We start from the raw sequence: 230,686 nt of genomic DNA, 5'->3' as shown, positions 1-230,686 counted from the left end.
GATCAATAACATATTCCCCCATAATGTAGAGTGGTTTACCGGGTTTGCTTTCTGGGTGCATCTTAAAGTTATCAAGCAGTACGATGCCACCGTTGAGCTCATCAAAAAAAGCCTTTGGAATATCATCAATTATTTCACTTAATGCGACTTCAATCTCATCTAATGAGGGAAATTCATACATAATAGCCTCCAATTATTGCGAATACTAGGTAATAGTTCTAACACTTCATATAGATATGAAGTATAATACATATATATTAGCATAGCATGCTAGAGACAATAAATCTTTACATAATTGTAAATACTTTTAAGTTTTTGGGGGCGTTAATGAGTAATAAGTTAAGAGCAGATGCTTATAAAATTTTTAATGAATCAATTGAGGCTGTAAAGCCTGAAAAGGCTGTTAAAGAAGCCCTTCAAAAGAGTGAAAGACTTGAAGCGATAACGCTAATTGCTATAGGAAAAGCAGCTTGGCGTATGGCGAGGGCTGCTGTAGATATTTTGGGTAAAGAAGTGAAACAAGGGGTAGTAATTACAAAGTATGGACATGGGCAAGGGAATTTAAAAGGCATAACAATTTATGAAGCGGGACATCCCCTTAGCGATGAAAACACTTTAGAAGCTACAAAACATGCTATTTCTATGGTGGAATGTTTGACACAAAGAGATACTGTACTTATGTTGATTTCAGGAGGGGGATCTGCCTTGTTTGAATATCCCCTTGAAGGCATAACACTTAAGGACATTGTGTTTACATCAGATCTACTCTTAAAAGCGGGGGCAGACATAACTGAAATTAACACCATTCGAAAAAGATTGTCTTCTGTGAAAGCAGGTAGATTTGCTCAGCTTTGTCAGCCTGCTAAGATCGTCTCATTGATCCTTTCCGATGTACTTGGAAATAGGCTTGATACTATCGCTTCTGGGCCAATCTATAGTGATGAAACAACAGTTAAGGATGCTATCAATATTATAGAAAAATACGATCTAGATTTCCCACCACATATTATAGAAGCTTTGAAAAAAGAAACCCCAAAATCAGTTGAAGAAATTGAGACAATACTTGTTGGAAATGTGGAAAAATTATGTGAAGTAGCTAGGCAAAGTGCTATTAATTTAGGTTATAACACAGAAGTTATATCGACACATATTTCAGATGATGTAGAGTTATGTGCTTTAGCCATATTGGAAGAGACACGAAAATGGATTGAACGACATAAACAAGAAGACTATAAACAATGTTTTATTTATGGTGGTGAAATGGTTGTTAAAGTAACCGGTGATGGATTAGGAGGTCGATGTCAACATTTTGCATTAAAGATTGCAAGTTTGTTACATAGCGATGAGCAAATGGTCATCTTAGCTGCAGGATCAGATGGAACTGATGGTCCTACCGATGCGGCCGGTGCAGTGATAGACAGTAGTACCTTAAAAAGACTTGAAACAATAGGGTATAATATCGATAATGCGCTACAAACTTTTGATGCGTATCATGCATTAGCACAAAGTGAGGATTTATTGATAACGGGTCCGACGGGTACAAATGTAAATGATCTGATTCTTGTATTGATAGAAAATAAGTTGAAAAGTTAACAATAAATGAACAAATTTAGAATACGGTTGACGAAATTACTAGTTAGTGATATATTTAATTCAAGATATAACTTAGTGATATTAGACAAACAATTGTTATTCTTTTTTTTAACCACATATCACTAATTAAAGATAAAAATACTTATTTTTAAAGGAGAATTTTATTATGAAAAAATCATTTGATCAAGCAATTGAAGAGAGAAGATCTTATTATGCAATTGGAAAAAATGTAGATGTAACTGATGAGACTATAAAAGAAATCGTAGAGCATGCGGTGAAGTTTGTACCCTCAGCATTTAATTCACAAACAGCAAGAGCTGTCGTTCTTTTAGATGGAGAGCATGACAAACTTTGGGAGCTAACTAGAGAATCTTTAAGAAAAGTTGTCCCTGCTGAAGCCTTTGCACCTACAAGTGAAAAGATGGATTCTTTCAAAGCAGGTTATGGTACTATATTGTATTTTGAAGATCAAGCAATAGTTGAAGGTTTACAACAACAGTTTCCACTATACAAAGACAATTTTCCTGTGTGGTCAGAACAATCAAGCGGTATGCTACAATTTGCAATCTGGACGGCTTTAGAAGGTGAGGGTCTAGGTGCTTCACTTCAGCATTATAACGAAATCATCCAAAGCAGTGTCAAGGAAACTTGGAAAATTCCAAACAATTGGAAGTTAATTGCTCAAATGCCTTTCGGAAAACCTCTAGCGCCAGTTGGAGAAAAAGAATTTGCACCTCTTGAAGATAGAGTAAAAATTTATAAGTAATAAAGGTTTATTGCCTTAAGTAAAAAAACAACCGGTATAACTGTAATCAGTTTAACCGGTTGTTTTTTATGATTTCATTTTAGTTTTATTGATATACATATTTTTGTCAGCTTCCCTAAATAAGGCTTCAAATGAAGTGTGATTAGAACTCCTAGTTGCTACACCAATTGCAACTTCTAATGCATTTAGGAAAGTATGTTCTTGATCACTTAGAGAGGTAGTACTGAATTCAGTTTCAAGATGAGCCAAAACCTGACTAGTGCTTAGATCTGAGATACCTGTAAACAATAAAACAAATTCATCTCCACCCATTCGAATAGCAGTTCCTTTGTACTTAGAAGCAACTTGGATCAATATTTTTGAGACATTATCAATTAATAAATCTCCGGTAAGATGACCAAACTTATCATTGATGATTTTAAGATTATTTATATCAAGAACAAATAGCAACTGTGGATAGCCTAAGTGATCAATCTGTTTTTCAATAGAGTTAAAATAACTTCTGTTATAAATGCCTGTTAATGGGTCAATATAGATTAAGCGTTCTCTTTCTTTTGTTAAGAAGAGATCACGTTGAAATTTTAGTAATATCAAGATGAGTGCCACGAGTAAAACTCCGGCACCAGATAGCATAAAAATCAATCGCTTATTTGCAACGTTGTCAATTTCAGGCACTTCTTGGATGCCAAGGTATTTGGAATTCTCATAGTTGAGCAATACTTTTGCTTTATTAAAAATAGAAGCGAGTGGCGCATCAGAGTTGATCATACCAAAATATAAAAAAGAATCAGATGAAGTTTCTCCTTTTTTGATAATGTCATTGTATCCTAAGCCTGAGATATAATAATCAGCAACGGCTGGTGTTTCAATGAAATAATCTGCACGATGCGTTACAACTGCTTTAATTGCTTCCTGAATATCTTTAACAATCAAAAGATTGGGGGATTGCAAATTATATTTTAGGTGATCAATATGCCAGAATCCCTCTATCACTGCAACTTTTTTCCCTTCGAGCCCGTAAATATCATGAACATAAGTGTTTTCTTTAAGTCCGTAGATGACGTCTCGTTCATTGCTAAAAGCATCAGTAAACGTAAAAAGGCTTAGGCGCTCCTCAGTTTTAGCCATGTTAAGTAGATCAAGTTCTCCAGCGAGCATCTTATTATAAGCGACATCAAAAGAATTAGGTTGTGCTATTATTTCGAGTCCAATTAATTCGGCAAAACTGTTGAGATAATGACCAGCAATACCACTATATTTCCCTTCAGTAAAGTAGTCTATAGGAAGATAGTCGTTTGGTACGCCAACGTTAATAGATGGATTTTCTTTTAGCCAATTGATTTCAATATCAGTTAAGTGCAAAATTTTTCTTACATATAGTGTTCGTGCTTTTTTTATGGAGAGTTCAAAATCTAATGTACAACATTCAAAAGATTTTGTCAGAATTTCTATCAATTGCTGATTTTCTTTTAATGAAGCAAATGTCATAAGCGAGCGGATATCATCTAAGTTGGCTACAATTTGGATCTGGGGATATCTAAACAAATAATCATAGACTACATCGCCACCAGAAGTGATAAATGCGTCTATGCTACGAGACGCTAATGCTTCAAGTGCTGCTTCTTGATTGGGATAAAACACAGTATCAAAATGTAAATTGCTATATGCTTTTGCAAAGAGTTCACTAACGACATCACCTTCTATGAAACCAATGTGTTTTCCGTTGATATCGCCTATGTTTTTGACATCTCCATTTTGAACACTAAGAATCGTATAAGGTACGCTGTAGATTTCATTGGTGAAATCCATTGTCTTCAAACGTTCTGGCGTTGGATTGGCACCAAAAAGAAGTTGAATATCTCCAGATGACAAAGCGTCTACAGCTTCCCCCCAATTTAGATCGGGTCTTGTTACAAAGTTGAGGTTCAGCTTTTCTGAAAGTAAGCTAAGGATATCGTTGAGATAACCTTGTGTGCCATCAGTATCTGTAAAATACTCCATACCTCCTGCTGGGTCAAATCCTACGTAGATAGCTTCATTTTGATGTTGCTTTAGCCAAGTAATTTCATCAGCATCTAGTTTATCCGCTATATCAGGTGATAATGTAGTCGAAAAAACGGGAAAACTAAAAACCATGCTCTGCATGAGAAGTATTACAAATAGGACTAGTAAAGTATTGATCATTGAATTTTTATTATTTTTCATGAGGTACCATTCCTAAGTTTTGTATTCCTTTTATTTTAGCATATTAGAGAGACTATTACATAGTATTAACATCATTTGGTCCGAAATATTTCGTACTTTAGTCTCAGTTATAGTAATGACAGTATGGTTGAAACTTTATGTTGTGAGTTGTATAATCAGTACATAACTTGAAATGATGTGGAGAAATGATGACAAAAAAAGATAAATTCAACAATAAAGATTATATAATGAACTGTGATATGCCATCTGAACTTTTTACTGTTAAAGGCATAAAAAGAGAATATCGTGCACTTGCAAAAATGTGGCATCCAGATGTTTCAAATCTCAAGGAAGCTTTGTTTATTATGAGTAAAATTAATGCGCTTTACAATGAAGGGCAGATTTTAATTGAGCAAAATAAGTTTTATGAGAAAGAACGTCTTATTTATAGAAATCATAAAAAAGAGTCTAGTACAAGTTATAATAACACATCAACTACCCATTCATCTTCAACTAAAAACGCAGCGAAACACTCAGCAAATGCTCAAGATGAAAATATAAACTACAATTCTGAAGAAAATGTCAAACGAAGTAAGAAAAAACGAAGTATAGAGCTAATGAGTGTAAATGGAAAATGTGTTAGATTCAAATATTTAAAACGCGTGATGATTGAACTTGGATTTATGTATGTATCTGAAGAGTATGTAATGCTTGAAATCACCAAGTTAAAAAGGAAGATCTTTATGGACTCTATTGATTTATTAAAAGTTGGTGGAGAAGGTTTTTTTAAAGTAGAGATTCCTCAAATTATTGATAGTTTTGAAACAAATACCCATGGCTATATCGTCTTTAAAAAAGAAAAGGGAATCGAACCAATAGTGATTTTAGAATCAGTTCTTGGTTACCTAAAACCACTTGGTTCAAGAAAAATTTGCGAAGGTATTTTTTATGACTTAACAGCACTTAAATACATGGGATATACATCAACGGCGTTTGATAAAGATCTGTGGTTTATAGATGTAAACACTGGAAAACTTCATAATTATGGTATTTTTTTCTATCTGCATGAGTTTAGTTCCAAGTTAAATCGTGCACCAAAGGCAGTGGATGATGCCATAAAGACAATCCATCCTAAAGACAACGAATCACTGCTTATCGATCTAGTTAAGCGTGCAATTATTGTGTTGAATAACAATTATGGGCTAAAAGTGGATGATTTTCATAAATGGTTAGAATCATTAAGTAGCAATTCTTTAGAAACTTCACTTGCTGAAAGTCAAGTGTTTAATCGTTCAATCGCTTCAGTTACAACACATGGATTTGATTTAGACAGTTATTATGCATCTATTTCATACCAGTAACCGAGCAGGTGTTAACAAAACGTAACAAAATAAAACTTGAAGTATTTTGAAAAGTCTGTATAATTAAGAATAATTAAAAAAGTTTAATAAAGTCTTTGATTAGGATGAGTAGTTTTTTTGGATGATATCACAGAGAGTCTTCAGAGGTGGGAGAAGATATATCAACATTAAATGAATGGACCTATGAGATGCGCGGCGAAAGTTTTAGTAGCCGTTGCCGTGTCCTCACGTTATAGAGGCAGGATATGATAGTATCCCTAGCTGAGATGAAGCAGTTTTGCTTCAAGAAGGATGGTACCGCGAACTTAACCGTTTGCTCCTTTAACATAGGAGTAAGCGGTTTTTTATATGCAAAATTTTGATGAATTAAAGGAGGTGATCTCATGGTATGAACTACGCTTAATTGGACAGTAACGAATAAAAAGTTGGAACAAACAAAACTATTAAAAAAATTAGAGGAGAAAAACATTATGAAAATTAAGAATATGATATTAACATCGGTATTGTTAGCAATGGGGTTTGTACTACATGCGATTGTCCCTGGATTTTTCGGAATGAAATTTGATTTATTGTTAACATTTATGTTTATAGCGATTATGATTAATCCGTCTATTAAGAACACATTACTTGCAGGTCTTCTAAGTGGTATATTAACAGCGATGACTACTACTTTTCCAGGGGGACAGTTGCCTAACATGATTGATAAAGTAGTGACTGCATTTATAGTATTAGCACTTGTAAAAGTCTTGATGAATGTAAAAAGTGATTCAGTAAAATCAGGCATTATAGGTTTTGTAGGAACAGTGTCAAGTGGGATGATATTTTTAACATCAGCACTTCTTATTGTGGGCTTGCCTGCACCACTTGGAATTTTAGTTACTTCAATTGTTGTGCCAACGGCAATCGCTAATACGGTTATCACTGTTATTGTCTATAAAACTGCAGTCATGGCACTTGGAACACGTAAACCCGTTTTAGATTAGTGTCTAACCGGAATTTCATATAGTACTGTATCAGAAAATTAGATATACTATAACTAGAATAAAGAAAATCTACTGATGCATTAAAAATAGTTATATGAAATTGAGGTGCTAAATGTTAAAAATATCAAATGAGATAATCGAAGATTGTATGATGAATTTCGTTCATCATACAACTTCAATGGTAATTATCGCGGATGAGTATGGAAAAATCATGTATTCAAACCAAGCCTTTAAAAGCATGCTTAAGTTGGATTTTAAAAAGGATGAACTACAGGATGAACTAAAACTTTGGCAATATGTGAGTCCATATTCTAAGTGGCTTTGTCAAGATGTCTTTTCAAGTATGGCACCAGGAGAAAATGATACTTTAGAAATAGTTTTTAAAGATAAAAATGACATTCCTCTTCATACTGAAGGTAAATTCACCTGTGTATTGACTAATTCAGAAGCAACCAAAATGATAGTTGGTATAATAGAAGATGTATCCGAACGAAATATGTTTACACTGGAACATACGAATCTCATGAGACAATTAGAGCAAAATACTGATTATCTAAATTTGGTCTATAAAGCCTATGGGGCGCTTTTAGAAGAAAGCGATTTGAGTCTTGATCAAAGGATTTGCCAAGTGTTAGCATTGTTAGGTGAGAAGGTTTATGCAGATCGTGCATTTGTAATTTATTATGACTTTGTAAATGGTCTTATAACTAATCCATATGAGTGGTGTGCAGAGGATATTCAAAGTAAGAAGGTTGGGTTTCAAGATAAGAACATGTCTACTTTTAAGACTTGGATAGATGTTCACCGCGATGGTGAGCGAATCTATATAGAAGATCTCGGTAGGCTCCCTTTTGATGATTCTATCCGGAACTCACTTGAACCTTTTGGTGTGATGAGTACAGTTTCAATCCCACTTATCAAAAATGGGGAATGTTATGGGTGTATCGGTTTTGATTCAGTAAAGATCAACCGTACCAATGCAGAATTTGAAACGAAACTCTTAAGTGACATAAGTGGCGTTTTGCTTAGTGAAATTTTAAAAAAAAGGCTTTGAAATGGATGCCTAATATAATATAGACGATGAAGGTATAATATAGGGATAGATATTGTAGTTTCTTTCTGATTACAAAGCGTTAACAACGATGGGATTCGCTTGATTCTATCTTCGCCTAATGATAGAATGAGATTATAAAAGTTTCACATGGAGGGTTCTATGAACTACAAATATACTATATTGGCAGTTGCATACAAAGATGTTACAGAAGAAGTTGAAAAAAAGATCAATGAATTTAGTATTAGAACTATTGATGAAACAGATGATTTAGTTTCTTACTGTACTTATGGACGACAATTTGATCAAGATTCAAGAGTTTGCATTTATCTAGAATGGTATCAAAATAACATATTAAAATACCTAGCAGAAGGCTATAAAATCGTACTTTTGGAAATTCCTTTTAATTCAAATGAGCCTATTGTAAAAGCACTTGAACAAATTGACATCGAACTTGGTGAACAAGTACTTGTAATAGAGCATGATGACATTTGATTATTAACCCGTCCAAGTGACGGGTTTTTGTTTGACTATAGTGGGGTACACCATGAAGATGAATTTTTGGAAAATTACAAGAAGACTCCTTTTAATTGTATTGATGATTGCAATTGTTTTCACTGTGCCAATTGTTTTTACGGGTTATCAAATGTATAAAGCTGCAGTAGAAGAAGTTTCTATTGCTTCGAAAGTAGCTGAAATAAAGAATGATGGAAGTTATGTGAATTTTGATGAAATTTCAAGTAATTTTTTAGTACAAGTAGTTGAATCTGAAGATCGAAAATTTTATGATCATTTTGGCATCAATATCACATCAACCGCTAGAGCCTTTATCAAAAATTTTCTAGCAGGTGCAAAACTAGAAGGCGGTAGCAGCATAACACAGCAACTTGCAAAAAATATGTATTTTACATTTGAGAAGCGATACGAACGCAAAGTAGCAGAACTCTTTGTTGCGTTTCAGCTTGAAAAAGTATATACAAAAGAGGAGATTTTGGAACTATATTGTAATATTGCATATTTCGGTGAAGGAACCTATGGCATCGAAGAGGCAACATTACACTATTTTGGAAAAGAACCTTTTGATATGACTGATGAAGAAGCTGCAGCCCTTGTGATAACACTGAAAAGCCCCAATAATTATAATCCTAATGCCATGAAATAATAACATAAATTTCCTAAGCGATGCTCAAAATAAGCATCGCTTTTTTAAGAATGTTCCAACTTGTTGTGACGAAATCTATAGATTCACTGTCCGAAGATTCTTAGAGCATCTTTCAGGGTATCAGTAATAAATAGAGTTATAAATATAAAAAAGGGGGTAAAATGCCAAAATTACTTTATAAAATAGGGTTCCCAAGTCTCGCCGTAGCCATTGTCTTAGTTATAATCTTAACTAGCTCATCTAATGGTATATCTTTTGCTTCCGAGGACGTTATAACTTTTGAAAAAGGATATAATGCAGATTCTGATACTTTGTATCAAATGGCTCAACAATTAGTAAAACGCTATGCTTTTTTGTTAGAACTTGAAGTAATTGGTGAGTCACAAGATGGCAATCCGATCTATGCGATTCGTATGACTTATAATATTTTTAGATATAACGATTATGATTATGTTGATAAGACACATATATTAATAGATGGTGGCGTGCATGCAAGAGAAACATATAATCCAGTAATAGTACTAAAAATGGTTGAAGATTACATTAAAGACTATTACAACGATTCCTATTTACCTGATCAAAACGTAAGGGAGCTTCTTCATACGAGTGTTATTCATTTTTTGCCAATCATTAATCCAGACGGTTTTGATGTTGCGAAATTTGGAACTGAGAGCATTTCAAACTTGGAAGTAGCAAATAACTTCACTTCTCTTATACCGGATTTAAAACCAAATAGGTTAAAAGCCAATTTAAGTGGTGTCGATTTAAATCGCAATTTTGAAGATGTTTATTTTGATGTTGAAGCTTCAAAATGGGTAGATTTATGGGGGGAATCCGGTTTATATAGAGATACTGATCAACCTGGAGAGGACTATTATAAGGGGGTTGAATCGGCTTCAGAAATTGAGACCCAAACACTAATGACTTATATGCTTAGATATGATTTCAGAGCGTATTTGACATACCATAGTATGGGACAGGTACTATATTACTGGATAGATCATCTAGGAGCACCGTATTATAAATTAAATAAAGATTATGCAGAGAAGATTAGTGCCGTAACCGGTTATGCACTGATGGTACCAGATAAATATATGGAATATGGGTTTTCAACGGATTATTTTGCGAATAATACCACTAAACCAGCGATTACCTTAGAGACAACTAGTTCCTTTGTATTTCCAACGCCCTTATCCTTTTATTCTCATGAATACTATGCACATAGACTATGGGAAGTGCCGCTGGCGATGTTGCATAAAATTAAATCGGATGGCTACTATGATTATAAAGTTTATGTAGATAACAGATATGTACGCGATGTGATTAGTGATGTTTATGCAAAGGCAATCGCAAAAGAACTTAATGGCGCTGTACATGAATACAAAGGCAAGCCAAGCCTTACGCTGAGTAAAAAGATAAAGTTAGAATTAGGAAATGACTACTATTTTGAAGATGCAGTTCAGTCTGAGGCTTTGAAAGTGTTTGTTTCTTTTAGAGAGGCTTTTGTTCAGATGGGTTTTGATATTAGTTATGATGCAACAACAAATTCAGCTATTGCTACACATGATTCAAAGGCCTATAAACTAGATCTTAAAGAGATGCGACTTACAGATGAGGAAGGAAAGCTTATTAATGAAGAAAGCGTCTTTTTTGTTCTAGAAGGTAGAGTCATGGTGCCGCTAGAATTTGCAGCGGCACTAATGAATCAATCTGTTGAAGAAATCAATATTCAAGATTTAGGTAAAGTGATTTATGTGGATTTGGATCAATGACATATGTGCATTAAAACTTTTCCACATAGTACCCTGTGACACTTTTTTCTTTAAATCCAGTTTTTTTATAGAGCTGATATGCAGTTAAGTTAGTATTATCAACATCAATGATAATATCATGTGAGTTTTGGGAGAGGTTATAGATTACTTCTTGTAAAAATTCTTTTCCATAACCTTTACCTTGATGTGATTTTAAAACTGCAAGGCCATTGATAAAATAGGTGTTGTTTTCAAAGCCAACTATGAGTGTACAGATTGGCTCGTAACTTAGCTGACCAAGGTAGATTGTGCGTGTGGGATTTTGGAAGCACGCCTCTATAAAGGGATAGGCGATCTCATATTCATCACCAAAAGCATCTACACTAATGTTTGTAACTTTGTATGCATCTCTTTCGTTAGCGCGAGTAACCAATAAACGAGAAGCTCTAGTCGCTTGATGGGCTTGATCATATTCTAGTGTATACTCGGTATGATGGAATGGAATCTGTAGTTGTTCAATAAATTGTTTACCTGATGCAGAATTTTCATTGTTAACATATAGCATTTGTTTATAACCATATTCGCTAAGGATTTGCTTAGCTCTATTTTTTAGAGTTTTCGCAAGTCCTTGGTTTCTTTTTTGCGGTAATACAGCGATGGCGATTTCACCTTCAAATGTATTGATCGCCATAATACTACAAATCGCTATAGGTTTGTCATTTTCTAGTTCTATTAGATAACAAGGCATTTCTTTAAATAGATTGATTTTTATATCGAGCTGAACGCAAGGCGTTGCTTGATCATACAATTTACATTCATCTAGTAAGTGCTGAAGCTGATCTGACAAATCTACTGAAAGTGTATTGGTAGTTACCATTTTTCCCCCCCTTGAAACTTTAAATAGTTATTAGCATCATCATATCACTTTCTCTACTTTAGGTACAAGAAAATCCTTGTATCCACTTTTATTGAATTTGACAAAAGTAATTAAACATGATACGTTTAAATCAGTAATTTAGTAAATTACTAATTTACTAAATTACTGATTACCGCATCTAAAAACTAACAAATTAACAGAGTTTTGGATCTTAACCTATAAATTGAAGTACAGGAGGTTGTAATGAATATTCCAATGCAGTTAAAACATAAACCAGTAGTAGTGGTCGAAAATTATGATCAAATAGATGGTAGAAATGCTTATAATTCTGAAGCAAAGGGTTTATCACTTGGATTAGCACAATGGAATGATCGAGGAAAAGTTGATATTTCAGCTAAGATTTGGAGATACACAGGCGAAAAATGGTCACGTCAATCGGAAGAGATGCCTATGCATAGAGTGCTAGATTTGGCGATATTGATCAGTAGAAGCAAACAACATTTTATGGAAGCGTATAGATATGAAAAACTTTATGATCCTCAAAAGCCAGTGATTGATCGTGTAGGTGTACAAGGTGATGCCATGACAGTTGCAATTGCTGTAGAAAATGACAAGATTGATGAAGATTTAAAATTATTTGCTCAAGCAATGAGTAATGACGATGAACTTATATCAGAGAGATTGAGAACTTTGTCAAGTATACTAAAGGAGATGGGTTACTGATGGAAAAAAGTGAAAAAAAGAAAATGATTGAAGCCTATAAAAACACACAACATCCCATGGGTGTTTTTTGTATCATGAAAAAAGAGCCGATCGCAAATGATCCGAGAGTTCATGTTCAAATAGCGAAGAATTTTAAAGCAATTATCAATAGTACAAAAATGAAGTTGAATTCTAATTTTTATCCTATTAGAGAATTGCAAAATGACTGGCGTTTGTATGGAGAGGATGCTTTTGTCATCAAAGAACTAGAAGAACTTGAGTATACAAAAGATGACCCAAATGCAGATTATAGTGAGGAACTTGAGATTTTGAAACTGATGTGGGAAGATCGATTTAAAGCAGATGGGATTAGAAAATATGAAAGGCGTGATAAAAGCAAGTAAGATCAAAGATTTAACAATTAATGCGCTAAGAGTTGCAGCCTAAGGCTAGATTTGATGTATACAGACATTGAATTTAGTCTTTTTTTTTACTATTACCTATCAATTGGTTTATAAAACGTACGAAATGGTAATATTACTATAGGGGATACGGAGGTATATATGCAAAAAGGGAATAGAAAGAATCAAGCAACTGAGAAGTCAAATATATGGAAAGGTTTAAGGGTTTTATAATGACCGATGCGTTATGGATACAAATTATACAGATGCTCTCGATTTTCATCGTAATCCCAGTGATTATCCCGCAAATATTGCCAAATCAAAATAAAAAACAGTTTTGGGATTTGTTTAAGATTATACTCATGATAACACTTCTATTAGTGCCAATAGTACTAGTTTATCCTGCGGTGAGAATTGTTTATATGGTGGTTATACTTTTTATAGCAGGACACAAGTGGTTTAACTTTAACCTCAATCAATCTCTCTGGTTTGCATTTTCTATATTGGGTGTATTTCTTATAGCTGAAGTAGTTTCTACGACACTTGTGATGCCAATCTTCACCAATAGTTTCAGACTATCTCAATCTTCTATTGCATTTAACTTTATAAGTATGATTGCAATTGTGATATTGGTCGCTTTAGGGTGTCCGTTTTTAGCTAAACCCATCAAGCGTTTATTATCTGATAGAGTTTACCTTAAAAAGTATCAGATTACAATGACAATTGTTTTTGTAACTATGATGGCTATGATGATTCTATTTGTCACGCTGATAACAAACGATGTATTTCAATATACTGCTAATCCAATAGTAGTTTTCTTGTTCTATATTTTGTTAATTGGTGGTGCACTTATTTCAATATATTTTGTTGATAAGTACTATAAAAGTATTTATGAAATCAACCAATATAAATCGAGATTATCATCTATAAAACCAGAGCTTGAAAAGTCGTCACAATTTTTACACAGTGTAGAGTTCGATATCTCAAATGCAACTTTTAGAAATAACAGTTTCGAAAATAATTATCTTGAGAAAATGCTTTACAATGGTAGGAATAGCCAGATTTACCTACTGAAAAATATGGACTCTAAAGAAAAGTTAACTTTAAAAGCAATTGAGAAATCACAAGGCATAAAATACGATTTTACAAATTTAACGAGTTTGACTTATGACCATTTATCACCAGTTCTCGATTGGGGAGAGGGAGAGAACTATTATTATGTCATTAAACCTTTCGTCAATGGAACAGATGCTCAGACAATTGTAGAACAAAATGGACCTTTTTCTGCTCATGAAGTAAAACATATAATTTTATGTGTGGCACGAGTCCTTGACTATATGCATTCACAAATTGAACCGATTATATACAGGGATGTAAAGCCAAGTAACATTATACTGGGAGCTGACCAAGAGGTGACTTTAATTGATATAGAATCAGTCAGAACGGTAAATGAGGATAAAACTTCAGATACTTTTATCATTGGAACAAAAGGTTATGCGTCACCTGAACAATATGGATTTAGCCAATCTTCGCCACTTTCAGATGTTTATGGCATAGGTGCTACTGCCTTTTTCCTTCTTACAGGGAGAATGCCAGATATTAAAGAAGCTGAACGAATTAAATGGGATTTGACTGAAAAAGATAATTTTGATCTGAATCAGTTAACAACAATGATACAAAAGTGTATGAAGTTCGCACCGGAACAACGTTATCAAAACATCAAGGAAATAATTTCTCTTTTAACGAGTTCATAAGGTATTCTTATAACAATATTATCAAACATAGAATGATACATTTGTTTAGTGAGTGAAGTTTGTGTTAAAATAGATACATCAATCCCATCAGGAGGTTAAAATGATCAAATTAATTGCTGATTCTACTTGTGACTTAAGTCAGGAGATTATTGACAAATATAAAGTCGGCATTGCCCCATTAAGTATCAACATAGATGGAAAAACATATCGTGATCGTATCGATATCACTGCAGATATGTTTTTCGCTAAAATCGCTGAATATAAAACGCATCCAACGACTGCAATGCCATCGCCAGCGGTTTTTATTGAACTTTTTGAACAAGCTTATACAAGTGGTTGCAAAGAAATTCTTTGTATTTGTATGTCAAGTAAAACGAGTGGTTCGTATCAGTCTGCGATGATTGCTAAAGAATATTTTACAGAAGAGCACAAAGGTGAATCGTATAAAATTCATGTTGTTGATAGTACTTCTATGAGTCATGGAAGTGGTTGGTTGATCATCAAAAGCGCACGTCTGATTGAAAAAGGTGCGTCATTTGATGAAGTCGTAGCATATAATGAAAAATACAAACGCAATGTGAAACATTTTCTATCAGTAGATGATCTTGATAACCTTGTTAGAAGTGGAAGATTACGTTATGGTAGTGCTTTGATTGGCAAAATCATGAAAGTAAAACCAATTATGACGATGAAACAGGGTGAAGGAGCAATAGTCAGTAAAGAACGTGGTCGAAAGGCTGTTCTTAAGCATTATATTAATGCTTTTAAAGCTAGAGTAGATTTGACGGAAACTGATTTTGTAATTGTTGGCTATACTTCTGATAAATTATATGCTGAAAACTTAGTACATCTTATTGAAAATGAAACAGACTTTAAAGGTGAAATTTTAGTGATGCAGATGGGTGTAGCAGTTGGTACACATGTTGGATTGGGTGGTCTCTCATTTTATTTCTTGGAGAAACCTCACATCAAAGATGGGTTGTTGATTAACAATATTCATAAAATTAAAGATAACTTTGAAAAATAACTTGTAATATAACTTGTAATATAACAGAAAACTAGAAAAGCGAATCCATCTGTTCTTAGGTGTACTTTAAGAACTTGGATTCGCTTTTATTATATCTTGTGTTATTCTTTAGTAATCGTCTCAACTGGCGGGTCGATAATTTTTTCTTTTCCTAAATAGTTAGGCATATCTAAGCCAGCAAGATTAAATAGCTCGTTAAGTGGTGGAACAGATTGCATCATACCTGAAAGGAATTTTGCAGTATTTGTTTTACCATCTTCACCACCAAGGTTATCCCAAACTGTAACTTTATCAATCTTGATGTTTTTAATCGCTTCAACTTGCGTAGAAATAAGTTCAGGTAATTTATCAACAATCATTAGTTGCATTGCAGCATTAGAGCTCCCTGTCGCTTCGACAATTGCTTTAAAACCTTCTGCTTGTTTCATTAACATCTCGTTGATACCTCTAGCTTCAGCTTCTAGTTTCAAGTAGATCGCATCCGCTTCACCGCGTGCTTGTCTTCTAATACGCTCAGCATCTGCTTCAGCAGAGATCTCTGCCATTTGTTTATCAATGTGTGCTTGAACAAGTTGATCGGCTTCTCTAGTTGCTTTTTCCAGTTCAGCACGGGCAATCTCAGCAGCTTTTTCAGCTATATATGATTCTTCAAGTGCCTTTGCTTGTTGAATTTTTTCTGCTGCTACAGCTCTTTTAGTTGCAATCGCTTCCATTTCACGTCTTTCAGCATCAGATTCAGCAATCTTGATCCGCGATTGGTTTTCACCATCAACGGCAGTTGCATTCGCCTCAGCTACTTTAACCCTTTGGTCCATAACGGCCTGTGATTCTCCGATTGAACCATCTCTTGTTTTTTGAGCAACAGAGATTTTAGCATCGTTGACTGCTTTAGATGCAGCTTCTTTACCAAGTGCGTCAATATAACCAGATTCATCACTGATGTCTGTGATGTTTACGTTGATAAGTCTTAGACCGATTTTTTTAAGTTCGGATTCAACATTTCGAGTAACTTCTTCTAGGAATTTATCACGGTCAGTATTGATTTCCTCTATATCCATAGTTGCAACAACCAATCTTAATTGACCAAAAATGATATCTTTTGCTAATTCTTGAATCTCAACTAATTTTAAGCCTAGAAGTCTTTCAGCAGCGTTTTGCATAACTTCAGCTTCTGTGCTAATTCCAACTGTAAATCTAGAAGGTACATCGATACGAATATTTTGTTTAGAAAGTGCATTTTGAAGATTAACTTCAATAGATATAGGTGTTAAATCTAAATACTCATAGGCTTGAAATACTGGCCATACAAGGGTTGCACCACCGTGTATACATTTTGCACTTTTGATACCTTGGTCGTTTGATCCAACCATACCATATTTGACAAGAATCTTGTCAGATGGACACTTTTTATACCTTGAGAGCAATGCAACAATGATAACGAAAACAAACAATACTGCAAGTGAAACGAAAATTAAACCTGATGAGTTCTCAAAAGACATGTCTTCCTCCATATACTAATTTTTTTTGACAAGTAACTTTGACTGGCCAACTACACCGATTACACTGACTTGAGTCCCTGTTTTTATAGGTTCATCTTCATCGGTAATGGCTTCTACCTCACTCAAAGTTCCTTGAATGACAATCATAATCTTGCCATAGCTTTGGCGATGAGATGGGATAGGTATGTAGACTTCACCAGTGTTTCCAATGGCATTTTGATAATTGATTGTGCCATTCCTCTGCATCTTACTTACTAAAAAGAACAACCCCATGGAGATCGCCATAAACGTAACACCAATTATAAAAGAAATAATGGCAGTTACTACTGGACTTGTTCCTTGACTTAATAGCCATAAACCACTCCAACCGAAAAAAGTGAAAAAAGCCACAATATTTCTAATTGAAAAGAGTGTTAGTCCGGTTTCTCCGATCATGTCTACATCACCATCACCATCGAAATCAACATCGATTTCTCCGGATAAGCCAAGTAAAGTCATGATTGATTGAACGATTAGTATAAGTGAAGCAGGTACAGCAACGTAAAGAAAAAATTTATCCATGCATTTCACCTCCTGCAGTTTTAGAATACCATATAATTCGTTAAGTTTTCTTAAATACACATTAAAATTCAATAAAAGTAGACTTTCTTTTATGATATAATTAAATTGATTCGAGTACCGAAGTAAAGGAGGATATGATGTTAAATAAGATAGAAGCAGGTGAATATCTCATAGTTCTAAATAAAGATGAAGATAGTATCTCTTTAGTTTCTCTTAATATGTCAAAAGTGATCAAGACAATTTCTTCTGATCACAACCCACATGAAGTCGTTGTGACACCAGACGGAAAAAAAACATATGTAACGTGTTCACTTGGGAATACAATAGATGTAATTGATAACTCAAACTTTGAGATCATCAACAGGATTGTGGATAAGGATTTTGACTTTCCACATGGTCTTGGGATAAACAAAGAGGGAGTGCTGTATGTGGCATCTACGTATAGTTCAAAAGTTTTTTTTATTGATACTGCTACAGATCAAATTGTTAATTGTATCGATACTGGTGAAGTACACTCGCATATGGTTGCGCTTACACCCGATGAAAAAACAATATATGTCCCCAATATAGGCAGTGATAACATCTCGATCTTATCAGCAGATACTCAATCCATTACAGGTGTGATACCTGTAGGTAAGGGACCAGAAGGAGTAGCTGTACATCCTGAAGGCAAATGGCTATATGTAGCCAACCAACATGAAAACAATTTATTTATAATGGATACAACTCAACATGAAATTTTATGGAAAAGAAAAATCGGTTCTTGTCCGATTAGGATTGTATTTTCTCCAGATGGAAAATATGCTTTGATTCCAAACAGAGAATCTGATGACTTAACAGTAATACTTACAGCACAAGAAATTGCAGGTTTTACTAGACCGTGGGAGATAAAAAGAATCCCTGTTGGAAAATGGCCAGGTGGTACTGTATTTAGTAATAATGGCTTAAAGGCTTATGTCGCTAACAATAAAACAAATGATTTATCAATTATCGATATGGCGCTTCTCAAAGAAGTAGGTCGGATTGACGTGGGCATTCATCCTGATGGTATAGCACTATTAACAGTTTTATAACTAAATAAACAAAAAATAAAAAAGGAAGGTTTGGGCCTTCCTTTTTTGCGCGCTTCTGAACCAGGAGAGAATTTCAGAAGATTCTATATTTATGTGACATAAATAGTAGACAATTAATCTTAAAAATTAAAACCACGTCTTAAGATTAGACGTTAGCAACTTCAGAATCTTTAATAAACATCGCAGTAATTATGAATCCGAAGATATAGGCAACCACTAACCCTACGAAGTAGTTAAGCATAGAGTTTGGTTGCATCAAAGGAATAGCAGTCAATCCAGATGGTCCCCAAGCTGTAGACATAACCTTTTGAAGCATCACATATGCACCGCCGAAACCTGCACCTAAACCTGCTGTAATAAAAGGTTTACCCAAAGGTAATGTAACACCGTAAATTAGCGGTTCTCCGATGCCTAAGAAACCAGCTGGTAATGCACCCGAGATAACTTTCATCAACCTCATATTTTTTACTTTTTTTGCTTTCATATAGATAGCAATTGCGGCACCAACTTGTCCAGCACCAGCCATTGCAAGAACTGGGAACAATGATACGCCGCCCATAGCTTCAAGTTGGACCGCATAGATTGGTATCAAGCCATGATGGAGTCCAAGTAAAACCATAGGTAAAAATAGTGCAGATAATACATAGCCTGATATGATACTAACTACAGGATTTGTAGAGTTAACAAGTAGTTCTAAACCATTAACCAACCAATCAGAAAGAATACCTGTGATAGGCATGATGACTACTAATAAAAGTGCTGCTGTAATAAAGAGTGTTACCATAGGTGTTAACATGAGATCGAGCACATCTGGGACTCTTTTACGAACAGCTTTTTCAACTTTTGCAAGGATATAAACGCCGACGATAACTCCGATTACACCACCTTTACCACTTCTTAAGATGGAATTAAGTGGCGAATCTGCATTGTATAGACCAATCAAACCTGAGATATCATTGATTTGTGCCATAACCGTCATGGCACCCACCATACCACCAAGTGCTTCAGTTGCACCGAATACTCTAGCAGCACTAACACCAGTAAAAATAGTAAAGTAGCTTAAGAAAGCGCCACCCATAAGTGAAAGTACCAATCTAGTGATGTTCCATACTTCGGAAGCAGGTAAGCTTCCAGTACTTTGTAAGTTTGTGATTAAGCCAGCGAAGCCGTTAAAAATACCGGCAGCAATAATTGCGGGAATTAATGGAATGAAGATTTCACCGATGGTTCTTAGCCCTTGTTTAAACGAACTTTTTTTGTTTTTACTTTGTACTTTTTCTTTGTTTGCTTTCCAATCTTCATCTACTGTAGAGGTTGGAATGTTGTAACTTGCTTTAAATAGATCCATTAGCTTTTGTGCTTTACCAGGTCCAACGATTATTTGGAAGGTGTCATCTTCCACAACGCCCATTACACCTTCAAGTTGCTGAATTGCTTCCTTTTGAATTAAAGCTGGATTTTTTACTTTAACCCTAAGTCTTGTCATGCAATTGGCAATGGAATCGATATTACTTTCAGTGCCAAGTAGAGTGATAATTTCCTTTAACAATTCTTGGTTGCTCATAATTTTTCCCCCTTGAACAAGCTGTATTAGATCAAAGCTTTAAGCGCTTCTCTCACATTTCCTTGTGATGCTTGTAGTGCTTTTTGAGCAGTCTCTAAAGCCGCATCACTGAGTAACATAACTATGGATAACTTAACATTTCCATTTGTCTTTTCTAAAACTTCTTGAACCGTTTCTCTGTCAGCACCAGTAGCATCCATAACAATAATTTTTTTTCTTTCAATTAGTTTAATATTTGTTGCCTGTACATCAACCATCAAGTTCTTGAAAACTTTTCCGTTTTTGATCATAGAAACAGTAGTTAGCATATTAAGTACTAATTTTTGAGCAGTTCCTGCTTTTAACCTAGTAGAGCCTGTCACTACCTCAGGTCCGACAACCACCGTGATTGGGATGTGAACAGCATCTTTTAAAGGTGCTATATCGTTGCACATCACGCCGATCGTGTGACAGCCTATTTCACGTGCGTATTCAATTGCACCTAGAACATATGGTGTTCTTCCACTGGCAGCGATTCCTACCACTACATCAGATTTATCAAGTTTAATGTCAATCAAATCTGTTTTACCTTGTAGAAAATTATCTTCAACATCTTCAATTGCGTTTCGAAGTGCATAGTCTCCACCAGCAATTAATCCCACTATTTGATTTGGATCGGTTCCAAAAGTAGGTGGACATTCTGATGCATCTAGCACACCTAAGCGACCGCTAGTCCCAGCGCCAATATAGATTAACCTAGCGCCAGATTTCAATGCGGGTGCAATAATATCCACAGCCTGGCTGATAGCATCTAACTGACTTTCAATAGCACTCATTACTTTATAATCCTCTTGATTCATTAATTTCAGGATAGATAGAGTATCTAGTGCATCTATATTTTCAGTTAAAGGATTTCTTTGTTCCGTTTTCATTTGTTTTAAATTCATGCGTGCCTCCAAGTCTTTCTTGACACCAATATATAATAAAATATTCCGCGTGTCAAGAATAAATATAATATAATATTCCATTTGTTTGTGATAAAATATTCTCTATAGGAGGTGACTGTATGTCGTGTTTTACAAGAATTGATAACATGCGTTCAGAATTGACAGGAAGTGAAAATCAAATATCTGATTATATAATAGATAACATAGAACTCGCAAAAACATATACATCAGTTGAATTGGCAACAGCTTCTGGTGTAAGTCAATCAGCTATTGTTAAATTTTGCCAAAAACTTGGCTATAAAGGGTATTCTGAGTTTAGAATTGCCATGAATGAAGCTGCCACTAAGAGAGCACAGCGGAGATATATTCATGATCAGATTGGTATAGAAGATTCCCCAGAGACAATTATGCTTAAAATTGCTCAAAACAGCAAAAACGCTATCGATTCTACTATGGATGTAAATAATCCTGACGTTTTAAGAGAAGCTGCTGATTGTCTATCAAGTTCAAGTAAAATCATACTACTTGGAATTGGAGCATCTGCACTTGTGGCTATGGATTTTTTCCATAAATTACTTAAAATTGATAAGCACGTTATTTTTGATCTTTCCAGTCATGTACAGCTTGCATCGATTGCGACATTAAAGCCAGATGATGTGGTGTTTGCAGTATCATATTCTGGTGAAAGTAAGGAAATCATTGTGGCTGCAGAACAAGCAAGACGAAAAGGTGCAAAACTGATCTCACTGACCCGTTATTCTAAAAACACTTTAGTTGAAATCTCTGATATCAACCTCTATGCCATCGCAGAAGAAAATACGGTGAGGTCTTCTGCAATTGCATCGAGGATTGCGCAACTTACTATTGTGGATAGTTTATTTATTATGATGGTTTTACAAAATACTGAATATGCAATGCAGCGAATTGCAGAAAGTAGTGATATTGTAAAAGCATTTAAAACTGGGAGATAACTTTGAAAGTATTATATTTTAGTCCAACAGGAAATACAAAGAAAACATCTATCTTTATTTCAAAATCAATAAGGAAAAAACTGGGTTGTGCTTCACAATTTCTTCAGACGGTTGAAGCCATAGATTTTACGAGTATAAATGTACGTAAATCAGAATCGCATCTCAGAAATATTTCGACTTTTTTTAGTAGTGAAGATATTGTAATCATAGGCTTGCCAGTTTACGCAGGTAGAATTCCAAATGTGCTTTTGAAGTATTTAAAGCAATATGTTGGTAGTGGTGCGCATCTAATAATTGTACTGACTTATGGCAATCGACATTATGATGATGCAGCAAAAGAGGCATATCAAATTTTTTCAAATTGTGGGTTTGATGTTTTCGCTGTAATATGTGTCGTTGGAGAGCACTCCTTCTCAAACATACTGGCTAAAGATAAGCCCAACCAGTTGGATTTTATAATACTAGAAGATGTTGCTGATCTTTTAGTAAGGTGTATAAAGAAGAACAAAGAGAAAAATATAGTGAAATCAGTTTCAACCATAGAAGAATATATAGAACACATGGATATATTTACAGATCAAATACTTATAAAAAATATCGAAGGGCTAAAAACAGAAGTACCTTTAAAGCCTTATTTTCAGCCACTTGATAAAAATGGATATCCTTTTAACTTTATAGGGATTAAACCTATAACAGATCAAAACTGTACAGCTTGTGGATTATGTGCAAGCATCTGTCCAATGGGGGCTATAAAAAAGGATGCTTTTGATACAGTTAATGGCCCATGCCTCAAGTGTTGTGCCTGTGTTAAAAGATGCCCAGTAAATGCAAAATCTTTTGTAGATGAAAATTTTATTAAACATCGTTTGGAACTTGAAGAGGCTTATAGTGAAAATATAAGAAAAACTGAACTCTATATATAGAATAAAACAATTTCTTAAAATGTGACAAGAACACTTTTGTAATCATTACAAGTATGCTATACTATGTATTGTGATTCATAAAGACATATTATACACAGGAGGCTCACATGGAAAGAATTGTTGGCGCTAAAGCGCCTAGCTTTAATATGGCAATTGCAAAAGGAGATGGTTCAGGTTTCGATCGTATCTCATTAGAAGATTATAAAGGTAAGTGGTTAGTAATGTTTTTCTATCCCCTTGATTTCACATTTGTATGCCCAACAGAAATAACAGGCTACTCAAAAAAATACGAAGCATTTAAAGAGTTGGATGCAGAAGTAATTGGTATTAGTATTGATAGTGAACATTCACACAAAGCTTGGATTAATTCAGATTTAGGAAAACTTAATTTCCCACTTGCAGCGGACTTAACTAAATCAGTTGCAAGAGATTATGGCGTGCTGATTGAAGAAGAGGGCATTGCATTAAGAGGTCTTTTCATTATAGATCCCCAAGGGACTGTAAGGTATAGTGTAGTTCATGACCTTAACGTAGGCCGAAGTGTTGACGAAACTTTAAGAGTATTACGCGCGCTAAAAACTGGTGGATTATGTCCAGTTGATTGGTCTGAGGGAGATGAATTACTTTAAGAGAATAGTTAAATAAATCAAAGGTAGTTAAAATATAGATCAGAATGACTGACATTTTTCAGTTATTCTGATTTTTTTTGTTAAGTTAGGATATGACGTGATAAAATAGGGTAAACTTATGATGAGATAGAAAAAATGGAGGCGTCTATGAAACCTAAAGAAAGATGTGGTTGGCTCAATCTTAATAACGAATTATATGTGAGTTACCATGACCATGAATGGGGCGTACCTGTACACGATGACCAGAAGCTATTTGAAATGCTAATTTTGGAAGGCGCGCAAGCTGGGCTATCTTGGGAGACGATTCTAAAAAAAAGAGATAATTATCGAGATGCATTTGATCGCTTTGATGTTGATAAGGTAGCGCTCTACGATGACGAAAAGATAGCGTCACTACTTTTAGATGAAGGTATCGTTAGAAATCGACTCAAAGTCACTTCGGCAGTAACCAATGCTAGAATCTTTAAAATGATTCAAGATGAATATGGTTCTTTTGATCGTTACCTATGGGGCTTTGTAAATAACACGCCAGTTGTCAATAAATTTGAAGTGTTATCAGAAGTTCCAGCAAAAACAGAACTTTCGGATCAAATATCAAAAGATTTAAAAAAGCGTGGAATGAAATTTGTTGGATCAACAATTATCTATGCATATATGCAGGCAATTGGTATGGTAAATGACCATACTCTTAATTGTTTTAGACATGAGGAAGTGAAATTGTGAATAAATCGATGCTTTATTTAGAAGGACTATTTGAAGGCTTTGCTGCTAACGCAGAGGATGCTGTTTTTGAATGGCAGCATTTTAAAGATGTTTCATATTATGCTCAGTTACTTGCACATTCAAGGCAATTAGATGTAGAGATAGCTTCGTTAATTGCATATGGACATGATGCAGGTCGTACACATGGAGGTATACATGGAAAGTTACATGCCAAGGAAAGTGCAAAAGTTTTGAAGCAACTGCTCGTAGATAAAGGATATGCTAACTTGTATCAGAAAAAAGAAATGAAAATAGTACTACGTGCTATAAAAAACCACAGTAAAAAAGATCAAATAGATGATGTTTATAGTGAGCTAATTAAAGATGCAGATACTTTAGCACACATAGATGAACAGTTGGAAGTCGATGTCAATGGATATGAGTTTACGCGCTATCTTGCTTTAAAAAGTCATATACAATTAGATCAAGTAGCGTCGATTCACGATTGGGTCAGGATTTTTTTTAAACTTAATGGTCATTTAAATGTTTTGTGGAATGAAGGATTCTCAACCGAATCGCAAGATGAGTGGGTGCATCAGGTCAGGACAACTACTCGAAAATTAAGAAGTATAATTACTATTTTTAGTAAGACAGAATATTATTTTGATGAACCTTCTTTTAAATCTATTTTAAAAGAATACGAAACAAAACTAAAACAAATACTCAAACATCTGGAAGCTGCAAGGCGTTTGGCTGTTTTCATTAATATGGAAGCTTATGATGTTCAAAAGAAGAAGCTAGACACATTATACCAAATTGAGCTTGAGCATATAAAAAAGCTATTAAAAGATGATACAATTGAACTGGATCGTACACTAAAACTTTCTTTTAACTGTATTGATACAGAGCAATGGATAAAGAGTTGTAATGGCATTATTAATCAACAGATAGTACGTTACATTAAAAGAGTCTCTAAACTTGAACTTGAAAACGATGAAAAAATACACTTTGTTAGAGTTAAAGGAAAACAGCTGAAATATTTATTTGAATTAGGGCTAATATCAAATGCGAATAAACATCTATATGATATGATTAAGGAATTTCATGATATATCAGGAGAACTACATGACATAAAAGACGCTATGAATTATAAACATTCAGCACATTACTTTGATACAAAGACACTCGAAAAAAAGCAAAAGAATGATTTGATAAGACTTAAAAAAACTATCTTCTACTTCAAGTTAGTATAATGTTGTTTCAAAATTACAATTAAGATACATGAGGAGGCTACATGAAGACCATACTAGGACTCGATATAGGTGGAACAAAAATTCTAGGTGTTTTATATGACCTTGATGGCAAGGAATTAGCGAGAGAAAAAAAGAAAACAAAAGCAAATGAAGGCCTAGAGGTAGTGATGAGCCAAATTTACAAAGTCATTGATGCGCTTAAATCTTTTGAAGATGCACAAATCCTTGCAATCGGAGCTGGTGTGCCTGGTATTGTGGATGATAATGGTACGGTTGCATTCTCGCCGAATATACCTTTTAGAGACTTTACACTGGGTAAAAAATTATCTGAAAGATATGAAGTACCAGTATATGTAGGCAATGATGTCAATGTTGCCATGTATGGCGAATACAAGCATTTAGATAGTAGAGCAAGCAAGCATGTACTGGGAATTTTCATAGGCACTGGTGTAGGTGGTGCGATCATCATTGATGGCAAACTATATACTGGACAAGGAAGTGCTGGAGAATTTGGTCACATGGTTGTCAGCGCTGATGGTGCATATTGTGGTTGTGGTGCACAGGGATGTCTTGAGGCATATGCTTCTAAGACAGCAATTCAAAAGTATATCTTAAAACAATTGACCAAAGGTCGAAAATCTATGTTTTCGGATCTCTTAGAAGAAGACGGTGCGGTTTTAAAAAGTTCTTCTATACGTAAAGCTTATGATGCGCATGATGAACTTGCAAAAGAAGTTGTCGATCGATTGGCACGTTATATGGGGATTGCTGTGGGAAGCTTGGTAAACCTTTATCACCCTGAGATGATGATCATAGGAGGCGGCATTACAGAGGCACTTGGTGATTTACTCCTTGAAAAAATCATCAGTGAATCAAGGCAACATGCAATGCCTGGTCTTATGGAAACTGTTAATTTTACTGTATCAGAACTTGCAGATGAGGCCGGTGTGTTTGGTGCGTACCAATTGGCCCAAAATATGTTATAATAATTGATGCATCACTAAACTATAGCGTGTGTATAAAGTGAGGTTTCAATGACAGACTATCAAAAGAAAAAACTTATCGATTTAGTATTGATTTTAGTGGGAATCATCTTTGTTGGGATGTTCTTGAGAACACAGTTGAAGGATCCGATTATCATAGAAGTCGATAGCACGAAGCCGCAAGTAGAGCGTTCTTATTTCACAGGTGGATATGTAATTGATAATCAAGACAGTGAACTACCATCAAATATGGATATCCAAACAGTAGAAGTAAAAATGGATACGGCTTATATAGATATAAAAATCACATTTGGTCAGATTCCATCTGAATTGGAGGGTATTATATCAAAGTTAGATTTAGAAATTTTATTTGATGTAAATCAAGATGACGATAGACTTGATGATGTTATTGTAAAACATGTATATAAGGGAAATGGTGCATTTGATGGATATACAGGTGATTCTTTTGAATCCATGCTGATAAGAAATGAAAAGGATGGAGAAAAGGTTTTGAGTGCTGTAGTAGTGGAACAAGTTGATAATACCTTGTTGGTTCAAGTACCATTTACTCAAAAGCTTGGAATTGATTCAGAAACACCTGTTAAAGTTGTTTTTGAAGGTGATTATAATCAAATGTACTATGAAGACATTGCACCGTAATGATGTTGCGCTATGAATTTTTGAGATAAGATAAAGCGATATAGAGTGCCTAGTAAAGGAAGTTATACACTTGGCACACTATATCGCTTTTTTGTAGCCACTATTTTACAATTCGGTAATACGCTCTTGCTGTTAGAAAGTATACAAGCAAGTAAATTAGTCCGAAAGCTAAAATAGTTGCAAATGTACAGACTATAAACAAAGGTATGTTGGTAAAACTGAACAAGAACAAAAGTTTAGTGATGACATTAAAAGCAAAAGCGATATGGATTATTGCAAAAAGTAGGGGAAGGAAAAATACCATAACGATTTGTGTTTTAATGGTACGCTTAATTTCGGTCATACTCATCCCAACTTTCTGCATGATTTCAAATCTTATTTTATCATCATAGCCTTCAGAAATTTGTTTGTAGTAGATAATCATAACGGTAGCCATCAAGAATAGGGCACCAAGGAAAATTCCTATGAAGAAAAACCCACCATAAACTGAGAAGAAATCACTTTTAGCGAGGAGCTTACTTCTTACTGAAGTACTAGAGATATTGCTTGTAAGATCACTCATAAGTTCTTGATTAAAACGACTTAAATCAGCATTGTTTCCTGAGTTGTTGAAGGTTAATTGATAGTCAATTAATCTATCAGATTTTTTAGTTGCCGTTTCAACTAAATTGATCATCGTTTTTTCATCTTTAACGATAAAATAGTACTCAGTATTAAGTGGTTGAGATGCTTTGGTTATTCCACCAAAATGATCTAACTCGTTGACGATATTAAGTGTTTGACCTTCAAGTTTAATTTGATCAAAACCATAATTTTCACTATTGGTAAATAGAACAATTTGATCTGGGTCAAGTGTTAAATTTTCGCCTGAAAGCTGTTCATAATCGGAAGCGGTAACGAAGGTAATATCTACTCTTTTGGAGCTCACATCATATTGAATATCGTATTTTAGTTGATGATCACTTTTCAAAGTTGAGATATACATATACTTAAAACCATATCGATCAGTGATTTTGATATTGTTTTTTTCAGCAAGAAGATCAACTTTATCATTAATGACCTTAATGTCATTTGCTTCAGCGTCGTAATTACGAATATAAACATCGGATGGGAACTGAATATTTAACACATCTTCCATGCCAATATATAGAGAAACTGTAGTTGATAGTGTCACGAGTACTGCAGTGCTTAGGATGCAAATATTTGCTAGTCCAACTGCATTTTGTTTCATGCGGTAAATCATACCTGAAATTGACGTAAAATGGTTGGCCTTATAATAAAACGCCTTGTTTTTTTTGAGTAATTTTAGCGCTGCGATACTGCCTGCTATAAAGAGGAAATAAGTGCCAATCATAACCAGTATAACTGCAACGAAGAAAACCAAAAGTGCTTGAAGGGGTTCTTCAACAGTGAGTGCAAGAAAATAACCAGCACCAAGTGCAACAAGTCCTAAAAGTGTCATAATCCATTTTGTTTTAGGTTCTTTTTCACCAACCGCAGAGCCTTTTAATAACTGAATGGGGTTCGAAAGATGAATATGACCTAGATTGTAGATCAAAGTAACGAAAAAGACACTTGAAAAGAATAAAATGGTTAGCGTAATTGACGAGATCGATACAGTGAAACCCATTGTTACAGAAAAACTGAGAATTTTTAATAAAATTAGATACATGAGCTTGCTAAGAACCATACCGGAAATTAAACCGACGCCTATACAAATTACAGCGATGATCATAGATTCTAATAACAACATGATGCCTATATGTCTTTTTCCCATTCCTAAAATATTGTAAAGTCCAATTTCTTTCTTTCGACGTTTAATTAAGAAACTATTGGTATAAAACATAAAAATTGCTGAAAAAATAGCGATTACATATGTTCCGAAAGATAACATAAACTTTAGAGAATCTGAACCGGGCATGGTATTTAATCCCTCATTAACTGAAATGGCATGCATGATATAAAACATTGTGATGATGCCTATGTTCATCAGAATATAAGGTGCAAACAAACGTGCGTTTTTTCGGACGTTGGAGAATGCAAGCTTGAGGTAAAATGATTTAGTCAATGCGTTTTCCTCCTGTCGCAAGTAAAGTTAAAGTATCCGTAATTTTTTGATACATCAATTCATTTGTCATACTTCCTTTATAGATTTGATGAAATACTTCACCGTCTTTTATAAAGAGCACACGTTTTGCATGACTAGCGGCCTTCACACTATGTGTAACCATAAGAACAGTTTGTCCTTCATTGTTGATTTCTGAAAACAGACTTAATAGATGATCTGTGGACTTAGAATCAAGCGCACCAGTGGGTTCGTCTGCTAGTATAAGCTCAGGGTTTGTAATAAGCGCTCTTGCAACTGCAGCGCGTTGTTTTTGGCCACCCGAGACTTCATAAGGAAACTTGTGTAATAAATCTTCTATTTCAAGCTTCTTCGCTATTGGCTTTAGTCTTTTTTCCATCTCACGATATGGAGTACCTGCAAGTACCAGTGGTAAAAATATATTGTCCTGTAGGTTGAAATTATCCAATAAATTAAAATCTTGAAAAACAAATCCTAGATGATCTCGTCTGAAAGCAGAGAGTTTACCATCTTTTATACTTGAAAAAGAGTTGCCATTGAGTAGAATTTCTCCACTAGTTGGTTTATCTAAAGATGCGAGTATATTTAGAAGTGTTGTTTTTCCAGAACCAGATTCCCCCATAATTGCTACATATTCACCGACTTCAATTGAGAAAGTGACGTTTGAAAGTGCTACAACTTGATTTCCACCAAACCTAGTGGTATACACTTTTTTTAAGTTATTGATTTCCATTAATGACATTGAATCCTCCTTATTTGGTGCTCAGTAGTTTTAGCACCGGTCTTATGTATTAATTATATGAAAAAGAGAAATGCTAAACCATAAGTCTGGCTTACATTTCTCCCTATAACCTTACACTTTTGTAAGTTACTCTATGACGATAGGATCGCGTTCGATATGGATTGAAACCGTTGTACCTACACCAATTTCAGAAGTAACTTCTATTTGATGCGAGAGTTTTTTTAGTGCGCTTTTACAAAGATAGAGGCCAATTCCAGTAGATTTTTTATCCATTCTACCATTAAAACCAGTAAATCCTTTGTCAAATATCCTAGGTAAGTCCTCTGCCTGTATGCCGATTCCAGTATCTTTTATAACCAATCGTGCTGGACTTTGAAGGAGCGAGATGTTGATTTCTCCAGCATGAGTATACTTAAGTGCGTTGGATAGAATTTGTTCAAAAGCAAAACAAAACCATTTTTCATCTGTAAGAAGACTATATTCAATGGGAGCGAGATTTAATTTGATTCCTTTTTCAATAAAGAGAGTCCTGTATTTTCTAAGGGAGCTCTTAACTAGTTTTTCTAGTGAAAGGTTTTCGATTTGTAAATCGGAGCTTTCGCTTTCTAGCCTTAGATAATGAAGTACCATCTCGACATATTGTTCTATTTTAAAAAGTTCAGACTTTATGGTAAGGTTACGTTCGTTTGGATCGCTTTCGATGATCAAATAAAGTGCAGAGATAGGCGTCTTAATTTGATGAACCCAAAGCGTATAATAATCAACCATAGCCATGCGCTTATAATCCGATTCTGTTTCAAGTCGATGGTAGGCGTCAAACAAATCTCTGATATGTTTTTGATAATCGGCAATCAGCAAATCCTTTGGTTCGGGTAAGTCTTGTAGTGAGAGCGTGATATGATTAGACATTTCAGTCAACTGATTATGTGTTTTACAATACTTTGTGAAGCCATAAAAGAAAAAAATCATAGTGAAGAAAAAGGACAGTAAGAAAGCATATGCTACAACTTCTACCGGAATGCCGTATAAGTAAAATACAATTACGAAAATGAGTGCATATAAAATATAGAGAAGCCCAAATTTAATATGCCTTCTAAGATATGCCAGAAGAATTATAAAATTATTCAATCCAATAGCCCATTCCTTTCTTTGTACCAATCCAATCGTATAATTCGATTTCTTCGAGTTTCTTACGAAGTCGTGTCACATTAACAGTGAGGGTATTATCATCGACAAATTCGTCACTTTCCCATAAACGCGTCATTAAGTCATTTCTCGATACCACTTTTCCCGCATTCTCCATCAGCATCTGCAAGATTCTAAAGTCATTTTTAGTCAGTTCGATCTTTTGATCTTTGTAACTCACTGTAGTGTCATTTAAGTTGAGAATCACGCCTGTATGTTCAATCGCTCTTGTTTGTCCAGTAAAAGAGTAAGCCCTTCTAAGAACTGCTTGAATCTTTGCTACAAGAACTGTAAAATCAAAAGGTTTTGAGATAAAATCATCTGCGCCCATATTCATAGCCATCACAATATTGAGGTTATCAGATGCAGAGGAGATAAACAATATAGGGACTTTAGAAACTGCACGAATAGTAGCACACCAATGATAGCCATTATAATAGGGTAATGAGATATCTAATAGCACGAGATGTGGCTCAAAACTTATAAAATCAGACATGATATCTTTGAAATTCTTACAGCATAATACTTCGTAATCCCAATTTTCTAACAGCGTTTGTAAAGCTTTAGAAATAGTTGGATCATCTTCAACGATTAGAATTTTATACATAGGACCATCCTTTCGTGTGCAGGCTACTTCTATTTTAACAAATTTAACGTCGGATTACACATAATTTGAAATCTGTCTAAAAAATAAATCATACTGCTATATTAAATTGAGTATCTACAAAAAATTCAAAAAACTTAATTGACTTCAACATAGCAATATTTTATAATGTAAACAAATAGCGAAATAAAGAACGTTGTTCTCTATTTTAGAACGGCAATATCTGAAAAGGAGGTTTTTATGAATCAAGATGACATTAAGGTTAAATCCCTTTATAAAACTTTAAAAGTTTTAGAATGCTTTACTTCAAAAACACCAGAACTAGGGATCACAGAAATTGGTAATGCACTGGGACTTTATAAAAGCAATGTACATAATTTAATATCAACTTTAGAGTTTGCGGGTTATGTTGAGAAAAACCCTCTTAATTCAAAATATCACTTAACCAATAAAATGCTTGAATTTTCATATGTAGTGACAAGTCAACTTAACTACCAAGATGTGGTGTATCAAGTGTTAAAAAGGCTGACTGACGAACTAGGAGAGATGATGTATTTTGGTGTGCCTCATGGTACTCACGTTCTTTATATGTTCAATGCATATCCTCAAACTTATGACCACAACTATCCGATTCGCTCTATTATGGGAGAGAAAGCACCTATGTACTGTACTTCGCTAGGAAAGGCGATGATGAGTACAATGAGTGAAGTTGAGATTAGAGCATGTCTAGATATAGAGAAAGAAAAATTCACCCCGTTTACATTGATTGATGATGACGAGATTATGAAAGAAATCATGATTTCAAAAGAGCGAGGATATGCGTTAGATAACGTTGAGCATGAGCCTGATGTTAGATGTGTAGGGGTGCCTATATTTGGTAGAAGTCAAAACCTTATTGGAGCACTAAGTATCTCGGGTGCATCGCACAATTTTGATGATGAAAAGGTACACCGTTATGCAAGCATCCTCATAGATGCGGCTTATGAGATTAAGAGAAGGTTGTAACTGGTAAGCCAGTCAACATAGAATGAAAGATTATGGGAGGAAAAAAATGAGAAAGTGGTTAGCATTATTGTTAGCAATCGTTATGGTTTTCGCTATGGCAGCATGTACTAGCGAACCGAAAGCGACAGAGACAACAGAAGCATCAAGTTCTGAAGGTTCTACAGCAGGTCCTGCAGACAAAGACGTAACATTGATATTTTCAGTGAACGCTGTTCCTGGAGATGCACATTATGAAGCTATGATGAAGTTTAAAGAAGTAGCTGAAGCAAAATCAAATGGTTCAATTAAAGTAGACACATTCCATTCAGGTTCTTTGTTTAAACAAGACCAAGAACTTGCAGCTGTAAAATCTGGACAAGCAGATATCGTATATATGTCTGCATCTTGGCTTTCAGAGAGTTCACCTTGGATTTCTATGTTCAGTGCTGGTTATATGTTCAAAAGTTATGACCATATGACAGCTGCGCTTAATGGTGAAGTTGGACAAGAAGTATTTAATAAAGTAGTTGATGAACAAGGTGTAAGACCGCTAAAAGCATTTTATCTTGGAACAAGACAAATCAACTTAGTTAAAGATAAAGAAATTAAAGTGCCATCTGATCTCAACGGCATAAACCTTAGAATGCCAAACTCGGATGCTTGGTTATTCCTTGGAAAAGCACTAGGTGCAAATCCAACTCCAATCGCTTTCTCTGAGCTTTACATGGCACTTCAAACGGGAACAGTAGATGGTCAAGATAATCCATTGCCAACTGTTCAAAGTGCTAAGTTTTATGAAGTAACAAAATCTATCTCTATTACCAATCACCTTGTAGATAGTGTATGGCCAACAATTAATGAAGCAAAATGGCAATCGCTTAGCGACAACCAAAAACAAATCGTACTTGATGCAATGGAAGAAGCGAGAGCACTATGTGATGACTTAAACCTTTCAAGAGAAGCTGAACTTATTGAGTTTTTCAAAGAAGAAGGCTTAAACGTATATTATGCTGATATCGATGCATTTAGTGAAGAAGTACTAGCTAAATACCTTGAGAACAAAGACATGACTGCTACTTGGGATATGGACTTGTTTGATAAAGTACAAGAATTAGGTAAATAAACCTGAAGAGAGACTCAAGATCACAAACTTAGCCTTAAATATTCCCCAATATTTCAGTACGGCTAACTTGTGGTCTTAAGTCCCATCTTAAACTCTAATTATACAGCATTTGGAGGGACCTTGTGAATAAGATTAAGAGAAGTTTTTACATCATTCGCGATTTTTTTGAGATTTATCTACCTTTGTTCGCATTTATAGTGATGTTTCTAACCTTCATTATACAAATTATTGCACGTTATATCTTTAAATTCCCATTAACTTGGGCGTATGAAGTAACGGTTATTGGTTTTTCATGGACTGTAATTTTAGGCGCATGCTATGCAATGCGTTCTAGGTCGCATGTAAAATTTACACTGATCTACGATATGTTAAGCCCTAAGAAGGCTGCTTTTATTAGAATGTTAGGAAATCTAATTATATTATTCGCATTTGTAGCACTTATTGTCCCATCTTTTGAATATGTTAAATTTATGGATTTCCAATCAACTTCTGTGTTCAAAATCAAACTGAGCTGGATTTTTTCTGCCTTTATCTACTTTGTATTTTCGATGATAGGGTATACAGCAGTTGAGATTTACGAAGACTTTTGTACAATCCGTGGTAAAACGAAGCAGTCTTTAGAAAGTGGTGAACAGATATGAGTTTGGCGATGATTGTAACACTTGTTGTTTTTGTTTTAATATTTTTATTAAGAATGCCAATTTCACTTGGTATGATTGCAGCTGGAACATTCTATTTTATTTTTACAGGTACAGATTTAGGCTCAGTTGCCAATCACATTATGAACACATATTACTCTAACTATGTTATTATAGCTGTTCCTTTATTTATCTTTACAGCAAATGTTATGAACTCAGGTAAAGTAACAGAAATGATCTTTAAATTTGCAACAGGCCTTGCTGGCGGAAGAAGAGGCGCGCTTGGACATGTTAATGTCATCGCTTCACTTATCTTTTCAGGTATGACAGGATCTGCAATTGCAGATGCATCTGGACTTGGAAAAATGGAAATTGATGCCATGAAAAAAGCTGGTTATGACGATTCTTTTTCATGTGCGATAACAGCCGCATCAGCTACTGTAGGCCCAATTTTTCCACCAAGTATTCCCCTAGTTATGTATGCCATGCTGTCAGGGGCTTCAGTAGGAGCTCTGTTTCTTGGTGGAATGGTGCCAGCACTTTTAATATGTCTGGGGTTAATGATCTATGTAAGCGTAGTTTCTAAAGTGAGAAACTATCCTAGAGAAGAAAAAGTACCAATGAGAGCATTTTTGACCTTTACACTTCAGGCAATGCCTGCACTTTTAACACCAATTATTTTGTTGATGGGAATCTATACAGGAGTTGTAACACCAACAGAAGCAGGGGCCATTGCTGCTATTTATGCGATTTTAGTAGCTATTTTAGCTTATAAAGCAATGAACTTAAAAGGATTGCTCGACATCATAAAAGATACCATCAAGGACACTGGTTCAGTAAGTTTGATGGTTGGTGCAGCTGCTGTAATTTCATATATCGTAGCTAGAGAGCAGGTTGCATCAGAGCTAGGAACATTGGTTTTAAGTTTAACGGATAATAAATATGTATTTTTAATTGTTGTTAATGTGATAATACTGATCTTAGGTATGTTCATTGACACTTCAACCATTCAACTTGTTTTTGTACCTATTATGATTCCAGTTGCCAAGGCATTTGGAATTGACTTGGTTCATTTCGGCTTAGTAGTTACTTTGAACATGATGATTGGTCTATCAACGCCACCTTTTGGGATGCTCTTATTTATCACCGCAGGTATTTCAGGCACTTCGCTGAAAGCGGTAATGAAAGAGATCATGTGGCCAATAATTGCGATGTTAGCAATTTTATTGTTGATAACATTTGTACCTGAAATTGTTTTATTCTTGCCAAAAACTTTTGGCTTAATGTAGAAATTGTGAGGACTATCAATGAATTATGAATATAAAGGTGTCTGGCCTACAATGATTGCAGCATTTGACAATCAAAATCAGTTAGACATGAAAGCAAATAGAGCAATAACAGAGTACTTAATTAACCAAGGCAGTAACGGATTGTTTGCTGTTTGCCAGTCAAGCGAAATGTTTATGTTAAGTACTGAAGAGAAAGTCGCACTTGCAGAGTGTGTAGTTGATGCTGCAGCGGGTAGAGTTCCAGTAATTGGATCTGGTCATACTTCAGAATCTTTAGAGGAACAAATTGCCGAGCTTACAGCGATGTCAAAAACTGGTGTTGATGCAGTCGTGCTAGTGAGCAATCGCTTAGCAAAAAAAGAGGAAAGTTCGGAAGTGTTTATTAGCAATTTAAAAAAGATTTTAAATGCAATTCCAGATGTAAAGTTCGGTATATATGAATGTCCTTATCCTTACCTTAGATTGCTTTCAGATGAAGAACTTAAATGGTGTGCTGAGTCTGGAAGAATAATCTTCTTAAAAGATGTAAGTTGTAATTTAGAAACTGAAAAAAGACGCATAAAAGTAGTTGAAGGAACAGATCTTAAATTATTTAATGCCAATACAGAAACTTTGCTAGGTTCACTTAGAGCGGGTTACCATGGTTATAATGGTGTAATGGGTAATTTTCACATAGAAATTTACAAATGGTTATTTGACAACTATGAGACTTCACCTGATCAAGCTGAAGCGTTGCAATTACAGTTGACGGAACAAGGTAATATTGAGAAATACGCATATCCTATCAACGCGAAATACCATATGAAGCAATGTAATGTAGACATGACACTAAATTCGAGAAGATTACCAGTTGAAGCGTTTGACACTGATGCAAAAGCTAAAGTTGAGGATTTGATCAATTGGGAAAACAAAACTCGTCAATTATTTAATCTATAAGGAGTCGCTCATGTTAAAAGGTATACCTAGAATTATTTCTCCGGAGCTTTTAAAAATATTATGCGAAATGGGGCATGGCGATACACTTGTGATTGCAGATGGAAATTTCCCAGCTGCATCCTTATCGAGTAAGCTCATCACATTATCAGGTCACGGTAGTATAGCAGTTCTGGAGGCGATTTTAGAATTGTTTCCACTAGATGAAGCCCCAATCACCCAAATCGGTGTTATGGAGACTGCAGATCAATCTAAACCAGAGATTTGGGAAGCTTATGCTAAACATGCAACCGAGCTAGTACCTATTGAAAGGTATGCATTTTATGAAAAAGCTAAAAACGCATATTGTATAATTGCTACCTCAGAGAGTGCTTTGTATGCCAATGCTATTTTGACAAAGGGTGTTCTATAAATGAGGAAAAAAGATGAACTATACAGAAAGAGTCAATCGATCTATTAAAATAGAACGAGATGCAATAAATGAATTGCTTGAAAGTGCTGGGGTTAATTATGACCAAATATGTAGTATGATTCTTGCTTGTTCAGGTAAACTTGTGTTTATTGGCGTGGGAAAGTCAGGTCATATCGGTAAAAAATTAGCAGCAACTTTCTCAAGTACTGGAACACCGAGTTTTTTTGTCCATGCAACTGAAGCGGTACATGGCGACCTCGGAATGATTCAAGACAAAGATATTGCAATATTGATTTCCAATAGTGGCAATACAATGGAAATTCTAAATACGATTCCAACACTTAGAAAAATTGGATGTAAAACAATTGCATTTACTTCGGGTGAAAAATCAGAACTTGCAAAGCAATGTGATTATGCAATTGTGTATCCGTCTTTACCGGAAGCAGATCATTTAAAGCTTGCACCAACAACTTCTTCAACGATGACTTTGGTAATTGGTGATGCGATTGCATGTGCCTTATCAGAAGCGAGAGCGTTTAAAAGTGAAGACTTTCTACTGTACCATCCTGCTGGGAGTTTAGGAAAAAAACTCAAGGAGGAAACGGGAAAATGAAAAAACTTGCAGTTGTAGGGTCTTTTGTAATGGATCTAATTACACGCGTTAACGAGTTCCCACTTGAAGGACAAACATTAATATCAGATAATTTTAGATGTTTACCTGGTGGAAAGGGTGCCAATCAAGCCATGGCAGCGGCTAGACTTGGTGCAAATGTCATGATGTTTGGTAAACTAGGTACAGATAGTTATGGAGATACGTTTATTAGTGTGTTTAAGGAAGCTAAAGTTGATATAAGCCATGTTAGGCAAGTTGAAGAACTGCCTACAGCGATGGGGCTAATACAGATTAACCAACATGCAGAAAACAAAATCATTGTGGTGCCAGGTGCTAATTTTGGCTATACATTAGAAGACTTAGAAAGAGATTTTGAAAAAATATGTGAAGCTGATATAGTGATCACACAGATGGAACTTAAACCTGAAGTTACTTTTGAACTTATTGATAGATGCTACGCTAAGCAGATTCCTGTAGTATTGAATCCTGCACCAGCAGCTGATATTCCTAAGAAAATTTTGAGTAAGGTAACCTATCTCACGCCGAACGAAACCGAGCTTGAGATTTTATCTGGTGTGCCTGTTTACGATGAAGCATCAGCGGAAAAAGCGATTAAAGCTTTACTTGAGATTGGCGTAGGAACTGTAATTGCAACTCTTGGAAAAAAAGGTGCGGTTATTGGTAATCTTAGTGGCTTTGAATATGTTAAAGGATATAGTGTCAATGCGGTAGATACAGTTGCAGCAGGCGATTCCTTTAATGGCGCATTAGTGACAAGGCTAATCGAAGGGGATACTTTAAGCGGTGCAGTAGCATATGCCAATGCTGTGGGAGCACTTACAGTAACAAAGCATGGTGCAATACCTTCATTACCATTTTCAAATGAAGTAGAGGTTTTTAAAAAAGCCAATAGTTGATATAAGCAAAGTTTTTTAAATTAAGAGTTGATGGGAATTCACATTCCATATCAACTCTTTTTTTAGATCTAACTTTCATATGATATAATCGGAGTACACGATAGATGTTTTTGTCAACTTGGCATATTATTTTTCAAAAAATCGTTTGAATAAAGTTTATCTGGAAATAAATATAATAAGATGAATAAGGAGGTACAACATGTCAAATACAAGCTTATTACTCCCTTTCAGAAAAAAAGGGAACACAATGCAATTTTTAGTTAAAAATGAATATATCGCTGGTTGGGACGCACATCCTGATGTATGTGGTATATTGAATACAGTTACTAATGACTTATATGAAAAAGAAATGCTAGATCAATTGAAACTAGAAACTGATATCATCATTGATTCTGACGAACTCATCAGATTAGGTGTATGTGCAATCAAAAGAAACAGCGATCTTGTATGCTATTTATACTCAGCAGATTTAAGTAAGAGAAACGAGACTATTGAAGCTGAAATGGACAATTACCTTTGGATCAGTGAAGACAGATTGATGCAAAGTATTGATGCGCAACTGTTATCAGCTTATGCTAGACTAAAGTTCCTTTTGTTCTAATTTTGTTGACTTTTTTCTTTTGTAATGTTAAAATGAACAGTGTTCAAAAACGTAGGAGGATTCATGCCTAAAATAATTGATAACCCTACCGCAGCAATTCTTGAAGCTTCAAAAGAGATCCTTTTAGCAGATGGATACGATGGGTTAAACATGAGGCGTGTTGCAGTTAAATGCAATATTGCTACGGGTACCGTTTATAATTATTTTGAAAATAAAGACAGTTTAATCATTCAAATGATGATGGATTATTGGAATCAATATTTTAATGTCATTGATACAATTGATAATGAAGAAAAAGATTTTTATACTAAACTGGCTATGATTTATGATCATTTTAAACGTTTTACAGATGATTTTCATACTATATTTTTGACGCAGAGTTTTATGCTGGGTTATAAAGGAGATGCACATAGTAACCGGATGGATTTTATGATTAAACTTCAGAATCGATTAGCAGCGTTGATCAGTGTAAAAGCAAAAAATACTGGTAAAAGTATTGACGATGATGAAATTGCAGAATTTATCTTAGCAAACTTTGTAGCGATTTCATATGTACCCAGTTTCACCTACCAAAAGTTTCATAAAATATTATTCGCTATCTTAGGGTAGCGATTTTTATGAATCAAAATGAACAATGTTCATTATAAAATTAGAGAGGTTAAATATGAAAAAAAATAACGGATTTATACTTGTTTTATTTCTGCTTGGAATTTTCTTAGGCGCAATTGATAGTGGTATAGTTTCTCCAGCAAGAGAAATTATCCAACATGGTTTCAACATTTCGGCATCATCAGGAATTTGGATGATTACTATTTATACGCTTGCTTATGCAGTGTCTATGCCAATTACAAGTAAGTTGGCTGATAGAGTGGGTCATAAGAAAGTGTATACGATAAGTATTATGATATTTGCTATAGGCTCATTGTTATGCGGACTTACAAATTATTTTAATATCTACCCATTATTCCTTGCTGCTCGAGTTATACAAGCACTTGGCGCAGGAGGTATTTTACCTATTGCAACTACGGTTATCGGTCAGAGTTTTCCAGAAGAAAAAAGAGGTACTGCACTTGGATTTGTTGGGATGGTCTATGGCGTAGCAACGATTATCGGCCCTACACTGGGAAGTGCAATAATAAGCTGGGTGGGGCAAGAAAATTGGGGTGCAATTTTCTTGATTAATGTTCCGATTGCCATTGTGATCCTGGTAATGGCACGGGGGATTCCCAACACTAAAAATGAAACTGAAAAGCCTATAGACTTGTTAGGGTCTGTTGTCCTTGCAGGATTTATAGGGAGTTTGATGTATGCACTTACAAATCTAGATTTCTTTAATTTTAAAGAATCGTTTATATCGACAGATTTTTATCCATTCTTAATCGTTGCTATTGTATTATTACCTATCCTTGTCTTCGTTGAGAGAAAGGCAAAAGATCCAATTATCAATTTGTCTTTTTTTACAGAAAGACAGATGTTGACTACGATGCTTATTGCTTTTATATCTGGCGTGGGGTTAATGGGAATGGTGTTTGTACCTCAATTTGCTGAAAACACATTGAAGATTAGTGCAGGTAAAGGGGGTTATCTTGTTACTTTACTGGCGTTGTTTTCAGGTATAGCAGCTCCTATTAGTGGAAAACTTCTCGACAAAAAAGGTGGCGCATTTGTACTTCGAATTGGCTTTTTCTCAAGTGTCTTAGGGACGTTGTTCTTAGCACTTGTGGCGGCTAAAACATATAGCTTTTTGCATGTGTTTGTAGGGCTTGCACTAATGGGGATAGGTGTTGGATTTACCATGGGAGCGCCACTAAATTATCTCGTACTCAATCGTGCATCAAAAGAAAATGGTGCGAGTGCGCTTGCTACAATGTCACTTGTTAGGTCGATTGGTGTAGCTGTTTCTCCAAATATTATGATAGGTTTTATAGTAAGTGCAGGACAAAATGTTGTGGGCAATGTCACAAGTGCTATCATGCCAGCAGGGATGAGTTTCTCAACTAGCGAGGGCTCAGATATACCTCGTGAAGTGATGCAGCAACTTCAGGCTGCTGATGTGACAAATATAGCACAGAGGTTGATGCAATTTTTAACATATGTGATTCCAGAGGACATAAAGAAGTTTGCACTACCTGCTCTTGAAAAATCTCAGGATGTTATGACAAATGTTTATCAGAGCACTATCAATGAGGGGTACTCACAAATGTTCTTGACAACGGCAGCCGTCGCAACAGTTGGTTTTTTATTAACATTATTTTTGAATTCTAAAAAACAAACGATACTTTAATCGAATTCTATATTTCAATAACATTTTAAACCACAAGTTGAATTAATTTTCTTGTGGTTTTTTTATATTTAATCATGATAATATAGTTAATAATACAAAATGAAGATAATTAAGATGAAAAAAGGGTAAATTACATAAAGAGGATTATAACTTTTCTATGGGAGCGGAGATGGGAATTCGGGAGAAAACACAAGAAATCGTAAATCTGATGACGGTAGAAGAGAAAGCTCAAGTTTGTGTGGGAAAAAACTTTTGGGAAATTGAAGGTGTTTCTAGATTGGGGATAAACTCAATTAAAGTTGCAGATGGTCCACATGGTCTTAGAAAACAATCCGCCGATGCAGATCATCTTGGAATCAATGAGAGTGTACCAGCTACGTGTTTTCCAACTGCCAGCTTACTGGCGAGTACTTGGAATCGTGAGTTAATTCATAAGATGGGCAATGCCTTGGCAAGGGAGTGTGTCGCTGAGGATGTTTCTGTACTTCTTGGGCCAGGCGTTAACATCAAGCGGTCACCTTTAGGAGGCAGAAATTTCGAGTATTTTTCAGAGGATCCTTTTGTATCGAGCGAAATTGCTATAGCTTGGATTAATGGTGTTCAAGAACTGGGTGTTGGTGCATCACTTAAACATTTTGCTGCTAATAATCAAGAATACAGGAGGATGCTTATTGATACCATAGTTGATGAACGCACACTAAGAGAGGTTTATCTATCAAGTTTTGAAGAAACGGTAAAGCTGGCAAGTCCTTCAACTGTGATGTGTGCCTATAATCGTCTTAATGGAACTTATTGCAGTGAAAACAAATGGTTATTAACAGATGTTTTACGTGATGATTGGTTATACAAGGGTGTTCTTATAACAGATTGGGGTGCTACAAATGATCGTGTTAAAGGTCTAACTGCGGGTCAAGATGTTGAGATGCCAGGTGTAAATGATGAAAATATCCATAAAATTATAAGTGCTGTTGAATCAGGAAAAATAACTATGAAAGAGTTAGATGGCACTGTTGGTAGAGTTGTTTCATTACTATTAGAAAAAAACAATAATCATAAAAGTGATTTTGGTAATTTTAAAGCCGAACATCATAAACTTGCGAGGGAGATTGCAAGTGAAGGAATCGTTCTATTAAAAAATGATGGTATATTGCCACTATCTAAAAATGATAAAGTTGCTATAATAGGTAATATGGCATGGAGTCCGCGTTATCAAGGTAGTGGTAGTTCTTTTATGAATCCGACGCAGCTTGATACAGTATATGAGTGTCTAAAATCGCGAATTGAAAATGATGAAGGTGTTTACTTTTCGAAAGGCTATATAGATGATGATATAATAAACCAACAGCTTGTTGATGAGGCTGTTAGCGTTGCACAAAGCGCTAGTGTAACTTGTATTTTTGTTGGACTATCAGAAAGCTACGAATCGGAAGGCTTTGATAGAACTGAACTAACTTTGCCTAAGTCTCATGAAAACTTAATCAAAGCAATTTTACATGTAACTTCTAATGTTGTAGTTGTGCTTAGTAATGGTGCACCAGTATGCATGCCTTGGAAAGAGGAAGTTTCTGCAATAATAGAAGGTTATTTAAGTGGTCAAGCTGGCGCTAGTGCAATGCTAGATATTATTTTTGGAGATATAAATCCAAGTGGTAAACTTGCAGAGACTTTTCCTGAAGAGACAGAGGTATCACAATATTTTAAAGGTTCTAAAAAATCTATTTTGTATAAGGAAAATATATACGTTGGCTATAAATACTATGATCGATTTGGAGGCAAAGTTGCTTTTCCTTTTGGACATGGACTAAGTTATACAACTTTTGATCTGTGGGATAATGAAGTCATAATAAACTATGCTGATGGAATATTTGATGGTGTAACCGCTAGCATTAACCTAAGTAATATTGGCCACAGAAAAGGCAAAACTGTTGTACAAGCCTATGTTTCAGCGGTAGATGGGAAGGTTCATCGCCCTCTGAAAGTTTTAGGTCAATTTGAAAAAATAGAATTAGAAGCCAATGAATCTAAAAGAATCACACTAGAATTGAAGAAAAGAGCATTTGAAATATATAACACGAAAACGAAGCGTTGGCATGTAGAACCAGGTAGATATAATATATTAATTGGATTTTCATCAGTAGATCTACCACTTAAAGCGCAGATTGATATTCCAGTTGAAATGTCAGATGGAGAAGTCGAGTTAACAAAAGCAGACCAATTTTATATTCAGTCTTATGATCAAAGACTACAAATAAGTGATCAGGAATTTTTAGAGTTATATGGGCTTCAGGCACATCTTGATGATATTTATAATCGCCAAAACTATGACCTCAATACACCTATTTATGAGATGAGAAAGACTATAATTGGAAGTCTTTTGATGCTTGTCATTAAAGTAGGTGTGAAAGTTAACATGAGAAAACAGAAGAATGCTGGTATGAAGAAAATGATAGCAAGTATAATAGAAGAAGTGACACTTAGAAATCTTGTGATGATGACTGGTGGTATCATTACACACAAAATGACAGAAAGTTTTTTAGTAATGTCAAAAAATGGTTTTTTTACTGGTTTGAGACATTTTCTAAAGAAATCTGATCGATAATGGAGAGGTGAACTATGTATAAAAAAGTCAGTATAAGTCTTATCTTGGTACTGATTTTATCGTTTTCAATGAGCTTTGCGGCACCAAGTGCTTGGTCAAAAGACACGATAAATCAGGGCATTTCAGCGGGATTGATTCCAAGCCCATTACTCAATCAGTTTCAAGATAATATCACAAGAGAACAGTTCTCCGGTATGATTTTAAGTTTATATGAAAAATTAAGCGGTGAAGCAGTTGCTTTAAATATTGATAACCCATTTACAGATACAACAAATGTAGAAATTCTTAAGGCATATCAAGTTGGCATTATATCGGGAACTGGAGGTGGTAAATTTTCACCTAGTGCAAGTATCACTAGAGAGCAAATTGCAGTCATGTTTTACAAATGTATAAAATTGGCTTCTCCTAGTGCTATCTCAAATGTATACCCAGTTGATTTTGCTGATAATGAGTCAATCTCATCATGGGCGACTGAAGCCATTGGTTTTATGAACTATAATGGGTTGCTTTCAGGTACAGGTGATAACAAAGTCGCACCTAAAGGTAATGCTTCTCGCGAGCAGGCGATGGTTTTAGTTACAAATACGTATCAAAAATTTGAAGGTACTAATTTGGTCAAATCAGAATTAAAACCTTCTGAAATATCCAAAAGAGTAAGTCCAGCAATTGTATATATCGAAACATATGATGCTCAAGATGAGCTGCTGGGTACGGGTAGTGGTATCAACATTGCAGTTACAGGGAAAATTTTCACGAATTTTCATGTTATTGAAGGGGCAAGTAAGGTTACAGTAAAATTCGTAAGTGGTGAAGTTTATGATGTTTCAAATGTACTTGCTTATGATGTAGATCGAGATGTTGCTGTTCTTAAAATCACCGGAGTAAATTTACCAACAGCAATTTTTGGAAACTCAAGTTTACTTGAGAATGGTGAAGAAATTTTGACAATAGGAAGTCCAATCGGTTTGGAAAATACTATCTCAGATGGGCTAGTGAGCAATCGGTCAAGACAAATCGAAGGTCAAAATTATCTCCAAATATCTGCTCCTATTTCTCCTGGAAGTAGTGGAGGCGCACTTGTGAATCTGTATGGCGAAATAGTTGGGATCACATCAGCACAATTTATAAGTGGACAGAACCTTAACTTGGCGATTCCTATTAATGAGGTTAAAAAATATGCCTCAAGTAATAATAGTATTACGCTAAAAAGCCTAAAGGATTTAACCATCACTAAAAGAATTGATTTTGAAGATGGCGGTTATTACATTGGTGAAGTTATAGGTGGGGTTCCTGAAGGAAAAGGTACAATATACTATGTTAATGGTGACCAATACACAGGTGACTTTGTCGATGGACTAAAAGAAGGCAATGGCATCTATACTTGGGAAAATGGAGATTACTACGAAGGTGAGTTTTTTATTGATTATATGCATGGTGATGGTATATACACCTATGCTGATGGTTTGATATTTAGTGGCAGTTGGTTCTATGATGAGGTTGCGGAAAATAATATGATTCCAACGCCTTATGCTAAAGCTGTATCAAATTCTAATCTTGAAATTGGATGGGAAGACAATCAACTGGGATGGTATTATCATATCTACTATGCATATGCAGAAGATGGACCTTGGTATACCTTTGAAGATGAATATGGTTATCCAAGTGATTTGGTTTGGTTAGATACGTATTCAGCAAATTTATATGATATAACACCTGGAACTACTGTTTATATCACTATGACCTCATATATTTTTGACATAGAATCAGATTACAGTGAAATAATTGAAGTGAAAATGCCGTAAATAAAAGCCATTCCTCACAACAGCTTAACGCTAACAATGAGGAATGGCTTTCATTATTTCTGAGGATTGATAAAGTTTAAAGATTGTTCTAAAAGTGACATATCGACGGAGCGTTGATTAATATATAGATCTGAAAGGGCTTGGGGTGTCAAGTCCTTTCCAGATTTTATCCACTCGATTAAGACTGCAGTAGCAAGTGCTGCTCTCATCGCAATAAAATAATTGTAGTTAGGAATCTCTACTTGTGGATATTCAGAACGTAGTGATTCAATCATGCCAACAAATGCAGAACTAATTATGCTTTCGTTTTCACTTTTGATTATTAACTCAATGAGTTCAGAGTGACGATCCCAATAGTTTAAAAAGGGAAGAATAAAAGTTTCGTCAATACTGTGAATTTGATTTTGTACTAATTCTCCTAGTAGGTATCTACCACATTGGATGTAGATTTGATCACACCGGTATTTTAAAACATCCTCTATTGAATCAAAGCATCTATAGAAGGTAGCACGGCCTATTTTTGCAGTTTTCACGATATCTGTAACAGAAATATCTTTATAGTTTTTCACATGAGATAATTCTCTAAGTGCTTCAAAAGCTAAATCTGCGGAATTGATCGCACGTTTATCTGTGCTAACATGATACATGTTTATCTCCTTACTTTTTAAGTTGCTGATTTAGTTCATCGATTTCATTAGTGCTGAAGAACAAAGCTTTAATATGATGCCAAGTGTCAAAAGCAACTGCGATACCAACGCCAAGCACTGATAAATTCAGTGTTATTTGAGTAATAGTTCTTAATGTGGCAAGTTGGTTCGTATTGTTAAGGACACTATAATCAATAATTCCAGGTTTGAATACAATATATGAAAAAATACCGAGTCCAATAAGACTGATAATTATATCTGCACATCTAGTGAACAGTTCCCACTGACCTTTTATAAGCAAATAAATATTCAAAATAATATTTAGACCCCAAATGATGTTGATAAATACCAATATCTGATTAAACCCGTCTAAATTAAGTACTTGAATAAAACCAACAGTTCCTAATACAGAATAGTATATACCCAATTTGAAATAATTGAGCCATATCATAGCAAGAATAGTGAAAACGATTGTAGCAATACTATGCGATGTCTTAATTCTGTGTTTTTCAGGTGCATACTTTGAAAGTGACTTTATTGACCACTTATCATTATCCTCAATGGCATTTACTTTTTTACTAATTAAAATAAATATAATAGTGATCATTCCAAATGATGATAAACTAGCCTCCCATATATGTGATAGGAAATTTATAAAAGCACTCACGTAATCATTACTGTTCACTTGAGCTAATTCAATAAATCCTGTTACTGCAAGTGCGATGCTAACAGCTAATATCGAAAATTTCACCACCATCCAGTAGATAGGAATCAGTTGACTACTGATAATAGAGTATGGTTTGCCCATATATGCTTCTGCGACACTTTTAGGAGACCCCATGGCGTAGATCACTTTTTCAATTTGGGCTTCAGTATAGTCTACTTTTCCATACTCAGAGAGAAGTTGTTCGTAGATAGTCGTTTCAACCTCCAAAGCAATATCGTCTCTTTGATTTGTGGGGAGATATTTTCCAATGGTGTAAGTATAGTCTTTAATTAACATTTTAACGCTCCTTTCCAATAAGTCTTGATATAGAGTTATCTATAGAAGACCATTCTATAATCAGTGCATTTCTTATTCGTATACCTTCTTCGCTAATTTTGTAGTAACGCCTAGGTCTGTTATCTTCTAATTGCCAGATTGATTCCAAAAGACCTTGCTTTTCTAATCTCCTTAGTAAAGGATATAAAGTATTTTGATCGATTTCCAAATGATAAGCTGCAAGAGCTTGTATCAAAGAATAACCGTATTGCGGTTCATCCATTTGGGTTAAAACAGCTAAGACCAATGTGCCTCTGCGCATTTCCTGAAGTGTATTGCTTAATAATTTATCAAATTCACTCATTGTATCACCTCTTGATGACATTATACTGTGTATCGCACAGTAATGTCAACTAAAAATATAAGATGATGTAACAAAATCTTCGAGCAATTAGCTCTCAGATGTTGTCACAAGGTAGTTATGACTTAAAAAAAACCACAGTGGCTGTTTTAGCCTCTGTGGTTTACTTGGTTAAGTAGTGCTTCATGTGCTTCATAATTTGGTATGATACTGCCTAGTAATCTCCAAAATGAACGGTCATGGTTCAGATGTACCATATGGCACATTTCATGTACAATGACATAGTCGATGGCTTCAGGTGCTTTTGTAACGAGTAAATAGTTAAATGTTAACTCACGAAGATGATTGCAAGAGCCCCATTTTTTTATGCTCCGTTCAATCGTGATCTTCCTGGGTTTTAGCTTAAAGTAACTTTGATAGTGACGGATACGTTTTTCAATAAGGCGCTTACTTTGTTTGAACAAAAAAGTATCGATTGCCTTATCCAACATTTCTTTAGTTAATTCACTATATTCAGGTGCTAAACTAATTACTAATTTATCTTGGAGCAATTTAATTTCAGTTTTTTTACTAGTTGTAGCTGTTTGATAAAGGGGATACAATTTTCCAAGATAGTGAAGGCTCAAATCAAGTGATGTTAATTGCATATGTTATTTTTCCTCAAATTGCTTTACTTCTAAGCCTTCTGAATCAGTACTAAACACAACATAGCCATTGTAGCCTAATTTGCTAAGTTGAGAGAGTTGTTTGCCTAACTTTTTCTTTTGCTTATAAAGAGAAACGACTGCATAAGACTTTCTCAAGGCAACAGCACTTTGGATGACTGCACTTAATGGTTGATCATCTGAGAATAGAAGTGCAATTTTTTCACCATCAGTTGAGAGTTTATCTTCTGATAATAGCAAATCAACAATTCGTTCAAATCCTATTGAAAAACCTACTGCAGGGACATCAACCCCCGATATCTTACCTACCATTTTGTCATATCGGCCACCGCCAGCGATTGCGTAACCAAGATCGCTGTACGTAATCTCAAATATTGTGCTGGTATAATACCCCATGCCTCTAACTAGTGTAAAATCAAATTCAATATTGAATCCATCTTCGATTGACTGAATAACTTCAATGATTTGTTTTAGATTTTCATAGCCTTCTGGGCAAGCTTCCTTTATGCCCTCAATACCATCTTTTGATAACGAATCAGTTAAATCCAATAAATCTTGAACAGATGTTTCAGAATAGTCTTTAGAAAGTAATTCCTTTTTTACACCATCTATCCCGATTTTATCGAGTTTATCTAAAGTGATAGCGATATCGGTAAAAACTTCTTCTTCAAAACCTGCGCGCATAACAATTGCTTTCAATATTCTTCTGTCATTGATCTTGATTGTGAAATTTTCAAAAGACAATCTTTTTAGAGTACTTGAGATTGTTTGAATGATTTCAATTTCAGCTAAATTACTATCATCACCGATAACATCGATATCACATTGTGTAAATGCACGGTAACGTCCTTTCTGAGGACGTTCTGCTCTGAATACGGGCCCCATTTGTAAGGCTTTGAAAATAGTAGGTAGTTCATTGCGATTATTTGCATAAAAACGCACTAAAGGTAAGGTCAAATCAAAACGTAAGCCATAATCCGCTAAATTTTCAGGATTTGATAAGTCAGCATTTTTTAGTTTGTCGCCTCTCATCATGATTTTGAAAAGCAGTTTTGAATTTTCACCACCATCGCCACCTGTTAAGTTGCCTATATTTTCAATAAAAGAAGTCTCAATTTCAGTGAAGCCACTTTTTTTATACTCGTCACGTATTTCTCGCATGACATATTCTCTAATTTCCTTTTCACGGGGTAAGAAGTCTCTCATTCCCGTTGGGGGTAATGTTGTATACATACTGCCTCCTAATGTTTTGTTGGTATATTATATCATGAACGCATTAACCGTATAAAGCGAAATGTGTATACATTCACTCATAAGACCTTAGTTATCTTTGAGTGCTTTCACAATTGCATCTATCGCCTGATTGGCGTCGGCATAAACGATCTGGCAAGTTCCAACCATTTTATGGCCACCGCCACCATAGCTAAGCATCAAACTACCAATATCTACCTGACAGCTTCGATTTAAGATGCTATAGCCACATGCAACTGATACATTTTGCTTTTGTTTTCCATCTACTATCCAAAGAGAAACATTTTGCTCTGGATAGAGACTATAGATCAGAAAACGATTACCTGTATAAATGGGAGTCACATCTCTTAAATCTGTAATAATCACATTTTCATCAATAGTAGTGTGCTTTTTAACCATTTCTTTGAAAAGTTTATCTTGTTCAAAATAAAGATCTACACGCTCCTTAACGTCATCTAGTTCAAGTATTTCTTCAATCGACATATTTCTACAGTGATTGATCAATTCTTCCATCAGTTGATAGTTGCTTATTTTAAAGTCTCTAAATCTTCCAAGTCCTGTTCTAGGATCAGAGATAAAACCGAGTAAAATCCAACCTGTAGGATTTAATATTTCTTCTTTGGAAAGCTGACCTGAATCAACCTTATCCACAGCTTCTATCATAGATTCATAAGTTGAGAATCTTGATGCACCACCATAATATTCATATATAATTCGTGCGGCAGAAGGTGCAAGTCTACTTTCACCTTTGACATCTTGAGTCCATCCTAAACGGTCTTTTTCAGAGGTGTGATGGTCGAACCACATGCCACAACCAGGAACGTATGGAACATTTGCTAATACATCATCAGGTGTTGGTTGAAATAAGCCATCTTGCAAATCCTTAGGATGAACAAAAGTCCATGAATCTATGATGCCAGCTTCTTTTAAAAGCATGCCACAAATTAAGCCATCGAAATCAGAGCGGGTAACTAAACGCATAAAAGCCTCCTTTAAGTTTTTCTACTTTTAAGTATAATAGATATATATACACATTCCAATTAAAAACATCATTTATTTGCCAGGAGTTTATATGTTTTTCAATAAAGACAAGACATCAATTGAATATTCGCTGACTAAGAGTAATAGAAAAACGATGAGTATCATCATTGAAAACAGTGGCGAAGTTAGAGTTTTAGCGCCAAAACGACTAACGAATAAGAGTATCCATGCTTTTGTAATGGAGAAAGAATCTTGGATCAGAGAGAAACAAGAGGTTGTACATCAAAATAGAAGAGTTAAGCCCCGTATTGGTCAAGGCACCGAGTTAGAAATCTTAGGTGAAAAATACGAAGTGGTTTTTAGGGAAGTAACTTTAAAGAAGGATGAAAAAATAGTTTTAGCGGATAGGTATTTGGTCTATTCATACAAACCTGAAAGTAAAATGCATATTGCGGCAGTCTTTGAAAATGAGCTGAAACAATTAGTAACCACTATTATAGAAGAAAGAATTCGTTTTTATAGTCAAGTAATGGGAGTGTATCCTAAAAAAGTATCTGTAAAAGACCAAAAAAAACGTTGGGGAACATGTACTTCCAAAGGACATGTTTTATTTAACTGGCGTTTGATTTTTGCACCAAAGTCAATTCTAGACTATGTCATCATCCATGAACTAGCTCATCTAAAACACATGAATCATTCAGCTGATTTTTGGAATTTAGTTTCTCATTTTGATCAAGACTATAAGTTGAAAAGAGAATGGTTAAAGCAAAATGGTGGTTTTATAGATTGGTCGTTTGAGGCGTCAGATATATTCTAAAGAAAATTTTGAATTCAGTAAATTGCGTAGAAATATGTTTGAAAAAAGTTAATAAAACGTTAAATATCATCTTTGACATTACATTGACAATTGATAACGATTATGATAATCTTTATCAATAAGAGGCTGTAATTTATTTAGCGCATTTGCGTATTTTCAGAGATAGGTGATATATATGTTGTTATCAAAAGCGAAAATAGGACAAAAAAGTGAGATTATTAAAGTAGAAGGCAAAGATAAAACCAAAAAATTTCTTTTCAGCTTAGGATGTAGTGAAGGTGAAGAAATTACTTTAATCAATATACTTGCTGGTAATTACGTCGTCAATATTAAGGATAGTCGCTATGCTTTAGATGAGTCTATGGCAAAAGCTATTGTGCTTGCAGATTAAAACTATACCGCTAAGGCGGTATAAAAAATACCCTTACGGTGATAATGATTATCATTGGCAACAAGAGACAAACTACAAAAAATAGAAAATGCTGAATCAAAACTAGATTCGCTATTTTAATGAAACTAATTTCAGGGGGGTTAAATGAAAATTGCATTAGCGGGAAATCCTAATTCAGGGAAAACTACTTTATTTAATGCTATTACAGGTAAGACTGAGTATGTTGGTAACTGGGCTGGAGTAACTGTAGAAAAGAAAGAAGCCGATTTAAAAAGAAAATTTATCGGTGGTGCTAAGCATGTGAAAATCATTGATTTACCAGGTGCTTATTCTATTTCGCCTTTTACAGGTGAAGAAGCTATAACAAGAGATTTTGTACTAGAGGAAGCGCCAGATGTTATTATCAATATCGTGGATGGTGCGAATTTTGAAAGAAGTTTATTTTTCACGACACAATTATTGGAACTTAATATTCCAGTAGTGGTCGCTATTAATAAAGAAGACATTATCAAAAAAAGAGGAAATACAATCGATACATCTGCACTTAGCAAAGCATTAAATTGTCCTGTTATATCAACAACAGCAAATTTTGGACATGGTTTAAAATCTTTGTTACAGTTGGCAATCCAAACAGGTGAAACTGCAAATGGACAGAAATCAATTGGAATTAAAATAAATGAAGGTGAAGATCCTGATAAAGCGCGTCAAGCTTATATTGGACAGCTTATAAAAGCCGTTTTAGTTAAAAATCATGATACAAGTAAAATTAGTATCTCCGATAGGGTAGATCGCATTGTTGCACATAAGTATTTAGGCTTACCTATTTTCTTTTTAGTAATGTGGGCTGTATATGCATTTTCTATAGAGGGACTTGGTGGATATGTATCAGGTTATCTCAATGACACTTTATTTGGAGAAATTATCCCAAATGGTTTGAATGCTTTCTTTGAAAGTGTTCAATTGAATCCCTTGCTCCAAGCACTTATCGTTGATGGTGCAATAGGCGGTGTTGGTGCTGTTATAGGATTTCTTCCTTTGATTATGGTTTTATTTTTTTGCTTAGCACTTTTAGAAGACAGTGGCTATATGTCAAGAGTTGCTGTACTGATGGATCGATACTTTAAGAAAATTGGTTTGTCAGGTAAGTCAATTATCCCTATGATCGTTGGATCTGGTTGTGCAATTCCAGGTGTAATGGCGACTAGAACAATTGAAGATGATAATGAAAGAAGGATTACTACAATCTTGACACCATTTGTACCTTGTGGCGCAAAACTTCCTATTATTACATTGTTTTCTATTGTATTTTTCCCAAATACAAGTTGGGTCGGACCAAGTGTTTACTTGTTGGCTTTTGCACTCATTATTTTAGGTGGGATTGTACTCAAAAAACTTTTTGTTTGGGAAAGTACATCGAGCTTTATATTGGAGTTACCTGAATATAAAATTCCTAGTATTAAACATGCATTGTTTCAGATGGTTGACAAAGCGAAAGGTTTTATTATTAAAGCCTCTACGATTATTTTGGTGATGAATACACTGGTTTGGTTTATGCAGGCATATGGTTTTAACCTTCAACCCGCTCTAGATCAAGACTCAAGTATCTTGGCAGGCCTTGGAGGCTTTATTTCTCCAATCTTTATTCCATTGGGTTTAATTGGCTGGCAGTTGGCAGCAGCTTCAATTACGGGCTTTATTGCTAAAGAAAATGTAGTAGCGACTTTTGCAATTCTCTTAGCGGCTGCTTCAGAAGATGCATTGAGTATGCCAGGAGGCGTATTAACATCCTTCTTTAACCCTGTAACGGCATATGCTTTCTTAGCATTTAACTTATTTACACCGCCTTGTTTTGCAGCAATTGGTGCTATGAGAAGTGAGATGGGAGATAGAAAATGGCTCTTTAGAGGTCTGGGATTTCAGCTTAGTGTTGGTTACCTCGTTGCAATGATCATTACTCAAATTGGAACACCAATTTTTTATGGTAAGTTGGCAACTGGCTTTATTCCTGCGATATTTGTCGTATTATTCTATATTGTATTATTAATTTATCTATTTAAACGTGCGAATCAAAAACGCGCTTTAATTGAGGAGTGATAAAATGTTAGCTTCTATAATTGTTGGTATTATCTTTGCGGGTATTATTTTCTTTGCTGGAAAAAAAGCTTTTTCTGATATGAGAAAGGGAAAATGTTCTGGTTGTTCGAGCTGCTCGAGTGCAAAATCGTGTACTATTAAAGATGAAATTACTCAGATTAAACTTTAAAGAACAGCTTATGTTTAGATAAAGACAAGTGGAAACGCACATTAATAATATGTTCTTTGTTAATGTAAAGTTTTCACTTGTATTTTTTTTGAGCGATTTTTGATTATTAGTGTTATGATATGAACAGACATGTTCAGGAGGAATATATGATAAGACAATTGACAGCGTTTACTAAAAACATATGGAGTCTTTATCTGGTTGAAGGCATGCAAGTTTTAGACGCAACACTTGGTAATGGTGAAGATGCTTCTTTTATTTGTGAGAAAATTGGAAAAAATGGACTACTTGAGGGGATAGATATACAAGAAGAAGCGGTTAAGCAAACAAGGGTGAAATTAGAAGAAAATGGCTACCAAAATTATAAACTGTCCGTAGGGAATCACAAGCATATAGATACGATTTATAAGGAGAGAAGTTTTGACCTTATAGTATATAATTTAGGCTATTTACCTAAGTCTAATAAGACTTGTACGACTTTGTTAGATTCAACGGCTGAGAGTATCCAAAAAGCACTTAAGCTTATAAAGCTAGGTGGAATTTTAAGTATTACATCCTATAGAGGTCATGATGAAGGTGTAAAAGAATATCAATGGTTATCGCTCTTTATGAAGCAACTTGACGCAAAGAGATATCATGTAATGAAATTTGAATACATGAATCAAGGAGATCAAACGCCAGCATTGATCTTAGTTGAAAGAAAATTATAGGCATAAAAATATCTCCAATCAACAAATTTGATTGGAGATATACTAACTAATTAATTTTCTTTTATATCTTCGGAAATTTCTTCTTTTAAATCTTCTACTTCTGAAGCAATTTCTTCGGTAGCGTTTTTAAGATCTTCTAATACTTCTTCAGAAGTTTCTTCTAACTCTTCTTTAACTTCTTTGCCACTTGATTCAAGTTGTTTCTTCTTATCTTTAATTGTTTTACTGATTTCAGACTTAACAAGTGAAATTTTGTCAGCAGCTTTTTCTTTGATTTCTTGCCCCTTAATCATGACATCTTGTGCTGCATCAGAAGTTTTCTGAGCGATTTTAGAAGCATTTTCTTTAACGATTTCTGTTCCTTCATCTACTTTATTAACGACATCTTCTCGAAGCTCTTTGCCTGATTTTGGTGCGGTAAATAAAGTAACTACTGTAGAGACGACACTACCTATAACTAATGCAGCGCCTACCTTTTTAAGTGTTTCTTTTTTTTGGCGTTTAAGCTCTGCTTCTCTTCGCTCTCTGATCTTTTTAAATAACATATAGGTCTCCTTTCAATTTTTATGTTGGTATCATTATACCCCAATTACCGAGTTATAACACCCTTTTAATGATATTTTAACTATCTTATCATGCGAGTATCTGATAAAATTTCATTATAAAGGTTTATAATTTAAAGTGAGGGTCATATGAAAAAGTTAAATGTTGGCATTTTTAATGATTCATTTCCACCGATTTTAGATGGTGTAGCGAATACAGCGGTGAATTATGCTAAGTCAATTCAAAAAATATATGGAAAAGCAGTAGTTGCTACACCTTGGTATCCAAAAGTTAAAGATAACTACGCTTTTAGAGTTGTCAGATACTCAAGTACAAATGTAAGTAAGCGCGTTGGCTATAGAATGGGAAATCCTTTTAATCCAATGTTGATTAGAAAGTTGGAAAAAGAAAAGTTGGATATTATCCATATACACAGTCCTTTTACTTCAGCTTTACTTGCGAGAGTTTTAAGGCAATATTCAGGTACTCCTATTGTCTTTACTTACCACACTAAGTTTGATGTAGATATTGAAAAACGTGTTGCGTTTAACCCACTCAGAAAAGTCTCTATTAAATTTTTGATGAGTAATATCAACGCATGCGATGAAGTCTGGGTAGTATCTGAAGGTGCAGGTGATAACCTAAAAAAACTTGGTTATGAAGGCGATTATATAATTATGGAAAATGGAACAGACTTCCAAAAAGGAAGAGCTTCAGATGAAATGATTGCTTCAATTAACGCAATGCATCAAATTAGTGAAGAAGAAACCGTTTTTCTATTTGTAGGAAGAATGATGTGGTACAAGAACCTTAAATTTACCATAGATGGTTTGACAGAGGCCAAAAGACAAGGCGTTAAATTCAAAATGATGTTTGTAGGTGAAGGTGTTGATCGACCTGAGATTGCAGAGTATATAAAAACTGTTGGTTTAGAGAAAGAATGCATTTTTACAGGTGCTGTCTATGACAGAGAAGTTTTAAGAGGGTATTTTAGTCGTGCGAATCTATTTCTTTTTCCCTCAACCTATGATACCAATGGTATAGTTGTCAGAGAAGCAGCAGCGTGCGGTTGTCCATCTTTACTGATTCGTGAAAGCTGTGCAGCTGAAAAGATTGTTCATGAAGATACAGGCATTCTCATAGAAGAGACAGTAGAACACATAGCAAGTGAAATTGTGAAAGCTTGTGTGGATCCAGGCAGGCTCAAAATAATAGGTGAGAACGCATCGGAAAAAATATACTTATCTTGGGATGATGCTGTGGGCAAAGCTTTTAAAAGGTATCATGAAATCATCAATGCACATGTAACAGAAAAGCTAAATGCATAAATAAAGTGCACCTGAATGTTGGTAATAGATAACCAGCGTTTAAAGGTGCACTTTTTTAATTTGGTTTAAATGCGCGCAAAAAAACTTTTCTCGGGAACTGGCTGCCATACTTAAAGATACTAAACAAATGATCTATTCGTTATCGCTCTAAGGTTAGGCCCTTCTAGTTTTGCGTCGCACGTTTTCGCGTGTTTAGCTATGATTCCGAAAAGTTTTTTGGTAGCTGGCTATCGTGCTATTGATAGTATTTAGAAATTATTTAGGCATGTTCTTATAAGAACAATAATCCCAATTACCATAATCAATAGTTTAGACCCTATAGCTTTGCGCTTCATAGTTTTCTATGATTTGCTATTATATTGTTACCCGATTAAATAAAAAATAAACAAGTTTACATAATATTTTCTGGATTTCTATATTTTCTCTGAGACTTCAATAAAATCAAACTGAGTTACATCAAAATAACCTCTATCAGTAATTTTAAGTTCTGGTATAACAGGAAGGGCTAGAAAACTTAACGTCATAAATGGTTCTAGTGACCTTGGAATTGATAAGGATTCAACTGCAATTGTGCGAAGACTGCTTAGAACATCAGACACAGACTCCATACTTTCAGATGACATAAGTCCAGCAATTGGCAACGGTAGAGAACCCTTAACTTCACCAGCAGAGGAGATTGCAATTCCGCCTTGTAACCGAACGATTTCGTTAACTGCAACTGCCATATCATCATCATTATCACCAATGACGATGATATTATGCGAGTCGTGAGCGATAGTTGTAGCGATAGCACCATTTTTGATATGGAAATTTTCAACGAGTCCAATACCTATATTTTTTGTCTTACCATGTCGCTCAATAACTGCTATTTTAGAAATATCCAGATGTTTACTAGATTTAAAATTTCCATCAGAATCAAGATAAACTCTTCTTATTACATGCTCAGTTACAATTGATCCCGGTGTGATTCTGATGACATGTGCAACATCGCTTTTAAGTGGGAGTTTAAACTGCCCTCCATGAACCGGCGAAATTTTGACAGTATTTTGAACGTGATCATTTGCAATTTTTTTTGTTTCAAATAATGCTTCTTTATTTTGCGCAACAAGATATCCTTTTTTATAAACCTCAAGAATTTCGAAATTCTCAAAATTATCAAAGACTATTAGGTCTGCATCATAACCAGGAGCGATAGCGCCAATATCTCGTAGGTTATAACATCTTGCAGGATTGATGGTCGCCATTTGTATAGCGGTTATTGGATCTGTCCCAAGCGAGATTGCCCGTCTAACGTTATAATCAATATGTCCATGTTCTAATATATCTTCAGGATGCTTATCGTCTGTACAGAACATACATTGATATTTGGTTTGATTATTAACCCCCTTAATAAGCGTGTCTAGATTTTTAGCTGCTGTCCCTTCGCGAATTGCGACATACATGCCAAGTCCAATTCTTTCTTCCATCTCTTCAATTGTTGTACACTCGTGATCAGTACGAACACCATTAATCATGTATGCATTAAGCTGTTTGCCTGTTAAATTCGGACCGTGACCATCAATGATCATACGATCTGCCATCTCCAATTTTTCCAATATATCTGTGTCTCCTTGAATTACGCTTGGATAGTCCATCACTTCTCCCAACCCCAAAACTTTAGGGTGGTGCTGTAGTGTTGCTAGAGCATCTCTATCAAGGCGATAACCTGAATTTTCATAAGGTGTAGCAGGGACACAAGAGGGAAGCATAAAAAAACCGTTTAAATGTGTGTCATCTACTGCATCTATCATATACTGTATTCCAGGGATTCCACAGACGTTTGCAATTTCATGAGGATCAGCAACAACGGTAGTTGTACCACGGGGAACGATGATTCGTGCCATTTGATCAGGTGTAACTAGTGTAGACTCCATGTGCATATGTGCATCTATTAAACCTGGTGCTACATACTTACCACGCAAATCTATGATTACATCCCCGTCGTAATTGCCAATGCCTATAATTTTTCCGTTATCAATAGCGAGGTCGGATTCAATAATCTTGCCGTTAAAAACATTTATGATTTTACAATTTTTGAGAACAAGTGAGCATGTACGTTTACCCGCAGCAAGTTCAGCTCTTTTTTTCATTCTTAGAATTTTTTCTAGCTTTGTATTTGAAGCCATAAAAACCTCTTTTCTTTATAATAAGGTGCACTAAATACTCATTAAAACTAAATAATTATTAATATTATAGCATTTTAAGATGAAAACTAAACAAAAGATTTTGAAGGTTATATTGCATATGAAGTTAGACGGTCAAAAGTTGAAAATTTTTTCTTCTATTATATTGCAATTTTTATGTTTTTTTTTTGAAGATAGGCGTTTTATATCATGCAAAAGTGGGACAAAACGTTGCCCTGTAAAGCTAAAATGAAAGATTTCAAAATAAAAATTTCATTTTTAGATTATGAATATTAATTCGGTTATATCAATATTTAACAAAGAAAATGAAATGGCTTATTAGAAACATAAAAGCAGTGGATAAATAATTATATAGAAGTAACAATTCTGTGAATCAATTGTTATAGTTGATTGCGTTTTATTGTACATGTTTCTAAATAAAGTTGATATTTTCAACGTTTAAGAGACTTTTGTACTTGTTGTGAAAATGTAAAGTTTTTTCGTTTAAAATGTTACGAAGTTGTAACAAAAAACGAACATGTTTCTAAAAATTAATCGTATAAATTAATTCATATGATGTTAAGTGTCTGAAATTTATTGCAAAATTCACACAATAGGATTATTATTATATATATTGTTGCACTAATTGAATAGCAGAATAAATTTAAGGGGTGAATGAATTGGGGAGATTTTTAATTAAAAGGATCCTGACAATGGTTGTAACGATATTTGTAATTATATCAATTACTTTTATCATGATGCACTCAATCCCAGGTGGACCATTTACTAGGGAAAAAGCATTGCCAGATGCAGTGCTACAGGCACTAAATCAAAAGTACCACCTAGATGATCCATTATGGAAACAATTTGTAGATTATGTTAAAGGTGTTATGACATTTAACCTTGGACCATCTTTTCAACGTGCAGGTGTTACCGTTAATGATTTAATCAGAGAAGGTTTCCCGGCAACATTGAAGATTGGCCTTGCGTCGGTTGTGGTGATTATAATTGTGGGTATACCACTGGGGATTTTATCGGCGCTGAAACAAAACAAATGGCAAGATGGCTTGGTCATGTTTATTGCGACACTTGGTGTCACCATTCCATCATTTGTAATGGCAACTGCAATTATCTATATTTTCAGTGCTAAGTTAGGTTGGTTACCATCAAATGGACTTACCAGTTGGAAGCATATGATAGGACCTGTAATTGCACTCTCGGGTTTCTCATTGTCATTTGTTGCCAGATTGACGCGTTCGAGTATGCTGGAAGTTTTACAGCAGGATTATATTAGAACAGCTAGAGCAAAAGGATTATCAAATAATAAAGTTATTTATAAACATGCTCTAAAAAATGCACTTATCCCAGTAGTCACTTACTTGGGACCAATGATAGCGGCTCTTCTTACAGGCTCTTTCGTTATAGAAAAGGTATTTGCAATCCCTGGTATGGGTAAGCATTTCGTAGAAAGTGTCGGCAACAGAGATTATACTGTGCTTATGGGTATCACGATATTTTATGCGTTGTTCCTCGTAGTGATGGTACTTATCGTCGATATTTTGTACAGCTTAATCGATCCAAGAATTAAAATGGAAGACTAGGGGGCTATCATGTCAGAGCAAGTTATAAGCAAAGATTTATGGGAAGCGATTCCCAAAGAAAATAAAGATGCAGAAATAATTTCTAGACCAAGTATGACTTATTGGCAAGATGCTTGGAGAAGACTTAAGAAAAACAAATTATCAATGGTTGGTTTACTATTTATTGTTTTTATGGTACTTACAGCAATTGTGGGACCATATGTAATTTCCCATGACTATTCAACACAAGAATTAACACTTGCTAATATTCCGCCAAGTATGGAAATTTACCAGGTAGATGAAGACACTTACTTTTATATGCACAGTGAGTACAAACTCTTTGATGTTACTAAAGATGGTGTATTGGTTGAGAAAATCAAAGAGATTGAAAATGATATGACTAATAGAAGACGTGTCTATAATATTGACGGTAATGAAGTCGTTTTAGATTATAGTTATGCAGTTAAAAAAGCTGAGGATAATCCAGAAGGAATTAAGTTCAAACTGTTGCTAAACGGTGAAGAAATAAAGCCTTTTGACAAAGTACACAATAAAACATATGTGTTTGGAACCGATGCTTTGGGTAGAGATATGTTAGCGAGAGTTATCTATGGTGCTAGGATTTCGCTATTGATTGCATTAGTCGCGACGCTAGTTAACTTCTTCATTGGTGTTTTATATGGTGGTATATCAGGCTACTTTGGTGGTCAGGTTGATAACGTTATGATGCGTATCGTTGATATCATCAATGTAATTCCATTGCTATTATATGTAATTTTGCTTTCCGTAATCATCGGATCAGGACTTAAGTCAATTATCATCGCTCTTGGTTCTGTTTACTGGGTAGGTATGGCGCGTATTGTTCGTGGTCAGGTTCTAAGCTTAAAAGAACAAGAATATGTACTTTCAGCTAGGACTATTGGTGCGAGTTCAATGCGTATAATGATTAGACATTTGATTCCAAATGCAATGGGACCAATTATTGTTTCAATGGCAATGTTGATTCCAAGTGCAATTTTTACTGAAGCTTTTTTAAGTTTTATTGGACTTGGTGTTAGTGCACCGCTTGCTTCTTGGGGAACACTTGCAAATGATGCTCTAGGTGGTCTTAGATCATATCCATATCAACTCTTTGTGCCTTCAATAGCAATCTCGTTGACAATGCTAGCATTTAACTTTTTAGGTGACGGACTTAGAGATGCATTAGATCCAAGATTAAGAAAATAAGAGAGGTGTAGACTGTGGCTGATAAATTATTGGAAGTTAAAAATCTAAAAACCTCTTTTTTCACTCACGTAGGTGAAGTGCAAGCTGTTAGAGGTGTGAGTTTTGAACTCAATACAGGAGAAGCACTTGGTATAGTTGGAGAATCTGGTAGTGGCAAAAGTGTTACATCGATGTCACTTATGAAACTTTTACAATATCCTGGTGTTATTAAAGAAGGCGAGATACTTTTTGAGGGTGTTGACGTCGTTCCTAAAAGCGAAAGAGAAATGAGAAAAATTAGAGGAAATGATATCGCGATGATCTTTCAAGATCCGATGACGTCACTTAATCCTGTTTATACAATTGGTAATCAAATTATAGAAGCAATTTTGGAACATCAAAATGTTTCAAAAGATCAGGCAAGACAAAAGGCAATCAAGATGCTTGAGTTAGTTGGGATTCCATCACCGGAATCACGTATTGACAATTATCCCCATGAGTTTAGTGGTGGTATGAGACAACGTGCTATGATTGCAATTGCATTATCGTGTGAACCAAAATTACTCATTGCTGATGAGCCAACAACTGCCCTTGATGTTACCATTCAAGCTCAGATTCTTGAACTCATGAAGGATTTAAAGGAAAAAATCAATACGTCAATTATATTGATTACTCATGACTTAGGCGTTGTTGCTGACCTTTGTTCTAGAATTGTCGTAATGTACGGTGGTTTGATCATGGAAGAGGGAACGGCTAGTGAAGTTTTTTATACACCGAGACATCCTTATACAATGGGACTTTTAAAGTCTATTCCGAAGCTTCATAAAAAAGACAAAGATAGATTGATTCCAATAGATGGTACACCTCCGGATTTGGTAAAACCACCAACGGGCTGTCCATTTTATGCAAGATGTGATTATGCTATGAAGATTTGTAAAGAACAACAACCACCTTATTTCAGTGTTGAACAAGGACACAGATCAATGTGCTGGAGAATGCATCCAGATGCACCTGCACATGAGGATTTTACAAAAGAATCAAATAGGGGGGCAACTCATGGCTAAACAACTTGATCAAAACGATGTGCTTTTGGAGGTTAAAAACCTTAAAAAACATTTTATTAGTAGACATGGACTTATGGGACAACATACCACAACTGTTCAAGCTGTGGATGGTGTTAGTTTTAAGATTTTAAGAGGTGAAACGCTTGGTTTAGTAGGTGAATCTGGCTGTGGAAAATCTACAACAGGCAGAACGATTATTAGACTTTACGATGTTACTTCTGGTGAAATAATATTTGACGGTGTCGATATCAGTAGAATAAAGCAACGTGAGATGCGACAATACCGTAAAAAAATTCAGATGATCTTTCAAGATCCTTATGCTTCATTGAATTCTAGAATGACGGTTGGCGATATTATTGGTGAGCCTATAGATATCCATAACATCGCTAAAGGTGAGGAAAGACAAAAAATTATATGGAACTTACTTGAGAGAGTAGGACTCAATAAAGAGCATGCTAATCGTTATCCACATGAATTTTCAGGTGGACAGCGTCAGCGTATTGGAATTGCAAGAGCATTAGCTGTTAGTCCAAAATTCATCATATGTGACGAACCAATTTCAGCACTTGATGTATCTATTCAAGCTCAAGTTGTAAATATGCTTCAAGATTTACAAAATGAACTAGGATTAACTTATTTATTTATTGCACATGACCTATCAATGGTTAAACATATTTCAGATAGAATTGGTGTAATGTATCTAGGGAAACTAGTTGAGCTCGCTAATGCGGATGAATTGTATGATAGTCCAAATCACCCTTACACGCAAGCTTTGTTATCGGCTATTCCTGTTCCGGATCCAGATGCAACAAAGCAAGGTCAGAGAATCGTACTTGAAGGTGATGTACCTTCTCCGATTAATCCGCCTTCTGGGTGTCATTTTAGAACACGATGCAGATATGCGATGGATATTTGCAAAGAAGTTGAACCAGAGTTTTTAGAGATCTCACCAAATCATTTTTCAGCTTGTCATCTTAATACAATAGAAAAATAGAAAACAAAACGATAAAAGGGAAATCAAGGAAACACGTTATATTTATTTTGGTACTAAACCTTCGGGTTTAAGTATAAATGCTTAAAAGCAAAAGACATTCAAAATTAAAGGGGGTTTTTGATTAATGAAAAAATTATTAGCTTTGTTGTTAGTTTTCATGCTAACTTTCTCTTTAGCTGCTTGTGCTAAAGACGAACCAGTTACTGAAACTCAAGAGACAACTGCAGCACCGACTACGGAAGCTGCTAAAACTTATACTGCTGAAGAAGTGGTACAAATTTACGAAGTAAGAAAAGCGCTTACACTTGCAATTGACAGAACGTTGCTAGTTGAGCAAATCACTAGAGCGGGACAATTACCTGCAACTGGTTTCGTTCCAAATGGCTTAAAAGATTCTACAGGCGCTGATTTTAGAGCGACTGGTGGCGATTATGGTATCGCAACAGATGGTTCTGCAATTGATGAAGCAAAACAACTTCTTGCAGATGCTGGTTTCCCAAATGGAGATAACTTCCCAACAATAACAATCCTTTATAACACAAGCGAAGGTCATAAAGCGATTGCTGAAGCAATCCAAGAAATGTGGAAACAAAACCTTAATATCAACGTAGAAATAGCTAACCAAGAGTGGGCTGTATTCCAAGATACTAGACACCAAGGTAACTTCCAAGTTGCTCGTGCTGGTTGGATTGGTGACTATGAAGATCCTATGACATTCCTTGACTTATGGACTTCATATTCTGGAAACAACGACGCACAATGGAAAGTTAAAAAATATGATGATATAATCGAAGCTTCAAAACTTGCTACTGGTACTGATAGAGATGCACTTCTTTATGAAGCTGAGCAAATGATTATGGATGACTTAATTGTTCTTCCAATCTACTACTATACACATACAGTTGCAGTTAAAGAAGATGTAAAAGATTGGTATACTTCAACATTAGGTCACTTCTACTTTGGAAATGTTTCAACTCCAGATGGAACGCTTCAATGGAATATTGGTTCAGAGCCAAAAACTATCGATCCTGCTCTTAACAGTGCAGTTGATGGTGGTAACTTAATCAACAATACCTATGAAGGTTTAATGAGAAAAGATGATGAAGGTATCAAAGAAGCAATGGCTGAAAGCTATACAATTTCTGAAGATGGTTTAGTATATACTTTTACTATAAGAGATGCTAAATGGGCTGATGGTCAACCAGTTAAAGCTCAAGATTTCGAATACGCTTGGAAGCGTGCTCTTGATCCTGCTGTTGCTGCTGAGTATGGATTCCAAATGTTCTACATCAAAGGTGCTCAAGAGTACTACGAAGGAACTGGCGCTCTTGAAGATGTTATGATCAAAGCTCTTGATGACAAAACATTTGAAGTTACACTTAATGCACCAACTCCTTACTTCTTAGATCTTACTACATTCTACACATTCATGCCTGTAAGACAAGACATGGTAGAAAAAGATCCTGAAGGTTGGGCATCAAATCCAGAAACTGCAATTGGTAATGGTCCTTTCAAATTATCAGAATACAAAACTGGTGATAGAATCGTACTTGTACCAAACGAAAACTACTGGAAAGCTGATCAAACTAAGCTTACTCAAATCGATGCTATGATGATCGTTGATCAATCAACTGCATTAACAGCTTATGAAGCTGGCGAACTTGATATCATTGATAGTTTCCCAGTATCAGAAATTCCTAGATTAATCGCTGAAGATCCTACATTCCAAATTATGCCTTATGTTGGAACGTACTACTACATCTTCAACGTTGGTATCGATGAAATGAACTAATATTACTGAAAACCGCTCTTATGAGCGGTTTTTTTTCGTTTAGTCCTACAAATTTATAAGACAAATCTCCCGAATTTTGATAGTTGAACTTATTTATATCAAATAAGAGTGAAAGATTGTGTTTAAAAAGGGTACAATAACATTAGGGGGATTTGCTATGGAGAAAGGATTGGATATAGAAAAAGTTCATAGCATCATGCAAGAGATTATAGGTGCAATTGATAAAAGTAAGGGGCAACTTATTGATATCGTTGAAAATGCACGTGAGGAGCATGAGCAACTTAAAAATGAACTCAATTATATTAAAGAAGATATTGATCGTGTGATCAATGATGTCGATCGATTGACAATTAAAGATAAGATGGTGAGAAATAAATTAGCAGAAGTATCGAAGTCTTTTAAACTCCATAATGAAGAGGATATAAAAAAGGCTTACAATACTGCTGCTGATGTAAAAGTTGAATTAATGTCAGCTTCTCGTGAAGAACAACTCTTGAAAGTGAGAAGAACTGCACTTGAACTTTCACTGAAGAGGGCACTTAAGAATATCCAAAACGCAGAGCATATTGTTCATCAGGTTACCATAGCCGTCACATACCTTCGAGGGGAAATTATGTCTGCAATAGATGAGATGGGCAATGAAGGTATGGCAATGGGGATAAAAGTACTTGAAGCTCAAGAAAATGAAAGAATGAGGATTTCTAGAGATATACACGATGGCCCTGCACAGCAGATTGCGTCAATTGTAATGAAGGCTGATTTCTGTGAGAGAATAGCTAGACAAGATATCGATAAGGGATTAAAGGAACTAGCGGAGCTTAAAGAACAATCAAAGAAAGCATTAAAAGAAGTAAGAGGAATTATACATGATCTTAGACCGATGTCTTTGGATGACCTTGGACTTAACGAAACCGTTGAAACGTATGCAATGAGTTTTAGTGAAGAAGCTCAAATAAACGTTAATGTAAAGTCTGGTAGAATTATAGTGGAGATAGAATCGATCGTTAAAGTTGCAGTTTATAGATTGGTTCAAGAACTTCTAAACAATATAAAGAAACATTCAAAAGCAAGTGAAGTTAGTATATTGCTTGAATACGGTTCAAAGTATTTAAGACTGACAGTTGTTGATGATGGTGTAGGTTTTGATGTAGAGTCGACACTTGAAAAGTTGAAAAAAAAGCATATCTCATATGGTCTATTAGGGATCTATGATAGAGTAAAACAGTTTAATGGTGAGATACATTTTTATTCTAAAATAGGAGAGGGAACTTCCGTTATGATTAAACTTCCGGTTAATAGAGAGGTGATTCTAAATGAATAACCATAATGATAAATATGATGAATTAAATAAGAATTCAGATCTCGATTCGCCATTTCAGATCAAAGTCCTTATCGCTGATGATCACGATCTAATCAGACAAGGGCTGAAATCGATTATCTCATATGAAAATGATTTGGTTGTAGCGGGTGAAGCTGAAAATGGTGAAGAAGTTTTTAGAACATTAGAACTCTATAAACCCGATGTGCTTTTAATGGATATTAACATGCCTTTAATGAGTGGTATTGAAGTCCTTAAAGCGCTTAAAGCACAAGATAATCCTGTAAAAGTACTACTCTTAACTGTTGAAAGTGATAAAAAAACTATCTTAGAGGCTATTGAAATTGGAGCAGATGGGTATATATTAAAGGGATCAAGTACAGAAGAGTTAATAGAGGGCATAAGACGTGTTTACAATGATGAAAATTACATTGATAAATCATTGGTCACTTTACTTTTTATGAGAGTAACACAAAGTGAACCAGAATCAAAACTATTAAAAGAATTGAGTTCACGTGATTTAGAAATTCTGATGTATATATCCAAAGGTCTGAGCAACAAAGAAATTGGCAATCAAATGTTCTTGTCTGAAAAGACTATCAAAAATAACGCGACTAGGATTTTTAAGATATTGGAGGTGAGAGATAGGGTACAAGCCACCATCTATGCCATTGAAAATAGAGTTGAAGAATTATACCTAAAAAATAACCAGTAAGATAGATGAGTTGGGACTTAGGTCCTTAGAACCAGTGCCAATCAGTAAACGTGAAGGGCCTTGAGTAGCTAGGCATTACACGATGTAAATCGTATAATGAGAACAACAAAACACAAAAGGAAGATCATTTCAGAATGTTGGCAACTATAAAGGTTATTTATTAGGAGGTATAATTATGTTAAGAGGAGCTTATACTTGGATGAAAGCCCAGTTGGGTGCGCTTAAACAAGAAGATGGACAAGGCATGGTAGAATATGCACTTATAATTGCATTTATCGCAATTGTAGTAATTGCCGGATTAGTTATTTTAGGACCAATCATTAGAGATATGTTTATTGATGTTGGTGATGAATTAACAGTAGCAACTACTGCAGGAAGTTGATCTAGTAATCAAAATGAAGCTCTAATCGATATAGGTTAGAGCTTGTTTTTTAATTGTGGTAATTTAGCAATGCCTTTGATTGGGGTGTATGTTATGAAACGAAAACTAAAGAATGAAAATGGACAATCGATGGTAGAGTTTGCACTAATAGTACCTTTGTTATTGCTTATCATAGTCGGAATTATTGAATTTGGCTTTATGTTTAGTGGTTACTTAACATTGACGAATGCATCTCGAGAAGCTGTAAGGACGATCAGTCTCGGTAGAAGTGATTCAGCTGCGATTTTAAGGGCAAATGATACAATCGTAAATTTAGATAAGGATCAAATGCTTGTAAAAATTGATCCCTCTGATGCAGCAAGAGAACAAGGTGACTCAGTAACAGTAACAATTACTTATGATTATACTTTTTTAACACCATTTATGGAGGCTATATTTGGTGGAGATTTTCAAATAGAAGTAAGTACAACGATGCGTGTTGAATAAGTGAAGCAAAGGAGCAAATTATGAAAAAATCAAACAAAGGTATATTTTTAGTGGCATTTTTGCTCGCTTTATTAGGTGCAGGCGCACTATATGTTTATTTGAGATCAATTGAACCGCCAGCAGTTGCAGAAATTAGGACTACAGGAATTGTCGTTGCAAGTACGGAGATACAGGCTAGAACCCAAATATCATTAGAAATGCTTAAAGTTATTGAAGTGCCAGAACAAGGTGTGGTAGGAACGCCATATAAAACACCAAATGACATTGTAGGTAAATATGCAAAAGAAAGCATTTACGAGGGACAGCAAATTCACCCCAATGCAATAATTGATAATGTATCTGACGAACTTACATTAAACATCAATGGTAGTAATCGTGCAGTTACAATTAACGTGAGTGAATTAACGGGTGTGAATGGCTTGATAAAGCCTGGAGATTTTGTTGATATAATTTTATTCTTACCTCAAACTTCCGAAAATAATAGAATTAGGCCTGATATAGCAAAGTTGTTTTTACAAAATGTAGAAGTACTTGCTATTAATAAAAATACTATTAGAGAAAATGCCAAGTTGGCAAACAGTGAAAATTCTGATGTTGGGTCATATTATGTAACGCTTTCGGTGCCAGTAATGGATGTTGAAATGCTTGTGCTAGCAAAAGATATTGGCACTGTAGAATTAGCTTTGAGACCACTTGAAGGTGATTATATCTATGTCACAGAAGGCGCTATTTGGCAAGAATTATTGTTAAATGATATGAATCAAATGAAAGATATGGCGCCCGAATATGGCATTATAGGAACGGATACTGATCCAAATATAGCAAGTGAATATGAGTATGATAAATACATTTATTACGTGGTTCAATTTGGAGATACTCTCAAGAGTATAAGTACAAAATTCTATGGAGAAGAGTCTTATTATTCGCTGCTCCAACAAGTCAATCGTATTGACGATGTAGACATGATTTTAACTGGCACTGGAATCAAAATTCCTGTTTTGAAAAAGGAAGGTGTAGGCGATGGCAATTAAGATTATCATAGTCGATGATGTGCTTGAAATGCGTGAGATGATCGTTAAGATGCTTGCTAGTAGTGAGCTTGTCTATGAGTTAGTGGGTATATGCGGGAATGGTCAAGAGGCTTTAGATTTAATGAAAAAGACAAAAGCTGATATTGTACTTATGGATATAAACATGCCTGTAATGAATGGACTTGAAGCGACTCAATTGATGGTGGAGAATTTTCCTCATGTAAGAGTAATTATGATGAGTGTGCAACATGAGAGTGAGTATCTTAAAAAGGCTATGTTAGCAGGTGCAAAAGCATATATTATGAAACCTGTAGATATGGATGAACTCGTTGAAACGATCAAGACGACATATGAACGTCATCAGTATCTCGACAAACCACTCTCAGTTGAAACACAATCACATGATGCAACATTAATTAGTTTTTTTAGCGCAAAAGGGGGGGTTGGGAAATCAATGCTCGCCCTGAATTCAAGTTTGATCATCAATGAGAAACTAAAGAAAAAAACGCTATTAGTCGATTTAGATCTTCAGTTTGGTGACTTGGCATTAATGGTCAATAAACAAAATGAGTTAACAATAAAAGAAATGTTTGATGATAGTCCAATAACCAACTATGAAGAGATAAAACCTTATTTGCATAATTTTAGAGATGGTTTTGATATGCTATTTGCACCTAAAGACCCAGAATCAGCAGAATATATCTCTAGTGAGCAAGTAAAATCTATACTAATGATTCTAAAAAAATATTACGATGTAATCATTATTGATACTGGAGTCAATTACAATGAAGTAACTCTTAATGCGCTGGATTTATCAGATCTGATAGTGATTGTGACGAATTTAGAGGTTACAGGTCTTAAAAACACAAAGTTGAGTTTAAAGGTAATGCAATCTTTAAATTATGATGAAACTAAAGTTAAATTACTCGTCAATATGGCACACGAAAAATTTGGTGTGACTAAAGCAAATGTTCAAAAAGCTTTTTCATTTGATGTAATCGGTTATATACCAGAAGATATCAAATTGGTAAGAAATGCAATCAATACTGGGATACCAACAATTGCAACTAAAAGTAGTAGTCTTTATAAACCGCTCTTAAGTTTTTGTCAATCTATCATAAAATAGTTAAATAGTAGGAGGGGATATCCTTGTCATTAAAAAAAAGATTGGAAGACACAACTGTAGAAAAAAAGATGACGCGGAATATCGAAAAAGAAAAAGATCCGTATATTGAATTGAAAATGAAAATTCAAGCTCAAGTAATTCAAGAGCTAGATATTGATTTTACAGAGATAACAGAGCAAAATGAAGAGTTAAAGCAGGAGTTGAAAATTATTATCTCTAAAAATATTGAGAAGGAATCTTTGAATATAACTCCGCCTCAAAAGAAACGTATTTTGGAAGAACTTCTTGATGAGATTATTGGTTTTGGTCCCATTACAACGCTTCTACAAGATAGTAGTATCACAGAAATTATGGTTAATGGACCGGATCAAGTCTATATTGAGGTTAAAGGCAAATTAGTCATGACAAATATTCATTTTAAGGATGATAACCACGTGATGCATGTTATCAAAAAGATAGTTTCCACTATAGGACGAAGAATAGATGAAAGCTCTCCTATGGTAGATGCGAGACTACCTAACGGATCCCGCGTTAATGCAATTATACCACCACTTGCTATTGATGGCCCGTCTATAACTATCAGAAAGTTTGCTGAAGATCCTTTCCGAATAGAAGATTTAGTACGTTTTGGAACATTGAACTCCAAAATGGCAGAATTTTTAAAAGCTTGTGTCGAAGGCAGAATGAATGTCGTTGTGTCTGGTGGGACAGGAAGTGGAAAAACAACTACATTAAATGTATTGTCTTCTTTTATTCCGGAAGATGAGAGGATTGTTACCATAGAAGATGCCGCAGAACTACAGTTGCCACAGCCGCATGTTGTTAGACTTGAAACTAAACCCGCAAATGTCGAAGGTCGAGGAGAGGTAACGATACGTGACTTAGTTAAGAACAGTTTGCGTATGAGACCGGATCGTATAGTTGTTGGAGAGGTCCGTTCAGGAGAGGCTTTAGACATGCTTCAAGCAATGAACACTGGTCATGATGGTTCTTTGACGACAGGTCATGCAAATTCGCCTAGAGATATGCTTTCGAGGCTAGAAACAATGGTGCTTATGTCGGGGATGAACTTGCCTGTAAAAGCCATAAGAGATCAGATTTCTTCTGCAGTTAATTTGATTGTTCAACAATCAAGATTAATTAATGGCGCAAGAAAAATTACTTATATTACTGAAGTGCTTGGAATGGAAGGTGATGTAATTATCCTTCAAGATATTTTTAGATTTGAACAAAAAGGTGTTGATGCAAAAGGTCAAGTTGTTGGTGAGTTTCAGTTTACCGGGATAATGCCCACTTGTCTAAAAGCGCTTAAAGAACAAGGTGTTCATGTATCGCCACAAGTTTTTAGTAATTTATGATGTTGCTCACATTGTAAAGTCAATAGACTCTACAGCGTTAATTTATTTGGAGTAGGTGGTTAAATGATTTATATTGCGATAGGTGCTTTATTCCTAAGTTTATTGATTTTTCTCTTTGGTATCTTAAAAATGGCTAGAGGACAAGAAAAAGTAATAAGTAAATTAGATGCTTATGATGAAGAACTCATCTTAATTAATGAAATCAAAAATAAACCAAGTGAAAAAAAAGGACCAATTCAAAGAATTGCTAAATTATTAGAACGTATGCCAACAAATGAAAACCGCAGAAAAACCAAAGCACTTATGATTAAGCAAGCTGACATGCCAGTTACTTTTGAAGAACTTTTTGTAATTAAAGTAATGGCTACATCGAGTTTGGGGTTGCTAACGCTGGCTATATCAAGGAATCCAGTCTATGTAGCCATGAGTGTGTTGCTTGTATGGATGATGCCAAGTTTGATGATATCAAGTCGAAAGAAGAAAAAAATAAAGATGTTTGATGAACAACTCAATGAAGGTATGGGGATGATTTCAAACGCTTTGAAAGCTGGATATTCCTTTTTACAAGCTCTTGCAGTTGCTGCTGAAGAAACTCAAAATCCATTCTCTCAAGAATTTAAAGGGTTATTAAAAGAGTTGAGTTTAGGCATACCGATGGAGGATGCCCTTAATAATTTAGTTGAACGTGTTCCTTCTGAAGATTTAAAGCTGGTTATAAATGCAATTTTAATACAAAAAGATGTAGGTGGTAATTTATCTGAAATTCTAGATAATATCTCAGAAACCATAAGAGAACGCCAAAGAATAAAAAATGAAGTTAATTCATTAACGGCTCAAGGCAAATTATCAGGAATAATTATTATGGCAATGCCCTTTTTTCTGGGATTTATAATATATCTGTTTGACAATGCTTATATACTAATGTTATTTGAGACAATTATTGGTCGGGCGCTTTTGATTTTTGCTTTGATCAGTCAAGTTATAGGTTGGTTTTTCATTAGAAAAATTATTAATATCGAATATTAAGGAGGGAGTGACATGTTATATATTGCGATTATTTCGTTTTTCATGGTTGTTCTGCTCTTGGTATTCTCTATTTTAAAAATTATATTTGATAGCAAGATGAAAGTTGATAAACGACTCGAGTATATTGAAAATATTGAAAATCAATACATTGAGGAGGAACTAACCTTTGGAGAACGTGTAATTATTCCACTGTTCAATGCTTTAGGAAAACGATTTTTATCATTTTCTCCTGAATATTCAACTCAGAAAAAGCGCGCGGTTCTAGAACGTGCAGGATTTTTGAAAAATATTACTTATGAAAGATTTGTAGCAAAAAGGATGATGACAGCAATTGTAGTTACACTTATGATTGGCTTACTTTCGATATTGTTACATTTTAACTTGGGAATCATCTTTTTTTTGATGCTTTGGATGTTTGCTTTTGTACAAATTATATATAGATTTGCTACTAAATCTGCAATTACAAAACGAAGCAATAGAATGATAAAAGATTTGCCCTATACGCTAGACTTAATTACGGTTAGTGTAGAAGCTGGACTATCACTAGATGGTGCAATTGCAAGAATAATACTAAATATCCCCGGTGTTCTTTCTGATGAATTTGCTAAAACACTGAAAGAAATGCGAATGGGGATAGACAAAAAACAGGCATTGAGAAATATGTCAGATCGTTGCGATGTTAGAGATGTTTCGATTTTGGTCAATGCTCTAATCCAAGCTGATGAACTTGGCGTAAGTTTAGGAAGAGTGCTTCGAATTGAAGGGGCACAATTGCGAGAAAAAAGACGACAAGCAGCAAAAGAAAAAGCCATGAAAGCTCCTGTTAAAATGCTATTTCCGATGATAATCTTTATATTTCCTGGCATATTTGTAATTATACTTGGCCCTGCTGTTATTAGGATGATAGAAATGTTTAGGTGATAAATATGAAAATAGTGAAAGTGTCGTATGTTAAGTACGCGGACACATTTAGTTCAAGACTAATTGGATATATGTTTCAAACTCGTCCATATAGATCAGAAGTGAAAATCTTCGAAAACTGTAAGAGCATTCATACTTTTAACATGAGATTTAGTTTGGATATATTATTTTTAGATTCTCAAAATAGAGTGATTAAACGGTTTTTATCTGTACCAAGTGGTCGTATTTTAAAATCGGTAAAAGGTGCGCAAAAGGTTGTTGAAGCGCCATCAGGTTTATTCAATTCAATCGAAGAAGATGAAGTAGTTCTCTTTGAAGGTGTTTAATAAAAGCTAATTGCGTATGAATAATGAAAGATAGGAGGTGTCGAATGAATGCAATAATTAATAAAATAAAGACAGAAAATGAAGGTCAAATGCTTATATTATTTGTTTTAGCGATTTCAGTTTTATTAGGATTTGCGGCAATTACAATTGATGTCGGCACTGCCTATGCCACCAAAGCTAACTTGCAAAATACAGTAGACGCAGCTGCAATGGCTGGTGCTCAAGATCTAGCAGAGCCTAATACAGCTATGATGTCGGCTGCATTATTTGCTGAAAAAAATGGAATTGCTATCTCAGAACCTATACCTGCAATCTCAAGTAGTCCATACTCTTATACGGATTCCATCTCAGGTGATAAAATTACTATTACTACACCATATTTGGGAGATTCAACGATGATAGAGGTAATATGTGAGAGAACTGTAAAATACTCGTTTGCAAAAATATTGGGTATTAGTGACGGCAAAGTTACGGCGAGAGCTGTTGCACAATATGGTATTGCAGCAAGTGTTCCGTGGATAGTACCTTTTGTTATTCCTCAACCCATAGAATTTAACTACGACAACGTCTATGTGATGCGTATGTACGGTGGAGGTCCATATCCATATGGGTATCAGTATCCTTATGATTATAGAACAGACGCTGTTTACAAAAACTATCCTATATCAGGTGTTCCTACAAATATTTATACAACAATCAAGCAAGTCAGTTTGAAAAAGGATGCTTCTATGTATAGTAACACAGTAACAACAATTCCAACAAATAAATCGGTAACATATAATTTTGCCAAAAGAATCGGACAATATGAGAATTATATTACTTGGTATAATATAACCTATAATGGTTATACTGGATATATAAAAGAGGAAGATGTAAAGAAGAAGACGCTAGATACATCAGGCGATATATATCCATATCATTTTGATTATATGAATGTCCATATTAAAAATGAATCGAATTTTAATGATTACATTAAATGGCTTGAATATGGTTATCATGATACATTTTCAGTCAATGAAGTTATGTATTATTACGCGCCATCAAGTGGAGGCAGGACCTCTGTAGATGCATTTAATAAAAGAATTGCAAAAGATTCAAATACTGATTATACAAAAGCAAAAATTGGAGATGCTAGGGTAATATTAATACCTGTTGTAAATGAGATGTTAAGCCGCACAACTCGAGACGGAACCCCTATGGAGATTATTGGATTTACAGCTTTCTTTATTGAGGAAGTCCACAAAAACTCTTACGGTACAAGTTTCTGGTTTGAGGGGAGGTTTTTAAAAGACTTGCAAATAGAATCAAGTAATATCTCTGCAGATCCTAATTCAGATTTTGGATTAAGAATTATGAAGATTGTTGAATGATTGAATGAAAATCATATACTTCGATGTGCTTTCAAACTGTTAATAATTATGATAGAATAGATAAGTATGGATGCTATATAGAACTTAAAAAATCTGCAAATAAAAAAAGCAGGTATCAAGCAGATACGTGCTTTCTTTATTAAGTCACAAATAGCTTGTGACAGAATCAGAGGACTCGACATCCGAAGATTCTTATTAAGTGGGGGATTTATATAAATGAGTCAGTTAGCATGTTGTGACTGGCAAAGCAGTCAAGTTTTTAAATTCTGTTTATCATTTTTACTTGTTTTAATGTTTTGTACTTGTGGTGCTTCTTATTTTCCAATCATTTCGTTTTCATGTGTTTAGTATATCCTGAGAATGTTAAGTAGACATCAACATAATGTGATCATTTGAAAAGAAACTGTGAAGAAAGAGTGAAGATATTGCCTAAGTATATTTAACGTTATTTAAGGTTATTTTAAGGTTGAAGAGTTATAGTATTGACACAGATGTGCAAAAGAATCTTTATTTGAAGGGAAAAGACTAATATGAAAAAAACGTTAGCAATTTTATTATCATTGATGATGGTGTTAAGCCTTGCAGCATGTTCTAGTAATGGCGACAAAGCAGATCAAACTGATAACGGTACAAAGTACGTATATACAGACAACTACGGATTTACTAAAGGTGAGATGGCTTATTTATATAATTATGTTTATAGCCAAAGTGCATCGTATCTATCTTATCTAGGTGTTGATACGACAAAGTCATTAAAAGATCAACAATATTCAGAGGATACAACTTGGTTCGATTACATGATGGAACAAGCAGTGAATTATGCAAAAGACTTTTTACTCTTCAGTGAAGATGCAAAAGTTCGTGGTATCGTTTTAAATGACGAAGATACAACTAAAATTAATGAAGAATTAACAGCAGTTGATGCTGCTGCAAAGGAAGCTGGATTTGATAGTGTAGAAGCTTACTTCAAGGACAGTTTTGGGGCATCACTTACAAGAGCAGATTATGAAAGTTTCTTGCAAAAGAGTACTTTAGCATATAAAGTATATGCTGACATAACAGATAGCTATACGTTTACAGATGATCAAATTCAAGAGCATTATGATGGAAACATGAACAATTTTAGACGTGTTGATTTCCTAACATATAGCTTCAGTAAAGATGAAGCTAACAATATCACTGATGCTGATGTTGCAAAGAGTGCTGAGGAGTTGGCATTAGTTACAACAGCTGACGAATTTAAAGCTTATGTAAAAAATCACATTGAATCAATAACAAGTGAAGAAGCTAAGGCATCTTTAGATATAGATGCAGAAATGGCAAAACTTCAATCTCTTAATGTTAATTATACACAAGGTGATGATGTAAGTGAGTGGGCTTTTGCAGATGATGCAAAAGTTAACCAAACCTTTATAAGTAAAGATGCCGATTCTGGCGTTCAAACAGTTTATCTTTTGACTAAAACAGCTACTAGAAACAATGACGTTACAGTTGATGTTAGACATATTTTGTTAACTGCAACAACTTATGGTACTGATGAAGATGCTAAGGCCTTTGCAGATGATTTAGTATCACAGTGGCAAGCTGGCGATGCAACAGAAGATTCGTTTGCTGCACTAGCGACTGAGTACACTGAAGATACTGGTTCTAAAGCGAATGGCGGCTTATATGAAAGTGTAGCTCCTGGTGAAATGGTTGCTCAGTTTAACGATTGGATTTTTGATGCGAGTAGAAAATCTGGCGATGTAGATGTTGTTAAAACAGATTATGGATACCATGTGATGTACTTCGTTAAAGCGGGTTCTCCAGTTTGGAAAAATGAAGTAGTTGCAAGTATGAAACAGATTGCATATAGTGCTGATTATGCTAAACTATCAGAGACTTATCCAATTACAATTGAAAGTGATTTATTAGATAAGATTGTAGACTAATTAAAGGCTTAATAGTCAATTACAATAAAAAATATAAAAAAAAGGTGTTGTCTTCGCTTAGACAACACCTTTTCTGTATGATGCTTTACTTACTAGATTGTCCATTGATTATGAACGATACCAACCAGTTTCCAGTCACCGCCTACGTTATCAAATACCAGGATGAGACTTGACCAATCGATACCACCATATTGTGGATCAAAACCAGTAAAGTGGAACTCTACAAAGGTCGATCCGCTATATTCTGTAGAAATATTGTTTATGGAGTTGCCAGTGCCTATAACCGTATTAATCCCTATCAAATGTGGTGAAACATAATCTTCGTCGTATACAAATTCATCTAAATAATCATTAAAGTTTAGATTGATTGGATCACCAGAACCGTCATAAGCGCCCCAAGTATATAATGTGGGATCACCAAGTAGAGCTGAAAGAGCCCCAGCCGAAAAATTAAGATCGTTCACAGTATCTACATAACCATATGGCGTAAATCTAACACCTAAACTTGGGTGAACATAGCTTGTTAATATAGCCATGTCCTTGTCTTTAAGTGCTTGTGCTACATCAAGTGCAGACATTAACACATTGGAGCTCAAAGCTGAAGGAGCTGGTTCTGATTCGATTTGAGTGGTTAGAGTAGCAATTTGATCTTCTAGTTCTAGAATTTGATTGTCTGCTATTTCTAATTGGCTTTGTAAAGAAGAGTTTTCTTCTTCAAGCGAAGTCATTTGAGAAGAATCAGTAGTGATCGCTTCAGTTGTCTCATTTGTAGCAGGGCTACAACTGGCTAGTATTAGCAATAGAGATATCAGTGTAAAAGTTAATAGTGTCTTTTTAAGAAAGAATTTATTAGTTTTCATATTATCACCTCATTATAATTATACCACTGTAACATGATGCTAATATTATAATTAAATGACATTGAGTACTTGTCTGCCTAAAAAAAATATGTCATAATAGTGAAGCAAGAACATATGCGAGATTAACTCAGAGGTAGAGTGCTTCCTTGACGTGGAAGAAGCCAGAGGTTCGAATCCTCTATCTCGCACCAGCCGCTAAGAACATTTTGTTCTTAGCTTTTTTTAATTTTCAGTGTATGATAGAGAGTGAGTGGGTAATAAATGAGTGAGATTAAGAAAGAGGTGGTGTGTAATGAGGAAAGAGGATTTATATAAGCATATTCAATTTGGAGAACTTGGTTTAATCGTTATGGACAATTGTGACACCATTGGTAAATGTGTAAACGATCATTTATTGGAGATGAGAAGAACTAACTTTGAAGATGAACATACACTTCCAGAATCTTATATTATTCAGAAAAAGGAAGTAAGATTTTCTAACGGAGAAGGAAAGATATTTTTGGAAGAGTCAGTAAGAGGAAAAGATATCTATATTATTACCGATATTGGTAATTATGATGTCACCTATACAATGTATGGTTTTGAAAATAGAAAAAGCCCAGATGACCATATCCAAGATATTAAACGTGTATTATCTGCAATGGCTGGAAAAGCTAGAAGAATTACGCTGATGATGCCACTTTTATATGCATCGAGACAGCATAGTAGAAAAGGTAGAGAATCATTAGACTGTGCCATGGCTTTGCAAGAACTTGAAAAACTAGGTGTAAATGATATTTTAACATTCGATGCGCATGATCCAACGATTCAAAATGCGGTGCCACTGATTTCTTTTGAAAATTTATATCCAACTTTAGATATTGTTAAGCGGTTTATAACAGATGAAAAAGAACTATTTAAAGATCCATCTAAGATGCTGCTTATTAGTCCAGATACAGGTGCTATGGATAGAGCTGTTTATTATTCTGGAGTACTTGGGTTTGATATCGGTTTGTTTTATAAAAGAAGAGATCATAGTAGGGTTGTAAAAGGTAAGAATCCAATTGTTCAACATGAATACATTGGAAAAGATGTAAAAGATTGCAATATTTTAATCGTAGATGATATGATTGCTTCTGGTGAATCAGTGTTTGATATAGCACTAGAACTTAAAAAGAGACAAGCGGGGAAAATTTTCGTAGCCACAACATACGCACTATTTACAGAAGGCATTGAGAAATTTAATAGTTTTTATGAACAAGGTTTAATTGATCGATTGTATACGACTAATTTATCTTATGTTCCAGAAGCTGCAAGACAAGCGCCTTGGTTTGCTGAGGTAGACATGTCTGAGTTTATGGGTAGAATTATTAATCGCTTGAATTTCGATCAGTCAATTAGTGATTTGATAGATACGAAGAAGAGTATTAATGATTTGTTGAAGTTTGCAAAATCATTTAAATAAATAAAAACATATTGTATTACTCTCAAAGGAGTAAATACAATATGTTTTTTTAGTTAAACTTAATGAGACAAACAGTTGCATCATCTTTTGTTGTGTCGTAGTCGCCAAAAAGAGAGGCTACGTCAGAAGATTTTTCAACGTGATTTAATTCCTTAAGTAAGATCGTCATTGTATCATCTAAGTTTAGATCGTGGTTTTCATAAAGTCCATCGGTGTAAGTGAGTATCTTTTTTAGATTATTCAAATCAACGGTCATTGCACTTACATGTTCATCCTCTAGTATACCTAAAATCATGTTGTTTGAGGTGAGTGTTACGATGCTTCCATCAGCGTATGAAAAAAGTGCATCTGGATGACCGGCATTGATATAAGTGAGTTTGTTATCTGAAAAATCGATATCCATGAAAATACCAGTAACAAATTTGCTGCTATCTGGGTCTTCGTTATTAAGGTTGCAAAGAGACGTGTTGATATCGCAAACCGTTTTTTCTATAGGAAGATATAACATCAAGTCATCAAACATCTGAGTCACAATAAGCGCTACAAGTGCAGAGGATACCCCGTGGCCCATAACGTCTAATATCGAAAACAAATAGCGTTGATCATTAACTTTTTTGAAATAGATAAAATCACCACCTATTTCATTGAAATCTATGAGTTCAAAATCAAAATTTAACCTTTCATCATTTACTTTGTTTGGTAAAAAGGAGTTAAGAACCCTTTTTGCAACTTTAATCTCCTTAGAAAGCTCGGCAAGCAACATTTTCTCGCGTGTAATATTTTTCCCAATTTTTAGATATTTTTCAATTGTGCCATGAGAATTTAAGATAGGAGTAATGGTAGCCTCTTCATAAAAAATCTGTGAATTCTTACTTTTGTTAATAAAAATACCTTCCCAAACTTTCCCTTGAGTAATGGTATCCCATAATAATTTATAGAAATCATCTGAGTGTTGCCCTGTTTTTATGAGCCTAGGTGAATTTTCTATGAGTGCCTCTTTTGGAAACTCTGATAGTGCTTCAAAGTATGGATTGGCATATTGTATATTGCCTTTTCGATCGGTTATTACAATTGAATTTTGAGCACTGTTAAACAAGTTATCAAGTAAAGTGTTTTCATTGGTAAGTAGTTCAGATTGCATATATTCTTTTAAAATTGAAGTAAGCTCACTTTCATAAAAACCTTCACGAAGTGTTTTGTGAATGGCATGCTTATAGAGCAATGCGTAAGCTTCTTCGCTGTCAGGAACATTTATGACTATGACGTGATTATATGATTCTTTTAATGTAGCTAACGGATGATGATTTTGCCCGATTTTTTCGAATTCAATGAGCAATAGGTTGTAAACAAAATTTGGTTTTTCGATCTGCACTGAGACATTGGTAATAGGTTCGCATAGGTCTGTATACGATTCTATTATATTTAAAATGGGGGCATAGTACTTTGGAGAAGTAACGATGTCAATATATAGAGAAAAGCGCCTAAACATTTGGCCTCCTATGTTTTTTCTCGATTTTGTTTTTTAGCTTGATTGCGTTTCTTTTGCGTTTTCTTTTTCATGATTGAATAACCAAAAGTACCAAGTGGATCTCCTAAATCATAGTAAGTGCCATGTGCATAGGCAATCAAACCGGCTTTATCCAGACGAAATTTACCAGTTTCATCAAGGTATGAATCTTCAATGGTAATTCCAAGTACTTTTGCAAGAAACATATCGTGACTGCCAAGTTCTACAATCTGAGTGACTTCACATTCAATATTGACAGGTGATTCAGCAATCATGGGTACATCTGTGAGTGTTCCTTTCGTTTTTGTCAAACCGCAATGAGTGAATTTATCAAAGTCACGACCGGATTTTACGCCGCAAAAGTCAGTTGCTTTTACAAGTGACTTAGTCGTAAGGTTAATAACAAATTTTCCAGAGTCTTTGATGAAATCATATGAATAGCGTTCTTTACGAACAGATATATATGTCATGGCAGGAGAGGTACAAACTGTTCCTGTCCATGCAATTGTAATGATATTTGGTGTTTCCATGGTCCCGCATGAAACCATAACTGCTGGAGCTGGATAAACCATTGTACCTGGTTTCCATAAAACTTTGCTCATACTGCACTCCTTTTAGAGGTCCTGTTTGTTAAATTATAGCAAAGAACAAGATTTTTATAAAGTAAACAAAAAGTTAATATTGAAGAAAAGTGAAAAATGTATTAAAATTAAATAGAAATCCGAGCTTAGTTAAGTCAAAGCCGGTATGAGGAGATATTTATGAGTGGAGTCGTTCTAAACTAATAAACTTAAAGAGTAAAGTACAAAAACCTGAAAAGGTTTATTTGTCTTGCCTTTACTCGAGTTTGGTTTGGAACACTGTGATAACACATATGGATTGATTTAGACATCCAACAGTAGACAGTGCGTCTGCTGTTTTTTTGTTTTTTGATCTCTTTTGTTTTGAGATCTTTTGATTCAAATCAAACAAAGTTTTGCTTAGCTTAATCAAAGAAGAATCGAGAGATAAGAAAGGATGTTTAAAATGAATAACAACAATAGCAACAATTTCAATAAAAATTATAATTATGATACGAATCATACTTTAGAACTATTGGATTTTGATGAAATCAAAAAAGATCTAGTCGATTACGCCATTTCTGAAGAAGTTAAGGAAAAAATGGCAAATCTTGAAATAATGACGGACTATTATCTTATATTACGACATCTTGGTGAAACCTCAGAAGCAAGAGCCGTCTTAGATCATGCGGGAACCGTACCGCTTCATAGTTTAAATGGAATCAAACAGATCATAGAGAAATTAGGTAGGCATGAAGTGTTAAGAATAGCTGAAATTAGCAACTTGGCACTATTTATCAAAGATACAAGTAAGATGAGGTACTTTATGCTCGAAAGGATGGAAATTGCATCAAATGTGACTAACTATGCCGTTAGTATAGATTTACTCACAGCTGTTCATGATGAGTTGACAAGATGTGTTCATACCGATCGAATTGATGATAATGCGAGTTCGCTATTAAATAAGCTTCGTAAGCGAATTGATATTACAGAACAGAAAGTTAAATCAAAACTACAAGATTATCTTGTTAATACAAAATATCAATCGATGTTAACGGATCCAATCATTAGCCAAAGAGATGGAAGATATGTTGTGCCCGTAAAAAGCGAACACAAACGCAATATTGATGGGATGGTGCTTGACCGCTCGCGTAGTGGAGGAACAGTATTTGTGGAGCCGGCGGCAGTTAAGAAACTCTCTGATGAACTAGCACAACTTAAAATCGATGAAGAAAATGAGATTTATCGCATCTTATCAGAACTTACTAATTTACTAGCCGCGCATAAAGAACAGCTCTATCGGAATTACGAAGTGATGATCACATATGATTTTTTATTTGCAAAAGCAAGGTTATCCCGCAAGCACCAAGCGACCTTTGCAAACATAAGTGAAGATGGAAAACTTAAAATCGTTGATGGCAGACACCCGCTTCTTGGCGCTTTGGCAGTACCACTGAATCTAGAATTGAGTCATAACAATAGAAACCTAGTAATCACAGGCCCCAATACAGGGGGGAAAACTGTCGCGATGAAAACAGTAGGGCTTTTTTGTCTTATGAACCAAGCAGGCCTTCATGTTCCGTGTGGCAAAGAGACATGGCTTCCAATTTTCGATAAAATACTATGCGACATAGGAGATGGTCAAAATGTTCAACAGAACTTAAGTACATTTTCATCTCACATTACCAATATCATCAGGATCATGGAGCAAGCAAACGATAGATCATTGGTTATTTTAGACGAGATTGGCGCAGGAACTGATCCTAGCGAAGGGATGGGAATAGGGATTGCTGTACTAGAAAAACTCAATAAAAAAGGGGCATATATTTTAACGTCAACACATTATAATGAAATTAAAGCTTTTGCGGATCGTCATCCGGATTTTAAAAATGGAAGTATGGCGTTTGATTTAAAAACGCTAAGTCCGCTTTATAAATTAAATGTTGGCAAATCTGGTGAAAGTAATGCTCTGCATATTGCACTTAGAATTGGAATGCCAAAAGAACTCATCTCACGTGCCCACGAGATTGCCTATAAAGAACAAAATAATTATAGCGACTTTAATATGTCTTATGAAAAAGCACTAATTGCCTCGGAAATCGATGTAAATGAGTTTCTAAAAATAAATGATGAGAACGTTAAAGCTAATTTACTTGAATCTACTGATGACACAGTGTCAAAATCACTAAATTATAAAAAAGAATCCCAGTTTGCACCGAAGAAAATATCACCGTATAAAGAGGGTGATGCTGTTTTAGTTACAACGATGAAAAAAACGGGTATCGTATTTGAACGAGAAAATTCCAAAGGAGAAGTTGGTGTTATTGTACTTGGAAAACGTATTAAAGTGAATTATAAAAGACTTAAGCCCTATTTAGACAGTTCTGAACTTTACCCAGATGAATATGATCTTGATATTGTCTTTGAATCAAAAGAAAATCGAAAAAAAGACAAACTCATTACTAAAGGGAAAGGAAAAGGCTTAGTTATTGAAAAAAAGGGTAACTAATTAAATAGAGGTAAGATAAAGTTGGGATACTTTGTTGGTATTATGAGAACTCGAAAAAGAGTAGAAGGAGGCGTGTATGAAAATCGCAATCCAAACAGGCTTAGGAGAATTAGCAGAAATACTAAAATCAAAAGGCTATGACGTAGTGCCATTTAGGGATGGTGGGAGTGATATCCGAATAACAATTATCAACGACATTGATGAAGAATATGAAGAAATTGATCCGGTGACTTTTATGGGTCAGGGAGATAATGAAATGGTTCTTCTCGACGCTTCAAAATTAAAGCAAATAGAAGTTATCGCATTTGTAGAAAAATATATGCATTAGTTTAGCTTGATTAAGTATTCTAGTGTTGAAAAGTTTGCCAAGCTATATTATAATACTGACATTAGGATATTTAAGCAATGACAAGAAATAGTAAGTTAAATGATACTTGTAGAGAGCCACTGTATGGTGAAAAGTGGTAGTAAAGTTAGCTGAACTCGTCTTTGAGCTGTCTTGGTGATATTAGCTAGGACCGGTTAGCTCCGTTAGAAGCTTTGAGTGGATCGCCACGGCGATCAAATAGAGTGGTAACGCGAGCCCTTCGTCTCTAAACGAAGGGCTCTTATTTTTTTTGAAAGGGGTTTGAAAATGCGCGAATACAAGCATCAGGAAATCGAGAAAAAGTGGCAAGACATCTGGGATGAAAAGCAAAGCTTTAAAGCTTACAATGACTATACTAAACCTAAATACTATCCATTGGTAGAATTCCCTTATCCATCTGGTCAAGGCTTACACGTAGGTCATCCTAGACCTTATACAGCACTTGATATCGTTGCGAGAAAGAGACGTATGGAGGGGTATAATGTCCTTTATACCATGGGCTGGGATGCATTTGGTTTACCGACTGAAAACTATGCCATTAAAAACAAGATTCATCCAGCAATCGTTACAGAAGAAAATGTGCGTCGTTTTAAAGAACAACTTAAAAGTCTTGGACTTTCTTTTGACTGGTCAAGAGAAATTAATACAACAGATCCAAACTATTACAAGTGGACACAGTGGATTTTTATTAAACTTTTTGAAAATGGATTAGCTTATAAAAAAGAAATGGATATCAACTGGTGTACTTCATGTAAGGTAGGTCTTGCAAATGAAGAAGTTGTAGGAGGCGTTTGTGAAAGATGCGGTAGTCCAGTTGTGAAAAGAGCAAAATCACAATGGATGCTTAAGATCACAGAGTACGCGGATCGATTGATTGATGATCTTGATGACTTAGATTATATTGAGCGGGTAAAAGCGCAGCAAAAGAACTGGATAGGTAAATCAACAGGTATGGAAGTTGACTTTACCACTACGGCTGGTGATGCTCTTAAAGTTTATACCACAAGACCAGATACGATCTATGGTGCGACATACATGGTTGTGAGTCCTGATCATCCGATGATTGATGAGAGAATGTCGCTTATTGAAAACTATGATGCACTCATGGCATATAGAGATGAAGCCAAGCTTAAATCAGACTTCGAGAGAACAGAACTCAATAAAGATAAAACTGGTGTTGAGATCAAAGGCATAAAAGCAATTAACCCTGCATCTGAAAAAGAAATTCCAATTTTTATATCGGATTATGTTCTTATGACATACGGTACTGGTGCCATTATGGCAGTGCCTGGTCATGATACAAGAGACTGGGAATTTGCTAAAGCGTATAATTTGCCGATCATCGAAGTTGTAGCAGGTGGAAATGTTGAGGAAGAAGCTTACACAGATACAGATGACGGTATCATTGTAAACTCTCCAGTAATTGATGGACTTGCAGTTGCTGAGGCAAAAGAAGTGATTGCTAAATTCTTAGAAGACAAAGGCATAGGTACCAAGAAGGTCAATTTCAAATTAAGAGACTGGGTATTCTCTAGACAAAGATACTGGGGAGAACCAATTCCACTAGTTAGCTGTCCAGAATGTGGCTGGGTTGCAATCCCAAACTCAGAATTACCACTTACATTACCAGAAGTTGAGAGCTATGAACCAACTGATAATGGTGAATCACCTCTTGCAGCAATGACCGACTGGATTGAAACCACTTGTCCAAAATGTGGCGGACATGCTCACAGGGAAACAGATACGATGCCTCAATGGGCAGGATCAAGCTGGTACTTCTTAAGATATTGTGATCCAGATAATGATCAAGAATTCGCAAGTATGGAGTCTCTTAATTACTGGATGCCAGTGGATTGGTATAACGGTGGTATGGAGCATACAACACTCCATCTTCTATATTCGAGATTCTGGCATAAGTTCCTTTTTGATATTGGTAAAGTTAACACTAAAGAGCCTTACCTCAAAAGAACGTCACATGGTATGATCATGGGTGAAAATAACGAGAAGATGTCTAAATCTAGAGGTAATGTTGTCAACCCTGATGAGATTATCAAAGAATCAGGTGCAGATACGTTAAGACTTTATGAAATGTTTATTGGCGACTTTGAAAAAAGTGTACCATGGTCAGATAACAGCGTAAAAGGGTGTCGTAGATTTTTAGATAGAGTATGGAATATGAGTCAAGATGTAATTGAAGGCGAATCGTTTTCAAATGAGCTAGAAATTACCATGAACAAAACCATCAAAAAAGTATCTGAAGACTATGAAACTTTAAAATTCAATACAGCAATTGCAGCAATGATGAGTTTGATCAATGACTTCAAACGTGTTGGTCATGTCAATAAAGCAGAATATAAAGCACTATTGCTTCTTCTTAATCCTGTAGCACCACATGTTTCAGAAGAACTTTGGGAGATGATGGGGTTTGAGGGAATGATTACTGAACAGAAATGGCCAGTCTTCAATCCTGATAAAGTGATGGAAGATGTCATAGAGATGGCAGTGCAGATCAACGGAAAAGTAAGAGGCCTTATCTCGATTCCTTTAGATGCTACTGCTGAACTTGCAAGAGAACTTGCGCTTGCTGATGAAAAAATCAAATTGTTTACAGATGGTAAAACTATTGTAAAAGAAATTTTTGTCCCTGGAAAAATTTTCAACATTGTTGTAAAATAAGGGTAGTTTAGACTATTAAAATGATAAGAAACAGTGGAGGAACTATGAAAAAAACAATGACAATAGAGGGTATGAGTTGTAATCATTGCAAGATGAGAGTAGAAAAAGCTTTGAGCGCTGTTGAGGGTGTTAGCACTGTAGAAGTTAATTTAGAAGACAAAATAGCCGTACTTGAAATAACAAGTGATGTTGCTGATTCAATCTTGACTGAAGCTGTTGATGATGCTGGTTACGATGTCGTTGGAATTCAATAGGAAAAATTAAAAAAGGAGCTGATCATCAAATTGATGAGCTCCTTTTAATTTGTGTTTTAAGTGTGATATAGAGGGAATAAATGGATTAAGTGTAATGGGATTATAGATACATATTTTTCACTTCCTCAGGCGAAGTAATCCCTTTATGTGCGTTGAATTTATAGCCTCGGTTACGAACAGTAACAATATAGTGGTGTGAAGGATCAATCTGTGCGAGTTTTTTTCGAAGACGACTGACATGGGTCATCAGTGCATTGTAGTCCCCAAGGCTCTTTTGTCCTGTAATCATTTGAAAAAGATATTCCATACTAAAAACTTCACTCGGTTTCTTAGCTAAGGTATAAAGGATATTGAATTCTGATTGCGTTAAGTCCATCCTTTTGCCATTCATAAAAATCTGCTTCGAAAAAGGATCGATTGCCATGTTGTTGTGAACAATGGTATTTTGATCGATTGCGTAAAGTTCTTCAAGATAGGCAAGCTTTTTCTGCTGAGAACGAATTTTTAAGCAAAGCAGTTCGTGGTGTAGTGGAAATAAAACATAATCATCAGCGCCGTGTATTAGTGCCTTCTTTAATGTTTCGTGACAATTATCAGGTTCATAAGCAATTAAGTATGTACAATTGTAAAGCTTGTGATAGTTTTGTTCAGTTTCACATTTTGAAACTGGAAATTTTGAGAGTATATCTTTTGAGTCGGCTATAAGTATATGAGCATTTAAATGGTGTTCATCTAAATAAGTATCAAAAGTTGGATAGCGCTGATAGTCAATATCGTGCACTGCTAAAAAGCTATGCAATGCATCGAAATGATCATTTTCATCATCGACAACTATGACTTTGTGGTTGGACATAGACGGAATCTCCTTATATAGTATTCATTTGACAAGCATTTGGTATAGAATATTTAATATGTGATATAATGCATTGTTGGGGCACCAAAGCGTGTAGCTGGAATTATCTCGTCAAAATATTATATATCATTACAATATAAAAAGTGCATTCATTTAAAAAATGTAAGGAAATGCAAGATTACAATAATTTAAAAAAGTAGAAAAAAAGTATCATACAATGGTTGATAAAATAGTTCTTACAGTCTATACTGAATGAAGCAAAATAACTATTATTAATTCAAAATAGTTAATACTGTTGTTTTTACACAACTATTTTCCATGAATAGAGCATTGGAGGTCCTTATGCACAACGATTTAAATGCTTACAAGGAATTTATCGATTTATATACAGATGCAGTTGTAATTATACAAGACAATCGAATTGTATTATACAACAAAAGTGCTGAAAAGTTGATTCCTTCAATACAGTTAAAATCACTAGAATCGATACTCAAAACATTTCAGCCACTTGCTAGTCAAAGAATGTCTGAGATGAAAAAGAAGAAAAGGTCACTAGGTAGTTTGGTTTACCCAATACATATAAGCGATGATAAAATGGTTTGGCTTGAATTAACCTCAAATTACATTGAAATTAACGGAAGACCTGCAACTCTAACGGTAGCGAAACCGGCTAAGAGTGATGAAGTTTCAATGTCAGAGGCATCGATGCTGCAAAGACATTTAGCATTAAGTCAAAATTGGGTACAAAATGGTTGCTACATCAAACCACTACACTATGTGACGACATCTCGGCCGAAGTCGTTTTATTTCACATTGTCTATAGAAGAACATCATTTTGGTTGGGTGGGTGAACTTGAAGATGACCTGATTTTGTCTTCTGTATTTATAATAGCCATGGAGCAATATTTTCAAAGAGTGATTAACAGCTATGAATGGCAGAGCGAATCAACCTCACTACTTGAAATGACTGAAAAACTAATAGACCGTGTTGATCAGGCACTTGAAATCAAAAGTTTATCATATCAGATATGGCATCTTGATAGCTGTAAAGGCATACTACATCTTATCAATCACGGTGGTTCAGGTGTGATGTGTACAAGTGATGATGAGATTATCAATTTATTAGATGAAAGCTATGATGAGGATGAATTAATGAAGATCCCTATTGAGACCCTTAAGTGGTTATCTTTAGGTAATATTGAGTTTAACCTTGATTTTGTAGAGCGATATAAGACGGATGTGTTCCGATTGGCAGAGGAATTGTCCAATCAACTCTATATAAGTGGTGTTGAAAAACAGCGAGATCAATGTTCTGTTTTTATGGATTTCACATTTCAAGGGACTTTTTATGAAGAGATATTTCACGGTGTTATGGAAGCACAGAACAGGATTGATGTGATGCTTGAGAAGTTACCAACTGAAGTTGATCCATTTTCATTTCGGTTGGTCTTTATGGAGTTGTTAACCAATGCATATAAGCATGGAAGTGATTTGGATGATAAGGTTCCAATTAAAGTGATTGTATATGTTAATTCAAAAGAACTTTATATAGAAATTTTCGACTTACAATCAAGAAGAGAGCGTATTAAGGTAAAACATGCACTGCCATTAGAGAGCATCTTAGAAGAAAGTGGAAGAGGTTTATTTCTAGTTAATAATTTTGTAGATACTTTATATTTAACTGGGAATAGTGTGATTGCAAAAATAACGAATAGGGTGGTATGAAATGTTGAAAAGTTTAAAATTAAAAATTATGCTGATTATGTTGTTTGTTATCTTAGTTCCGCTTGCAACGCTTGGGATAACATCCTTAATACAATTTACCAATGCGACAGAGACATCTGTATACGATAAGTTAGATGATTTAGTAAGTTTAACAGCTGATGCAATAGGCAGTGAAATTGAAGGTGCACAGTTAATAGGTGCAATTATGAGTCAAGATAACGGTATCATTGATTTTGCCGCAGGAAATACATCCCTTAAAGCGGATGTATACAAACAACTCGTGAGTACAGCTGAAGCACACAGTGATGTTGTAGAGATGATTCTAATTACAAATAACAAGGGTAAAACAATAACAGCAAGCAATGACATGAACTCATCGATTGATGTAAGCGACCGCAAGTATTATCAAGATGCTTTAGCTGGTGGTATCGGCCAGAGCGCTGCCATTATATCCAAAGTAACGAATTTACCAGTTATTGCTATCGCACAACCTTTGAAACAAGGCAATAACGTTGTAGGAACAATTATCACAACCATTAAGTTTGATGTTATTTCTGCACATGCAAAATCGATTAAAGTTTTTGATGGTGGTTATAGCTTCATGTTTGATAATGAAGGTTTGATTTTATCACATATAAATCAGGAGTTTGAGTTCAACAAACATATGGATGAGTTTAATATACCAACGCTAAATGAGATGTTAGCAGATGTACAAACAAATAAGTCTGGGAGCAAAACATATACTTATGAAGGCGTAAAGAAATATGTTAAATATACAACTGTAGGCAACTTTGGATTGGCGATTACTGCAAATTATGATGACTATATGTCGACGACACTAGGAATTAGAAACTTACTGATCGCTATCATGGTAGTTTCCTTAATTATCGCGATGTTGATTAGTTATTTGTTTGTCACGAAAAGTGTTACATCGCCACTTGCTAAACTATCGAATCTGATGACTTTAGCTGGAGACGGTGATTTAACGGTTTCTTCTCAAATCAAAACAGGGGATGAAATCGAGAAGATTGGTATCGCTTTTAATAAGATGATTGAACATCAAAATGGAATTGTCTATAAAGTAAAAACAGGAGCAAATGAAGTTGCTAAGTCCTCTGATGATATCGCAAGTTCAACCAATGAGGTCAGTGACGCATCGCAAAGTGTGGCAAAAGCAATACAGGATGTTGCCGATAATTCTTCATCTCAAAGTAAATCGATTTTAGAAACAACTGAAACTATTTTACAGTTGAGTAGCTTAATTCAACTTGCGAAAATAAATGCAATAGAATCAGATAAAAACACTTTATCTACACTTGAAAGTGTTGGAGTTGGAAGAGAAAGTATAGAGAATACTTTAAAGTCTATTTCCGAGATTAAATCTTTAACTGATGTAACAAGTGAAAATTTAAAAGAATTAGAAGCTTTATCTTCTGAAATAAAGGGTATTATAGGAACAATAAATTCTATTTCAGACCAAACTAACTTATTGGCGCTTAATGCATCGATAGAGGCAGCTAGAGCTGGTGAACACGGACGAGGCTTTGCAGTTGTAGCTGAAGAGGTAAGAAAATTAGCTGAGCAAACGGGTGATGAAGCTAACGGAATTACAAAAGTTGTCGGAGAAATGATCCAAAAAATTGATCTAGCAGTTAAGTCTATGAACGAAGGAAATATCGCTGTTGATACTGGCGTTGAAAAGGCGAAGGCGACTGACCGTGCATTTGTTAGAATTTATGAGTCTGTGGGATCAGTTTCAAATGATGTTAAGAAAATTGTAGAGATAACTGATAATGAAGTTAGCAGTTCAGAAGTTATTCTGAATTTAATTGATACAGTTTCTTCGCTGTCAGAACAAAACTCTGCAAACGCACAAGAAGTTGCAGCAGCAGTTGAAGAGCAAACAGCTCTATTAGAGAGTATTGCTGCTGGTAGTGAAGAGTTAACTGCAATGGCTACAGAATTAAACACTTTAGTAGAAAAATTTAAAGTTGAGGAGTAGATCATGAAAATGGAAATTATTAAGATGCCAGAGCAATTTTCTGTGCAAGAAGCAGCAAAATTTAGAGAAATGGCTTACAATTTATTAGCGGCTGAGCCGACTTCCTTTGAACTCGATTTTTCAGTATGCTATTTTATAGACAGTACTGGATTAGGTGTCCTTGTAGGTCTATACAAAAAGTGTAAGGAAATGGATTGTAAAATTGTGCTGAAACACCTGCAAAAAGATGTAGCTCGCGTTTTTAGCATGACGCGTCTAGATCAAATCTTTACGATATTATAAATTAAGAGTATAATCCTAGTAGAGGTATAACTAAAATAAGGAGGTTACTATGGGTAAGAAAGCAATTGCAATTGCAAACTTGGATGTTGAAAAATTAATTAGGATGCTCAATGAGGCTTTAGCCGAAGAATGGCTTGCATATTATCAGTACTGGGTTGGTGCTAGAGTAATGGAAGGTCCAATGAGAAGTGAAGTTGAACCAGAACTCTTGCTTCATGCAACTCAAGAATTTGGTCACGCTGAATTATTAATTAATAGGATACTACAGTTAGGTGGCACACCACTACTTAATCCGGCTCTTTGGTTAGAGTATGCAAAGTGTCCATATGCAGAACCGACAGATCCTTATATTGAAGAGATACTTAAACAAAATCTTGAGGGTGAAAGATGCGCAATTCAACGTTATGAGGAAATTGCTGAGTTTACAAATGGGAAAGACCATTCAACTTATCAGATGGCAATTACGATTTTAAACGATGAGTTAGAGCATGAACATGACATAGAAGATTTTTTAACTGATATCGAGAGAATGAAAGACGATATTAGGAAGTTTAGATTATAGTATAAAATATTTCAGAAACGCAAAAGCATTTGCTTTTGCGTTTTTGTTGAAACGACAAAGAGGATAATTCATGGCAAAAGTAATCGTAAAAGGAAAAAAGAAAAAGAAAGAATATGGCGGACTCTATTTTTTAGTGATATTGGTTTCGGTATTAATGATTTTTGTAGGAAATAAAATTGCTAGTAAAAATATGTTTGAGTTAAACGCTGAGAATCAAATGAATGTAGAGCGCGCAGTTGTAACAGAAATTGTAGATGTGATTCAAGACGATCTTGATACAAATGAAGGCATAAATTTTTTGTCTAAAGATATCCTTTTCAAAGCTAAATTTTCATCAGGTGATTCGAAAGGAAATACTGTGGACGTACTTCAAAGTCTAAACAATTATCTCAAGGTGTTGCCAAAAGAAATTGAAGTAGGAGATAAAATTTTACTCTATGAAGCGGACAATGAGTACTATGGAACAAATTGGGTATTCGGCGAGTATTACAGAACTAATATATTGATAGTTCTGGGCGTGATATTTGCAGTGCTTCTATTGATATTTGGTGGCACAAAAGGTTTGCAAACTTTGTTCTCGCTTATTTTGACTATTATGGCAATCTTTTTTGTATTTATCCCTGCAGTATTGTCCGGTTTCAACATTTATCTATGGTCAATGTTGATTTGTGTTTTTATTGTTGTTATGACACTTGTTGTAGTAAGTGGTATTAACCAAAAGACAATGGCTGCAATCATTGGTTGTATGAGCGGTATAATTTTGTCCGCAGTTCTTGTACTTGTAATGGATTTATTTTTAAAATTGACTGGTGTTGTTGATGAAGCATCTGTTTATTTGCTATTGATGAATCCGGATCACCCAGTTGATTTAAAAGGGGTTATATTTGGTGCGATTTTAATTGGTGCAATGGGCGCTGTTATGGACGTATCAATGTCAATTTCGTCATCGTTATATGAAATGAAGGAAAAATATGCTGCACACTCTTTTGCGCAACTTTTTTCTTCTGGTATGACCATTGGCAAGGATATCATGGGTACCATGGCAAACACTTTGGTGTTGGCTTATATAGGGAGTTCATTGTCAACGGTTTTACTGTTAATTACTTACAATCCCTCTTTGCTTGATTTGATGAATCGTGAAATGGTGGTTATAGAGATTTTACAAGCCATAATTGGTAGTTTGGGAATTTTGATGACACTTCCACTTACTGCAATGGTTTCAGGTTTCTTATATTCTCGTGGAAACAATAGAAATCACTTAAAAAGAAGAGTTTAATCTCTTCTTTTTTTATGATTGTGAGATTAATCAAAATATGTGGGTAATAATTGTATACTGACTGATGGGAGATTACATATGAGATTAAAAAAACCTTTGAGATGGTATCGGTTTAAGTCAATTAGAACAGCATTTATCATTCCGTTTGTTGTCCCTTTGCTAGTTGTTATAGTGATATTGATGTATTTGCTTTTAAATGGCGCAAATCAGGTTTCAAAAATCACCGTTGAAACAATATCAGAGCAAGCATTGATTCAAGTTGAAGAGTTGTTAGCTCATCATTTTAGTGAAGCCCTTCAATTGAATGTTATAAATGTTAAAAATTTAGAATCCGGTATTTTAAAAATTGATAATTCGACAAATAGGGAAAGTTATTTTTCAATATTGGTTTCAGAATTTCCTGAAGTTGCTATGTCATACGTTGCATTTCCTGATAAACGCTTTTATGGCGCTAGGAGAACAATCAATAACGATCTACAAGTTGTTAAAAATGATCAATCAACTAATGGTGCATCCGAGTATTATAATATAGCAAGTGATGGAACTGCACTGGATTTTGTGGAGAAGTTTGATGCGTTTGACCCAACGACGCGTCCATGGTACACGAAGGCAGTTCAAGAACACCAACCTGTTTTTAGTGATGTATATAATCACTTTGTCTTTAAGTTGCCCACAATAACGGCAAGTTATCCTGTTTATGTAGACGATAAACTCATAGGTGTTTTTGGATCTGATTATCTTTTGACTTGGCTTGGAGAGTCATTAGCAAGTATCCCAACTCGGGAAAATGGAATGGTGTTCATCACAGATTCATCTGGTCAATTGGTAGCTTCCTCTAAGGCATCTGATGAGATTTTTCAAATGATTAATGGGGAATCTAAACTTGTAAATGCAAAAGATAGTGATAATAAACTAATAAAAGCTGCTATACAGAATACAACTCAGGAAGACCAACATGATATTATAATAGGAGATCAGAGTTACTATATAGTCTCTAAAGAATACAATAATGAAAATTTAGATTGGAAAATATATATTCTGTTATCTAAAGAAGATGTCTTAGGAAAAATGAGTTCAGCCATGAGACAAACCGTAGTCTTAGTTTCTTTAAGTAGTATTTTGTTCATTGGACTGGCATGGCTATTATCGCGTTGGATTACAAGACCAATATTAAACCTCAACATGGCATCTAAAAGATTAGCTGAGGGACAATACGATTTTATCAGTGATGAAATCAGAAGAGATGAATTGGGCCAATTAAGCCGCTCTTTTAACGAAATGGCTATAAAATTAACCAATATAGTAGCAAGCCTTGAAAGTCAAGTTGCTGAGCGTACAAGAGATTTGCAAGAAATGAATGAATCATTAAGTCGCTTATCTTTTAGTGATGGTCTAACTGGACTCCCAAATCGTAGAAAATTTGATGATTTTTATTATAAGTCATTTTCGAAAAATAAAGAGCGTAGTAGAGCGATGACAGTAGTCATGATGGATTTGGATAATTTTAAATTATTTAACGACACTTACGGTCACTTAGCAGGTGATGATTGTCTTAGGTTAGTGAGTGCTGCTTTTAATCAAAATATTACTAAGAAAAAAGATTTGATCGCAAGATATGGTGGTGAAGAATTTTCAGCAATTCTTCAAGGCTATTCTAAAGCTGAATCTTTTGAAGTATGTGAAAACTTGAGAAGAGCAATTGAAGAAATCGAAATTCCTGTAGGTGAAGGTATAACAACACGTGTAACTTTAAGTCTAGGAATGGTTAATTTTATACCAAGTGATACTGTCACGATGGAAGAATGGATTCAGTGTGCAGACCAGGCTTTGTATAAAGCAAAGAGTAATGGTAAAAATCAAACTGCAATTGATTGCTAATATTACAAAATTATTACAACGGCATTGATAATGATTATCAACTAGATGTTGTGGATATATATCTAATGGTTAAAAAAAGTAACTATTAAAATATATTAGATCAACTTAGGAGGTCATTATGAAATATGTATTACCAAATCTTAAATTTGAAAACAGTGCATTGGAACCCTATATAGATGCTAAAACGATGGAAATCCATCATCAAAAACATCATGGTGCTTATGTTTCTAATCTAAATGCAGCGCTTGAAGGAAAATCAGATTATGAAAATTGGTCAATTGAAGAAGTGCTTAAAAAGCTAGATCAACTTCCAGAAGAAATTAGACAAGCAGTTCGGAACAATGGCGGCGGGCATTATAATCACTCTTTATTCTGGGAAAGTTTAACGCCAGGTGGAAATCCTATGTCACCACAACTTGAAGCCAAAATTGTTGCAGATTTTGGTTCGGTTGATGATTTTAAATCAAAATTTAAGGAAGCAGCTTTAAAACGATTTGGAAGTGGATGGGCATGGCTTGTTACAGATGGTGATAAACTCAAGGTAGTAAGCACACCAAATCAAGATTCACCAGTCTCTGAAGGTCTAACCGAGCTACTTGGACTTGATGTTTGGGAACATGCTTATTACTTGAATTATCAAAACAAAAGAGCTGATTACATTGATGCTTTTTGGAATATAGTAGATTGGCGTATTGTTGAGAGTAGATTATAGAAATTGAGGTGAATTTATGGCGATGGTGAGGAATTTTTTCATTACTTTTGTAGTTTTTTTAGTAATTGATATGTTTTGGCTTGGCTTTGTTGCTAAAAACATCTATTCAAAATATTTAGGCTACTTGATGGCAGATAAAGTTAACTGGATCGCAGCGATTGTCTTTTATATGTTGTTTGTAATTGGTTTGCTATATTTTGTTATTATGCCAGCAAATGATTTTACACACCTCGTCGTATCTGCAGCACTTTTTGGTTTAATCACTTATGCGACTTATGATTTAACGAATCTGGCTACAGTAAAATCGTGGCCCTTGACTATAACCTTTATTGATTTGGTTTGGGGTACAGTTTTATCGACTCTTACTGCGACAGTTAGCTACTTAATCATAGGATATCTTGATAAATAAACGGATGATGTACCCCTTTCAAGACCTACCTTAAGAACGAAGTTCTTAGAGTGGTATTGTAAGGGGTATTCTTATGTAAAGATGGATAGAGTAGGTTTATGTTATTTGAAAAATTTGTTATACTATAAGCAAATAGACACTATATTGGTTACATGTTTTTTTTGCAGGGAGACTTTATGAAATTTGTGAATTGGAATGTAAATGGTATTCGAGCATGTGTTAAAAAGGGATTCTTAGATTATTTTGAAGAATCCAATGCTGATTTTTTTTGTCTCCAAGAGACAAAGCTGCAAGAAGGTCAAATCGACCTGGATTTAAAAGGCTACCATCAATATTGGAATTATGCTGTAAAAAAAGGATATTCAGGAACAGCTATTTTCTCAAAGCAAGAACCATTAAATGTGATTATGGGAATTGGTATTGAAGAACATGACCAAGAAGGACGCGTGATTGCACTTGAACTTGATACATTTTATTTGGTAACAGTATATACACCGAATTCAAAATCAGGACTTGAAAGACTAGCATATCGCATGAGATGGGAAGATGACTTTAGAGCCTTCCTGAAAAAGCTCGAAGAACATAAACCTGTAATTGTCTGTGGAGACTTAAATGTCGCTCATAAAGAGATAGACATCAAAAATGCAAAGTCAAATATGCGAAGTGCTGGTTTTACAATTGAAGAGCGCTCTAAAATGACGGATTTAATCGATGCGGGTTTTATTGATACGTATAGATATTTTTATCCTGATCAAAAAGATGCCTATACTTGGTGGTCGTATTTTGGCAAAGCAAGAGAAAATAATGTGGGTTGGCGAATTGATTATTTTCTTGCTTCTGAAACACTAAAAGCAAGATTTAAATCTGCAGGTATCGCGCCAGAAGTTACAGGAAGTGATCATTGTCCAGTTATTTTTGAGATTATATAACTTGGTACAATAATTGCATGAAGTAAAGGTAATAACTTTAAAGGAGTGAACCTATTTGGAAAAAATGTTTAATTGCCTAGATGAAAACCAAATGGTATTTGAAGAGCTCACCAATGCAATTGTCGTCATAAATACTACTGGGATTGTGACACATATCAATGCTAGAGCGTTAGAATTGCTTGAAGTGAAACTAGAAAGTGCCATAGGTATGCCGATGCTTACGGTTTATCCAGAGTCAAAGTTAACTGAAACAATGGTCACTCAAAAAATTGAGCGAAACATAAGATTAAACGTTCATAATAGAGCTTGCGTTGCTTCTAGAGTTCCACTTTTTGAAGATGGAAAAGTAATTGGTGCAATTTCTATTTTTGATGATATTACAAGAATTGAACAACTCAGTAGTAGAATTGAGGCGGATCGAAGCGAGATGTCTGTGCTAAAGACAGTTCTAGAGATTGCCTATGATGGTATATTGGTAGTTGATTCAAATGGTTATATAACTATGATTTCCAATGCATACATGAAATTCTTGGGAATAGAAGGCGATCAAGTTATTGGTAAACACGTTACAGAAGTGATTGAAAATACAAGGATGCACATTGTTGCACAAACGGGTATCCCTGAAGTAAATGACTTTCAAGAAATACATGGAGATTACATGGTGGCAACACGTATCCCTTATTATGTTGATGGAAAATTAGCTGGGGCAATTGGAAAAGTAATATTTAGAAATGTGTCTGAACTTCAGAATATTAACAAGAAATTTAGCCGTGTTGAGAGAGAACTAAAGAATCTGAAATCAGAAATAAGCAGTTTACACAGAGCGAAATACAGTTTAAATCAAATCATTACAAGTGATGATGAAATCAACAAACTAAAAAACTATGTCAACAAACTTGCACATTCAAAGTCCAGTGTCTTGATTCAAGGTGAGAGTGGTACCGGGAAAGAACTTTTTGCTCATGCGATTCATTTATCTAGTCACAGAAGAGAGATGCCTTTTATTAAGGTCAATTGCGCTGCAATACCAGAACATTTATTAGAGTCTGAACTCTTTGGATATGACAAAGGGTCGTTTACCGGTGCTGATAAAAATGGCCGGATTGGAAAATTTGAACTCGCTGATCAAGGGACTATTTTCTTAGATGAAATTGGTGATATGCCACTTCAGATGCAAGCCAAAATACTCCGAGTATTGCAAGAAGGTGAAGTTGAGCGCATTGGTTCAAACTCACCCAAACAGATTGATGTTCGCATTATTGCTGCAACTAATAGAAATTTAAAGATGATGGTCGAAGAAAAAGAATTTAGAGAAGATTTATATTATCGTCTAAATGTGATCAATTTAATGATTCCACCATTGAGGGAGCGAAAGGAAGATATCATTTTACTTTCTAATCACTTTATAGATCAGTTGAATCAAGAGAATCATGGTAACTTAAAAGGACTATCGGAAAAGACTCAGATGCAACTGTTCTCTTATGATTGGAAAGGCAATATACGTGAACTAAAAAACGTCATTGAGCGTGCCTACAATATTATGGAGGGCGAAGAGTTCATTCAACCATGGCATCTTCCGGCACATATTAATAATGGAAAGCTAACCTCCACTGGCGAACCTCTCAAAGAACTTGTTGACGCTGCTGAAAAGAAGATTATCTTAGAAAGATTAATTTCCTTTAAGGGCAATAAAAGTAGAACAGCTATAGATCTGGGCATCTCAAGAATGGCACTTCATAAGAAGTTAGAAAAATATGATATGAAATAAATTTTTTGAAAATTTCTATGTTTTTTAGTCTTATGTTTGAATATGAAAACTAAATGTGTAATTATTTTTTTACAAATAAGCTCAAATTCATATAAGTGTAAACGAAAGTTGACATTGTCCAATTTTAACACAAACAAGTGTAAGTATTAATTTACACTTGTTTTCTTTTTATCAATATTTTATTGCATTTATTATATAATTTTATCAAAAAGAGTGAAAAAGCGCGTAAAAGTGGACTTATACTTTGGCACGGGAATTGCTTTTAATAAAGTGAAAGTAAAATGACGTAAGAAAGGATGTACTTTATGGTTAAAGCACTTAGGAACCCAAGATATTTCAATTTGATTTATCAGGTATTGCTTGTAGTGGTATTTATTCAACAGATTTATTATCCTCAGGAGTACAAGTACGTGCACTTGGCATTGGTGTTTATACGTATGATTATTTCAGAGGCATATGATCAAAAGCATCGCTATTTTAAGTTTGAAGAATATTTTGTATTTGCGATCTTGGTTACCTCATTTGTTTCTGTCATAGAAGCCATCTATTCTATCCAACTAGGATTGGTATATCTTTTAAGTTTAGCTGTTGCGGTTGTCATAATGAGTACTTTTTTAAAGACTATGATTGACGATTCAAAAAACGGACTTGGCGAGAAGAAATTTCATCCTAAGCACATTGAAATGCTTGCAAAAGGTAAATTATTTACTAATGGTGTTTTAATGGCGTTGATAGGTGTTAATGTCATGATACTTTTCTATGTATTATATGAAATCATCAAACTATTAAGTTAGGGGGACAAAAAAATGTTAGGTGTATTGGCAATTATTATGACACTTTTCGCACTTATGTATTTGGCATACCGCGGAATTACAGTGTTAGTACTCGCACCACTTTTAGCTATGCTTGCAGCAATGCTCTCTGGAGAAATTCCAGCGCTTTACGCATTATCAAGTATTTTCATGCCAGCAGCAGCAGGTTATATCAAATCTTACTTCCCTGTATTCCTTGCAGGAGCAATTTTTGGTAAATTAATGGGCGTTACTGGCGCAGCTACTTCTATCGCACACTTTATTTCTGAAAAGTTGGGCAAGAAGCATGCAATCGCAGCAGTAGTTGTTGCAACAAGCTTACTCACTTATGGTGGTGTTTCACTATTCGTTGTAGTTTTCGCAATGTATCCAATCGGCGCTATGCTTTATAGAGAAGCAGATATTCCAAAACGTCTACTTCCAGCAGCAATCGCTCTTGGCGCATTTACTTTTACAATGACTGCAATGCCAGGTTCGCCTCAATATCTCAATACAATGCCAACAAAATATTTTGGAACAACTATATATGCAGGTTTCTGGTTAGGAATCATTGGATCAGCTTGTATGTTCTTTGGTGGTTTATGGTGGCTTAATCGTCGTGCTAAGAAACTTAATGCGGCTGGTGAAGGTTATGGCGTTCACGAAAATGAAGGATTAGTTGAAACGTATGACAATATCCCTAAGTTCTGGATCGCAATTGCACCAATCATTATTGTTTTCGTTATGAACTTTGTTTTAACAAATTGGTACTTTAAACTTGATTCTGTTATCGCTAAACTTCATGCTTACAACCCAGATGCTACAGTAGATGGCACATGGCCAGTAATTATTGGTTTAGGTACTGCAATTGTATTTATCTTAATTGCTTTAAGAAAATACCTTAAAAATACGAATAAAGTAATTTTTGAAGGCGCTGTAGGTTCATTACTTCCTATTTTTAATACTGGATCTGAAGTTGGTTACGGTGGCGTTATCAAATCTCTTGCTGCTTTTGGTACTGTAAAAGGCGCAATTGTTGCAATGAGTATTCCTTCAATTTTCAAAGTTGCATTTTCTACAACATTACTTGCAGGTATCGTTGGTTCTTCTTCAGGTGGTACGGCTATTGCACTTGAAGTTTTAGCACCAGAATTCCTACAAATGGGTATTGACCCAGGTGCACTTCATAGAATCATGCTGATAGCAGCTGGTGGACTTGATTCGTTACCACATTGTGGTGCGGTAATCACATTATTATCAGTATGTAAAGTTAATCACAAGGAAGCATATCTTGATATAGCTGCTTTAACAGTTGTAATTCCATTGTTAACGGTTATCGTTGTATGTTTATCATATCTATTATTCGGTATCGTATAATTTAGATTTAAAGAAATTTTGGATATAAAATAACTTAGATTTTAATGAAGAATGTAGTAGATATCAAAGAAAAAATATCAGTAAAAGTAGTAGTAATAGTAAAAGTAATAACGACGATGTAGAGGTGATGGGGTCGAGTATTGACCCCGCCCTATCGTTCTATATGAGTATGAATATAAAGTTGGGATTAAAATAGACTAGATAACAGTTGGCACTGTTATTATATTTCGGAGGGACTAACATGAATAAGGTGATGACGCTTGAAGCTGCGATTGCACTTATAAAAGATGGTAGTACCGTTGCTACTGGTGGTTTCGTAGGTAATATGCATCCTGAAGCACTTAGCAGAGGTGTGGAAGATGCATTTGTAAGTACGGGACATCCTAAAGATTTGACACTTGTTTATGCAGCAGGTCAAGGTGACGGTAAAAATAGAGGCTTGAACCATTTCGGTCAAGAAGGAATTGTTAAACGCGTTGTAGGTGGACACTGGGGACTTGCGCCAAAACTTGGCAAATTAGCACTAGATGAGAAGCTTGAAGCATACAATTTTCCTCAAGGTGTTATATCACATCTTTTTAGAGAAATTGCAGGTAAAAAACCAGGAGTAGTAACAAAAGTTGGTCTAAAAACCTTTGTTGACCCAAGACTTGAGGGTGGTAAGATCAATAACTCAGCCAAAGAAGACTTGGTTGAACTCATAAACCTCGGTGGTGAAGAATGGCTATATTACAAATCTTTTCCGATAGATGTTGCATTTATACGCGGTACTTATGCAGATCCGTTTGGCAATTGTACATTTGAAAAAGAGGCGCTAAGCCTTGAAATGCTTTCAATAGCACAAGCTGCAAAGAATTCTGGTGGAATCGTAATTTTACAAGTTGAGAAAGTTGTTTCAGAGGGCACTTTAAATCATAAGCTCGTAAAAATTCCTGGTATCTATGTGGATGCAATTGTAGAAGCCTCTCAAGAAGAACATATGCAGACCTTTGCAGAACAATACAATCCATCTTATAGCCAAGATATAAGAATTCCAGTGAAAAGCATACCACCAATGGTTTTATCTGAAAGAAAGTTAATTGCAAGACGTGCTGCGATGGAATTAAAAGCAAATGCAATTACAAACCTAGGTATTGGTATGCCAGAAGGCGTATCTATCGTAGCAAATGAAGAGGGAATAGAAGGTTTAATACTCACTACAGAAGCTGGTACAATTGGTGGTATACCTGCTGGTGGACAAAGTTTTGGCGCCGCAACTAACCCAGACATGATTATTGACCAACCCTATCAGTTTGATTTTTATGATGGTGGTGGTTTAGATGTAACTTTCTTAGGACTGGCGCAATGTGACAGTCGTGGAAATGTCAATGTATCTAAATTTGGTCCTAAAGTACCTGGATGTGGTGGTTTCATCAATATCTCTCAAAATGCCAAAAAATGTGTATACTGTGGTACATTTACTGCTGGAGGTCTTGAAATTGCAATTTCAGACGGTAAACTTCAAATAGTTAATGAGGGTAGATCAAAAAAATTCATAAAAGAAGTTGAACAAGTAACATTTTCTGGTGACTATGCATTTGAAACCCATCAACCTGTAATTTATGTAACCGAGAGGGCAGTTTTTGAAATTACAGCAGATGGATTAACATTAACAGAGATAGCACCAGGTGTAGATCTTCAAAGAGATATTTTGGATCAAATGGAATTTAAACCTGCTATTGCAGAGCCGTTAAAGGAAATGGATGCAAGAATATTCAACGAAGAAAAGATGGGACTCGAATTATAGGGAATGATAAATACTAAATAAATGGCAAATACTAAATATAAGGAGTGACAAAAATGAGATTACAAGACAAAGTGGCTGTCGTAACTGGCGGCGCTCAAGGGATAGGAAGATCAATTTGTGAAACATTTGAAAAACAAGGTGCAAAAGTTATCGCGGTTGATATGAATGCAGCTGAATTTGAACAAGCTAATATTAAAGGTTATGCACTTAATGTAACGGATAGAGCTGCTATCGAAGTTTTTGTTGAAACAATTGTAAAAGAATATGGCAAAATTGATATTTTGGTAAATAATGCAGGTATTACTAGAGATGCTCTTATTAATAAAATGACTGAGGATATGTGGGATGCAGTAATCAATGTTAACCTTAAAGGCGTATTTAATATGACGCAATTTATCAGTCCAGTAATGATGGAAAATGGTGCAGGAAGTATCATCAATATCGCTTCAGTTGTTGGTGAATATGGTAATGTTGGTCAATCAAATTATGCTGCAACTAAAGCTGGCGTAATTGGAATGATGAAAACATGGGCAAAGGAATTTTCAAGAAAAGGCGCTGCAGTAAGAGTAAACAGTATTGCACCAGGTTATGTGAATACTGAGATGATGAAAACAGTACCTGATAAAGTACTTGATCCAATTAGAGCGAAAACAATGCTTGGTCGCCTTGGTGAGCCTCAAGAAATTGCAAATGCAGTATTGTTCTTAGCAAGTGATGAATCTTCATTTGTAACAGGCCATAACTTATCTGTTAATGGTGGATTAAGATTATAGGAGGATTTTCATGAGAGAAGTTGCAATAGTTGCTGCAGTTAGAACACCAGTGGGTTCTTTCGGTGGTGCACTTAAAGATGTATCTGTAGTTGATTTAGGCGTTGTGGCGGCAAAAGAAGCAATTAAACGCGCAAAAATTTCTGAAAGCGTTATAGATGAAGTGATCATTGGCAATATCTTAAGTGCTGGTCAAGGTCAAAATATAGCAAGACAAATTGCAGTGAAGGCCGGTGTGCCAGTGGAAGTACCTGCAATGTCACTTAATATACTTTGTGGTTCAGGACTAAGAGCGATTAGTTTAGCAGCTCAAATTATTGGTAGTGGTGGCGCTGACACGATTCTTTGTGGTGGTGCGGAAAGTATGTCAAATGCACCTTACCTCGCGACTCAAAGTCGCTGGGGAAGTAAGATGGGACATGTACAAATGCAAGATCATATGATTAAAGATGCACTAACAGATGCATTTAATGATTATCATATGGGGATAACAGCTGAAAATATTGCTGAACAATGGAATTTATCTAGAGAAGAACAAGATGAATTTGCTTTAACAAGTCAAAATAGAGCTGAAAAAGCGCAAAAAGAAGGTAGATTTGTAGATGAGATTGTTCCAGTAGTGATTAAAACTAGAAAAGGTGAAGTTGTTGTTGATCAAGATGAATATATCAAACATGGAACAACAATTGAATCTTTACAAAAATTAAGACCAGCATTTAAAAAAGAGGGTACGGTTACTGCTGGAAATGCTTCTGGAATCAATGATGGCGCAGCTATGGTTGTTGTTATGAGTCTAGAAAAAGCGAAGGCACTTGGACTAGAAGTTCTTGCTATCGTTAAGGGGTTTGGTACAAAAGGTGTAGATCCATCAATTATGGGTTATGGACCAGTTCCAGCATCTAAGGCTGCTCTTGCAAGTGCAGGATGGAAAGTTGAAGATTTGGAACTTATAGAAGCGAATGAAGCTTTTGCTGCACAATCGCTTGCAGTGGTGAGAGATTTAGGATTAAATCCTGAGATCGTAAACGTAAATGGCGGCGCAATCGCAATCGGTCATCCGGTTGGCGCAAGTGGAACGCGTATATTTGTTACTTTGCTTCACGAGATGCAAAAACGCGACGCTAAAAAAGGATTGGCAACACTTTGTATAGGTGGCGGAATGGGTACGACATTACTCATTGAAAGACCATAAATGAGGTAAAATTGAAATGAAAAAGACACTTCTTGTCGCCCATCCCCATGGGCAAGAAGTGTCTTTTTTTTAGATTTGATGAAACTGATTGGTTGTGAAATCATATTTAAACCCAGCATCAAGGAGCGTTTGGGTAACTTCTATGATGTCGACTCCAAGGTCTTCACATAAAGATTCCATATTTGGATAAAAATCTCGAAGTTTCATGTTAATCATCCCAAGTAATATGATTGGGTCATGTGGTATACTAAATTCCATAATTGCCTCCTTCTCAGAATAGTCTAATTGATTTTTAATAATTTGCATCTACTATTATGTTATAATGTTAAAAGATATGTATGGGTTTGACAACATCAATTCAATAAGTACATAGAAAAATTAATTGGATATGGGGGACAAGATATGAATAAGAAAAGCATTATTATAACAGTTGCTGTGCTTTGCGTTGTAGTTGTTGGCGCTTTAGGATTTACACTGGGTAAAGGAATCATTATAAAAAGTAATCCTGTGAATTATTTATTATACAGTGCAACTCAAAATAATCATACGGCATATGATGCTACTTTAAAAGCAAGTTTAAGTGTTGATGAAGCAACTTTAACGGATAGTTTAAGCTTTTTTTCTGCTGAGCCAGAGGCAATGGCCAAGTTTGTTACATCTTTAGTTGATCAGATATCGTTTAGTGGCGATATTGTTATGAAAACTAATATGGACCAAAAGGAACTTTTTCTTACAGAAGCATTGAGTATAAACTACGCAGATCAGCCTTTGATTGATTTCGGTATAGGGTTGACTCAAGAACAGATCGCGATTGAGAGTAAAACCTTTTATGATAAGAGTTTTACTATGAGCAAAGCTGAATTATTTCAAATGATCAAAGATGAGAGTGGTGTAGATTTGTCAGAACTACATTTTAACAAGTACATCGATCTATTTGATATGGAAAAAGATCCTTTGTTTAAAGCGCTTGTAAAAGATTATAAGGGGTATGAAACAATTTTGCGTGATGCACTAGTAAATCTTGAAAAAGGTGATAAAGTAAGCGTGTTGCTGTCAAATGGTAAAGAAATCAAATGCGATGAATTACAGGTTTCTATGACTATGGATGAACTGCTCAAATTATATGTTGATTTGCTAAGCGAAGCAAAAACTGATGAAAATTTGAAAGCGTTGCTAAAGAGCAAAACAATTGAAGTTTTAAATCTAGTAATCAGTTCTGAAGATTATAAAATATTACAAATCGAAAAATCAGAGGTAGAAGCAGCAATAGTAGAAATTGATACTAACTTTGATACAGAATGGAATAAAGCAATGGATGAAATGATTGCTACCTATCAAGATGCTCAATATCAATTAAGCCAGTCTATGGTAGATATTGGAACCTACAATATTAAAGTTGCGATAGATAGTAAGTATAATATTCGTCAGTTGAGTTATGCAATGGATATGATGGGTTTTAATATGGTACAAACAGTCACTTATAATGCATATGACAATGACGTTGTCACAAAAGCTTTGTCATTACCTGAAAACAGTATATCTATAATAGATATGATAGAAGATGAAGGTTTAGCATCTGAAATCGGCAACGATATGGTCGATCAAGGGCTGACTAATATAATTGAAGGTGAAGCACTAAATCAGCTAATGTCAGATCTGAAAACAAATTCTGAAATTCTACCTGCTGATGAACGTGATGGCATCTTAAGCTTAGTAGATTATTTCTTTGAAAACAAAGATCTTTTAAAAGATATGATTCTTTCAAACACAGGATTATAATTATGACTTCGCCTGTTGAACGTCAAAAGAGAGTAATAGAGATGGATGTTATCCGTTGCTTTGCGCTGTTTGGTGTTTTACTTGTAAATTTAACTATGATAGACGCGACTATGTATTCATATGTCGCGTCTCCTTTATTACATGTAGATTTATTAGATCAAATGGCATCATGGGCAATCCATATCTTTGCAGTAGGTAAATTTTACACATTATTTTCAATGCTTTTTGGATTGGGTTTTTATTATTTTTTAAATAAACCTGGTAATCCTCTTGAAAATGAATATTATTATAAGCGTCGTTTATGGCTATTGATGTTTATGGGAGTAATACATTTAATATTTGTATGGCATGGTGATATACTGCATGTTTACGCAGTAACCGGTTTTATACTTTTCAGTATGAGGAAAAAGGACCATAAGGCCTTAATAAAACAAGCTGGTATTTTACTTCTTTTTTCAACTGCTTTATTTGTTATCGCTCAAGGAAGTAGCGAAGTAGCACTTCAAAGTGAAATGATTCAAGCATCGATAGATGCTTATAAGCAACCAAATTATTTGACTATGGTCGCGTATAGGTTAGGGAATGAAGTACCGATTACATTACTCAATTTAATATTTGTAATCATCAAGATCTTGGGGCTTTTCACAATAGGATATGCAATAGGAAAAATGAATATTTTTAACAAGATTAAAGAAAACCTCATACAAATTCGTCGTTTTTTTATGCTTACTGCAGCTTTATCTTTGATCATAATTTTTGGATATGTTTTTGCTATGGTAAATCTAAAAAATCCACAAGTTGCAGTTTTTTTTGATGAACTGTTAACGCTTAGTGGTGCGTTTGCTTATGCATCTGCTCTAATTCTACTTTACAATAGTGAGAGGTTTAAGAAAATTGTTAAACCACTGGCAGCGGCAGGGCAAATGGCATTGACCAACTATTTAGTTCAAACGGTATTTTTCACAACTTATTTTTATGGCTATGGTCTTGGTAAATTTGGATCACTACATCAGCCTGATTATATCTTATTGGCACTTGTTTTTTATGTGATTCAAGTGGTAATTAGTAATTTGTGGTTGAAATCACATAAATATGGACCTTGTGAGTGGTTGTGGCGTAAACTTACTTACTTGCAAAATCGCTAAGTGGTCTTGGACCTCTTATGATGCGTCTAATAATTTGTAATGTACCATTATCACTAGGTGAGATTCTCCATTCAATAAGTGCGATATGGTTATTTTCAATCTCGATGCCTGTAATGTTGCGAGGATGTATACAACACCCTGTATTGAAATAAGGCAGTTCATCTGGTTTGGGGAATTTCGGTCTATGTGTGTGACCAACGATTAATGTTTTATGATAAGCGGCAATAAATTTCGAATAGTTTTTTTCGATTTTATGCCGCTTATGTGCATTCTTCGCAGGGCTAGCTGGATTTTTCAAGCCAACGATGTGAAAGAATCTCCAAAAATATCGATTAAGTAACCTCATAACTGGCCATATTTGGTCGTTGATGAAATCACCTTGGTGCCCGTGTACAACGAAAATCTCAACAGGAATTTTTTTGTTTTCAAGGACAACGGCCTCTTTAACCTCTATATTAGGAAATAGCTCGCTAAAGAACTCTTTGTATTCGTCGTAAAAACTAAAGAGTTGTTTTTTTGTGTGTTTTGGGTTTTTGAATGCCATATTGTGATTGCCATAGAGCATAATAAAACGATCAAGATCGTAAAATTGTCTTAAAATCATAAAAACGTCACTATGTGCATAGCGAATAACTTGAAAATTACTTTGTTCCCATAGTTCATCGCCGTCCCCCACTTCAATATAAGTGAAACCAGCATCTAAATAGTATTGTAGTGCAAAGTTATAAATATTTTGATTATGCGCAAATTCATCGGATAGACTATTGTCTCCTCGGTGTACATCGCTAAAAAAAATATATTTTGAATGTTCATCAAAGGGAATTTTTGTTGCTTTTTCATATGCCGAGAGTAGTTTCTTAGATGTGAACATGATATCGCCTCCAACTTAATTATACCCTTTACAATAAAAAAACTTCCAAAAAATTAAAAGAAAAGTTTGAAAATTTTATGTGATTTTCAAACTTTTCTAAAGTTGTTTCATAGTGAATGTAATTATATGAGGTGATTTTTCAAATGAGTTTGTGTTCGGTAAACCCATTGATTAAGTCATAAGCCAATAACGATTGACACCACTGAGGTGGAATTTTTGAAAAACCTAAACTGGCCCCTAGAAACATACCTACAACCATACCTCTACCAGCTGAATCTCCACCAGAGAGTACGTTTTGTTTCATTGCTTCTTCAAAGTTATCGTGGTATTTCAATGTGAGATAGAGTGTAGCAGGTATTGCAAATTGACTAGAACAGCTTTGTCCAATGTCTTTTATAACTGTCACAGTATCTTCGGATAATCTTGGTTTAATCATTTCTACCCAATCTTTTATCATAGGATAGTTTTCTGAAACTTTATCGATTGTTTCGATAATTGGTTTTCCAATAATAAGTTCTAAAAGTAAGTCAACAGCAAAGCTGCTAAAGTTAACAACGAGATCGTTATTGTGTGTGAGTCTAGTTTGTTTTTCAATATATTTTTTAAGAAGTGGATCGTCGAAATGATAGTAAATTAAAGGTGCAACTCTAGCAAAACCACCTAGTTCATCTGAAGATGAACCGAAATGCGTCCTGTCATCTAATGTATTCAACGTTTCTTTTGTAGCATGATCCATATAACCTTCATATTTTGACATAAAAGTTAACCAATGCGTTTTAAAAACATCAAGTGAAAAGCCGTTATTTGAAGAGATGCTTTTTAGCAATAATAAACTTTGATCTCCATAATGTGTAAATTCACCACGTCTTTTACCAAAATGAAAGCTTCCTTTAGAAGGGGTAATGAAGCCGTCAAGTTTGTCTTGTTCTTGACTCAATTTTTCAGTGTCATATACCCAGTGTAGTCCGAGAGCATACGCATCAGCGACAAATGCACCAAATAGCATGCCTTTTAAACGTTCCATATAAACCTCCTCTCATGGGAATTTCAATTGGACTTGTATTATTTTTTAAATTCAACCCTTATAAGATCTGTTTCAGAATACCTAGCAATAGCATAAAGCGTATCAGACAAGCGATTGACATATTTCATAAGTTCAGGTCTAACTTGAGATTCCTCGTGTAAAGATAAAATTCTACGTTCAGCTCTACGACAAATTGTTCTTGCCACGTGTAAAGTTGCACTTAATAAATTACTTCCAGGTATAATGAACTGGAAAACTTCATTTCTATTCATTAAATCTAGATAATGATCAATGGTCTCTTCAAGCCATTTAACATCGACGTCTGAGACTTTTTCAGGGAAGTTTTCACCAACTGTTGTCGCCAACTCGCCGGCTACATTGAATAATGAACGCTGCATCTTTAAAAGGATATCAGTGATTTCTTTATCTGAGGTATACTGTCTAGCAAGTCCAAGCATAGAATTAAGTTCATCAATAGTGCCATAACTTTCAACCCTAACAGAATCTTTTGGTACTCTCGCGCCGTCATACAAGCTAGTTTCGCCACTGTCACCAGTTCTTGTGTAAATTTTTAGCATAATTTCCTCCCGTTAATATTTCGTTATTTCATTATGTACCCTGTTTTTTTATAAAAACACTTTTTGATTTTTTTATACTATAATTTACAAAACCACGTGATATAATAATAATGAGGGAGATTTGGTTATTTTCTTCTATCAATTCCAATTGGAGGTCAAAATGGGACAATATCAATGTACTGTATGTAGTTACTTGTATAAGCCAGAACGTGGCGATTGGATGCATGACATCCCAAAGGGAACTGCTTTTGAAGATTTACCTGAGGATTGGAGATGTCCAACCTGTAATCAACCAAAGATGGCATTTGTACCAGTTGAGCAAAACAAATAGGAGGCTGAGATGATAAACAAATATGATCACATTACTGAATACTTTGAAAGTACTTTCGAACTTAATAGAATAAAAACACTACCGATCACAGATAAATTTAGACTTATAAATTATATTAAACTCGTTGCAAAAGCAAATGACGTAGCTAAGGCGAAAAATATTGATGCAATTACAAGTTCACCGCTTTACAAAGTGGATCATACATTCCATTTGTTTATCTCGCTTTTGGCTTCTGAATTATCAACTGAAGTGATATCCGATGTAATTGAATGCTATGCATATAACTTTGACGAGAGTGATGTCTACTTTTCAAAAATCGTAATGTTAGGTTCTGGTGCGTTAATGATTCAAAAAGGTATTGAATCCAATGCAATTATCAGTTATTTAATTTCACTTTTAGGAGAAGATTTCTTAAAGAACAACTACCAAAGAATTTTTAAAGAGAGAGAAACGCTTGATATTACTGATGAAAATGAAATTAATATTAAGTATAAAAACTTTGATATGACCTATAGAAAATTAAAATATGATATGCTTGCGCTTAGACAGATTAAAAAAGATCAAGGTCACGCAAAAGTAAGAGAAGTAATCTTTAAATACTATAAAAATAGTGACCTAAATTTGTACTACTCTTTGTTGGATGTACATGATAAAAAAATATCGGAATATTTATATAGAAAACTGATGAAAGACGCACCTAAAATGGATCGATTTTTATTAACAGCTAGCCGTTGTATGATTAGAGATACAGATATTATTGATATGCATTATTTACTCAATGCTGTAATTGGGAAATACACCAATTTCTTAAAACCATACAATGAAGTCGTGGAAGAAATTAAAATGAGAGAGACAGAAATTCTTAGTTTAATCCCATGAATAAAATAACCAAAATAGTTTTCTTTACATTGCTGCTGTGTATTGCTTTGACGAGGCTCTTAACAGGAGAATGGATACTTGCGTTGTTGCTGCTCATATTGCTAGTAATTGCCATACCTTACTTTGATAAAAGAGAAAATCACCGACAATTTTATCGAGGACTGCGTAAATTATATGTTTGTGTTGATAAAGTTGGTTTTATATCTGCAAGGGATTCACTGCTTAAAAATGCATTATTCCCAAAAACCACCCGTGTTCCTTATACTTTGCTTGGTGCAATTGAATTGTATTATATGGGTCATCTAGTAGATGCGAGAAAAGAACTAATGACAATTCAAGCTAAAGATGATTATCTTTTTTGGAAAAGTGTTTATCTTATAATGATCGATAATAGACTTTCGCAACCCTCGCTTCAAAAGTCAGCAGTTCGTGAATGTGCTGTTCTATTAAGTAAAGTACCAAAGCCTTTTAAAAGTATTGCAAGAAGTAGGCTAGAGCTTATGAATGTTATCGTCAATGATCCAACTATTGAAACATATGAGGCTATAAGAGCTACGATGCCTTGTAATCTTTTAGTGGCTGAAGTTACAGACATGATGGCTTCAATTCATGATGATGAAAGATTGAGCACTTATTACTATAAAGCGGCTAAGAACATTGGCAAGGAACTGATACTCAGTTAACAAAAAAATATGTGAGCGTAATCTAAACCATAGATGGGTACATTAAATACCTTTTTATGGTTTTTTTTTAAGTCACAACTCGTTTGTGACAAAAGATGAGCACTCAATGTGCGAAGCTTTTTACTAAGTCACAACTCGTTTGTGACAAAAGATGAGCACTCAATGTGCGAAGCTTTTATAATATTTTAAATATGATTAAAGGATACATTTTTAGTATATATATTGAAATAAACAATTGGAGGAGGCAAGTATGGAAAAAACACTTGTAATTATTAAACCCGATGCTGTTCGTCGAGGACTAATTGGCGCAATTTTAAGTATGTACGAAGATAAAGGATTAGAAATTACAGCGATGAAGATGCAGGTAGCAACTGATGAACTCTTGGAAAAACATTATAGTGAACATATTGGTAAACCTTTTTATAAGTCTTTGATTACTTTTATGAAATCAGGTGCATTGGTTGTGCTAACTATTGAAGGCGATGACGTGGTTGATAAGGTGCGTAAAATTAACGGCGCAACAAATCCAGAAAAAGCTGATAGTGGAACAATCCGTGCGCTTTATGCAGAATCGACAACATTTAATTGTGTTCACGGTTCTGACTCAGTAAAGAGTGGACAGACAGAAGTTGATATCTGGTTTGGGTAATAGGGTTTTAGCAATTTAGCCTGGCGTAAAATAAGCAGAACTGAAGCGGTTTGAATGAATATTGTATACTTGTTCAATAATTATTGTATCCGTTCAACAAAAGTGATATTTTAAATATATAACTGATATATCACAGATATTTTCATAGGAACGTTGGCAAATATATGTTTCTTGGTTTCACCGACAGATTCGTGTATAATTAGGGAAGAAATTATTAAGCAATGAGGATGGCTATGTTGAAACAATCGAAGCCCTTAATTTATGAAGAAATAAAGCGAAGAATTATAGAACTTGAGATGAAACCAGGAGACCCAATAAATGAAAAGGAATTAAGTGCTGAGTTTGGTGTGAGTAGAACACCAATCAGGGAAGCTTTGATTAAGTTGACTCAGATAGATTTGGTTGAGTTTAGACCAAGAGTGGGTACTTTCGTCACTCAAATCGATATTGCAACAGTAAAAAGTGCATATGAAGTCAAGAAAAACCTTGAGGCTTTTGCAGCTGAATTAGCTGCTAAAAGGGCAACAGACGAGGAAATCAAGATTCTTTTTCAAATTATTGAACGCTTTTCAACTTATGATCTAATTAAAGATTATAAGCTTTGTATTCAAGACGATCAACTATTTCATGAGGTGATTAGAACCGCATCAAAAAACGACATATTAATCGATACATTGGACATGCTAAATACTAAAACAGCAAGGTTTTTACAGTCGATTCATTATGTAATCCAGCAATACGATGGTTTAATTACTTCTTTAAACAGTATTGCCGATGCAATTCGAAATAGAGACGCTGAAGAAGCTCGGATACAAACTGAATCGCATACGCGCTTGTTCCTAGAAGAGATGTCAAAAAACTTTTTTGCATAAGTTTTTTAAACTTTAGGAGGACGAAGCATGGAACATCTTTATTCAGATCGAGTGAAACAATTGAAAGCATCGGAAATTAGAGAGATATTAAAGCTTACGCAGCAACCTGATATCATTTCCTTTGCAGGCGGATTACCTGCCCCTGAATTATTTCCAATTGAAGAAATGAAAGTCGTTACACAAAAAGTCTTGTCTGAAATGGGACAAGAAGCGCTTCAGTACAGCACAACTGAGGGCTATGATCCTTTGCGTACAAAGATAGCTAAAAGACTTCTAAATGTAGGGATTGAAGCGAATAAAGATGATATTCTGATAACGAATGGATCGCAGCAGGGTTTGGATTTTACAGGAAAAATTTTTTTGAATCCAAATGATGTTGTGTTATGTGAAAGCCCTAGTTATTTAGGTGCAATAAATGCTTTTAAGGCATATGAATGTGGTTTTAAAGAGATCCAAACCGATAATGAAGGGATGGTACTCTCTCATCTAGAAGAGGTGATAAATCATACTCCGAATGCTAAATTTATATATGTAATTCCTGATTTTCAAAATCCTTCAGGTAGAACTTGGTCAGAGGCAAGACGAAAAGGACTGGTGGCAATCGCTAATAAATACAATTTAGTGATTATTGAAGATAACCCATATGGAGAACTTCGTTTTGAAGGCGAAATGATTGGCTCAATTAAATCTTTTGATACTGAAGGTCGTGTTGTATATCTTGGTACTTTTTCTAAGACATTTTCTCCAGGACTTCGTATTGGTTGGGTTTTAGCATCTCCGAATGTACTTAACAAGTATATTGTTGTAAAGCAAGGTGCTGATTTACAATCAAGCTCAATCAGCCAGAGAGAACTCAATCAGTTTCTTGAGATGTATGATTTTGATGCACATATTGCTAATATAAAAAAAGTATATAAAACTAGACGAGACCTTATGATTGAAACGATAAAATCTGAGTTTCCTAAAGAAGCAGAGTTTGAAATTCCTTCAGGTGGTTTGTTTGCTTGGGTGAAGTTGCCTAACCATGTAAATACGAAGGAAGTCTTAGTGAAAGCAGTTGAAAACAAAGTGGCTTTTGTACCTGGCGGTTCATTTTTCCCAAATGGTGGACAAGAAAACTTTATGAGATTAAATTTTTCGAATATGCCGGAAGAAAAAATTGTTGAGGGTATTACAAGATTGGGTAAAATATTAAAAGATGTGATATAGTTTGTTTAACATAAACTGTATCCTGAAAATTTATGCGAGGTTTTTATGGTTCAGAGGCTTCAACAATTTGCAGTTTATGGTATGATCGTAGAATCAAATAAAATTCTACTGGTTCAAAAGTCAAAAGGTCCTTTTAAAGGCTTATGGGATTTGCCTGGTGGCAGAATAGAATATGGCGAATCACCTGAAACAACCTTGATAAGAGAAGTTTTAGAAGAGACTGGTCTTGAAATTTTGGATCAAAGTTATGTGAAATCTGATTCTGTAGTTGTCAATTTCGTAGATGATAATTTAGGGAAAGTTACACTTCACTTAGTGGGTTTTATCTTTAAGATCAAGTTAAAAGATATAAAATCACTACTTCCCAAGCACGATGACGAAGAATTAATATGCACTAAATGGTGCGATTTACAAGAAATTGATATTGATCAATTGACACCCTTTCTGCAGGAACTCTTGATGGATAGCAATGTGTATTAATCGACAAAAGCTTTTGCTCGGTGACGCGCAAAGGCTTTATTTTTATGTAGTGAGGTAATTATGGATCGATATAAAGAAGAGTTGTTGGATTTGCTTAGCCAGTATAAGCCGTATGATATTAATGACAAAAATAGTTTGAAATTAACCTCTGCATTTTTATCCAGTAATGAAGATGTCTTTGGAAATACCAATTCAAAAGGACATATTACAGCCTCTATTTGGTTGCTGGATTATCACTTTGAAAAAGTACTAATGACCCATCATAAAAAACTCAATAAATGGCTTCAATTAGGGGGGCATACTGAGATAGGTGAGTCCATACATGAAGCAGCTCTGAGAGAAGCAATGGAAGAATCAGGCCTTACTAAACTTGAGTTTTTAGAGCGAGAAATCTTTGATGTGGATGTGCATGAGATTCCAGAGAGAAAACATTTACCCGCTCATTTTCATTATGATGTGAGGTTTTTAATTCGCCAAACAGCCAAAGAATCTATAATGATCAGTGATGAATCAAATGACTTAAAATGGATTCCAATTGAGGAAGTATTGAAGTTAACGAATAGTCCCTCTGTACTTAGAATGGTTGAAAAGACAACGGGTAAGTTTTAAAATTACTAATATCTGTTGTAAGGTTATTATAGTATTATGAAATGGGTATAAAGTATTTAGGAAGTAAGTTAAATAGGTGGTAGCAATGAGAAAACTTTACGAGCGGTATAAATCTAGTCTAAATTTTAAGATAACTCTAAGTACAATTTTAATTGTAATGATTGGAATTGTAACCATTATTTTGTATACTCAATTGAGTGTTGCAAAACTTTCTAGTCAAACTTTGGAAACAATGGACCAAGAACTTAATCAGCTCGTGGTTAATTTTTATGCAGATCATCTAAAAGAAATTGCTTCGAATTTACAATCAGAATACGATAAATATTTTGATGAAATTGATATATTAGGTCATACTGTCCAATCTTATTTTGATCACTATGATGAAATGATGCCTGAAATAGAAACTGCAATGAATGCACCTTTTTTTCAAGATCATTTGATCAACAATGGAAATTGGAGCCAAAATCAGATGGATGAGCCATCCACTGTATTTTTAGGGCGGTATTTACTAGATGATAATAATGAAATTTTACCAAATGTGGAAAAGTTAATAAAACAAACGTCAATTTTGGATTTATATTTTCCAAGTTTCGCAAAATATGGTGCAAATAAGATTCAGATTTATTTTACTGGTGGAGAAGATATGGATTTTACGCGTATGTCTCCATGGGTAAATATTGGTACAAGTGTATATGATGTCTACCCTGAATTATACGACCTTCCTATTTGGCAAACTTTTAATCCTGGTCTTATTGAAGATTGGACTGAGCTTAAAAACAAAGTCGGAATTGGTGATAAAAAATTAGTTAGAACAGGCAAACCAGTTCAAGATGGTATTACAGGCGAAGTTAATATTGGGATGACTTATCCTATTTGGTCACCGGAAAATGGAACGTTTATAGGTCAAATTGCTTATGATATTCCTTTGTCTCATTTTATAGAGTATACTGAGGAGCTAGAATTAGGGCAAAATGGTTTTGCCATGCTGATCCAATCAAATGGGAATGTTTTTGCGATTAATGAATACGGCCAAGTTAAAATGGGATTTAATAGTGCTGATGATAGTATAAAGGTAAACGAACAGGGATTTAATACCTTAGAGCGAAATTTAAATGATAGTGCCTATGTGGATGTACAAAAGCTTAATTTTGAAGAATTTGATCAATTGACAGAAGTTCAAATTGAAGGAGAAGCGTACTATATTAACGCTATGAAAATAGATGATTTTCAGACATGGAGCACAGAACAGGGCTTTTTAGAAGATAGCTGGACGATTGCGATTGTCCTACCTAAAAGTGAAGTTTTCAGTATGTATTATAATTCAGAGAAGCAAATCAATAATCAATCAAAAGTTGCACTGAAAGAGCAATTATATATCGCAATTATCATAACTTTTTTCGTTTTGGCGTTTATTATGCTTTATAATTCTAAGTTAACACGTAAGCTAAATGTGTTGACGGAAGCTGTAAAAGAGATGCGTTATAATCACTATTCCACTCATTTGGAAATCACATCAAGTGATGAAATCGGAAAACTATCATACGCTTTTAATGAGATGCAAACTGAAATTAGGGATACGATTGATAAACTCAATGTACAAAACGAAAGACTAAAGGACGAAATTGATGAGCGTATCAAAAAAGATAGAATTATTGATTATCTTGAAAATTTTGATGCACATACGGACTTGTTAAACAAAAAAGCACTACTCAATATTTTAAGGGATATTGAGAGTGACTTAGATATGCCATTTGTGTCGTTAATTTCAATTGGTATTGATGAACTTCGAAAAATCAACGATGCATACTCATTTAAAATTGGGGATGAGGTAATCCAAATTATTGCCAACCGGTTAAGTGAATTGGTAAATGACAAGGATTTACTGTTTAGAATAGGCGGAGATGAGTTTGGATTTATCTATAAAGCACAAGATGTAGAGAGTTTAATTCTAAAATGTGAAGATATTTTGGAACTATTTAAGATGCCTGTGTTAACCTCTTTTCATGAGGTTTCTGTAAGTTGTTCAATTGGTGCAAGTACTTATCCAAACGATACAAGTGATCCTATCGATCTATTTAAATATGCTAATGTAGCGCTAAACCACGCCAAAGAGGGAAATAGAGGCGGATATTCTTTTTACAGCGCACATATGAATGAGCATGTAAGGAAACGGATGGAATTAATCAACGAACTTACACATGCTGTTGAGCGTAATGAGTTTTATCTGACCTATCAACCCATCGTGGCACTTAATTCTCAAAAGGTCGTTGCTGTTGAAGCTTTAATCAGATGGCAATCCGAAAAGTTAGGATTGATTTCACCAGTTGATTTTATCCCAATAGCTGAAGACACCAAGCTGATTGTGAGTATTGGAAAATGGGTCTTAAACGAGGCAATGGAGAATCTTAACTATATGACTCAAATGGGGCATGATAAGTTATCGGTTGCTGTAAATATATCAGTTGTTCAATTTTATCACCCGAATTTTATTGAAGATGTAAAAATGCTTATTGATAAGCATCGCGTAGATACAAAGAGATTAACTTTTGAAGTGACTGAAGGACTATTTTTGAACGATATTGTAAAAGCACAAAATGTCATAGAGCAGCTGAGAAATTTGGGAATCAGTATAGCTGTAGATGACTTTGGTACAGGGTATTCATCCCTTTCCTATCTAAAGAACTTAGAAATCAATCACCTTAAAATTGATAGATCTTTTATTGCAGAATCGCTAGATCAAACCAGTGTTGAAATAATCAATGCGATACTGGCACTTGCCAGCAGTCTTAAGCTTTCTGTTGTAGCAGAAGGTATAGAAACGCCGGAACAGATGGCATATCTTTTGGAAAATGGTTGTGACTTTGGGCAGGGCTATCTTTTTTCAAAACCAATGAGATTAGATGATTTTATCAATTGGAGCATGGAAAAACGACTCTAGATTTAAAAGTACCACAGTTTTATTTATATAGAAATCGTACTAATTTTAAAAAACGAATTTCTATTTCAGATAATATTGTGGTACTTTTCTTTTGTACTTTTATGAACATCATTTGTAAATTATAGGACGCTCTATTATAATATAGAAGAATACGAACGCTAAAAGAAAAGTGGGAAATAAATGAAATATATTATACAAGCGCTTGAATTTGCCATTGTTACGGCTTTGATTATACTGAGTATAATCACTTTTAATAAAATCAACCAAGCTGCACTATTTGAAAAAGAGACTTTTTCTGAAGAAAAATATCATTATGCAGTGATCACAGATGACATAAGTTCGTACGCCTATGAGCGTTTTATAGGTGGTGTTGATGCTGCGATCAAAGAACTTGACTCGGTCTATGAAGTCTATGAAGTTGGCGATGATTCACTTGAAGATGTCATTGAAATGGTGGTTATAACTCAAGTAGATGGTGTGATTCTAAGACTAAGTAATAATGCAATTGCCAGTGAAGAAATTGATAAATGTAAGGCGGGAGGGATTGACATCATTACTGTTGGAAATGACGCGCCAGATTCACTTCGAGATGTCTATATAGGGACTAATAAATACAACTTAGGGAGACATGCAGCAACACTTGCGATTAAGGCTGTAGACGGACCTAAAAATATTGGTGTTATTTTAGGGAGTGAGTATATTGATGAAGAATCTATTGCAACTAACAATTTTATCAACGGTATACAAGATATAGTCACAAAAAATGACAATTTAAACCTTTCAATAATCAAGTATTCAAATAGCATCAGAGCAGAATTGCTTATGGACGATATTTTAAAAGAGGATAGTCCTATAAACGTCTTGATCTGTACTGATCCAGTTGATGTTAACCGAATTATAAGAGTCTTGGTCGATCGAAACAAAGTGGGAGATATCAAGATTGTTGCAAGTGGTGACACAGCAGAAATTAAAGATGGTATAGAGAAGCGACTAATAACGGCGAGTATTGTAGAGGATTATGAAGAAATTGGAAACATGTCTGTTTATTTTTTGAACCGTGTCATCCAAGGTGAAGGCGTTTCCACCTATGTAAATGTTCCTTTTGAAACTTTGGAACAACGTAATCTGGGAATTGAGTAGGTGAATAGATGAAGCGATTAAAAAACCTCTTATTTCATAATACTTTAAAGCGAAAAGTATTCACATTTATGCTTGTTATTTTGCTTTGCTTTTTAACGGGTTTTGTATATACTTTTTATGCTACATTCAAAGTAAATAAGCAAATTAATGAGATGTTTACTACAAGTATTATGCTCAATGAGATGAACGAAGAAATGGATCAATTTGAAACAAATCTAGAAGCTTACCTTGCATCAAAAAATTCGGACAGTTTTGTTCAATATCTAAATTATTATAATCTTTTAGCGGATAGAGCTAGTGCGATAATTGATACAGATAGCATCTATTCATCCAGTTTACAGATGCAAAACATTGGGAAATTACTAAATGCCTATTTAGATGCTTCCGAAAACGCCATTGAATATAAAAGAGGCCGTAATACTGAAGGTTATCTAGCGTCTTACACAAACCTTTTAAAAATAAGCAGTTATATTGATCTTAAAGTATCAAATCTAGAAAGAATGGACTTTAAAGTTAACCTTCAAAATTATATGATTTTAACTGAGAAATTTGACGAAATACAATTGGGATTGGTTGTTATTGTAGCTTTACTTATTGTACTTAGTATATTGTTTGTCTTTACTTTTTCAACCAATGTCACTGGGCCTATCGAAGCACTAAGTAAACAAGCCGAAGATATTGCTAAAGGAAAATACCATTTTGAAAGAGAAAAAGGTAATCACTTTAAAGAAGCGGAGCTTTTACGTGATACGTTTTATGATATGGCATCACATATTCAAGAATATATCTCTGAACTTAGAGATAAAGTTGAAACGGAGAACAAGTTAAGGGTTTCTGAAACGGAAAAGTTGAAGATGCAAAATTCACTCAATCAAGCTGAACTTATGGCCTTGCAATCTCAAATAAATCCACACTTCCTATTTAATACACTTAACGCGGGTGTACAACTTGCAATCATTGAAGATGCTGAAAGAACAGGTAATTTTTTAGAGGTACTTTCAACATTATTTAGGTATAATATTCAGTCACTTCAGAACAAAGTAAAGCTGAGTGATGAGTTTAGTAATGCTAAAAAGTACTATGCACTTATGCAAGTTCGTTTTGGAGAACAGTTCAGTTTTATATTTGACCTGGATGAACAAGTCACTGATATAGAGATGCCGCCTTTAATTCTTCAGCCTTTGCTAGAAAATGCATTAATCCATGGCTTTAAAAATAAAACCGAAGCTGGTGTGATCGAAGTCAAGGCATATGCAACAACCAATGGTGTTAAAATTGAAATTACAGATAACGGTGAAGGTATACCTTTTCATGATCTTGAAAAGTTAAATAGAGGTGATTTTAGAAAAATGTCAGAACGAGGTGGTCATACAACAGGTCTTGGACTGGGTAATGTATATGATAGACTCAACCACTTTTTTGAGGCTGAAGGTATCATGATTTTTGAGAGCAAAATCAATGAATTTACACGAGTAATTATCTCACTCCCTAGAAAGGATGACACTACATGCTGAGAGTATTGATTGTAGATGATGAAGCTATAGTTTTGGAATCGGTAACACAGGTACTAAGTTCGCAATTTAAGAATATAGCAATAGAAACTGCAAAGAACAGTAGAGAGGGTTTAATTAAAGTGGAACATTTTAGACCCAATGTTATTATGACGGACATAAAAATGCCTGGTATGAATGGATTGGAGTTTATTGAACGTATACGGAAAGTCAATCAGATGGTAAAAATAATAATAGTCTCAGCATATGATCACTTTGAATATGCAAAAGAAGCTGTTAAATTTGATGTAGAGGACTATATCTTAAAACCACTTTCTAAAAGTAAACTCATTGAAGTGATTAGTTCTATTGAAACCAAAGTAGAACTCGAAGAAGAACTTAGAAATAAAGAATTAGATAATATTGAAAAATATTATCAATCTATACAATTGGTGGAAAGTAATTTTTTTAATTCTATTTTGCTTAACAGAAATATACTAAAATACATGGCACATTATCGAGAACTACTGGAAGTCCCTTTTTTAAAGGGGGGACTAATAACAATTGAGTTTGATAAACTACCACTAGATACTGACTCGGGTGATTTGAGTAACTATAACCAAAAGCTATATGACTGTGCAGATTACTTGAAAACGCATATAAAATATCATAAATCAGCGATTGTGAGTAATCCTTTTTTAAATCGTATTTTCGTATATGTGGAAGAAGATAATGACATAAATTTTTGGAATAACTTAGCACAGCTTATTATGGAACGTTTTAAACTAAGAGTAAGGATTGGAATAGGTACAGAAAAACCAGTTGAACAATTAAGGGATTCATACACTGAATCACTTCTTGCAATGCGGGTTTCAGATAAATCTGTAAGTGATATGCATGATTTAAAAGAAACTGAAGCGACATATGATACTTTTGAAAAAATCAAGAATCAGCTTTTTAATGATTTTGTTAACCGAAACAAGTCCTTTAAAACAACGCTAAAGTACTTTGAGGGAGAGTATATCCAGATGCTTAACCATAAGCGAACCACTGAATATGCAGAAGCTATCCTTATAGAATTATTAGTGCTTGTCTATAACAGAAGCCATCGCATGACTAACAAAACTAAGGAAGAAGAAATTAGTCATCACTATCTTGTAGAAATCGCAGGAAGATCTCCTATGGCCAAATTGCAGTATTTTGAAAAAAAAGTATCGGAATGGTTTTCTGCATATGCAAAAATGCAAAGTGAATCGTTTAATGTGATTACGCTTAGTGCAATTGACGCTTTAAAAAGTGATTACAAAGGGGAAATTACTCTAGAGGACTTGGCGCTCCGACTCAATGTAACGCCACAATATCTTTCAAAAGTTTTCAAAGATGATACAGGGGTAACCTTTAAAGAATATTTGACAGAACTGCGAATAGAAACAAGCAAAGAAATGCTTAGAAGTGGAGAATATAGCATAAAGGATATTTGTTTTAAAGTGGGCTATAATGATACGAGTTATTTTATTAGAGCTTTTAAGAAGTTTGAAGGACTCACGCCAAAGGATTATCAGAAAATCTACCGTTAATAATGGGGGACCACTATGAAACATGGAAGAATAGTAAAAGTAAGTTTTATGAGGTTAATTGCTTTTATCTGCATTATGACGATGACTTTTACTTTATCTGGATGCATAGATAAAGACAAAGCTGAGAAAAGAGATAAAATAATGATAGGTCTTTCTCTTGACAGTATCGTCGTAGAGCGCTGGCAAAGAGAACTCGAAATCTTAGTTGCAACCGTTAATGAGCTTGGTGCAGAACTCAATGTCCAGATTGCTAACGAGAGTATAGATAAACAAACAGAACAAATACAGTATTTGATTGATCAACAGGTAGATGTCCTAATTATTGTCCCAAATGATGCTAAAGCGTTCTATGATGTTATCAGCGAAGCTGAAAGAAATGATATAGATGTCATTGCTTATGATCGGCTAATTATGCACCCAGATGTTGACTTGTATGTTTCCTTTGATAACGTCGAAATCGGTAGAGGCATTACTAAAAGGTTAATTGATGAGTTTAGGAAAAATGAATTAGATACATCAGATGAATCTTTTAAACCTTATAATCTTCTGATTATCAATGGAGATCCCAAAGACAATAATTCTAAACTTTTGAATGAAGGTATCTATGCAGCTATTCAAGAATATATCGATGCAGGCTTTGTAAATGTACTTGATGAAACGTGGGCAAATGAATGGAGAGAGCAAGTTGCTAAAGATTTAGTCGAAGAAAACTTGTCAAAAGGAGAGCGGATTGATGGGATTATTGCTGCCAACGATGTGCTTGCAACGGGTGCTATAGAAATATTATCAAAATGGAGGAAAGCGGGTGAAGTACTGGTTGTAAGTCAAGATGCTGAACTGTCAGCATGTCAACGTATCGTTGAAAAAACACAGTTAGCAACAGCTTATAAACCAATCTATGACTTAGCTTCTACTACGGCGAAAATAGCAGTAAGCATGGCCAAGGGCGAAAAAATAATTGCCAATGATTCTATCTATAATAACTATGATAACATTCCTTATTTAAAATTAGATGCTTATGTCGTAGATTTAGATAATATGGAGAGTGTTGTTATAAAGAGTGGTTTTCATCGCAAAGAAGACATATATAGAAATATCAATGATGGACAATAATACTTTTCAAAGTACAATAAACACAGAAAAATTTAATCTTAAATTTTTCTGTGTTTTCTTTTGTATACATTAAAGTTAAAAAAATTGATGAAATCAACAAAAAAACTGGTTAAATTAGTGAAGTGACATTGTTGTTAATTTTGTGTAAACTTTTATTATGATTTGGTCTGAATGATTTTTTTATTTTTTTCACAAATATTGAGACATTTACCTATGAAACGATTAAAATAGTAGGGGATATTGCTAAAACTCTTTTAAAGAGTTATGATATTACCAGTAAAACTTTACTAAAATTAACCGTGAGGTGTGTAACTAAATATTGAAAGAGGTAAAAAGATGGCAACGATTAAGGACATAGCAAAAAAAGCGGGTGTATCTTCAGCAACAGTATCGAGGGTTTTAAACTACGATGAAACTTTATCCGTTTCGGATGAAAAGCGAAAACTTATCTTAGAGATCGCTGAGTCATTGGAGTATATGCCACCGAGAAAAAGGAACGTTAGTAAGGCAGTGAAAAAGTTGAAAATTGGACTTGTTCATTGGTATACGATGTCCCAAGAGCTTGATGATCCTTATTATATGTCTATTCGATTAGGCATTGAGAAAATGTGCTATGAAAATAATATTGAAATCGTGAAAATCTTCAAACCAGATGAATATGATTTTCAGAAATTGGAATCTGTAGATGGTTTTATCGCAATCGGTAAATTTACTCAGGGACAGATTTCTAAGATTTGCGAACAGTCTCCAAATATTGTCTTTGTCGATTCTTCCCCACAGGAGGAACGGTTTGACAGTGTTGTGATTGATTTTGAGAAAGCAGTGACGGGTGCACTAGATCATTTGTGGCAAATAGGTCATCGAAACATAGGTTACATCGGTGGAAGGGAATACATTGGAGCCGATCAGATCGCGCTTGGAGAGAGACGTGAGAGTGTCTTTAGACAGCATATGATTGACTTAGGTGTCTTCGATGAAAAAAACGTACTCATTGGTGCGTTTTTAGCAGAGTCAGGTTATAGACTTATGAAGCAAGCGATTCAGAACGTGAATCCTTTGCCAACTGCCTATTTTGTGGCAAGTGATTCTATAGCAATTGGCGTCCTAAGAGCTATACATGAATGTGGACTAAAAGTTCCTAAAGATGTTAGCATCGTTGGTTTTAATGATATCCCTACATCTAAATACACAGTACCGCCACTTACTTCCATACGCGTTCATAAAGAATTTATGGGTGAAACTGCTGTGGAGTTGCTTCTTGAAAGAATTCTGAGAAAAAGAACTATTGCTAAAAAAGTAATTGTTCCAACTGCATTACAAATAAGAGAAAGTATTTGTAAAGTTTAAGTAAATTTTTCTTGACAGTTTCGTAAATATTTACTAAGATGAAAATGTAGTACACAATTTATAACTTGGGGAGATGAATTTTATGAAAAAGTTTACAGCAATTCTATTGATTTTGGTAATGATGTTCTCATTATCTGCATGTGGCGCAAAAGCTGACGAAGGTTCTAGCGATGCGTTACCAACTATCGGCGTTACAATTTACAAATACGATGACAACTTCATGTCTTTCGTAAGAAGAGCAATTGAAACAAAAGCTGAAGGAAAAGCAACACTAGAAATGAATGACTCACAAAATTCTCAAGCAACACAAAATGACCAAGTAGATACAATGATTTCAAAAGGTGCAAAAGCATTGGCAATCAACTTAGTTGATCCACAAGCTGCTAGCGCAATTATTGAAAAAGCTAAAAAAGCTGATTTACCAGTAATCTTCTTTAATAAAGAACCTGAAACTTCTGTATTAGCTAGCTATGATAAAGCTTGGTATGTTGGAACTGCATCTGCAGAAGCTGGCGTTATCCAAGGTGAATTAATTGCAAATGCATGGAAAGCTAACCCAGAATGGGATAGAAATGGCGATGGCGTTATGTCATATGTACTTCTTAAAGGAGAGCCAGGACATCCAGATGCAGAAGCTAGAACTAAATATTCAGTAGAAACAATCGTTGAAGCTGGTATCCAAGTTGAAGAGTTAGAACTTCAAACTGGTATGTGGGACTCTGTAAAAGGTAAAGAATTAATGGACGCTTGGATTGCTAAACACGGCGATGCAATCGAGATGGTTATCTGCAACAACGATGGTATGGCACTTGGTGCTGTTCAATCATTAAATGCTTCTGGTTACTTTGATGATGGTAAATTTATGCCTGTAGTTGGCGTAGATGCTATTCCAGATGTACTTGAGCAAATCAAAGCAGGTAAAATGGTTGGTACAGTATTAAACGATGCTAAAAACCAAGGTGGCGCAACATTTGATTTAGCACTTAACGTTGCTAATGGAAAAGATCCACTTGATGGTACTGAATGGACATTAGATGAAGGTAAAGCTGTTCGTGTTCCTTATGTAGCTGTTACAATTGACAATATCGAGTTTGCTGAAGAAGCATACAAATAAGTCATTATGATAGAAACTGTTCGAGATGCAGCTACTGCATCTCGAATTTTTTGAGAAATTATAGAATAATTCATATAAATTTAGAAAGAAAAAATTACACATTGTCAAAATGGGTATTCAATATATAGTTTGAAAGGAGGCGTAATCCATGCAAGAAAATTCATTAAAAGAAAATACAGCGTATTTGCTTGAAATGAACGAAGTATCTAAGGAGTTTCCTGGAGTTAAAGCATTAGATGGCGTCACTTTGAAGGTTGGTAAGGGAAGCGTTCATGCTTTAATGGGGGAGAATGGTGCAGGTAAGTCAACATTGATGAAATGTCTATTTGGCATTTATCATATGGATTCGGGTAGCATTCGTCTAAATGGGAGCGATGTTAATTTTACTTCTTCAAAGCACGCGTTGGATAATGGTGTTTCTATGGTACATCAAGAACTTAACCAAGTAAGAAGTACTAGAGTAATGGATAATATTTGGCTTGGTCGTTTTCCTAAAAAAGGACTCTTCGTAGATGAAGATAAAATGTACTCAGACACATTGGCCATATTTAAAGATTTGGATATCAAACTTGATCCTAGAACCAAAGTTAGTTCACTTCAAGTTTCTGAATGTCAGATGGTAGAAATTGCAAAGGCAGTTTCTTATAATTCTAAACTGATTGTTATGGATGAGCCTACATCATCATTAACTGAAAAAGAAGTAGGGCATTTATTTAATATTATTAGAGCTATTAAAGAAAAAGGTGTTTCAGTTATTTATATTTCTCATAAAATGGAAGAACTTGAGCAAATTTGTGATGAAGTTACCATTATGAGAGATGGAAAGTGGATTGCAACGAAAAAAGTAAGTGAAATTTCAACGGATGAAATTATCAGTTTAATGGTTGGACGTGATTTAACACATCGTTTCCCACCTAAAACGAATACACCTAAAGATGTGATCCTGAAAGTTGAAAATCTAACAGCAGTCTACCAACCGTCAATCAAAGATGTTTCGTTTGAACTTAAAAAAGGTGAAATTCTTGGGATTGCAGGACTGGTTGGCGCTAGAAGAACAGATGTTGTAGAATCTATCTTTGCTGAAAGACAAGCAACCGGTAAAATCACTTTAAATGGCAAAGAGATGAATAACAAATCACCTCGTGACGCTATAAAAAATGGTTTTGCACTTGTAACTGAGGAGAGAAGAGCAACAGGCATTTTTGCAAATCAAGATATTTATTTTAACTCAGTTATTGCAAATATTGATCGCTATGTAAAATCATTTTCTATTTTAGATGAAAACAAAATTATTGAAGATACAAGGTGGGTTGTCAGTAGCATGAATGTAAAAACCCCAAATAATAAAACAAGAATTATGTCTCTTTCTGGTGGTAATCAACAGAAAGTTATTATTGGGAGATGGCTGCTAACTGAACCAGAGGTTCTATTGCTCGATGAACCAACCAGAGGAATTGATGTTGGTGCAAAATATGATATATATCAATTGATGATAGATTTAGCTGAAAAAGGTAAGGGTATCATCATGGTATCATCTGAAATGCCAGAATTACTTGGAATTACAGATAGAATTCTCGTTATGAGCAATGGTAAGCTTGCAGGTATTGTCAATACGAAAGAAACATCGCAGGAAGAGATTTTAAGATTGTCTTCTAAATATTTATAGTGGGGAGATGGCGATATGTCAGAAAAGGTAAACAAGCACGGTAAAAAACGTGTCAATTTTTCAAACATAACTAAAAAAGATTTTTTGGACTTTTTAATGAATAATGCTATCATAATTGTTTTATTTGCTCTCATGGTGGTGATTGTTGCGATTGAACCAAGATTTGTTTCACTAACTAACTTTACAAATATATTGACACAAGCTTCAACTAGAACGATCTTTGCACTTGGTGTTGGTACCATTATCGTTGCAAAAGGGACAGACCTTTCTCTTGGTCGACAAGTTGGTCTTGCAGCAGTAATCTCGGCTTCATTATTGCAAGCGCCTGATTATCTTTACAAGATGTACCCAGATATGCCAACATTATGGGTTATCGTACCAATTGTTCTAGTCATGATTGTAACTGCATTTTTTAGTGGGATCAATGGATTTGTAGTTGCTAAATTTAAAGTCGATCCATTTATTGCAACTTTGGGTATGATGGTAGTCGTATATGGTGTTACTTCAATTTACTATGATAGACCACCGTATGGTGCACAGCCAATTGGTGGGCTAGATCCAAGATTTGCAAAAGTAGCACAAGGTTATTTTAAATTTGGAGAGGTAATTATACCGTTCCTTGTATTATATGCAATTATAGCAGTCGTCTTTATGTGGTTCTTATGGAATAAGACGCGTTTTGGTAAAAATTTATTTGCAGTAGGCGGTAACGCTGAAGCAGCAGCTGTATCGGGTGTAAATGTCGCTAAGATGATTATCTTAGTTTATGTGTTAGCTGGTTTACTTTATGGACTTGGTGGTGCACTTGAAGCCGCACGTATTGGATCGGCAACCAATAACACTGGTAATGGCTATGAACTTGATGCAATTTCAGCCTGTATAGTCGGTGGTTTATCCTTCTCCGGAGGTATCGGAAGTATAGCTGGTATCGTAACAGGAGTATTGATATTCCAAGTTATCGCATACGGCTTGTCATTTATTGGGGTCAATCCTTATCTGCAATTTATTATAAAGGGTTTGATCATTGTAACCGCAGTAGCTATCGATAATCGTAAATATATAAAGAGAAAGTAAAATCCTCCTCTTGGGTCATTTCGTTTCATAAAAACAGCGCCCCTTCAATATGCCGTTTTTATAAAGGTGATGGCCTTTATTTTTACCTTATTGATAATAAAAGGGGTTATATAAACTAAAAAATCAAATAAAATTATAAAAAGAGGTTCCCATGATTTTAGGTGTTGATTATTATCCTGAGCATTGGTCAGAAGATATGCTTGAAGAGGATATTGATAGAATATGTAAATTAGGTGCCAATACCGTTCGTATAGGAGAATTCGCATGGCATCTAATGGAGAAAAATGAAGGCGAGTTTGACTTCTCATATTTTGATAAGGTCATCGTCGCTTTAAAAAAGAAAAACTTAAAAGTTATATTTGGAACGCCAACAGCGACTTTTCCAGCTTGGGTAGCGAAAAAATATTCAGGAATAATTGCTGAAAATGAATCCGGTAACCCACATGCTTTTGGTGGACGTAGACTTTATTGTTATAATTCTGAAAAATATAGAGAACTTACTGTGAAGATCGTAACTCAACTTTTATCGCATTATGAAAAAGAAGAGGCTATAATTGCTTGGCAAATTGACAATGAATTAGGACATGAAGGTTCAGATCAATGTTATTGTCCAAATTGTGAAAAGGGATTTCATATGTTTTTGAAGAAAAAATATCAGGATGTTGATGACCTTAATAAAGCATACGGCACCATATTTTGGGGACAGACATATAACGCGTTTGATGAAGTTCCTGTACCTAAACCTACAATTACTTCACATAATCCAAGTCTTTTGCTAGATTGGGCTAGGTTTAGATCAGCAAGTATCAACGATTATGCCAAACTACAGATCGATATTGTGAACAAGTTTAAACGTGATGAGCAAAAAGTGATTCACAATTTATTTGGTGGATTTTTCGATCGTGCTTATGATCAAAATGTTTTAGCAGACCATCTAGACGTTGTTGCATATGATAACTATCCTGTTTGGGGTGGATTGGAGAAACCACTACAGCCAGCGCATATTGCGATGACACTTGATTATATAAGAGGCCTTAAAAAGTCTAATTTCTGGATTGTGGAAGAACTCATGGGTGCACAAGGGCATACTGTTATAGGTTATCTACCAAGACCAAATCAAGCAAAACTGTGGTCACATCAAGCGATGGCGAGAGGATGTGAAGCACTTCTTTATTTTAGATGGCGTGGGATGACAAAAGGTGCGGAACAATTTTGTCAGGGGATATTAGACAGCGATAACCTTGAAAATGAAAAGTATAGAGAAGTAGAAGCCTTTTTTGAAGACATGAAGAGAGATGAAGCGCACTACCAAACACCTATTAAAGCCGACGTTGCAGTTCTATATGACTATGACAATAGATGGTCCTGGTCTGCTCAGCCACAAAGTCATGCATTTGATTTTACTGAAGAGTTTGTTAAGTTATATAAAGGTTTTTATAGTCTGAATGTCATGACTGATGTCATTTCAGTGAATAAAGATTTTGATGACTATAAGATTATTGTGCTACCTGCTATGCAAATTGTAGATGAATCACTCAGGTTAAAAGTAGAAGCGTTTGTTAAAAAAGGTGGCATCGCAATTTTTGGCTATAGAAGTGGAATCAAAGATAAAGAAAACAACCTTTATTTTGGCGAAAATGCACTTCAGAAAATGTGCGGTATAACCATAGAAAAATATGAGTCATTAGGTAAAAATCAAGTTGTATTTATAGAAACGGGTCATGGAGAAAAAGGCGAAATAACCGTTTGGCGTGATATGATTAAAACAACATCAGCGAGGGTATTATTTAGTTATACTGACAAGTTTTATAGTGAATATGCAGCTGTTGTTGAAAAGGTCATTGAGAAGGGCAGTATATACTATTTAGGTGGAAGCTTAGATGATAATACTATGAAAATGTTGGCAAGCAAAGCTTGTCAAAAACAAGAGATTGAAGTCTTGGAATTGACAGAAGGTTTAGAACTGGTGAGTAGATCAAGTGCAAAAATACTGCTTAATCATACTGAAGCTGTATTAAAATATAGAGAGATAGAGATTGCACCATATGAGGTAAAATTGATTGAAATATAAGTAAAAAGAGGAATGCTCAAACGTAATAAGTGTTTGAGCATTCCTCTTTTACTTTTTTTGATTTCTAAGTTTAGTTATGTTATTGGTTTTCACCAATTGAATTCAGTGATAAAAAAGACTCCGCTTCATCAACGAGTTCTTTCATAAGAGTAGCAACGGGAAGGATTTTATCTACTTTAAAAACATTTTCACCAGCAAAAATCAAGCCGTTTTCCACATCGCCTTGTACTGACGCAACCAATGCCGCAGAGATGCAGTAAGGCGTAGTTTTTGGATTGCAAGTTGAAAGGCAATTGACACAACGTTCAATTTTAGGTTTTTCACCTGCACCAATTCTTTGGATAAATGGGTTGTTGAGTGCCCTACCCGGCATACCCACGGGGCTAATAATGATTTTGGCAGTTGAAGCATTTGCGTTTACATAAGCATCTTTGAAGTTCTGATGTGCATCACATTCTTCTGTTGCGACAAATCTAGTAGCCATTTGGACCCCATCAGCGCCATAGGAAAGCATCTGAGCGATATCTTCACCATCATATACTCCACCAGCAAAAATGACGGGAATAGTTTTCTCATATTTGATTTCATATGGTTTTAGAGCAATTTTAACTGCTTTTATGACACCCTCTGGATCAAACGTTTGATTTAAAAGTTCATCCTTTGAAAAACCTAGATGTCCTCCCGCTTTGATACCTTCAATTACAACTGCATCGGGTGCTATTTGATGGTTGCGATCCCATAGTTTAGCGATGACTTGCGCTGCTTTAGCTGAAGAAACGATAGGAACAATTTTTGTTCTTGATCCTTTGACGAGTCCAGGAAGTTCAGCAGGAAGACCAGCACCTGAAATGATAAAATCAATTCCTTCTTTAACGGCTTCTGTAACATGTTCTTTATAATTGTTCATAGCGACCATAAAATTGACACCAATTAAGCCGTTTTTAGTTTTAGTTTTAGCAGTTTGAATTTCGTGTCTAAGTGCGCGTAGATTCGCTTCAAGTCTATTGGTATAAAAGTCGGATTCTTTAAAGCCAAGGTTAACACCTGAGATGACACCTAAGCCTCCAGCTGTTGTTACAGCTGATGCAAGACCAGATCTTGTAACGCCGACCCCCATTGCGCCCAATATGATAGGGATTTTTATTGTAAATTGCCCAATTTTCAATTCAGGAAGTTTCATATTGCCTCCAATTTATTCGTAATCGTATTCATCATACAGCAACCAAGTATTAGGTACAATGAGATTAGAATAAATGCTATAAATCCTTTATAAACTGTTATGTCTTTGTTATTAATTATTTTTTTATTTTATTATTTTCATTTTTAACGTATAATAGATAGAAATTTAGCAGTAACCATATTATAATGGTCTTGGGTAACCTTTTTCCAAGAACGATTATACTGAAAGGGGCTTGGAAGATGAGTAAAAATGTATCAATTGATTGGTCTAATTTAAGTTTTAGTTACACGAAAACAGATTTGCGTTATGTGTCAATTTGGAAAGATGGTAATTGGGATGAGGGTAAACTAATAGAAGATAATATGATTACTATTAGTGAAGCTTCTACTGCTATCCATTATGGACAACAGTGTTTTGAAGGACTAAAGGCGTATAGAACTCCAAATGGAGACGTGCAGCTTTTTAGACCAGATGAAAATGCGAAGAGAATGATTCAAAGCTGTAATCGCGTGATGATGCCTGAAGTACCAGTTGATAAATTTATCGATGCGTGTATGCAGGTTGTAAAAGCAAATCTTCACTGGGTACCACCATATGGCACAGGTGCAACACTTTACCTTCGTCCATATGTAATTGGTATTGGCCATAACTTAGGTGTTAAATCTGCACCAGAATTTATGTTTGGCGTATTTGCAGTACCTGTTGGTCCATATTTTAAAGGTGGAATGGCACCGGTAAACTTTACAATTGCAGACATGGATAGAGCCGCACCACATGGTACTGGCGCTGCTAAAGTAGGCGGAAACTATGCAGGTAGCATGCTTCCAAACTATGAGGCTAAAAAGAGAGGGTTTGCGGATTGTATCTATCTTGATCCAATAACGCATACTAAAATTGAAGAAGTCGGCGCAGCTAACTTTTTCGGAATAACATCAGACGGTAAATTTATCACGCCTGATTCACCTTCGATTTTACCGAGTATAACGAAGTATTCTTTAATGCATCTTGCGAAGGAATACCTGAACTTAACGGTAGAAGAACGTGATTGTTACATTGATAATCTAGATGAGTTTACAGAAGCGGGTGCTTGCGGTACTGCAGCTGTAATTACACCGATCGGTGGCATCGAGCACAAAGGGAAACTACATGTATTCCATAGTGAAACAGAAGTAGGTCCTGTTACAAAGAAACTTTATGATACACTTGTGGGTATTCAATTTGGGGAAATTGAGGCACCAAAAGGATGGATTTATAAAGTGGAGTAGTCAACACATGCTTAAGGACGATTCTCATTTTAAAGTGAGAACCGTCCTTTTTTCATGTCGTTATTTAATTTCTAAAATATTTATAGTATTTTCCAGTTCCCCTCAAATGGAGGAGAGGAATGAAACTCGTACTTTATTCCGAAAGCGTTAAAGCTTAGTGATGTAGACCAAAGTGTCATAGAGTTTCTGTATGCACTTGACCAATGAGCGCCATATTTCTCATCACCCAAAATCGGATGTCCCAAAGCAGATAGTTGTACTCTGATTTGATGTTGTCTTCCAGTGTGAAGTTTTATGATTACATCACTTAGATCACCTTCAGCGAGATGGTAAACTGAAGTAACGGTAATATCTAATATAGCTTCTTTAACGCCTTTTACACCACGAGAAACAACAGAGACACTATTTTTACTAGGGTCAGGTAATAGGTAATGGGTCAACTTTGAATGGTTACTTTTTACTTCTCCCTCTACGCGAGCAAGGTATTGTTTATTAACCATGTGTGAGGCAAATAGCTCGCTTAAAGTACGTGTAGCCTGCAAGTGTTTGGCAAAAACAACGATACCTCCGGTATGACGATCTAAGCGGTGGACAAGACCTAAGTATGGCGAATCTATTCCACAACTGAATTCGAGGTAGTCTAATGCTTGATCGAGTAAGTTTACGCTTCCTTTTCGATCTCTTTGTATGGGAATATTTTGGGGCTTTTCTACTACCAATATGTGTTTATCTTCAAAGATGACTTTCATAATAACTCCATTCATAGAGGTGAAATTGGTTGACATAATTTAATGTGGCTTTTGAATTTAACTGGGTATAAACATAAAGTATAGTCTACTTTTGTTTAATGAGGTGGTGAATTATGGCGATTAATCCTTTATCAACACCTGTAAATATGGCTCAAAATGCACAAGGTTCAAGCAATACATCTGCTGCAGGTTCTTTACTAAAAGACAACTCTACAGAACAAAGGACACAGCTGCCAGCATCACGTTCAGGTCAGTTTAAATTAGTTGCTCCTGATGAACGTTTATCAAAGTTGGTAGACATTTATGGTGAAAAAAAACTTAAACAAATGGGCATTGTTGAATGCGCAACCTGTAGTTCGCGGACTTATATTGATGGTTCAGATGATCCAGGAGTCTCGTTTAAATCGCCAAGTCATGTGTCACCAGAAGCATCTTTCGCTGCAGTGATGTCTCACGAACAAGAGCATGTATCCAACGAACAAGCTGATGCAAAAAGTAAAGATGCAGAGGTGGTTGCACAAAGTGTTCGCATTTTTACGAGTATATGCCCGGAATGTGGCAAATCATATGCATCAGGCGGAGTAACAAAAACCACCGTTGCAAGCAAAGGTGGTTATGATGATAAAGCAAAAACTTATGCTGGTAATTTGGTGGATGCCAAGCTATGATAGAAAATTTAAGCTATAAGTATACTAAATCCCTTTTCTAAGCTCAACCATGATATCCGGTGAATCTGTGATGATTGCATTGATGCCATTTAACATGAGTTGTTTTGCAATGGTTGTGTCGTTAACTGTATAGGTGTTAACCTTCAGATCTGTATGGCTGATTTCCGATAATAATCGAGGTGTTAAACTTAAATACGCTGGGTGATAATAATTTGCGCCCAGTTTTTTTACGTATTCCCACGGATCGACTAGTGCAGACGCAGTAAGTATACCGGTTTGAGCCATAGCATCAAGACCTCTAATTTCTTTAAGTGCATAGTGGTCAAAGGATGAAAAAACAACTTGATCCTTAGATAATTTTGAGTAGCAAAGTGCCATCGCGTTTTTTTCTATATCAGGATAAAAGTCACTACCAGCTTTAAGTTCAACATTGAGAACAATTTTTTTTTGATGCTTAACTTGTAAGCTCAAGATGAGGTCTAAGACTTCCTTTAATGTAGGAATTTCTTGATATTGGTTGCGATACTGAACTTTAAAGCGCTTTAATTCTGAAAGTGTATAGTCAAAGATTGATCCGTTCACGCCGCACATTCTATTCAATGTAAAATCGTGGAAAACCATAATTTCGCCGTCTTTTGAATAGTGGATATCAAGTTCTATCCCATCAGCACCCATCTCAATGGCATGCTCAAAAGACAAAATAGTATTTTCAGCATAATATGCTTTTGCGCCACGATGTCCAAAAATAAGTGTCATTTAATCCTCCTTAAATTATATTACTTCTATTATAACGCTAAATTCCAGTTACATGAAGTAATAAATCAAACGACTCCTATACCAGCCTCTTCAAATGTGATCATATCATTGTTCATGGTACAAGCAGCTTCAAGTAAATTAAACGCTAAAACTGCACCACTTCCTTCACCTAGACGCATATTGAGATTTAAATAGGGTTTTAAACCAAGTAAAGAAGTTGCAAGTGCAGCGCTTTTTTCTTCAGAAGCATGAGAAGCAAATATAAAGTCATTTAGATTAGGAACGAGTTTACTTGCTAGAATCGCAGAAACAGTCGAGATGTATCCATCGACGATAACGGGTACTCGGTAGATTGCACCTCCAAGCATAATACCTGTCATTCCAGCAATGTCTAGTCCGCCAACAGAGGCGATTATATCTATTGGATCATCTAAGTTGATTTTTTTACCGCTAATTGATTTTTCAATGACAGCTGCCTTATGGTCAAGTTGGTCCACGGGAAAATTTGCGCCAACGCCTGTTATTTCAAAAGGTGATTTCCCTGTGAGAAGGGCCAATATCGCTGTTGATGGGGTGGTATTTCCGATGCCCATCTCACCTGTAGCAATGAGATTATGACCTTCATCTACTGCGCGTTTAACCATATCAATACCTACTTGAACAGCATCTGTTGCTTCTTTATAAGTCATTGCGTTACCCTTTGAGATATTGCCACTGCCATTTAAAATTCGTTTATCAATAAGAGTAGGATGTTTATCTGGTTGATCGATACCGATATCTACAGTGTAGACTGTTGCACCTGCTGCTTTTGCTAGAGCCCCTACACCTGAAACCCCTTTTGCGATATTGAGAGATTGAACCCAAGTGACAACAGGTGGTGCAGATGCAATGCCTTCAGCGCATACGCCATGATCAGCACACATAACAATAACAGCTTTTTTTTCAATTTTTGGTTTCGTTGTACCATAAATTCCAGAAAGTTTAATCGCAATTTCTTCAAGAGCCCCTAGTGAGCCTTGTGGTTTCACAAGTGAATCTACACGTGCTCTTGTTTGATGCATAATCTCTTGGTGAAGTGGTGTGATTTTTGACAATTGATTTTTCATAACGCCTCCAAATAAAATGATTTATTTTATAGAGAGCGATAAAGTAGAGTACTGTCTAGAAGTATATGGCGATAATTTTTGGCTATAAAAAAAGTTCATTACCAATAGAGGAGAATAATCCCTTGTTGGTAATGAACTTTACCGTCGTCCATACAAATCTATTACAGGCAGGTCTCCTGGCTCGACTTCTTTGCTAAAACGCGCCTTCCCAGTTTCCCAGTGGCATGTGCGTTTGCTCAGTCATACAGTGATGGGTTCGCTTAGGACTTTCACCTAATTCCCTATTCTCCATTTTATTGGCACCTATATCGTAATTATTGTATAGTAAAATAAGAGAAACGTCAATTGGCTATAAAATTTATAAAAAAATTTTAATCATTATTAAAAAATTGCATAGCTCATATTTCATGTTATAATAGTATAGGAGTATACTAAAGGAGGCGTCATAATGATTTCAAGAGAAGTAAGCGAGAACTTAAAAAATGCTTCTTGGATAAGAAGAATGTTTGTTGAAGGTGGAAAATTGAAAGCTGAGTTCGGAGCAGATAATGTCTACGATTACAGTTTAGGAAACCCTTATTTTGAACCACCAAAGTCAGTTACAGATAAACTTAAGGCGCTTGTAAACAGTGAAGCACAAGGAACACATCGCTATATGGATAATGCTGGTTTTCCAGAAGTTAGACAAAAGGTTGCTGATGCAATTAACAGAGACATTGATCACCCAATAGGTTTTGAACATGTATTGATGACCGTCGGAGCTGCAGGTGGGATCAATGTGCTTTTACGAACTACTTTAGATGCAGGGGATGAAGTTATCATTTTTGCGCCTTACTTTGCAGAATATATATTTTATATTAAGAACCACAATGGTGTACCAGTCATTATAAAAACCAATGAAGCTAATTTTGAACCTGATTTAGAAGCATTTGAAAATAGCATTACAGCAAAAACGCGCTGTGTGATTATCAATTCACCAAACAATCCAACAGGTGTGATCTATGCAGATGAAACCCTTAAAAAGATGGGTGAAATTCTACTTAAAAAAGAAGCAGAGTTTGGAAGAGAGATTTACTTGATCTCCGATGAGCCATATAAAGCACTTGTATATGATGGTATCAAAGTACCAAATATCCACAACTTTTTTAGACATTCAATTATGATTAATTCATATTCTAAATCACTTGGTTTAGCAGGTGAGAGAATCGGATATATTGCAATCAATAGTGCGTTTGAAGATGCTGAACTTTTTATGAGTGGTCTTGCATTTTGTAATAGAACGCTTGGATTTGTAAACGCACCAGCACTGTGGCAAAAGGTAATTTCGGATTCACTTGAAGAGTCTGTTGATATTTCTCAATATCAAGTGCGTAGAGATATACTCTTTAAAAAATTATCTGAGCTTGGTTTTGAGATGGTTGAACCTAAAGGTGCATTTTACTTTTTCCCTAAGGCACTTGAGGCAGATGATGTAGCCTTTGTTATGGAAGCAAAGAAATTTAATTTATTATTAGTTCCGGGAAGTGGGTTTGGCTATCCAGGATATTTTAGAATCTCTTATTGTGTTGATTTAGCTATGATAGAGAGATCTTTACCTGCTTTTGAGCAATTAGTAGAATATTATAAAAACAAAAAATAGATAGAAGTGTTAGTGCATTTATCAATGCAGATTAAAGGTGCTGTTGCAAATCTAAGAATTAGATTAGCAGCAGCACCTTTTTTCGTGCTTCGATATTCTACAGTGCTCCAAAAATTTGTAATCAGCAATAAGACAATAATTTATGATGATCTATTGTTAGTTTTTTTGGGAACATAAAGAGAAACTTTGGTTCCTTTTCCAACCTCGCTATCAATTCTCATATGCCCGCTTTGCGCTTTGATTAGTGCATCTACTATAGCTAAGCCTAGTCCTGAACCCCCAGTTTTTCGGTTGCGATCTTCATTTAATCTATAAAATCGATTGGTAAGGTTAGCGATACTTTCTTTAGCTATACCTCTTCCTTCATCAGAAAGTGATACTTCCACAAACTGATTCTTAAGTTCGCTGTGAAAAGTAATAGTGGTATCTTCAGGAGAGTATTTAACAGCATTTTCTACAAGTGCTCTAAATATTTGTGTCATGATCTCTAAGTCAATATAGAAGTCATCTGTGTATTTTAAATCCAATTTAAAGTGATATGAAGGATAGAGTCTTTCGCATTCCGCTAATCCTTTTTCCATGAAATCTAAAACGCTAACCCACTCATAAGTTACTTTGACGCGATTGTTTTCTAATCTTGCTAAGATTAAAAGTTTTTCCACCATATTTTTCATATGAGTTGCTTCTGTTTCTATGGAAGTTAAAGATTCATCCAGCAACGCCTTATCATCAGTGCCCATGGTTTTTAATAAATCGATGTAGCCTAGGACAATTGTCAGAGGAATTCGAAGTTCATGAGAAGCATCTGAAACAAATCTTTTTTGATTGTCAAAGGCTTCTTCTAAATTTTGCAGCATTAAATTAAGACTTTTAATAAGCGTATCGACTTCATCGTTACTTTCTGTCGGTGGAATTCTATAGTTTAAGACTTCTTTATTAACACTTTGAGCAATATAAGATAATTCAACCAATGGCTTAAGTGCACGTCTTGTAAAAAACTTTCCAAATATTGATAAAAAAAGAATACCAATAATGGCTGAAACCATCAGTGCAGAATTTAAACTTAAAAGAAAATCGCTGTCTAATTCTGGGTATAGAAAAACAGAGATAAATAAACTATTATCATCTCTTGTATCAAACCGAAGCGTAGTATACATGACATCATAACCAAAGAGCTTTGACTCGGATATAAAAGGGAGTCCTCCCTTAGTCGGAACGTTTAAAGAGAGATCGATAAGTCTTATGTTCTCACTTGCATTTAGGCTTCTAAAAAGCTCAAAAGTTAAGATTTCGTTGCCAGTTATGATGTTCTTGTCTAACATAACGTTGATGTCTATATTTTGAGGATTCACTTTTAACTGATCGAGTATTAGCATATCATAGACATCTTTGTTAAGACCATATGACGTGCGACCTGAGGAATCAAAGATAATCATGAGCTTTTTATAATTGTCAAAGATATAGTAACTCTCAAACATCTTATAGATATAAGGGATGCGATCCTCTGGTTGAAATGTCTGGATCTTTTCTTTTTCAGTTATGAGTAGCTCTTCGATTTTTTGCTGTGAAGTCGTAAGTTCTTCTCTATTTTTAAAATACAAAAACTGATTGGTCAATAGTGTAACAAAATACATAGATAAAGAGATCAAAATAGAGAATAGAATGACATTAGAAGCAGTAATTCGAGTAGTTAACTTGACTCTTCTAATTCGTTTTTTTAGAACTTGCCACTTATGCTTAACGTACAACGTATCCACGTCCTCTTATGGTTTGAATTAGTTTACGTTCATAATCACGATCAATCTTATCTCTAAGGTATTTGATATAAACGTCTACAATATTGAGACTACCATAATAATCATAGCCCCATACTTTATTTAGAATTTGTTCTCTCGTAAGAACGATTCCTTTGTTGATCATCAAATGACGCAACAAATCAAATTCTGTTTTAGACAGTTCAATTAGTTTTCCAGAGCGTGTGACTTCAAACGTAACAGAATTGATAAGTACATCTTCAAAAGACAATAAATCAGATGAAGTTGAAGGCTCTGACTTTTTCCTGATATTGGCTCTAATTCGAGCTAATAACTCGTCAAAAACAAAGGGTTTAGTCACATAATCATCAGCTCCAGAATCTAATCCGTTGATGACATCTTGAATATCATCTTTTGCTGTTAACATGATTATTTTAGCTTCTGGATTTATTTTTTTGATTGCATTACATGCCGTAATTCCATCAGTTTTTGGCATCATCACATCCATTAAAATAAGTGCATATTTATTGAGGCTAACTTTTACAATAGCTTCTGACCCGTCAAAAGCGGTATCTGTTTCATAACCTGCATGCTTAAGTTGCAGTTCTATTATTCTTGAGATTTTATGTTCATCTTCTACGATGAGTATTCGTTCCATGAGTAGCTCCTTTTTAGTCCATGCCTTTAATATAACAAAAAAAATCACGCCATACAACCTAAGCTAGCGTGATCTTCATTTTAAATTATTTAAATATTGATTCGTGCGTTATTTTTGCTTTTTCTAAAGCTGCTACAACCATAAAAGCTAAAATTGCACCAACTCCAAATTGTACTATATTCCAAGGAATGCTAAAAATAGGAGCGATGAAACTGCCATACATTATACTTGAAGCAATATAGTATCCCAGTACCATCCAAATCCCTGCGATAACCATGCTTACCAGTTGATTCATAGTCACTTGATAGCGCTTTTTAAGATAAGTTAATAGGATAATCAGCAGTGGAATCCCTATAGACACAACCAGTAGCTGTGTTTTTAGCTGTCCTACGATTTGTAACGCTTGATCTATCGTCCCTAAATCTTCAACTTGAGCAGCTAAAGAATCAATAGAGGTGTTCCAAATGGTGTATAAAAATGTAAGTAACGAAGATACCCAAATCATCATAGCAATAACGATAAAAGGTTTTACATTTTTATCGGATTTAGCGAAATAGCCAATCATCATACCCATAATGGTCTTAATAATCAAAGTTGGTAAAACCCACTGTCCATACCCACCGAGAAAATCTGCCATAGCTGATCCGACACCTGCTGCAAATCCACCATATAAGGGGCCGAGTAGTATGCCTGCTATAAAGATACACATATCTCCAGCGTGTATATAACCGTCTGTAAAAGGAATGGGAATTTTAATGATGGATGTGGTAATAAAAACAAATGCTGTCATCAAGGCAGTATATACAAGTGCCCTCAAATTACTTTTCATAATGTTCCTCCCCAAAATGCTTGCTTACATGACTATACTAATATATAATTGACACTGTTAATAGATGCAGAATGATACAAAATGATAAGGTCAGTTGAGGTGGGGAATGATAGGGATTATTCTTGATTTTGGTCAATCAAAAGCACCTAAGTATAAGCAGTTGTATGAACATATAAAACGAGAGATTGAATTGGGTAATTTTAAAAACAATGAAAAATTGCCTTCAGTTAGAATGTTATCTCAGACGTTAAAAATTAGTAAGGCAACTATAGAAAATGCATATAATCAATTGTTATTAGAAGGTTATATTGAAAGTAGAAATAAGAGTGGCTATTATGTGATGGCATTTGATTCACATGAGCTCGCGCAATTAAGACATAATATACTTAGGACATCGACCGTTAAAGGGAAGAGTCAAGTTCGGAGGCCATATAATAGCGATGGTACTGAAGAAAGTGCTTTCAATTTTGGAGAGTGGAAAAAAGCCGTTAATAGGGTGCTAGAATATGAAACGCAGTCTTTACTCAGTTATGGGGATGTAAAAGGGGAATTTGAGTTGCGCGATGAAATTGCTAGATTTGTAAGGCAGTCTAGAGGGGTAATATGTAAACCCGATCAAATTGTAATCGGTGCTGGCATCCAATATTTGTTTGGTTTGATTGCTGCTGCTTTTAGAACCGTTGAAAGCCGTATTGCATTTGAACATCCAGGTTTTTCAAAAGGGATGTATATCTTTGAAGACTATGGATATCAAATGAAAAAAATACCGTTACAAGATGATGGCATTGATATTAAACTCTTAGAGACGTCTAAATCTAAACTTGTATATGTATCTCCATCGCATCAATATCCAACTGGAAGTGTAATGGGGATTAAAAAAAGACTTCAATTATTAGACTGGGCATATAAAAATAACGGCTATATCATTGAAGATGATTATGATAGTCTTCTTAGATATGAAGGCATACCGGTACCTGCATTGCAGGGATTAAGAGGCGGAGAGCATGTGATCTATGTAGGTTCTTTTTCAAAACTTTTAATTCCGGCCCTTCGAATTAGTTTTATGATTGTACCAGAATCATTAACAGAGATTTTCAATCAGTTGTTACCGAGATATTCTCAGTCAGTATCTAAGATTGAACAGCTTGCTTTGGCAAGTTATATGTCAGAAGGTGCATTTGAAAGGCATATTAGGCGAATTCGTAAGATATATGGTAAGAAAAATCAAATGCTAATAGAGGCTTTTAAATGCTGTGAATATAACGAAGTAACGCTAATTGGGAAAGGATCGGGTCTGCATGTAACACTCTCATTGGATAAAGGTGTTGATGTGGGAAAACTAATTACCGCATGTGTAGAAATGGGGATTTCCCTTGAAGCAATAGCCGGCTATAAAGAAGGAAATATCATTGTCTTTTCATATAGTGGTGTGCCAGATGAAGAAATGATTAAAGTTGTTGATACTATTGGTGAAATTGCGCATAGATTAAAAGTAAATGCATAAAAAAGGAGACGAACTAAGATGAGTTTACATCTTTGATCGTCTCTTTTGATTTATAAGTTATATTAAAACTGGTCCTTGTTTAAGTGAACTAGGCTTCTTTTGAAAAAGCATTGATAATTGCATTTAAGATAACACCCACTAAAGCAGCTAAGCTAAGTCCTGATAAAGCAACGCTTGTTCCAGGAACTGGTAATGCCATGCTTAAACTTGGAAGGTAAGATGGCGCTAAACCGATAAATAGGATAGTAATCATCACTACAACATTTTTAGCGTTCATTTTTACGTTGTTGTCTTTAATGTTCTTCACGCCAATGTATGCGATCATTGAGAACAGCATCACGCTGATGCCACCCATAACCGAAGTTGGGATTGAAGAAAGTGTTGCACCTAGTTTTCCAACAAGAGCTAAGACAATTGCAAATCCTGCAGTGATGCGAAGAATAGCTGGATTGTAGTTTTTAGTAAGTGCAAGAACACCTGTGTTCTCTCCGTAAGTTGTATTAGCTGGTCCACCGATGAATCCAGCGAACATTGTAGCAAGTCCATCTCCTAAAAGTGTTCTGTTTAGACCTGGATCTTCTACAAAGTTTTTTCCCACAACTGCGCCGTTTGTAGTGACATCACCAACGTGCTCCATGAAAACTGCTAGTACAACTGGTGCAATGATTAAAATTGCTTCAACGCTGAATTTTGGGAGTGTAAAGGCTGGAATTGCAAGGTATGCTGCACTTTGGATGCCAGAGACATCTAATATTCCAAACATTGCTGATGCGATGTAACCTGTTACAACACCTATTAAGATTGACAGTTGTTTGATAAACCCTTTGCCTAGTAAGTTAGTTGAAAGCGCCACGCCAAGCGTAATGATTGCTACTAAATAATTTGAAGAAGCCATATTTACTGCTACAGGTAATAAGTTAAGTCCGATTACGATAATCATCGGTCCAACAACATGTGGTGGTAAGAATTTTTTGATCTTAGAAACACCAACTGCTTTTACTAAGAGTGATAAGAGCACATAAATAAATCCCGCAACGACTATACCACCTTGAGCATAAGCCAAATCACCGGAATACATATCTTTTACTTGAATTATAAGTGGAATAAATGCAAATGATGAACCTAAGAAAACAGGAACTTTGAATTCTGTACAGAAGTGAAAAATAAGAGTACCAACACCAGCGCTGAAAAGTGCAACTGATGGATTGAGACCTGTAAGGATTGGAACGAGCACCGTAGCACCGAACATTGCGATAAGATGTTGAAACCCTAATACGAAACTTTTAACATCTTTAAGTGTTGAAACATTGCTTGCATAGCTATTTGTAGACATAAAAAAACCTCCCTTTTTTCTTTTTCTTGGGAGAAGACCTTAATCTTCTCTTCTTAGCCTCTCTGGACCAAATTAAAAAGCTTTATTTAGTTCTTAAAGATGATAACACATCTAAAGCTTAAAAGCAACTTGAAATTAGTTTTATATTATCAACTTTTATTGAGTAGTTTCTTATTATATAATGTATACATCATACATTCAATAGGAGGCCTATTCATGGGCGTATTATTTAACAGAAGGTATCAACTCAATTACTTTGACTTCGATAAAAACTATAAACTGAAACCGACGACGATGATGAACTTCTTACAAGATATATCTACAATTCATTTTGAAACGATGACAAAAGAACTTTCAACTGACGTATTACCAGGGCTTTGGGTGATTGTAGAATGGAAAATCACATTTGATGAGATGCCAAAACTTGCTGGTGATGTAATCGTAAAAACTGAACCGACATATTTCAGAAAATTTATAGCATATAGGCGATATGAAATAGTAGATGAGAATGGAAAGCAAATAGGAAGTGGGATCAGCAAATGGGCTTATATTGATCCAGAACATAGGAAGCAAGTTAATATCCCTAAAGTTTTAAATGAAGTTTTTGGTGTTGATGAGCACACCAATAAGCCAGAAAAACTAACTTTCCAAAGTTTAGAACAGACTTCAATGGAGAAAACTCAGCGAGTTGCTGTGTATACAGATATAGATGTTAATAAGCATGTTAACAATGTCACTTATATTAGATGGGCACTTGATGCACTTGGGAGTGATTTTTTAGATCAGTTTCAATTGATCGATTTGAAGGTAGCATTTAAAAAAGAAGTGTTTGAAAAACAGTCAGTGTTCATAGAAACTATAAAAAAAGAAACTGCTACAGGAGCAGTTTCTCAACATCATATTCTTAATGAGGAAAATCAAAGTTGTGTCCAAGTTGAATTTGTATGGACGAAAGTAGACTAGACAAGACGTTTAGCCCATTTGTTAGACAATAATCTTGGCAAACCTAAAAATAATTTCACGATTTCTTCGATATTGACAAGTGCTACAACGTAATATACAGGAAGCTTTAAAACAAATGCGCCAATAAAAGCGAGTGGCACGCCGATTAACCAGACGCATGTGATTTCCAGCAACATGGAATAAAGTGTGTCGCCACCACTTCTAAGTGTACCGATGATGATGATTGTGTTGTAAAACTTAAAGGACATAAAAAGTGCTAAAACTTTAAGCGTATGAATTGTAAGCGCATAAGATTCTTCAGTTAAGTTGTATAGATTTTTTACAATTAAAGGAGCGGTTAATGTTATTGCAAGTCCTATGACGATTCCACAAAGGATGCTAAGTGCAAGAAAACGCTTGTTGTATTCTATTGCCTTTGGAATCTCTCCAGCACCAAGTGTGTTACCTAACATGACAGAGGAGGCATTACCTAAACCAAAACCAACGACCATAAAGATACTGTTTACAGTATTGGTGATCATAACTGCTGCAACTGCTTCTGTACCAATTCGAGCATAGACAAGTGCATACACAGTCATGCCCAAAGACCAAAATGCTTCGTTAAAAATAACCGGAAGAGCTGTTTTTCCAACTTTTTTAACAATTTCTTTTTCAATAGTAAAGAAATTCTTTATAGAAATAGCAAGTACCGGCATGGTTCTATAAATTCCAGACAAGATAATGATTAGTTCGACGACTCTCGCAATTAAAGTGGCAATTGCAGCGCCTCTTATACCCATCGACTCAAATCCAAGATGACCAAATATTAAGACGTAATTAAGTCCAGTATTAATTAAAAGTGAGATCACACTTGCTTTCATGGGAAGTTTAGGATTGCCTACACTTCTTGATGAAAAACCAAATGTGAAGCTAATTGCAGTGATGATATAGCTTATACTTACGATTTGGATATATTGTGTGCCATATTTTACAACTTCAGGGTCTTGCGACATCAGGCCTAGTACCTGAGAGGGAAAGAAAAACCCTACCATAAAGAAAATAAGTGAAACAAATAGTGCAAAAATTAATCCAAGTGAAAGCACTGACTTGATCTTATCGGTTTCTTTTTTGCCCCAAAATTGTGCGATATAGATACTGATACCGCTGTTGCCACCGAAGAGAATCAGAGTCATTATAAAAAAGATTTGATTAGCTAGTCCTGTTGAAGCAATTAAAGTCTCACCAAGTTGTCCGATCATTACATTGTCAACGAGGTTAAGAGATGAAGAAATTAAGTTTTGAATCACAATAGGTATGGAAATTGTAAAAAGCATTTTGTAAAATGCAGTATTTTTTTTATAGCTTAGTGAAACCACGGGTCCTCCAAATTTATATAAAAGTAATTTTCATATGTAAGCGCATATGTTAAGTAAAGGTTGTCATACATATTATGTAGGCAATCGAAATAAAAATCAATCCTTAATACCTATTATGACAAAAAAATAAACAGAGCCTAAATGGCTCTGTTTCAGTATATACAGACGAATAGTCAGTACCGCGCCTAATCTATATTAAACAAGTTGTTTTTTAACATCTTCGACGCTTAAAATTTTACCTACAGATTTCACCTTTTCATCGATAACAAGAGCAGGTGTTTGCATCACACCATAAGCCATAATTGCCTTGAAATCCTCTACTTTTTCTATAGTTGCTTCGATACCTAGTGCTGACACCGCTTCTTTAACATTGGCTTCTAGTTTCTTGCATTTGTCACAACCTGATCCTAAAACTTTAATATGCATATAATCCTCCAATTTTAATGATATAAGTGCTATATATTTACTACTCAAATTACATGAGTAAATAGCCGAACATGTTGAATAGATACCCAATGATCAATATCCCAAAAGTTACGATGCCTGCAAATATAACGAGAAGTTTAGTCTTAACAACTTTTTTGAGTAAAATCATAGATGGGAGTGAAAGTGCTGTTACAGCCATCATAAACGCTAGTGCAGTTCCAATTCCTACACCTTTTAGAACCAGTGCTTCTGCGATTGGAAGTGTACCAAATATATCGGCATACATAGGGACGCCAACAATTGTTGCAAGTGGTACAGAATACCATTTATCATCACCAAGTAGAGCTGTAATCACATTTTGCGGAATCCAGTTGTGTATAAGCGCACCAATACCAACACCTATTAAAATATATAACCAGACTTTTTTTACAATATCCAGTACTTGTTCCTTAGCAAAAGTGATGCGGTCTTTTGACGTTAGTGTTTCAGGCGTGTATTCCATGCTCCCGGCGCCATAGACAAAAGATTCTACATATTTCTCAAGTTTTGCTTTACTGATGATTGTTCCAGCGGTAACTGCTAGTATCAGACCGACGATGACATAAGCGATGGCGATCTTCCAATTAAATATACTTGCTAAAAGCAATACTGATGCTAAATCCACCAGTGGAGATGAAATTAGAAAAGAGAAAGTAACGCCAATTGGTAAACCTGCACTTGTAAAACCTATAAAGAGAGGAATGGAAGAACAAGAGCAAAATGGGGTCAGTGTACCTAATAATGCTCCAAGTATATTTGCAGTAATTCCATTGACATTTCCCAGTAGTTTACGTGTCCTCTCGGGTGGAAAATAACTTTGAATAAATGAAACCGTAAAGATAAGAATAGATAAAAGTATGAAGATCTTTATAACGTCATACATAAAAAAGTGAATACTTCCACCTAGACGGCTTTGAACATCTAAACCAAAGAGCTTTTCTACAACCCATTTTACACCATCTGAAAGCCACAACATTTTAAGCAATTGATCGTTCATCCAACTAAAAATAATCATATTTGGTCACCACCTTCAATTGGTTCAGTCGATATAGTGCAAAGTGTTAGATATTGATCCTTGTGGCTTAATCGCGTCACATCTTCTGTTAGAGTGGGGTAGTCTGATAGATGTAGAGTGATATTTTCTAAGATGTGATTTAGCATTTCGTTATCTTGACGAAGCGAGTAAAAGACAAATTTTTCTTTTCTTTCATCGGATACGATTTTTAAATCTCTCAATTTTGCTAAACTTTTTGAGATCTTGGGCTGAGAAGTCTCTAAAACACCACTAAGTTCACAAACACAAAGTGGTTCTTTGCTTAATAGCATAAGAATTCTTAGTCGGGTTTCATCTGATAACAATTTAAAAAGATCAGTTAAAGATGACATAATACCTCCAAATGTATATATGCTCATATGTGCATATGTGTAGTTGATGGTTTTAGTATAGACTTACATTTTATAGATGTCAAGTATCAATAATAGAATGTAGATAAATATATTGTAATTTTACTACTTCATCATATACAATGAAAAAGAAAAGAATCCACCGCTAAAATTAATTACAATAAATTCTCATGATTGAAGAGGTGCGAAATGTCAAAAAATAAACTATTAATCGTTGATGATGAAGTTCATATCTTAGAACTTCTTAGGTACAATCTTGAAAGCAATGGGTTTGAAGTGATTGAAGCTGAAAATGGTGAAGATGCACTTGCAATTTTAAAATCAACCCGTATAAATGGTATGATTTTAGATTTGATGTTACCTGGAATCGATGGACTTGAAGTCCTTAGGCAAGTTAGACAATCGGAGCAAAAGGATTTACCCGTGATTATGCTAACTGCAAAAAACGAAGAAATTGATGCTGTAATTGGTCTTGAAATGGGTGCTGATGATTATATTGGAAAACCCTTTAGAACAAGAGAACTAATTTCTAGAGTTAAGTCCGTACTTAGAAGAGCGCAACTTAGAGAGGAATCTTTTGATCATCATACTGAAGTACCAACCACTGGTTTGTTTGTAAACCCAGAGACACATCAGATTTTTAACGATGGCCAAGAGCTATTTCTGACTTTAAAAGAATTTGAACTTTTGGAAAAATTAATCAAATCACCTGGAAGAGTATTTACTAGAGATGAACTCCTTGAATCTATCTGGGGTTATGATTACGTCGGAGAGACACGTACTGTTGACGTTCATATTAGACAGCTGAGAAAAAAAGTTGAAAGAGATGACAGAAACCCAGAAAAAATCCTTACTGTTAGAGGTATTGGATATAAATTCAAGCCGTAGTTAAGGAGGGATACATGCGTAAAAAAATAGTTTCCTCCTATTTTGTAATCATATTGGTGCTGACGACTACTTTTGCACTCATCATGATGAACAGTACCAATACAATGATGACATTACAGTTAGAAGATAGATTTATCAATGAATGTGAGCTGGTAAAGAAACTTTTTATCAAAGAATATAAATTGCAAAATACGATGGACTTTAATTATATGTCTTTTGTAAACGAGATCCATAAAGATATCGACACTCGGATTACACTTATTGCTGAAGATGGTACCGTTAAAGCGGACACACATGAAGATCCCGTCAACATGAACAATCACTTGAACCGCAAAGAAGTGATTGACGCCATTCGTACAGACAAAGTTGGAACTTCTGTACGGTATAGTAACACTGTTAAGGCTGATTTTCTTTATGTAGCAATTCCAGTTCATATAGACGGTGAAATGTGGATTGTCAGGGTCTCAAAGCAGTTGGTTGAAATCAAAGAGTTAAACCAACATATCCTCAATGTGGCTGTACTTTCTATCATAAGTGCAGCGATTTTTGCAATGTTGATGTCGATCTTTGTATCCAAAAGAATCACACGGCCAATTGATGCGTTAACTGAAATAGCCAACGAGATTGCTGATGGTGATTTTGGAAGAAAGATTTATATAAGTGCAAATGATCAGATTGGAGAATTGGCACAGTCGTTTAACAAGATGAGTCACACGCTAAATCTTTCCATGAATGAACTCAAACAAAGAAACAGTGAGCTAGAAGCTATATTAAATAGTATGATCAATGGCATCATTGCAGTAGATCAAAACAAAAACATTATCCTTATCAATAAGTTCTGTTTCGAAATCTTAGATCTTCCTCAGAACTATGTTGTAGAAAATGAATCGATGTATAAAATCATCCGTAATGAGGAAATTGCCCAAATGGTAGAGATTTCTATGAATGAAGGCGTGCCTCAGATGAAAGAACTTCGTTATGTGCACAGTGAAAAAACACTTCGAATCTTTGTCAATCCGATCTTTACAATTACACGAGAGATAATCGGTAGTATAGTGGTGATACAGGATGTCACTCAGATTCGAAAGCTAGAACAGATGAGAAGTGATTTTGTATCAAATGTATCACATGAACTAAAAACGCCTCTTACCTCAATTCGCGGATTTGTCGATACGCTCAAAAACGGCGCTGTTCATCAACCTGATACAGCCATGCGTTTCTTGGATATCATAGATATAGAATCTGATAGGCTGTATCGATTGATCAATGATATCTTGTTACTATCTGAAATTGAAACCATGGACCGTGAACCGGAACAAACACAAGTTGAACTCACAAGTGTTACTGAAGAAGTCATAGATTTCCTCGAGCTTAAGGCACATGAAAAAGGTCTTAAATTAAGCGCTATTTATAAAGAAGAACTTTTTATAAAGGCAAATCGAGATCGAATCAAACAAATGTTGATTAACCTTATAGACAACGGTATTAAGTATACTGAGAAAGGCGAGGTAAAAGTAGACATTCACACGCAGGGGTCATGGGTAGTGATTCGTGTTACCGATACTGGTATAGGTTTTAGTGAAGATCATAAAGAGCGACTCTTTGAGAGATTCTATCGTGTTGATAAAGGCAGAAGTAGAAACCAAGGTGGTACTGGACTGGGACTTTCTATCGTAAAACATATAGTACTTCTTTATAAAGGTAAGATTGCAGTAGAAAGCACTCCTGGAAAAGGAACTACCTTTGAAATTTTATTAACAAATGATGACCTTTAACCTAGATTTAATCATGTAAAGAACTGATTGCTTAGCAATCAGTTCTTTTTTCATGCAAAATGACGAAAAAAGACGTTACTTTACATAGACTTAACACGCGACATATTTCTTCATAACATTGCCATGGTAAATTAAGTTTGTAATTAATTTTAGCAACTACAAATCATATTAGGCACAATAAAGTTGTGAATTGGAGGAATTTTAGTAATGAAGAATTTAAAAGTTATCGGAATGTTGATGTTAGTTTTAACAATGGTATTTACTGCTACAGCGTGTGGCGCAACTAAAGAAGAAACAACTGAAGCTACAACAGTAGCAACTACAGCACAAGGTGAAACGCAAGCTACTACTGAAGCAATGGCGAAATTAGATGGTCAAGTAATCGTAGACGGATCTGGTACAGTATATCCACTTATGGCGCATATCGCAGAAGAATATATGACATCAGTTCAACCAGAAGTTAGTGTACAAGTTGGTAGAGCAGGATCGAGTGCTGGATTTAAGAAATTTATTCCAGGTGAAACTGATTTATCAGATGCATCAAGAAAAATTAAAGACGAAGAAGTAACGCAACTTGCTGACAAAGGCATGAACATGGACGAAAATGTATTAGAGATTAAATTGGCTTATGATGGTTTAACAATTGTTATTAACAAAGAGAACACATGGGCAGCTGAAATGACTAAAGACGAAATCATCAATATGTTCTTATCAGGAAAATACAAAGAAGATGATGTTGTACTTTGGTCAGATATTAGACCGGAATGGCCAGCAGAAGAAATTACTTTCTATGGACCAAATGAAAACCACGGCACATATGAGTTCTTTTATGAAACTATTTTAGCAAAAGAACCAATGGTAACAACTGCTAACCTTCAGCAAGAGTATTCAACACTTGTTGACCTTGTATCTAAAGATAAAAATGCAATTGCTTACTTTGGATATGGATATTATGAAAGTAACACAGATAAATTAACTGCAGTAAAAATTGATTTTGGAAACGGCCCTGTTGCACCAGAGCTTAGCACAATTGGTTCAGACTTAGCTTACGCGCCATTTACAAGATTGGTTTACACATACCTTAATCTGGATTATGCAAAAGAAAAACCACAAGTACTTGATTTTGCAAAATATATTGTATCATCAGAAGGCGCTGCTAGATTAGCAAGTGAAAATGGTTTTGCACCACTACCTGAATCAGAATACAAAGCGTACCAAGACAAGTTAAATTCCTTAAAATAATATTTAATCAAGATAAGATGAAGAGAGTAATCTTTTCATCTTATCTCTATGTCATTGAAAAAAGGTTTGATTTGAGCGAATCAAGCAGAAAAAGGTGAGGCTATGGAAAATAAGATTGATGTTAGAAATCAAATAAGAAATAACATTGGAAAGAGAAAGAACAATGTTGATAAGATCATGCCAAGGTTTTTCCTGATCATGGCAAGCGTTTCTGTCATTACGACGATAGGTATAGTCGTGACACTTATAACAGATGCCTATCATTTTTTTAAAGAGGTTTCAATTTTCGACTTTTTTAGTACAAAATTATCGCCACTGAGTGCCAATCCATCGTTTGGGATATTGCCACTGATTAATGGAACAATATTATCTTCACTTATTGCAATGCTTGTTGCCATCCCAATAGGACTTACATCAGCTATGTACTTAAGTGAATTTTCTTCAAAAAGGACGAGGAACTTTATCAAACCAATTTTGGAAGTATTAGCAGGAATACCGACAATTGTATATGGGTTCTTTGCCTATTCATTTGTTACACCTCTTCTGATGAAACTTATTCCGTCACTTGAAGCAAAAAATGTACTTAGTCCAGGTATCGTTATGGGGATTATGATTATACCTATGGTTGCATCCTTATCAGAAGATGCAATGAAATCAGTGCCAAATGCACTTAGAGAAGGTGCTTATGGACTTGGAAGTACAAAACTCGAAGTGACGACAAAAGTTGTACTGCCTGCAGCGATATCGGGAATAATGGCTTCATTTGTATTGGCGATTTCTCGTGCGATTGGTGAAACCATGATTGTGGCAATTGCAAGTGGTAGCTCCAAGAACTTTACATTTGACATCACGCATTCCATGCAGACCATGACAGGTTATATCGTAGAGTTCACAAGTGGTGATGCGGGAAGTGGTACAACAGGTTATTATAGTTTGTATGCTGTTGGATTGTTATTATTTATATTCACTTTTATCATGAATATAATTGCGCAGTATATCTCTAAGAAGTTTAGGGAGGAATACTAAGATGAGCTCAGACGAAAAAGTTTATGAATTGGACTATAACAAAATGAATAATCAAAAATCACAAACTAATAATGAAAAAAATGAACGTAAGAGTGTTCACATAGATCAAAAGCGAATTGACCGTAGAATTTTGATTAATCAAATCTCAGGTAAAGTGTTTTTCTCATCAACTTTATTTGCACTTCTTGTACTCAGTATATTGCTTTATAGAATATTTTCTCAGAGTATTGGTTGGTTGGATCTACACTTTCTCACAAGTAAATTATCTATATTTCCTGAAAAAGCAGGGATTTATGGTGTAATCATCGGATCACTTGGTTTGATGGCTGTTGTAATTCCTGTGACTTTAGTTTTAGGGGTTTCTACTGCGATTTATCTTGAAGAATATGCAGGGAAAAGTAGAGTTCAGAATTTGATTAAAGTTAATATCTCTAACTTAGCAAGTGTGCCTTCGGTAATCTTTGGATTACTTGGCTTAGCTCTCTTTGGGAGATTCTTTAAATTAGGGTCAAGTATATTAGCGGGTGGATTAACTTTATCCTTACTTGTACTTCCCATCGTTGTCGTTTCAAGTCAAGAAGCACTTAAAGCAGTTCCGGGATTTTTAAGAGAAGCTTCATATGCCATGGGCGCAAGCAAATGGACGACGATTAGAAAAGTAGTACTTCCAGTTGCCATCCCAGGTATCTTAACAGGTGCAATCTTATCGATCTCAAGAGCAATTGGTGAAACCGCACCTCTAGTTGTATTGGGAATTCCAGCACTCCTTTTAAAAGTCCCAACAAATTTAATGGATGATTTTACAGCACTTCCGATCCAGATTTATTATTGGACACTTGATACAGTGCTTACACCAGAATATGCAAATTTAGCAGCAGCAACAATCGTTGTGCTCTTAATCACACTGTTCTTGATGAATTCAATAGCTATTATTATTAGAAATAAATCTCAAAAAGGATTTTAAACCACTGGAGGAATTAAAGTGACAAACTACGAAAATAAAATTGTGTATGATGTCAAAGGTCTTAACCTATGGTATGGTAACGACCAAGCGCTTAAAGACATCAATATTAAAATAAATAAAAATGAAGTAACTGCAATCATCGGTCCGTCAGGATGTGGTAAATCTACATTTATAAAAACTTTAAACCGAATGATAGAAAATATCCCTGGCGTTAGAACTACAGGTGAGATAATGTATCATGGCATCAATATTTTTGATAAAACCATGCGCGTTGAAGAACTTAGAACAAGAGTTGGAATGGTATTTCAAAAGCCCAATCCATTTCCTAAATCTATATACGAAAATGTACTATATGGACCCAAAATTCATGGTGTAAAAGATAAGCAAATGCTTCAAGAAATCCTCGAGACAAGTTTGAAAAGTGCTGCACTTTGGGATGAAGTTAAAGACCGTTTGCACGATAATGCATATGGCTTATCTGGTGGACAGCAACAACGTCTATGTATTGCCAGAGCACTTGCAGTACAACCTGATGTAATTCTAATGGATGAACCAACGTCTGCACTTGACCCAATTGCAACAGCAAAGATAGAAGAGTTAATAGATAGCCTCAAATCAGACTATTCTATCAGTATCGTAACGCACTCTATGCAACAAGCAGGTAGAATTTCAGACAAGACCGCGTTTTTCTTAATGGGTGAACTTGTAGAATTTGGCAACACAGAGATGATTTTCTCTAATCCTAGGGATAAAAGAACAGAAGACTATATCACAGGCAGATTTGGTTGATTAATAGCCCCATTTAGACATAAATTATAATTCATCGGAGTGTGTTCATGAAGCTTGGTATTCAAAAAAAACTCATACTCATGGCGCTATTTATAGGCCTAGTCCCCATATTTATTCTAAGCAGCATTAGTATTGAAAAATCAACATTTGAACTGAATCAAGAAGTTGAAAAAAGCACTCAACTTTTCACAACACTTACGAAGGATCGAATCGAGAACTATTTTAGTTCGCGACAAGGAGATGCTACACTCTTAACGGGGTCGAGAATTATAAGAGATGGTATCGAACAGCTCAATACATTTCATACAACCGAGGCACAAGACAAGGTTATATATGATGATTTTAAGGATTTTTTATCTAGTGCACAAAAATACTATGGTTATACCGATATATTTTTGACCAACAACTACAATGAAGTGGTTTTTTCACTTAATTATAATCCTCTAGATATGGCACCTCTAGCGACTGTTGGTGACTATTGTTTAACTGCACTAGAGGGGGAACAAAACTGGTCGAAACTATTTAGAAATTCATTTATTGATGATAATATAATGATTTTGTCTACGCCGGTTTATAGCTATAGTGGTATAGAAAGTACACCTATTGGCACACTAAACATCGTACTCAATCAATCTGATCTAGACTATCTCATTACTACTGGTCAAGAAAAACTGGGGAAATCAGCAAATGCATACCTTGTGGATGAAAATGGCATATTATTAACACAGACTTCAGAGTCAACTTTTAATGAAAGCGTGACACTGGAGGAACACCTCCAAGGAAATACAGCAATTGCTATAACTAAAATGCTGCAAGAAGGCGATGTTGATTTTAATCAATCTGTTTCAGCAGAGAATTATAGTGGTAAGAAAACCATAGCAACAATTGCAGGTGTAAAAATTGGTTCGATGAATGCGGGAATGATTATAGAAGTAGATTCCGATGAAGCACTTGTAAGACTTAACAGTTTAAGAACTTTACTGACATCTTTTGGTATAGTCATGGGATTACTTAGTATTGTGATGAGTTTCATTATGGCTCAAAGCTTAAAAAAACCAATAACGAAAGTGATGAAAATTGCAGAAAAAATTGCTGATTATGATTTGACGATAGCTCGTGACATAAAACTTTCAAAAAGAAATGACGAATTTGGCGCACTTTATCAAAGTATCTTTTCAATTGTGGAGCGATTTAGAGAAATCATTGCCAAAGTAGAACTTGCATCTACAGGTATCATGGACTCAGCAAAGTCATTAAGCTTAGATTCGGCTAGGACATTATCAAACATTGATGTAGTTGGTCAAGCAATTTCAAGAATTTCTGAAGGGTCGCAAATTCAAGCTGAAAATGCAATGGGTGGCTATGAGGAAACGCAAGTTTTAAGTGACATGCTTCGCGCTGATTCGCAGTCACAACTTCAGATGCAGAAAAATTTAAGTGATATACGCATAATGGTAGAATTAGGTCTTGAGAAAGTGAATGAACTTTCCGCTGTAAATTTACAATCGGAAAAGACCAATAAAAGTGTGCAACAAACTGTTAATAAAAGCGTTAATGACTCAAAACAAGTTGAAGAAGCCAGTCGTCTAATCTTAGAGATTGCAAATAAAACCAATTTACTAGCCCTAAATGCTTCAATAGAAGCTGCTAGAGCAGGTGAACATGGTAGAGGGTTTTCGGTAGTAGCTGAAGAGATCCGCATATTGGCAGAGCAATCAAAAGAGGCAACAGCTCGTATCAATGTCATTATCGATCATATCAGTGAAGATCACCATCAAGTGCTTCAAACCATAGATGCACTATTGATGATCTCAGACAAGTAAAAGCAAACTGTTGTAAGTACAAGAGAGCAGTATTTAGAAATTGATTATGCAGTTGAAAATCTAGACAATCTCGTGAATATCATGTCAGATTCAAGGACATCTATAGATGATTATCGAGAAAAATTATCTGAGCGTATACAAAAATTGGCTTCAATCAGTCAAGAAAATTCAGCAAGTACCGAAGAAGTGGCTTCTTCTATAGAAGCTCAAGCTTCAGCAATGTCACATATTGACGAATCTTGTGGTGAACTTGAAGAATTGTCATTGACACTGGATGGTCATGTACGTATCTTTAAGCTATTAAACGATAAGGAGAATTATAATGAGAGCAACACTGGACAATGAATTACGTTCAATTCATGTAGATATTATCAAGATGGGGACACTCATCGAAAAAACCATAGAGGAAACGATAACCGCCTTAGTTCAGCAAGATACAGTGCTAGCCAAAAAGATCGTAGAAGGCGACGATAGATTTGACGAAATGGAGCTAGAAATAGAGCAACAATGTATATATATCATTGCAAGGCAACAACCTTTAGCATCGGATTTAAGAAAAATATTCTCAATAGTGAAAATTGTCACTGACTTAGAAAGAATTGCAGATCATTGCCAAGATATATCAAAATTGACTTTAGATTTGGCTGATAAAAAATATGTTAAGCCACTTATTGATATACCTAATATGGCAAAACAAGTGAAAGAAATGGTTAAAATGACAATTGATTGTTACATTGATCAAGATGTTGATAAAAGCAAAATCGTTTGTGCTAACGATGATGTCGTTGACAAATATTTTTATATTATTATGAATGATCTTGAACTTGTAATGAAAGAAAAACCAGAGGAAATCAAGCAATGTATGGATTTTATGATGATTGCAAAATATCTAGAGAGAATGGCAGACCATGCAACCAACGTTGCAGAATGGGTTATCTACTCAGTTGAAGGTGTTCATTTTGAAGGCAATGATTAAAAACAAAAATGTGCTCTAAATAAATTTTCTAGCCTTAAACAGACCCAAATTTGGTCTGTTTTTTTTTAGCCACAACTAATTTGTGACAGAATCCGAGGGCCAAATGCCCGAAGATTTTTTTATATGGATTGAGGCGAGCTGTGATATAATGTAGAGAGTATAAGCATAAAGTAACGGAAAGATACAGACTTTAATAGCAGAGGAATACCCATGAATGTATATTTAGACAATAGTGCAACCTCATACCCTAAACCACCAAAAGTAGAAGAATCTATTATCAGTGCGATGCGCTCTTATCAAGGAAATGCAGGTAGGACAACAAATACTGATGGACATGAGTTAGAGAGGCAAATATATGACACAAGATTAAAAGTAGCTAATTTTTTTGGCTTTAAATGGATTGACCATGTCATATTTACTAAGAATATCACTGAGAGCATCAACTTATTTTTGAATGGTTATTTGGAACCAAATGATGTGGTTTTATATAGTGGAATCGAACATAATGCAGTTGCAAGACCACTAGAACAGTTAAAAGCAAACCGAAATATAGTCCCAGTAAAGATAAATTGCAACCAACATGGGCAGATTGATTTGGTACAGCTAGAGCATCAACTGTCGAAGCATCCAAAACTTTTGGTGATTAATCACGCTTCAAATGTTTCCGGTGACATACAAGATTTAGCTGCAATTGGGAGCCTTACAAAGCAATATGGGGTACCTCTTTTTGTCGATGCAGCGCAATCGGGTGGTGTCATCGATATTGATATGCAACAACTTAACATAGACGTTTTAGGGTTTACAGGACATAAATCTCTTTTAGGACCACAAGGAATCGGTGGATTACTTATTAGCCCTACACTTGCTAAGTGCACTAAACCACTTTGCTATGGAGGGACTGGAAGTCTATCAGAGGACCTTGAACAACCTGATCTTATGCCAGACAAGTTTGAATCAGGAACATCCAACGTGCTTGGAATCATGGGGTTAAAAGCAGGTCTTGAGTTTCTTGAATCTATTGACCGCCGTGAACATCTAAAGACAGAAAGAAAATACATTCTTAAATTACAAGAATTTCTCTTAGGAAAAGAGGATGTTGTTATCATTGGCAACCCAGATGTCAATTATAGAACACCAGTTATATCATTTTATACCCATCATATTGACATATCAGATTTGGCTTTTAAACTTTCAAAGGATTTTGGTATTGTAAACAGGGTGGGACTTCACTGTGCGCCACTTGCACATGAGACCTATCAAAGTTTTCCATATGGCACTATTCGCTTAAGCACATCATTTTTCACAACAGAAGCAGAGATAGATTACGTTATTGTATCGCTAGAGACTTTGCTATAACGACGATTCAATTGGGAGGGAAAATGGCTGATAGTCAGACACCATCATTATCAATTGACCTAAAAGAAGCATATGACATCATCAATCAGAGTAATCTCGTGATTTTTAAGTGGACACTTTCAGAAGATATACCCACAGATTTTGTATCTGATAGTATCTCTATTTTCGGCTATGAGCCAGTGGACTTTTATACCGGTGAGTTAAAAGATTATTGGGAGTTTGTATATCCAGAAGACCGTGAACGCGTAAAAGCTGAGCTTAATCACGCGAGAGTACATGGTAAATCAAATTATCGTAACCAATACAGAGTCATCTGTAAAAATGGGGAGATAAGATGGGTTGAAGAGTGGGTTCTTCATGAGAGAAGCAAAGATGGTAAATTGATCCATGAAAAGGGCATTGTAAGAGACATTACAGAGAGTGTGATTGTATCTGAAAAACTTAAAGAAAGCGAATCAAGATATAAAGAGTTATTTGAAAATGCATCGGCGTTGATTTTCACTTTTGAAGCAAGTGGCATAATAACATCTTATAATCATTTTTTTGCAGACCTGTTATCTCTGCCATATAATAGAAAAGGATTGATCATTGAAGATTACCTATCTAAAGACACCAAAAACATACTTAATGGGAAAAGTTTTTATGATTACTGCATGGCGCAGATTGAAGCGCGAATTGAAGTCCAGTTTGTGGATGATGAAGGCCGTGAAATCTATGTGGAGCTAAACAATCGAATCATTTTTCACCAGGGTAAGATGGGTGAACTTCAATCTGTTGGAAACGATGTATCGGATAAGAAATTAGCAGAAGCACGAATTCGATATCTAACAGAGCATGATACTTTAACGGGACTAAACAATCGACTCTATTTTGACGAAAAGCTTATTGAACTTGAAAAGAATGATCAAAAAAACGTTGGCATCATTATGGGGGATGTTAACGGTCTCAAAATGGTCAACGATGCTTTTGGTCATAAAACAGGTGACCTTATGCTGGTTGCAATCGCTCAAATACTTAAGGAAATCTTCACATCGCCTACGGATACTATCTCTAGACTAAGTGGTGATGAGTTTGCAATTATTACACATGAGCGTAATATTCCATTTATGATCGATCAAATACAATTGGCATGTCAAAAATTAACTCAGTTTCCCTTTGTCGTTGATATATCGTTAGGCTATTCTATCAGAAAGAAAGTCGCACAAAGTCTTGATAGTGTGTTTAGAGAGGCAGATCATTTGATGTATCGCAACAAATTGAGACGATCCAAAAGAATTAAGCTTGGGATGATTGATGCACTGAAAACCCAACTTGAGGTTAAATCTATCGAAACAGCTCGACATTCACAGCGTATGGGAAAAATCGCACAAATATTTGGAAGCTATATTGAGTTAAATGACGCTGTGCTAGAGGAACTTTTACTAGCTGTATCTGTACATGACATTGGTATGGTATCTGTAGATAAAAGAATCATTGAAAAAAAGGGTAATTTATCAACAGCTGAATATAAAGAAGTTATGAAGCATTCAGAAATTGGGTATCATTTACTTATTGCCACACCATCATTAGCAGGTGTGGGTGAGGATGTTCTATCTCATCATGAAAATTTTGATGGATCAGGGTATCCACAAGGTTTGAAAGCGCAAGAAATTCCATTTGTATCTAGGATAATAGCTATTATAGATGCTTATGAAACACTTACAGGCACTAAGTCTTATAGACAAGCTATTTCTTCAGATGCGGCTTTAGAGGAGCTTCTGAGGTATAAGGGGACTAAGTACGATCCACAGATACTCGATGAGTTTGTTGCATGTATAAAGAATAGTTTTTAATTATAGATGAAGGGAGGACGATATGGATAGAAGGCGCGAGAAGCGGATCAGTAACCTAGGTGTTATAGAATCTTTTAATTTTCATGCTAACAATCAAGAGGTTGTCATCAATTCTCCTTTAGAGATTTCTCTTGTAGATATATCGGTAGGTGGTTTAGGGATAAAGTCTAACATCATGTTAGAAGAAGATACAACTTTAAGCATAGCCATTCAGCATGAAGATGTTAATTTCGTAGTTATAGGGAGAATCGTTTGGTGTAGAAGAGAAGATCAAATATATAACTGTGGTTTAAAGCTAATCTACTTACCAAGTGAACTGAACGAACTATTAGAAGAAGTGGTTGAGCAAGAAAACAAATATATTAACTAATCAATGGAGGCGTTATGAAACGAGAAGAAATCAATGAAAAGTACAAATGGGATCTATCGGATTTATACGAAGACGATGCAGCTTGGGAAAAAGAATTTATTCAAGTTAAAGAGCTAGCCGAGAACTTCAAGGGTCTAAAGGGAACGCTTACTAAAAGTTCTGATGACCTTTTAAATGCTATTCGTCTTCAAGAACAAATTTCCAGAATGTTGATGAATGTTGTTACTTATTCTAGACTTAAGTTAGATGAAAATACTAAAAATGCAACATATCAAGGTTTGGTAGCTCGCTCAGAAAGTCTAATGACTGAGATTGGTGAGATGATGTCTTTTGCTACACCTGAAATCTTAAGTATAGAATTTAGTGAAATGTTAAAACTTTTAAACCATGATGAATTGAAACTATATGAAAAACATTTTGAAAATATGTTTAGAGCCAAACCACACATATTAACCGAAGAAGTGGAGTCTTTATTAGCTCAAACAGAGGAAATGGGTGCTGCGCCAAGCAATACTTATGGTATGCTCCTTAACGCAGATATGACTTTTGAAGATGCTATTGATAGCGAGGGTAAAGCGCATAAACTTACTAATGGAAGTTATGTTCCGATGTTGATGGGCAATGACCGCATTTTAAGAAAAGATGCTTTTAATAAGTACTATAAAGTCTACGAAGCACACAACAATACCATTGCTTCACTGATGCAAGCTGAAGTTAAAAAGAATATTTTCTATAGCAAAGTAAGAAAACATCCATCAGCTAGAGAAGCAGCACTCTTTGAGAACAATATACCTGTATCTGTACCTGATAAATTAATCCAAGCCGTGAATGATAACTTAGAGACATTTTATAAATATATGAAACTAAGAAAACGAGTGCTGGGTGTTGAAGAACTACATTTATACGATATATATACACCTATTATCGCAAATGTTGATTTTGAAATTGAGTATGATGAAGCACGTGAAATGGTAACTGAGGCGCTTGGTGTACTAGGAACTGAATATCAAGATGTTATCAAATCTGCATTTGAAAAAAGCTGGATAGATGTTTTTGAAACAGAAGGTAAGCGAAGTGGTGCATATTCATGGGGAACATATGACTCAAAACCTTATGTACTCTTAAATCACAAAAACAATTTAGATAGTATGTTTACTTTGGCGCATGAACTTGGTCATTCTATGCACAGTTATCTTACTAGAGAAAATCAACCCTATGTTTATGGTAATTATTCTATATTTGTTGCTGAAGTTGCTTCAACAACCAACGAAGCACTACTCAATGATTATTTACTAAAAAACATCAAAGAAGAAGACAAGAAAAAATATATCCTCAATCATTATTTAGAACAGTTTAGAGGAACAATTTTCAGACAGACTATGTTTGCTGAGTTTGAGAGAGATATCCACAAACATGTTGAAACTGGTGGTGCGCTAACTGCTGAGTTTATGAACAATCACTATTTAGAACTTAACAAAAAGTATTTTGGACCTGATGTTGTAATTGATGATGCTATCAAATATGAGTGGTCTAGAATTCCCCACATGTATTACAATTTCTATGTGTATCAGTATGCAACTGGTTTTTCTGCTGCAATATCACTTGCGAGTCAGATTTTAAGTGAAGGTAAACCCGCACTTGATCGATATCTCGGTTTCTTGTCTAGTGGATCAAAGGATTATCCAATTAATATCCTTAGAGAAGCTGGTGCAGACATGGAAACAGAGCATCCAGTTTCCAATGCTTTGAAAGTGTTTAAAACTGTTGTTGACGAACTAGATGCCTTGCTTTAAAATGAATATGCTACGGTAACAGAGTAGGTAAAATGCGTTAAGTGTTAAGGAATGGGAAGTTGACCTTAAACGAAAGATGAAAGTCTGCGATATTTTACCGCGTCCGCTGTTGCATTATTATGTGACCTTGATAGTAATGTAATGGTAGGAATTTACATTTGAAAGGAGCGCATAAGATGCAAGAGAACAAACAAAGAATGCAGAAAAAAAGAACCATAAGTACCTCTGCAATTGTAAAAGCAGCACTTTTAGCAACCATCAGCATAGTTCTCACGAGATTTTTATCTCTGATGTTGGTTTTAGGTGGCTTACCTGCCCTTAGAGTTGGTGTAGGGAGCATTCCGCTTATTATGTCGGGGATGATGTTCGGTCCGGTTGTAGGCGGAATCACAGGTGTTGTCGCAGACATTGTGGGTTACATGATCAACCCAATGGGAGGAACTTATTTCCCAGGGTTTACAGTATCTGCAGCACTATATGGTGTAATAGCCGGTATTTTATTCAAAACGTTCAAAATTCAAAATATGAAGATTAATTTTAACCTTGTCAATGCAGTTGTAATGGCGCTATTTGGTGTTGGACTGTTTGTATTGATGCTTTCATCAGACACCTTGATATTTGAGGGGGGCAAATTTATAATGAACGATACCAGTGCATTGCCTGTGATTGTTCTTATGGTTTTAGTCACTGCACTATTTATTGCGATCCCTTTTGCAATGTCATCAAGGTTTAAAAATAAGATTGGTCAACTTAATTTTGATAAAATTGCTTTTGCAGTTAATATCACATATGTCATCAATGCACTATTGTTAAATACTCTTTGGTTATCAATTATGTTTGATAAAGGGTTTATGGTGTTTTTACCTGGAAGGGTAATTGCAGCAGTAATCACCATTCCACTATATACTTTGATCATCTTTACACTCGGTAAATTTGTCAATTTATTGGAACAATAAAATTCAATTTGTAAAATTACGAATTAGGTGGATTAATCCACCTAATTTTTTTTATAGTATGTTATAATAGTGCATGAATAGAGAGGTTCAGATGACAAAAAAAAGAGTAAATGAAGTGATAAACGAGTTGGAAAAACTCTATCCAGATGCAAAAGCAGAGCTAGATTATACATCTCCTTTTGAACTGTTAATTGCTGTTATTTTAAGTGCGCAGTGTACAGATGTAAGAGTGAATCAAGTGACGAAGATTTTATTTGAAGTCGCTGGCAACGCACATGCACTTGCGAATCTTCCAATTGATAAGATTGAATCAATTATCAAGCCGTGTGGCTTATATATAACAAAAGCAAAGAATATCAAGTTAACAGCTGAAATCCTTGTAGAAAAATATGAAGGAAAAGTTCCAAGTGTTCATGAGCAACTAACGGCTTTACCAGGCGTGGGCAGGAAAACTGCCAATGTAGTTGTGAGCAATGCATTTGGCATACCAGCTATAGCAGTGGATACACATGTGTTTCGAGTGTCTAATAGAATTGGACTTGCAAAAGCTAAGACAGTCGAAGCTACAGAAGAACAGTTGATGAAGTGTATTCCTAAAACGTTATGGACCCTTACACATCATATGTTAATTTTTCACGGTAGGCGGGTTTGTAAGGCGAGATCGCCCATGTGTAGTGAATGTACGATTAATCCATATTGTGATTATTATAAAAAAAGTGCTCAGGAGAAGGATAAAAAATGACAAAAAAATTAAATCCAATGCCCAAAAATCTAATGTTTGCACTTGATATAGGTACAAGAAGTGTGGTAGGTGTACTGTCTAAAAAAGTTGATAAGAAATATGTTGTAGTAGATTATGAGATCATGGAGCATCCCGATCGTGCGATGTTTGATGGGCAAATTCACGATATCGCTAAAGTTACAGATGTGGTAAAAACTGTAGTTGGGAAAGTAGAAGAACGCAACGGGTTTAGGCTGGAACAAGCTGCAATAGCTGCCGCAGGTAGAGCTTTGAAAACAGAGCGTGCAGTCTATGAGCTTGAAATTGATGTTACAAAAGAGATCGATAAGTCTGTCACTGATAGTATAGAGATGCAAGCGATTCAATTGGCGCAGAAAAAGCTCACTGAATCTAATGAATTGCAGTCGAGCTACTATTGTGTCGGTTATAGCGTGATCAATTACTTTTTAGACAATAGCATGATTCTTAACCCTGTTGGGCATAGAGGACAGAAATTAAGTGTGGATATTATTGCTACATTTTTACCGCATATTGTTGTAGATAGTTTGTATTCTGTAATCAATAAAGCAGGACTCGAAGTGATGAATTTGACACTTGAGCCAATTGCTTCTATTAATGTTGCTATTCCACAGAATTTAAGACTTTTAAACCTTGCATTAGTTGATGTAGGTGCAGGTACATCTGATATTGCCATATCAAAAGATGGTTCCGTAATATCATATGGTATGGTTGCGCTTGCAGGAGATGAAATTACAGAGAAAATTGCGCAAACATATTTGTTGGATTTTAACAATGCAGAAAAACTAAAAATAGGCTTATGTAAAAATGGTCCAAATAAGTTTGTAGATGTACTTGGGTTGACACATGAAATGACAACTGACGAAATAATGATGCAATTAGATGATGTAGTTGACAATATTACAAAAGAAGTTGCTGAAAATATTATACAACTCAATAAAAAACCACCAAGTGCAGTTTTCTGTATTGGGGGTGGCGCACAAATCCCAGGCTTTACAAGTGCACTTGCAAAACATCTTAATTTGCCGCTTGAAAGAGTTGTTATTAAAAGTGTCGAAAACTTAGAGATGATTAGTTTTGAGACGACTGCGCTAGTAGGACCAGAGTTTATAACGCCTATGGGGATAGGTGTCACGGCTTTTGAAGAAAGAGATCAAGACTTTATACAAGTTAACGTCAACGAAACAGCGATAAGATTGTTTAATTCAAAACCGTTACAGGTATCAGATGCTTTGATTCTTACAGGGTATAATGCACGTAGTTTGATTTCTGAACGAGGTGAAAGTTACACGATCACCATTGATGATACTCATAGAGAAATAAAAGGTGATTATGGAGAACCTGCGAGGATCTATATCAACGGTGTGCAAGCGCACCTTGACTCTAAGATCAACCATAAGGATCAAATCACTATTATATCAGCTGAAAAAGGCAAGGCACGACGGATGACACTGCGAGAAGCTGTGAAGCTTGATAGTTTTGTAAGTCTAAACGGGGAAAAAATTAAGACAATCGAGTTTGTTAGTGTCAATGGTGTAAACCGAACTGGAGAATATATACTTATTGCCGGTGATGAAATTGTAACTAAGGGAATTAAAACGGTTAGGGAACTTGCTGAAGCAGTTGAGCTTGATCTTACACAATTTGCGATATATTTAGGCGAACAAAAACTAGAACCAACCTATAAAATTCGAACTGGAGATGCTTATACCTATATAAAGGAAGAGGAATCTATCGTAGTAAGTAAAGATAAGTTTAAGAAAGATTCTGATTCAAATAACGGTACTGAATCAAGTGAGGGTGTTGAGGGTGTTGATTCAGTATCATCCCAGAATGAGGCTGATGTGAGTGGACACCTTGATGTCGTAATAAATGGAAGTTCAGTACAGATTCCCAACCATAAAAAAGAGATTGTCTTTGTGGATATTTTCAATCATATCGAATTTGATTTGACTAAACCACAGGGTATTTTGGTATTGAAATTAAACGGTGAAAGAGCCAAATATACTGACTTACTTAAATCAGGTGATATAATTGACGTGTTTTGGAATAATTAATGGAGGCGTAGATGAGCGCGTTGTTTGATAGAAGCTACACTTGTCAGATTTGTGGAAAAGATTTCACATCAAAGCAAGTGAAAACCTCTGCCATCAGAGCAAAGGAAAGAAAAAAAGATTTTCATACAATATTCAATGGAGAAAACCCTACATTTTATGGGGTAATTTGTTGTCCAAATTGTGGATATACAAAATTTGAAAATGATTTTAAACAAGAGATCACTGCCAAATGTCGTGATACAGTTAAAAATACCATTACAAAAAGCTGGAAAGTTCAAGATTTTACGAAAGAGAGAGACATTAACGCTGCAATTAAAGTGCATCTCATTGCATTAGTCAATTATAATGTTTTAAAAGAAAAGCAAGCGATTATTGGTAAGCTACTTCTAAGACTTGCATGGTTCTATGAAGAAGCTGGTAATACTTCGGAAAATATGAAATATGTGAAACTTGCGTTAGATGCTTTTATCAAAAGTTTTGAACTTGAAAAGCAAGAAGATGCTGAAGAGAAAGAACTTGAAATTATCTATTTAATAGGGGAACTCAATAGGCAACTCGGCAACTACAAAGAAGCTATTAGATGGTACGATATGGTTGTTAAACATGAGTTTGCTTATAAAAACAGATTGATCAAGGGATATGCTAAAGAACAATGGGCGCTTGCAGCAGAAGAGTACAGTTTATCTAAAAAAAATGAACCTGCGACTATATTGACCACAAATTATTGAAGATTAGGAGTTTTTAATGGAAATCTATTTAATTCGACATGGAGAAACAACCGCAAATGTAGAAAAAAGATTTGCAGGTGTACTTGATGTCCCATTAACAGAAAAGGGAATTGGACAGGCTGTTTTAGCGGGAGAAAAATTGAAAGATGTTCAATTTGACGCTTTTTATTGTTCTAACTTATACAGAGCGCATGAAACGGCTAAAATAATTGGCAAACATCAAGCTATAGTTCCATCACCACTAGAATCACTTCAAGAGATGAATTTCGGCATTTGGGAAGGTAAAAAAATGGAAGAAATACAATCTGAAAGTGGGGAATTGTTAAATCAATGGTTTGCCGAATTTGAAAATTTTAAGGTCCCTGAGGGCGAAAGTGTTAAAGAAATGTTTGAAAGGGTTACAAATGCGTATAAAAAAATCATAGAACCTTTTTCTTTAGACTCTGATGTAAAAATAGCAATTGTTGCACATGGCGGTGTTATTCAATCACTGCTTAGTTTCCTTTGTTTTGGAGATAATACTGGATATTGGAAGTTCAGAATTGAGAACTGTGGTATCAACAGACTAGAATATGTAATGGGATATCCAGTCGTAAGAGGCATTAATCAATAACAGTTGTTTTTCATCCAAACCAAAAGCAAAAAAAGTATCATGAATTCTGTAAAATGTGTTATCATAGGGGTATAAATTATTTTGGTAAGGAGGGAAAACCGGTGAAAGTAGAATATATCAATGCATTTATTAAAGCATCAACTGAAGTATTGAATAATTTTGTGACTGATAAATTTAGTGTTGGCAAACCATACGTTCGAAGTAATCCGTTTCCGACGAGGGAACTAGTAATTATATTAGGAATAACTGGCGATATTAAAGGTCAAGCAGTATTTAGTCTTTCTGAAGAGATGGCAAAAGCAGTAGCTTCTGGAATGATGATGGGAATGCCTGTCAATGAAATTGATGAAATGGCAAAAAGTGCACTTTCTGAACTTGGCAATATGATCATGGGCAACTCTGCTACTTTATTGTTTAACTTAGGCGCAAAAATTGACATAACACCACCATCTCTTGTTAAAGGGACTGCAATAGAAATTTCTTCTGCTGGTATGGAAACCCTTTGTGTACCATTGGTGTCTGCACTTGGAGAAATAGAGTTTGATATCGGCATAAAAAAATAACGGAGAATATAATGATTAATATAGTATTGTATCAACCTGAAATTCCGCCAAATACAGGGAATATTGCAAGAAGCTGTGCAATAACAGGTACCAAGTTGCATCTGATAAAACCTCTTGGATTTTCACTGGATGATAAACATCTTAAGCGTGCCGGACTCGATTATTGGGAGTACCTTGATCTCGAAATTCATGAAGACGAACATGCTTTTTTTTCAAAGTATGGAGATGAGAAATTGTATTTTGCAACTACAAAAGCTACGAAATACTATGATGAGACCCATTTTGATGAAAATGCTTTTATTATCTTTGGAAGAGAAACTTCAGGATTACCCGCATATATTCATGAAAATTATAAGGAATCGCGTTTTAAGATTCCTATGAGAAAAAATGAGCACTTAAGAAGTTTGAATTTGTCTAATTCAGTCGCAATTATTTTATATGAAGCTTTAAGACAAAATGATTTTTTTGATTTAAAATAGTGTAAAACTAAACACTGCACCGAAGTCGATGTAGTGTTTTTTTTGCGAATTAAATCGCATATAGATAGAATAGAGAGATCAATAAAGAAAATAAAAGCATGTTAAGGAGAGTAATATGAGTTTTTCAACAGATGCAATTTTGGCGATTGTTATGCCATTATTAGGTGGTCTGGGTTTGTTTCTCTACGGTATGACCGTTATGAGCGAAGGTCTAGAGAAATCAGCAGGTAATAAGCTGGAAAAGATCATTGAGAAATTATCTGGGAATGTTTTCAAAGGTGTATTGATGGGCGCCTTGGTCACTGTTATTGTTCAGAGTTCTTCAGCAACGACTGTTATGGTTGTTGGTTTTGTTAATGCGGGTATCATGAACTTGACACAAGCGATTGGTGTTATCATGGGAGCCAATATAGGTACCACTATAACAGCTCAACTCGTCTCGATAGATTTAACGATGCTTGCGCCAATTGCAATAGCGGTAGGTGTCGGTATCAAATTGTTTTCAAAGAAGAATAAACGTATTATTCTAGGTGAGATTATCTTGGGATTTGGTATCCTCTTTCTAGGAATGGAACTTATGAAAGATGCACTTAAGCCACTTCGTGAATACGAGGGATTTGTAACGATGATTCAATCTATCGGTGCAGGTACATTATGGGGTGCATTTAAAGGTTTCTTACTGGGTCTTATGGTAACTGCTGTTGTACAAAGTTCATCTGCAACTACTGGTATAATGGTTGCACTTGCAAGTACTGGAGCACTGCCAATTGAGGCGGCTTTCCCTATGCTATTAGGTACAAATGTTGGAACGTGTGTTACAGCTTTATTGTCATCAATAAGTGCTAATAGAACAGCAAAACGAGCAGCAGTGATGCATTTATTGTTCAATTTACTTGGAACATTGATATTCTTTGCATTCTTCTCTAAACTTACAATTAATATCGTAACGTCAATGGGTGATGATCCTGCAAGACAACTGGCTAATGCACATACATTTTTTAATGTGTTAAATACATTGATCTTATTGCCATTTGCAGGGTTACTTGTTAAGAGTGTAAATATGCTTATTCCTATTACACAAGAGGAAAAAGAAGCAACTACTTTTGGAGTAAAATACCTTGATGAGAGAATTCTTGAAACCCCTACAATAGCACTTGGACAAGTGGTAAAAGAAGTGCTTCATATGGGTAACTTGGCAAAGATGTCGCTGGATAGTGCTATTGGTGCTCTTAAAAACAATGACCAAAAGGGCATAGACAGGACATTTAAAATTGAAAAAACAATCAATGTATTAGAACGGGAAATCAGTGAATATCTAATTAAACTTTCTAATACAGCAATTGATAATGATGATCGTAAGATACTAGATGGCTTATTTAGTACGATTAATGATATTGAGAGAGTTGGAGATCATGCAGATAATATTGCTGAACTTGCGCTTTACAAGATAGATAATAATGTACATTTTTCAGATAAAGCAGTACTAGAACTAGACGATATGGTTTCTAAGGTCTTTGAAGCTTATGAGTTGTCACTTGAAGCTATGAAAGAAGAAAATCGATATAAAGCACAAAAGGTGATTGAAATTGAAGGTGTCGTTGATGAGATGGAAAAAACACTTCGTAAAAAACACATTTCAAGGCTCAATGAGGGAAGATGTGAAACGAGCTCGGGGATTATATTCTTAGACATGCTGAGTAACCTTGAGAGAATTTCGGATCATTCATCAAATATAGCATTGGCTGTACTTGACGTATCAGAACATTAGGAGGAATTTATGGAGAAGATTTATGATGTAATCATCATTGGATCGGGTCCAGCTGGTTTATCTGCTGGTCTTTATGCAGCAAGAGCAAAAATGTCAACTTTGATTTTAGAAAAAGATAAAACCGGTGGTCAGATATCGGGAACTGAGGAAGTTGCAAATTATCCAGGTTCGATTAAAGATGCCACAGGTCCTTCTTTAGTTGCACGTATGGTTGAGCAGGCAGAAGAATTCGGTGCTGAGAGAATGAGAGCAGAAGTGACTGAGCTTAAGCTCGATGGTACTATAAAAACCATTGTTACAAATAAAGGCGACTTAAAAGCCAAGTCAGTGATCCTTGCAATGGGCGCAAGACCGAGACTTTTAAAAGTGCCAGGTGAAAAAGAACTTACAGGTAAAGGTGTATCATATTGCGCTACATGTGATGCTGAGTTTTTCACTGATTTAGAGGTTTTTGTATTTGGTGGTGGCGATACAGCGCTTGAGGAAGCGATGTTTATTACGAAGTTTGCAAAAAAAGTTACCATTGTTCATAGACGTGATGCGTTTAGAGCGGCTAAATCAATTGTTGAAAAGGCAACTAAAAACCCTAAAATAGAATTTATTTATAATTCAGGTGCCAAAAGAATTGTTGGTGAAGGTATGGTGCAAGGTGTTGAACTTGAAAATTATCTAACAGGTGAAACAAAAGAGATCATGGCTGATCCGAATGACGGTTTGATGGGGATCTTCGTTTTTGTGGGATATATTCCAGAAACAGGACTTGTCAGAGACCTCGTAAAGCTAGACCAGTCTGGATATATTATCACCGATGCTCAAATGCTTACTGAAATTCCTGGTGTTTTTGCAGCGGGTGATATAAGAGTAAAATCGCTTAGACAAGTTGTGACAGCAACAGCTGATGGTGCAATTGCAGCCGTTCAAGCTGAAAAATATGTAGACGCATTAGCGGATTAGGAGGAAGAAATGTTAATATTGGACAAGGAAAACTTTGAAGCTGAGGTTCTTAAATCATCTGGACTCGTATTGGTAGATTTCTGGGGTGAAGGTTGTGAACCATGCAAAGCACTTATGCCCGAGTTTGAATCACTAGCAGATGACTATGAAGGTCAAGTCACTTTTGGTAAACTTAATACATCTCAAGAAAGAAGACTTTCAATTAGTCAACGTGTCTTAGGCCTACCTACTGTTGTACTATATAAAGATGGTGTAAGAATGGGTGAATGTACAAAAGATACAGCCAATGTGACTGGAATAAAAGCGTTAATTAGTCAATATTTATAAATGTTGATTTATATTTTTTAAATATAAGTCATATAGTTAAATTTATATATACTCAACAATACAAATGACTAGTGCTTGAATATTCAGACACGCTTGTTATACTTTTTGTAAACTTGCTACATAAGTGTTGCAAGTTTATGACAGATTGATTCGATAAATTGGTGTTTTATTAACATAGTAATTTCGTTAAAGTTTCGTGAAAATTTCGAGAAAAAATTATTAATTAACTATATACAAAAGCGATTAGCCTTGTATTTGTAAAAGACTCAATTTTTGAGTATTTTTAAATTGCTTCAATACGAATTATTGTTGTAATTTGAAGTGGATAACGATATAATTATTTCGAAGACGCAAGTCGAATGAATTTATTAGTGGAGGTTTTACAATGAAAAAAGTATTATTGATTGTACTATCACTCATTCTTGTATTGAGTATGGTAGGTTGTGGTGCGAAAGCTGATGATGGTACTTATGAAATCGCTTTGATCACAGACAAAGGAAATATTGATGACAAATCATTTAACCAAGGCGCATGGGAAGGCGTAAAAGCATATGCTGAAGAAAACAAAATTTCTCATACGTACATCAAACCAGAAGAAGCTTCAGATGCTGGCTACTTAGCTGCAATTGATTTAGCTGTAACTGGTGGCGCTAAAATCGTAGTAACTCCTGGATTCTTATTTGAGGTTCCAATCTACGAAGCACAAACAAAATACCCAGATGTAAAATTCATCTTACTAGATGGTACACCTCATACTGCTGATTACTCTACTTTTGAAACTAAAGGTAATGTAGCAAGCGTACTTTATGCTGAAGAGCAATCAGGCTACCTTGCTGGTTATGCAGCAGTAACTGATGGTATGAAAAACTTAGGTTTCATGGGTGGTATGGCTGTTCCTGCTGTTCAAGCTTTTGGTTACGGATTCCTTCAAGGTGCTGAAGCTGCTGCTGCAGATTTAGGTTATGCTGATGGAGAAGTAAAAGTAACTTACCACTACACTGGAAACTTTGAAGAAAATGATACTAACAAAGCAACTGCTAGAACTATGTACCAAGAAGGCGTAGAAGTAATCTTCGCTTGTGGTGGTTCTGTTGGTAAATCAGTTATGTCTGCTGCAAGTGAGTCAGGCACAAAAGTTATCGGCGTTGACGTTGACCAAAGATATGATAGCGAAACAGTTATCACTTCTGCAACAAAAGGTCTTGCTGCATCAGTTATTAGCGTTTTAGATTCTATCTACAATGATGGATGGGCTAACTATGCAGGTAAAACTTCAGTATTCAACGCTTCAAATGATGGTGTTGGTCTTCCAACTGCTGTAATCGGCGACGATAAAGCAGATGCGTTTGACAGATTTACTACATTTGATAAAGCAGCTTATGATGCGATCTTCGCTAAATTAGCAGATGGTAGCGTTCAACCACTTAGAACAATCACAGTTGCTGATGCTAGTGGTGTTGCTACTGCTGAAGAATTAACTTCAGCTTTAAATCTTGTTAAAGTTTCTGTAACTACAAGATAGTTATATTTTTAAGTACCTAGCATAAAGCTTTAAGCCTTATGGTTTGTATAAGTAATTGATGGGGGGGGCTTATGTTTCCCCCATTTTTTTTATTAAGCCACAATTTCGCTTGTGGCAAAATCTGAGGGTTCGATGTCCGAAGTTTCTTATTACCGGAGTTAACGTCAAAATAATATTGTTAAATTTCAACATATACAAATGACGTAAGTTTGTTTATTATTGACAATGTAACATCGGTTGTGAGAATTCTATTAGAAAAGAAGAGGTCAAAGTGGAAAATTATATTGTTGAAATGCTAAATATAACTAAAGAGTTCCCTGGTATTATTGCAAACGACAATATTACCTTGAATCTGAAAAAAGGTGAAGTGCATGCGCTGCTAGGCGAAAATGGTGCAGGTAAATCAACGCTCATGAGTGTGCTCTTTGGACTGTACCAAGCTGAGAAAGGTGAAATTAGAAAAAATGGAGAAGTGGTAAAAATCAACAATCCTAATGATGCTAATACGCTTGGAATCGGTATGGTACATCAACACTTTAAATTAGTAGAGATCTTTACTGCTCTCGAAAATATTATTCTGGGTGTTGAACCTAATAAAATGGGCTTTATCCAAAAAAGCGAAGCCAGAGAAAAGGTAGTAGAACTCAGTGAGAAATATGGACTTTCGATTAATCCTGATGCATTGATTGAAGACATCTCTGTAGGAATGCAACAAAGAGTTGAGATACTTAAGATGCTCTATAGAGAAAATGAAATCCTTATCTTTGATGAGCCGACAGCTGTTTTAACACCACAGGAAATCAAGGAACTTCTGAAAATCATGAGAGGATTTGCAGAAGAAGGAAAATCTATTTTGTTTATAACTCACAAACTGAACGAAATTATGGACGTGGCAGATCGTTGTACGGTATTAAGAAAAGGTAAATATATAGGGACTGTTAACGTTAAAGATACTAATAAAGAAGAACTATCCAAAATGATGGTTGGACGTGATATTAGTTTCAGCGTTGATAAAAAACCTATGAAAGAAGGCGAAGTAGTACTTTCGGTTAGAAATGTTACTGTGCCATCTAAACTTCACAAAAACAACGCAGTAAAAAATGTATCTTTTGATGTTAAAGCAGGTGAGATTGTTTGTCTTGCAGGGATTGATGGCAATGGACAAACCGAGTTTGTATCTGCTTTAACTGGTCTAGAAAAAATGAGTGAAGGTTCAATTGTTTTATGCGGTAAAGATATTACAAAATCTTCTATTCGTGAAAGATCAGTAGCGGGTATGAGCCATATCCCAGAAGATAGACATAAACATGGTCTTGTTCTTGAATATTCACTAGAAGAAAATTTAGTGTTACAGCGTTATTGGGAACCAGCTTTTCAAAATAAAGGTTTTATTAAATTTGATGAAGTCAGAAAGTATGCTGAAGGTTTAATCAAACGATTTGATGTAAGAAGTGGACAGGGCCCAGTAACTGTTGTAAGAAGTATGTCAGGCGGTAATCAACAAAAAGCGATCATAGCGCGTGAGATTGATAAAAAACATGAGATTCTCGTTGCAGTTCAACCAACAAGGGGACTAGATGTTGGCGCTATAGAATATATCCACAAACAACTTGTTGAAAGACGTGATGCTGGTAAAGGTGTACTTTTAGTTTCACTTGAGCTTGATGAAGTAATGAATGTAAGTGATCGTATCCTAGTAATGTATGAAGGAGAGATCGTAGGAGAGCTTGATCCAAAGACCACGACTGTTCAAGAATTAGGACTTTATATGTCTGGTGCAAAACGTAACACAGTAAAGGAGACTAACCATGCAGGATAATAACAAATCACCTCAAAAAAAGGGATTTGATTTGAAAGCGATTACTAAAACTAAGGGATTCTCAGCATTTACAGCTGCACTTTTAGCAATTGTTCTCGGTCTAATTTTCGGCTTTATAGTTATGATCTTTGCAAATCCTGATAGAGCAATGGCTGGATTCAGATATGTAATTTTTGGTGGACTTGGACGCTTTGGAGATGTGCTTTATTTTGCAACTCCAATTATGATGACAGGTTTAGCAGTTGGATTTGCATTTAAGATGGGTTTATTCAACATTGGTGCCTCTGGTCAATATACAATGGGTATGTTTTTCGCGATGTATGTTGGCTTTATGTGGGATTTGCCTACAGGACTACATTGGGTAGTCGCAATCTTTGCAGGAATGATAGGTGGTATGCTTTGGGGCTTTATTCCTGGAATTTTTAAAGCTGCGCTTAATGTAAATGAAGTTATCACGTCAATTATGTTTAACTATATCGGTATGTACTTTGTTGATATGTGGGTACAAAGCAATGCAACAATGTACATCGCAAGTAAATCATGTACAAATTATTTGCCATCAAGCGTTCAAATTCCTTCGCTTGGTATCGCAGGATCAAATGTAAACTTTGGTATTATTTTTGCAATCATCACAGCTATTATACTTTTTATTGTCTTGCAAAAAACAACATTTGGTTATGAACTTAAAGCGACAGGCTATAATAAATATGCGAGTGATTATGCTGGAATGAAAGGAAAAAGAAATATTGTAGTTACAATGATGATTGCAGGAGGACTAGCTGGTCTAGGTGGTGCATTTGCTATTTTAGCACCTTCGGCAATTGCAGGTAGTAGTATGACATATGAACCAATAAATATTATCGCAGCAAATGGTTTTAACGGTATTGCAGTTGCTTTGCTTGGCAGTTCAAATCCGTTAGGTATCATATTCTCTGCAACGTTCATCTCTCATATTCAGCGTGGTGGTACACTTGCAAACCTCGTTGGATTTAAACCTGAGATTATTGATGTTGTAATCGCTGTAATTATTTATTTCTCTGCTTTTGCGATGATTATGAATTCTACTTTAGCTAAGTTTATCAAAACGCGTTTTGGTAAAAAAGGCACAGTATTACCAAATGCAAACAGTGAAACTAAGGAGGCGAAATAATGGATACAGTATTTTATTTAATTCAAAATATGCTTCCTGTAGCTGTTCCTCTGTTATTAGTAGCACTTGGAGGTATGTTTAGTGAAAGAAGTGGTGTCATCAATATTGCTCTAGAAGGAATCATGCTCTTTGGCGCGTTCTTTGGTGCACTCTTTGTGTATAGTATCCAATCTAGCGGTATTAATCCACAGGTGATTTTGCTACTTGGGATGGTTGTTGCTGCTGTTGCAGGATTTGTATACTCATTGTTATTGTCATTTGCATCGGTCACTATGAAAGCGGATCAAACAATTACAGGAACTTCACTTAATATGATGATTCCAGCAGCTGTATTGCTTTTTTCAAAGATGTTTTTTAACAGTGATGGGATCACTACTAATGTTGGATTTTTCATTCGCAAAATTCCTGTTTTAGGTGATATACCTGTTTTGGGACAACTGTTTTTCCAAAAGACTTATTTAACTGTAATCATAGGATTTATCTTGTTGATCATAACTGTGATTATATTTTATAAAACTAAATTTGGTTTGAGATTAAGAGCTTGTGGAGAGCATCCTCAAGCAGCTGACTCAGTGGGAATTAACGTTTACTTCATGAGATATGCAGGCGTTAGTTTATCTGGAATCTTAGGTGGTATAGGTGGTTTCTTCTATTCGGTTGGTATATTAGATGGTAATATCAGTGGTCATACTGGTGTGGCTGGTTTCGGTTTCTTGGCACTTGCAGTAATGATCTTCGGACAATGGAAACCAATGAAAATTTTGTTTGCTGCATTGTTCTTCGCATTTTTGAGAACACTTGCATACTCAATTGCCCTAATTCCATTCCTAAATGATTTGGGCATAAATCAGACTTACTATAAGATGTTACCTTACGTTGCAACGATGGTTGTTCTTGCCTTTACATCTAAGAAATCAAGAGCACCTAAAGCAGAGGGTATTCCTTACGATAAAGCAAAAAGATAATCTAGAAAACAAGTTAGTTTAAGCTGATGCCATTACTAAAAATTGCATCAGCTTTTTTTCTCGGATATGCAACTAATCCCTTTAAATACTATCAATTTAGACGACAATTTGGTATAATTATAACGTTATTATGTTTTGTTGTTCTTATATAATTTTATGAGCAACGCGCTTATTCCCAGTAGACTTAAAAGATTAGGATGTGATGGTATCAGTTATGAAGATGAACTTTAATTTAAACTTAATTCAAACTCAGAAACTGATTATGACTCCTGAGTTGAAACAAGCGATAGAAATTCTTCAATTTAATGCAATTGAACTGAACGAGTTCATCAATGAAGAACTACTTAATAATCCAATACTTGAAAAACTAGCGACAGATATCGATGAGGAACCTATATCTGAGAAGGTAGAACAAGAATTTGAATACGATCTTGATAAAGGTGATAAACCTGAGATTGATTGGGAAGACATGGTCAACTACTTTGATGAGTCAAGACCAATCAGTGGTTCTACTTATACTGCTGATTCTGATATAAATTACGATAATTTTGTTGCTGACGAAGAAAATTTAAAAGATTATCTATTGATGCAGCTTAAATTTTCAAAACTTGAAGATGAAGTGGTGAAGATCGGTGAATATGTGATAGAAAACATCGATGACAACGGCTATTTAGAGATGAAAAACGAAGAAGCGATGATGCTTTTTAATCGTACACATGATGATATAGAACAAATTGTTAGGTTGATTCAAACTTTTGATCCTGCTGGTGTTGGCGCTAGAGATATTAAAGAGTGTTTGCTGATTCAACTTTACCAACAAGGTTTTGAAGAAAGTTTAGAAGAAACATTAGTAAAAGAACACTTGGTAGAACTTGGAGAAAAAAAATTCGCGATTATTGCAAAAAAACTAGGTGAAAGCGCTGAGCGCATTCAAATGGCTTACGATTATATCAAAACACTTGAACCTAAACCAGGCAGATCGTTTAGTTCTATGCGAGATGTAAGGTATGTGATTCCTGATGTTTATGTAGAAAAAGTAAAAGATGAGTATGTGGTGACTGTAAATGAAAGTGCATCTCCACGCCTTCAAATAAATGGTTTTTATAAAAAGATGCTGAGTCAATTTTCAAGAGATTCACTTACGAATGAGTACTTATCGAAAAACTTACAATCCGCACTTAGAATTATCAAAAGCATAGAACAGAGACGAAATACGATCTATCGCGTTTGTACGGCGATTGTAGAATATCAGTATGATTTCTTTGAAAAGGGTCTTTTATATCTAAAACCGCTTAACTTAAAGGATATAGCTGATGAAATTGAAGTGCACGAATCCACTGTATCACGTGCTGTTAACGGGAAGTATATGCAGTGTCCTAACGGCCTTTTCGAAATTAAGTACTTTTTCCAAAGTGGTGTTAAGGGTGCAAGTGGAGAAGGTGTGTCTTCTGAGAGTGTCAAACTTGTTATGAAAGATATGATTGATAAAGAAGATACCAAAAAACCATTAAGCGATCAGTTTTTAGCAGATGAACTTGTAAAAGCAGGAATTAACATTTCAAGAAGAACGGTTGCCAAGTATCGAGATGAACTCAATATACCGCCTTCTTCAAAACGAAAACGATTTTAAATTATGATGACTTATGCTACCTTATTTTGAGGTTGGTATAAGTCATTTTTGGTATTAGAACTCATATTTTATTTGTCAAATTAATAACAATCAAAATAATAACAATCTAGATTTTGCAATAAAGTTAAGGTTTGTTAAGTACAAGGGACGTTTTTGGACCAAGCGGGACAAAAAAATAATATTTTTATCAAAAACACCTTGTAATTCATTTAGTGAGTGGTATAATAAATTTGTAAGTGGGTATTTTTTTTAATCCAAATGGGACAAAAAAATAAGTACTGGCTAAAAAACATCCCGAATAGATGGTGAGATATGGAAACTAAAAGAAATACAGACCAAGACAATTTAATATTTGTTCTTAAGTATGCGTTTCCAGAGATGGAAGAACTGTTACCATTAAGGTTTAATTTACTTAATAGCATCAAGTTCAATCAACCAGTCGGTAGAAGGATGCTCTCAGGAACTATGGGTTACACTGAGCGCGTCGTAAGACGTGAATGTGATATTCTGAAGGAAAACAATCTAATTGATTATTTTCCAGATGGTATGCGATTGACACAAAAAGGACTTGAAGTACTTGATGCACTTACAAGTGTGTTCTATAAAATCAATGGAATCAATGTACTTGAAAAGGAACTGGCTGAAAAACTTGCAATTAAGAAAGTGATTGTAGGCTCAGTTGGGATTCAAGATGAACAAGTATCTCTTAACGAAATTGGTTACGAAGCAGCGAAGTATTTGAGTACGTTAATCGAAGAAAAAATGATTATTGGATTAACTGGAGGTTCTTCGATAGAAAAAGTAATTAATGGGTATAAGAGTGATTGGGTGCATTTTGAGAATCAAGATATCATGGTTGTACCTGCAAGAGGTGGACTTGGTAACAAGAATGAGTATCAAGCCAACACTTTAGCGGAGCGACTCGCAAACAAACTCGGTGCAAAATATCAAATGCTATATACACAAGACAATCTTTCTCAAGCTTCTATAGAAGAACTTAAGAATGAGCCTAATATCAAACGAATTTTAGAAAACATTACTAAATTAGATGTTCTCTTGTTTGGAATAGGGCAGGCAAGTGTTATGGCAAATCGTAGAGTGCTCGAGCAAGAAGAAATTGATAATATCCTTGGAAAAGGAGCGGTAGCAGAGTCATTTGGCTATTACTTTAACAAGGATGGCGAAATCGTTCACGAAATCAGTACCATTGGTATTGATTTAGATATATTCAAAAAACTAAAGCATGTTATTGCTGTAGCGGGAGGCGTTGAAAAAACTGAGGCTATTATAGCGATCAGCAAACTCAATCCCAATCTGGTTTTAGTTACAGACGAGCTAACAGCTAAAAAAATCCAAGAGGTTTTATAAATTTTAAGGAGGAATTAAGAGATGAAAAGAATCGCAATTAATGGTTTTGGTAGAATTGGTAGACTTGTATTTAACGCTATGGCTGAGCAAGGTTTACTAGGAACAGAGTTTGACGTAGTAGCAGTAGTAGATATGGCAACTGATGCTGATTATTTTGCATATCAGTTAAAATATGATTCTACACAAGGTAAATTCCAAGGTGAAATTACAACTAAAAAAAGCAGCCCAGAAGTTGCTGAAGAAGATATCTTAGTTGTTAACGGTAGAGAAACAAAATGTATCCAAGCGGTAAGAAATCTTGCTGATCTTCCATGGAAAGAATTAGGCGTTGAATATGTAATCGAAGCAACTGGTCTTTTCACAGATTCAGAAGCAGCAAAAGGTCACTTAGCTGCTGGTGCTAAAAAAGTTATCATTTCTGCTCCTGGTAAAGGCGATGTAAAAACTATCGTTATGGGCGTTAATGAGCATGAATATGTAGCTGAAGAGCACAATGTTGTTTCTAATGCTTCTTGTACTACTAACTGTCTTGCACCACTTGTACACGTACTTCTTAAAGAAGGTATCGGCGTAGAAACTGGTCTTATGACTACTATCCACTCTTATACTGCAACTCAAAAAACTGTTGATGGTCCTTCTAAGAAAGACTGGAGAGGCGGAAGAGCTGCTGCAATTAATATTATTCCATCTTCAACTGGCGCTGCTAAAGCGGTAGGCGAAGTTTTACCAGAAACAAAAGGTAAATTAACTGGTATGTCTTTCCGTGTACCTACTCCTACAGTTTCTGTAGTTGACCTTACTTTTACAGCTGCAAGAGATACTTCAATCGAAGAAATCGATGCATTGCTTAAAAAAGCTTCTGAAACTTATTTAAAAGGTATCTTAGGATATGCTAACGAAGAACTTGTTTCAAGTGACTTTATCCATGATAATAGATCTTCTATCTATGATTCACTTGCTTCAGTACAAAACAACCTTAAAGGCGAGAAGAGATTCTTCAAACTTGTATCTTGGTATGACAATGAGTGGGGCTACTCAAACAGAGTTGTTGACTTATTGAAATTCATGTCTAGCAAATAAGTAATATTTTCGGACTATGTCTGATCGTGGACCCTGACCTAGTCAGGGTTCACTTCATGTATGATTGGAGGCCTATCATGTTTAACAAGAAAACAATTGAAGATATCAAGGTAAAAGGCAAACGCGTTTTAGTTCGCGTGGATTTTAATGTTCCTTTAAAAGACAGTGTTATTACAGATGAAAATAGAATTATGGGTGCTTTACCTACTATAAAATACTTAGTAGAAAATGGTGCGAAAGTTATTCTTTGTTCACACCTTGGTAAACCTAAAGCAGATAACTTAGAAAAATATACCTTAGCACCTGTTGCAAAAAGACTTTCAGAAATTCTTGGACAAGAAGTAGCATTTCCAGCCGAAGTAGAAGTAGTAGGCGACAAAGCAAGAGCTGCTGTTGCTGCTATGAAAGATGGTGACGTTATACTTCTTGAAAATACGAGATATAGAGCAGAAGAAACTAAAAATGGCGAAGCATTTTCTAAAGATTTAGCATCTTTAGCAGACATCTTTGTCAACGATGCATTTGGTACTGCTCATAGAGCGCACTCATCGACGGTAGGTGTGACTGAGTTTGTAGAAACATCAGTTTGCGGCTATCTTATCCAAAAGGAGTTAAAGTTCCTTGGTGAAGCTGTTGAGAGCCCTGAAAGACCTTTCTGTGCAATCTTAGGTGGTGCAAAGGTTTCTGATAAAATTAAAGTCATTGAAAACCTTCTTACAAAAGTAGATTCACTGATCATCGGTGGCGGTATGGCTTATACTTTCTTGAAAGCACAAGGCTATACAATTGGAACATCACTTGTTGAAGAAGATAAATTAGAATATGCACTTCAAATGATTGAAAGTGCAAAAGCAAAAGGCGTTTCACTTTTACTTCCTGTTGATCATGTTGTTGCAGATGCGTTTAGCAATGATGTGGAAGTAGTTGTAACAGAAGGAATTGATATTCCAGAGGGTTATATGGGTCTTGATATTGGTCCTAAAACAGCGGAAGTATATGCAGATGTCGCTTCAAAATCAAAAACAATCATTTGGAATGGTCCAATGGGCGTATTTGAATTTTCAAACTTTGCAGCTGGAACAGTTGCAGTAGCAAAAGCGCTTGCTGATTCATCAGCTACTACAATCATCGGTGGTGGTGATAGTGCAGCTGCTGTTAACATCTTAGGTTTTGGCGATCAAATGACGCATATTTCTACTGGCGGTGGTGCTTCTTTAGAATTCTTAGAAGGCATTGCATTACCAGGGATTGAAGCTCTTAACGATAAGTAGGAGGAAATTATGAGAAAACCAATAATCGCAGGTAACTGGAAAATGCACAAAACAGTTGCTGAAGGCGTAGCATTTATAAATGCAGTAAAAAATGAAGTTGAAGGAACTGATGTAGAAGCATTAATCTGTGCACCATATACATTACTTCCTAGCTTAGTTGAAGCAGCAAAAGGAACATCTGTAAAGATCGGTGCTCAAAATATGCATTTTGAAGACAAAGGTGCTTTTACAGGCGAAGTAAGTGCTGATATGCTTCTTGATATCGGTGTGACACATGTCATCATTGGTCACTCTGAAAGACGTCAGTATTTTGGAGAAACTAACGAAACAGTTAACAAAAAAGCACACAAAGCATTACAAAAAGGACTTACGCCAATCGTTTGCTGTGGTGAAACACTAGAGCAACGCGAAGCTGGAGAAACAAAGTCTCATTGTAAAGTTCAAATAGAAGAAGCGTTTACTGGCATTGCTGCAGCTGATGCACCTAAAGTTGTTATTGCTTATGAACCAATCTGGGCAATTGGAACTGGTAAAACTGCAAGTAGTCAAGATGCAAATGATGTAATTGCATTTATCAGAGAAGTTCTTGTAGGACTTTATGGTGATGCAGTATCAGAAGAAGTTAGAATTCAATACGGCGGAAGTGTTAAACCTGCAAATGTAGAAGAAATCATGAACGAGTCTGATATCGATGGCGCATTGGTTGGCGGCGCAAGCTTAGAGCCAAGTGATTTTTTACAATTGGTTAACTTTTAAGGAGATTTACATGAAAAAACCAACAGCGTTGATCATAATGGACGGTTGGGGCCAAAGCAGCAGTACCGTAGGTAACGCTGTTGAGTTAGCTCAAACACCGGTTTATGATAACTTACTCAAAAAATATCCACATACATTAATTGCTGCTAGTGGCTTAGATGTCGGTTTACCAGAGGGACAAATGGGTAACTCTGAAGTAGGACATCTTAACATAGGTGCTGGTCGCGTTATATATCAGGAACTTACTAGAATTACTAAGTCCATAAAAGATGGAGACTTCTTTGAAAACCCTGAACTCATTGGTGCAATGAAGCATGCAAAAGATCATGGTACAAAACTTCATACTTGGGGACTACTATCTGATGGTGGTGTTCATAGTCATATCGAACATCTTAAAGCGCTTATTAAGATGGCGAAAGACCAAGGTCTTGATAATATCTACGTTCATGGTTTTATGGATGGTCGTGATACATCACCAACTAGCGGTATGAGTTATGTAAAAGAACTTGAAGCGTATATGAGTGAAATTGAATTTGGTGAGATTGCTACGATTTCTGGTCGTTACTATTCTATGGATAGAGACAAGAGATGGGAAAGAATTGAAAAGTCATACAACATGCTTGTAAACGGTGTTGGTGAAACTTCTGATTCTGCAGTTGCAGTTTTCGAAAAATCATATGAGCAAGGTGTAACTGATGAATTTATCTTACCAACGGTTATTATAAAAGAAGGTAAACCAGTTGCAACAGTAAGTGAAAATGATGCAATTATCTTTTTTAACTTCAGACCCGATAGAGCAAGAGAAATTACTAGAGCAATTGTAGATGTTGATTTCGATGGTTTTGAGCGTACTTATTTTCCAACAAAATATGTAGGGTTTACTCAGTATGATAAAACAATCGAAAATATAGAGATTGCTTATAAACAACAATCGATCAACAATACACTTGGAGAGTATCTTTCTAAACTTGGCAAAACCCAACTAAGAATTGCCGAGACTGAAAAATACGCACATGTAACTTTTTTCTTTAACGGTGGTGTGGAAGCGCCAAATGCAGGTGAAGATAGAGCCCTTATCAATTCGCCCAAAGTTGCTACTTATGACCTTAAACCTGAGATGTCAGCTTATGAAATGACAGACAAACTTTTAAGTGAACTTGATAGAGACTACTATGATTTAATCGTCATCAACTACGCGAATCCTGATATGGTTGGCCATACTGGTATTATACCAGCAGCGGTAAAAGCAGTTGAGACAGTTGATGAATGTGTAGGCAAAATCGTAGCAAAACTTGAAGAAAAAGGTGGTGCATTTATCATCACAGCTGACCATGGAAATGCTGAGCAGATGTTAACCGATAAAGGTGAACCAATGACAGCACATTCAATTAACAAGGTCCCTTGTATCGTAGGTGGTGTGGGTAATGTTACTTTATCAACTGAAGGTAAACTCAGTGATTTAACGCCAACACTTTTAGATTTGATGCTCCTCGATGTGCCAAGTGAAATGACTGGAACGTCAATTATCGTAAAATAGAGTGAAAAATTTCAACACTGGATGAAAATCCATAAGCATATGTCCAAAAGGACAATCCAAATTATAAAACGGAGGTAATGGAAATGTCAGTAATTACAGATGTTTTTGCAAGAGAAATACTTGATTCAAGAGGAAATCCTACAGTAGAAGTTGACGTTTATTTAGAAGATGGCTCAATGGGTAGAGCTGCAGTACCATCAGGTGCATCAACAGGCGCATTTGAAGCAGTAGAATTAAGAGATGGCGACAAAAGCAGATACCTTGGAAAAGGTACACAAAAAGCAGTTGACAACGTAAACGATATCATCGCTCCTGAACTTGAAGGATGGGATGTGTTTGATCAAGTTGGTATCGATAAAATGATGATAGAATTAGATGGTACGCCAAACAAAGCTAAACTTGGCGCTAACGCAATTCTTGGTGTTTCAATCGCGGTAGCTAAAGCTGCTGCAGATTCTACTGGTCTTACACTTTATGAGTATATCGGTGGTACAAATGCTAAAACGCTTCCAGTTCCTATGATGAACATTATGAACGGTGGCGCTCATGCTGATAACAACGTAGATGTTCAAGAGTTTATGGTTATGCCAGTTGGCGCACCAAACTTTAAAGAAGCATTAAGATGGGGTGCTGAAATCTATCACTCACTTAAAGCGGTTCTTAAAGCTAAAGGTTTAGCTACTGGAGTAGGCGATGAAGGTGGTTTCGCACCAAATCTTCCTACAAATGAAGATGCTTTAAAAGTTATCATGGAAGCAATTGAAAAAGCTGGTTACAAACCAGGTGAGCAAATCAAGTTAGCGCTTGACGTTGCTGCAAATGAATTGTTTGATGAAAAAACTGGTAAATATACGCTTGCAAGTGAAGGTAGAGAATTTACTGCTGCTGAATTAGTTGATTACTATGCAGGACTTGTAGAAAAATACCCAATCATTTCAATCGAAGATGGTCTTGCTGAAGAAGATTGGCCAGCATGGCAATTAATGGTAGAAAAATTAGGTAACAAAATCCAAATCGTTGGTGATGACTTATATGTTACTAACACTGAAAGATTATCAAGAGGAATCAAAGAGAAATCTTCAAATTCAATTCTTATCAAATTAAACCAAATCGGTTCTATCACTGAAACACTTGATGCAATCGAAATGGCAAAAAGAGCTGGATTTACAACAATTTCTTCACACAGATCTGGTGAAACTGCAGATTCAACAATCGCAGATTTAGCAGTAGCACTTAACACTGGACAAATCAAAACTGGTGCACCAGCTAGAACTGACCGTGTTGAAAAATACAACCAATTGTTAAGAATTGAAGAGCAACTTGGCGACAATGCAATCTATGCAGGTATGTCAGCGTTCTACAACTTAAGATAATAACATCCCCACAACTTGCAACACCCACAACTTGCAACAAAACAACAATTAGCATCAACATTGAGCATGCTCAATTAGATAATTAGCAAATCTTGTAACAAACCTATGCAAGGTCCTTGGCTTGGTGGACAGCAACCACCAAGCCTTTGGCTTTTTTGAAAATAAAAATGATTTAATTGTAATTTTAATATGGGTATGGTAAAATACCTATGTTAAGCATGCCTTACATGCATATGTACGAAAAATATTGCAATGTTGATCCATGTAGACAACAATTGCCGTTCATAGGAGGTGGAGAAATGTTATATACCATAGCAACAGTATTATTGATCATATCATCGTTGATACTAATAGCGAGTATTTTACTACAGTCTGGTAAATCTGCGGGATTATCAGGTTCAATCGGCGGGGGCGCTGAGCAAATCTGGGGTAAAAACAAAGCAAGAGATTACGATGCTAAATTTGACAAAGTTACGAAAGTAGCAGCAGTATTTTTTATAATATCATCATTGATGATGGCTTATATACAATAATTAGTTTAGGCTAATTGTTGTATATTTTTTTCTGCTCTTGTCTTTTTTAGTACAAGAGAAGCATAAAGTTGTGGGGAGGATTTATTCAATGAATTATGCATTATTGTCGGCAGGCGCTGGTATCATTGCGCTACTGTTTGCGGCTTTTTTAGTCGTGAAAAAAATCAATCCAGTAGAGGTGAAGCACGATCGCATGAACGAGATTGCGTCTTATATTCACGAAGGCTCTATGGCATTTTTAAGACGCGAATATAAGGTTCTAGTTATTTTTGCAATCGTATTAGCACTTGCTATTACTTTTGGTCTTCAAAGTTACCAAACTGCAATATCTTTCTTATTTGGTGCGTTTTTCTCAGCATTAGCGGGCTTTTTTGGTATGCAAGTTGCAACCAAAGCAAATGTTAGAACTGCATATGCAGCTAAAGAAAGTGGTATGAATCGTGCATTGTCAGTTGCCTTTTCAGGCGGCGCTGTAATGGGTATGTCTGTTGTGGGACTTGGCTTATTAGGCGTAAGTGTTTTATATTTTATTTTTAGAGACGCTCAAATTATCACAGGTTTTGGACTAGGTGCTTCATCAATCGCACTTTTTGCACGTGTTGGTGGTGGTATTTATACAAAAGCAGCAGATGTTGGTGCAGACCTTGTTGGTAAAGTTGAAGCAGGTATACCGGAGGATGATCCTAGAAACCCAGCAGTTATCGCTGATAATGTTGGTGACAACGTAGGTGATGTTGCTGGTATGGGAGCTGACCTTTTTGAATCATATGTTGGTTCAATTATCGCAGCAATTACACTTGGTGTGATTACTTATAACATCGAAGGTGCTATTTTCCCTCTTATGTTATCTGCAATTGGTATTATCGCTTCAATTATCGGTACTTTCTTTGTTAGAGGTGATGAGAAATCTGATCCACATAAATCACTTAAAAAAGCAACTTATGTCAGTGGTATAATCGTTATTGTTGCTTCATACTTCTTAAGTAACCAGTTTTTCGGCAATTTAAATGCATTCTTTGCAATTACTGCTGGACTTGTATGTGGGATCTTAATTGGTGTAGTTACAGAAATCTATACTTCTGGTGATTATAAATCTGTTAAAAAAATTGCTGAACAATCTTTGACTGGCCCTGCAACGACTATTATCTCTGGACTTGCTGTTGGTATGATGTCTACGATGTTCCCAATTTTATTTATCTGTGGTGCAACTTTAATTGCACATCAATTTGCTGGTCTTTACGGTATCGCTTTAGCTGCTGTTGGTATGCTTTCAACTGCAGGTATCACTGTTGCTGTAGATGCTTATGGCCCTATCGCTGACAATGCTGGCGGTATTGCTGAAATGAGTGAACTTCCTAAAGAAGTTAGAAAAATCACAGATAAATTAGACGCTGTTGGTAACACAACTGCTGCCATCGGTAAAGGCTTTGCTATTGGCTCCGCAGCGCTTACTGCACTTTCTCTTTTCGCATCTTATTCTGAAGCAATCGGTATTACGACGATCAACATCTTAAATCCTAAGGTTGTTGTGGGTCTGTTTATTGGTGGTATGCTTCCGTTTATATTCTCAGCACTTACGATGGAATCTGTTGGACGTGCTGCTTACCAAATGATCGAAGAAGTTAGAAGACAATTTAAAACTATCCCAGGTATCATGGAAGGCACTGGAAAACCTGATTATGCACGTTGTGTTGACATCAGTACTGGTGCTGCACTTAAAGAGATGATGTTACCAGGTATCATGGCTGTATCAGTTCCAATCATTGTTGGTTTGGTACTTGGCGGTGAAGCGCTTGGTGGTATGCTTGCTGGTGCACTTGTAACAGGTGTGCTTATGGCGATCTTCATGGCAAACGCTGGTGGCGCATGGGATAATGCTAAGAAATACGTTGAAGAAGGCAATTACGGTGGTAAAGGATCAGAAGCGCACAAAGCGAGCGTTGTTGGCGATACTGTAGGTGACCCGTTTAAAGATACATCAGGTCCATCTATCAATATCCTAATCAAACTAATGACCATTGTTTCACTTGTATTTGCACCACTTTTCTTACAACTTGGTTCTTTGTTATAATTAAAGTTAAACAAATGTATCATTGAAATTTAAGAGGATAGTCTTGGCAGTCGCCGGATTATCCTCTTTTTTGTTAACTCAGGACATAAGGTCACTTAATCTGAACACTCGATGTACACAGATTTTTAATGTTTTTATGGTATAATAAGTATAATTGAAGTTTTTTCTGATAATCATCCGTAAATCGGGTATAAATTTTAAAGCGAATATGAAAATTTGACAATTGAAAGTATATAACCATAAGTTACACACTATAGGAGGCAACATGAATAAAGAAGATATTTTGAAATTTTTAAAAGAACATGATGAAAAACCTTATTTGGAAATGGATTTGTTTACGGCGATGGGAATCGATCCAATTGATCGCTCGACATTTGTAGCAAACCTTGACGCACTAACAGATGAGTCGAAAATTATTAAGACTAAAAAAGGCAAATATGCCCTGCCTGAGTTTTTTCAAATCTATGTAGGAAAAGTACAGATCGCCATGAAGGGGTTTGGATTTGTTATCGTTGAAAATGTAGCGATGAGAGATATTTTTGTCCCTGCAAGTGCACTTGGTGGTGCGATGAATGGCGACCTTGTACAAGCCAAACTTACAAAAGTAGGTGGAGAAGATCAAAAGAGTGAAGGCGAGATCATCAAGATCGTCGATCGTGCTAATACCGAAATCGTAGGCACTTATGAAGAAAGCAAGAATTTCGGCTTTATAGTGCCTGATGATAAAAAGCTCAGAAAAGACATTTATGTTTCTAAAAGCCATACGCTTGGTGCAAAACAAGGCGATAAAGTCGTGGTTGAAATTAGCAAATGGCCTGAAGATCGCAGGAATCCAGAGGGTAAAATCGTAGAAATCCTTGGACAAACGGGTGAGCCTGGTGTAGATATATTATCGATTATCAGAACGTTTAAACTGCCAGAGGAGTTTAACCACAAAGTACTTGAAGAAGCTGAGAATATCCCAGTTGATGTAGATGAAGCTGTCATTTCAAAACGTGAAGACTTTAGAAAATACAGAGTTATCACCATAGATGGCAAAGATGCCAAAGACTTGGATGATGCTGTACACGTGGTCAAACTCGACAATGGCAATTTTGAACTTGGGGTGCATATCGCTGATGTTACCAACTATGTGAAAGAAAACTCTAAACTTGACAAAGAAGCACTAAAACGTGCGACAAGTGTCTATCTCCTTAACCGCGTGATTCCGATGCTCCCTGAGAGACTCTCTAACGGCATCTGTAGCCTTAACCCACAAGTAAACCGCCTTACACTATCTTGTATCATGGAGATCGATGGTAACGGCGACGTGGTGAAGCATCGCATCTGTGAGAGCGTGATCAACACAGTTGAGCGTATGAACTATGATGATGTATCTGACATCCTTGAAGATAAAGCAACGGCAGAACTTAAAACGCGTTACGCAGCTATTATAGATGACCTTGCAAATATGAAATTACTTGCTGCAAAACTTCGAGAGAAACGTCAAAGACGTGGATCGATAGATTTTGATTTTGCAGAAACTAAGATACAACTAGACGGTACGGGTAAACCGATCTTTATCGGTAAAGCAGAACGCCGTATCGGTCATAAAATTATAGAAGACTTTATGCTTGCTGCCAATGAAACTGTTGCAGAGCATATGTTTTGGCTTGAACTCCCATTTGTGTATCGTATCCATGAGATGCCAAGTCCAGAGAAGATAGAAGCACTTAACAAATTCCTGAACCACTTTGGCTACAAAGTGAAAGGCAATGTAGAAGAAGTACATCCTATGGCGATCAAATCACTGATCGACGAAGTGACAGGTAAAAAAGAGGAACACGTCATCAGCAAGATGACTTTACGTTCGCTTAAACAAGCGAAATACTCACCAAACAACGATGGTCACTTTGGACTTGCAGCGAAGTATTATTGCCACTTCACCTCACCAATTCGCCGTTATCCAGATCTTCAGATCCATAGGATTATCAAAGAGATGTTAGCGGGTAAACTTAGTGCAACGAGAATACAAGCCCTAAAAAAAATCGTGGATGAAGTATCGATCCAAAGTTCAGAGCGTGAGCGCAATGCAGAACTTGCTGAGCGTGAAGTAGACGATATGAAAATGGCAGAATACATGGTATCTCATGTTGGTGAGACATTTACAGGGATCATCTCATCTGTTACGACATTTGGTCTCTTTATAGAGCTTGAGAACACAGTAGAAGGCCTCATTCGTCTCACTGAATTAGATGATGATTACTATGTCTACGATGAACAAAGACTTCAACTTGTGGGTGAGAGAACACGTAAGATTTATGCACTTGGTGATGAGATCGAAGTAGTATGTTCTAAGGCAGATCCTGTACTTAGAGAGATTGATTTTGAACTTGCATAAGGTGATCGTATAAAATAAAATACACTAGAATCAACTTAAATGATTTTTTAAGTGGTACTAATATTTATTAAATTTGAAATAGGATTAAAGGTAAAGGTAATTTATGAAGAAAAAACTTATTGTAAGTGATATAGATGGCACACTTTTGATGAGTAACAAACACATCTCAGAAGTGACTAAAAAGCGCATCTTTGACCTGATAGATGCTGGGCATATATTTGCCATAGCAACAGGTCGGATGCATGGTGCTGGTAAGATTATTACACAAGAACTGGACTACGATGGATTTTTGATCTCTTGTAATGGTGCAGTGGTAAAGCATCTTAAAACAGGTGAAGTCATCCAGGCGATTGAACTTAAACCGGGGTTAGCACAAATGGTAAGTGAAGTGTGCGAGAAATATGGCGCATATTATCATCTTTATGATATGGATACTATCTATGCCAATAGCAACCGAAACCTCGCAAAGAAGTTTAGTGATGGGATGCCAGCACTCCCAGAGGCTTTTAAATTTAATGTGGTATTCCCTGAAAGTTTACCTGCATTAATCGGCAAGATGCCCATCTATAAGATCGGGCTATTCCATGAAAAACCTGAAGTATTTGAAGCCATCATGGCAGAGCTTAAGTTAATAGATGGTCTTGAAACGTGTAAATCACTGGAGACCTCATTTGATGTGATGGCGAAAGGTGTTTCTAAGGCCACTGGTATAGAAGCGTTACAAAAGTATTTTGATGTTCCACTTGAAGATGTCATCGCATTTGGGGACAATGAAAACGATATGGATATGATCACCTATGCTGGCGTAGGGGTTGCTATGTCAAATGCCATGGAAGCTTTAAAAGAAGTAGCTGATTTTGTTACAGTATCAAATGATGAGGATGGTTTGGTCTATGCACTGGACCGTCTACTCCATTAAATTTACATTACGGATACAGATTCGCATTGAAGCGTTCATAAACCTATGTTAGAATAATAAAGCAGCATAAAGTGAACACTTTGAAAGGAGGCATGTTATGGCCGAGATGAAGTTAATTGCACAAAACAAAAAAGCCTGGCATGATTTTTTCATAGAAGAAACTTATGAGGCAGGTATGGAACTGTTTGGAACAGAGGTAAAAGCCATCAGAGGTGGTAAGGCCAGTATCAAGGAATCTTATGCAGAGATCAAGAACGGCGAAGTCTTCGTAACGGGTATGAACATCACCCCTTATGATTTTGGCAATCGTTACAATCAAGATCCACTGAGAGTAAGGAAACTCTTGCTTCACAAACGTGAGATTGCTAAGTTACTTAACTTTACAACCAGAGAAGGTTATACACTTGTGCCACTTAAAGTCTACATCAACGAACGTGGACTTGTAAAAATGAGCATCGCAGTTGCAAAAGGTAAAAAGCTTTATGATAAGCGTGCTACCTTAGCGAAAAAAGATGCTGACAGACACATCCAGAAAACGCTTAAAGCGTACAATCAGTAACCCAACTAAGCAATTAGAATGACAGGTTATGAGTAGTGTCATACCTGAAATCAAACGCTTAATAGGGGGATGTACTGGTTTCGACAGGGATGAAGATCTAATGTAAGCGAGCCGTGGTTCTTGATCTGGGGTACACGTAAAAAAACTGGATCAAAAATATAAACGCAAACAATAATTACGCACTAGCTGCCTAATGGCAGTGTCACCCCAAAGCCTTATCTCAGCCGCTTTGGATGCTGACCAAAACCCTGCTGAGGTCCCCATCAAAGATGCTTTTCTAATCTAAATTGGCGGTACAATAGAAATAGCCCACGCTCCAGAGTGTCGATACTCGGGAGACACGGCGAAACCTAAATTATCGACTGCGCTCGGAGAAAGTGTTAGTGAATTGTTTTTGGACGAGGGTTCGACTCCCTCCATCTCCACCAATAAAAGAAAGGCCCATGCTTACGCATGGGTCTTTCTTTTATTGGCGAAGCTGGGAGTCGAACCCCATAGCCGAGAGATTCGACGAATCTCCAAGGGCGAAGGTGAGGCACAAAGAAGTTGCGTAAGCAATTTCGATTGCCGAACTCGAGCGTAGCGAGAGGTGCAGACACGTAGTGGCTGCTCGACTCCCGTGTAAATGCTGGAATAATGTAGGAAACTTTTCATATATCGGTGGAGATGGAGGGAGTCGAACGGACCGTTAAGAAAAATGTCCGGGGGACATTTTTTAGGCCCTGGCGTGAGAGCACCTGAGCCGCGCCAAAAGGCGGCGACGGTGCGGAGCGACTCCCGTGTGTAAGTGCTGGGGTAGTGTAGGTAACTTTTATATATTCGTCGAGATGGAGGGCGTGACGGGATGTTATATAGGTGGAAGTAATCAAATGATTCTAGATTAATTGTGACTCATCCAAGTCAAACGAAGTTTGCAAGCATCATTTTATTTTATACCGATATCGGAATAGTGTTTACAATATACCGATATCGGTATATTATATTTATAAGGGCGGTGACTTTATGAAGTATATGAGCGTAACTGAAGCAAGTATTAAATGGCAAATTAGCGATCGAAGGATACGCGTCCTGTGTTCAGAGGGGCGCATAGAAGGCGCTGTGAAGTTCGGCAGAAACTGGTCCATTCCACATGATGCAGTAAAACCAACTGATGCCAGAGTGATTCATATTAAATCATATAAAGGTATTGCATATGATTTTAGTAAAATAGATGAAATGAAAGCGAAGATTGATGATTATAGACCATTTTCAAAGCGATTGGCGGATTCTCTACATGAAAAACTAATTATTGAATGGACTTATAATAGCAATGCCATCGAAGGCAATACATTGACCCTATCCGAGACAAAAGTTGTGTTAGAAGGCATAACAATTGGGGGTAAAAGTGTTGTTGAACATTTAGAGGCAATCAATCACCGAGATGCAATTTTTTTTCTTGAAGAAATGATTGGGAATCATGAACAATTATCGGAATGGAAGATAAAAAATATCCATGGGCTCATATTAAAAGAAATCGATAATCAGAATGCTGGCAAATATAGAATGGAAAATGTAGTAATTGGTGGTGCTACTCACATTCCACCAAAGCACTATGAAGTTGATTTGTTGATGCAAAATTTAGTGATGGAATACAGAAACGATTGGAAGTCATTTCATCCAGTATTAAGAGCAACTTTACTTCATGGAGAGTTTGTAAAAATACACCCTTTTATTGATGGAAATGGAAGAACTTCAAGGTTACTTCTAAACTTCGAATTGATGCGAAGTGGTTATACACCGATTATCATAAGAAAAGAAAATAGAGCGCAGTATTATGAAGTGTTAGATCATGCACATACCACAATGGATTATCACCCATTTCTTGAGTTTGTTGCTAAATTGGTGGTTGAATCTGAAAAGTTATGGTTGTCACTCTTATAGGGTAACTTTAGTACTTGAATCGATACCAAATAACTACGCCAAATATGTGATTAAATTTTTGTACGGTTGAGTCAAAGACAACTATTACGTCATTGGCTTTTTAAGTGCTCGTGATATGATTTAAATAGAATATATCATCAGGAGGATGCTATGCTACATTTAGCGGAGAATTTAAAAAAACATCGTATATTAAAGAACCTTACACAAGAAGAGGTGGCGGAATATTTGAGAATTACACCACAGAGTGTTTCTAAATGGGAACGTGGAGAGTCGTATCCAGATATAACGCTTTTACCTGCACTGGCAAATATTTTTGAAACAAGTATTGATTTGTTAGTAGGCATGGATGCAATTCGGGCTGAAAAAACACGGTTTAACATTCATAAAAAAGCTGTTGAATATCAAAGAAAAGGAGATTATGATTCGGCTGAAAAAACATATCGTGATGCACTCTTGATTTATCCCAATAAACCAGGGATGATTTTAGGGCTTGCAAGTACGCTAGCACTAAAGGAAAATACAGATGAGGCGATCGAGCTTATGGAAAGAGGATTACCTATTTCCATCAATGAAAAGCAGAAATCTACTATGCGTGCAACTTTGTGTTTTTTATATTTGAAAGCGGGATCTATTGATAAAGCAAATAGATTGGCTTCTGAACTGCCTCATACAAGAGAAAGTCGAGAAGTAATTCAACCACTGGTTCAGCAAGATTTGTCGATAAGCGAGATTAATGAGAACATCAAACTTATTTTGCTTGGTGATGGAAAAAGTATTTGGTGATGGAAAAGGTATTTGATGAATGTTTAAAATTTCAGGTTGTATATAGGATTTTACGAACGGTGAAATCAATACCACCATTGCAAATGAAGCAATAATGCTAGCCTCAATTCCATAGTCGAAAAAAATTTTAAATTTAAATGGCATATAATTCGCATCTATTTAAGTTCAAAACATGATATAATTATATTAACAGCAATAAATACATCTTTGATCGGAGAAAAATGACCTTACAAACACAGCGATTAACACTTATAGCACTTTCAAGATTGGAACTTGAAACAGTACTTGAAGACATTGAAAAATTCACAAACTTAACTGGGATTGGTGTAGGTGACACCATAATTGATGAACATTTGCAATATGCTTTTGACGTACGACTAAAAAAAGTATTGGAAAATGAAATGAATTATCTATGGAATACAGTATGGATTGTTGCGTTGAAAGAACAAAAAACAATGATTGGGGCATTGATGATTAAAGGCGTTCCCGATGCAAAAGGTGACGTAATCGTTGGATATGGCATCGACAGTTCTTATCAGCGAAAAGGGTATGCTTCTGAAGGACTTAACGGGCTTAAAGATTGGATATTTAGTGACTCGAGCGTAAATGCCATTTTTGGTGATACGGATATCGATAATTACGCATCGCATAAAGTCCTCATCAATGCTGGAGCAGTTAACTTTTTAGAAAAAAATGACACGATTTGGTGGAAAATCAGTAGATAGTATTTAAAAAGCCCGCAAACCAAAATTGACTTTCAAAATTGGCGTGCGGGCTTTATATATGCTCAATCAACTTGATTATTTGTATTGCCTATAGTCTGTAGAATGCGCTTGTCAAATTTCGACTTGAAATACCAACTTAAAAGAATCATACCGACACCTATTACCATCACTGCTGTGCGTCTGATCGTGTCTGGGGAGTAAAAGGACGAGATCAAAAGACCTGTTCCAGAACCACTTAAAAAATCAAAGAGTTTTTTCTGAGCTGAACTATAAATCGTCCGATTTGTGTTTGATCCATGTGACTACCTCCTTATGTGAAAATTATAATACAATGCGTGAATTTTGTATTCTCCATAAAAAGCGAATTGATTAATTGACTGTAAAAGTGAATAAAAAGCCTGAAAACGGTTATAATTGATCTATCAGATTAAATCAATTGAAACGCGTAAATGACTATAATTGATCAAGGAGGAAACCATGAAAGCAATCCCATATATTTCGTTCAACGGCAACTGTGAAGAAGCAGTAACATTTTACCAATCCATCATAGGTGGTACAATCAGCATCATGAAATACAATGATCTTCCAGCAAGTGAAGAAATGCCAGTCAGTGATACTTGGCAAGACAAAATTATGCATAGCACTTTAACGTTTGAAGATGGCAATGTAATTTACTTTAGTGATACATGGGAACAATCACCTGTTAAATTTGGTAACTACTCAACGATCCACTTGGTTGTAACGTCTGCTAAAGACGTCTATGATTTTGTTGAAAAACTAGCAGAAGGTGGGGAGATCACTATGCCTGCAGATAGAACTTTCTGGAACTCAGTCTATGGTAATCTTGTTGACAAATTCGGCATCAGCTGGGGCATCGAATTCGAAATACCACAAGAAGCTTAAAAAAGTCGCTTCACAAAATACACGAAAGAATCTAGGTGCACACAATGGATAATATACCAATAATGCCAAAAAAGCCAAAAGTACCAAAAGCAAAAAAATTCGACATCATTGATGGTTTTACGATCAAATACCACGCAAACGGTGAGACGGTTTGGTCAAAAGGCAAAATCATAGATGGCGAACCCGACGGCTACTGGGAATGGTATCGACCAGACGGCACTTTGAAGCGCTCAGGTAACTTCAATCGTGGCAAACAGGTCGGCGAGTGGACAACCTATGATCAAAAGGGCAAAGTTTATAAGGTTACACAGGTTAAAGAACAATAATAGATATAGGCTTTACGATTTAAAAGTAATGAAAGTCCATGTATGAAGGCACAGCTGCCATCGTTTCATGGACTTTTTTTATTCATTTAAAACATTTTTATTGATTGTCATTTGAAGTGACTCAGTTAGGCGCTGTTGTTTAATTTTTTAAAGGCATGTACATGATAATGAGTAGTTTTATTAAGTGGTAAATGAAAAGAACTTATTTATGGGAAAGGTTTCTTTTTAAAGATTCATATGTCCCAGTGCAAATCCAGGAGTCGTGATCCGATTGGCGGATGGGTTTTAGGCCCATAGCTTTTGAAAATTTCAGCAAAGATTCTGTAATATTATCCGTGATAATTTTATCAAATATGCACCCGTCCTGTTCATAACTGTTATATATTTCTAAATAAGTACAAAGCAGTTTGCGCGCGATACCTCTGTTTAAGTGGTGTTTGTCAATGGCGAAACAACTTAAAAATAAGGCGTAAACAGGATGAGGGCCTGCTTCTTGAGTTATCGGGATAAGTATATCGTGCTTCGTTAAACGAGCATCGTTGAAAGTTCCATCAAGGATTTGCATATAAAGTGCTTCGCAAATAGGAAAGAGGTTCATAAATCCGACGAGTTGATCTGATTCGTATGCTGCGACGACACTATTTGGCCAGTGTAAATACCAAGTAAAGGCGATGTCTGCAGGTGCTATGAAATTGGCGGAATAATATTGCCGTTCAATTTTTTATTTACGAAGAAGTATATTCATAAATTGAGTGATGAGCAGTAATAAGTCTGAAGTTGATGTTTGGAATAATTTATGAGTAAGTAAATCTACTTTTAAAGCCAATATCATTTTCAAACATCGCTTAATTAAAAGTGATAACGGTGTTACATAAAATAAACTCATCAATTTCTTTTCGATATAAAGAAAGGTATAAGAGTAATTTCGTTTACTTTTCGGTATAAAAGCATTAACAATGATGTGGATTTTGTTGCATTAATTGGAAAATCAAGAATATACAATCAGGTCTCTTGTTTGCTAGCCTCTGATGAAACGATCGAAAATGAGTCGTAAAAACATACTTAAGTAGGTATCGCGCCTTGTTCAATCTGTGTATGCTGTAAATAAGTTATAAGCAATCTATTCAAAATTGGAAAGTAAAAAAACATTGATAGAGAAAGGAAGGAAAAATGATAAAAGTAAAACAATTTGGAGAAACCGTGGATGGTTACAACATATCTGTTTTAAACGAGAGGGAGATAAGGGCAGCGGCAGGAATACTATATTTACTTATGTTCTGGTCATGGATACTGGTTATTTTTAAAGATAATTACCTCCTGCTAAAGTATGCCAACATAATCTTCCTTGCAGATTTTAGCATACGCATATATGTTAGCCCTAGATATTCCCCATCATTAATAATCGGGCGTAAAATTGTCAGCAATCAAACACCTGAATATGTGGGGGCTGCACAAAAAAAATTTGCGTGGACAATCGGTTTGGTTTTATCAGCAACCATCTTCCTTTTACTGGTTGTACTGAATTCAGATAGCTTCATTAATTTTTTAGTTTGTCATACCTGCATGATTTTCTTATTCTTTGAATCTGCGTTTGGCATTTGTTTCGGGTGTAAGTTTTATTCGATGTTCTATAAAGAAAAAGCGCAATACTGCCCGGGTGAAATTTGTGATATAAAGGAAAAACAAGAGATTCAGAAAACGTCGTCACTACAACATGTTGTTGTTATTGTTTTTTTTGCATTAGTTATAACGGCGGCCATCCTGATCAATGATGGGTTTGGTGCAAAACCAACCTCTCTGTGGCTTATCGTGAAATCTGTTTTTTCAAATTAAGTATTTTTTTCATAAAAAAGCTATGGATACAAGCAATATTGCTGACTTGGCTGCCTTATTAGTATTAAAGGATATTATGCTCATAAACTTCGCCGTGCTATTTTAGAATTCTTTTCTGATTTTACAAATCTTGGTTGATTATTTTTTCATGGTGTTTGACCTAAAAAGTGGGTATTTTATATGAAATACTAGTCAAAGTAGAATATCCTTTAAGAATAAGATTAATCATTAGTAAAATAGTCAAATAATAGTTTTAGGAGGAAGACGATATGTCATTTCAAGCTTATATAGACAACATCACGATAAAAACCGGAAAGACACCAGATCAGATTAGGGAGCAAGCCCTTAGCCAAGGAATTATCACTGCGGATATGAAAGCGGCAGCATTTACTGATTGGCTAAAGAAAGAGTATCAACTTGGTCATGGTCATGCTATGGCGTTATGGAAGTATTTTATCGTTCATGAGTGGATCGTTACTAAATATTCTTCGATGTAATCAAATAACAGTAAAAATGATATTTTCGCATGCTCTCCTAGATTATTTAACTATTCAGTGTAATGAACATAGCATAGTACTTCAAGTTTAGAGCAGAGAAATCTGCTCTTTATTTACATATTAAAAAATTCAGTTTTCAAATTTTTATTGACGATTTTTCGGTTAATCATAAATTACTCAATGTCACATATGCATTGTGGACTTCACAAAGTCTTCACATAGCAAGAATATAATTTAAAAAAATAAAGTGATAAATCAATTATCATAGCATTTTGATAATTTTGCTGCATTTTAAATTTTGATTAAGAAAGGATGGAAAATCACATGTATAAAAAATTAATAAGTATTTTACTCATTGCACTTATTGTAACAAGTTGTAGTGTTAACACGAATGATAATGAAGTTCAGCAAGAAACAGTTAAGCAACAAACGGTTCAAGAAGTAACAGCAGAAAAAACAGAAAAAACAGATTCACCTGAGGCTGACGATCTTTCATTTAAGATTGTAGATACAGGACAGACAGTATGTTATGATGAAATGAATCAGATGAGTTCTTTTCCAAATCCAGGTGAAGATTATTATGGTCAAGATGCCCAACATGAAGGCTATCAACCAAGCTATACACTTAGTAGTGATGGAAAAACGGTCTATGATAATGTAACTGGACTCACATGGCAAAGTAGTCCAAATACAACCAATACGATACCTGTTTACGAGGATAAGAAAACCGTTGAAGAAGCACTAAGTGTGCCAGATGAATTAAATGCCATGGCATATGGTGGGTATACTGATTGGAGATTACCTACTATTAAAGAAATGTATTCTCTTATATTATTTAGTGGTAAGGATATCAGTGGTTATTCTGGAACTGACACATCTGTTTTAACACCATTTATTGATACTGATTATTTTAAATTCTCATATGGTGATATTGAAAAGGATGGTCGTTTACTAGAATCTCAATATTATTCAACGGCAACATTTATTAACAATCCTGGAGATAGAGGTTTCCAGAAACAATTTGGTGTAAATTTTGCTGATGGCAGAATCAAAGGTTACGATGTTGAGAGCCCTGAGGGTGAATTTAAGTTTTATGTGCAATGTGTTAGAGGAAATACAAGCTATGGCATTAATGATTTTGTTGATAATCAAGATAAAACAATAACAGATCAAGCGACTGGTTTGATGTGGAGTCAGTCAGATAGTGAAAAGGCTTTAACTTGGAAAGACGCTCTTAAATGGGTAGAGACAATGAACGCTGAAAATTATCTTGGATACAGCGACTGGCGATTACCTACAGTGAAAGAGTTACAAGGTATTGTCGATTATAACAATGCACCAGAATATAATGGTAAGCCTGCAATTGATACAGATTACTTTAATGTATCTTCTATAATCAATGAGCAAGGTGAAGAAGATTACCCGTATTTTTGGTCATCGACAACACATGTTTCTTATAGAAATAGCAGTATGGACAATATAGGAAATGCAGCTGCATATCAAACTTTTGGAAGGGCTTTAGGCTATTATGATAGAGAAGGCAGATGGATTGATGTTCATGGTGCAGGTGCTCAAAGAAGTGACCCTAAAAGCACCGATATGTCTAAGTACACGCTTGTAACAATAAACGGAATAGAGGGTTATTCCTTTGGACCTCAAGGCGATGCTGTTCGTGGATACAATTATGTAAGGCTTGTTCGAGATAAATAATATGTAATGTCCTCAACTAAAAGGAGTAGACAATGAAGATTCTTGTTATTGATGATGAATTAAATATGAGAAGACTGATTGGTGATTATTTACGCAATGAAGGGTTTGAAGTTATCGAAGGAAAGGATGGCTTTGACGGTGTTGATAAAATCATTCAACATCAGGACACAGATCTTGTTTTACTTGACGTTCGAATGCCTAAAATGGATGGCTATGAAACCTATGTAGAGATTCGAGAAATCAGCAATGTCCCTGTGATTTTTCTGACAGCATTGGATGAGGTCTATCATGAAGTAAAAGGACTGAAATTAGGTGCATATGATTACATCACAAAACCTTTTAGTTATGAGGTATTGATTGCAAGGGTTAATAATTGTCTCTTAAAAGTGAGAGAACAAACACCAGCAGTTATTGAAATAAATACGCTACTTATTAACCTATCAAATAGAGAGATATTAATTGAGGGTCAAAATATTGGTGTAACTCAGAAAGAATTCGAGGTAATCGCTTTGCTCGTTCATAACAAGAGCATAGTAATGGACAGAGGAAAGATTCTTGATCGTGTATGGGGGTATGACTATGATGGTGACCCAAGAACGGTTGATACGCACATCAAGACTTTAAGAGCCAAAATGTTACACTACGGTAAATTGATTAAAACCGTTAGGGGGGTAGGCTATTATTTTGAAATCGATTAGAGATTTATCAGTAAAGTATAAATTAATGCTAGGTTTTTCTGGCATTTTTTTGTTTCTTATTTTAATATTATTGTTTTTGAATCAACTCTTTGTTGATGATTACTTTATTTTTAGTAATACGCAAAAAATGATTAAAAATACTAGCATTATAACTGCCAAAAATCAGGTGGGTGATTATAATCGCGCAATCGAAAACATATCAAAGAGGACCGGTAGTACTGCGTACATTATTGATGACAATATGACAGTGATTTTTGGACCTGATAACCTTCAAATAGCCTTACTGCAAAGTGCAAACGAAAACGAAAATATTTTGCAGTTGGCTAAAGAAAATCCAAAAGGGTATTCAACAATAATTGGAAAAGGTGATTACGTAGATCAACGTCTGTTATATATTCGGGCTTTAGATAATGGGAATTTTGCTGTACTTATTAAAGCGTTAGGACTTATTGGTGAATCAAGGAATATTTTCACTGCATTCTTGAGTATGGCAAGTCTTTTTGTTTATATACTAAGTCTTATTATAATCTATCTGTATGCAGATCATTTTACAAAGCCAATTATGCAATTGCAAAAAATTGCAATAAAGATTGCTGATTTGAATTTCAATGAAAAGTTGACAATAACATCTGACGATGAAATAGGTTTGCTGAGTCAAAGTATGAATCAGATGGCTGAAGAATTAGATTCAAGCATTAAGAAACTCCATACAGCCAATGATTTATTAGCGCATGAACTAAGTAAAGAGAAGAGTCTTGAAAAAATGCGCAGGCAATTTGTTTCTGATGTATCTCATGAATTAAAAAATCCAATTAGTATGATTATGGGGTATGCAGATGGTCTTGTAAGGGGTCTGCCCAAAAGTGAAACTGACAAAGCTTATTATGCGCGTGTTATCTTTGAAGAAGGTAATAAAATGAGTACTTTGGTTAAGGACTTGTTAGATTTATCAAGTTATAATTCTGGAACCCTAACGATGCATATGGAAACCATTCAATTAAGCGGTTTACTAAGAGAATACTTAGAGCGCTTTTTAAAAATTCAAAAGGAGAAATCAGTACAGTTAAATATAGATTTAAACGATGACATATATGTGAGTGCAGATCCTTTACGATTAGGACAAGTCATTACGAATCTTTTTGACAATGCATTTAAACATGTAAATGATAATGGTCGCATACGTATTTCTATGACACCTCATGAGGATAAAATAGAAGTGATGATCGCAAATACAGGTGATTTAATACCTCAAGATAAGGTTAACGATATTTGGGAAAGTTTTTATCAAATAGATACGGATACAAGTGGCAATGGACTTGGCCTAGCGATTGTAAAAAGTATTATGGAAATGCATGGTGGATTGGTGGATGTCATTGTTGAGGAAGACATGAATTGTTTTCGATTTTTTTTAGAACGCATAAACATATAAATTGATAAAATTATTTTCTCAAATGTGGGGTATAATGTGAGTACAACAAATTAGGGGGAATATTATGGAAAAATCGAAGCTACGCAAGGGGATTATGCGTCTATTTAAACTCATCTTAGCGATTATAGGCATTGGTATATTAGGATTTGCAGGACTTATCGTGTACTTGATGATCACAGATTATAGACCTGATGAAATAACATCTGTAGAAACATTGGGATCATCAGATGTGAAATTGTCAATAAATGAGCCTGTGAGTGTTATGACATGGAACATCGGATATGCTGGCCTAGGAAAAGAAGAAGATTTCTTTATGGACGGTGGCACAAAACCAAAACCAGACAGTGAAGATATGGTAAGGCAATACTTGGATGGCATCCAATCAACATTGCGTGAGCATACAACTGATATAGTCATGATTCAGGAAATTGATAGGAATTCATCTCGGACGTACTATTTAGATGAATATGATGTAATTAATAACAATTCAGTAGATCAAGACTACGCTTTTGCCTACAATTATAAGGTTAAGTTCGTGCCAGTCCCAATCCCTCCACTTGGAAAAGTTGAGGCAGGACAAGCAACTTATAGTAAATATAATATAAAGTCATCTTCAAGATACTCTCTACCTGGACAATACGCATTTCCAAAATACCTAGTCATGTTGGATCGATGTCTTTTAGTGAACAGGGTTGAGGTAGAAGGAACTGATGGTGAGCTGGTATTAATCAATGCGCATTTTTCAGCTTATGATGATGGGTCTATTCGATCGCAACAGATGGCTTATGTGAAAGAATTGATACAAAAAGAGTATGCCCTAGGAAACTATGTTGTGTTAGGGGGAGACTGGAATCAAACCTTTGATTATGTGGATGATTCTAAATATCCTCTTTTTGAGAACGGCGCCATGTACACACCTTACAAGATTTCAAGTGATTGGCTGTTGCCAGATTGGAAATGGGGCGGTAATACAAATGCACCAACCTATCGATTGTTAAATGCGCCTTATGAAGAAGGCGTAACACAAATTGGAATCATCGATGGGTTCCTTGTTTCGCCAAATGTGGATATGATTAAGGCTGAGATTTTAGATTTAGGATTTGAAAATTCAGATCACAACCCTGTGGTAATGTCATTTGAATTGAAAAAGTAGATTTTCTTGTGTTATGTAGCGTGAATTGTTATAATTCTACTGACAAATGCAGCTAGAAACACCAAGCGCTATCTAGCGAGAAGAAAGGAAAAAGAATGACTGAATTATTAGCGCCAGCAGGAAATATGGAAGCTTTAAAAGCTGCTATTTCTAATGGTTGTGATGCAATATACTTAGGAATGCAAAAATTTGGTGCACGTGCATACTCTTCTAATTTTGACTTAGAATCGTTAAAAGAGGCCGTTATGTATGCACACCTAAGGAATGTAAAAATCTATGTGACCATGAACACCATTGTATTCGAAAACGAAACCCAAGAGATGAAAGAGCAGATGCGTGAGTTAAATGATATAGGTGTGGATGGCATAATTGTCCAAGACCTAGCTGCTCTTGATTATATAGTGAATAACTTTTTGGATATGGAAGCACATTGTTCCACTCAGATGGGAATAGACGATTTAGACGGTACGCTATTATTTAAAGAACTAGGCGCCAAAAGAGTTGTACTTTCCCGTGAGGTTGAGATTGAAAAAGTAAAAGAGATCAAAAGAGTTGCTAAAATACCACTGGAGATTTTTGTACACGGTGCTTTATGTGTCTCTTATTCTGGCAATTGTTTGATGTCAGGGTTAATTGGTTATCGGAGCGGAAATCGCGGAAGATGTGTTGGTTCATGCCGTAAGGAATATGAACTAGTGGATAAGACAACTAACACGGTGATAGATAAAAACTATATTCTATCTACAAAGGACTTAAACACCATTGAACATATTGAAGATTTAAAAGAAATTGATTCTTTAAAAATAGAAGGTCGAATGAAAGAGCCTGCGTATGTTGCAAATGTTGTATCAAAATATCGCAAAGCGCTAGATCATAAAATTACTGAAGAAGATAAAGCTGATTTGAGCAAGACATTTAATAGAACCTTTACAAAAGGCTATCTATTTCACGAAGATCCAAAAGATATTACAAACATTTTGAGACCTAATAACGTTGGTTATGAAATCGGTAGAATCAGCAAAATTATCAAAGACACATATGAAATAACACTTTCAAGTCCTTTAAATCAAAATGATATCATTAGAATTAGTCATAACGGTGAAGATGTTATTTTAAATGTTGTAAAACTATACGACAAAGATGACAATCTGATCAACAAAGCTGAAGATATCTGTTATATCAAAGTTAAAGAAAAATTATCTAAGGGCGATTTAGTCTATATCACTAAAGATTATGGCTATTATAAAACTTTAGATGCATCACTTGAAAAAGAGTTTAAACATTTTCCTCTGGATGTTAAAGTATATGCTTATCCTGATTCGAAGCTAGTCATTGAAGCGAAAGGGTTAGGCGTTGATTACCTATATGAAGGTGAGGAAATATTAGGCATAGCCATTAATAATCCAACCACAAAAGAGCAGGTCATAAAGCAATTTGCAAGACTAGGTGATACGATATTCGAACTAAATCAAGTCGAGTACGAGGAGTTTGGCGCTTATATCCCTGCTAAACTTTTAAATGCAGCAAGAAGAGATGTTGTACAGGGGTTATATGATTTAAAGATAAACAGTCAAAAGAAAAGAACCAAGGCTTTAAAACCTAAAGAGAAAATAAGTTTTGCTCCTCAAAAACCGTACTTTACAGCCACTGTAACGACTCAAGAGCAATATGATGCTTGTGTAAGTGGTGGTATAAAGGAAATTTATTTTGAAAACGTCATTAGAAGAAATCAAATTGAATATAAGGATAAAGAAGGTGGGCTACTCATCGGAGGCTATGGTGGCATCTATCACTACAAAGAGTCGAATCCATTTGTTACGGACTACTCTCTTAATGTTGTCAATGCAACGAGCTGCTATGAACTCTATAGATTAGGGGCAAAACGTATCACTTTATCCTATGAGCTCAATAAAGGACAAATTGAAGATTTGATAAATGCCTATCATGAAGAGAACGACGGTTATCCAGCACTTGAAATGATCGTATATGGCAAGGCACCTATGATGTTTACTAAATACTGCCCACTTAAAAAAATGGGCCAGTGTGGCCATTGCAAAACAAATAGTTACGAGCTTAAAGATGAACATGGGTCTTTTCCAATTATGACACATGAGGATTGTACGGTAACCATCCTCAACGGGAAAACGCTTAATCTTTTAGATGAGCTTGAAAGCATAAAAGGAATCGAGGCATTTAGATTAAACTTCACATTGGAATCAAAAGACCAAGTTACAAAAGTCATCAACAATGCCTTTGATAAACTTGGTGGTGAAGTAAATAAGTCTGTCTTTAATCCTGACACAGACACAAGAGGACACTTTAATAAAGAGATTATCTAAAGTAATCTTAGGGTAATCTCAACACAATAATTAACTCCTTAAATCTATTAAAAGTAATAGGTTTAGGGAGTTTTTCTAAATATGTTTTTGATCCAAAATATTGTCCTTACTGCAATGTAAAACTAAAAGAATAAATCTTTCACGGAAGGAAAAGCTAATGACACAAGAGAAAAAACATGATGAAGTATACAAAATTTTAAAAGAAAGTGGTGCTGAAGGTTGGGGTGGTACCACTGGTCAATCAAGGCAATCTTCATGGAGCAAGATACTGAAAGAAGTTTTTGATAAAATCAAATTAAGTGGTAATAAAGTGCTAGAATTAGGTGCTGGTGCAGGAGATGCTTCTATTATATTGGCGCAACAAGGATTCGAAGTTACTGGTGTTGAATTTTCTAAAACTGCTGTAAAGTGGGCGAAGGAAAAAGCGGAAAATTTAAATTTGAAAATAAGGTTTTTATATAGTGATGTAACGGATAATGAACTCTTAGTTGGCGAAGTCTTTGATTTCATATTAGATGGCAATTGCCTTCACTGTCTATTTGGTGACCAAAGGGTACAGTTTTATGAAAATGTGAAACGCTTATTGGCTACCGGAGGATATCTATATATTAGTTCAGTGATAAAAAAGCATCAAGATGATATGCCTACAAGGGTTGGACCACTTGATAGATATTTTATAACTCAAGAAGAACTTAAAGATGAGATAGAAAAGACGGGCATGAATTTAATGGATTATTGGGTCTATGAACGCGAAAATCATAGTCATTTTTGTGGCATTATTTCAAATTAAGGTCATATCAGTTATAAATTGTTTCAATTGAAAGCTTTTGAAGCGCATAAGAGTTTATAGATGGCAATGTATCTAAATTGTAAACTTTTTTCTTTATCATTGACAATATAAAGGTTACCCTCTAGAATAAACATAGACCCCCTAGGTAGGGGGGGTAAACAAAAGCAAAAGGAACTTCAGAGTGAGTTACCTTTGATTTCCCTAAAAATATATTATGAGGTGAATGACATGGAAAAAATAGTTATCATTGGCGGCGTTGCTGCAGGAGCAACAGCTGCTGCAAAAGTGAGAAGACTTTCATCAGATGCACAAATTACGATACTTGAAGCAGGAGCAGATATATCATTTGCAAACTGTGGACTGCCTTACTATATAGGTGGAGACATAAAAAGCCGTTCGAAACTTATCTTACAAAGCCCTGAGAGCTTCAAGGATGAGTATCAAACAAATGTGCATATCCATACAGCAGCAACTGAAATTGATCGCGTTAACAAAGTTGTACACACTGTGGACGCAAGAACCGGTGAAAAAAAGCAATTTGAATATACTAAGCTTATCTTAGCGCAAGGTGGTAAACCAATAGCACCACCACTTCCAGGCGCTGACCAAGATCATGTTTTCCAACTTTGGACTCTTGATGATATGGATAAAATCAACTCATTCATCGTAGATCATCAACCTAAAACAGCAGTCGTTGTTGGTGGTGGATTTATCGGACTTGAAATGACAGAGGCACTCGCTAAAAGAGGCATGAAAGTATCTGTGGTTGAGATGATGCCACATGTTATGGCGATTATGGAAGCTGAAATCGCTGGTTTTATACAAGAAGAGTTAATCGCTTATGGCGTTGATTTATATACAAACAAAGCACTTTCTGAAATTCACAAAAATACCGTATTACTCAAAGATGGTACAAAAGTTGAAGCAGACATGGTTTTATTATCAATTGGTGTACGCCCTACACTAAAACTTGCACAGGAATCTGGTCTTGAACTAGGTGCTGCAGGTGGTTTACTTGTAGATTCAACGCTTAAAACAAGCGATGATAATATCTATGGTGCAGGAGATATGATCGAACTTGAACACCGTGTACTTGGTAAAAAAGTGCGTATCCCACTAGCTGGTCCAGCTAATCGCCAAGGTAGAATCGCAGCAGAAAATGCGATGGGACAAAGACATGAATACAAAGGGTCTATAGGAACATCAATCGTTAGAGTCTTTGAAGCCGTTGCTGGTACCACAGGACTTTCGCTAAAAGCAGCAAGAGCTGAAGGTATCAATGCAGATGCAATCGTGATCCATAAAGAGCACCATACCTCTTACTATCCAGGCGCAGAGCTTGTGACGGTACTTGTGGTATATGATAAAGAAACTGGTACAGTACTTGGTGGACAAACTGCTGGTTATAAAGGCGCTGACAGAAGACTTGATGTAATCGCAACTGCTGTTGCAGCAAAACTTACAGTTTCAGATTTAACTGACGTAGATTTTGCTTACTCTCCACCACTTGGTAATGCAAATGATGCCATCAATATGGCGGCTTATGTGGCTGAGAACAGAATTTCAGGATTCTCACCATCACTTACAATCAGCGAGCTTGATGCACACTTAGAAGATAAAAAGGCACTTTGGATTGATTTAAGAGATGTCTTTTCATTTGAAAAAGCACATGTTGAAGGCGCAGTTAATTTACCATTTGAAATGCTTTCATCGAATCTTGATAAATTACCAAAAAATCAATTGATCTTGTTATATGATAAAACAGGTAAAAAAGGCCACCAAGCACTTCGTACATTAGTTGGCGCTGGATTCACAAACGTTTTAAACGTAAGTGGTGGGTTTATGAGTCTTTCAAATTACGCTAGAGCCGTTAAACCTCAAAACTTTGTTTTAGTTTTACCAGCTCCAGAACAGAAAAAACTTGGAGAAACTGAAAAAGAAGAAAAAGAAGTAGTGGTTAAAGAAGAAGTGAAAAAAGAAGTACCAACGGGTCCACTTGTAATTGATGTGAGAACACCAGAAGAATATGCATATGGCGCATATCCAGGTGCGATCAATATTCCACTTGATGAATTAGAAGATAGAGTTTCTGAGATTGAAAATAAGGAAAGACAAATTATCCTTTATTGTGCATCAGGCGCTAGAAGTGCTTATGCGTTGCAGATCCTCAAGGCTTATGGCTTCGTTAATTCTGAAAATGGTGGCGGACTAGCAAGAATGATGGCTAGATCTAGAAGATAGAGAAGTAACTAACTTACCAATCTGCCGTGTCGCAAAGCAGTCACATGATTAATGTGGTTATCTAAAAAAAATTATGTAAATATCAATGCCACTGGACATCTAACCTGATGCCCAGTGGCATTTTATTTTGCATATTTAGAGTCAAGATATGTGAAAGCATTTCGCATCCGTTCGAGGTTGTATGTTATAATTAAGCGGTAGTATTTTTGCAATATTGTCATCTAATGACATATTTTAGAGGGCATTTCTAAATTTTTCGTGAGAGGATAAAATAATATGAATTATATTGAAAGTAGAGATGGAAAATTATACTGTGGCGATATGCCATTTCTGTTAAAGGGATTTGGTCTTGGCGGTTGGCTTTTACCAGAAGGTTATATGTGGGGACTTTATGATCTATGCGATCGACCAAGACGTATGGAAAAAATGATTGAGACACTTTGTGGTGAAGCGTATGCAAATATATTCTGGGAAAAGTACTTTGATACATACATTACAAGGTGGGACATCGAGACCATTGCAGGACAAGGTTACAATTCCGTGAGACTTCCCATAAATGCAAGACATCTTTACAAGATAGAGAATGGGCAGATGCACTTTAATCAAAAGACCATAGAATATATTGATCAATTAATCAAGTGGTGTAATGAGTTAAATATCTATGTGATACTAGATATGCATGGGGCAAATGGTGGGCAAACAGGCGCCAATATCGACGATTGCATAGATGATCAACCGAGACTTTTCATGGAAGAGCATTATGAACAAGAACTGATCGAAATTTGGGGCATGCTGGCAATGCGTTATAAAGATGAACCAGCGGTGGCAGGTTATGATTTGCTCAATGAACCTCTTCCGAATTGGTTTAGTGCGTATAACCATAAACTTATGCCACTTTATAGAAAACTAATAGAAAAAATAAGAGAAGTTGATAAAAAACACCTTATTATCTTGGAGGGGCTTCACTGGGCAACTGACTTTACTATGTTTGACACAATTGAAGCTGAAGAGTTAAGCGATGGCATTGTGCTTGAATTTCATAAGTATTGGAGCAATCCTGATTATGAAAGTATCGCCAAATATATAGAGGTAAGCAAACGCTTGAATGTCCCTCTTTTCATGGGGGAAAGTGGCGAAAATAATCTCGATTGGTATACGACGATGTTCCCACTCTTTGACCGATTTAATCTGAGTTGGTCGTTTTGGAGTTATAAGAAAATGTCATGTGACAACTCACCTATAACTTTTAATCGACCAAATGATTGGGACAAGATTGTTTTGTGGGCAGAGCAAAACAAGGACTACTTAAAAAATGAAAATGATGTCCACGTGAAGACAATCACTTCATCAGAAGCACAAGAAATTTTTAATGAACTCTTAATTAACATTTCAAGCGCAAAAATAAACTCAGGCGTCTTCAATGCCCTTAAAAGAACAGCACCAGTGACCATACCAGCAGAGGCTTATGATGAATATCAAGTGGATGCTGATAAAAAACGTAGCCCTGGTGCTGATATTCGATCGAATGATCCGGTAGAAATAATTTTTGAAAGCGGAAATTTAGGCGCTGTTAACTATACGCATCGTAATGGTTCACCGCAGTTAGCAGAAGAGAATTTACTCGTAAAATTAAACGAGAAAGAAGCCTTAACTTATTACTTCAACATGGAAGATGATGCGAATGAAATAGTTGTCCATCTTGGCAAAAACCAAGAGATAAACAATAAAACTAAAATGACCTGTTCAGTTGATGACCAAAGCGAGACTTTTACAGTGGATGATCAAACTGAGTTTCATTTTATTTTTCATAGAAAAACAGATGATGGGGCTGGAAAAGTTCATCCATCTACTTATAAATTAAAGATAGAGTGCAATGCAGGTGTTCTTTTACTAGACAATATTAAGTTGAGAAAAATCAAGAAATGATAGTGAAGTAATAGAGTAGATAAAAATCATTGTCATCAGAGAGAAATCGGTGATATCTGAGTAGATGAAAGTATTGAACAAGGTAGGAGGCATATATGAAACTGATGCATATTTCCGATTTACATATTGGAAAACGCTTAAATGAAGTGAATTTACTGGATGATCAAGCTTATATACTGGGTGAAATTATCAGCATGGCAGTAAAGATAAAACCGGAGGGGATACTGATCGCCGGAGATGTCTATGACAAATCCATGCCCTCAGCAGAAGCAGTGAAATTATTTGATGTGTTTTTAAGTCAAATAGCAGAGCTAGACATACCCTGTTTTGTAATCAGCGGGAACCATGATTCAGCCGAGCGGATTGCATTTGGCGCATCCATCATGTCAAAAAAGGGTGTGTATATGTCAAAGGTGTTTGATGGACAGATTAATCCAGTTGTGTTATCAGACGACTATGGTGATGTGAATGTGTTTATGCTCCCCTTTTTAAAACCAGTTCATGTAAAGCAGTTATACCAAGATGTAGAAATCGAATCTTATCAGGATGCACTTGACTGTGTTATTAAACATATGGACATAGACACCACTGAGCGAAATATCTTGGTGATGCACCAATTTATTACCGCTATGAATACTGAAGTAGAGAGAAGTGATTCTGAAAGTATATCGGTGGGTGGTTCGGATAATATCGATGTATCTGTCTTTGAAGCTTTTGACTATGTGGCACTGGGTCACATCCATAAACCACAAAGGATTGGTAGAGATACAGTAAGGTATAGTGGTTCACCGCTTAAGTATTCTTTCTCTGAAGTGCAGCATGTGAAGTCGGTTACAGTGATTGAACTTAAGGAAAAAGGAGATATCATCATCGAAACTTTACCACTTATTCCTAGAAGGGACCTGAGAAAGATCAAGGGCACTATTGAGGCGCTTCTAACTTATGAAAACTATAAAGATACACAATTAGATGATTATATCCATGTGACTTTAACAGATGAGGAAGAGATCTTAGATGCGATCGGTAGAATGAGACAAATCTACCCCAACATCATGATGATCGAATTTGAAAATAATAGAAATCAAACGGTGAATAGTAGAACAGGTGCAGAAAGTCTAGACGATAAAACGGACCTTGAACTTTTTGCTGAGTTTTATGCCCTTCAAAATAATGAAGCACTTAGTGATGAGAAGTTAGCGATCGTCAGTGAACTGCTAGAAAAAATCGGAGGTGATCTGAGATGAAACCGATAAAAATAATCATGAGTGCTTTTGGCCCTTATGCGGATCAAGTCGAGATCGCATTTGATAAGTTCGGTGAGAGTGGCTTATTTCTTGTCACAGGTGACACAGGAGCAGGCAAGACGACGATCTTTGATGCGATTTGCTTTGCACTCTTTGGGGAAAATAGTGGGACAACTAGAGAAGGCAGCATGATGCGAAGCGATTTTGCAAAGCCAGACACGAAAACTTTTGTTAGCCTTCAGTTCATATATAAAGACAAGCGCTATACGGTAGAAAGAAATCCATCTTATGAAAGACCAAAGCTTAGAAGTGAAGGATTAACCAAAGAACTGGCAAACGCGTCCTTGATTTGTCCAGATGGGCGAGTCGTTACTGGTGTTGCTGCAGTGACTGCCGAAATAGAAAGCATACTTGGCATTAATAAAAACCAGTTTTCTCAGATTGCTATGATTGCACAAGGTGATTTTTTGAGATTGTTACTAGCGAATAATTCAGAGAGAAGTGCCATTTTTAGAAAAGTTTTTGGTACGGATCTATATGAACGATTTCAAAATGAGTTAAAGCAACAGACCAATCAACTGAAAACAGAATACGATACACATGTGCGCTCAATTGTTCAAATCTCAAGTGGGATTGAATGTGATGAAAGTAGTGAGAATTTTATGGTGCTTACAGACTTAAAAGCAAATAAAAGCATTCACGATTATGATGCGTTTACTAAGCTATTAAGTACTATTATAGAAACTGATAAAAAGCAGTATAAGCTAACGGATGATGAACTAGAGTTGCTTCGCAAAGGAATGGAAGATTTACTGCTTAAAATCGAAAAGACAAAAGTTGACAATGAAAAGCTAGCTACACTTCAAAAGGTAGAGCAAGCGGTCCAAGCATTACTTCTTTTAGAGGATGATATAAAAATAAAAGAAACCACTGTCATCGAAGCTGAAAAGGCACTTCATAACGTAAAACCAGTTGTAGATCGTATGAATAGTGCTGATGAGAAGGTACAGGAGACATTAGCGCGTATAGAGAAACTAAAATTAGATATCGATAGAAAGACACTTGAAACCAAAGAACTTGAGACGCTTTTTAATGAGGCAAAGGGCAAAGAATCTGAGAGACAAAAGCTTCATATAGAAATCAAACGCATAGAGGAGGATTTTTCAAAATATGAGTCCTTAATGCAGGTTAAGCGAGAGTTAGAAAAATTAACCACTGAAAAAAATAGAATTTCAAATGCAATAGAGAAAAATAATCATACTAAAATCACATTAGAACAAGAAAAGCTTGTACTTCAAAGTGAAAATGAGACGCTTGTGACAGCAGATAAAGATTTAAGTGAGAAAAAGCACTTGTTAGAGCGTGAGGATTTAGTAAAGGAAAGTTTACAGCGACTTGAAGTTAAAAATATGAAAGTCATGGATTTAAAATCTCAGCATCAAGCGTTGCAGTCAAAGTTTGAAAACATCAATAAAATATATCTACAAAAACTAGATCAGTATAGAGATTTAGAGCAACTATACTTTAATGAGCAAGCAGGCATACTGGCTGAACAGCTTAAAGAGAATGAACCTTGTCAGGTGTGTGGTTCTACTGTACATCCGAAACTTGCTACAAAATCCAAAGCTTCGCCAACGCGTTCTGAGCTCGACGAGACAAAGCATGCACTTGAAAGTGAAAATGAAAAAGTGCATCAAACCACTACAGAAATCAGTAAAATAGCCAGTGTCCTAGAGACACTTCAAAGTGATTTTGAAAATGAAGCTGTGGCAATGTTTGGTCAAAATCAAGTAGAGAAATTAGTGGCTCGAATAGAAACTGAGAAGCAATTAAATTTAAAAAAGGTTGAAAACCTAACCCAGCAGATCCATCTTTTAGAAACGCAAGTTTTGAAGTTTATTCAAAATAAAGAACAAGTTGCTAAATTGACCTCAGAAATTGAAACCATATCGGCTACGATTTTAAATGAGGAAGCGACACTTAACAAAATGAACATCGATTTGGCTGGTCTTACAACTCAGATCAAAACCATGGAATCTACACTTAAATATAGCGCGCTTGAGGAAGCAAAAAAGGAACGTGATCTCAAAGCGGCTACACTTAAAACATCAACTGAACATTATGAAAAAGCAGAAAGAAGATTTAACGAAAGTAAAAGTTCACTCGATAAAGATAAGGCAGCGAGTGAAGAACTTGAAAAGAGTAAAGTCAGTGAAATGAAAGCTTTGGATGAGTTGCATCGCTTATGTAATGAAACACTTGTAAGCAATGGCTTCGGTACTTTGGCCGATTATCAAAGTAAATTGATGAATGAAAATTCAATCAAGAATTTAAAGGTAGAAATCACCAATTACCATGAACAACTAAAAGAAAAAAATAATGAAGAAAAAAGGTTGAAGCAAGAAACAAAAGATATTCACTATCTAGAGACTGCATTGCTAGAAGATGATATGACCATGCTCAAAGATAAGCGAAGTCACTTTGAAAAGCTTAAATTGGCACTGAATAGCCGTATCACAGCTAACTTAAGAATTGAAAAAGCATTAACCAAAGAAAAGCGTGAAATGGAAAAAGTAGAATCAAACTATTTGATTCATAAAAACTTATCTGAGACGGCAAATGGAGATTTGTTGGGTAAGCAAAAACTCGCTTTCGAAAGGTATATACAGGCATTTTACTTTGCCCGGGTATTAACCGAAGCCAACAAACGATTTTCTTATATGACCAATGGGCGATTTGAACTGATTAGAAAAGAAACTGCTGGTGACATGAGAAGTCAAACTGGTCTAGAGATCGATGTGCTTGACAATTATACTGGCAAGATGAGGAGTGTTAAGTCGCTTTCAGGCGGCGAGTCATTTAAAGCCTCACTGGCACTGGCACTGGGACTATCTGATTTGATCCAAACCCATGCAGGCGGTGTGCAGATGGACACTATGTTCGTGGATGAAGGCTTTGGCTCATTGGATTCAGAATCACTCGAACAGGCCATTGAAGTGCTCAATGCACTGACACATAGTAACAGGTTAGTAGGCATCATTTCTCATGTCTCTGAACTTAAAGAGCGCATTGACAGAAAAATCCTTGTAAAAAAAGGGATTACTGGAAGTGAGATAGAAATGGTATAAATCATAAATATTTTGATTGAATTTTTTAGCATTAGGTATATAAATATAAGTAAAGCATGTAAACTCAGGTGTTCTGCATGCTTTCTTATATTTTCAAAATTTCTAGTATTTTGAACAAGCACATTTCTAGAACTTTGAAGTATGACCAACTAGATAAATTATGGAGGCCCATTTTATGAAAACTATCCGAGGCAAATTGTTATTGATTTTTATGCTTGTTTTTGTAGCACTCTTTGTTACAACTGCAAGTGCCTACGTTGCTGTAGAAACGCAAAAACAACACTTGATATTGACAGAACTATTATCAAAACAAAAATTACTCGTCGAACGTGTTACATTTACAGCGATAAACATGGGTGAGATAGCAATTTATGATAAAGATAGATTTCAAAAATTAAAAAGTGATAATGAAGCACAGTTAAAAGAATATGAAGGTGCTGTGGATTTTATGTTGAATGCATTTTCCATAAAAGAGTATCCAATAGATGGGAAAATCGTGAAACTTAAGTTTAGCCAAGATTTTAGTAAGATCTTAGATGACGCACTTGCTGTCTCCTTTTCAAAATGGAGTGATGCTAAAGCACAAATTAATTGGTTACTTGATGTATCAAATTTAAGTGATATCGCTTTATATACAGAAAAACTGGATACTTTTAAAGTCACAAATGTCACTCTGATTGAGAGTGCAGACTATATCACACAGATTTGTAGGTCGGAGGCAAACGCAAAGAAACAGCTGAGTGAAATACTTCAAATAATTTCTCTTTTCGCTGCGGGATTTATTTTTATCGCTTTGATATTTATCATTAGAAAATCAATTCATGCACCTATAATAAAAATCCAAAGTGCTTTGTTTGCGATCGGCAATGGTGATTATAGTGAGCGTTTAAATAGAACACAAGAAGACGAATTTAAAGCACTTTACGAAGATTTTAATCGAGCAATGGATAGCATTGAAGCCGTAAAAGATATTGAAAACCGTATCTTAGGTGAAAATGATATCTTGGAGATATTAGATTTTATGCAGTCTTCATTTAAACCTTTTGTAGAAATCAAAGAAATTACACTTTTCTATGAAAATATAACAGATGGCGCAATCAAACTCAGTAATATCTCTAGAGAATTTGAAATGCTTGAAAAAATATCAATTCCGGATCAAGTGATGCAGGAAAATGAATATACGCTTATATTGCCAATAGCAGTTAATAAAGCGGTTATAGGTTACGCAAGGTTTGAAAGTAGCAACAAACTCACAGAAAGACATGTGAATTTCCTTATGGGATTAAAAGAAAAAATTAGCTTCGCTCTTTTTAAAACAATTCTCTTTAAAGATCTATTAGGGATAGTAACAGGTAGTTTAGCAGATCTTGCAGAAGGTAGAGATCCTGAGACAAGAAGACATCTCACAAGGATGAGTATGTACGCACAAATCATATCTAAAACACTTCAAAAGAAAGATAAGTACAAAAACGAAATTGATAAAGAGTTTGTAAATAATATCATTTTAACTTCTCCAATGCATGATATTGGTAAGATTTCGGTACCAGATAGTATTTTACTCAAGCCTGGTAAATTAACAGATGAAGAGTTTATGGAAATGAAAAAACACGCCTTTTATGGTGCGAAATTTCTTTCGAAAATCCATGAACGTTTCAGCAAGTACGGCTTTGATTATTTCCAAATGGCAGAACACATCGCCCATTATCATCAAGAAAAATACAATGGCTCTGGCTATCCAGATGGCATCATTGGCAATGAAATTCCATTAAGCGCTCGGATCAGTGCACTTGCGGATGTATTTGATGCTTTAACTTCCAAAAGACCGTATAAAGAGGCATTTAGTCTTGAAAAGAGCTATGAAATCATCAATAAGAGTATAGGTTCACATTTTGATCCTGAGATCGTTGCAGCATTTTTTGAAGCACAAGAAGAAATTGAAGCTGTGTATGAGGCGTATAAGGAAATTTAACTAAAATCTAAGATAATCAGATTACCATATTTTTAAATATGTTATTAATGATAAACGTAAACAAGAAGCCTCATGTAATACTTAAGGCTTCTTGTTTTTTTATCTTCAAAACTCAATTTAATGAATAAAAAATGAGCCTAAATGAATAAGTTATTCAAGCACCTCATCTGGCTTTGAGAAATCAAATAAAACGCGTGAAATTTCATTATATTCACTCTCATAGATGAGATATAGTTCTTCATCCTTTGGAACTTCAGCATAAATATAACTTGTATATTTACTTCCTAAATTTAAATTTAAATCAAAAAGATCAAAAATATCTTCATCAAGACCATCAACGTTACCAATTTGATAAGATATACCCTCTTTTGAAACAAGATTAAAAAATGTAGGAGAAAATTTGATTTTTTCACCTTTGACATTTTCAAGATTGAATTTGGCAATTCTAAATACATTGTCTTCATGAGGATTAGAATCTTTTGAAGAAAGGCGGTCATATACAGTTTCAAGTGAAACCTTAACGTCGCCAATCATTACCGTATTTTTTACTAAAGATGGGTCAATTATAAAATCAGACTTTAAATCTCCTTGATAATAACTCCCATCTAACTTAATATCATAAAGTAAGTTTTCAGGTTTCTGTCCAAATTCTTGTGAATAGACACTTAAGGATAAATCAGTACGCTTCAAAATATCATCATTATTAAAAAACAACTTTTGCTTTGTTGGGCAACCGAGGATACTAACATTAATGTAATTAGAAAATGGGCTTTCAAGACTTTCAGGAATTAAAAAGCCGTCTTCAGTTTTTAAATAAAAGATATATTTTAGATCCTCTGCTAGTACCTTTTTTTCAATATCAACTGAAACAAGCGAGATGGTCTTTTCTAAAGGGTTAATATATTCAAGCGTTGAGGATTCTTGAATAATTAATTCTAAAGCATCCGAATTTGCAACTTGACTGCCATTAAATTGAGCTTCATATAGCATTTTTTCATCTGGACTTAGAGGGGTAAAAGACGTCATTTTTTTTGTACAGTCAATATCATAACTTATATTAATCTCGCCATGTTTTTCGTCAATAATAGAGATTATTTTTTCTTCACTATCATAGATAGCAAACGACCACAATCGTTTTACAGTACCATGAGGAACTAAATAACCTGGAGTGTCCATGCCAGTAGGTGATTCAGAATAGGGTGAGAACTCCCATATCGTAAGCGGTTTGTTTTTCACTAAAATATCAGAAGCACTTATAAAAACTTTTTCTTCTGAGATGTTTTTATACATGACTTCAGCTATGTAAATACTAGCGTTTCCTTGTTCGCTTTTTATTTTTTTATCTGTTTGATATATTTTTAGAACTTGGAATTGATAGGTATCAAATGATAAAATCTCTCCTATTGCTTTTGTATTTTCATTACTTGTTTCAACAAGGTGGTTAGGTAATTCTTTGAAATCATTGCTTGACTCACTCTCAGTTGAGATTTTTGCACTTGAACAACCAGCAAGCAAAAGTGTTAGAATAATAATGATTAGCTTTTTCAATTTAAGTATCTCCTTAGTTTTTTATTGTTCTTAATAAGTCACTTGGATATTATAAGGTGATATTGGGCTTTATCATACCCAAAAAGGTAATTTCTAATAGAACTTTAATTATTTTGTTTTGCGGTTTTACCTTGTTAAAATATAATTACTTACCCTAATATTAGCTACTTTATTACGAATATGATAAAATTGAAAAGCAAGATGCTAATAGTACGTGGAGTTGACGATATAGCATTGCTTCAAATTTGCATTAAATAATTTTAAAGGAGATATTGGTGCATGAAAAAGTATAAATTTAGAAGAAATAGCATTCAATTTCGAATTCCTTTTTTTATAACGATTTTTACCTTGATCTGTGTGCTCGTGACAGGTTTAATGATGCAGTTAATTTTTAGATATAAGCTTGAAGAAAATATCGAATCAAAAAATATGATAATATCCGAAATGATTTCTAATGAACTGACGTTATATCTTGAAAATGCTACAGATACAGTAATTACTGCTGCTAATTTTTCTTCTCAAAGTAGTGGAGACTTAAATCAGATCGAAAGTGAAATATTTAGAATTTATGATAATTTCAAATACTTTGATCTTATTTTTTTCATGAATCAGAAATCTCAAATGGTATTTTCAAAACCGACAAATGAAAACGTACAGGGAAGATTGTATACAGACAGAGACTATTATTGGGATATTATTAAAAATAAGAAAAAATCGACGATGAGTAATTTACTAGTAAGTAGTGTTCTAAACAGACCACATTTTATTATTGCAGCTCCTGTTAAAAATAATAATGAAGATATTGTGGGGTTAATTGGAGCCGGGATTCCACTGAACAATATTGAAAAAATTCTTAAAGAAGTAAAACTAGGTTTTGAAGGGAAAATATGGATTGTAGATGCGTCGGGTACTTTGGTCATACACCCAGATTATAAAATTGAACAAAAGTTGATTCCAATTTCAGAACTCAATATTAAAGGAAATGTGAAAGGCTTTGATATAGAATCTATCCTCGAAACACACAAAAATCTCAATACAAGATACGCCATAGGAGATTCTGAATATTATGCTTCAGTGACTTTTTTAAAGGATTATAACTGGATGATCGTTGTTGAACAAAATAAAGATACCGTTAACAGAGAAATTTTGCTTTCAACGAATAGGCTGATTACCATACAACTAATTGTTTTATTTTTTGCTTTGATAATTGGTCTAATCTTAGCAAGGTGGATTACTTTGCCGATTAAACAGTTGGTCCTTCAAGTTAGAGGACTTCCAACTGCACTCAAAGAAGACGAAAAAATAAATGTAGCTTCAAACGAATCAGATAGCAATGAATTAATGGAGTTAAGCCATGCTTTTGTAGATATGAGTTTTAACCTTAAGAAAAATTTAGTAGATCTTGAGAATTCTGTCATAAGTGAAAATCGAATTCAGCAGTATTTGAAAAATATTTTAGCAAGTGTCCACAGCGGCATTATAGTTGCAGATTCCAAATATGAAATCACAATATTTAATGCTCAAGCTACTCAAATAACAGGATTAGATCAAAGTGAAATGATAGGCCATGATTTTTTTGAGATTTTAGAAAGATTGAATTTGGTGATAAAACAGGATGTTTTAAATGTTATTCACTTTGATAAGCAGGTGACTGATCAAGAAACAATCCTCAAATCTACTCATGACAAAATTATAACAATCAGTTATACTTGTTCAAGGGTTATTGACCAACAGGGAAATTATCTTGGGGTTGTACTTCAGTTTAGAGATATTACTGCGATGAAGATACTAGAATTAGAACTTCGAAAAGAGGATCGAATCCACACAATTGGTGAGCTTTCATCCTCTATTATCCATGATATTGGCAATCCACTTGCGGGGATGGCAAATTTAATTGAGTTATTAAAAGATGATGAAATTCAGGAAGAATCTAAAAAAGAAGCAATGGACTTATTAAGCGAAGAGGTCAATGATCTTAATGTTCTAGTGATTAACTTTTTAGATTTTGTTAGAAATACTGATATTAAAAAGAAGCCTGTAGATCTAATAAGAATAATTAAGAGTAGTATCGATTTATTAAAAGGTGAAATAGATACTAATAAGATTAAACTCATCAGAAATCTTCCGGTTCAACCCATTATTTTAAATCTTGAAGCAAGAAGTGTGAAGCAAGCCTTGATAAATATATTGAAAAATGCAAGTCAAGCTATAGAACACAAGGGGTCGATTATTATTAACGTATTAGACTCAGACAATGTTGTCACATTAAGTATTGAAGATACAGGTAAAGGAATTCCTGAAGAGGAAATCTCTAAACTGTTTTATCCATTTTACACCACAAGAGAAAAGGGAACTGGATTAGGCTTATTTATAGCTTACAACGAACTAAAAGAAAATGGTTGTACATTAACAGTTGAATCAGTTGTTGGACAAGGATCAATTTTCAAAATAATTTTTAAGAAGGAATAATATCATGAATATACTTGTTATTGATGACGAAAAAAGTATACGTGTTTCGCTTGAGTTAGGACTAAAAAAACTTGATGCTACGATATATAGTGCGGTTAATGGTTATGATGGGTTAGATCTATTTAAAAGGAACAAAATTGATTTGGTCATCTTAGACATTAAATTACCTGATATATCTGGGATTGAAGTTCTTAAGCAAATGAAAATGCAAAATGAAAACAGTACCGTGATCATGATGACACATCTAAGCGAAGTCAAGTTAGCTGTAGAAGCCATGAAACTTGGCGCACATGATTATTTTACAAAGCCATTTTCAATTGAAGAAATGATCAGTGTGATCAAACAACTAGATAGCTATATTCATGAAAAAGCACTTATAAACAAAACTGATCATAGTATGACGCAGATTGTTGGTGAATCTGCCGAGATTACTGCAATACTCACAAAGCTCAAAAAACTCTCAAGGATACAGTTTAATACTTGTGTGTTGATATCAGGTGAAAGTGGCACGGGAAAAGAACTTGTTGCCAAACAAGTACATGCTATTTGTACACCGGATAAACCCTTTGTTGCTATTAACTGTGCTGCAATCCCTAAGCAGTTACAAGAAAGCGAACTGTTTGGGCATGAAAAAGGTTCATTTTCAGATGCAAAAAGTCAACGAATTGGTCTTTTTGAATTTGCAAAAAATGGAGTGCTTTTCTTAGATGAAGTAGGAGATATGGATATTGATTTACAGGCAAAACTACTTAGAGTTTTACAAGAAAAAAAATATAGGCGAATAGGTGGTAATGAAGAGATTGCTTTTGATGCAATGGTAGTTGCAGCAACAAATAAAAACTTACAGGAAGAAGTTATAGCTAATAATTTTCGGAAAGATTTGTTTTACAGATTAAATGTCATCCCTATAAAAGTCCCACCTCTTAAAGAACGCAAAGAAGATATCTTACTGTTAGTGAATCATTTTATTCAGATATACAACCAATTACTTGATAAAAATGTAGTTGGACTAAGTTCTGATATGTTTACACTTTTTTACAAATACAGTTGGCCTGGAAACATAAGAGAGCTTAAGAATATCATAGAGCGTTTAATGATCTTAAGCGATTCAGATGAATTGTCAATGGATGAGTTACCCTATGAGCTTATAGATGATGAATATGAGACTCAAAGTCAACTGAGCCATCTGGAACTCGCAGAACAAGAAACAGTTTTAAGAGCACTCTCACAGTTTAATTGGAATATCACAAAAGCAGCAGATGCACTCCATATATCAAGACTGACATTAAGACGTAAAATAGATAAATACGGTATTTCTAATCAAAATTATAAATCTTGAAATATAAATTATAAATGACAATTAAATGTAAGGGCGGTAACATTATTACCAGTAGCGGTAATTATGTTACCGCTTTTTTGTATGGTGGATAGGCCAAATCGTTGAGAACTAAAGATCCATAACTTGGCATATAAATTGCGTAATAGTAGACTGTGAAGAAATCTATTTAACGGGAGGTATGTATGGAACAAGCATTACAAGGCTTAAAGATACTAGATATGACAAGAGTACTTGCGGGTCCTTACTGTACAATGGTCCTTGCTGACTTAGGAGCAGATGTCATCAAAATTGAAGCACCTCGAACTGGAGATGATTCAAGACAATTTGGTCCGTATATCAATGGGGAAAGTGCTTATTTTATGAGCATAAATAGAAATAAAAGGAGCATGACATTAGATCTTAAGAATCCAGATGCAAAAACTATTTTTTTTGAACTTATTAAAGAGGTTGATGTTGTAGTTGAAAATTTCAAACCAGGTACGATGGAAAAATTAGGATTTGGTTATGAAGTACTAAAAGAGATTAATCCTAAATTGATTTATGCAGCAAGTTCAGGTTTTGGTCACACTGGACCATATAGTTCCAGACCAGCGTATGATGGCGTTGTTCAAGCGATGGGTGGCATTATGAGTATTACTGGTGAACTTGGAGGAAAGCCTACTCGAGTTGGACCGTCAATTGGTGATATTACTGCTGGCCTATTTACTGCTATAGGTATTTTGGCTGCAGTCAATCATTTAAATGCAACAGGAGAAGGTCAAAAAGTTGATGTAGCAATGCTAGATTGTCAAGTTGCTATTTTAGAAAATGCACTAGCTAGATACTTTGCAACAGGCGTTTCACCTAAACCAGCTGGAAACAAACATTCATCAATTGTACCTTTTGAACCGTTTGAAACTTCAGATGGTGAAATTATGATTGCAGTGGGCAATGATAATTTGTGGAAAAAGTATTGTGTTGAAATTGGCCATGATGAGCTAATAACTGATGAAAGGTTTGTATCCAATCCTCAAAGAACAGTTAATTATGACAAACTTAGACCTATTCTTGCAGAAATTATGAAGTCAAAATCTACAGATGAATGGTATACAAATCTTACAAAAGCAGGCATTCCATGTGGTCCAATCAACAATATTGAGATGATCACGAAAGATGAGCAAGTTAAATTTAGAGATATGATTGTAGAAGTTGAACACAAAGTAGCGGGAACGACTCATATTCCAGGAATACCAATTAAGATGAGTAAGACACAAGGTACAATCAATAAATCAGCACCAATTTTAGGAGAAGATACAGCAGATATTCTAAAAGAACTTTTAAATTACTCTGATGAAAAATTAGAACAACTTAAAGCAAAACAAGTATTTTAAATAGGAGGACAATATGGAGATTTATGGATTGGGAATAGTCGCATTTTGTATGTATATCGGTTCATTTATTGGATATTTTATAGGTGAAGCATTAGGTATCTCCGGAAATGTTGGAGGTGTTGGATTTGCAATGCTGCTTTTGATTTTATTGAGTAATTATGTCGATAAAAAAAGAGGCGGATGGTCTGAAAGAACTAAGAATGGTATTTATCTTTTAAGTGCACTTTATATTCCTATCGTTGTTGCAATGGCAGGTATTCAAAATGTAGTTGCTGCATTTAGTGGTGGTGCAATTGCCTTCGTAGCAGGTGGAGTAGCGACAATAGGATCTATGTTTTTGGTGCCAGTAATTGGTAAACTTGGCTCAAAAAAATTAGAAGAATAAGGGGGACGCTATTATGATTTCAGATATTATTTCAACACTATTTACCAAATTTCCTTTGGTAGGTGCGATAGGCGCCGTAGCTTTAATTTTATTAGTTTCATATTGGTTTGCAAATGTTATAGGTCAAAAAAGAATGGGGTCAGCAATTGCAATAGTAGTGGCACTTATATTAGCATTTATTGCAGGTAAATTTACAGATGGTTCAAAAGGGGTTTCTGACATCACTTATTTCTCTGGTTTTGCACTACTAGGTGGTTCAATGCTAAGAGATTTCGCTATTATCTCAACAGCTTTTGGTGCTAAGCTTGAAAATCTTAAAAAAGCAGGACTTCCAGGCATCGTATCACTTCTATTAGGTGTTACATTTTCATTTGTAGTAGGTTCAGTAATAGCTTATGTAATGGGTTACCATGATGCAGTTGATGTGGCAACAATTGGTGCTGGAACAGTAACATTTATCGTTGGTCCTGTAACTGGAACTGCACTTGGAGCGAGTTCGGAAGTTATTGCATTATCAATCGCTGCAGGTGTTGTTAAATCTGTACTTACTATGATTATAACACCGTTTATTGCTAAGGCTATTAAACTTGACAATCCAACGACTGCCATGGTATATGGTGGATTAATCGGTACTACAAGTGGCGTTGCTGGTGGCTTAGCTGCTACAGATCCTAAACTTGTACCTTATGGTGCAATGACAGCGACTTTCTACACAGGTTTAGGTAGTTTAGTGTGTCCATCACTTGGATATATGGTTCTAAAAATATTCTTATAGTAGATATTTTTCTTATATCTAAAGTATATCTATTGATTCATAAATGGAAATGATTGATTCGGTTTGAATCAATCATTTGTTTTATGATTACAAGGCAACAGGGAGGAATATAATGAATGACAAATTGATGCAACTCAATGATATGAAAGAAATTTTATCATCGGGTGGTGGTATAAAAGCAATTGAAAAGCAACATGATAAAGGAAAATTAACCGCTCGTGAGAGAATTAATTTATTATTTGATGAAAATACATTTGTTGAAATAGATGCATTTGTGAAACATAGATGCACAAATTTTGGCATGCAAGAAGTTGATGCACCAACAGAAGGTGTTATTACAGGTTATGGAAAGATAAACGGGAGACTTGTATATGCTTATTCACAAGATTTTACGATCATAGGTGGGTCGCTTGGAGAAATGCATGCAGCAAAGATCTGTAAAGCGATGGATAATGCACTGAAAATGGGCGTTCCTATTGTTGGGATCAATGATTCTGGTGGTGCTAGAATTCAAGAGGGAATCGATGCTTTAAAAGGATATGGTGACATTTTCTTCCGAAATACCTTGGCATCAGGTGTAATCCCACAAATCACTGCAATAATGGGACCGTGCGCAGGTGGAGCGGTTTATTCTCCAGCAATTACTGATTTTGTTTTTATGGTTGATAAAACTTCTCAGATGTTCATTACAGGTCCTCAAGTTATTAAAACTGTAACAGGTGAAGAAGTGACAGCAGAAGCACTTGGTGGTGCAATGACTCATAACTCTGTAAGTGGTGTTTCGCAATTTATATCAAGCACAGATGAAGAATGTATCGATGAAATTAAAAGGTTGTTAAGCTTTTTACCATCAAACAATCTTGAATCAGCACCTGAAACTGAAGCAGTTGAAAATCCAAACCAAGTTAACGAATTACTAAATGAGATTATTCCTGATAGTCCTAATAAACCATATGATATGTTTGAAATAATAAGATCTATTGTAGACCAACAAGATTATATGGAATATTTTCCGCATTTTGCAAAGAATATCATCACATGTTTTGGTAGAATTAACGGACATACAACTGGTATCATTGCCAATCAACCAAATGTGTTAGCAGGGTGTCTTGATATTAATGCGTCTGATAAAGCTGCTAGGTTTATTAGATTTTGTGATACTTTCAATATTCCGATTTTAACAATCGAAGATACACCAGGTTTTTTACCAGGTTCAGATCAAGAATATGGTGGCATTATCAGACATGGTGCTAAAATGCTATATGCTTATTCAGAAGCAACGGTGCCACTGGTGACACTTATTACTCGTAAAGCATATGGAGGCGCTTATATTGCTATGGGTTCAAAGCACTTAGGAGCGGATATAGTTTTAGCTTGGCCATCAGCTGAAATTGCTGTTATGGGTCCTCAAGGTGCTGCTAACATTGTATTTAGAGGTGAAATAAAAAATGCAGAAAACCCAACAGAAACAAGGGCTAGATTAATTAAGGAATACACTGATGAGTTTGCAACACCTTATAAAGCAGCTGAAAGAGGATTTGTGGATGATATCATCGAGCCTGCATT

204 protein-coding genes, 1 tRNA gene, 1 other RNA gene, 4 riboswitches and 2 other annotated features (1 of these 212 cut by a window edge) are annotated in these 230,686 nt (G+C 35.3%); of the genes, 166 read left to right on the top strand and 40 right to left on the bottom strand.

Features of this window, described 5'->3' with window-relative positions:
- Window positions 1-181, bottom strand: the 5' end (the start) of a protein-coding gene (locus QE109_RS04410) for a metallopeptidase family protein (protein ID WP_281093190.1). The gene continues 194 nt to the left of window position 1, outside the view; the window shows 181 of its 375 coding nt (coding positions 1-181); the start codon lies at window positions 179-181; the stop codon falls past the left edge of the window.
- Between the two features lie 146 nt (window positions 182-327).
- Here QE109_RS04410 and QE109_RS04405 point away from each other — a divergent pair, with 146 nt between their 5' ends.
- Entirely contained in the window at window positions 328-1,593 is a 1,266-nt protein-coding gene (locus QE109_RS04405) for a glycerate kinase type-2 family protein (RefSeq protein ID WP_281093189.1), read from the top strand.
- A 166-nt stretch (window positions 1,594-1,759) separates the two neighbouring features.
- On the top strand, window positions 1,760-2,359 hold the full coding sequence (locus tag QE109_RS04400; protein ID WP_281093188.1) for a nitroreductase family protein: 600 nt from the start codon (window positions 1,760-1,762) through the stop codon (window positions 2,357-2,359).
- Between the two features lie 66 nt (window positions 2,360-2,425).
- Here the strand turns inward: QE109_RS04400 and QE109_RS04395 are convergent, their stop codons facing one another.
- Window positions 2,426-4,564: a transporter substrate-binding domain-containing diguanylate cyclase gene (locus QE109_RS04395; RefSeq protein ID WP_281093187.1), complete on the bottom strand. Its 2,139-nt coding sequence runs from the start codon at window positions 4,562-4,564 to the stop codon at window positions 2,426-2,428.
- Window positions 4,565-4,752: 188 nt separating this feature from the next.
- On the opposite strand from QE109_RS04395, the gene QE109_RS04390 reads away from it, so the two are divergent.
- The 6 genes from QE109_RS04390 (at window position 4,753) to QE109_RS04365 (ending at window position 10,872) form a co-directional block, all read left to right on the top strand.
- Complete coding sequence (locus QE109_RS04390) at window positions 4,753-5,904, top strand: J domain-containing protein (protein ID WP_281093186.1); 1,152 nt, start codon at window positions 4,753-4,755, stop codon at window positions 5,902-5,904.
- Between the two features lie 86 nt (window positions 5,905-5,990).
- Window positions 5,991-6,228 (top strand) — a binding site (T-box leader).
- A gap of 146 nt (window positions 6,229-6,374) precedes the next feature.
- The gene (locus tag QE109_RS04385) at window positions 6,375-6,887 is read left to right on the top strand and encodes a tryptophan transporter (RefSeq protein ID WP_281093185.1); all 513 of its coding nucleotides are present in this window, start codon (window positions 6,375-6,377) and stop codon (window positions 6,885-6,887) included.
- A 112-nt stretch (window positions 6,888-6,999) separates the two neighbouring features.
- Window positions 7,000-7,941, top strand: a complete 942-nt coding sequence (locus QE109_RS04380) for a PAS domain-containing protein (RefSeq protein ID WP_281093184.1) — start codon at window positions 7,000-7,002, stop codon at window positions 7,939-7,941.
- A 159-nt stretch (window positions 7,942-8,100) separates the two neighbouring features.
- Window positions 8,101-8,433: a hypothetical protein gene (locus QE109_RS04375; protein WP_281093183.1), complete on the top strand. Its 333-nt coding sequence runs from the start codon at window positions 8,101-8,103 to the stop codon at window positions 8,431-8,433.
- A gap of 52 nt (window positions 8,434-8,485) precedes the next feature.
- Entirely contained in the window at window positions 8,486-9,100 is a 615-nt protein-coding gene (locus tag QE109_RS04370) for a biosynthetic peptidoglycan transglycosylase (protein WP_281093182.1), read from the top strand.
- Between the two features lie 161 nt (window positions 9,101-9,261).
- A complete protein-coding gene (locus QE109_RS04365; protein ID WP_281093181.1) occupies window positions 9,262-10,872 on the top strand; it encodes a M14 family zinc carboxypeptidase in 1,611 nt (536 codons plus the stop codon).
- A gap of 10 nt (window positions 10,873-10,882) precedes the next feature.
- On the opposite strand, the gene QE109_RS04360 is transcribed toward QE109_RS04365, so the two are convergent.
- Window positions 10,883-11,728, bottom strand: a complete 846-nt coding sequence (locus QE109_RS04360) for a GNAT family N-acetyltransferase (RefSeq protein ID WP_281093180.1) — start codon at window positions 11,726-11,728, stop codon at window positions 10,883-10,885.
- 243 nt (window positions 11,729-11,971) lie between these two features.
- Between QE109_RS04360 and QE109_RS04355 the strand changes: the two genes are divergently transcribed.
- The 4 genes from QE109_RS04355 (at window position 11,972) to QE109_RS04340 (ending at window position 15,612) form a co-directional block, all read left to right on the top strand.
- On the top strand, window positions 11,972-12,451 hold the full coding sequence (locus QE109_RS04355; RefSeq protein WP_281093179.1) for a DUF6530 family protein: 480 nt from the start codon (window positions 11,972-11,974) through the stop codon (window positions 12,449-12,451).
- Window positions 12,451-12,834: a GIY-YIG nuclease family protein gene (locus tag QE109_RS04350; RefSeq protein ID WP_281093177.1), complete on the top strand. Its 384-nt coding sequence runs from the start codon at window positions 12,451-12,453 to the stop codon at window positions 12,832-12,834. The genes QE109_RS04355 and QE109_RS04350 overlap by 1 nt, the downstream gene beginning before the upstream one ends.
- A 206-nt stretch (window positions 12,835-13,040) precedes the next feature.
- The gene (locus tag QE109_RS04345) at window positions 13,041-14,585 is read left to right on the top strand and encodes a protein kinase domain-containing protein (protein ID WP_281093176.1); all 1,545 of its coding nucleotides are present in this window, start codon (window positions 13,041-13,043) and stop codon (window positions 14,583-14,585) included.
- A gap of 100 nt (window positions 14,586-14,685) precedes the next feature.
- Entirely contained in the window at window positions 14,686-15,612 is a 927-nt protein-coding gene (locus tag QE109_RS04340) for a DegV family protein (RefSeq protein ID WP_281093175.1), read from the top strand.
- A 101-nt stretch (window positions 15,613-15,713) separates the two neighbouring features.
- Here the strand turns inward: QE109_RS04340 and QE109_RS04335 are convergent, their stop codons facing one another.
- Window positions 15,714-17,111: a flotillin family protein gene (locus QE109_RS04335; protein ID WP_281093174.1), complete on the bottom strand. Its 1,398-nt coding sequence runs from the start codon at window positions 17,109-17,111 to the stop codon at window positions 15,714-15,716.
- A gap of 15 nt (window positions 17,112-17,126) precedes the next feature.
- Window positions 17,127-17,672 carry an NfeD family protein gene (locus QE109_RS04330; RefSeq protein ID WP_281093173.1) on the bottom strand — a complete coding sequence of 182 codons (546 nt, stop codon included), beginning with the start codon at window positions 17,670-17,672 and terminating at the stop codon, window positions 17,127-17,129.
- 137 nt (window positions 17,673-17,809) lie between these two features.
- On the opposite strand from QE109_RS04330, the gene QE109_RS04325 reads away from it, so the two are divergent.
- Window positions 17,810-18,745, top strand: a complete 936-nt coding sequence (locus QE109_RS04325) for a YncE family protein (RefSeq protein WP_281093172.1) — start codon at window positions 17,810-17,812, stop codon at window positions 18,743-18,745.
- Window positions 18,746-18,890: 145 nt separating this feature from the next.
- Here the strand turns inward: QE109_RS04325 and QE109_RS04320 are convergent, their stop codons facing one another.
- Window positions 18,891-20,309 carry a PTS transporter subunit EIIC gene (locus QE109_RS04320; RefSeq protein WP_281093171.1) on the bottom strand — a complete coding sequence of 473 codons (1,419 nt, stop codon included), beginning with the start codon at window positions 20,307-20,309 and terminating at the stop codon, window positions 18,891-18,893.
- Window positions 20,310-20,335: 26 nt separating this feature from the next.
- Window positions 20,336-21,235, bottom strand: coding sequence for an N-acetylmuramic acid 6-phosphate etherase (gene murQ, locus QE109_RS04315; protein ID WP_281093170.1), 900 nt, complete (start codon window positions 21,233-21,235; stop codon window positions 20,336-20,338).
- A 119-nt stretch (window positions 21,236-21,354) separates the two neighbouring features.
- Between murQ and QE109_RS04310 the strand changes: the two genes are divergently transcribed.
- From QE109_RS04310 to QE109_RS04280, 7 genes are all read left to right on the top strand, one after another.
- Window positions 21,355-22,206, top strand: a complete 852-nt coding sequence (locus QE109_RS04310; RefSeq protein WP_281093169.1) for a MurR/RpiR family transcriptional regulator — start codon at window positions 21,355-21,357, stop codon at window positions 22,204-22,206.
- 2 nt (window positions 22,207-22,208) lie between these two features.
- A complete protein-coding gene (locus tag QE109_RS04305) occupies window positions 22,209-23,129 on the top strand; it encodes a 4Fe-4S binding protein (RefSeq protein ID WP_281093168.1) in 921 nt (306 codons plus the stop codon).
- Between the two features lie 107 nt (window positions 23,130-23,236).
- Window positions 23,237-23,758 carry a peroxiredoxin gene (locus QE109_RS04300; RefSeq protein ID WP_281093167.1) on the top strand — a complete coding sequence of 174 codons (522 nt, stop codon included), beginning with the start codon at window positions 23,237-23,239 and terminating at the stop codon, window positions 23,756-23,758.
- 147 nt (window positions 23,759-23,905) lie between these two features.
- Complete coding sequence (locus QE109_RS04295; protein WP_281093166.1) at window positions 23,906-24,481, top strand: DNA-3-methyladenine glycosylase I; 576 nt, start codon at window positions 23,906-23,908, stop codon at window positions 24,479-24,481.
- Window positions 24,478-25,713, top strand: a complete 1,236-nt coding sequence (locus QE109_RS04290) for a CHAD domain-containing protein (protein ID WP_281093165.1) — start codon at window positions 24,478-24,480, stop codon at window positions 25,711-25,713. The genes QE109_RS04295 and QE109_RS04290 overlap by 4 nt, the downstream gene beginning before the upstream one ends.
- 41 nt (window positions 25,714-25,754) lie before the next feature.
- The gene (locus QE109_RS04285; RefSeq protein WP_281093164.1) at window positions 25,755-26,699 is read left to right on the top strand and encodes an ROK family protein; all 945 of its coding nucleotides are present in this window, start codon (window positions 25,755-25,757) and stop codon (window positions 26,697-26,699) included.
- Between the two features lie 48 nt (window positions 26,700-26,747).
- Window positions 26,748-27,356, top strand: a complete 609-nt coding sequence (locus QE109_RS04280) for a hypothetical protein (protein WP_281093163.1) — start codon at window positions 26,748-26,750, stop codon at window positions 27,354-27,356.
- A gap of 100 nt (window positions 27,357-27,456) precedes the next feature.
- Here QE109_RS04280 and QE109_RS04275 read toward each other — a convergent pair whose 3' ends face one another.
- The 4 genes from QE109_RS04275 to QE109_RS04260 all read right to left on the bottom strand — a co-directional run bounded on the left by QE109_RS04275 (window position 27,457) and on the right by QE109_RS04260 (window position 31,976).
- Window positions 27,457-29,424, bottom strand: a complete 1,968-nt coding sequence (locus QE109_RS04275) for an ABC transporter permease (protein ID WP_281093162.1) — start codon at window positions 29,422-29,424, stop codon at window positions 27,457-27,459.
- Window positions 29,417-30,184: an ABC transporter ATP-binding protein gene (locus QE109_RS04270; protein ID WP_281093161.1), complete on the bottom strand. Its 768-nt coding sequence runs from the start codon at window positions 30,182-30,184 to the stop codon at window positions 29,417-29,419. The genes QE109_RS04275 and QE109_RS04270 overlap by 8 nt, the downstream gene beginning before the upstream one ends.
- 126 nt (window positions 30,185-30,310) lie before the next feature.
- Complete coding sequence (locus QE109_RS04265) at window positions 30,311-31,153, bottom strand: sensor histidine kinase (protein ID WP_281093160.1); 843 nt, start codon at window positions 31,151-31,153, stop codon at window positions 30,311-30,313.
- A 151-nt stretch (window positions 31,154-31,304) separates the two neighbouring features.
- Window positions 31,305-31,976, bottom strand: coding sequence for a response regulator transcription factor (locus QE109_RS04260; protein ID WP_281093159.1), 672 nt, complete (start codon window positions 31,974-31,976; stop codon window positions 31,305-31,307).
- Window positions 31,977-32,213: 237 nt separating this feature from the next.
- Here QE109_RS04260 and QE109_RS04255 point away from each other — a divergent pair, with 237 nt between their 5' ends.
- The 13 genes from QE109_RS04255 to QE109_RS04195 all read left to right on the top strand — a co-directional run bounded on the left by QE109_RS04255 (window position 32,214) and on the right by QE109_RS04195 (window position 46,168).
- Window positions 32,214-32,978 carry an IclR family transcriptional regulator gene (locus QE109_RS04255; RefSeq protein WP_281093158.1) on the top strand — a complete coding sequence of 255 codons (765 nt, stop codon included), beginning with the start codon at window positions 32,214-32,216 and terminating at the stop codon, window positions 32,976-32,978.
- Window positions 32,979-33,024: 46 nt separating this feature from the next.
- On the top strand, window positions 33,025-34,080 hold the full coding sequence (locus QE109_RS04250; protein ID WP_281093157.1) for a sialic acid TRAP transporter substrate-binding protein SiaP: 1,056 nt from the start codon (window positions 33,025-33,027) through the stop codon (window positions 34,078-34,080).
- Window positions 34,081-34,202: 122 nt separating this feature from the next.
- Entirely contained in the window at window positions 34,203-34,721 is a 519-nt protein-coding gene (locus tag QE109_RS04245) for a TRAP transporter small permease (RefSeq protein ID WP_281093156.1), read from the top strand.
- Entirely contained in the window at window positions 34,718-36,007 is a 1,290-nt protein-coding gene (locus tag QE109_RS04240) for a TRAP transporter large permease (protein WP_281093155.1), read from the top strand. Before QE109_RS04245 ends, QE109_RS04240 begins: the two co-directional genes overlap by 4 nt.
- 18 nt (window positions 36,008-36,025) lie before the next feature.
- Window positions 36,026-36,943 (top strand): dihydrodipicolinate synthase family protein, encoded by a 918-nt coding sequence (locus QE109_RS04235; protein WP_281093154.1) that lies wholly within the window; start codon window positions 36,026-36,028, stop codon window positions 36,941-36,943.
- 10 nt (window positions 36,944-36,953) lie between these two features.
- Window positions 36,954-37,352 carry an RbsD/FucU family protein gene (locus QE109_RS04230; protein ID WP_281093153.1) on the top strand — a complete coding sequence of 133 codons (399 nt, stop codon included), beginning with the start codon at window positions 36,954-36,956 and terminating at the stop codon, window positions 37,350-37,352.
- 13 nt (window positions 37,353-37,365) lie between these two features.
- The gene (locus QE109_RS04225; protein WP_281093152.1) at window positions 37,366-37,965 is read left to right on the top strand and encodes a KpsF/GutQ family sugar-phosphate isomerase; all 600 of its coding nucleotides are present in this window, start codon (window positions 37,366-37,368) and stop codon (window positions 37,963-37,965) included.
- A complete protein-coding gene (gene rbsK / locus QE109_RS04220; protein WP_281093150.1) occupies window positions 37,962-38,882 on the top strand; it encodes a ribokinase in 921 nt (306 codons plus the stop codon). The genes QE109_RS04225 and rbsK overlap by 4 nt, the downstream gene beginning before the upstream one ends.
- A 199-nt stretch (window positions 38,883-39,081) precedes the next feature.
- Complete coding sequence (locus QE109_RS04215) at window positions 39,082-39,483, top strand: hypothetical protein (RefSeq protein ID WP_281093149.1); 402 nt, start codon at window positions 39,082-39,084, stop codon at window positions 39,481-39,483.
- A 63-nt stretch (window positions 39,484-39,546) separates the two neighbouring features.
- On the top strand, window positions 39,547-40,092 hold the full coding sequence (locus QE109_RS04210; RefSeq protein ID WP_281093148.1) for a TetR/AcrR family transcriptional regulator: 546 nt from the start codon (window positions 39,547-39,549) through the stop codon (window positions 40,090-40,092).
- 55 nt (window positions 40,093-40,147) lie between these two features.
- Window positions 40,148-41,767 (top strand): MFS transporter, encoded by a 1,620-nt coding sequence (locus QE109_RS04205; RefSeq protein ID WP_281093147.1) that lies wholly within the window; start codon window positions 40,148-40,150, stop codon window positions 41,765-41,767.
- A 169-nt stretch (window positions 41,768-41,936) separates the two neighbouring features.
- On the top strand, window positions 41,937-44,366 hold the full coding sequence (locus QE109_RS04200; RefSeq protein WP_281093146.1) for a beta-glucosidase: 2,430 nt from the start codon (window positions 41,937-41,939) through the stop codon (window positions 44,364-44,366).
- Window positions 44,367-44,380: 14 nt separating this feature from the next.
- A complete protein-coding gene (locus QE109_RS04195) occupies window positions 44,381-46,168 on the top strand; it encodes a trypsin-like peptidase domain-containing protein (protein WP_281093145.1) in 1,788 nt (595 codons plus the stop codon).
- A 53-nt stretch (window positions 46,169-46,221) separates the two neighbouring features.
- On the opposite strand, the gene QE109_RS04190 is transcribed toward QE109_RS04195, so the two are convergent.
- From QE109_RS04190 to QE109_RS04165, 6 genes are all read right to left on the bottom strand, one after another.
- Entirely contained in the window at window positions 46,222-46,815 is a 594-nt protein-coding gene (locus QE109_RS04190; protein ID WP_281093144.1) for a TetR/AcrR family transcriptional regulator, read from the bottom strand.
- Window positions 46,816-46,825: 10 nt separating this feature from the next.
- Window positions 46,826-47,818, bottom strand: a complete 993-nt coding sequence (locus QE109_RS04185; protein ID WP_281093143.1) for an HAAS signaling domain-containing protein — start codon at window positions 47,816-47,818, stop codon at window positions 46,826-46,828.
- 1 nt (window position 47,819) lies between these two features.
- On the bottom strand, window positions 47,820-48,182 hold the full coding sequence (locus QE109_RS04180) for a PadR family transcriptional regulator (protein ID WP_281093142.1): 363 nt from the start codon (window positions 48,180-48,182) through the stop codon (window positions 47,820-47,822).
- 125 nt (window positions 48,183-48,307) lie between these two features.
- Window positions 48,308-48,805, bottom strand: a complete 498-nt coding sequence (locus QE109_RS04175) for a M48 family metallopeptidase (protein ID WP_281093141.1) — start codon at window positions 48,803-48,805, stop codon at window positions 48,308-48,310.
- A 3-nt stretch (window positions 48,806-48,808) separates the two neighbouring features.
- Window positions 48,809-50,056, bottom strand: a complete 1,248-nt coding sequence (gene hisS / locus QE109_RS04170) for a histidine--tRNA ligase (RefSeq protein ID WP_281093140.1) — start codon at window positions 50,054-50,056, stop codon at window positions 48,809-48,811.
- Window positions 50,057-50,143: 87 nt separating this feature from the next.
- Window positions 50,144-51,055: a DHH family phosphoesterase gene (locus tag QE109_RS04165; protein ID WP_281093139.1), complete on the bottom strand. Its 912-nt coding sequence runs from the start codon at window positions 51,053-51,055 to the stop codon at window positions 50,144-50,146.
- A gap of 91 nt (window positions 51,056-51,146) precedes the next feature.
- On the opposite strand from QE109_RS04165, the gene QE109_RS04160 reads away from it, so the two are divergent.
- From QE109_RS04160 to QE109_RS04140, 5 genes are all read left to right on the top strand, one after another.
- Window positions 51,147-51,872: a M48 family metallopeptidase gene (locus QE109_RS04160; RefSeq protein WP_281093138.1), complete on the top strand. Its 726-nt coding sequence runs from the start codon at window positions 51,147-51,149 to the stop codon at window positions 51,870-51,872.
- A 175-nt stretch (window positions 51,873-52,047) separates the two neighbouring features.
- Window positions 52,048-52,263, top strand: coding sequence for a FeoA family protein (locus QE109_RS04155; RefSeq protein ID WP_281093137.1), 216 nt, complete (start codon window positions 52,048-52,050; stop codon window positions 52,261-52,263).
- A gap of 144 nt (window positions 52,264-52,407) precedes the next feature.
- Window positions 52,408-54,357, top strand: coding sequence for a ferrous iron transporter B (gene feoB / locus QE109_RS04150; RefSeq protein ID WP_281093136.1), 1,950 nt, complete (start codon window positions 52,408-52,410; stop codon window positions 54,355-54,357).
- 4 nt (window positions 54,358-54,361) lie between these two features.
- Window positions 54,362-54,526: a FeoB-associated Cys-rich membrane protein gene (locus QE109_RS04145; protein WP_281093135.1), complete on the top strand. Its 165-nt coding sequence runs from the start codon at window positions 54,362-54,364 to the stop codon at window positions 54,524-54,526.
- Window positions 54,527-54,672: 146 nt separating this feature from the next.
- Entirely contained in the window at window positions 54,673-55,233 is a 561-nt protein-coding gene (locus tag QE109_RS04140) for a class I SAM-dependent methyltransferase (RefSeq protein ID WP_281093134.1), read from the top strand.
- A gap of 50 nt (window positions 55,234-55,283) precedes the next feature.
- On the opposite strand, the gene QE109_RS04135 is transcribed toward QE109_RS04140, so the two are convergent.
- On the bottom strand, window positions 55,284-55,778 hold the full coding sequence (locus QE109_RS04135) for a YtxH domain-containing protein (protein ID WP_281093133.1): 495 nt from the start codon (window positions 55,776-55,778) through the stop codon (window positions 55,284-55,286).
- Window positions 55,779-55,925: 147 nt separating this feature from the next.
- Here QE109_RS04135 and QE109_RS04130 point away from each other — a divergent pair, with 147 nt between their 5' ends.
- Complete coding sequence (locus QE109_RS04130; RefSeq protein WP_281093132.1) at window positions 55,926-57,104, top strand: glycosyltransferase; 1,179 nt, start codon at window positions 55,926-55,928, stop codon at window positions 57,102-57,104.
- A gap of 89 nt (window positions 57,105-57,193) precedes the next feature.
- A riboswitch (cyclic di-GMP riboswitch) is annotated at window positions 57,194-57,312 on the bottom strand.
- 7 nt (window positions 57,313-57,319) lie between these two features.
- A riboswitch (cyclic di-GMP riboswitch) is annotated at window positions 57,320-57,467 on the bottom strand.
- A 50-nt stretch (window positions 57,468-57,517) separates the two neighbouring features.
- On the opposite strand, the gene ade is transcribed toward QE109_RS04130, so the two are convergent.
- Window positions 57,518-59,269: an adenine deaminase gene (ade, locus tag QE109_RS04125; RefSeq protein WP_425365107.1), complete on the bottom strand. Its 1,752-nt coding sequence runs from the start codon at window positions 59,267-59,269 to the stop codon at window positions 57,518-57,520.
- Window positions 59,270-59,946: 677 nt separating this feature from the next.
- Here ade and QE109_RS04120 point away from each other — a divergent pair.
- The 17 genes from QE109_RS04120 to QE109_RS04040 all read left to right on the top strand — a co-directional run bounded on the left by QE109_RS04120 (window position 59,947) and on the right by QE109_RS04040 (window position 77,892).
- Window positions 59,947-60,867: an ABC transporter permease gene (locus QE109_RS04120; RefSeq protein ID WP_281093131.1), complete on the top strand. Its 921-nt coding sequence runs from the start codon at window positions 59,947-59,949 to the stop codon at window positions 60,865-60,867.
- Between the two features lie 9 nt (window positions 60,868-60,876).
- Window positions 60,877-62,073 (top strand): ABC transporter permease, encoded by a 1,197-nt coding sequence (locus QE109_RS04115; RefSeq protein WP_281093130.1) that lies wholly within the window; start codon window positions 60,877-60,879, stop codon window positions 62,071-62,073.
- A gap of 14 nt (window positions 62,074-62,087) precedes the next feature.
- The gene (locus QE109_RS04110) at window positions 62,088-63,116 is read left to right on the top strand and encodes an ABC transporter ATP-binding protein (protein ID WP_281093129.1); all 1,029 of its coding nucleotides are present in this window, start codon (window positions 62,088-62,090) and stop codon (window positions 63,114-63,116) included.
- Window positions 63,109-64,110 carry an ABC transporter ATP-binding protein gene (locus QE109_RS04105; protein ID WP_281093128.1) on the top strand — a complete coding sequence of 334 codons (1,002 nt, stop codon included), beginning with the start codon at window positions 63,109-63,111 and terminating at the stop codon, window positions 64,108-64,110. The genes QE109_RS04110 and QE109_RS04105 overlap by 8 nt, the downstream gene beginning before the upstream one ends.
- A 124-nt stretch (window positions 64,111-64,234) precedes the next feature.
- Window positions 64,235-65,902 carry an ABC transporter substrate-binding protein gene (locus tag QE109_RS04100; RefSeq protein WP_281093127.1) on the top strand — a complete coding sequence of 556 codons (1,668 nt, stop codon included), beginning with the start codon at window positions 64,235-64,237 and terminating at the stop codon, window positions 65,900-65,902.
- 157 nt (window positions 65,903-66,059) lie between these two features.
- The gene (locus QE109_RS04095) at window positions 66,060-67,223 is read left to right on the top strand and encodes a sensor histidine kinase (protein WP_281093126.1); all 1,164 of its coding nucleotides are present in this window, start codon (window positions 66,060-66,062) and stop codon (window positions 67,221-67,223) included.
- Window positions 67,216-67,935 carry a response regulator transcription factor gene (locus tag QE109_RS04090; RefSeq protein WP_281093125.1) on the top strand — a complete coding sequence of 240 codons (720 nt, stop codon included), beginning with the start codon at window positions 67,216-67,218 and terminating at the stop codon, window positions 67,933-67,935. The genes QE109_RS04095 and QE109_RS04090 overlap by 8 nt, the downstream gene beginning before the upstream one ends.
- Window positions 67,936-68,110: 175 nt before the next feature.
- Window positions 68,111-68,317 (top strand): Flp family type IVb pilin, encoded by a 207-nt coding sequence (locus QE109_RS04085; RefSeq protein ID WP_281093124.1) that lies wholly within the window; start codon window positions 68,111-68,113, stop codon window positions 68,315-68,317.
- A 93-nt stretch (window positions 68,318-68,410) separates the two neighbouring features.
- The gene (locus tag QE109_RS04080; RefSeq protein WP_281093123.1) at window positions 68,411-68,803 is read left to right on the top strand and encodes a TadE/TadG family type IV pilus assembly protein; all 393 of its coding nucleotides are present in this window, start codon (window positions 68,411-68,413) and stop codon (window positions 68,801-68,803) included.
- Window positions 68,804-68,823: 20 nt separating this feature from the next.
- Window positions 68,824-69,834 (top strand): Flp pilus assembly protein CpaB, encoded by a 1,011-nt coding sequence (cpaB, locus tag QE109_RS04075; protein WP_281093122.1) that lies wholly within the window; start codon window positions 68,824-68,826, stop codon window positions 69,832-69,834.
- Entirely contained in the window at window positions 69,824-70,960 is a 1,137-nt protein-coding gene (locus QE109_RS04070) for a response regulator (RefSeq protein WP_281093121.1), read from the top strand. Before cpaB ends, QE109_RS04070 begins: the two co-directional genes overlap by 11 nt.
- Window positions 70,961-70,983: 23 nt before the next feature.
- Window positions 70,984-72,318, top strand: coding sequence for a CpaF family protein (locus tag QE109_RS04065; RefSeq protein ID WP_281093120.1), 1,335 nt, complete (start codon window positions 70,984-70,986; stop codon window positions 72,316-72,318).
- Between the two features lie 63 nt (window positions 72,319-72,381).
- Window positions 72,382-73,344 (top strand): type II secretion system F family protein, encoded by a 963-nt coding sequence (locus tag QE109_RS04060; protein ID WP_281093119.1) that lies wholly within the window; start codon window positions 72,382-72,384, stop codon window positions 73,342-73,344.
- 12 nt (window positions 73,345-73,356) lie between these two features.
- Window positions 73,357-74,265: a type II secretion system F family protein gene (locus QE109_RS04055; protein WP_281093118.1), complete on the top strand. Its 909-nt coding sequence runs from the start codon at window positions 73,357-73,359 to the stop codon at window positions 74,263-74,265.
- Window positions 74,266-74,270: 5 nt separating this feature from the next.
- Window positions 74,271-74,591, top strand: a complete 321-nt coding sequence (locus QE109_RS04050) for a DUF192 domain-containing protein (protein ID WP_281093117.1) — start codon at window positions 74,271-74,273, stop codon at window positions 74,589-74,591.
- Window positions 74,592-74,635: 44 nt separating this feature from the next.
- Window positions 74,636-75,961, top strand: a complete 1,326-nt coding sequence (locus QE109_RS04045) for a pilus assembly protein TadG-related protein (protein ID WP_281093116.1) — start codon at window positions 74,636-74,638, stop codon at window positions 75,959-75,961.
- 530 nt (window positions 75,962-76,491) lie between these two features.
- Window positions 76,492-77,892 (top strand): peptidylprolyl isomerase, encoded by a 1,401-nt coding sequence (locus tag QE109_RS04040; protein ID WP_281093115.1) that lies wholly within the window; start codon window positions 76,492-76,494, stop codon window positions 77,890-77,892.
- A 92-nt stretch (window positions 77,893-77,984) separates the two neighbouring features.
- On the opposite strand, the gene QE109_RS04035 is transcribed toward QE109_RS04040, so the two are convergent.
- On the bottom strand, window positions 77,985-78,752 hold the full coding sequence (locus QE109_RS04035; protein ID WP_281093114.1) for a hypothetical protein: 768 nt from the start codon (window positions 78,750-78,752) through the stop codon (window positions 77,985-77,987).
- Between the two features lie 116 nt (window positions 78,753-78,868).
- On the opposite strand from QE109_RS04035, the gene QE109_RS04030 reads away from it, so the two are divergent.
- Window positions 78,869-78,943, top strand: a tRNA-Val gene (locus QE109_RS04030).
- A 101-nt stretch (window positions 78,944-79,044) separates the two neighbouring features.
- Window positions 79,045-80,196, top strand: a complete 1,152-nt coding sequence (locus QE109_RS04025; protein WP_281093113.1) for a ribose-phosphate pyrophosphokinase — start codon at window positions 79,045-79,047, stop codon at window positions 80,194-80,196.
- 49 nt (window positions 80,197-80,245) lie between these two features.
- On the opposite strand, the gene QE109_RS04020 is transcribed toward QE109_RS04025, so the two are convergent.
- A complete protein-coding gene (locus QE109_RS04020; protein WP_281093112.1) occupies window positions 80,246-81,685 on the bottom strand; it encodes a SpoIIE family protein phosphatase in 1,440 nt (479 codons plus the stop codon).
- 8 nt (window positions 81,686-81,693) lie between these two features.
- Window positions 81,694-82,305, bottom strand: coding sequence for a flavin reductase family protein (locus QE109_RS04015; RefSeq protein WP_281093111.1), 612 nt, complete (start codon window positions 82,303-82,305; stop codon window positions 81,694-81,696).
- Window positions 82,306-82,729: 424 nt separating this feature from the next.
- Here QE109_RS04015 and QE109_RS04010 point away from each other — a divergent pair, with 424 nt between their 5' ends.
- From QE109_RS04010 to QE109_RS03995, 4 genes are all read left to right on the top strand, one after another.
- The gene (locus QE109_RS04010; protein ID WP_281093110.1) at window positions 82,730-84,772 is read left to right on the top strand and encodes an endonuclease MutS2; all 2,043 of its coding nucleotides are present in this window, start codon (window positions 82,730-82,732) and stop codon (window positions 84,770-84,772) included.
- A gap of 76 nt (window positions 84,773-84,848) precedes the next feature.
- The gene (locus QE109_RS04005) at window positions 84,849-85,100 is read left to right on the top strand and encodes a YkuS family protein (RefSeq protein WP_281093109.1); all 252 of its coding nucleotides are present in this window, start codon (window positions 84,849-84,851) and stop codon (window positions 85,098-85,100) included.
- A 68-nt stretch (window positions 85,101-85,168) separates the two neighbouring features.
- Window positions 85,169-85,370, top strand: a binding site (T-box leader).
- A 36-nt stretch (window positions 85,371-85,406) separates the two neighbouring features.
- On the top strand, window positions 85,407-87,815 hold the full coding sequence (leuS, locus tag QE109_RS04000; RefSeq protein ID WP_281093108.1) for a leucine--tRNA ligase: 2,409 nt from the start codon (window positions 85,407-85,409) through the stop codon (window positions 87,813-87,815).
- A 44-nt stretch (window positions 87,816-87,859) separates the two neighbouring features.
- On the top strand, window positions 87,860-88,069 hold the full coding sequence (locus QE109_RS03995) for a heavy-metal-associated domain-containing protein (protein ID WP_281093107.1): 210 nt from the start codon (window positions 87,860-87,862) through the stop codon (window positions 88,067-88,069).
- Window positions 88,070-88,169: 100 nt separating this feature from the next.
- On the opposite strand, the gene QE109_RS03990 is transcribed toward QE109_RS03995, so the two are convergent.
- Window positions 88,170-88,922, bottom strand: a complete 753-nt coding sequence (locus tag QE109_RS03990; RefSeq protein WP_281093106.1) for a winged helix-turn-helix domain-containing protein — start codon at window positions 88,920-88,922, stop codon at window positions 88,170-88,172.
- 342 nt (window positions 88,923-89,264) lie between these two features.
- Here QE109_RS03990 and QE109_RS03985 point away from each other — a divergent pair, with 342 nt between their 5' ends.
- The 15 genes from QE109_RS03985 (at window position 89,265) to QE109_RS03915 (ending at window position 106,381) form a co-directional block, all read left to right on the top strand.
- Complete coding sequence (locus QE109_RS03985; RefSeq protein WP_281093105.1) at window positions 89,265-90,647, top strand: ATP-binding protein; 1,383 nt, start codon at window positions 89,265-89,267, stop codon at window positions 90,645-90,647.
- A gap of 1 nt (window position 90,648) precedes the next feature.
- The gene (locus QE109_RS03980; protein ID WP_281093104.1) at window positions 90,649-92,649 is read left to right on the top strand and encodes a methyl-accepting chemotaxis protein; all 2,001 of its coding nucleotides are present in this window, start codon (window positions 90,649-90,651) and stop codon (window positions 92,647-92,649) included.
- A gap of 3 nt (window positions 92,650-92,652) precedes the next feature.
- Complete coding sequence (locus tag QE109_RS03975) at window positions 92,653-92,931, top strand: STAS domain-containing protein (RefSeq protein WP_281093103.1); 279 nt, start codon at window positions 92,653-92,655, stop codon at window positions 92,929-92,931.
- A gap of 49 nt (window positions 92,932-92,980) precedes the next feature.
- A complete protein-coding gene (locus tag QE109_RS03970) occupies window positions 92,981-93,493 on the top strand; it encodes a ferritin-like domain-containing protein (RefSeq protein WP_281093102.1) in 513 nt (170 codons plus the stop codon).
- A 70-nt stretch (window positions 93,494-93,563) separates the two neighbouring features.
- The gene (locus QE109_RS03965) at window positions 93,564-94,769 is read left to right on the top strand and encodes a YibE/F family protein (RefSeq protein WP_281093101.1); all 1,206 of its coding nucleotides are present in this window, start codon (window positions 93,564-93,566) and stop codon (window positions 94,767-94,769) included.
- Window positions 94,770-94,847: 78 nt separating this feature from the next.
- Window positions 94,848-96,647 (top strand): diguanylate cyclase, encoded by a 1,800-nt coding sequence (locus QE109_RS03960; RefSeq protein ID WP_281093100.1) that lies wholly within the window; start codon window positions 94,848-94,850, stop codon window positions 96,645-96,647.
- A 118-nt stretch (window positions 96,648-96,765) separates the two neighbouring features.
- Window positions 96,766-97,359 carry a superoxide dismutase gene (locus tag QE109_RS03955; RefSeq protein WP_281093099.1) on the top strand — a complete coding sequence of 198 codons (594 nt, stop codon included), beginning with the start codon at window positions 96,766-96,768 and terminating at the stop codon, window positions 97,357-97,359.
- 16 nt (window positions 97,360-97,375) lie between these two features.
- A complete protein-coding gene (locus tag QE109_RS03950; protein ID WP_281093098.1) occupies window positions 97,376-97,768 on the top strand; it encodes a DUF2177 family protein in 393 nt (130 codons plus the stop codon).
- A 176-nt stretch (window positions 97,769-97,944) separates the two neighbouring features.
- Complete coding sequence (locus QE109_RS03945) at window positions 97,945-98,697, top strand: exodeoxyribonuclease III (RefSeq protein WP_281093097.1); 753 nt, start codon at window positions 97,945-97,947, stop codon at window positions 98,695-98,697.
- A 64-nt stretch (window positions 98,698-98,761) separates the two neighbouring features.
- Complete coding sequence (locus tag QE109_RS03940) at window positions 98,762-100,465, top strand: sigma 54-interacting transcriptional regulator (RefSeq protein WP_281093362.1); 1,704 nt, start codon at window positions 98,762-98,764, stop codon at window positions 100,463-100,465.
- A 305-nt stretch (window positions 100,466-100,770) separates the two neighbouring features.
- Window positions 100,771-101,259, top strand: coding sequence for a hypothetical protein (locus QE109_RS03935; protein ID WP_281093096.1), 489 nt, complete (start codon window positions 100,771-100,773; stop codon window positions 101,257-101,259).
- Window positions 101,260-101,271: 12 nt separating this feature from the next.
- Entirely contained in the window at window positions 101,272-102,633 is a 1,362-nt protein-coding gene (locus tag QE109_RS03930) for a GntP family permease (RefSeq protein WP_281093095.1), read from the top strand.
- Window positions 102,634-102,874: 241 nt separating this feature from the next.
- A complete protein-coding gene (locus QE109_RS03925; RefSeq protein WP_281093094.1) occupies window positions 102,875-104,419 on the top strand; it encodes an acyl CoA:acetate/3-ketoacid CoA transferase in 1,545 nt (514 codons plus the stop codon).
- Between the two features lie 53 nt (window positions 104,420-104,472).
- Window positions 104,473-105,192 carry a beta-ketoacyl-ACP reductase gene (locus QE109_RS03920; RefSeq protein WP_281093093.1) on the top strand — a complete coding sequence of 240 codons (720 nt, stop codon included), beginning with the start codon at window positions 104,473-104,475 and terminating at the stop codon, window positions 105,190-105,192.
- A 10-nt stretch (window positions 105,193-105,202) separates the two neighbouring features.
- Window positions 105,203-106,381, top strand: a complete 1,179-nt coding sequence (locus tag QE109_RS03915; protein WP_281093092.1) for an acetyl-CoA C-acetyltransferase — start codon at window positions 105,203-105,205, stop codon at window positions 106,379-106,381.
- Window positions 106,382-106,450: 69 nt separating this feature from the next.
- Here QE109_RS03915 and QE109_RS03910 read toward each other — a convergent pair whose 3' ends face one another.
- Window positions 106,451-106,639, bottom strand: coding sequence for a DUF4250 domain-containing protein (locus tag QE109_RS03910; protein WP_281093091.1), 189 nt, complete (start codon window positions 106,637-106,639; stop codon window positions 106,451-106,453).
- 144 nt (window positions 106,640-106,783) lie between these two features.
- Between QE109_RS03910 and QE109_RS03905 the strand changes: the two genes are divergently transcribed.
- Both QE109_RS03905 and QE109_RS03900 read left to right on the top strand, forming a co-directional pair.
- Window positions 106,784-108,160 carry a hypothetical protein gene (locus tag QE109_RS03905; RefSeq protein WP_281093090.1) on the top strand — a complete coding sequence of 459 codons (1,377 nt, stop codon included), beginning with the start codon at window positions 106,784-106,786 and terminating at the stop codon, window positions 108,158-108,160.
- 2 nt (window positions 108,161-108,162) lie between these two features.
- Entirely contained in the window at window positions 108,163-109,305 is a 1,143-nt protein-coding gene (locus QE109_RS03900) for a DUF418 domain-containing protein (RefSeq protein ID WP_281093089.1), read from the top strand.
- On the opposite strand, the gene QE109_RS03895 is transcribed toward QE109_RS03900, so the two are convergent.
- The 3 genes from QE109_RS03895 to QE109_RS03885 all read right to left on the bottom strand — a co-directional run bounded on the left by QE109_RS03895 (window position 109,283) and on the right by QE109_RS03885 (window position 111,778).
- Window positions 109,283-110,176 (bottom strand): metallophosphoesterase family protein, encoded by an 894-nt coding sequence (locus QE109_RS03895; RefSeq protein ID WP_281093088.1) that lies wholly within the window; start codon window positions 110,174-110,176, stop codon window positions 109,283-109,285. The two genes, QE109_RS03900 and QE109_RS03895, sit on opposite strands and share 23 nt — an antisense overlap.
- Before the next feature lie 139 nt (window positions 110,177-110,315).
- The gene (locus QE109_RS03890) at window positions 110,316-111,200 is read right to left on the bottom strand and encodes an ADP-ribosylglycohydrolase family protein (protein ID WP_281093087.1); all 885 of its coding nucleotides are present in this window, start codon (window positions 111,198-111,200) and stop codon (window positions 110,316-110,318) included.
- A gap of 38 nt (window positions 111,201-111,238) precedes the next feature.
- Window positions 111,239-111,778, bottom strand: coding sequence for a cob(I)yrinic acid a,c-diamide adenosyltransferase (locus QE109_RS03885; protein WP_281093086.1), 540 nt, complete (start codon window positions 111,776-111,778; stop codon window positions 111,239-111,241).
- Window positions 111,779-111,938: 160 nt separating this feature from the next.
- Between QE109_RS03885 and QE109_RS03880 the strand changes: the two genes are divergently transcribed.
- From QE109_RS03880 to QE109_RS03795, 18 genes are all read left to right on the top strand, one after another.
- Window positions 111,939-112,109, top strand: a complete 171-nt coding sequence (locus QE109_RS03880; RefSeq protein ID WP_281093085.1) for a rubredoxin — start codon at window positions 111,939-111,941, stop codon at window positions 112,107-112,109.
- Window positions 112,110-112,118: 9 nt separating this feature from the next.
- Entirely contained in the window at window positions 112,119-112,988 is an 870-nt protein-coding gene (locus QE109_RS03875) for a hypothetical protein (RefSeq protein ID WP_281093084.1), read from the top strand.
- Entirely contained in the window at window positions 112,985-113,671 is a 687-nt protein-coding gene (locus tag QE109_RS03870) for a hypothetical protein (protein ID WP_281093083.1), read from the top strand. Before QE109_RS03875 ends, QE109_RS03870 begins: the two co-directional genes overlap by 4 nt.
- Before the next feature lie 250 nt (window positions 113,672-113,921).
- On the top strand, window positions 113,922-114,320 hold the full coding sequence (gene ndk, locus QE109_RS03865) for a nucleoside-diphosphate kinase (protein ID WP_281093082.1): 399 nt from the start codon (window positions 113,922-113,924) through the stop codon (window positions 114,318-114,320).
- A 233-nt stretch (window positions 114,321-114,553) separates the two neighbouring features.
- Window positions 114,554-115,192, top strand: a complete 639-nt coding sequence (locus QE109_RS03860) for a GntR family transcriptional regulator (RefSeq protein ID WP_281093081.1) — start codon at window positions 114,554-114,556, stop codon at window positions 115,190-115,192.
- Window positions 115,193-115,219: 27 nt separating this feature from the next.
- Complete coding sequence (locus QE109_RS03855; protein WP_281093080.1) at window positions 115,220-116,401, top strand: aminotransferase-like domain-containing protein; 1,182 nt, start codon at window positions 115,220-115,222, stop codon at window positions 116,399-116,401.
- A gap of 45 nt (window positions 116,402-116,446) precedes the next feature.
- Entirely contained in the window at window positions 116,447-116,881 is a 435-nt protein-coding gene (locus QE109_RS03850; RefSeq protein ID WP_281093079.1) for an NUDIX domain-containing protein, read from the top strand.
- 60 nt (window positions 116,882-116,941) lie between these two features.
- Window positions 116,942-117,490 (top strand): NUDIX hydrolase, encoded by a 549-nt coding sequence (locus QE109_RS03845; protein ID WP_281093078.1) that lies wholly within the window; start codon window positions 116,942-116,944, stop codon window positions 117,488-117,490.
- A gap of 85 nt (window positions 117,491-117,575) precedes the next feature.
- Complete coding sequence (locus tag QE109_RS03840) at window positions 117,576-120,428, top strand: bifunctional diguanylate cyclase/phosphodiesterase (RefSeq protein WP_281093077.1); 2,853 nt, start codon at window positions 117,576-117,578, stop codon at window positions 120,426-120,428.
- Window positions 120,429-120,608: 180 nt separating this feature from the next.
- Window positions 120,609-121,568 carry a substrate-binding domain-containing protein gene (locus tag QE109_RS03835; RefSeq protein WP_281093076.1) on the top strand — a complete coding sequence of 320 codons (960 nt, stop codon included), beginning with the start codon at window positions 120,609-120,611 and terminating at the stop codon, window positions 121,566-121,568.
- Window positions 121,569-121,576: 8 nt separating this feature from the next.
- Window positions 121,577-123,082, top strand: a complete 1,506-nt coding sequence (locus tag QE109_RS03830; RefSeq protein ID WP_281093075.1) for a sensor histidine kinase — start codon at window positions 121,577-121,579, stop codon at window positions 123,080-123,082.
- Window positions 123,076-124,635: a response regulator gene (locus tag QE109_RS03825; protein ID WP_281093074.1), complete on the top strand. Its 1,560-nt coding sequence runs from the start codon at window positions 123,076-123,078 to the stop codon at window positions 124,633-124,635. Before QE109_RS03830 ends, QE109_RS03825 begins: the two co-directional genes overlap by 7 nt.
- A gap of 15 nt (window positions 124,636-124,650) precedes the next feature.
- Window positions 124,651-125,748 carry a substrate-binding domain-containing protein gene (locus QE109_RS03820; protein ID WP_281093073.1) on the top strand — a complete coding sequence of 366 codons (1,098 nt, stop codon included), beginning with the start codon at window positions 124,651-124,653 and terminating at the stop codon, window positions 125,746-125,748.
- A gap of 336 nt (window positions 125,749-126,084) precedes the next feature.
- Window positions 126,085-127,095 carry a LacI family DNA-binding transcriptional regulator gene (locus tag QE109_RS03815; protein ID WP_281093072.1) on the top strand — a complete coding sequence of 337 codons (1,011 nt, stop codon included), beginning with the start codon at window positions 126,085-126,087 and terminating at the stop codon, window positions 127,093-127,095.
- An 82-nt stretch (window positions 127,096-127,177) separates the two neighbouring features.
- The gene (gene mglB / locus QE109_RS03810) at window positions 127,178-128,209 is read left to right on the top strand and encodes a galactose/glucose ABC transporter substrate-binding protein MglB (protein ID WP_281093071.1); all 1,032 of its coding nucleotides are present in this window, start codon (window positions 127,178-127,180) and stop codon (window positions 128,207-128,209) included.
- A gap of 148 nt (window positions 128,210-128,357) precedes the next feature.
- Entirely contained in the window at window positions 128,358-129,875 is a 1,518-nt protein-coding gene (gene mglA, locus QE109_RS03805) for a galactose/methyl galactoside ABC transporter ATP-binding protein MglA (RefSeq protein ID WP_281093070.1), read from the top strand.
- A 15-nt stretch (window positions 129,876-129,890) separates the two neighbouring features.
- Window positions 129,891-130,949 carry a galactose/methyl galactoside ABC transporter permease MglC gene (gene mglC, locus QE109_RS03800; RefSeq protein WP_281093069.1) on the top strand — a complete coding sequence of 353 codons (1,059 nt, stop codon included), beginning with the start codon at window positions 129,891-129,893 and terminating at the stop codon, window positions 130,947-130,949.
- A 151-nt stretch (window positions 130,950-131,100) separates the two neighbouring features.
- Window positions 131,101-133,020 (top strand): beta-galactosidase, encoded by a 1,920-nt coding sequence (locus QE109_RS03795; RefSeq protein ID WP_281093068.1) that lies wholly within the window; start codon window positions 131,101-131,103, stop codon window positions 133,018-133,020.
- A gap of 79 nt (window positions 133,021-133,099) precedes the next feature.
- Here QE109_RS03795 and QE109_RS03790 read toward each other — a convergent pair whose 3' ends face one another.
- The gene (locus tag QE109_RS03790; RefSeq protein WP_281093067.1) at window positions 133,100-134,200 is read right to left on the bottom strand and encodes an NAD(P)H-dependent flavin oxidoreductase; all 1,101 of its coding nucleotides are present in this window, start codon (window positions 134,198-134,200) and stop codon (window positions 133,100-133,102) included.
- A 239-nt stretch (window positions 134,201-134,439) separates the two neighbouring features.
- Between QE109_RS03790 and QE109_RS03785 the strand changes: the two genes are divergently transcribed.
- Entirely contained in the window at window positions 134,440-135,465 is a 1,026-nt protein-coding gene (locus tag QE109_RS03785; RefSeq protein ID WP_281093066.1) for a branched-chain amino acid aminotransferase, read from the top strand.
- A gap of 80 nt (window positions 135,466-135,545) precedes the next feature.
- Here QE109_RS03785 and QE109_RS03780 read toward each other — a convergent pair whose 3' ends face one another.
- Window positions 135,546-136,214: an RluA family pseudouridine synthase gene (locus QE109_RS03780; RefSeq protein WP_281093065.1), complete on the bottom strand. Its 669-nt coding sequence runs from the start codon at window positions 136,212-136,214 to the stop codon at window positions 135,546-135,548.
- Between the two features lie 113 nt (window positions 136,215-136,327).
- On the opposite strand from QE109_RS03780, the gene QE109_RS03775 reads away from it, so the two are divergent.
- Window positions 136,328-136,882, top strand: coding sequence for a hypothetical protein (locus QE109_RS03775; protein ID WP_281093064.1), 555 nt, complete (start codon window positions 136,328-136,330; stop codon window positions 136,880-136,882).
- A 24-nt stretch (window positions 136,883-136,906) separates the two neighbouring features.
- Here QE109_RS03775 and QE109_RS03770 read toward each other — a convergent pair whose 3' ends face one another.
- Both QE109_RS03770 and cobT read right to left on the bottom strand, forming a co-directional pair.
- Entirely contained in the window at window positions 136,907-137,638 is a 732-nt protein-coding gene (locus QE109_RS03770) for a glycerophosphodiester phosphodiesterase (RefSeq protein ID WP_281093063.1), read from the bottom strand.
- A 65-nt stretch (window positions 137,639-137,703) separates the two neighbouring features.
- A complete protein-coding gene (cobT, locus tag QE109_RS03765) occupies window positions 137,704-138,744 on the bottom strand; it encodes a nicotinate-nucleotide--dimethylbenzimidazole phosphoribosyltransferase (RefSeq protein ID WP_281093062.1) in 1,041 nt (346 codons plus the stop codon).
- Window positions 138,745-138,893: 149 nt separating this feature from the next.
- Window positions 138,894-139,066, bottom strand: a riboswitch (cobalamin riboswitch).
- Between the two features lie 126 nt (window positions 139,067-139,192).
- On the opposite strand from cobT, the gene QE109_RS03760 reads away from it, so the two are divergent.
- Window positions 139,193-140,383 carry a pyridoxal phosphate-dependent aminotransferase gene (locus tag QE109_RS03760; RefSeq protein WP_281093061.1) on the top strand — a complete coding sequence of 397 codons (1,191 nt, stop codon included), beginning with the start codon at window positions 139,193-139,195 and terminating at the stop codon, window positions 140,381-140,383.
- Between the two features lie 140 nt (window positions 140,384-140,523).
- Here QE109_RS03760 and QE109_RS03755 read toward each other — a convergent pair whose 3' ends face one another.
- The 3 genes from QE109_RS03755 to QE109_RS03745 form a co-directional block, all read right to left on the bottom strand.
- Window positions 140,524-142,017, bottom strand: coding sequence for a sensor histidine kinase (locus QE109_RS03755; RefSeq protein ID WP_281093060.1), 1,494 nt, complete (start codon window positions 142,015-142,017; stop codon window positions 140,524-140,526).
- Window positions 142,018-142,120: 103 nt separating this feature from the next.
- Window positions 142,121-142,795, bottom strand: a complete 675-nt coding sequence (locus QE109_RS03750) for a response regulator transcription factor (protein WP_281093059.1) — start codon at window positions 142,793-142,795, stop codon at window positions 142,121-142,123.
- A gap of 85 nt (window positions 142,796-142,880) precedes the next feature.
- Window positions 142,881-143,624, bottom strand: a complete 744-nt coding sequence (locus QE109_RS03745; RefSeq protein WP_281093058.1) for an ECF transporter S component — start codon at window positions 143,622-143,624, stop codon at window positions 142,881-142,883.
- 106 nt (window positions 143,625-143,730) lie between these two features.
- Here QE109_RS03745 and pdxR point away from each other — a divergent pair, with 106 nt between their 5' ends.
- Window positions 143,731-145,128, top strand: a complete 1,398-nt coding sequence (gene pdxR / locus QE109_RS03740) for a MocR-like pyridoxine biosynthesis transcription factor PdxR (RefSeq protein WP_281093057.1) — start codon at window positions 143,731-143,733, stop codon at window positions 145,126-145,128.
- Between the two features lie 88 nt (window positions 145,129-145,216).
- On the opposite strand, the gene QE109_RS03735 is transcribed toward pdxR, so the two are convergent.
- Entirely contained in the window at window positions 145,217-146,461 is a 1,245-nt protein-coding gene (locus QE109_RS03735; protein WP_281093056.1) for a uracil-xanthine permease family protein, read from the bottom strand.
- A gap of 216 nt (window positions 146,462-146,677) precedes the next feature.
- Between QE109_RS03735 and QE109_RS03730 the strand changes: the two genes are divergently transcribed.
- Entirely contained in the window at window positions 146,678-147,424 is a 747-nt protein-coding gene (locus QE109_RS03730) for an acyl-[acyl-carrier-protein] thioesterase (RefSeq protein WP_281093055.1), read from the top strand.
- On the opposite strand, the gene QE109_RS03725 is transcribed toward QE109_RS03730, so the two are convergent.
- From QE109_RS03725 to QE109_RS03710, 4 genes are all read right to left on the bottom strand, one after another.
- Window positions 147,421-148,779: an MATE family efflux transporter gene (locus QE109_RS03725; protein WP_281093054.1), complete on the bottom strand. Its 1,359-nt coding sequence runs from the start codon at window positions 148,777-148,779 to the stop codon at window positions 147,421-147,423. The two genes, QE109_RS03730 and QE109_RS03725, sit on opposite strands and share 4 nt — an antisense overlap.
- A 195-nt stretch (window positions 148,780-148,974) precedes the next feature.
- Window positions 148,975-149,205, bottom strand: coding sequence for a thioredoxin family protein (locus QE109_RS03720; protein ID WP_281093053.1), 231 nt, complete (start codon window positions 149,203-149,205; stop codon window positions 148,975-148,977).
- Between the two features lie 49 nt (window positions 149,206-149,254).
- The gene (locus tag QE109_RS03715) at window positions 149,255-150,259 is read right to left on the bottom strand and encodes a permease (protein ID WP_281093052.1); all 1,005 of its coding nucleotides are present in this window, start codon (window positions 150,257-150,259) and stop codon (window positions 149,255-149,257) included.
- The gene (locus QE109_RS03710) at window positions 150,256-150,630 is read right to left on the bottom strand and encodes an ArsR/SmtB family transcription factor (protein WP_281093051.1); all 375 of its coding nucleotides are present in this window, start codon (window positions 150,628-150,630) and stop codon (window positions 150,256-150,258) included. The genes QE109_RS03715 and QE109_RS03710 overlap by 4 nt, the downstream gene beginning before the upstream one ends.
- 207 nt (window positions 150,631-150,837) lie before the next feature.
- On the opposite strand from QE109_RS03710, the gene QE109_RS03705 reads away from it, so the two are divergent.
- From QE109_RS03705 to QE109_RS03420, 58 genes are all read left to right on the top strand, one after another.
- Window positions 150,838-151,536 (top strand): response regulator transcription factor, encoded by a 699-nt coding sequence (locus QE109_RS03705; RefSeq protein ID WP_281093050.1) that lies wholly within the window; start codon window positions 150,838-150,840, stop codon window positions 151,534-151,536.
- 14 nt (window positions 151,537-151,550) lie between these two features.
- Window positions 151,551-153,311 (top strand): two-component system histidine kinase PnpS, encoded by a 1,761-nt coding sequence (gene pnpS / locus QE109_RS03700; protein WP_281093049.1) that lies wholly within the window; start codon window positions 151,551-151,553, stop codon window positions 153,309-153,311.
- A gap of 207 nt (window positions 153,312-153,518) precedes the next feature.
- On the top strand, window positions 153,519-154,553 hold the full coding sequence (locus QE109_RS03695) for a PstS family phosphate ABC transporter substrate-binding protein (protein WP_281093048.1): 1,035 nt from the start codon (window positions 153,519-153,521) through the stop codon (window positions 154,551-154,553).
- 102 nt (window positions 154,554-154,655) lie between these two features.
- Window positions 154,656-155,579, top strand: coding sequence for a phosphate ABC transporter permease subunit PstC (gene pstC, locus QE109_RS03690; RefSeq protein WP_281093047.1), 924 nt, complete (start codon window positions 154,656-154,658; stop codon window positions 155,577-155,579).
- A 43-nt stretch (window positions 155,580-155,622) separates the two neighbouring features.
- Window positions 155,623-156,543 carry a phosphate ABC transporter permease PstA gene (gene pstA, locus QE109_RS03685; RefSeq protein ID WP_281093361.1) on the top strand — a complete coding sequence of 307 codons (921 nt, stop codon included), beginning with the start codon at window positions 155,623-155,625 and terminating at the stop codon, window positions 156,541-156,543.
- 18 nt (window positions 156,544-156,561) lie between these two features.
- Window positions 156,562-157,332, top strand: coding sequence for a phosphate ABC transporter ATP-binding protein PstB (gene pstB / locus QE109_RS03680; protein WP_281093046.1), 771 nt, complete (start codon window positions 156,562-156,564; stop codon window positions 157,330-157,332).
- A gap of 47 nt (window positions 157,333-157,379) precedes the next feature.
- Entirely contained in the window at window positions 157,380-159,155 is a 1,776-nt protein-coding gene (locus QE109_RS03675) for a methyl-accepting chemotaxis protein (RefSeq protein WP_281093045.1), read from the top strand.
- Between the two features lie 81 nt (window positions 159,156-159,236).
- On the top strand, window positions 159,237-159,500 hold the full coding sequence (locus QE109_RS03670; protein ID WP_281093043.1) for a hypothetical protein: 264 nt from the start codon (window positions 159,237-159,239) through the stop codon (window positions 159,498-159,500).
- The gene (gene phoU, locus QE109_RS03665; protein ID WP_281093042.1) at window positions 159,478-160,131 is read left to right on the top strand and encodes a phosphate signaling complex protein PhoU; all 654 of its coding nucleotides are present in this window, start codon (window positions 159,478-159,480) and stop codon (window positions 160,129-160,131) included. The genes QE109_RS03670 and phoU overlap by 23 nt, the downstream gene beginning before the upstream one ends.
- 210 nt (window positions 160,132-160,341) lie before the next feature.
- Complete coding sequence (locus QE109_RS03660; RefSeq protein ID WP_281093041.1) at window positions 160,342-161,487, top strand: aminotransferase class V-fold PLP-dependent enzyme; 1,146 nt, start codon at window positions 160,342-160,344, stop codon at window positions 161,485-161,487.
- Between the two features lie 23 nt (window positions 161,488-161,510).
- Window positions 161,511-163,319, top strand: a complete 1,809-nt coding sequence (locus QE109_RS03655) for an HD domain-containing phosphohydrolase (protein ID WP_281093040.1) — start codon at window positions 161,511-161,513, stop codon at window positions 163,317-163,319.
- A gap of 22 nt (window positions 163,320-163,341) precedes the next feature.
- Window positions 163,342-163,689: a PilZ domain-containing protein gene (locus tag QE109_RS03650; RefSeq protein WP_281093039.1), complete on the top strand. Its 348-nt coding sequence runs from the start codon at window positions 163,342-163,344 to the stop codon at window positions 163,687-163,689.
- 14 nt (window positions 163,690-163,703) lie between these two features.
- Window positions 163,704-165,482: an oligoendopeptidase F gene (gene pepF, locus QE109_RS03645; protein WP_281093038.1), complete on the top strand. Its 1,779-nt coding sequence runs from the start codon at window positions 163,704-163,706 to the stop codon at window positions 165,480-165,482.
- A 17-nt stretch (window positions 165,483-165,499) separates the two neighbouring features.
- Window positions 165,500-165,593: riboswitch (THF riboswitch) on the top strand.
- Window positions 165,594-165,658: 65 nt separating this feature from the next.
- Window positions 165,659-166,438, top strand: a complete 780-nt coding sequence (locus tag QE109_RS03640; RefSeq protein ID WP_281093037.1) for a folate family ECF transporter S component — start codon at window positions 165,659-165,661, stop codon at window positions 166,436-166,438.
- 91 nt (window positions 166,439-166,529) lie between these two features.
- Window positions 166,530-167,180 (top strand): endonuclease III, encoded by a 651-nt coding sequence (gene nth / locus QE109_RS03635; protein WP_281093036.1) that lies wholly within the window; start codon window positions 166,530-166,532, stop codon window positions 167,178-167,180.
- On the top strand, window positions 167,177-169,255 hold the full coding sequence (gene pilM, locus QE109_RS03630; protein WP_281093035.1) for a pilus assembly protein PilM: 2,079 nt from the start codon (window positions 167,177-167,179) through the stop codon (window positions 169,253-169,255). Before nth ends, pilM begins: the two co-directional genes overlap by 4 nt.
- A gap of 11 nt (window positions 169,256-169,266) precedes the next feature.
- Window positions 169,267-169,983 (top strand): DUF2225 domain-containing protein, encoded by a 717-nt coding sequence (locus QE109_RS03625; RefSeq protein ID WP_281093034.1) that lies wholly within the window; start codon window positions 169,267-169,269, stop codon window positions 169,981-169,983.
- Between the two features lie 16 nt (window positions 169,984-169,999).
- The gene (locus QE109_RS03620; RefSeq protein WP_281093033.1) at window positions 170,000-170,596 is read left to right on the top strand and encodes a histidine phosphatase family protein; all 597 of its coding nucleotides are present in this window, start codon (window positions 170,000-170,002) and stop codon (window positions 170,594-170,596) included.
- A gap of 101 nt (window positions 170,597-170,697) precedes the next feature.
- Entirely contained in the window at window positions 170,698-171,159 is a 462-nt protein-coding gene (locus tag QE109_RS03615; protein ID WP_281093032.1) for a chemotaxis protein CheX, read from the top strand.
- Window positions 171,160-171,167: 8 nt separating this feature from the next.
- Window positions 171,168-171,638, top strand: coding sequence for a tRNA (uridine(34)/cytosine(34)/5-carboxymethylaminomethyluridine(34)-2'-O)-methyltransferase TrmL (gene trmL / locus QE109_RS03610; protein ID WP_281093360.1), 471 nt, complete (start codon window positions 171,168-171,170; stop codon window positions 171,636-171,638).
- 115 nt (window positions 171,639-171,753) lie between these two features.
- Window positions 171,754-173,406 (top strand): Na/Pi cotransporter family protein, encoded by a 1,653-nt coding sequence (locus QE109_RS03605; protein WP_281093031.1) that lies wholly within the window; start codon window positions 171,754-171,756, stop codon window positions 173,404-173,406.
- 9 nt (window positions 173,407-173,415) lie between these two features.
- The gene (gene trxB / locus QE109_RS03600) at window positions 173,416-174,360 is read left to right on the top strand and encodes a thioredoxin-disulfide reductase (RefSeq protein ID WP_281093029.1); all 945 of its coding nucleotides are present in this window, start codon (window positions 173,416-173,418) and stop codon (window positions 174,358-174,360) included.
- A gap of 9 nt (window positions 174,361-174,369) precedes the next feature.
- On the top strand, window positions 174,370-174,687 hold the full coding sequence (gene trxA, locus QE109_RS03595) for a thioredoxin TrxA (protein ID WP_281093028.1): 318 nt from the start codon (window positions 174,370-174,372) through the stop codon (window positions 174,685-174,687).
- Window positions 174,688-175,072: 385 nt separating this feature from the next.
- A complete protein-coding gene (locus tag QE109_RS03590) occupies window positions 175,073-176,209 on the top strand; it encodes a BMP family lipoprotein (protein ID WP_281093027.1) in 1,137 nt (378 codons plus the stop codon).
- A 271-nt stretch (window positions 176,210-176,480) separates the two neighbouring features.
- Window positions 176,481-178,028 carry an ABC transporter ATP-binding protein gene (locus QE109_RS03585; protein WP_281093026.1) on the top strand — a complete coding sequence of 516 codons (1,548 nt, stop codon included), beginning with the start codon at window positions 176,481-176,483 and terminating at the stop codon, window positions 178,026-178,028.
- The gene (locus QE109_RS03580; RefSeq protein WP_281093025.1) at window positions 178,018-179,178 is read left to right on the top strand and encodes an ABC transporter permease; all 1,161 of its coding nucleotides are present in this window, start codon (window positions 178,018-178,020) and stop codon (window positions 179,176-179,178) included. The genes QE109_RS03585 and QE109_RS03580 overlap by 11 nt, the downstream gene beginning before the upstream one ends.
- Window positions 179,178-180,143 (top strand): ABC transporter permease, encoded by a 966-nt coding sequence (locus QE109_RS03575; RefSeq protein ID WP_281093024.1) that lies wholly within the window; start codon window positions 179,178-179,180, stop codon window positions 180,141-180,143. Before QE109_RS03580 ends, QE109_RS03575 begins: the two co-directional genes overlap by 1 nt.
- 214 nt (window positions 180,144-180,357) lie before the next feature.
- Window positions 180,358-181,773 (top strand): RNA polymerase factor sigma-54, encoded by a 1,416-nt coding sequence (gene rpoN, locus QE109_RS03570; protein WP_281093023.1) that lies wholly within the window; start codon window positions 180,358-180,360, stop codon window positions 181,771-181,773.
- A 312-nt stretch (window positions 181,774-182,085) separates the two neighbouring features.
- A complete protein-coding gene (locus tag QE109_RS03565; protein ID WP_281093022.1) occupies window positions 182,086-183,141 on the top strand; it encodes a sugar-binding transcriptional regulator in 1,056 nt (351 codons plus the stop codon).
- A 21-nt stretch (window positions 183,142-183,162) separates the two neighbouring features.
- Window positions 183,163-184,221, top strand: coding sequence for a type I glyceraldehyde-3-phosphate dehydrogenase (gene gap / locus QE109_RS03560; RefSeq protein WP_281093021.1), 1,059 nt, complete (start codon window positions 183,163-183,165; stop codon window positions 184,219-184,221).
- 74 nt (window positions 184,222-184,295) lie between these two features.
- Window positions 184,296-185,492 (top strand): phosphoglycerate kinase, encoded by a 1,197-nt coding sequence (locus QE109_RS03555; RefSeq protein WP_281093359.1) that lies wholly within the window; start codon window positions 184,296-184,298, stop codon window positions 185,490-185,492.
- A gap of 9 nt (window positions 185,493-185,501) precedes the next feature.
- Window positions 185,502-186,248: a triose-phosphate isomerase gene (tpiA, locus tag QE109_RS03550; protein ID WP_281093020.1), complete on the top strand. Its 747-nt coding sequence runs from the start codon at window positions 185,502-185,504 to the stop codon at window positions 186,246-186,248.
- Window positions 186,249-186,258: 10 nt separating this feature from the next.
- Complete coding sequence (gpmI, locus tag QE109_RS03545) at window positions 186,259-187,785, top strand: 2,3-bisphosphoglycerate-independent phosphoglycerate mutase (RefSeq protein WP_281093019.1); 1,527 nt, start codon at window positions 186,259-186,261, stop codon at window positions 187,783-187,785.
- Window positions 187,786-187,868: 83 nt separating this feature from the next.
- Window positions 187,869-189,158, top strand: a complete 1,290-nt coding sequence (gene eno / locus QE109_RS03540; protein WP_281093018.1) for a phosphopyruvate hydratase — start codon at window positions 187,869-187,871, stop codon at window positions 189,156-189,158.
- Window positions 189,159-189,457: 299 nt separating this feature from the next.
- Window positions 189,458-189,691, top strand: a complete 234-nt coding sequence (secG, locus tag QE109_RS03535) for a preprotein translocase subunit SecG (protein WP_281093017.1) — start codon at window positions 189,458-189,460, stop codon at window positions 189,689-189,691.
- 88 nt (window positions 189,692-189,779) lie between these two features.
- A complete protein-coding gene (locus QE109_RS03530) occupies window positions 189,780-191,762 on the top strand; it encodes a sodium-translocating pyrophosphatase (RefSeq protein WP_281093016.1) in 1,983 nt (660 codons plus the stop codon).
- 265 nt (window positions 191,763-192,027) lie between these two features.
- Window positions 192,028-194,142: a ribonuclease R gene (gene rnr / locus QE109_RS03525; protein ID WP_281093015.1), complete on the top strand. Its 2,115-nt coding sequence runs from the start codon at window positions 192,028-192,030 to the stop codon at window positions 194,140-194,142.
- A gap of 103 nt (window positions 194,143-194,245) precedes the next feature.
- On the top strand, window positions 194,246-195,061 hold the full coding sequence (locus QE109_RS03520) for a Cof-type HAD-IIB family hydrolase (protein WP_281093014.1): 816 nt from the start codon (window positions 194,246-194,248) through the stop codon (window positions 195,059-195,061).
- 97 nt (window positions 195,062-195,158) lie between these two features.
- Window positions 195,159-195,620 carry an SsrA-binding protein SmpB gene (gene smpB / locus QE109_RS03515; protein WP_281093013.1) on the top strand — a complete coding sequence of 154 codons (462 nt, stop codon included), beginning with the start codon at window positions 195,159-195,161 and terminating at the stop codon, window positions 195,618-195,620.
- A 65-nt stretch (window positions 195,621-195,685) separates the two neighbouring features.
- Window positions 195,686-196,048: a transfer-messenger RNA gene (gene ssrA / locus QE109_RS03510) on the top strand.
- Window positions 196,049-196,622: 574 nt separating this feature from the next.
- Complete coding sequence (locus tag QE109_RS03505; protein ID WP_281093012.1) at window positions 196,623-197,540, top strand: Fic family protein; 918 nt, start codon at window positions 196,623-196,625, stop codon at window positions 197,538-197,540.
- 150 nt (window positions 197,541-197,690) lie between these two features.
- The gene (locus tag QE109_RS03500) at window positions 197,691-198,323 is read left to right on the top strand and encodes a helix-turn-helix domain-containing protein (protein ID WP_281093011.1); all 633 of its coding nucleotides are present in this window, start codon (window positions 197,691-197,693) and stop codon (window positions 198,321-198,323) included.
- A 221-nt stretch (window positions 198,324-198,544) separates the two neighbouring features.
- Complete coding sequence (locus QE109_RS03495; protein WP_281093010.1) at window positions 198,545-199,048, top strand: GNAT family N-acetyltransferase; 504 nt, start codon at window positions 198,545-198,547, stop codon at window positions 199,046-199,048.
- 477 nt (window positions 199,049-199,525) lie between these two features.
- On the top strand, window positions 199,526-199,951 hold the full coding sequence (locus QE109_RS03490) for a VOC family protein (protein ID WP_281093009.1): 426 nt from the start codon (window positions 199,526-199,528) through the stop codon (window positions 199,949-199,951).
- A gap of 44 nt (window positions 199,952-199,995) precedes the next feature.
- A complete protein-coding gene (locus QE109_RS03485; RefSeq protein WP_281093008.1) occupies window positions 199,996-200,277 on the top strand; it encodes a toxin-antitoxin system YwqK family antitoxin in 282 nt (93 codons plus the stop codon).
- 1,170 nt (window positions 200,278-201,447) lie between these two features.
- Window positions 201,448-202,110: a DUF4395 domain-containing protein gene (locus QE109_RS03480; RefSeq protein WP_281093007.1), complete on the top strand. Its 663-nt coding sequence runs from the start codon at window positions 201,448-201,450 to the stop codon at window positions 202,108-202,110.
- A gap of 269 nt (window positions 202,111-202,379) precedes the next feature.
- The gene (locus tag QE109_RS03475; protein ID WP_281093006.1) at window positions 202,380-202,607 is read left to right on the top strand and encodes a DUF4287 domain-containing protein; all 228 of its coding nucleotides are present in this window, start codon (window positions 202,380-202,382) and stop codon (window positions 202,605-202,607) included.
- A 324-nt stretch (window positions 202,608-202,931) separates the two neighbouring features.
- Window positions 202,932-204,317: an Lcl C-terminal domain-containing protein gene (locus tag QE109_RS03470; protein ID WP_281093005.1), complete on the top strand. Its 1,386-nt coding sequence runs from the start codon at window positions 202,932-202,934 to the stop codon at window positions 204,315-204,317.
- A gap of 32 nt (window positions 204,318-204,349) precedes the next feature.
- Entirely contained in the window at window positions 204,350-205,015 is a 666-nt protein-coding gene (locus tag QE109_RS03465) for a response regulator transcription factor (protein ID WP_281093004.1), read from the top strand.
- Window positions 205,016-205,142: 127 nt separating this feature from the next.
- On the top strand, window positions 205,143-206,444 hold the full coding sequence (locus tag QE109_RS03460; RefSeq protein ID WP_281093003.1) for an ATP-binding protein: 1,302 nt from the start codon (window positions 205,143-205,145) through the stop codon (window positions 206,442-206,444).
- Between the two features lie 64 nt (window positions 206,445-206,508).
- A complete protein-coding gene (locus QE109_RS03455) occupies window positions 206,509-207,597 on the top strand; it encodes an endonuclease/exonuclease/phosphatase family protein (RefSeq protein ID WP_281093002.1) in 1,089 nt (362 codons plus the stop codon).
- Between the two features lie 95 nt (window positions 207,598-207,692).
- On the top strand, window positions 207,693-209,936 hold the full coding sequence (locus tag QE109_RS03450; protein ID WP_281093001.1) for a U32 family peptidase: 2,244 nt from the start codon (window positions 207,693-207,695) through the stop codon (window positions 209,934-209,936).
- A gap of 157 nt (window positions 209,937-210,093) precedes the next feature.
- Window positions 210,094-210,726 (top strand): class I SAM-dependent methyltransferase, encoded by a 633-nt coding sequence (locus QE109_RS03445; RefSeq protein WP_281093000.1) that lies wholly within the window; start codon window positions 210,094-210,096, stop codon window positions 210,724-210,726.
- A gap of 228 nt (window positions 210,727-210,954) precedes the next feature.
- The gene (locus QE109_RS03440; protein WP_281092999.1) at window positions 210,955-212,967 is read left to right on the top strand and encodes an FAD-dependent oxidoreductase; all 2,013 of its coding nucleotides are present in this window, start codon (window positions 210,955-210,957) and stop codon (window positions 212,965-212,967) included.
- Window positions 212,968-213,243: 276 nt separating this feature from the next.
- Window positions 213,244-214,893 carry a glycoside hydrolase family 5 protein gene (locus tag QE109_RS03435; RefSeq protein WP_281092998.1) on the top strand — a complete coding sequence of 550 codons (1,650 nt, stop codon included), beginning with the start codon at window positions 213,244-213,246 and terminating at the stop codon, window positions 214,891-214,893.
- Window positions 214,894-214,988: 95 nt separating this feature from the next.
- Window positions 214,989-216,137, top strand: coding sequence for an exonuclease SbcCD subunit D (locus tag QE109_RS03430; protein ID WP_281092997.1), 1,149 nt, complete (start codon window positions 214,989-214,991; stop codon window positions 216,135-216,137).
- Window positions 216,134-219,265: an AAA family ATPase gene (locus QE109_RS03425; RefSeq protein ID WP_281092996.1), complete on the top strand. Its 3,132-nt coding sequence runs from the start codon at window positions 216,134-216,136 to the stop codon at window positions 219,263-219,265. Before QE109_RS03430 ends, QE109_RS03425 begins: the two co-directional genes overlap by 4 nt.
- Before the next feature lie 175 nt (window positions 219,266-219,440).
- Window positions 219,441-221,234, top strand: a complete 1,794-nt coding sequence (locus tag QE109_RS03420; RefSeq protein WP_281092995.1) for an HD domain-containing phosphohydrolase — start codon at window positions 219,441-219,443, stop codon at window positions 221,232-221,234.
- Between the two features lie 150 nt (window positions 221,235-221,384).
- Here the strand turns inward: QE109_RS03420 and QE109_RS03415 are convergent, their stop codons facing one another.
- Complete coding sequence (locus QE109_RS03415; RefSeq protein ID WP_281092994.1) at window positions 221,385-222,782, bottom strand: DUF4352 domain-containing protein; 1,398 nt, start codon at window positions 222,780-222,782, stop codon at window positions 221,385-221,387.
- Between the two features lie 279 nt (window positions 222,783-223,061).
- Here QE109_RS03415 and QE109_RS03410 point away from each other — a divergent pair, with 279 nt between their 5' ends.
- The 6 genes from QE109_RS03410 to QE109_RS03385 form a co-directional block, all read left to right on the top strand.
- Window positions 223,062-225,251: a PAS domain-containing sensor histidine kinase gene (locus QE109_RS03410; protein ID WP_281092993.1), complete on the top strand. Its 2,190-nt coding sequence runs from the start codon at window positions 223,062-223,064 to the stop codon at window positions 225,249-225,251.
- 4 nt (window positions 225,252-225,255) lie between these two features.
- A complete protein-coding gene (locus QE109_RS03405; RefSeq protein ID WP_281092992.1) occupies window positions 225,256-226,590 on the top strand; it encodes a sigma-54-dependent transcriptional regulator in 1,335 nt (444 codons plus the stop codon).
- A 182-nt stretch (window positions 226,591-226,772) separates the two neighbouring features.
- Window positions 226,773-227,960, top strand: a complete 1,188-nt coding sequence (locus tag QE109_RS03400; protein ID WP_281092990.1) for a CaiB/BaiF CoA transferase family protein — start codon at window positions 226,773-226,775, stop codon at window positions 227,958-227,960.
- 13 nt (window positions 227,961-227,973) lie between these two features.
- Entirely contained in the window at window positions 227,974-228,345 is a 372-nt protein-coding gene (gene madL / locus QE109_RS03395; protein WP_281092989.1) for a malonate transporter subunit MadL, read from the top strand.
- Between the two features lie 13 nt (window positions 228,346-228,358).
- Window positions 228,359-229,120, top strand: coding sequence for a malonate transporter subunit MadM (madM, locus tag QE109_RS03390; RefSeq protein ID WP_281092988.1), 762 nt, complete (start codon window positions 228,359-228,361; stop codon window positions 229,118-229,120).
- A 112-nt stretch (window positions 229,121-229,232) separates the two neighbouring features.
- Window positions 229,233-230,686 (top strand): acyl-CoA carboxylase subunit beta (locus QE109_RS03385; RefSeq protein ID WP_281092987.1); only part of this gene is annotated, 1,454 nt, incomplete at its 3' end.

Origin of the sequence: Fusibacter bizertensis, assembly GCF_029914245.1 — a bacterium.
In the GTDB taxonomy this organism is placed as follows: Bacteria; Bacillota; Clostridia; order Peptostreptococcales; family Acidaminobacteraceae; genus Fusibacter_C; species Fusibacter_C bizertensis.
Note: the sequence above shows the minus strand (reverse complement) of the source record. Positions and strands in the feature narration are given on the sequence as shown.

Coding starts and splice junctions, on each gene's coding strand:
- pstC (WP_281093047.1), top strand. CDS start 154,656: ATGGAAAATAAGATTGATGTTAGAAATCAAATAAGAAATAACATTGGA.
- eno (WP_281093018.1), top strand. CDS start 187,869: ATGTCAGTAATTACAGATGTTTTTGCAAGAGAAATACTTGATTCAAGA.
- QE109_RS04155 (WP_281093137.1), top strand. CDS start 52,048: ATGTTGTTATCAAAAGCGAAAATAGGACAAAAAAGTGAGATTATTAAA.
- QE109_RS03875 (WP_281093084.1), top strand. CDS start 112,119: ATGATAAACAAATATGATCACATTACTGAATACTTTGAAAGTACTTTC.
- QE109_RS04090 (WP_281093125.1), top strand. CDS start 67,216: ATGAATAACCATAATGATAAATATGATGAATTAAATAAGAATTCAGAT.
- QE109_RS04250 (WP_281093157.1), top strand. CDS start 33,025: ATGAGAAAGTGGTTAGCATTATTGTTAGCAATCGTTATGGTTTTCGCT.
- QE109_RS03670 (WP_281093043.1), top strand. CDS start 159,237: ATGTCAGATTCAAGGACATCTATAGATGATTATCGAGAAAAATTATCT.
- QE109_RS04045 (WP_281093116.1), top strand. CDS start 74,636: ATGAATGCAATAATTAATAAAATAAAGACAGAAAATGAAGGTCAAATG.
- QE109_RS03575 (WP_281093024.1), top strand. CDS start 179,178: ATGGATACAGTATTTTATTTAATTCAAAATATGCTTCCTGTAGCTGTT.
- QE109_RS04345 (WP_281093176.1), top strand. CDS start 13,041: ATGGAAAGGTTTAAGGGTTTTATAATGACCGATGCGTTATGGATACAA.
- QE109_RS04375 (WP_281093183.1), top strand. CDS start 8,101: ATGAACTACAAATATACTATATTGGCAGTTGCATACAAAGATGTTACA.
- QE109_RS04355 (WP_281093179.1), top strand. CDS start 11,972: ATGAATATTCCAATGCAGTTAAAACATAAACCAGTAGTAGTGGTCGAA.
- QE109_RS03955 (WP_281093099.1), top strand. CDS start 96,766: ATGAAATATGTATTACCAAATCTTAAATTTGAAAACAGTGCATTGGAA.
- hisS (WP_281093140.1), bottom strand. CDS start 50,056: ATGTATACAACATTACCCCCAACGGGAATGAGAGACTTCTTACCCCGT.
- QE109_RS04195 (WP_281093145.1), top strand. CDS start 44,381: ATGTATAAAAAAGTCAGTATAAGTCTTATCTTGGTACTGATTTTATCG.
- QE109_RS03410 (WP_281092993.1), top strand. CDS start 223,062: ATGAAAAAGTATAAATTTAGAAGAAATAGCATTCAATTTCGAATTCCT.
- QE109_RS04385 (WP_281093185.1), top strand. CDS start 6,375: ATGAAAATTAAGAATATGATATTAACATCGGTATTGTTAGCAATGGGG.
- QE109_RS03990 (WP_281093106.1), bottom strand. CDS start 88,922: ATGTCCAACCACAAAGTCATAGTTGTCGATGATGAAAATGATCATTTC.
- QE109_RS04185 (WP_281093143.1), bottom strand. CDS start 47,818: ATGTTAATTAAAGACTATACTTACACCATTGGAAAATATCTCCCCACA.
- cobT (WP_281093062.1), bottom strand. CDS start 138,744: ATGAAAAATCAATTGTCAAAAATCACACCACTTCACCAAGAGATTATG.
- QE109_RS03985 (WP_281093105.1), top strand. CDS start 89,265: ATGCACAACGATTTAAATGCTTACAAGGAATTTATCGATTTATATACA.
- QE109_RS03860 (WP_281093081.1), top strand. CDS start 114,554: ATGTTGAAACAATCGAAGCCCTTAATTTATGAAGAAATAAAGCGAAGA.
- QE109_RS04360 (WP_281093180.1), bottom strand. CDS start 11,728: ATGGTAACTACCAATACACTTTCAGTAGATTTGTCAGATCAGCTTCAG.
- QE109_RS03830 (WP_281093075.1), top strand. CDS start 121,577: ATGAAGCGATTAAAAAACCTCTTATTTCATAATACTTTAAAGCGAAAA.
- QE109_RS04135 (WP_281093133.1), bottom strand. CDS start 55,778: ATGTTATTTAAAAAGATCAGAGAGCGAAGAGAAGCAGAGCTTAAACGC.
- phoU (WP_281093042.1), top strand. CDS start 159,478: ATGAGAGCAACACTGGACAATGAATTACGTTCAATTCATGTAGATATT.
- QE109_RS03915 (WP_281093092.1), top strand. CDS start 105,203: ATGAGAGAAGTTGCAATAGTTGCTGCAGTTAGAACACCAGTGGGTTCT.
- QE109_RS04300 (WP_281093167.1), top strand. CDS start 23,237: ATGGAAAGAATTGTTGGCGCTAAAGCGCCTAGCTTTAATATGGCAATT.
- rbsK (WP_281093150.1), top strand. CDS start 37,962: ATGAAAAAACTTGCAGTTGTAGGGTCTTTTGTAATGGATCTAATTACA.
- pepF (WP_281093038.1), top strand. CDS start 163,704: ATGAAACGAGAAGAAATCAATGAAAAGTACAAATGGGATCTATCGGAT.
- QE109_RS04175 (WP_281093141.1), bottom strand. CDS start 48,805: ATGCAATTAACATCACTTGATTTGAGCCTTCACTATCTTGGAAAATTG.
- secG (WP_281093017.1), top strand. CDS start 189,458: ATGTTATATACCATAGCAACAGTATTATTGATCATATCATCGTTGATA.
- leuS (WP_281093108.1), top strand. CDS start 85,407: ATGCGCGAATACAAGCATCAGGAAATCGAGAAAAAGTGGCAAGACATC.
- rpoN (WP_281093023.1), top strand. CDS start 180,358: ATGAAGATGAACTTTAATTTAAACTTAATTCAAACTCAGAAACTGATT.
- QE109_RS03890 (WP_281093087.1), bottom strand. CDS start 111,200: ATGGAACGTTTAAAAGGCATGCTATTTGGTGCATTTGTCGCTGATGCG.
- QE109_RS03720 (WP_281093053.1), bottom strand. CDS start 149,205: ATGCATATTAAAGTTTTAGGATCAGGTTGTGACAAATGCAAGAAACTA.
- QE109_RS03655 (WP_281093040.1), top strand. CDS start 161,511: ATGGCTGATAGTCAGACACCATCATTATCAATTGACCTAAAAGAAGCA.
- QE109_RS03440 (WP_281092999.1), top strand. CDS start 210,955: ATGGAAAAAATAGTTATCATTGGCGGCGTTGCTGCAGGAGCAACAGCT.
- QE109_RS03935 (WP_281093096.1), top strand. CDS start 100,771: ATGGTTAAAGCACTTAGGAACCCAAGATATTTCAATTTGATTTATCAG.
- QE109_RS04380 (WP_281093184.1), top strand. CDS start 7,000: ATGTTAAAAATATCAAATGAGATAATCGAAGATTGTATGATGAATTTC.
- QE109_RS04270 (WP_281093161.1), bottom strand. CDS start 30,184: ATGTCATTAATGGAAATCAATAACTTAAAAAAAGTGTATACCACTAGG.
- QE109_RS04050 (WP_281093117.1), top strand. CDS start 74,271: ATGAAAATAGTGAAAGTGTCGTATGTTAAGTACGCGGACACATTTAGT.
- ade (WP_425365107.1), bottom strand. CDS start 59,269: ATGGCTTCAAATACAAAGCTAGAAAAAATTCTAAGAATGAAAAAAAGA.
- QE109_RS03880 (WP_281093085.1), top strand. CDS start 111,939: ATGGGACAATATCAATGTACTGTATGTAGTTACTTGTATAAGCCAGAA.
- pnpS (WP_281093049.1), top strand. CDS start 151,551: ATGCGTAAAAAAATAGTTTCCTCCTATTTTGTAATCATATTGGTGCTG.
- QE109_RS03435 (WP_281092998.1), top strand. CDS start 213,244: ATGAATTATATTGAAAGTAGAGATGGAAAATTATACTGTGGCGATATG.
- QE109_RS03750 (WP_281093059.1), bottom strand. CDS start 142,795: ATGGAACGAATACTCATCGTAGAAGATGAACATAAAATCTCAAGAATA.
- QE109_RS03960 (WP_281093100.1), top strand. CDS start 94,848: ATGAGATTAAAAAAACCTTTGAGATGGTATCGGTTTAAGTCAATTAGA.
- QE109_RS03780 (WP_281093065.1), bottom strand. CDS start 136,214: ATGAAAGTCATCTTTGAAGATAAACACATATTGGTAGTAGAAAAGCCC.
- tpiA (WP_281093020.1), top strand. CDS start 185,502: ATGAGAAAACCAATAATCGCAGGTAACTGGAAAATGCACAAAACAGTT.
- QE109_RS03785 (WP_281093066.1), top strand. CDS start 134,440: ATGAGTAAAAATGTATCAATTGATTGGTCTAATTTAAGTTTTAGTTAC.
- QE109_RS03620 (WP_281093033.1), top strand. CDS start 170,000: ATGGAAATCTATTTAATTCGACATGGAGAAACAACCGCAAATGTAGAA.
- gpmI (WP_281093019.1), top strand. CDS start 186,259: ATGAAAAAACCAACAGCGTTGATCATAATGGACGGTTGGGGCCAAAGC.
- QE109_RS03530 (WP_281093016.1), top strand. CDS start 189,780: ATGAATTATGCATTATTGTCGGCAGGCGCTGGTATCATTGCGCTACTG.
- QE109_RS03885 (WP_281093086.1), bottom strand. CDS start 111,778: ATGCTAAAAATTTACACAAGAACTGGTGACAGTGGCGAAACTAGCTTG.
- mglA (WP_281093070.1), top strand. CDS start 128,358: ATGCAAGAAAATTCATTAAAAGAAAATACAGCGTATTTGCTTGAAATG.
- QE109_RS04130 (WP_281093132.1), top strand. CDS start 55,926: ATGAAAAAGTTAAATGTTGGCATTTTTAATGATTCATTTCCACCGATT.
- QE109_RS04025 (WP_281093113.1), top strand. CDS start 79,045: ATGAGGAAAGAGGATTTATATAAGCATATTCAATTTGGAGAACTTGGT.
- QE109_RS04160 (WP_281093138.1), top strand. CDS start 51,147: ATGTTTTTCAATAAAGACAAGACATCAATTGAATATTCGCTGACTAAG.
- pilM (WP_281093035.1), top strand. CDS start 167,177: ATGACAAAAAAATTAAATCCAATGCCCAAAAATCTAATGTTTGCACTT.
- QE109_RS04015 (WP_281093111.1), bottom strand. CDS start 82,305: ATGAGCAAAGTTTTATGGAAACCAGGTACAATGGTTTATCCAGCTCCA.
- QE109_RS03900 (WP_281093089.1), top strand. CDS start 108,163: ATGACTTCGCCTGTTGAACGTCAAAAGAGAGTAATAGAGATGGATGTT.
- QE109_RS03775 (WP_281093064.1), top strand. CDS start 136,328: ATGGCGATTAATCCTTTATCAACACCTGTAAATATGGCTCAAAATGCA.
- QE109_RS04115 (WP_281093130.1), top strand. CDS start 60,877: ATGTCAGAGCAAGTTATAAGCAAAGATTTATGGGAAGCGATTCCCAAA.
- QE109_RS03470 (WP_281093005.1), top strand. CDS start 202,932: ATGTATAAAAAATTAATAAGTATTTTACTCATTGCACTTATTGTAACA.
- QE109_RS03430 (WP_281092997.1), top strand. CDS start 214,989: ATGAAACTGATGCATATTTCCGATTTACATATTGGAAAACGCTTAAAT.
- madL (WP_281092989.1), top strand. CDS start 227,974: ATGGAGATTTATGGATTGGGAATAGTCGCATTTTGTATGTATATCGGT.
- QE109_RS04060 (WP_281093119.1), top strand. CDS start 72,382: ATGATTTATATTGCGATAGGTGCTTTATTCCTAAGTTTATTGATTTTT.
- QE109_RS04105 (WP_281093128.1), top strand. CDS start 63,109: ATGGCTAAACAACTTGATCAAAACGATGTGCTTTTGGAGGTTAAAAAC.
- QE109_RS04225 (WP_281093152.1), top strand. CDS start 37,366: ATGAACTATACAGAAAGAGTCAATCGATCTATTAAAATAGAACGAGAT.
- QE109_RS03855 (WP_281093080.1), top strand. CDS start 115,220: ATGGAACATCTTTATTCAGATCGAGTGAAACAATTGAAAGCATCGGAA.
- QE109_RS03605 (WP_281093031.1), top strand. CDS start 171,754: ATGAGTTTTTCAACAGATGCAATTTTGGCGATTGTTATGCCATTATTA.
- rnr (WP_281093015.1), top strand. CDS start 192,028: ATGAATAAAGAAGATATTTTGAAATTTTTAAAAGAACATGATGAAAAA.
- QE109_RS03425 (WP_281092996.1), top strand. CDS start 216,134: ATGAAACCGATAAAAATAATCATGAGTGCTTTTGGCCCTTATGCGGAT.
- QE109_RS04350 (WP_281093177.1), top strand. CDS start 12,451: ATGGAAAAAAGTGAAAAAAAGAAAATGATTGAAGCCTATAAAAACACA.
- QE109_RS04330 (WP_281093173.1), bottom strand. CDS start 17,672: ATGGATAAATTTTTTCTTTACGTTGCTGTACCTGCTTCACTTATACTA.
- QE109_RS03840 (WP_281093077.1), top strand. CDS start 117,576: ATGAGAAAACTTTACGAGCGGTATAAATCTAGTCTAAATTTTAAGATA.
- QE109_RS03835 (WP_281093076.1), top strand. CDS start 120,609: ATGAAATATATTATACAAGCGCTTGAATTTGCCATTGTTACGGCTTTG.
- QE109_RS04255 (WP_281093158.1), top strand. CDS start 32,214: ATGAATCAAGATGACATTAAGGTTAAATCCCTTTATAAAACTTTAAAA.
- QE109_RS04280 (WP_281093163.1), top strand. CDS start 26,748: ATGACAGACTATCAAAAGAAAAAACTTATCGATTTAGTATTGATTTTA.
- QE109_RS03505 (WP_281093012.1), top strand. CDS start 196,623: ATGAAGTATATGAGCGTAACTGAAGCAAGTATTAAATGGCAAATTAGC.
- ndk (WP_281093082.1), top strand. CDS start 113,922: ATGGAAAAAACACTTGTAATTATTAAACCCGATGCTGTTCGTCGAGGA.
- QE109_RS04210 (WP_281093148.1), top strand. CDS start 39,547: ATGCCTAAAATAATTGATAACCCTACCGCAGCAATTCTTGAAGCTTCA.
- QE109_RS03820 (WP_281093073.1), top strand. CDS start 124,651: ATGAAACATGGAAGAATAGTAAAAGTAAGTTTTATGAGGTTAATTGCT.
- QE109_RS04080 (WP_281093123.1), top strand. CDS start 68,411: ATGAAACGAAAACTAAAGAATGAAAATGGACAATCGATGGTAGAGTTT.
- QE109_RS03625 (WP_281093034.1), top strand. CDS start 169,267: ATGAGCGCGTTGTTTGATAGAAGCTACACTTGTCAGATTTGTGGAAAA.
- QE109_RS03845 (WP_281093078.1), top strand. CDS start 116,942: ATGGATCGATATAAAGAAGAGTTGTTGGATTTGCTTAGCCAGTATAAG.
- QE109_RS04365 (WP_281093181.1), top strand. CDS start 9,262: ATGCCAAAATTACTTTATAAAATAGGGTTCCCAAGTCTCGCCGTAGCC.
- QE109_RS03520 (WP_281093014.1), top strand. CDS start 194,246: ATGAAGAAAAAACTTATTGTAAGTGATATAGATGGCACACTTTTGATG.
- QE109_RS03640 (WP_281093037.1), top strand. CDS start 165,659: ATGCAAGAGAACAAACAAAGAATGCAGAAAAAAAGAACCATAAGTACC.
- QE109_RS03905 (WP_281093090.1), top strand. CDS start 106,784: ATGAATAAGAAAAGCATTATTATAACAGTTGCTGTGCTTTGCGTTGTA.
- QE109_RS03975 (WP_281093103.1), top strand. CDS start 92,653: ATGAAAATGGAAATTATTAAGATGCCAGAGCAATTTTCTGTGCAAGAA.
- QE109_RS04240 (WP_281093155.1), top strand. CDS start 34,718: ATGAGTTTGGCGATGATTGTAACACTTGTTGTTTTTGTTTTAATATTT.
- QE109_RS03695 (WP_281093048.1), top strand. CDS start 153,519: ATGAAGAATTTAAAAGTTATCGGAATGTTGATGTTAGTTTTAACAATG.
- QE109_RS03790 (WP_281093067.1), bottom strand. CDS start 134,200: ATGAAACTTCCTGAATTGAAAATTGGGCAATTTACAATAAAAATCCCT.
- QE109_RS03950 (WP_281093098.1), top strand. CDS start 97,376: ATGGCGATGGTGAGGAATTTTTTCATTACTTTTGTAGTTTTTTTAGTA.
- QE109_RS04215 (WP_281093149.1), top strand. CDS start 39,082: ATGTCAAATACAAGCTTATTACTCCCTTTCAGAAAAAAAGGGAACACA.
- QE109_RS04005 (WP_281093109.1), top strand. CDS start 84,849: ATGAAAATCGCAATCCAAACAGGCTTAGGAGAATTAGCAGAAATACTA.
- QE109_RS04040 (WP_281093115.1), top strand. CDS start 76,492: ATGAAAAAAACGTTAGCAATTTTATTATCATTGATGATGGTGTTAAGC.
- QE109_RS03925 (WP_281093094.1), top strand. CDS start 102,875: ATGAATAAGGTGATGACGCTTGAAGCTGCGATTGCACTTATAAAAGAT.
- QE109_RS03650 (WP_281093039.1), top strand. CDS start 163,342: ATGGATAGAAGGCGCGAGAAGCGGATCAGTAACCTAGGTGTTATAGAA.
- QE109_RS03455 (WP_281093002.1), top strand. CDS start 206,509: ATGGAAAAATCGAAGCTACGCAAGGGGATTATGCGTCTATTTAAACTC.
- QE109_RS03870 (WP_281093083.1), top strand. CDS start 112,985: ATGAATAAAATAACCAAAATAGTTTTCTTTACATTGCTGCTGTGTATT.
- QE109_RS04295 (WP_281093166.1), top strand. CDS start 23,906: ATGAAACCTAAAGAAAGATGTGGTTGGCTCAATCTTAATAACGAATTA.
- QE109_RS03400 (WP_281092990.1), top strand. CDS start 226,773: ATGGAACAAGCATTACAAGGCTTAAAGATACTAGATATGACAAGAGTA.
- QE109_RS04405 (WP_281093189.1), top strand. CDS start 328: ATGAGTAATAAGTTAAGAGCAGATGCTTATAAAATTTTTAATGAATCA.
- pstA (WP_281093361.1), top strand. CDS start 155,623: ATGAATAATCAAAAATCACAAACTAATAATGAAAAAAATGAACGTAAG.
- QE109_RS03965 (WP_281093101.1), top strand. CDS start 93,564: ATGGCAAAAGTAATCGTAAAAGGAAAAAAGAAAAAGAAAGAATATGGC.
- QE109_RS03825 (WP_281093074.1), top strand. CDS start 123,076: ATGCTGAGAGTATTGATTGTAGATGATGAAGCTATAGTTTTGGAATCG.
- trxA (WP_281093028.1), top strand. CDS start 174,370: ATGTTAATATTGGACAAGGAAAACTTTGAAGCTGAGGTTCTTAAATCA.
- QE109_RS04095 (WP_281093126.1), top strand. CDS start 66,060: ATGGAGAAAGGATTGGATATAGAAAAAGTTCATAGCATCATGCAAGAG.
- QE109_RS03590 (WP_281093027.1), top strand. CDS start 175,073: ATGAAAAAAGTATTATTGATTGTACTATCACTCATTCTTGTATTGAGT.
- QE109_RS04325 (WP_281093172.1), top strand. CDS start 17,810: ATGTTAAATAAGATAGAAGCAGGTGAATATCTCATAGTTCTAAATAAA.
- QE109_RS04180 (WP_281093142.1), bottom strand. CDS start 48,182: ATGTCATCAAGAGGTGATACAATGAGTGAATTTGATAAATTATTAAGC.
- QE109_RS03420 (WP_281092995.1), top strand. CDS start 219,441: ATGAAAACTATCCGAGGCAAATTGTTATTGATTTTTATGCTTGTTTTT.
- QE109_RS04370 (WP_281093182.1), top strand. CDS start 8,486: ATGAAGATGAATTTTTGGAAAATTACAAGAAGACTCCTTTTAATTGTA.
- QE109_RS04310 (WP_281093169.1), top strand. CDS start 21,355: ATGTCGTGTTTTACAAGAATTGATAACATGCGTTCAGAATTGACAGGA.
- QE109_RS03755 (WP_281093060.1), bottom strand. CDS start 142,017: ATGTATTTTGTTACACTATTGACCAATCAGTTTTTGTATTTTAAAAAT.
- QE109_RS03445 (WP_281093000.1), top strand. CDS start 210,094: ATGACACAAGAGAAAAAACATGATGAAGTATACAAAATTTTAAAAGAA.
- QE109_RS03910 (WP_281093091.1), bottom strand. CDS start 106,639: ATGGAATTTAGTATACCACATGACCCAATCATATTACTTGGGATGATT.
- QE109_RS04035 (WP_281093114.1), bottom strand. CDS start 78,752: ATGAAAACTAATAAATTCTTTCTTAAAAAGACACTATTAACTTTTACA.
- QE109_RS04340 (WP_281093175.1), top strand. CDS start 14,686: ATGATCAAATTAATTGCTGATTCTACTTGTGACTTAAGTCAGGAGATT.
- QE109_RS03480 (WP_281093007.1), top strand. CDS start 201,448: ATGATAAAAGTAAAACAATTTGGAGAAACCGTGGATGGTTACAACATA.
- QE109_RS03730 (WP_281093055.1), top strand. CDS start 146,678: ATGGGCGTATTATTTAACAGAAGGTATCAACTCAATTACTTTGACTTC.
- QE109_RS04260 (WP_281093159.1), bottom strand. CDS start 31,976: ATGTATAAAATTCTAATCGTTGAAGATGATCCAACTATTTCTAAAGCT.
- QE109_RS03930 (WP_281093095.1), top strand. CDS start 101,272: ATGTTAGGTGTATTGGCAATTATTATGACACTTTTCGCACTTATGTAT.
- QE109_RS03745 (WP_281093058.1), bottom strand. CDS start 143,624: ATGAAAAGTAATTTGAGGGCACTTGTATATACTGCCTTGATGACAGCA.
- QE109_RS03405 (WP_281092992.1), top strand. CDS start 225,256: ATGAATATACTTGTTATTGATGACGAAAAAAGTATACGTGTTTCGCTT.
- QE109_RS04145 (WP_281093135.1), top strand. CDS start 54,362: ATGTTAGCTTCTATAATTGTTGGTATTATCTTTGCGGGTATTATTTTC.
- QE109_RS03895 (WP_281093088.1), bottom strand. CDS start 110,176: ATGTTCACATCTAAGAAACTACTCTCGGCATATGAAAAAGCAACAAAA.
- QE109_RS03760 (WP_281093061.1), top strand. CDS start 139,193: ATGATTTCAAGAGAAGTAAGCGAGAACTTAAAAAATGCTTCTTGGATA.
- QE109_RS03995 (WP_281093107.1), top strand. CDS start 87,860: ATGAAAAAAACAATGACAATAGAGGGTATGAGTTGTAATCATTGCAAG.
- QE109_RS04400 (WP_281093188.1), top strand. CDS start 1,760: ATGAAAAAATCATTTGATCAAGCAATTGAAGAGAGAAGATCTTATTAT.
- mglC (WP_281093069.1), top strand. CDS start 129,891: ATGTCAGAAAAGGTAAACAAGCACGGTAAAAAACGTGTCAATTTTTCA.
- smpB (WP_281093013.1), top strand. CDS start 195,159: ATGGCCGAGATGAAGTTAATTGCACAAAACAAAAAAGCCTGGCATGAT.
- QE109_RS03735 (WP_281093056.1), bottom strand. CDS start 146,461: ATGTCTACAAATAGCTATGCAAGCAATGTTTCAACACTTAAAGATGTT.
- QE109_RS03675 (WP_281093045.1), top strand. CDS start 157,380: ATGAAGCTTGGTATTCAAAAAAAACTCATACTCATGGCGCTATTTATA.
- QE109_RS03465 (WP_281093004.1), top strand. CDS start 204,350: ATGAAGATTCTTGTTATTGATGATGAATTAAATATGAGAAGACTGATT.
- nth (WP_281093036.1), top strand. CDS start 166,530: ATGACAAAAAAAAGAGTAAATGAAGTGATAAACGAGTTGGAAAAACTC.
- QE109_RS03940 (WP_281093362.1), top strand. CDS start 98,762: ATGTTTAATTGCCTAGATGAAAACCAAATGGTATTTGAAGAGCTCACC.
- QE109_RS04070 (WP_281093121.1), top strand. CDS start 69,824: ATGGCAATTAAGATTATCATAGTCGATGATGTGCTTGAAATGCGTGAG.
- QE109_RS04205 (WP_281093147.1), top strand. CDS start 40,148: ATGAAAAAAAATAACGGATTTATACTTGTTTTATTTCTGCTTGGAATT.
- QE109_RS03490 (WP_281093009.1), top strand. CDS start 199,526: ATGAAAGCAATCCCATATATTTCGTTCAACGGCAACTGTGAAGAAGCA.
- QE109_RS03660 (WP_281093041.1), top strand. CDS start 160,342: ATGAATGTATATTTAGACAATAGTGCAACCTCATACCCTAAACCACCA.
- QE109_RS03580 (WP_281093025.1), top strand. CDS start 178,018: ATGCAGGATAATAACAAATCACCTCAAAAAAAGGGATTTGATTTGAAA.
- QE109_RS04395 (WP_281093187.1), bottom strand. CDS start 4,564: ATGAAAAATAATAAAAATTCAATGATCAATACTTTACTAGTCCTATTT.
- QE109_RS04190 (WP_281093144.1), bottom strand. CDS start 46,815: ATGTATCATGTTAGCACAGATAAACGTGCGATCAATTCCGCAGATTTA.
- QE109_RS04320 (WP_281093171.1), bottom strand. CDS start 20,309: ATGAGCAACCAAGAATTGTTAAAGGAAATTATCACTCTACTTGGCACT.
- QE109_RS04165 (WP_281093139.1), bottom strand. CDS start 51,055: ATGCGTTTAGTTACCCGCTCTGATTTCGATGGCTTAATTTGTGGCATG.
- feoB (WP_281093136.1), top strand. CDS start 52,408: ATGAAAATTGCATTAGCGGGAAATCCTAATTCAGGGAAAACTACTTTA.
- QE109_RS04265 (WP_281093160.1), bottom strand. CDS start 31,153: ATGATTTTTTTCTTTTATGGCTTCACAAAGTATTGTAAAACACATAAT.
- QE109_RS03850 (WP_281093079.1), top strand. CDS start 116,447: ATGGTTCAGAGGCTTCAACAATTTGCAGTTTATGGTATGATCGTAGAA.
- cpaB (WP_281093122.1), top strand. CDS start 68,824: ATGAAAAAATCAAACAAAGGTATATTTTTAGTGGCATTTTTGCTCGCT.
- QE109_RS03920 (WP_281093093.1), top strand. CDS start 104,473: ATGAGATTACAAGACAAAGTGGCTGTCGTAACTGGCGGCGCTCAAGGG.
- QE109_RS03485 (WP_281093008.1), top strand. CDS start 199,996: ATGGATAATATACCAATAATGCCAAAAAAGCCAAAAGTACCAAAAGCA.
- madM (WP_281092988.1), top strand. CDS start 228,359: ATGATTTCAGATATTATTTCAACACTATTTACCAAATTTCCTTTGGTA.
- gap (WP_281093021.1), top strand. CDS start 183,163: ATGAAAAGAATCGCAATTAATGGTTTTGGTAGAATTGGTAGACTTGTA.
- QE109_RS03815 (WP_281093072.1), top strand. CDS start 126,085: ATGGCAACGATTAAGGACATAGCAAAAAAAGCGGGTGTATCTTCAGCA.
- QE109_RS04230 (WP_281093153.1), top strand. CDS start 36,954: ATGTTAAAAGGTATACCTAGAATTATTTCTCCGGAGCTTTTAAAAATA.
- QE109_RS04140 (WP_281093134.1), top strand. CDS start 54,673: ATGATAAGACAATTGACAGCGTTTACTAAAAACATATGGAGTCTTTAT.
- QE109_RS03715 (WP_281093052.1), bottom strand. CDS start 150,259: ATGATTATTTTTAGTTGGATGAACGATCAATTGCTTAAAATGTTGTGG.
- pdxR (WP_281093057.1), top strand. CDS start 143,731: ATGATAGGGATTATTCTTGATTTTGGTCAATCAAAAGCACCTAAGTAT.
- QE109_RS03710 (WP_281093051.1), bottom strand. CDS start 150,630: ATGTCATCTTTAACTGATCTTTTTAAATTGTTATCAGATGAAACCCGA.
- murQ (WP_281093170.1), bottom strand. CDS start 21,235: ATGAATTTAAAACAAATGAAAACGGAACAAAGAAATCCTTTAACTGAA.
- QE109_RS04020 (WP_281093112.1), bottom strand. CDS start 81,685: ATGTTTAGGCGCTTTTCTCTATATATTGACATCGTTACTTCTCCAAAG.
- QE109_RS04085 (WP_281093124.1), top strand. CDS start 68,111: ATGTTAAGAGGAGCTTATACTTGGATGAAAGCCCAGTTGGGTGCGCTT.
- QE109_RS03565 (WP_281093022.1), top strand. CDS start 182,086: ATGGAAACTAAAAGAAATACAGACCAAGACAATTTAATATTTGTTCTT.
- trxB (WP_281093029.1), top strand. CDS start 173,416: ATGGAGAAGATTTATGATGTAATCATCATTGGATCGGGTCCAGCTGGT.
- QE109_RS04235 (WP_281093154.1), top strand. CDS start 36,026: ATGAATTATGAATATAAAGGTGTCTGGCCTACAATGATTGCAGCATTT.
- QE109_RS04285 (WP_281093164.1), top strand. CDS start 25,755: ATGAAGACCATACTAGGACTCGATATAGGTGGAACAAAAATTCTAGGT.
- QE109_RS04200 (WP_281093146.1), top strand. CDS start 41,937: ATGGGAATTCGGGAGAAAACACAAGAAATCGTAAATCTGATGACGGTA.
- QE109_RS04390 (WP_281093186.1), top strand. CDS start 4,753: ATGACAAAAAAAGATAAATTCAACAATAAAGATTATATAATGAACTGT.
- QE109_RS03450 (WP_281093001.1), top strand. CDS start 207,693: ATGACTGAATTATTAGCGCCAGCAGGAAATATGGAAGCTTTAAAAGCT.
- QE109_RS03980 (WP_281093104.1), top strand. CDS start 90,649: ATGTTGAAAAGTTTAAAATTAAAAATTATGCTGATTATGTTGTTTGTT.
- QE109_RS04010 (WP_281093110.1), top strand. CDS start 82,730: ATGAATAACAACAATAGCAACAATTTCAATAAAAATTATAATTATGAT.
- QE109_RS04055 (WP_281093118.1), top strand. CDS start 73,357: ATGTTATATATTGCGATTATTTCGTTTTTCATGGTTGTTCTGCTCTTG.
- mglB (WP_281093071.1), top strand. CDS start 127,178: ATGAAAAAGTTTACAGCAATTCTATTGATTTTGGTAATGATGTTCTCA.
- QE109_RS03705 (WP_281093050.1), top strand. CDS start 150,838: ATGTCAAAAAATAAACTATTAATCGTTGATGATGAAGTTCATATCTTA.
- QE109_RS04335 (WP_281093174.1), bottom strand. CDS start 17,111: ATGTCTTTTGAGAACTCATCAGGTTTAATTTTCGTTTCACTTGCAGTA.
- QE109_RS03970 (WP_281093102.1), top strand. CDS start 92,981: ATGGGTAAGAAAGCAATTGCAATTGCAAACTTGGATGTTGAAAAATTA.
- QE109_RS03500 (WP_281093011.1), top strand. CDS start 197,691: ATGCTACATTTAGCGGAGAATTTAAAAAAACATCGTATATTAAAGAAC.
- QE109_RS03770 (WP_281093063.1), bottom strand. CDS start 137,638: ATGACACTTATTTTTGGACATCGTGGCGCAAAAGCATATTATGCTGAA.
- QE109_RS03495 (WP_281093010.1), top strand. CDS start 198,545: ATGACCTTACAAACACAGCGATTAACACTTATAGCACTTTCAAGATTG.
- QE109_RS03795 (WP_281093068.1), top strand. CDS start 131,101: ATGATTTTAGGTGTTGATTATTATCCTGAGCATTGGTCAGAAGATATG.
- QE109_RS03475 (WP_281093006.1), top strand. CDS start 202,380: ATGTCATTTCAAGCTTATATAGACAACATCACGATAAAAACCGGAAAG.
- QE109_RS03945 (WP_281093097.1), top strand. CDS start 97,945: ATGAAATTTGTGAATTGGAATGTAAATGGTATTCGAGCATGTGTTAAA.
- QE109_RS03460 (WP_281093003.1), top strand. CDS start 205,143: ATGATTAAAAATACTAGCATTATAACTGCCAAAAATCAGGTGGGTGAT.
- QE109_RS04100 (WP_281093127.1), top strand. CDS start 64,235: ATGAAAAAATTATTAGCTTTGTTGTTAGTTTTCATGCTAACTTTCTCT.